This window comes from Massilia sp. Soil_C_3 (assembly GCF_057657035.1).
This window is the reverse complement of sequence record NZ_JBDGJG010000005.1, coordinates 1-226,574: the sequence shown is the minus strand read 5'-3', so window position 1 is coordinate 226,574 and position 226,574 is coordinate 1. Positions and strand designations below refer to the sequence as shown.

General features: G+C 64.4%; 206 protein-coding genes, 4 tRNA genes and 2 pseudogenes (1 of these 212 running past the window's edge). 76 read left to right on the top strand and 136 right to left on the bottom strand.

All coding sequences use genetic code 11. The features are described 5' to 3' along the window. The 3 genes from AC3A6F_RS11645 to AC3A6F_RS11635 all read left to right on the top strand — a co-directional run. On the top strand, positions 1-137 hold the 3' portion of the coding sequence (locus tag AC3A6F_RS11645; RefSeq protein ID WP_487680820.1) for an MFS transporter. It extends 1,153 nt beyond the left edge of the window; 137 of the gene's 1,290 nt are visible here — the last part of the coding sequence; its start codon lies off the left edge, out of view; the stop codon is at positions 135-137. Positions 138-244: 107 nt separating this feature from the next. Further along, positions 245-622, top strand: a complete 378-nt coding sequence (locus AC3A6F_RS11640; protein WP_487680818.1) for a GNAT family N-acetyltransferase — start codon at positions 245-247, stop codon at positions 620-622. Positions 623-662: 40 nt separating this feature from the next. Continuing rightward, positions 663-1,952 (top strand): MFS transporter, encoded by a 1,290-nt coding sequence (locus tag AC3A6F_RS11635; protein ID WP_487680816.1) that lies wholly within the window; start codon positions 663-665, stop codon positions 1,950-1,952. On the opposite strand, the gene AC3A6F_RS11630 is transcribed toward AC3A6F_RS11635, so the two are convergent. Together AC3A6F_RS11630 and AC3A6F_RS11625 are read right to left on the bottom strand one after the other, a co-directional pair. Next, entirely contained in the window at positions 1,940-2,737 is a 798-nt protein-coding gene (locus tag AC3A6F_RS11630) for a DUF481 domain-containing protein (RefSeq protein ID WP_487680814.1), read from the bottom strand. The genes AC3A6F_RS11635 and AC3A6F_RS11630 overlap by 13 nt on opposite strands. Before the next feature lie 211 nt (positions 2,738-2,948). Continuing rightward, positions 2,949-4,241, bottom strand: a complete 1,293-nt coding sequence (locus AC3A6F_RS11625; protein WP_487680812.1) for an NCS2 family permease — start codon at positions 4,239-4,241, stop codon at positions 2,949-2,951. 132 nt (positions 4,242-4,373) lie between these two features. On the opposite strand from AC3A6F_RS11625, the gene AC3A6F_RS11620 reads away from it, so the two are divergent. After that, a complete protein-coding gene (locus tag AC3A6F_RS11620) occupies positions 4,374-5,576 on the top strand; it encodes a hypothetical protein (protein WP_487680810.1) in 1,203 nt (400 codons plus the stop codon). 394 nt (positions 5,577-5,970) lie between these two features. Continuing rightward, positions 5,971-7,149: a glycosyltransferase gene (locus tag AC3A6F_RS11615; RefSeq protein ID WP_487680808.1), complete on the top strand. Its 1,179-nt coding sequence runs from the start codon at positions 5,971-5,973 to the stop codon at positions 7,147-7,149. Positions 7,150-7,368: 219 nt separating this feature from the next. Here AC3A6F_RS11615 and AC3A6F_RS11610 read toward each other — a convergent pair whose 3' ends face one another. From AC3A6F_RS11610 to AC3A6F_RS11590, 5 genes are all read right to left on the bottom strand, one after another. Beyond that, positions 7,369-9,711 (bottom strand): ATP-binding protein, encoded by a 2,343-nt coding sequence (locus AC3A6F_RS11610; RefSeq protein ID WP_487680806.1) that lies wholly within the window; start codon positions 9,709-9,711, stop codon positions 7,369-7,371. A gap of 92 nt (positions 9,712-9,803) precedes the next feature. Beyond that, a complete protein-coding gene (locus tag AC3A6F_RS11605; RefSeq protein ID WP_487680804.1) occupies positions 9,804-10,064 on the bottom strand; it encodes a hypothetical protein in 261 nt (86 codons plus the stop codon). A gap of 80 nt (positions 10,065-10,144) precedes the next feature. Then, positions 10,145-10,414 (bottom strand): DUF5985 family protein, encoded by a 270-nt coding sequence (locus AC3A6F_RS11600; RefSeq protein ID WP_487680802.1) that lies wholly within the window; start codon positions 10,412-10,414, stop codon positions 10,145-10,147. Positions 10,415-10,418: 4 nt separating this feature from the next. After that, on the bottom strand, positions 10,419-10,679 hold the full coding sequence (locus AC3A6F_RS11595; protein ID WP_320474222.1) for a DUF5985 family protein: 261 nt from the start codon (positions 10,677-10,679) through the stop codon (positions 10,419-10,421). A gap of 116 nt (positions 10,680-10,795) precedes the next feature. Then, positions 10,796-11,188, bottom strand: a complete 393-nt coding sequence (locus AC3A6F_RS11590; RefSeq protein WP_487680800.1) for a hypothetical protein — start codon at positions 11,186-11,188, stop codon at positions 10,796-10,798. 169 nt (positions 11,189-11,357) lie between these two features. On the opposite strand from AC3A6F_RS11590, the gene AC3A6F_RS11585 reads away from it, so the two are divergent. The 3 genes from AC3A6F_RS11585 (at position 11,358) to AC3A6F_RS11575 (ending at position 14,744) form a co-directional block, all read left to right on the top strand. After that, positions 11,358-12,146 (top strand): DNA/RNA non-specific endonuclease, encoded by a 789-nt coding sequence (locus tag AC3A6F_RS11585; protein ID WP_487680798.1) that lies wholly within the window; start codon positions 11,358-11,360, stop codon positions 12,144-12,146. Between the two features lie 9 nt (positions 12,147-12,155). Continuing rightward, the gene (locus tag AC3A6F_RS11580) at positions 12,156-12,419 is read left to right on the top strand and encodes a hypothetical protein (RefSeq protein ID WP_487680796.1); all 264 of its coding nucleotides are present in this window, start codon (positions 12,156-12,158) and stop codon (positions 12,417-12,419) included. A 252-nt stretch (positions 12,420-12,671) separates the two neighbouring features. Then, entirely contained in the window at positions 12,672-14,744 is a 2,073-nt protein-coding gene (locus AC3A6F_RS11575; protein ID WP_487680794.1) for a hypothetical protein, read from the top strand. 179 nt (positions 14,745-14,923) lie between these two features. Here the strand turns inward: AC3A6F_RS11575 and AC3A6F_RS11570 are convergent, their stop codons facing one another. From AC3A6F_RS11570 to AC3A6F_RS11560, 3 genes are all read right to left on the bottom strand, one after another. Further along, positions 14,924-17,791: a M16 family metallopeptidase gene (locus tag AC3A6F_RS11570; protein ID WP_487680792.1), complete on the bottom strand. Its 2,868-nt coding sequence runs from the start codon at positions 17,789-17,791 to the stop codon at positions 14,924-14,926. 88 nt (positions 17,792-17,879) lie between these two features. Then, positions 17,880-18,854: a sensor domain-containing diguanylate cyclase gene (locus AC3A6F_RS11565; RefSeq protein WP_487680790.1), complete on the bottom strand. Its 975-nt coding sequence runs from the start codon at positions 18,852-18,854 to the stop codon at positions 17,880-17,882. A gap of 142 nt (positions 18,855-18,996) precedes the next feature. Then, entirely contained in the window at positions 18,997-19,950 is a 954-nt protein-coding gene (locus tag AC3A6F_RS11560) for a sensor histidine kinase (protein WP_487680788.1), read from the bottom strand. A 220-nt stretch (positions 19,951-20,170) separates the two neighbouring features. Between AC3A6F_RS11560 and queE the strand changes: the two genes are divergently transcribed. The 9 genes from queE (at position 20,171) to AC3A6F_RS11515 (ending at position 27,933) form a co-directional block, all read left to right on the top strand. After that, on the top strand, positions 20,171-20,806 hold the full coding sequence (queE, locus tag AC3A6F_RS11555; protein ID WP_487680787.1) for a 7-carboxy-7-deazaguanine synthase: 636 nt from the start codon (positions 20,171-20,173) through the stop codon (positions 20,804-20,806). A gap of 15 nt (positions 20,807-20,821) precedes the next feature. After that, a complete protein-coding gene (queD, locus tag AC3A6F_RS11550) occupies positions 20,822-21,265 on the top strand; it encodes a 6-carboxytetrahydropterin synthase QueD (protein ID WP_005670817.1) in 444 nt (147 codons plus the stop codon). Then, positions 21,265-21,789: a tRNA adenosine(34) deaminase TadA gene (tadA, locus tag AC3A6F_RS11545; protein WP_487681291.1), complete on the top strand. Its 525-nt coding sequence runs from the start codon at positions 21,265-21,267 to the stop codon at positions 21,787-21,789. Before queD ends, tadA begins: the two co-directional genes overlap by 1 nt. Before the next feature lie 172 nt (positions 21,790-21,961). Next, complete coding sequence (locus AC3A6F_RS11540) at positions 21,962-22,891, top strand: alpha/beta fold hydrolase (RefSeq protein ID WP_487680784.1); 930 nt, start codon at positions 21,962-21,964, stop codon at positions 22,889-22,891. Continuing rightward, positions 22,888-23,805, top strand: coding sequence for a muramoyltetrapeptide carboxypeptidase (gene ldcA / locus AC3A6F_RS11535; protein ID WP_487680782.1), 918 nt, complete (start codon positions 22,888-22,890; stop codon positions 23,803-23,805). The genes AC3A6F_RS11540 and ldcA overlap by 4 nt, the downstream gene beginning before the upstream one ends. 110 nt (positions 23,806-23,915) lie before the next feature. Beyond that, positions 23,916-25,514, top strand: coding sequence for an ABC-F family ATPase (locus AC3A6F_RS11530; protein ID WP_487680780.1), 1,599 nt, complete (start codon positions 23,916-23,918; stop codon positions 25,512-25,514). 66 nt (positions 25,515-25,580) lie between these two features. After that, positions 25,581-26,729, top strand: coding sequence for a quinolinate synthase NadA (nadA, locus tag AC3A6F_RS11525; protein ID WP_487680778.1), 1,149 nt, complete (start codon positions 25,581-25,583; stop codon positions 26,727-26,729). Then, positions 26,726-27,589 (top strand): carboxylating nicotinate-nucleotide diphosphorylase, encoded by an 864-nt coding sequence (gene nadC / locus AC3A6F_RS11520; protein WP_487680777.1) that lies wholly within the window; start codon positions 26,726-26,728, stop codon positions 27,587-27,589. The genes nadA and nadC overlap by 4 nt, the downstream gene beginning before the upstream one ends. Positions 27,590-27,612: 23 nt before the next feature. Beyond that, entirely contained in the window at positions 27,613-27,933 is a 321-nt protein-coding gene (locus AC3A6F_RS11515; RefSeq protein ID WP_487680775.1) for a hypothetical protein, read from the top strand. Here the strand turns inward: AC3A6F_RS11515 and AC3A6F_RS11510 are convergent. The 4 genes from AC3A6F_RS11510 to nadB all read right to left on the bottom strand — a co-directional run bounded on the left by AC3A6F_RS11510 (position 27,930) and on the right by nadB (position 32,474). Then, positions 27,930-28,970 carry an alpha/beta fold hydrolase gene (locus tag AC3A6F_RS11510; RefSeq protein ID WP_487680773.1) on the bottom strand — a complete coding sequence of 347 codons (1,041 nt, stop codon included), beginning with the start codon at positions 28,968-28,970 and terminating at the stop codon, positions 27,930-27,932. The two genes, AC3A6F_RS11515 and AC3A6F_RS11510, sit on opposite strands and share 4 nt — an antisense overlap. After that, the gene (locus AC3A6F_RS11505) at positions 28,967-29,860 is read right to left on the bottom strand and encodes an NAD-dependent protein deacetylase (protein WP_487680772.1); all 894 of its coding nucleotides are present in this window, start codon (positions 29,858-29,860) and stop codon (positions 28,967-28,969) included. Before AC3A6F_RS11505 ends, AC3A6F_RS11510 begins: the two co-directional genes overlap by 4 nt. Positions 29,861-29,938: 78 nt before the next feature. Next, the gene (locus AC3A6F_RS11500; RefSeq protein WP_123071190.1) at positions 29,939-30,844 is read right to left on the bottom strand and encodes a DMT family transporter; all 906 of its coding nucleotides are present in this window, start codon (positions 30,842-30,844) and stop codon (positions 29,939-29,941) included. 1 nt (position 30,845) lies between these two features. Then, positions 30,846-32,474, bottom strand: coding sequence for an L-aspartate oxidase (gene nadB / locus AC3A6F_RS11495; protein WP_487680769.1), 1,629 nt, complete (start codon positions 32,472-32,474; stop codon positions 30,846-30,848). A gap of 163 nt (positions 32,475-32,637) precedes the next feature. Here nadB and AC3A6F_RS11490 point away from each other — a divergent pair, with 163 nt between their 5' ends. Together AC3A6F_RS11490 and pnuC are read left to right on the top strand one after the other, a co-directional pair. Next, entirely contained in the window at positions 32,638-33,132 is a 495-nt protein-coding gene (locus AC3A6F_RS11490; RefSeq protein WP_487680767.1) for a pyridoxamine 5'-phosphate oxidase family protein, read from the top strand. Between the two features lie 61 nt (positions 33,133-33,193). Next, on the top strand, positions 33,194-33,766 hold the full coding sequence (pnuC, locus tag AC3A6F_RS11485; RefSeq protein WP_487681289.1) for a nicotinamide riboside transporter PnuC: 573 nt from the start codon (positions 33,194-33,196) through the stop codon (positions 33,764-33,766). Here pnuC and AC3A6F_RS11480 read toward each other — a convergent pair whose 3' ends face one another. Next, positions 33,767-34,150 (bottom strand): hypothetical protein, encoded by a 384-nt coding sequence (locus tag AC3A6F_RS11480; protein WP_487680765.1) that lies wholly within the window; start codon positions 34,148-34,150, stop codon positions 33,767-33,769. A gap of 216 nt (positions 34,151-34,366) precedes the next feature. Here AC3A6F_RS11480 and AC3A6F_RS11475 point away from each other — a divergent pair, with 216 nt between their 5' ends. Continuing rightward, complete coding sequence (locus tag AC3A6F_RS11475; RefSeq protein ID WP_487680763.1) at positions 34,367-35,530, top strand: tyrosine-type recombinase/integrase; 1,164 nt, start codon at positions 34,367-34,369, stop codon at positions 35,528-35,530. Positions 35,531-35,532: 2 nt separating this feature from the next. On the opposite strand, the gene AC3A6F_RS11470 is transcribed toward AC3A6F_RS11475, so the two are convergent. Then, entirely contained in the window at positions 35,533-35,811 is a 279-nt protein-coding gene (locus tag AC3A6F_RS11470; RefSeq protein WP_487680761.1) for a hypothetical protein, read from the bottom strand. A gap of 211 nt (positions 35,812-36,022) precedes the next feature. Between AC3A6F_RS11470 and AC3A6F_RS11465 the strand changes: the two genes are divergently transcribed. The 3 genes from AC3A6F_RS11465 (at position 36,023) to AC3A6F_RS11455 (ending at position 42,591) form a co-directional block, all read left to right on the top strand. Continuing rightward, entirely contained in the window at positions 36,023-37,789 is a 1,767-nt protein-coding gene (locus tag AC3A6F_RS11465) for an amidohydrolase (RefSeq protein WP_487680759.1), read from the top strand. A gap of 151 nt (positions 37,790-37,940) precedes the next feature. Then, positions 37,941-40,085, top strand: coding sequence for a sensor histidine kinase (locus AC3A6F_RS11460; protein WP_487680757.1), 2,145 nt, complete (start codon positions 37,941-37,943; stop codon positions 40,083-40,085). Positions 40,086-40,107: 22 nt separating this feature from the next. Beyond that, a complete protein-coding gene (locus AC3A6F_RS11455) occupies positions 40,108-42,591 on the top strand; it encodes a two-component system response regulator (protein WP_487680755.1) in 2,484 nt (827 codons plus the stop codon). Positions 42,592-42,627: 36 nt separating this feature from the next. Here the strand turns inward: AC3A6F_RS11455 and AC3A6F_RS11450 are convergent, their stop codons facing one another. Continuing rightward, positions 42,628-44,589 carry a PKD domain-containing protein gene (locus tag AC3A6F_RS11450; RefSeq protein ID WP_487680753.1) on the bottom strand — a complete coding sequence of 654 codons (1,962 nt, stop codon included), beginning with the start codon at positions 44,587-44,589 and terminating at the stop codon, positions 42,628-42,630. Between the two features lie 427 nt (positions 44,590-45,016). On the opposite strand from AC3A6F_RS11450, the gene AC3A6F_RS11445 reads away from it, so the two are divergent. From AC3A6F_RS11445 to AC3A6F_RS11435, 3 genes are all read left to right on the top strand, one after another. After that, complete coding sequence (locus tag AC3A6F_RS11445; protein WP_487680752.1) at positions 45,017-45,820, top strand: hypothetical protein; 804 nt, start codon at positions 45,017-45,019, stop codon at positions 45,818-45,820. 339 nt (positions 45,821-46,159) lie between these two features. After that, positions 46,160-47,272: a tyrosine-type recombinase/integrase gene (locus AC3A6F_RS11440; RefSeq protein ID WP_487680750.1), complete on the top strand. Its 1,113-nt coding sequence runs from the start codon at positions 46,160-46,162 to the stop codon at positions 47,270-47,272. Continuing rightward, positions 47,273-48,502: a hypothetical protein gene (locus AC3A6F_RS11435; protein WP_487680748.1), complete on the top strand. Its 1,230-nt coding sequence runs from the start codon at positions 47,273-47,275 to the stop codon at positions 48,500-48,502. It begins immediately after the preceding gene. Here AC3A6F_RS11435 and AC3A6F_RS11430 read toward each other — a convergent pair. From AC3A6F_RS11430 to AC3A6F_RS11295, 28 genes and pseudogenes are all read right to left on the bottom strand, one after another. After that, positions 48,402-48,866 (bottom strand): transposase, encoded by a 465-nt coding sequence (locus AC3A6F_RS11430; protein WP_487680746.1) that lies wholly within the window; start codon positions 48,864-48,866, stop codon positions 48,402-48,404. The genes AC3A6F_RS11435 and AC3A6F_RS11430 overlap by 101 nt on opposite strands. Positions 48,867-48,999: 133 nt before the next feature. Further along, positions 49,000-49,170, bottom strand: a complete 171-nt coding sequence (locus tag AC3A6F_RS11425) for a hypothetical protein (RefSeq protein ID WP_487680744.1) — start codon at positions 49,168-49,170, stop codon at positions 49,000-49,002. 326 nt (positions 49,171-49,496) lie between these two features. Next, a complete protein-coding gene (locus AC3A6F_RS11420; protein ID WP_487680743.1) occupies positions 49,497-50,084 on the bottom strand; it encodes a hypothetical protein in 588 nt (195 codons plus the stop codon). A 750-nt stretch (positions 50,085-50,834) separates the two neighbouring features. After that, positions 50,835-51,248: a hypothetical protein gene (locus AC3A6F_RS11415; protein WP_487680741.1), complete on the bottom strand. Its 414-nt coding sequence runs from the start codon at positions 51,246-51,248 to the stop codon at positions 50,835-50,837. A gap of 271 nt (positions 51,249-51,519) precedes the next feature. Next, the gene (locus AC3A6F_RS11410; RefSeq protein ID WP_487680739.1) at positions 51,520-51,699 is read right to left on the bottom strand and encodes a hypothetical protein; all 180 of its coding nucleotides are present in this window, start codon (positions 51,697-51,699) and stop codon (positions 51,520-51,522) included. Between the two features lie 18 nt (positions 51,700-51,717). Then, positions 51,718-51,930 (bottom strand): hypothetical protein, encoded by a 213-nt coding sequence (locus AC3A6F_RS11405; protein WP_487680737.1) that lies wholly within the window; start codon positions 51,928-51,930, stop codon positions 51,718-51,720. A 21-nt stretch (positions 51,931-51,951) separates the two neighbouring features. Beyond that, on the bottom strand, positions 51,952-52,215 hold the full coding sequence (locus tag AC3A6F_RS11400) for a hypothetical protein (RefSeq protein WP_487680735.1): 264 nt from the start codon (positions 52,213-52,215) through the stop codon (positions 51,952-51,954). 10 nt (positions 52,216-52,225) lie between these two features. Continuing rightward, positions 52,226-52,477, bottom strand: coding sequence for a hypothetical protein (locus AC3A6F_RS11395; RefSeq protein WP_487680733.1), 252 nt, complete (start codon positions 52,475-52,477; stop codon positions 52,226-52,228). Positions 52,478-52,673: 196 nt separating this feature from the next. Further along, positions 52,674-52,922: a hypothetical protein gene (locus AC3A6F_RS11390; RefSeq protein ID WP_487680731.1), complete on the bottom strand. Its 249-nt coding sequence runs from the start codon at positions 52,920-52,922 to the stop codon at positions 52,674-52,676. A 199-nt stretch (positions 52,923-53,121) separates the two neighbouring features. Further along, complete coding sequence (locus AC3A6F_RS11385) at positions 53,122-53,313, bottom strand: hypothetical protein (RefSeq protein WP_487680729.1); 192 nt, start codon at positions 53,311-53,313, stop codon at positions 53,122-53,124. Positions 53,314-53,378: 65 nt separating this feature from the next. Next, positions 53,379-53,537, bottom strand: a complete 159-nt coding sequence (locus AC3A6F_RS11380; RefSeq protein ID WP_487680727.1) for a hypothetical protein — start codon at positions 53,535-53,537, stop codon at positions 53,379-53,381. 18 nt (positions 53,538-53,555) lie between these two features. Further along, positions 53,556-53,753 carry a hypothetical protein gene (locus AC3A6F_RS11375; RefSeq protein WP_487680725.1) on the bottom strand — a complete coding sequence of 66 codons (198 nt, stop codon included), beginning with the start codon at positions 53,751-53,753 and terminating at the stop codon, positions 53,556-53,558. A gap of 86 nt (positions 53,754-53,839) precedes the next feature. Continuing rightward, positions 53,840-54,124: a hypothetical protein gene (locus tag AC3A6F_RS11370; RefSeq protein WP_487680723.1), complete on the bottom strand. Its 285-nt coding sequence runs from the start codon at positions 54,122-54,124 to the stop codon at positions 53,840-53,842. 404 nt (positions 54,125-54,528) lie between these two features. Further along, positions 54,529-54,933: a hypothetical protein gene (locus tag AC3A6F_RS11365; RefSeq protein ID WP_487680721.1), complete on the bottom strand. Its 405-nt coding sequence runs from the start codon at positions 54,931-54,933 to the stop codon at positions 54,529-54,531. A 23-nt stretch (positions 54,934-54,956) separates the two neighbouring features. Then, the gene (locus AC3A6F_RS11360; RefSeq protein WP_487680719.1) at positions 54,957-55,148 is read right to left on the bottom strand and encodes a hypothetical protein; all 192 of its coding nucleotides are present in this window, start codon (positions 55,146-55,148) and stop codon (positions 54,957-54,959) included. Positions 55,149-55,559: 411 nt separating this feature from the next. Beyond that, positions 55,560-55,877 carry a hypothetical protein gene (locus tag AC3A6F_RS11355; RefSeq protein WP_487680717.1) on the bottom strand — a complete coding sequence of 106 codons (318 nt, stop codon included), beginning with the start codon at positions 55,875-55,877 and terminating at the stop codon, positions 55,560-55,562. A 10-nt stretch (positions 55,878-55,887) separates the two neighbouring features. Next, positions 55,888-56,139 (bottom strand): hypothetical protein, encoded by a 252-nt coding sequence (locus tag AC3A6F_RS11350; protein ID WP_487680715.1) that lies wholly within the window; start codon positions 56,137-56,139, stop codon positions 55,888-55,890. 19 nt (positions 56,140-56,158) lie between these two features. Then, the gene (locus AC3A6F_RS11345; RefSeq protein ID WP_487680713.1) at positions 56,159-56,461 is read right to left on the bottom strand and encodes a hypothetical protein; all 303 of its coding nucleotides are present in this window, start codon (positions 56,459-56,461) and stop codon (positions 56,159-56,161) included. A gap of 17 nt (positions 56,462-56,478) precedes the next feature. Further along, positions 56,479-56,799 carry a hypothetical protein gene (locus AC3A6F_RS11340; RefSeq protein ID WP_487680711.1) on the bottom strand — a complete coding sequence of 107 codons (321 nt, stop codon included), beginning with the start codon at positions 56,797-56,799 and terminating at the stop codon, positions 56,479-56,481. A gap of 85 nt (positions 56,800-56,884) precedes the next feature. After that, positions 56,885-57,169 (bottom strand): hypothetical protein, encoded by a 285-nt coding sequence (locus AC3A6F_RS11335; protein ID WP_487680709.1) that lies wholly within the window; start codon positions 57,167-57,169, stop codon positions 56,885-56,887. A 203-nt stretch (positions 57,170-57,372) separates the two neighbouring features. Next, positions 57,373-58,320, bottom strand: a complete 948-nt coding sequence (locus tag AC3A6F_RS11330; protein WP_487681307.1) for a hypothetical protein — start codon at positions 58,318-58,320, stop codon at positions 57,373-57,375. A gap of 84 nt (positions 58,321-58,404) precedes the next feature. Further along, positions 58,405-58,560 (bottom strand): annotated as a pseudogene (locus AC3A6F_RS11325) (DUF4236 domain-containing protein); the annotation flags it as partial. A gap of 134 nt (positions 58,561-58,694) precedes the next feature. Then, on the bottom strand, positions 58,695-59,039 hold the full coding sequence (locus AC3A6F_RS11320) for a hypothetical protein (protein ID WP_487680708.1): 345 nt from the start codon (positions 59,037-59,039) through the stop codon (positions 58,695-58,697). 48 nt (positions 59,040-59,087) lie between these two features. Further along, positions 59,088-59,375 (bottom strand): hypothetical protein, encoded by a 288-nt coding sequence (locus AC3A6F_RS11315; RefSeq protein WP_487680706.1) that lies wholly within the window; start codon positions 59,373-59,375, stop codon positions 59,088-59,090. A gap of 38 nt (positions 59,376-59,413) precedes the next feature. Beyond that, positions 59,414-60,208 carry a TIGR02391 family protein gene (locus AC3A6F_RS11310; protein WP_487680704.1) on the bottom strand — a complete coding sequence of 265 codons (795 nt, stop codon included), beginning with the start codon at positions 60,206-60,208 and terminating at the stop codon, positions 59,414-59,416. Between the two features lie 24 nt (positions 60,209-60,232). Beyond that, positions 60,233-60,556 (bottom strand): DUF3876 domain-containing protein, encoded by a 324-nt coding sequence (locus AC3A6F_RS11305; RefSeq protein WP_487680702.1) that lies wholly within the window; start codon positions 60,554-60,556, stop codon positions 60,233-60,235. Positions 60,557-60,683: 127 nt separating this feature from the next. Next, the gene (locus tag AC3A6F_RS11300) at positions 60,684-60,995 is read right to left on the bottom strand and encodes a hypothetical protein (RefSeq protein WP_487680700.1); all 312 of its coding nucleotides are present in this window, start codon (positions 60,993-60,995) and stop codon (positions 60,684-60,686) included. 752 nt (positions 60,996-61,747) lie between these two features. Further along, positions 61,748-62,182 carry an Rrf2 family transcriptional regulator gene (locus AC3A6F_RS11295; RefSeq protein ID WP_487680698.1) on the bottom strand — a complete coding sequence of 145 codons (435 nt, stop codon included), beginning with the start codon at positions 62,180-62,182 and terminating at the stop codon, positions 61,748-61,750. Positions 62,183-62,595: 413 nt separating this feature from the next. On the opposite strand from AC3A6F_RS11295, the gene AC3A6F_RS11290 reads away from it, so the two are divergent. Together AC3A6F_RS11290 and galB are read left to right on the top strand one after the other, a co-directional pair. Next, positions 62,596-64,305: a glycoside hydrolase family 43 protein gene (locus AC3A6F_RS11290; protein WP_487680696.1), complete on the top strand. Its 1,710-nt coding sequence runs from the start codon at positions 62,596-62,598 to the stop codon at positions 64,303-64,305. A 168-nt stretch (positions 64,306-64,473) separates the two neighbouring features. Continuing rightward, positions 64,474-67,281, top strand: a complete 2,808-nt coding sequence (galB, locus tag AC3A6F_RS11285) for a beta-galactosidase GalB (protein ID WP_487680694.1) — start codon at positions 64,474-64,476, stop codon at positions 67,279-67,281. Positions 67,282-67,295: 14 nt separating this feature from the next. On the opposite strand, the gene AC3A6F_RS11280 is transcribed toward galB, so the two are convergent. Further along, positions 67,296-68,321, bottom strand: coding sequence for an aldo/keto reductase (locus AC3A6F_RS11280; protein WP_487680692.1), 1,026 nt, complete (start codon positions 68,319-68,321; stop codon positions 67,296-67,298). A gap of 157 nt (positions 68,322-68,478) precedes the next feature. Continuing rightward, a complete protein-coding gene (locus AC3A6F_RS11275) occupies positions 68,479-69,072 on the bottom strand; it encodes a CGNR zinc finger domain-containing protein (protein ID WP_487680690.1) in 594 nt (197 codons plus the stop codon). Between the two features lie 132 nt (positions 69,073-69,204). On the opposite strand from AC3A6F_RS11275, the gene AC3A6F_RS11270 reads away from it, so the two are divergent. Further along, the gene (locus AC3A6F_RS11270; RefSeq protein WP_487680688.1) at positions 69,205-70,143 is read left to right on the top strand and encodes an alpha/beta fold hydrolase; all 939 of its coding nucleotides are present in this window, start codon (positions 69,205-69,207) and stop codon (positions 70,141-70,143) included. A gap of 2 nt (positions 70,144-70,145) precedes the next feature. Here the strand turns inward: AC3A6F_RS11270 and AC3A6F_RS11265 are convergent, their stop codons facing one another. The 8 genes from AC3A6F_RS11265 to AC3A6F_RS11230 form a co-directional block, all read right to left on the bottom strand. After that, the gene (locus AC3A6F_RS11265; RefSeq protein ID WP_487680686.1) at positions 70,146-71,849 is read right to left on the bottom strand and encodes an FAD-dependent oxidoreductase; all 1,704 of its coding nucleotides are present in this window, start codon (positions 71,847-71,849) and stop codon (positions 70,146-70,148) included. Between the two features lie 149 nt (positions 71,850-71,998). Next, positions 71,999-72,457, bottom strand: coding sequence for a DUF2721 domain-containing protein (locus AC3A6F_RS11260; RefSeq protein ID WP_487680684.1), 459 nt, complete (start codon positions 72,455-72,457; stop codon positions 71,999-72,001). Between the two features lie 171 nt (positions 72,458-72,628). Beyond that, positions 72,629-74,242 (bottom strand): alpha,alpha-trehalose-phosphate synthase (UDP-forming), encoded by a 1,614-nt coding sequence (locus AC3A6F_RS11255; protein WP_487680682.1) that lies wholly within the window; start codon positions 74,240-74,242, stop codon positions 72,629-72,631. Between the two features lie 79 nt (positions 74,243-74,321). Then, entirely contained in the window at positions 74,322-75,251 is a 930-nt protein-coding gene (gene cyoE, locus AC3A6F_RS11250; RefSeq protein ID WP_487680680.1) for a heme o synthase, read from the bottom strand. 125 nt (positions 75,252-75,376) lie between these two features. After that, the gene (locus AC3A6F_RS11245; protein ID WP_487680678.1) at positions 75,377-76,063 is read right to left on the bottom strand and encodes a hypothetical protein; all 687 of its coding nucleotides are present in this window, start codon (positions 76,061-76,063) and stop codon (positions 75,377-75,379) included. 160 nt (positions 76,064-76,223) lie between these two features. After that, positions 76,224-76,697 carry a copper chaperone PCu(A)C gene (locus AC3A6F_RS11240; protein WP_487680676.1) on the bottom strand — a complete coding sequence of 158 codons (474 nt, stop codon included), beginning with the start codon at positions 76,695-76,697 and terminating at the stop codon, positions 76,224-76,226. Positions 76,698-76,727: 30 nt separating this feature from the next. Continuing rightward, entirely contained in the window at positions 76,728-77,342 is a 615-nt protein-coding gene (locus tag AC3A6F_RS11235) for an SCO family protein (protein ID WP_487680674.1), read from the bottom strand. 116 nt (positions 77,343-77,458) lie between these two features. Next, positions 77,459-77,815, bottom strand: a complete 357-nt coding sequence (locus AC3A6F_RS11230; RefSeq protein ID WP_487680672.1) for a DUF2946 domain-containing protein — start codon at positions 77,813-77,815, stop codon at positions 77,459-77,461. A gap of 284 nt (positions 77,816-78,099) precedes the next feature. Here AC3A6F_RS11230 and AC3A6F_RS11225 point away from each other — a divergent pair, with 284 nt between their 5' ends. The 3 genes from AC3A6F_RS11225 (at position 78,100) to map (ending at position 82,433) form a co-directional block, all read left to right on the top strand. Further along, complete coding sequence (locus AC3A6F_RS11225; protein ID WP_487680670.1) at positions 78,100-81,324, top strand: di-heme oxidoredictase family protein; 3,225 nt, start codon at positions 78,100-78,102, stop codon at positions 81,322-81,324. 126 nt (positions 81,325-81,450) lie between these two features. Next, positions 81,451-81,663, top strand: coding sequence for a ParD-like family protein (locus AC3A6F_RS11220; RefSeq protein ID WP_123068662.1), 213 nt, complete (start codon positions 81,451-81,453; stop codon positions 81,661-81,663). Next, positions 81,660-82,433 carry a type I methionyl aminopeptidase gene (map, locus tag AC3A6F_RS11215; RefSeq protein WP_487680668.1) on the top strand — a complete coding sequence of 258 codons (774 nt, stop codon included), beginning with the start codon at positions 81,660-81,662 and terminating at the stop codon, positions 82,431-82,433. The genes AC3A6F_RS11220 and map overlap by 4 nt, the downstream gene beginning before the upstream one ends. On the opposite strand, the gene AC3A6F_RS11210 is transcribed toward map, so the two are convergent. The 4 genes from AC3A6F_RS11210 to udk all read right to left on the bottom strand — a co-directional run bounded on the left by AC3A6F_RS11210 (position 82,430) and on the right by udk (position 84,087). Next, the gene (locus AC3A6F_RS11210; protein ID WP_487680666.1) at positions 82,430-82,816 is read right to left on the bottom strand and encodes a DsrE family protein; all 387 of its coding nucleotides are present in this window, start codon (positions 82,814-82,816) and stop codon (positions 82,430-82,432) included. The genes map and AC3A6F_RS11210 overlap by 4 nt on opposite strands. Continuing rightward, positions 82,813-83,259 (bottom strand): glycine cleavage system protein H, encoded by a 447-nt coding sequence (locus AC3A6F_RS11205; RefSeq protein ID WP_487680664.1) that lies wholly within the window; start codon positions 83,257-83,259, stop codon positions 82,813-82,815. Before AC3A6F_RS11205 ends, AC3A6F_RS11210 begins: the two co-directional genes overlap by 4 nt. A gap of 22 nt (positions 83,260-83,281) precedes the next feature. After that, positions 83,282-83,377 (bottom strand) — tRNA-Sec (locus AC3A6F_RS11200). 32 nt (positions 83,378-83,409) lie between these two features. Next, a complete protein-coding gene (udk, locus tag AC3A6F_RS11195; protein ID WP_487680662.1) occupies positions 83,410-84,087 on the bottom strand; it encodes a uridine kinase in 678 nt (225 codons plus the stop codon). 181 nt (positions 84,088-84,268) lie between these two features. Here udk and AC3A6F_RS11190 point away from each other — a divergent pair, with 181 nt between their 5' ends. Both AC3A6F_RS11190 and AC3A6F_RS11185 read left to right on the top strand, forming a co-directional pair. Beyond that, positions 84,269-86,512, top strand: a complete 2,244-nt coding sequence (locus AC3A6F_RS11190) for a phosphocholine-specific phospholipase C (RefSeq protein WP_487680660.1) — start codon at positions 84,269-84,271, stop codon at positions 86,510-86,512. A gap of 23 nt (positions 86,513-86,535) precedes the next feature. Continuing rightward, positions 86,536-87,126, top strand: coding sequence for a PEP-CTERM sorting domain-containing protein (locus AC3A6F_RS11185; RefSeq protein ID WP_487680658.1), 591 nt, complete (start codon positions 86,536-86,538; stop codon positions 87,124-87,126). Here the strand turns inward: AC3A6F_RS11185 and selB are convergent. The 8 genes from selB to AC3A6F_RS11145 form a co-directional block, all read right to left on the bottom strand. Beyond that, positions 87,088-89,004 (bottom strand): selenocysteine-specific translation elongation factor, encoded by a 1,917-nt coding sequence (selB, locus tag AC3A6F_RS11180; RefSeq protein WP_487680656.1) that lies wholly within the window; start codon positions 89,002-89,004, stop codon positions 87,088-87,090. The two genes, AC3A6F_RS11185 and selB, sit on opposite strands and share 39 nt — an antisense overlap. A gap of 18 nt (positions 89,005-89,022) precedes the next feature. Further along, positions 89,023-90,474, bottom strand: a complete 1,452-nt coding sequence (gene selA, locus AC3A6F_RS11175; protein ID WP_487680654.1) for an L-seryl-tRNA(Sec) selenium transferase — start codon at positions 90,472-90,474, stop codon at positions 89,023-89,025. Positions 90,475-90,476: 2 nt separating this feature from the next. Continuing rightward, positions 90,477-91,496 (bottom strand): formate dehydrogenase accessory protein FdhE, encoded by a 1,020-nt coding sequence (fdhE, locus tag AC3A6F_RS11170; RefSeq protein ID WP_487680652.1) that lies wholly within the window; start codon positions 91,494-91,496, stop codon positions 90,477-90,479. Positions 91,497-91,511: 15 nt separating this feature from the next. Beyond that, entirely contained in the window at positions 91,512-92,156 is a 645-nt protein-coding gene (locus AC3A6F_RS11165) for a formate dehydrogenase subunit gamma (protein WP_487680650.1), read from the bottom strand. 10 nt (positions 92,157-92,166) lie between these two features. Next, positions 92,167-93,111 (bottom strand): formate dehydrogenase subunit beta, encoded by a 945-nt coding sequence (gene fdxH / locus AC3A6F_RS11160; protein ID WP_487680648.1) that lies wholly within the window; start codon positions 93,109-93,111, stop codon positions 92,167-92,169. A gap of 3 nt (positions 93,112-93,114) precedes the next feature. Next, positions 93,115-96,186, bottom strand: a complete 3,072-nt coding sequence (fdnG, locus tag AC3A6F_RS11155) for a formate dehydrogenase-N subunit alpha (RefSeq protein WP_487680646.1) — start codon at positions 96,184-96,186, stop codon at positions 93,115-93,117. A gap of 134 nt (positions 96,187-96,320) precedes the next feature. After that, positions 96,321-96,674 carry a hypothetical protein gene (locus AC3A6F_RS11150; protein WP_487680644.1) on the bottom strand — a complete coding sequence of 118 codons (354 nt, stop codon included), beginning with the start codon at positions 96,672-96,674 and terminating at the stop codon, positions 96,321-96,323. A 148-nt stretch (positions 96,675-96,822) separates the two neighbouring features. Continuing rightward, a complete protein-coding gene (locus AC3A6F_RS11145; RefSeq protein ID WP_487680643.1) occupies positions 96,823-98,703 on the bottom strand; it encodes a patatin-like phospholipase family protein in 1,881 nt (626 codons plus the stop codon). 344 nt (positions 98,704-99,047) lie between these two features. Here AC3A6F_RS11145 and AC3A6F_RS11140 point away from each other — a divergent pair, with 344 nt between their 5' ends. The 4 genes from AC3A6F_RS11140 (at position 99,048) to AC3A6F_RS11125 (ending at position 106,200) form a co-directional block, all read left to right on the top strand. Then, on the top strand, positions 99,048-102,050 hold the full coding sequence (locus tag AC3A6F_RS11140; RefSeq protein WP_487680641.1) for a TonB-dependent receptor: 3,003 nt from the start codon (positions 99,048-99,050) through the stop codon (positions 102,048-102,050). A gap of 73 nt (positions 102,051-102,123) precedes the next feature. After that, on the top strand, positions 102,124-104,316 hold the full coding sequence (locus AC3A6F_RS11135) for a beta-glucosidase (protein ID WP_487680639.1): 2,193 nt from the start codon (positions 102,124-102,126) through the stop codon (positions 104,314-104,316). A 9-nt stretch (positions 104,317-104,325) separates the two neighbouring features. Continuing rightward, positions 104,326-104,613, top strand: a complete 288-nt coding sequence (locus tag AC3A6F_RS11130) for a hypothetical protein (RefSeq protein WP_487680637.1) — start codon at positions 104,326-104,328, stop codon at positions 104,611-104,613. 3 nt (positions 104,614-104,616) lie between these two features. Continuing rightward, complete coding sequence (locus AC3A6F_RS11125) at positions 104,617-106,200, top strand: GH39 family glycosyl hydrolase (RefSeq protein WP_487680635.1); 1,584 nt, start codon at positions 104,617-104,619, stop codon at positions 106,198-106,200. Between the two features lie 4 nt (positions 106,201-106,204). Here the strand turns inward: AC3A6F_RS11125 and AC3A6F_RS11120 are convergent, their stop codons facing one another. After that, positions 106,205-106,957: a hypothetical protein gene (locus AC3A6F_RS11120; RefSeq protein ID WP_487680633.1), complete on the bottom strand. Its 753-nt coding sequence runs from the start codon at positions 106,955-106,957 to the stop codon at positions 106,205-106,207. Between the two features lie 203 nt (positions 106,958-107,160). On the opposite strand from AC3A6F_RS11120, the gene AC3A6F_RS11115 reads away from it, so the two are divergent. Next, complete coding sequence (locus tag AC3A6F_RS11115; RefSeq protein ID WP_123072150.1) at positions 107,161-107,361, top strand: hypothetical protein; 201 nt, start codon at positions 107,161-107,163, stop codon at positions 107,359-107,361. A gap of 7 nt (positions 107,362-107,368) precedes the next feature. Here AC3A6F_RS11115 and AC3A6F_RS11110 read toward each other — a convergent pair whose 3' ends face one another. The 6 genes from AC3A6F_RS11110 to AC3A6F_RS11085 are packed head-to-tail and all read right to left on the bottom strand — an operon-like array spanning position 107,369 to position 118,283. Continuing rightward, entirely contained in the window at positions 107,369-108,004 is a 636-nt protein-coding gene (locus tag AC3A6F_RS11110; RefSeq protein WP_487680631.1) for a class I SAM-dependent rRNA methyltransferase, read from the bottom strand. A gap of 42 nt (positions 108,005-108,046) precedes the next feature. Continuing rightward, positions 108,047-109,132 (bottom strand): SGNH/GDSL hydrolase family protein, encoded by a 1,086-nt coding sequence (locus tag AC3A6F_RS11105; protein ID WP_487680629.1) that lies wholly within the window; start codon positions 109,130-109,132, stop codon positions 108,047-108,049. Positions 109,133-109,179: 47 nt separating this feature from the next. After that, positions 109,180-112,056, bottom strand: a complete 2,877-nt coding sequence (locus AC3A6F_RS11100) for a glycoside hydrolase family 31 protein (protein ID WP_487680627.1) — start codon at positions 112,054-112,056, stop codon at positions 109,180-109,182. Between the two features lie 31 nt (positions 112,057-112,087). Then, positions 112,088-113,773, bottom strand: a complete 1,686-nt coding sequence (locus tag AC3A6F_RS11095; protein WP_487680625.1) for a GH35 family beta-galactosidase — start codon at positions 113,771-113,773, stop codon at positions 112,088-112,090. Between the two features lie 32 nt (positions 113,774-113,805). After that, a complete protein-coding gene (locus AC3A6F_RS11090) occupies positions 113,806-116,100 on the bottom strand; it encodes a glycoside hydrolase family 95 protein (protein WP_487680623.1) in 2,295 nt (764 codons plus the stop codon). Next, positions 116,097-118,283, bottom strand: coding sequence for a WD40/YVTN/BNR-like repeat-containing protein (locus AC3A6F_RS11085; RefSeq protein ID WP_487680621.1), 2,187 nt, complete (start codon positions 118,281-118,283; stop codon positions 116,097-116,099). Before AC3A6F_RS11085 ends, AC3A6F_RS11090 begins: the two co-directional genes overlap by 4 nt. 206 nt (positions 118,284-118,489) lie before the next feature. Here AC3A6F_RS11085 and AC3A6F_RS11080 point away from each other — a divergent pair, with 206 nt between their 5' ends. Further along, positions 118,490-120,067 (top strand): aldehyde dehydrogenase (NADP(+)), encoded by a 1,578-nt coding sequence (locus tag AC3A6F_RS11080; protein WP_487680619.1) that lies wholly within the window; start codon positions 118,490-118,492, stop codon positions 120,065-120,067. 160 nt (positions 120,068-120,227) lie between these two features. Here AC3A6F_RS11080 and AC3A6F_RS11075 read toward each other — a convergent pair whose 3' ends face one another. From AC3A6F_RS11075 to AC3A6F_RS11050, 6 genes are all read right to left on the bottom strand, one after another. After that, on the bottom strand, positions 120,228-121,370 hold the full coding sequence (locus tag AC3A6F_RS11075; protein WP_487680617.1) for a sugar ABC transporter permease: 1,143 nt from the start codon (positions 121,368-121,370) through the stop codon (positions 120,228-120,230). A 16-nt stretch (positions 121,371-121,386) separates the two neighbouring features. Continuing rightward, positions 121,387-122,910, bottom strand: a complete 1,524-nt coding sequence (gene xylG, locus AC3A6F_RS11070) for a D-xylose ABC transporter ATP-binding protein (RefSeq protein ID WP_487680616.1) — start codon at positions 122,908-122,910, stop codon at positions 121,387-121,389. A gap of 70 nt (positions 122,911-122,980) precedes the next feature. Beyond that, a complete protein-coding gene (gene xylF, locus AC3A6F_RS11065; RefSeq protein WP_487681287.1) occupies positions 122,981-123,976 on the bottom strand; it encodes a D-xylose ABC transporter substrate-binding protein in 996 nt (331 codons plus the stop codon). Positions 123,977-124,008: 32 nt separating this feature from the next. Then, positions 124,009-124,368 carry an SDR family oxidoreductase gene (locus AC3A6F_RS11060; protein WP_487680614.1) on the bottom strand — a complete coding sequence of 120 codons (360 nt, stop codon included), beginning with the start codon at positions 124,366-124,368 and terminating at the stop codon, positions 124,009-124,011. Positions 124,369-124,551: 183 nt separating this feature from the next. Next, entirely contained in the window at positions 124,552-125,655 is a 1,104-nt protein-coding gene (locus tag AC3A6F_RS11055; protein ID WP_487680612.1) for a LacI family DNA-binding transcriptional regulator, read from the bottom strand. Positions 125,656-125,822: 167 nt separating this feature from the next. Further along, on the bottom strand, positions 125,823-128,138 hold the full coding sequence (locus AC3A6F_RS11050; protein ID WP_487680610.1) for an FAD-dependent oxidoreductase: 2,316 nt from the start codon (positions 128,136-128,138) through the stop codon (positions 125,823-125,825). Positions 128,139-128,294: 156 nt separating this feature from the next. Here AC3A6F_RS11050 and AC3A6F_RS11045 point away from each other — a divergent pair, with 156 nt between their 5' ends. Together AC3A6F_RS11045 and AC3A6F_RS11040 are read left to right on the top strand one after the other, a co-directional pair. Further along, a complete protein-coding gene (locus AC3A6F_RS11045; protein WP_487680608.1) occupies positions 128,295-130,280 on the top strand; it encodes a peptidase U32 family protein in 1,986 nt (661 codons plus the stop codon). 282 nt (positions 130,281-130,562) lie between these two features. Further along, the gene (locus tag AC3A6F_RS11040; protein ID WP_487680606.1) at positions 130,563-131,300 is read left to right on the top strand and encodes an SDR family oxidoreductase; all 738 of its coding nucleotides are present in this window, start codon (positions 130,563-130,565) and stop codon (positions 131,298-131,300) included. A gap of 12 nt (positions 131,301-131,312) precedes the next feature. On the opposite strand, the gene AC3A6F_RS11035 is transcribed toward AC3A6F_RS11040, so the two are convergent. From AC3A6F_RS11035 to AC3A6F_RS11000, 8 genes are all read right to left on the bottom strand, one after another. Beyond that, on the bottom strand, positions 131,313-132,011 hold the full coding sequence (locus tag AC3A6F_RS11035; RefSeq protein WP_487680604.1) for a glutathione S-transferase N-terminal domain-containing protein: 699 nt from the start codon (positions 132,009-132,011) through the stop codon (positions 131,313-131,315). Between the two features lie 105 nt (positions 132,012-132,116). After that, positions 132,117-132,716 carry an NAD(P)H:quinone oxidoreductase gene (gene wrbA / locus AC3A6F_RS11030; protein ID WP_487680602.1) on the bottom strand — a complete coding sequence of 200 codons (600 nt, stop codon included), beginning with the start codon at positions 132,714-132,716 and terminating at the stop codon, positions 132,117-132,119. Between the two features lie 121 nt (positions 132,717-132,837). After that, entirely contained in the window at positions 132,838-133,737 is a 900-nt protein-coding gene (gene lpxO / locus AC3A6F_RS11025) for a lipid A hydroxylase LpxO (protein WP_487680600.1), read from the bottom strand. Between the two features lie 169 nt (positions 133,738-133,906). Further along, on the bottom strand, positions 133,907-134,134 hold the full coding sequence (locus AC3A6F_RS11020) for a DUF6139 family protein (RefSeq protein WP_487680598.1): 228 nt from the start codon (positions 134,132-134,134) through the stop codon (positions 133,907-133,909). A 121-nt stretch (positions 134,135-134,255) separates the two neighbouring features. Beyond that, on the bottom strand, positions 134,256-134,456 hold the full coding sequence (locus tag AC3A6F_RS11015) for a hypothetical protein (protein WP_109343564.1): 201 nt from the start codon (positions 134,454-134,456) through the stop codon (positions 134,256-134,258). 249 nt (positions 134,457-134,705) lie between these two features. Further along, complete coding sequence (locus tag AC3A6F_RS11010; protein WP_487680596.1) at positions 134,706-135,635, bottom strand: class I SAM-dependent methyltransferase; 930 nt, start codon at positions 135,633-135,635, stop codon at positions 134,706-134,708. 127 nt (positions 135,636-135,762) lie between these two features. Continuing rightward, a complete protein-coding gene (locus AC3A6F_RS11005) occupies positions 135,763-136,425 on the bottom strand; it encodes an ankyrin repeat domain-containing protein (protein ID WP_487680594.1) in 663 nt (220 codons plus the stop codon). A 3-nt stretch (positions 136,426-136,428) separates the two neighbouring features. Continuing rightward, the gene (locus AC3A6F_RS11000) at positions 136,429-137,211 is read right to left on the bottom strand and encodes a TatD family hydrolase (RefSeq protein ID WP_487680592.1); all 783 of its coding nucleotides are present in this window, start codon (positions 137,209-137,211) and stop codon (positions 136,429-136,431) included. A gap of 228 nt (positions 137,212-137,439) precedes the next feature. On the opposite strand from AC3A6F_RS11000, the gene AC3A6F_RS10995 reads away from it, so the two are divergent. Then, complete coding sequence (locus AC3A6F_RS10995; RefSeq protein ID WP_487680591.1) at positions 137,440-137,937, top strand: hypothetical protein; 498 nt, start codon at positions 137,440-137,442, stop codon at positions 137,935-137,937. A gap of 85 nt (positions 137,938-138,022) precedes the next feature. Here AC3A6F_RS10995 and AC3A6F_RS10990 read toward each other — a convergent pair whose 3' ends face one another. From AC3A6F_RS10990 to mltG, 5 genes are read right to left on the bottom strand one after another with little or no spacing between them, the layout of a single operon-like run. Then, positions 138,023-138,544, bottom strand: a complete 522-nt coding sequence (locus tag AC3A6F_RS10990; protein WP_487680589.1) for an N-acetyltransferase family protein — start codon at positions 138,542-138,544, stop codon at positions 138,023-138,025. A gap of 17 nt (positions 138,545-138,561) precedes the next feature. Continuing rightward, positions 138,562-138,939, bottom strand: a complete 378-nt coding sequence (locus tag AC3A6F_RS10985; RefSeq protein ID WP_487680587.1) for a PilZ domain-containing protein — start codon at positions 138,937-138,939, stop codon at positions 138,562-138,564. Between the two features lie 10 nt (positions 138,940-138,949). After that, positions 138,950-139,966 (bottom strand): DNA polymerase III subunit delta', encoded by a 1,017-nt coding sequence (locus AC3A6F_RS10980; RefSeq protein ID WP_487681285.1) that lies wholly within the window; start codon positions 139,964-139,966, stop codon positions 138,950-138,952. A 2-nt stretch (positions 139,967-139,968) separates the two neighbouring features. Next, entirely contained in the window at positions 139,969-140,577 is a 609-nt protein-coding gene (tmk, locus tag AC3A6F_RS10975) for a dTMP kinase (RefSeq protein ID WP_487680585.1), read from the bottom strand. An 18-nt stretch (positions 140,578-140,595) separates the two neighbouring features. After that, on the bottom strand, positions 140,596-141,615 hold the full coding sequence (gene mltG / locus AC3A6F_RS10970) for an endolytic transglycosylase MltG (RefSeq protein ID WP_487680583.1): 1,020 nt from the start codon (positions 141,613-141,615) through the stop codon (positions 140,596-140,598). A 125-nt stretch (positions 141,616-141,740) separates the two neighbouring features. On the opposite strand from mltG, the gene ygfZ reads away from it, so the two are divergent. The 3 genes from ygfZ to AC3A6F_RS10955 are packed head-to-tail and all read left to right on the top strand — an operon-like array spanning position 141,741 to position 143,856. Continuing rightward, entirely contained in the window at positions 141,741-142,811 is a 1,071-nt protein-coding gene (gene ygfZ, locus AC3A6F_RS10965) for a CAF17-like 4Fe-4S cluster assembly/insertion protein YgfZ (RefSeq protein ID WP_487680581.1), read from the top strand. A gap of 2 nt (positions 142,812-142,813) precedes the next feature. Continuing rightward, on the top strand, positions 142,814-143,104 hold the full coding sequence (locus AC3A6F_RS10960) for a DUF4936 family protein (RefSeq protein ID WP_487680580.1): 291 nt from the start codon (positions 142,814-142,816) through the stop codon (positions 143,102-143,104). After that, positions 143,095-143,856: an NRDE family protein gene (locus tag AC3A6F_RS10955; RefSeq protein WP_487680578.1), complete on the top strand. Its 762-nt coding sequence runs from the start codon at positions 143,095-143,097 to the stop codon at positions 143,854-143,856. The genes AC3A6F_RS10960 and AC3A6F_RS10955 overlap by 10 nt, the downstream gene beginning before the upstream one ends. A gap of 169 nt (positions 143,857-144,025) precedes the next feature. Here the strand turns inward: AC3A6F_RS10955 and AC3A6F_RS10950 are convergent, their stop codons facing one another. From AC3A6F_RS10950 to AC3A6F_RS10940, 3 genes are read right to left on the bottom strand one after another with little or no spacing between them, the layout of a single operon-like run. Beyond that, entirely contained in the window at positions 144,026-144,931 is a 906-nt protein-coding gene (locus AC3A6F_RS10950; RefSeq protein ID WP_487680576.1) for an SDR family oxidoreductase, read from the bottom strand. Between the two features lie 17 nt (positions 144,932-144,948). Continuing rightward, entirely contained in the window at positions 144,949-145,731 is a 783-nt protein-coding gene (locus AC3A6F_RS10945) for an SDR family oxidoreductase (RefSeq protein WP_487680574.1), read from the bottom strand. A gap of 29 nt (positions 145,732-145,760) precedes the next feature. Further along, the gene (locus AC3A6F_RS10940; RefSeq protein WP_487680572.1) at positions 145,761-146,063 is read right to left on the bottom strand and encodes a Dabb family protein; all 303 of its coding nucleotides are present in this window, start codon (positions 146,061-146,063) and stop codon (positions 145,761-145,763) included. A gap of 311 nt (positions 146,064-146,374) precedes the next feature. On the opposite strand from AC3A6F_RS10940, the gene AC3A6F_RS10935 reads away from it, so the two are divergent. Then, positions 146,375-148,075 carry an MFS transporter gene (locus AC3A6F_RS10935; RefSeq protein WP_487680570.1) on the top strand — a complete coding sequence of 567 codons (1,701 nt, stop codon included), beginning with the start codon at positions 146,375-146,377 and terminating at the stop codon, positions 148,073-148,075. Between the two features lie 79 nt (positions 148,076-148,154). Here AC3A6F_RS10935 and AC3A6F_RS10930 read toward each other — a convergent pair whose 3' ends face one another. From AC3A6F_RS10930 to AC3A6F_RS10920, 3 genes are all read right to left on the bottom strand, one after another. After that, positions 148,155-150,245 carry a 3-hydroxyacyl-CoA dehydrogenase NAD-binding domain-containing protein gene (locus AC3A6F_RS10930; RefSeq protein ID WP_487680568.1) on the bottom strand — a complete coding sequence of 697 codons (2,091 nt, stop codon included), beginning with the start codon at positions 150,243-150,245 and terminating at the stop codon, positions 148,155-148,157. 94 nt (positions 150,246-150,339) lie between these two features. Continuing rightward, complete coding sequence (locus tag AC3A6F_RS10925; RefSeq protein ID WP_109343581.1) at positions 150,340-150,537, bottom strand: YqaE/Pmp3 family membrane protein; 198 nt, start codon at positions 150,535-150,537, stop codon at positions 150,340-150,342. A gap of 115 nt (positions 150,538-150,652) precedes the next feature. Continuing rightward, a complete protein-coding gene (locus tag AC3A6F_RS10920) occupies positions 150,653-152,305 on the bottom strand; it encodes a 3-(methylthio)propionyl-CoA ligase (protein WP_487680565.1) in 1,653 nt (550 codons plus the stop codon). A 218-nt stretch (positions 152,306-152,523) separates the two neighbouring features. On the opposite strand from AC3A6F_RS10920, the gene AC3A6F_RS10915 reads away from it, so the two are divergent. From AC3A6F_RS10915 to AC3A6F_RS10885, 7 genes are all read left to right on the top strand, one after another. Beyond that, positions 152,524-153,987, top strand: a complete 1,464-nt coding sequence (locus AC3A6F_RS10915; RefSeq protein WP_487681283.1) for a protein adenylyltransferase SelO — start codon at positions 152,524-152,526, stop codon at positions 153,985-153,987. A 52-nt stretch (positions 153,988-154,039) separates the two neighbouring features. Next, entirely contained in the window at positions 154,040-154,435 is a 396-nt protein-coding gene (gene msrB / locus AC3A6F_RS10910; protein ID WP_123069774.1) for a peptide-methionine (R)-S-oxide reductase MsrB, read from the top strand. A 10-nt stretch (positions 154,436-154,445) separates the two neighbouring features. Then, positions 154,446-155,081: a septation protein A gene (locus AC3A6F_RS10905; protein ID WP_487680563.1), complete on the top strand. Its 636-nt coding sequence runs from the start codon at positions 154,446-154,448 to the stop codon at positions 155,079-155,081. Then, positions 155,078-155,386 (top strand): BolA family protein, encoded by a 309-nt coding sequence (locus AC3A6F_RS10900; RefSeq protein WP_487680561.1) that lies wholly within the window; start codon positions 155,078-155,080, stop codon positions 155,384-155,386. Before AC3A6F_RS10905 ends, AC3A6F_RS10900 begins: the two co-directional genes overlap by 4 nt. 79 nt (positions 155,387-155,465) lie before the next feature. Then, complete coding sequence (locus AC3A6F_RS10895; RefSeq protein ID WP_487680559.1) at positions 155,466-156,245, top strand: peptidylprolyl isomerase; 780 nt, start codon at positions 155,466-155,468, stop codon at positions 156,243-156,245. Between the two features lie 82 nt (positions 156,246-156,327). Then, the gene (locus AC3A6F_RS10890) at positions 156,328-157,104 is read left to right on the top strand and encodes a peptidylprolyl isomerase (RefSeq protein WP_487680557.1); all 777 of its coding nucleotides are present in this window, start codon (positions 156,328-156,330) and stop codon (positions 157,102-157,104) included. 47 nt (positions 157,105-157,151) lie between these two features. Beyond that, the gene (locus AC3A6F_RS10885) at positions 157,152-158,129 is read left to right on the top strand and encodes a DUF2971 domain-containing protein (RefSeq protein ID WP_487680555.1); all 978 of its coding nucleotides are present in this window, start codon (positions 157,152-157,154) and stop codon (positions 158,127-158,129) included. A gap of 278 nt (positions 158,130-158,407) precedes the next feature. On the opposite strand, the gene AC3A6F_RS10880 is transcribed toward AC3A6F_RS10885, so the two are convergent. Further along, positions 158,408-159,439 carry a hypothetical protein gene (locus tag AC3A6F_RS10880; RefSeq protein WP_487680553.1) on the bottom strand — a complete coding sequence of 344 codons (1,032 nt, stop codon included), beginning with the start codon at positions 159,437-159,439 and terminating at the stop codon, positions 158,408-158,410. Between the two features lie 463 nt (positions 159,440-159,902). Here AC3A6F_RS10880 and AC3A6F_RS10875 point away from each other — a divergent pair, with 463 nt between their 5' ends. Continuing rightward, entirely contained in the window at positions 159,903-160,289 is a 387-nt protein-coding gene (locus tag AC3A6F_RS10875; RefSeq protein ID WP_487680551.1) for a GNAT family N-acetyltransferase, read from the top strand. Here AC3A6F_RS10875 and AC3A6F_RS10870 read toward each other — a convergent pair whose 3' ends face one another. Next, positions 160,290-161,315 carry a S41 family peptidase gene (locus AC3A6F_RS10870; protein ID WP_487680549.1) on the bottom strand — a complete coding sequence of 342 codons (1,026 nt, stop codon included), beginning with the start codon at positions 161,313-161,315 and terminating at the stop codon, positions 160,290-160,292. A 133-nt stretch (positions 161,316-161,448) separates the two neighbouring features. Then, entirely contained in the window at positions 161,449-165,468 is a 4,020-nt protein-coding gene (purL, locus tag AC3A6F_RS10865) for a phosphoribosylformylglycinamidine synthase (RefSeq protein WP_487680547.1), read from the bottom strand. A gap of 210 nt (positions 165,469-165,678) precedes the next feature. Here purL and AC3A6F_RS10860 point away from each other — a divergent pair, with 210 nt between their 5' ends. Further along, positions 165,679-167,310, top strand: coding sequence for a tetratricopeptide repeat protein (locus AC3A6F_RS10860; protein WP_487680545.1), 1,632 nt, complete (start codon positions 165,679-165,681; stop codon positions 167,308-167,310). A gap of 530 nt (positions 167,311-167,840) precedes the next feature. Next, on the top strand, positions 167,841-168,218 hold the full coding sequence (locus AC3A6F_RS10855; protein ID WP_487680543.1) for a hypothetical protein: 378 nt from the start codon (positions 167,841-167,843) through the stop codon (positions 168,216-168,218). A 19-nt stretch (positions 168,219-168,237) separates the two neighbouring features. Here AC3A6F_RS10855 and AC3A6F_RS10850 read toward each other — a convergent pair whose 3' ends face one another. Next, positions 168,238-171,840: a hydantoinase B/oxoprolinase family protein gene (locus AC3A6F_RS10850; RefSeq protein ID WP_487680541.1), complete on the bottom strand. Its 3,603-nt coding sequence runs from the start codon at positions 171,838-171,840 to the stop codon at positions 168,238-168,240. Between the two features lie 109 nt (positions 171,841-171,949). Here AC3A6F_RS10850 and AC3A6F_RS10845 point away from each other — a divergent pair, with 109 nt between their 5' ends. Further along, complete coding sequence (locus AC3A6F_RS10845; RefSeq protein ID WP_487680539.1) at positions 171,950-173,449, top strand: NAD(P)H-hydrate dehydratase; 1,500 nt, start codon at positions 171,950-171,952, stop codon at positions 173,447-173,449. Positions 173,450-173,454: 5 nt separating this feature from the next. On the opposite strand, the gene AC3A6F_RS10840 is transcribed toward AC3A6F_RS10845, so the two are convergent. After that, complete coding sequence (locus AC3A6F_RS10840) at positions 173,455-174,183, bottom strand: ABC transporter ATP-binding protein (protein WP_487680537.1); 729 nt, start codon at positions 174,181-174,183, stop codon at positions 173,455-173,457. Here AC3A6F_RS10840 and AC3A6F_RS10835 point away from each other — a divergent pair. Both AC3A6F_RS10835 and mnmH read left to right on the top strand, forming a co-directional pair. After that, complete coding sequence (locus AC3A6F_RS10835; protein ID WP_487680535.1) at positions 174,182-174,808, top strand: arylesterase; 627 nt, start codon at positions 174,182-174,184, stop codon at positions 174,806-174,808. The two genes, AC3A6F_RS10840 and AC3A6F_RS10835, sit on opposite strands and share 2 nt — an antisense overlap. Before the next feature lie 13 nt (positions 174,809-174,821). After that, positions 174,822-175,874, top strand: a complete 1,053-nt coding sequence (gene mnmH / locus AC3A6F_RS10830; RefSeq protein ID WP_487680533.1) for a tRNA 2-selenouridine(34) synthase MnmH — start codon at positions 174,822-174,824, stop codon at positions 175,872-175,874. Positions 175,875-176,033: 159 nt separating this feature from the next. Here the strand turns inward: mnmH and AC3A6F_RS10825 are convergent, their stop codons facing one another. The 11 genes from AC3A6F_RS10825 to AC3A6F_RS10775 all read right to left on the bottom strand — a co-directional run bounded on the left by AC3A6F_RS10825 (position 176,034) and on the right by AC3A6F_RS10775 (position 189,820). Beyond that, on the bottom strand, positions 176,034-177,953 hold the full coding sequence (locus AC3A6F_RS10825; protein WP_487680531.1) for a SurA N-terminal domain-containing protein: 1,920 nt from the start codon (positions 177,951-177,953) through the stop codon (positions 176,034-176,036). Between the two features lie 121 nt (positions 177,954-178,074). After that, a tRNA-Asp gene (locus tag AC3A6F_RS10820) sits at positions 178,075-178,151 on the bottom strand. A gap of 24 nt (positions 178,152-178,175) precedes the next feature. After that, positions 178,176-178,252: transfer RNA gene (locus AC3A6F_RS10815), tRNA-Asp, on the bottom strand. An 81-nt stretch (positions 178,253-178,333) separates the two neighbouring features. Beyond that, the gene (locus AC3A6F_RS10810) at positions 178,334-178,606 is read right to left on the bottom strand and encodes an HU family DNA-binding protein (RefSeq protein WP_487680529.1); all 273 of its coding nucleotides are present in this window, start codon (positions 178,604-178,606) and stop codon (positions 178,334-178,336) included. Between the two features lie 370 nt (positions 178,607-178,976). Beyond that, positions 178,977-181,391 carry an endopeptidase La gene (lon, locus tag AC3A6F_RS10805; RefSeq protein ID WP_487680527.1) on the bottom strand — a complete coding sequence of 805 codons (2,415 nt, stop codon included), beginning with the start codon at positions 181,389-181,391 and terminating at the stop codon, positions 178,977-178,979. Between the two features lie 273 nt (positions 181,392-181,664). Beyond that, entirely contained in the window at positions 181,665-182,933 is a 1,269-nt protein-coding gene (gene clpX / locus AC3A6F_RS10800; protein ID WP_123072091.1) for an ATP-dependent Clp protease ATP-binding subunit ClpX, read from the bottom strand. Between the two features lie 196 nt (positions 182,934-183,129). Continuing rightward, a complete protein-coding gene (gene clpP, locus AC3A6F_RS10795; RefSeq protein WP_123072090.1) occupies positions 183,130-183,747 on the bottom strand; it encodes an ATP-dependent Clp endopeptidase proteolytic subunit ClpP in 618 nt (205 codons plus the stop codon). 69 nt (positions 183,748-183,816) lie between these two features. After that, positions 183,817-185,157 (bottom strand): trigger factor, encoded by a 1,341-nt coding sequence (gene tig / locus AC3A6F_RS10790; protein WP_487680525.1) that lies wholly within the window; start codon positions 185,155-185,157, stop codon positions 183,817-183,819. A 31-nt stretch (positions 185,158-185,188) separates the two neighbouring features. After that, positions 185,189-185,275 (bottom strand) — tRNA-Leu (locus AC3A6F_RS10785). Between the two features lie 298 nt (positions 185,276-185,573). After that, positions 185,574-188,684, bottom strand: coding sequence for an efflux RND transporter permease subunit (locus AC3A6F_RS10780; protein WP_487680523.1), 3,111 nt, complete (start codon positions 188,682-188,684; stop codon positions 185,574-185,576). Continuing rightward, positions 188,681-189,820 carry an efflux RND transporter periplasmic adaptor subunit gene (locus tag AC3A6F_RS10775; protein WP_487680520.1) on the bottom strand — a complete coding sequence of 380 codons (1,140 nt, stop codon included), beginning with the start codon at positions 189,818-189,820 and terminating at the stop codon, positions 188,681-188,683. The genes AC3A6F_RS10780 and AC3A6F_RS10775 overlap by 4 nt, the downstream gene beginning before the upstream one ends. Before the next feature lie 141 nt (positions 189,821-189,961). On the opposite strand from AC3A6F_RS10775, the gene hpnC reads away from it, so the two are divergent. The 6 genes from hpnC to AC3A6F_RS10745 all read left to right on the top strand — a co-directional run bounded on the left by hpnC (position 189,962) and on the right by AC3A6F_RS10745 (position 194,916). Further along, the gene (gene hpnC / locus AC3A6F_RS10770) at positions 189,962-190,771 is read left to right on the top strand and encodes a squalene synthase HpnC (RefSeq protein WP_487680518.1); all 810 of its coding nucleotides are present in this window, start codon (positions 189,962-189,964) and stop codon (positions 190,769-190,771) included. 98 nt (positions 190,772-190,869) lie between these two features. Continuing rightward, positions 190,870-191,703: a presqualene diphosphate synthase HpnD gene (gene hpnD, locus AC3A6F_RS10765; RefSeq protein ID WP_320474342.1), complete on the top strand. Its 834-nt coding sequence runs from the start codon at positions 190,870-190,872 to the stop codon at positions 191,701-191,703. Next, positions 191,690-193,105 (top strand): hydroxysqualene dehydroxylase HpnE, encoded by a 1,416-nt coding sequence (gene hpnE / locus AC3A6F_RS10760; RefSeq protein WP_487680516.1) that lies wholly within the window; start codon positions 191,690-191,692, stop codon positions 193,103-193,105. The genes hpnD and hpnE overlap by 14 nt, the downstream gene beginning before the upstream one ends. A 31-nt stretch (positions 193,106-193,136) precedes the next feature. Further along, positions 193,137-193,286 carry a hypothetical protein gene (locus tag AC3A6F_RS10755; RefSeq protein ID WP_183407322.1) on the top strand — a complete coding sequence of 50 codons (150 nt, stop codon included), beginning with the start codon at positions 193,137-193,139 and terminating at the stop codon, positions 193,284-193,286. Between the two features lie 18 nt (positions 193,287-193,304). Then, positions 193,305-194,102, top strand: coding sequence for a DUF1700 domain-containing protein (locus AC3A6F_RS10750; RefSeq protein WP_487680514.1), 798 nt, complete (start codon positions 193,305-193,307; stop codon positions 194,100-194,102). Positions 194,103-194,121: 19 nt separating this feature from the next. After that, the gene (locus AC3A6F_RS10745) at positions 194,122-194,916 is read left to right on the top strand and encodes a head GIN domain-containing protein (protein WP_487680512.1); all 795 of its coding nucleotides are present in this window, start codon (positions 194,122-194,124) and stop codon (positions 194,914-194,916) included. A 279-nt stretch (positions 194,917-195,195) separates the two neighbouring features. Here the strand turns inward: AC3A6F_RS10745 and AC3A6F_RS10740 are convergent, their stop codons facing one another. The 6 genes and pseudogenes from AC3A6F_RS10740 to AC3A6F_RS10715 form a co-directional block, all read right to left on the bottom strand. Then, the gene (locus AC3A6F_RS10740) at positions 195,196-195,552 is read right to left on the bottom strand and encodes a response regulator (protein ID WP_487680510.1); all 357 of its coding nucleotides are present in this window, start codon (positions 195,550-195,552) and stop codon (positions 195,196-195,198) included. Positions 195,553-195,685: 133 nt separating this feature from the next. Beyond that, entirely contained in the window at positions 195,686-195,976 is a 291-nt protein-coding gene (locus AC3A6F_RS10735; RefSeq protein ID WP_487680508.1) for a sensor histidine kinase, read from the bottom strand. A gap of 2 nt (positions 195,977-195,978) precedes the next feature. After that, on the bottom strand, positions 195,979-196,290 hold the full coding sequence (locus tag AC3A6F_RS10730; protein WP_487680506.1) for a PAS domain S-box protein: 312 nt from the start codon (positions 196,288-196,290) through the stop codon (positions 195,979-195,981). 47 nt (positions 196,291-196,337) lie between these two features. Further along, positions 196,338-196,508, bottom strand: a pseudogene (locus AC3A6F_RS10725) (IS5/IS1182 family transposase); the annotation flags it as partial. A 323-nt stretch (positions 196,509-196,831) separates the two neighbouring features. Then, positions 196,832-197,707, bottom strand: a complete 876-nt coding sequence (locus AC3A6F_RS10720; protein WP_487680504.1) for a flagellin N-terminal helical domain-containing protein — start codon at positions 197,705-197,707, stop codon at positions 196,832-196,834. Between the two features lie 749 nt (positions 197,708-198,456). Next, positions 198,457-199,674, bottom strand: coding sequence for a YeeE/YedE family protein (locus tag AC3A6F_RS10715; RefSeq protein WP_487680502.1), 1,218 nt, complete (start codon positions 199,672-199,674; stop codon positions 198,457-198,459). A gap of 86 nt (positions 199,675-199,760) precedes the next feature. Here AC3A6F_RS10715 and arfB point away from each other — a divergent pair, with 86 nt between their 5' ends. Beyond that, a complete protein-coding gene (arfB, locus tag AC3A6F_RS10710) occupies positions 199,761-200,156 on the top strand; it encodes an alternative ribosome rescue aminoacyl-tRNA hydrolase ArfB (protein ID WP_487680500.1) in 396 nt (131 codons plus the stop codon). Positions 200,157-200,165: 9 nt separating this feature from the next. On the opposite strand, the gene AC3A6F_RS10705 is transcribed toward arfB, so the two are convergent. From AC3A6F_RS10705 to AC3A6F_RS10685, 5 genes are all read right to left on the bottom strand, one after another. Continuing rightward, positions 200,166-200,495: a hypothetical protein gene (locus AC3A6F_RS10705; protein WP_487680498.1), complete on the bottom strand. Its 330-nt coding sequence runs from the start codon at positions 200,493-200,495 to the stop codon at positions 200,166-200,168. A 54-nt stretch (positions 200,496-200,549) separates the two neighbouring features. Beyond that, positions 200,550-201,731, bottom strand: a complete 1,182-nt coding sequence (locus AC3A6F_RS10700) for a tetratricopeptide repeat protein (protein ID WP_487680496.1) — start codon at positions 201,729-201,731, stop codon at positions 200,550-200,552. A 63-nt stretch (positions 201,732-201,794) separates the two neighbouring features. Then, the gene (locus tag AC3A6F_RS10695) at positions 201,795-202,910 is read right to left on the bottom strand and encodes a YsnF/AvaK domain-containing protein (RefSeq protein ID WP_487680494.1); all 1,116 of its coding nucleotides are present in this window, start codon (positions 202,908-202,910) and stop codon (positions 201,795-201,797) included. Positions 202,911-202,934: 24 nt separating this feature from the next. After that, positions 202,935-203,357: a DUF2382 domain-containing protein gene (locus tag AC3A6F_RS10690; RefSeq protein ID WP_487680492.1), complete on the bottom strand. Its 423-nt coding sequence runs from the start codon at positions 203,355-203,357 to the stop codon at positions 202,935-202,937. A gap of 117 nt (positions 203,358-203,474) precedes the next feature. After that, a complete protein-coding gene (locus tag AC3A6F_RS10685; RefSeq protein WP_487680490.1) occupies positions 203,475-204,731 on the bottom strand; it encodes a TIGR03862 family flavoprotein in 1,257 nt (418 codons plus the stop codon). Between the two features lie 136 nt (positions 204,732-204,867). Between AC3A6F_RS10685 and AC3A6F_RS10680 the strand changes: the two genes are divergently transcribed. From AC3A6F_RS10680 to dctP, 5 genes are all read left to right on the top strand, one after another. Further along, positions 204,868-205,266, top strand: a complete 399-nt coding sequence (locus AC3A6F_RS10680) for a hypothetical protein (protein WP_487680488.1) — start codon at positions 204,868-204,870, stop codon at positions 205,264-205,266. After that, on the top strand, positions 205,263-205,466 hold the full coding sequence (locus AC3A6F_RS10675) for a helix-turn-helix transcriptional regulator (protein ID WP_123071259.1): 204 nt from the start codon (positions 205,263-205,265) through the stop codon (positions 205,464-205,466). The genes AC3A6F_RS10680 and AC3A6F_RS10675 overlap by 4 nt, the downstream gene beginning before the upstream one ends. Next, the gene (locus AC3A6F_RS10670) at positions 205,463-206,428 is read left to right on the top strand and encodes an alpha/beta fold hydrolase (protein ID WP_487680486.1); all 966 of its coding nucleotides are present in this window, start codon (positions 205,463-205,465) and stop codon (positions 206,426-206,428) included. Before AC3A6F_RS10675 ends, AC3A6F_RS10670 begins: the two co-directional genes overlap by 4 nt. 14 nt (positions 206,429-206,442) lie before the next feature. Then, the gene (locus tag AC3A6F_RS10665) at positions 206,443-206,649 is read left to right on the top strand and encodes a hypothetical protein (RefSeq protein ID WP_487680484.1); all 207 of its coding nucleotides are present in this window, start codon (positions 206,443-206,445) and stop codon (positions 206,647-206,649) included. A 241-nt stretch (positions 206,650-206,890) separates the two neighbouring features. After that, positions 206,891-207,931 carry a TRAP transporter substrate-binding protein DctP gene (gene dctP / locus AC3A6F_RS10660; protein WP_487680482.1) on the top strand — a complete coding sequence of 347 codons (1,041 nt, stop codon included), beginning with the start codon at positions 206,891-206,893 and terminating at the stop codon, positions 207,929-207,931. Positions 207,932-207,969: 38 nt separating this feature from the next. On the opposite strand, the gene moaD is transcribed toward dctP, so the two are convergent. The 6 genes from moaD to AC3A6F_RS10630 form a co-directional block, all read right to left on the bottom strand. Then, positions 207,970-208,227 (bottom strand): molybdopterin converting factor subunit 1, encoded by a 258-nt coding sequence (gene moaD, locus AC3A6F_RS10655; RefSeq protein WP_487680480.1) that lies wholly within the window; start codon positions 208,225-208,227, stop codon positions 207,970-207,972. 21 nt (positions 208,228-208,248) lie between these two features. Further along, complete coding sequence (locus AC3A6F_RS10650; protein WP_487680479.1) at positions 208,249-209,496, bottom strand: molybdopterin molybdotransferase MoeA; 1,248 nt, start codon at positions 209,494-209,496, stop codon at positions 208,249-208,251. Continuing rightward, positions 209,496-210,971 (bottom strand): threonine synthase, encoded by a 1,476-nt coding sequence (gene thrC / locus AC3A6F_RS10645; protein ID WP_487680477.1) that lies wholly within the window; start codon positions 210,969-210,971, stop codon positions 209,496-209,498. Before thrC ends, AC3A6F_RS10650 begins: the two co-directional genes overlap by 1 nt. Positions 210,972-211,230: 259 nt before the next feature. Then, entirely contained in the window at positions 211,231-212,619 is a 1,389-nt protein-coding gene (locus AC3A6F_RS10640) for an L-serine ammonia-lyase (RefSeq protein WP_487680475.1), read from the bottom strand. A gap of 88 nt (positions 212,620-212,707) precedes the next feature. Next, entirely contained in the window at positions 212,708-213,670 is a 963-nt protein-coding gene (locus AC3A6F_RS10635; RefSeq protein WP_487680473.1) for an NAD-dependent epimerase/dehydratase family protein, read from the bottom strand. 27 nt (positions 213,671-213,697) lie between these two features. Beyond that, entirely contained in the window at positions 213,698-214,900 is a 1,203-nt protein-coding gene (locus AC3A6F_RS10630) for a glycine C-acetyltransferase (RefSeq protein ID WP_487680471.1), read from the bottom strand. Between the two features lie 223 nt (positions 214,901-215,123). Here AC3A6F_RS10630 and AC3A6F_RS10625 point away from each other — a divergent pair, with 223 nt between their 5' ends. Next, complete coding sequence (locus AC3A6F_RS10625) at positions 215,124-215,699, top strand: helix-turn-helix domain-containing protein (protein WP_123072109.1); 576 nt, start codon at positions 215,124-215,126, stop codon at positions 215,697-215,699. 95 nt (positions 215,700-215,794) lie between these two features. Here AC3A6F_RS10625 and AC3A6F_RS10620 read toward each other — a convergent pair whose 3' ends face one another. The 4 genes from AC3A6F_RS10620 to AC3A6F_RS10605 form a co-directional block, all read right to left on the bottom strand. Next, complete coding sequence (locus AC3A6F_RS10620) at positions 215,795-217,963, bottom strand: prolyl oligopeptidase family serine peptidase (protein ID WP_487680469.1); 2,169 nt, start codon at positions 217,961-217,963, stop codon at positions 215,795-215,797. Positions 217,964-218,198: 235 nt separating this feature from the next. Further along, entirely contained in the window at positions 218,199-219,623 is a 1,425-nt protein-coding gene (locus AC3A6F_RS10615; RefSeq protein ID WP_487680467.1) for a tetratricopeptide repeat protein, read from the bottom strand. Between the two features lie 138 nt (positions 219,624-219,761). Further along, the gene (locus tag AC3A6F_RS10610; protein ID WP_487680465.1) at positions 219,762-220,430 is read right to left on the bottom strand and encodes a 3'-5' exonuclease; all 669 of its coding nucleotides are present in this window, start codon (positions 220,428-220,430) and stop codon (positions 219,762-219,764) included. A gap of 40 nt (positions 220,431-220,470) precedes the next feature. Then, on the bottom strand, positions 220,471-221,736 hold the full coding sequence (locus AC3A6F_RS10605; RefSeq protein ID WP_487680463.1) for an Hsp70 family protein: 1,266 nt from the start codon (positions 221,734-221,736) through the stop codon (positions 220,471-220,473). A gap of 184 nt (positions 221,737-221,920) precedes the next feature. Here AC3A6F_RS10605 and AC3A6F_RS10600 point away from each other — a divergent pair, with 184 nt between their 5' ends. Genes AC3A6F_RS10600 through cphA form a run of 3 tightly spaced genes read left to right on the top strand, consistent with a single transcriptional unit; the run spans position 221,921 to position 226,292 of the window. Then, on the top strand, positions 221,921-222,832 hold the full coding sequence (locus tag AC3A6F_RS10600) for an isoaspartyl peptidase/L-asparaginase (RefSeq protein ID WP_487680461.1): 912 nt from the start codon (positions 221,921-221,923) through the stop codon (positions 222,830-222,832). Beyond that, positions 222,829-223,707 (top strand): cyanophycinase, encoded by an 879-nt coding sequence (locus tag AC3A6F_RS10595; protein ID WP_487680459.1) that lies wholly within the window; start codon positions 222,829-222,831, stop codon positions 223,705-223,707. The genes AC3A6F_RS10600 and AC3A6F_RS10595 overlap by 4 nt, the downstream gene beginning before the upstream one ends. Next, entirely contained in the window at positions 223,704-226,292 is a 2,589-nt protein-coding gene (gene cphA / locus AC3A6F_RS10590; protein WP_487680458.1) for a cyanophycin synthetase, read from the top strand. Before AC3A6F_RS10595 ends, cphA begins: the two co-directional genes overlap by 4 nt. Positions 226,293-226,574 lie beyond the last annotated feature (282 nt).

The window sequence follows — 226,574 nt, the reverse complement described above, 5'->3', positions numbered from 1 at the left end:
TGGCGCCCTATATTGCGCTGTGGCTGGCCACGAACCACGGGCTGGACTACGTCGGCTATTACCTGAGCGGCGCGGCGCTCATCAGCCTGGCCGCCCTGGCGCTGGCCAAGGGCCTGGTGCCGTCGGCCGCAAGGTGAGAGAGCGGCGCTTCGGACGCCTCGGGGCGCGGGCGCCCACGTCCGCCGACGAGGCCTTCCTCGACGCGCTTTATCTCGACTCCCGCCCGGACCTCGGCGCGCTGCCGGTGCCGCGCGGCGTCATCGAAGGGATCGCGCGGCACCAGCGCGCCATGCAGGTCGAGGACTATGCGCGCCGTCATGCCGCGCTCGAGACCTGGCTGGTGACCGACGGAGAAACCCCGATCGCGCGCGTCGTGCTGGCCGGGGAGACCGGCGCGCTGCGTGTCGTGGACCTGTCAGTGGCGCTGGCCGCGCGGCGCAAGGGCATTGCCCGTAGCGTCCTGCGTGCGCTGCAGGAAGAGTGCGAGCGCGTCAACCTGCGTGTCCGCACCGGGAACCTGGCCGCGCGCCGGCTATACGAAGGACTGGGCTTTGCCCTGCTGCGGGACGACGACGCCACCATGGAGCTCGAATGGCGCCAAAAGAGCGAGCATCCGGAATGAAATCCGCGACGTATGTGCGAGATCTACCAGGAGATCCCGCATGGCCGCATCCGCACCAAACGACACCCCCAACAAGCCCGGCACCGTCCTCTTCGCCAGCCTGATCGGCACAACGATCGAGTTCTACGACTTCTACATCTATGCCACCGCCGCGGTGCTGGTGTTCCCACGGCTGTTCTTCCCCGCCGTTGACCCCGCCGCAGCAACCCTGCAGTCGCTGGCCACTTTCGCCATCGCCTTCCTCGCCCGTCCGGTCGGCTCGGCCCTGTTCGGCCACTTCGGCGACCGCATCGGCCGCAAGTCGACCCTCGTTGCGGCCCTGCTCACGATGGGCATCTCGACCGTCGTCATCGGCCTCTTGCCCACCTACGCCCAGATCGGCGTGGCGGCGCCGCTGCTCTTGGCGCTGTGCCGCTTCGGCCAGGGGCTCGGCCTGGGCGGGGAGTGGGGCGGGGCGGTGCTGCTCGCCACCGAGAACGCGCCGCCCGGCAAGCGCGCCTGGTACGGCATGTTCCCGCAACTGGGGGCGCCGATCGGCTTCTTCCTGTCCGGCGCCACCTTCCTGCTGCTGGGAGAAATGATGAGCGACGAGGCCTTCTTCAGCTGGGGCTGGCGTGTTCCCTTCCTGGCCAGCGCCTTGCTGGTCGCGATCGGCCTGTACATCCGCCTCAAGATCACCGAGACACCCGACTTCCAGCAGGTGCAAGCGCGCGGCGCCCAGGTGAAAATGCCGATGGTGACGGTGGTGCGCCAGCATGGCCGCAAGATGCTGCTGGGCGCCCTGGCGGCGATGGGCGGCTTTGCCTTCTTCTACCTGATGACGGTGTTCGCGCTCACCTGGGGCACGACCCGGATGGGTTTCACGCGCCAGCAATTCCTGCTGCTGCAGCTGTTCGCGATCGTGTTCTTCGCCCTGACCATCCCCCTGTCGGCGCTGCTGGCCGACCGCGTCGGGCGGCGCGTCGCGCTGATGCTGGTGAGCGTGGCGATCGGGAGCTTCGGCCTGCTGTACGGACCGCTGTTCGGCGCCGGCGCCTGGCTGCCGGTGGGGATCTTCATGGTGCTCGGGATGTCGCTGGTGGGCTTCGTCTATGGCCCGCTCGGCACCTTCCTGGCCGAGCTGTTCCCGGCCGAGGTGCGCTATACCGGGGCCTCATTGACCTTCAATCTCGCAAGCATCCTGGGGGCCTCGGTGGCGCCCTATATCGCGCTGTGGCTGGGCACCAGGTATGGGCTGGCGCAGGTGGGCTACTACCTCAGCGCCGCGTCGCTGCTCAGCCTGGCGGCGCTGGTGCTGCTCGGCCGCCAGCGCCGGTCTCAGAACGAGTAGACCATCGTCAGCGAGGTCTGGGTATCGGTATTCTTCTTGTCGTCCGGGACGTCGCTGTCGTTGCGGACGCTGAAGCCGGCCTTCATCTGCATGCTGCCGTTGATCTTGGTGCTCAGTGAGGTTTCGGCCACCGAGTGAGTGTTGCCGGTGCCTTTCTCGACGCTGACGGTCTGGGCGAAGAAGGCCGAAGGGCTGACCTGCCAGCGGAACTGGGCCGCGCTGCGGACCGTCATGCCGCGCTCTTCGTCCTCGTTGTCGCGCTTGCCGACCGAATAGCCAGGACCGATCTCGACGTCGAGCGTCTTGTCGGGCGCCGTGTACCAGCGCGAGCCGTAACCGATGCCGACCGTCGAGTACTTGCGATAGGCGCCGAACCGGTCGTCGGTGTGGGTAGCCAGCACGAAAGCGCGGCGGCCGTCGCCCAGCAGCTTGAGCGAGGCCTTGGCCGAGGTGGCCCAGCGCTGGGCCGAGCGGCTCTTCACGGGCTCGCCGAACTCGTCCTCGTACTCGTCTTCCTTGAAGTAGCCGCTGGCGATGAACTCATGGCTCCAGCGCGCAGTCTCGTGACGGGCGTCGATCTTGCCCGTGACGGAAGTGCCGTTGGTATTGCCCGAGGTCGTGATCGCGCCAAGTTCGGCGGACGTGAACCAGCCGCCATCCGGAATCGCCGGCATCGCGACGGCGAGCGGCGCATGGACGTCGCCGATTTGAGGAAGATCGGGAGCGGCAAGCGCCGCACCCGGGATGCCAGCCAAGGCCAGCGCCAGGATCGAGAGTGGTTTCATCAGCTTCTAGCGGCCGCACGGGCCGCGCAGTACCGCGTGGCGTGCCCAAGGCGACCGGCCCATCGTTCGTGGATCGTGCGCGACCGTGGTGGTAGCCGCGAGTTGGCGGACATTGTAACGCAAAGACAGCGTGAAGCGATGCAATCAGGCACGAGCCGGGCGCTGTTTAGTAAAGGACGGCGCGAACGACCGGTCGATTTTTTCGCCCCATCTAGGTGCCGACGTAGACGATCTTGAAAGCGAACAGCCCCGCGATCACCCATACCACCGGCTTGACCTCGCGCGCGCGCCCGGTCAGCAGCTTGAGCACCGCATAGCTGATGAAGCCGAAGGCGATCCCCTCGGCGATCGAATAGGTGAACGGCATGCCCAGCGCGGTGACGGCGGCTGGGATGCTTTCGGTGCTGTCGCTCCACTCGACGTCGCCCAGGTCGGACAGCATCAGGCAGGCCACGAACAGCAGCGCCGGCGCGGTGGCGTAGGCCGGCACCACGGCCGCGAGCGGGGCGATGAACAGGCAGGCCAGGAACAGCGCGGCCACGGTCAGGGCGGTCAGGCCGGTGCGCCCGCCGGCTTGCACGCCGGACGCGCTTTCCAGGTAGGCGGTGGTGCTGGACGTTCCCAGCACGCTGCCGGCGACGATGGCGCCGCTGTCGGCCAGCAGCGCCTTATTCAGGCGATCCATCTTGCCCTCGACCAGCAGGCCGGCGCGGCGCGCCACGCCCATCAGGGTGCCGGTGGCGTCGAACAGCTCGACCAGGAAGAACACCAGCACGACATTGAGGATGCCGGCGGCGAGGGCGCCCGGGATGTCGAGCTGGAACAGGGTCGGTTCGATCGACGGCGGCAGCGAGAACAGGCCCTGGTAGGTGTTCCCGCCGAAGAAGAAGCTGAGCACCGTCACCAGCACGATGCCGATCAGGATCGCGCCGCGCACCCGCAGCCGGTCCAGCGCCACGATGGCGAAGAAGCCGGCTACCGCCATGATCGCGGCGGGCTGGTGCAGGTCGCCGGCCTTGACCAGGGTGGCTTCGTTGGCCACCACGATGCCGGCGTTCTTGAGCGCGATCAGGGCCAGGAACATGCCCAGGCCCACCGTGATCGCGACCCGCATCGAGCGCGGGATGCCGTCCACGATCATGGCGCGCAGGCCCACCATGGTGACCAGGATGAACAGGCAGCCCGAGATGAACACGGCGCCCAGCGCCGCCTGCCAGGGGATGCCCATGCCCAGCACCACGGCGTAGGCGAAATAGGCGTTCAGGCCCATGCCGGGCGCCATCGCGATCGGGTAGTTGGCGTACAGGCCCATGATGGCGGTGCCGCCGGCGGCCACCAGGCAGGTGGCCACGAACACCGATTCCTTCGGCATGCCGGCGTCGCCCAGGATCGAGGGATTGACGAAGATGATGTACACCATCGTCAGGAAGGTCGTCAGTCCGGCCATCATCTCGGTGCGGATGTTGGTCTTGTTTTCTCTGAGTTTGAAGAGTCGTTCGAGCATGGAGGGACTTTCGGGATGTGTTTTTGCCCGAAGCATAACACCGGGGCAAGGCGCCTGCAGCCCGTGGCGCTACGCCGGGGCGCGCGGCGGTGTTACCATGCCGGCTCGAACCTCCATCCATTTTTTCACACCATGCCGAAGAACAAGCGTCCCGCCCCCCGCACCTCGAACAACACGCGCGAACCCGACACCGATGCCCAGGCCCGGCTGATGGCCGACATGGCCCTTGAGATCGCCGAGCGCGAGGAAGAAGCGGCGCAGGGCGACGAGCAGGCGGAGGCGCTCGCGGGCCTGGTGCGCAAGGCGATCCGCAAGAAGCACGACGAGGTGCTGTACGAAGCCATCGAACTGGCGCGCTACACCGACCCGCTGGCCTGCCGCCTGCTGCGCGCGCGCGTGGAAGAAGAAGCCGCTACCCTGCGCATCCGGCGCGAAGACGGCCCCGAAGTCGAGATCGACGCCTTCCTGGTGCCGCTGTTCGTGCGCAGCCGGGGTGGCCTGGATGCGCGCGAGGGTTTCCAGGACGAGGCGGCCTTCGGGGCGCTGGCTTCCAGCTTCCAGGACCATGGCCTGGACAGCAAGGGGGCGAAAGTCGTGCTGCTGCAGCATGCCTACGACCTGGCCGAGATCGACCATATCGCCTACGGCACGCTGCACCTGATGCTGCGCGAAGCCGCCGCTTCGCTGATGGACAAGAAGCTGCAGCCGGCGCCGACCATCGAGGCCAGCATGCGCGGCTGGACCGGCGAGCCGGTGGCGCCCGACGAGACCGCGCTCGAACTGCGCTTCCTGCTCGGCTTCTCGCTCAAGCGCGCCGACGATCCGTTCTACCGGGTGCCGCGCGACGAAGCGGGCAGCGACGCCTATTTCGCGGCGCGCATGGAGCGCTACCGCGCCTGGACCGAAGCCGTTGCCCCCCTCGTGGCGCGGGTGCTTGCGCGCGAGCCGGACCGCCTGGAACTGAGCTTCCTCTACCAGGACCTGTTCTATGGCGCCAAGGAGCAGGGCGTGGCCGAACTGGCGACGCTCGGCGTGCTGGCCGAGGCCAAGCGCCTGCTGGCAGCCAAGGACCTGGCGCCGGACGCGGTGCACGCCGCGGTGGCGCCGCTCGACATGGGCGAACACGTGGTACTGCGCGCCAACCTGTATGCGCTTGACGGCGGGCAGCCGTGGGGCAGCGTCGAAAAGCCGGTCGACCTGGCCGCCGACCTGGCTGCCGAGGTCGACGAATTGTGCGATGCACTATTGTCGCTCGGCCTGGAAGGCGTCTCGATCGCGGCCGGTTTCAGCACCGACGGCCATGCCGAAGGCGCCGAACCTTACCACCCCGCCTGACTCCCCATCCCCCATCGCCCGCCGGCCAGATCTTCGCTGATCCTGGCCGCGAGGGCGGTAAACAGGCGCTTTAAGCCCCCGATTTCAGTGCAGACAGTAAAGTTTTTGCCGGATTTTCGTAGTGGATCTTCCTGTGTTGATGTAGGACGCCCCTTACAGAAAATTGCTTGATAGACGGACTCTCCCTATGAAGCCCAGCAGTGCTATGCAATATTTAGTTACATCCGGTGCAATGTTGCTCTGCACAACTGAAAATATTGGGAAAATTGCATGATACGATTCCCTGGTCTGACCGGCTCCCCGTGCGCCGCCACGGCCTTCTGAGAGAGAGAAGAACCGTCCCGGTTGACCTTACCCAACAACTAGAGCGCCGCCAAGGCGAAAGGAAATCGACATGCCGACCCTGATCGTGTTTTGCCACCTCCGCTGGGATTTCGTGTTCCAACGCCCACAGCACCTGATGACCCGCCTGGCCGAACACTACAACGTCCTCTTCGTCGAAGAACCGATGCATACCGAAGGCGAGGCACGCCTGGAAAAAACCGCCGTGGCGCCGAACATCACCGTGTGCCGTCCGCATACGCCAATCCACCAGTTCGGCTTCCACGACGACCAGTTGCCGACCCTGCAGACGCTGCTGGCCGACCTGGTGCCCGAGAACGAAGCGCCGGTCGTCTGGTTCTACACCCCGATGGCGCTGCCGCTGCTGCAGGTGTTCAAGCCGTCCAAGGTGATCTATGACTGCATGGACGAACTGGCCATGTTCAAGAATGCACCGAAGCAGCTGCTGCAGCGCGAAAGCGCGCTGCTGAACATCGCCGACGTCGTCTTCACCGGCGGCCCGAGCCTGTACCAGTCGAAACGCGACCGCCACGCCAATGCCCACTGCTTCTCGAGCAGCGTCGACGCCAAGCACTTCCGCCAGGCCCAGGATCGCGACATTTCGCACCCGGACCAGGCCCACATCGCGCATCCGCGCCTGGGCTTCTATGGCGTGATCGATGAGCGCTTCGACGTCGACCTGGTCTCGAGCATGGCCGATGCCCACCCTGAATGGCAGATCGTGCTGGTCGGCCCGGTCGTCAAGATCGACCCGGCGAGCCTGCCGAAACAGCCGAACGTGCATTACATGGGCCAGCGCACCTATGAGCAGCTGCCGCAGTTCCTGGCCGGCTGGGACGTTTGCCTGCTGCCGTTCGCGATGAACGATTCGACCAAATTCATCAGCCCGACCAAGGTGCTCGAATACATGGCGGCCGAGCTGCCATGCGTGTCGACCCCGATCACCGACGTCAAGGTGCCATATGGCGACGTGGTGGAAATCGCAGAATCGCACGCCGACTTCATCGCCGCCTGCGAGCGCCAGCTGGCGCTGGGCGACGAGCAGCGCGAGGCCATGGCCCGCCGCATGCGCGAAGTGGTGGCCGGCACCTCGTGGGACCTGACCGCCAGCCGCATGCACGAGCTGATCGGCAACGCCGTCGCGGGCAACAAGGTCGAGCGCTTCTTTGCCAACAGCCAGGAAGCGGTGCGCGTGCCGGCGGAGCAGTTGCCGGTCGCGCAGGTGGGTTGATTGGATCTGGCTTGAATACAGCGGGCTGGTAAGACCTGGCCCGCACACCCGGCAAGTCGTCCCCGCGCGGGCGGGGACCCAAGGCACTTAGCTAAGCCACTACATCGAACGTAGCCGCTGCGCGAAGGAATTGGGTCCCCGCCTTCGCGGGGACGACGTTTTTACGCTAACGAAAGAAGTTGGCGTCTGCAGAAGTTGACGCCTGCAGAGCGATGAAAATCACACGCTCCTGAGCACTTCCTCGATCGCCTCCACCGTCGCCGGCTTGGTCAGGTGTTGGTCGAACCCGGCCGCCTTGGTCCTGGCGCGATCGGCTTCGCCACCCCATCCCGTCAGCGCCACCAGCCGGATGCCGGCCAGGCGGGCATCTTCACGGATCGCCGCAGCCACCTCATAGCCGGACATTCCCGGCATGCCCAGGTCCAGGAACACCACGTCGGGCATCAGGCTTGGCAGCATGCGCAGCGCCTGGCGGCCGTCGTTGGCCACCGGCGCGCGGTGGCCCATCATATTGAGCAGGGCGGCCAGGGTTTCGGCCGCGTCGCGGTTGTCGTCGACCACCAGCACGTTGCGGCCTGGCGGCGCGGCCTCGGATGCCGTCCCCGGCGTCCCGGCCTCGTCGGCGGACGGCGCTGCATGGGCATTGGCGACCAGCGGCAGGCGTACCGTGAAGGTGCTGCCGGCATTGGTGCCGGCGCTGGCGGCGCTCACGCTGCCGCCATGCAGCTCGACCAGGCTGCGTACCAGCGACAGGCCGATGCCAAGGCCACCGGAACCAGGCTGCTGCGCCTGGCCTACCTGGGTGAACATGCGGAACACCTCTTCCAGCGCCTCGGGCGCGATGCCGATCCCGTTGTCGGACACCGACACCACCGCCTGGCCGCCGTCGCGCCAGGCCTCGAGCGCGATGCGGCCGCCCTTGGGCGTATAGCGCGCTGCATTGTTCAGCAGATTGCTCACCACCTGGGTCAGGCGGGTCGGATCGGCCTCGAGGATCAGGCTTTCTTGTGGCAGACGCAGGTCGAAAGCATGGCGCGCGGCCTCGATCAGCGGCATGCTGGTCTCGACCGCGGCCGCGAGGATCGTCGACAGGTCGACCCGCTCGGGCCGCAGCTCGACCTGGCCGCGCGTGATGCGCGCCACGTCCAGCAGATCGTCGACCAGGTTTACCAGGTGGTCGAGCTGGCGTTCCATGATGTCGTGCACGCGGGTCACCGCGTCGAGGTCGGCCGGCGAGCGCCGGATGAACTGCAGCCCGCTGCGGATCGGCGCCAGGGGATTCCTCAGCTCGTGCGCCAGGGTGGCGAGGAACTCGGTCTTGAGGCGGTTGGCCTCGGACAGGTCGGCCGCCATCCGGCGCAGCGCGGCCTCGGACTGGCGCCGTTCGGTAATATCCGTAAACAGCACCGCGACCCGGTGCCGCTCGGCGGGTCCGAGTCGCGTTGCGTGCACGTCGTACCAGCGGCCCAGGCCCTGCGCCTCGTTCTCGAAGCGCACCGCCTCGCCCGTTTGCGCCACCCTGCCGTAGACGTCGAACCAGTGCTGCTCGTGGGTCGGAACGATCTGGCGGATCGTCTTGCCGACCGCGTCCGTGAGGCCGGTGTGCTTGACGAAGGCCGGATTGGCCTCGATGAACAGGTAGTCGCAGGGCTTGCCATCGGCATCGTAGATCATGTCGATCACGCACAGTCCCTCGTCGATCGAGTCGAACACGGTGCGGTACCGTTCTTCGGTGGCGTGCAGTTGCTGCTCGGCCTCGCGCTGGCGAGTGGCGTCCATCACCACGCCGTGCACCTCGCGCGGCGCACCATGGTCGTCGTATTCGACGTGGCCGCGCGCGATCATCCAGCGCCAGCCGCCGCCAGCGGCGCGGATGCGGTAGGTGGCGGCGTAGGCGCCTTCGCCGTCGATGGCGGCATTGATCAGGGCGACGGTCGGCGCGACGTCGTCCGGGTGGAAGGCCGCCAGGTAGGTGGCCAGCGGCGCGTCGAGGCGGCGCTCCTGCGGCACGCCGAACAGCGCCGCCATGCGGGCGTCGGCCTCGACCCGGTCGGGCGCGATGTCCCACGACCAGGTGCCCAGTTCGGCGGCTTCGATGATGCGCTGCAGGCGCGAACGAGTCTGCTCGAGTTCGGTTTCGGCGCGGTGGCGTTCGAACTGGCTGTTGAACGCCTCGATGTAGAAGCGCGCCTTGGCGCGCAGGATCGTGGGCGAGAGCGGTTCGGTGAGCACGGCGATGGCGCCGGCGTCGTACAGCAGTTCCTGAGGGAAGGGCAGGGGTTGCGGCAGGCCCAGCGCCACGATCGGGGTGCGGTTCGAGCGCGGGTTGGCGCGCACCGCGCGCACCGTCTCGAGCATGCCCTCGGCATCGCCCGAATAGCCGACCAGGATCAGCGCGAAGTCGCCCGCGCGCGCCTGGTCCAGGCCGTCGGCCGGGGTGGTGGCCCGCACGATGTCCTGTTCGAGTTCGCGCGAGACCTGGTTGACGATCGGATCGTCGATCGCACGCTTGCAAATGAAGAGAACGCTCCCGTGGCTGCTGTGCGGTATGGTGTCATTCAAGGTGATCGTAGCCCGATAATATAGTTATTTCGGCAATCTAAGTGTGGAGCCGGGCCGTGTCAACGATTTTGCGCCATTCGGGTGCATCGATCCTAAGATTTGTCCGGCACCTGCTGCGACGGCACGGGCGTGCGCAAGGCCTCGGGAATGGCATCGGCGATGCCCTGCGACGGGGCCTGACCGATCCTGCGCGCCTCGTCGGACTGCTGGTCGAGGTTCACTTCTTCGGCCACGTCGAAGCGGCCGTCTTCGGCGCCTTCGTCGCCCGGCAACAGGTTATCGGAACGGTTGTCCTGGCCGCCGGCGGGAACCGGGGCATCCTGCTTGCGGTCTGAGTGTTCGGGAGTGCTCACGCTTGCCTCCATGGTGTGTTTGACATGGCCTGATTATGGCGCAGCGCCCCCGCGCCAGGCGCACGCCAGCGGTGGCGCGGTCACGGGCGGCGCTTCTTGCGCGGCAGGTTTTTTTCCAGGATGGCCCACAAGATCAAGCCATAGGCCAGCAGCCTGATCAGGTAGTGCAAGGGCGAGTCCTCGCCGCCGCCGTCGCGCATTACCGCGTACACGCGGTGCAAGCCCTCGATCGCGAACGACAGGGCGAAATACAGGAAGAAACGGTCGCCGCTGGCGCGCCAGAAGCGCACGAAGAACAGGGCGATGATCAGGGAAGCCATGGCAATGGCGCCGGCCAGCATATGGGTCATCGTCTCAGTCCTTCTCGTAGATCAGGCCGTAGAGCAGGAGCAGGCAGGCCACCAGCGCGCTCGCCTGGCGCCACGGCAGCAAGTCGACCTCGGTCGGGAATACGACCTTGTCCAATAACAGCAAAAAATTATTCAAGGTCATGCCCGCGAAGCAGGCGCCGCTCCAGAACAGGAGCCGGAGGCGCGTACGCCGGTAGCCGGCAAACAGCAGCACGGCGCAGCTCAGCGAGGTCAGCATGCAGAGGGTATAGATCACTTCGCCCATATCACATCGTCCCGAAGGTAATGCTCATTATTCTTGTCGGCGCCTGGCGCCCGCTCATTGCATCTGATTAATACTTCAGTTTATTGCATACAACCCAGCTTGCCACCTACCTGATCTCATTCGTCCTTGCGCAGGCGGAAGGCATCGGCGAACTGCCAGGCCTGGCGCTCGAGGCTGGAGTGGATCAGGTGGGTGACGTCCACCAACTGCCGCGCGTACAGGTCGGCCAGGCGGTCGATCCGTTCGCGCAGGGTCTCGCTGACGGGCTCGTAGCGGTAGCAGTGCGCCACGGGCGGACCGCAGGATTGTGCAATGCCCGCCGTGCACAGGTCAGCCAGCAGCTGGCTCGCCACGCGCTCACGGATATACAGCCGGCTGGCCAGCATCGCGCTTTCCCACTGCTGGGTGGGGTCGGCGCGCAGCAGCAGCAGGGCTTCCAGGAAGGGCACGGAGGGAATGCTCGTCAGGACGAAGCGGCGTAAATCCTCCGGGATCGGCGGGTGGGTCATTCGTGGTGGATATGTTTCCCAAATGGAAAATCTAATTGAGAAAGCGTTAATTTTAAAACATTCCACGTGGAATTGCTTTGGCAATCGTGCGCACCTATGCATCCAAATTGATACTCGGGAGCACATGCTCAGCTAAAATGCGCGCTTTCTTCACCATCGCCGTCTCATCATGCTTCGCTCCCCCCTGGGCCGACTCTTCGCCCGCCTCGCCGTCGTCGGCGCCCTGATCGCCGCCGGTGCGGCCCAGGCCGCCAGTTGCCCAGTCCACTACCTCGACGGCCGCGCGCCCGAGATCCGCAACCAGAAACTGGCCAACGCCACCCGCGAACTGTGCTACGGCGTGTTCGGCGTCGTGCATTCGGGCGTGACCCGCACGCCGCTGTGGTCGGCCGAACACGTGAGCGCCGATAACCTCAAGCGCGCCCAGGGCCTGGACCGCGACGACAAGTTCCACGCCGAGCAGCGCCTGCCGCGCGGTCAGCGCGCCGAGCTGTCGGACTATGCGCGCAGCGGCTTCGACCGCGGCCACTTGGCGCCGAACGCGAACATGCCCGACCGCCGCACCCAGCGCGAAAGCTTTTCGCTGGCCAATATGGTCCCGCAGGACCGCGACCACAATCGCCACATCTGGGCCCCGATCGAGGGCGCGGTGCGCACCATGGCGAAGAGGGAAGGGGAGCTGTACGTGATCACCGGCCCGGCCTTCCTCGGCGCCAGCCTCAAGAAGGTCGGCAATGTGATCGTGCCGAGCCACCTGTACAAGGTGGTGTACAGTCCGCGCCAGAAGCTGGCGGCGGCCTGGTTCACCGAGAACCGCGCCGATGCGCCAATCAATGTGGTGCCGGTGGCCGAACTGGAGCGCATCGTCGGCATCGAGCTGCTGCCTTCGCTGTCGACGAAGGAAAAGGAACGCATGCTGCGCCTGCCCAAGATCAAGCAGCGCAAGAACCGATCGTAAAGGAAAGCCATGAGCAAGAAGAAACCTACCGCCTTCACCCCGTTCGCCAATGAAGCCGACGTCGCCGGCATTGGCGACCTGATGCTGGAAAACCGGGTCGACCGCATCACGATCTCGGGCGACGTCGACCTGACCGCCGACGTGCCCGGGCTGGACAAGGCGCGCCGCCTGCACGCGCTGCTGGGCGAGATCGTGGCCGCGCTCGAGGCGCGCGACCTGCCCGACGCGCTGCCGCCGCCCGAGATCAAGACCATCGACAACCCGTTCGCCTGACCCCGGCGCACCGGTTCCGGTGCGCTGTCCATGCCGGGTGACGACCGGCGTTTCCCCTCCTTGTCGTCCTGCGCCTACGTGCTCATCCGTAGGTGGTCTGACGCCCAATTTCGCCTTGTTCTGACATGAACTTTCCAATGGTCAATGGTGCGCGAGTCCCATCAGTATTGGAGTAATCTTGACAACAAAGCGCACAAGCAGCGGCACCTTCGCCGCCGGCGCCAGTACCACCATTTTTTCGGAGGAACGACCATGCAACATACTCTCGTCGCGGTGTTCGACAACCGCACCGACGCGCAGAACGCAATGAACGAACTGCTGTCGTCGGGTTTTACCCGTACCGACGTGCGCCTGTCCAACGCCGACCCGACCGGCCAGACCGACAGCCAGACCGGCCGTTCCGACCTCAACATCGAACGCAGCCAAGACGGCGATACCGGCATCACCGCCAGCATCAAGAATTTCTTCAGTGACCTGTTTGGTTCGGATAACGCCGAACACGTGAGCCGCTACGAGGGCGCGGTCACCCGCGGCCACCACGTGCTGACGCTGGTCGCGAACTCGCTGCCGGAAGTCGAGCGCGGCGCCGACATCGTCGAACGCTACGGCCCGACCGACATCGACGAGAACGCCACCGGCACCCCGGACCTCGCATCGGGCGGCATCAGCGCCGGCGCCATGCGCATGGGCAACAGCACCGGCATGCAGCAATCGTCGTCGATGTCGGCCCAGTCCGGCTCGCTCGGCAATGCACAGGCGGCGCCGACGCCAAGGCTCGACAATCCGGGCGAACGCGAGTTGTTCCAGCAAGGTTCCCTGAACCAGGGCCAGACCGTGGGCGGCACCCACCAGGAATCGCTGGGCACCAGCGGCCTGACCGCCACCGGCGGCACCTCGCTGCAAAGCTCGACCCTGCGCGACGACCCGGTGCAGAATGCGCCGTTCGACAGCAGCCAGCAGGGCGGCCTGTCGGCCGGCAGCGCGCAGCTGGACAACGACCGCATCGCGGCCCAGGGGTCGAACCTGGGCTCGACCGCCTCGGCGGGCAGCACCTCATCGCTCCAGGGCTCGGCCCTGGACGGCTCGATCCGCAGCGACTCGCTGCAGCGCGATCTCCAGGGCAGCCAGACCGGCTCGCTGAGCGGCGACAGCGCGAGCCTGGACAAGCAGCGCAGCGGCGTGCGCATCTTCTCGCGCGGCGCGTCCGACGCCGCGCTGGGCCTGGGCGGCAGCGCCGGTTCGGCGTCGAGCACCATGGGTGGTTACGACGACGACAGCGATTACCGCAACCACTTCAACACCACCTACGGCGCCACCGGCGCGGCCTACGACGACTACCTGCCGGCCTACAGCTACGGCAGCGAAGCCGCGCGCAGCGGCCGCTACACCAACCGCGCCTGGGACGACATCGAAACCGACCTGCGCAGCGACTGGGACAGCCGCTACGCCAACGGCGGCGAACCATCGACCTGGGAAAAAATGAAGGCCGCGGTGCGCCACGGCTGGGAACGCATGACCCGCGACGATGACGACGACCTGTACCGCAGCCACTACGACAGCACCTATGCGTCCAGCGGCACGAAGTTCGAGGAGCTGAAACCGGCCTATGCCTACGGCAGCCAAGCGCGCCGCAGCGAACTGTATCGCAACCAGCCATGGGACGACGTCGAGGGCACCCTGCGCACCGGCTGGGACAACCGCATCGACGGCACCCGCGACTTCAGCACGACCGGCAGCGACACCAGCGAACCGTCGGCCTGGGACCGCGTCAAGAACGCCGTCCGCCACGGCTGGGACCACATGACCGACGACAATGACGACGACGTCTACTACCGCGATCACTGGAACACGACCTACGGCGCCGCCGGCGGCGCGTACGACGAGTACCGTCCGGCCTACAGCTACGGTTCGGAAATGGCGCGCAACGACCAGTACCGCGGCCGCAGCTGGGACGCGGTCGAGACCGACCTGCGCAGCGACTGGGATCGCCGCTATCCGGGCGATGGCGGTCCTTCGACCTGGGACAAGATGAAATCCGCCGTGCGCCGCGGCTGGGACCGTATGACCGACGGCGATAACGACGCCTATTACCGCAACCACTGGAACTCGGTCTACGGCGCCGGCGGCGAAGCGTATGACGAATACCGTCCTGCCTACAGCTACGGTTCGGAGATGGCGCTCAACGACAAGTACCGCGGCCGTCCGTGGAACGACGTCGAGACCGACCTGCGCAACGATTGGGATACCCGTTATCCGGGCGAACAGTCGACGTGGGAAAAGATGAAATCAGCCGTGCGTCACGGCTGGGATCGGATGATGCGTTGAGCGTTTAAAGGCAAACTTCAGGAGTTGCGATAACTTCGTCTCCTGGAGTTGCATCTTGCACGTCGTCCCCGCGCAGGCGGGGACCCAAGGTAAGCTTGCAGCACCGCTCCTGCCGGATTTGCTGCAACGCTGACAAACTTGGGTCCCCGCCTTCGCGGGGACGTCGTCTTTAAGCCAACTTATTTGGCAAACACCTCGGCCGCCGGCGTGATCGTCACCGCCTCCGGCTTGATGTCCAGTTTCATCGACCCGATCTGCTTGTCCTCGTCCAGCAAGGCTTGCGGCTTGTTGGCGTCGTACTTGATCGGCGAGAAGGCATCGCTCACCAGCGCCTGCTTCAGGCCGGCCGCATCCTTGGTGATGATTACCACCGACAGGTTCTTGGCCGACAGGTGCTTCTTGATGGCGGCATTGACGTCGGCCGCGCTCAGCTTCGACAGGGCGTCGCGCATCATGGTCGTGAACTCCGGCGTGCCATACCACTCTGAATCGAGCGCGTAACCCAGCTGCTGGTCCTGGGTCGCGGTCATCACGAACACGTTCTTCATCAGATAGTCGCGGGTGGTCTCGAAGTCGGCCTGGCTGATGCCCGCGTCGACCATCTTGCCCAGCTCGTGCAGCGCCACGCGCAGCGCGAAGTGGCCGTTCTGCGGCGCCACCGGGCGGATCCAGACCTCGAACAGCTGCGCCTTGCGGCCCAGGTTGGGGTTCGGGAAGAACTGGAACATCCCGCGCGGGAAGGCTTCGATGTACGCGTAGTCGCCGTAGTTCATGCCGCGCTCTTCGCGGATGCGCTGGTACAGGTGGGCGCTCGAGGAGCGGTGTTCGCCGAACCAGGTCTTGGCCAGCCACAGGGCGGCGAAGTCCGGGTGCGTGCGCGTGACGTCGAGCGGCAGGCCGAACGACATCGCGGTGACGCGGGTGTTCTTCTCGACGATTTCCACTTCCAGGCCATTCGGGATGCGGCCTTTCGGCACGCTCGTGGCGGGTAAGCCCGCGCCTTGCGGCAGGCGCGCCAACTGCGCCTTGAGCGAAGCCGTCATCGCATCCGACACGTCGCCCGAGATGCCGACTTTCACGGCGCCGCGGGTATAGGCCCTGGCGTAGAAGGCTTTCACGTCGTCGAGGGTGATGGCGTCGATGCCGGCGACGGTGCCCAGCACCGGATGACCGTAGCCGGTGCCGGCGAATACATTCGCTTGCAGCCGCTCTTTGCCGAATTCCTCCTCGTTATTGTCCTTCAGGTCCAGCACCAGGGCATTACGCTGGGCGTCCTTCAGGCGGCGGAAATCCTCCTCGCGAAAGCCCGGGTCGGTCAGCAAAGGCATGGCGATGCCGAGGAATTGGTCCCAGTTGTCCTTGTGGATGGTGCCGGTAAAGGTCGTCATTTCCTTGTCGGTCTGCTCGGTGAGGCTGCCGGCCATTGGGAACAGCGCCTTGGTCACCTCGTCGATCTTGCGCTCGCGCGAACCGCTCGAGGCCACCATCGCCGCGGTCAGGGCGGCCAGGCCTTCCTTGCCCTTCGGGTCGTGAGCCGAGCCGACGGCGAACAGCAGCTTGAAGCGGATCTGCGGCAAGGCCGATTTCTGCACCAGCACGTCGAATTTCGCAACGATTGCCTGCGGAGCGAACGACGCCGGCTTCGGCAATTGCTCGATGCCCTTCGGCAGCGCGTCATGCGACAGGGTGGTGACTACCATGCTGTCGTCGACCAGGTATTTACGCGCGGCGGCCTGCAGGTCGGCCGGGCTCAGGCTGTCGATCGCGCGGTAGTAGCCGTTGAGGGTGCCGTACGAGCGCTCGAAGTGCACGTAGGAAGCCAGGGTGGAGGCGATCGCCTCGGTATTGTCGAGCGAGCGGATCAGGCCATACTTCTGGGCCGACTTGGCGGCCTCGAGTTCCTGGGCGCTCACCGGTTCGTCGCGCAGTTTCGCCACCGTCTGCAGGATGGCGTCGCGCACCATCAGCGCGTCTGCCGGATTTTTCACGCGCGCACCGATGGTGGCCAGGGTCGGATCGACCCGGTTCGGGGTGAAGTCGAACAGCTGGTCGACCTTTTGCTCGTCCTGCACCAGGCGCTTGTACAACGGCGAGGTGCGGCCAAAGCTCAGCGACAGCGCCATCGACAGGGCCGCCTGCTCCTTCTGCTGGGCGACGAAGCTCGGGGCGCGGTAGGCGACCGTCACCAGCGGCAGGGTCGGCGTCTGCCACGCCACGTGGCGGTACTGGGCGCCGCGCGGCGCCGGTTCGACCGGCACGTTCGACTTGAAGGCGCCGCGCTTCCAACCGGCCCAGTATTTCTCGACCATCGCGATCGCCTTGGCCGGCTCGACGTCGCCGGCGATGATGATGGTGGTCTTTTCGGGACGATACCAGCGGTCGAAGAAGACCTTCGAGTAATCGTACTGGTTGGGCATGTCCTCGATGTCCTTGAGGAAGCCCATCGTGGTGTGCTTGTAGGTATGGGTGGTGTAGGCTGCGTCGCGCTGCACCTCGAACAGCTTCGACATCGGGTTCGCGCTGTTCTTGTTGTATTCGCCCAGCACGGCGCGCGATTCGGTCTTGAAGGCCTCGACCGGATACGACAGGTGCTGGAAGCGGTCGGCCTCGACCTTCAGCACCGTCTCCAGGTCCTGCTTGGCGAAGGTGGTGTAGTAATTGGTCAGGTCGTCGCTGGTATACGCGTTCTGGCGCGCGCCGGCCTTCGTGATCACTTCCTGGTATTTTTCTGGAGGGTAGGTCGGCGTCCCGCGGAACATCATGTGCTCGAAGAAGTGGGCGAAGCCCGACTTGCCCGGCTCGACTTCGTTGCGCGAACCGGTCTGCACCGGGATGTGCACCGAGACCAGGTTCGGGAAGCCGGTCGGCACCACGATGACCTTCAGGCCGTTGGGAAGCAGTTTTTCGGTGGCCTTGAACGGCAGCACGTCGCCACCGGTGGCTGGCTTGGCAGTCCCAGCGGCTGGAGCGGCATGGGCGGCGCCGGCCAGGACCACGCCGGAAATCAATGTCGCGAGCGTGGTGCGCGACAGGGTCGATTGGAACACGATGTCTCCTTGGGAAATAGACAATCGCGAAGGATAGTCTATCCGCCAAGGAATGAACAGCCGCAGGACTACCGATGAATACCCGTGTTTACGCGGCTTCCGACATCGGCAGGCTGATGCGGTTGCGCCCCAGGTGCTTGGCGCGGTACAGGGCGGCGTCGGCGATCGCGACCAGCTGGCTGGCATGGCTGTCGGGTCCGGCGACGGCGGTGGCGGCCCCGATCGACACCGTCACGTGGCCGGCCGCGAAGCGGCATGGCAGTTGCAGCTGTTCGACCCGGCAGCGGATGCGCTCGGCCACGATGGCGGCGCCTTTCAGCGACTGGTTGGGCAGGATCACGGCGAACTCTTCGCCGCCGTAGCGCGCCACCAGGTCGTTGGCCCGCATCTCGCTGGCCACGGCGCGCGCCACCCGTTTCAGGCATTCGTCGCCGCCCAGGTGGCCGTGGGCGTCGTTATACGATTTGAAGTTGTCGACGTCCACCATCAGCAGCGACAGCGGCTGCATCTGGCGTAGCGCGCGCGTCCATTCCTCATGCAAGGTATCGTCGAAGCAGCGCCGGTTGGCCAGGCCCGTCAAGCCGTCGCGCGTGGCCAACTGCTCGAGCGCGATCTGGGCCATCTTGGCGTCGGTGAGATCGCGCAGGGTCTCGACCACGGCCGACAGCTGGCCTCTGGCATCGAAGATCGGGCTGGCGTCGGCCGCCAGGTAGCGGCGCCGGCCGACGCGCGGCATGTCGCACCAGCTCTCGATCGACAGGGGGCTGGGAGAGCGGCCATCCATCCCGGAGGCAAGCCGGGCCTCGTCGCGCCGGCCCTTGAGCACCATGTCGGCCAGGGTGGGGCGCTGGATTTCGTAAAAACTGCGCCAGTGGTCACCGGTGCCGAGCACCTCGGACGCCGGCACGCCCGTCAGTTCCTCGCAGGCGCGGTTCCAGATCATGACGCGGGCATCGGTGTCCAGCACGAATACCGGCACCGACAGGCTTTCCATCAACTGCCCCACGAATGCCACGTCCTCGACCAGGTCTGTCGGGCCTGTGCCTTTGCTGGGTGCGCTCATGAGCCGTCCTCTGTGGTTGCGGTATCGGAGAGCGGCAACTGGTTAGTTGCTGCTAGGGACCGATACTGCAACACGAGCAGGGTCAGGCCATTGATTTTGAGCAAGGACAATGGCGAGGTGGCATTTTGCAACGCTGGACGGTTCAGGCCGCCTTTGCCGTGATGGCGGACAGGCTGAGGGGCGCATCCTGCACCGGATTGTACACGGCAGCGGATACCGGCACCGAGAGCGTCCAGCGGGCGCGCCGCTCGGCAGTGGCCACCATGCGCAGCACACCGCCCATGGCGCGGATGTGCTCGACCAGCTCGACGGGCAGGGCGGTTACGTCGTCCACCGAACCGGCGCAGCCGTCGATCTCCAGGCCGAGCGTGCTGGCGCCTTCGAGCAACCGGACGTGCAGTTCGCGCTCCTGATCGTCGGCGCGGCCGCCGACCTTGCGCGCGGCGCCGGCGAGCACGTCCTGCAACACGCGGAACACGGCCAGCCTCGCCGCCCGGTCCTGGCTGGCGCGCGAACGCGGATCGACGCCGGCCTCGAAGCGGTAGCGCAGGCCGTGGCGATGGGCGTGCTCGGCCAGGCAGCGCTCCAGCGCCTGGCGCAGGCCGTCACCCGGATTGGCGCCGCGCAGGCCGCCGGCGACAGCGCGCACCGCGTGGATGGCGCCGTGGATGCCGCCCAGCGCGCGCTCCAGACGGGCGGCGAGGGCGGGCGTGGCCTGGGCGCACTCTTGCAGGCTCGCCATCTCGTCGCGCAAGCTCGACAAGCGGCGGCCCAGCTCGGCCTGCAACTCGCATCCGATCCGCGTCCGCTCGCATTCGCGCACGCCTTCGTGCTGGCGCACCATGCGGCACAGCACGTCGTGGTTGTCGGCCAGCGCCTGGTCGGACTGGCAGCGCGCCTCGCGCTCGGCCGCGAGCTGGTGCTGCAGGGCGCGAGCCCGTTCATCGGTCGTGACGCTGCGGCGCAGGCCGATGTAGGCCAGCACCAGGGCTGCCAGCGTGACCATGACGCAGGCCAGCATCTCCGGCGCGGCGCTGCGCCAGGGCAGGGGCACCTGTACATGCGCTTCGCTGGCCTGGGCGCGGTGGGCAAGCAAGGATAGGAAAACTAGGAAAACCGAAGACTTTTTCATGGGTAGCCCTCTTACCGGATTCGGAACATTCCGTAGGACCATACCGCCGTGCGGCTGTAGGAATATTGTTTCTTCTCAAGCGCCTGCTACACGGCACGTTTTCTGGAACGGCAGCAACCGCGAGGCCACGCTACCCGTCGCACGACAGGCCGCGCTATAATGGAAGGTTGACGAGAGGCTTAACGTGACTTACAGCATCAAAGAGATCTTCTATACCTTGCAGGGGGAGGGCGCCCACGCGGGACGGCCGGCCGTGTTCTGCCGGTTTTCCGGCTGCAACCTCTGGACTGGACGCGAAGCCGACCGTTCGACCTCCGTATGCCAGTTCTGCGATACCGATTTCGTCGGCACCGATGGCGAGCGCGGCGGCAAGTTCAAGGAAGCGGACTTGCTGGCGGCCGAGATCGACAGCCTGTGGCCAGCCACTTATCCGGCCAGCAAGTACGTGGTGTTCACCGGCGGCGAACCGCTGCTGCAGCTCGACCGCCCCCTGATCGACGCCATGCATGCGCGCGGCTTCACCATCGCCATCGAGACCAACGGCACCCTGCCGGTGCCGGAAGGCGTCGACTGGATCTGCGTCAGCCCCAAGATGGGCTCGACGCTGGTGGTGCACAAGGGCAGCGAGATCAAGGTCGTCATCCCGCAGCTCGGCCAGGACCTGGCCGCCTATGAAGGGCTCGACTTCGAGCACTTCTTCGTGCAGGCGATGGACGGCCCGCTGGCCGCCCGCAATATCCAGCTGGCCATCGAGACCTGCCGCGCCAACCCGAAATGGAAGCTCAGCCTCCAGACCCATAAACTTCTTCAGATTCCTTAAAGATCCACACGCAGCATGTTGACCATTACCCGCAAGCTCGAATTCGATGCCGGACACCGGATTCCCGACCACAAAAGCCAGTGCCGCAACCTGCACGGCCACCGCTATACCCTTGAGATTACTCTGACAGGCCAGGTTATCGATTCCGATGGCAATTCCGACAATGGAATGATCATGGATTTCTCCGACGTGAAGGCCTTGGCAAAACAGCACTTGGTCGACGTGTGGGACCACGCCTTCATCGTGTACGAAAAGGATGACAAGGTGCGTGAGTTCCTGGCATCGCTGCCGGACCACAAGACGATCGTGATCGACCGCATCCCGACCGTCGAGAACCTGGCCCAGGTCGCGTTTGACATCCTGAAGGCCGTGTTCATCGACCGCTACGGCACCGGCCTGCGCCTGCACAAGCTGGTGCTGCACGAAACCCCGAACTGCTGGGCCGAGATCACGGAATGATGCCGGATCCGACCGTCCAGGCGGCCCAGCAAGCGCCGATCGAGACTGCGGAAGGGCGCTATATGGGACTGGCCCTGGCCCAGGCGCAGCTGGCCTGGGGCCGGGGCGAGGTGCCGGTCGGCGCCGTGGTGGTCAAGGATGGCGAAGTCATCGCGACCGGCTTCAACCAGCCGATCAGTGGCCACGACCCGACCGCTCACGCCGAGATCGTCGCCCTGCGCGCGGCCGCCGAAAAGCTGGGCAATTACCGGTTGCCCGGTTGCGAGCTGTATGTGACCCTCGAACCCTGCATCATGTGCTCGGGGGCGATGATGCATGCGCGCCTGGCGAAGGTGGTGTATGCGGCGACCGACCCCAAGACCGGCGCCTGCGGCTCGGTCGTCAATCTGTTCGACGAAGACAGGCTGAACCACCACACCGAGGTGGTCGGCGGCGTCATGGCAGAAGAGGCGAGCGCCTTGCTCAAGGCCTTTTTCGTGGAACGCCGCAACGCTGCGCGCAAGCCGGCCGCGGTCCAGGGGTAAGCCTGGGGGCGCCCCGGGGCGCATTCCATCAGGCGGAGCGCCATGCGCGCCAATAAGCTGTTATGCTGATTTCAAGTCGCCATGACGGCACGGCCGTCCGACCATCGGGATGTGAACCACGAACAGCATCGGCGCCAGGCGGCGCCACATTACGCGCTCCTGACCTGCCGTCATGCCTACTCTCCACGCCAATGGCCTGCGCATCGCCTTCGACACCGCGGGTGACCCCAAATCCGCGCCCCTGCTCCTGATCCACGGCCTCGGCATGCAGCTGACCAACTGGCCCGACGAATTCGTCGAAGGCCTGGTCGAGCTCGGCTTTTACGTGATCCGCTTCGACCACCGCGACACCGGCCTGTCGACCAAGTTCGAACTGGCCGGCACCCCGAATCTCACGCTGGCGCGCATCAAGGCGGCCCTCGGCTGGCCGCTGCGCTCGCCATATGGCATCGACGATATGGCGGCCGACGCCCTCGGGGTGCTGTCGGCGCTGGGCGTGGCCCGGGCGCACCTGGTGGGCGTCTCGGCGCTGGGCGGCATGGTCGCTCAGCAGCTGGCCGCGCGCCACCCACAGCGGGTGCTGAGCCTGACCTCCATCATGTCCACCAGCGGCCGGCGCGGCTTGCCGGGGCCGAGCGCAAAAGTGCGCAAGGCGCTGGCCAGCCATCCGGCCGACCCAAGCAATCTCGATAGCGTCATCGACCACGCGGTCGGGCTGCTGCGGGCACTGGGCAGCCCGTCCTATCCGACGCCCGACCGGCAGTTGCGCAAGCGGGTCACGCGCTCCATGCGGCGCTGCTACTGCCCAGGCGGCAGTGCGCGTCAGATGCTGGCGCTGCTTGCCGCGGGCGAGCGCAGCGCGCTGCTGCCGGCGATCGCGGCGCCCACCCTCGTCATCCACGGCGCCGCCGATCCGCTGCTGCCCGTGGCCTGCGGCCAGGATGTCGCGCGCCACATCGACGGTGCGCGGCTCGAGATCATCGAAGGGATGGGCCACGATTTGCCGCCCCAGCTGGTCGAGCGCATCCTTGCCTTGATCGACTCCCATGCGCGGGGTAAGATGTTGCCAGATTCAACACCCCGGCTCTACGTCAAACAGTGATCATTTCCCGTCCCGGCATCGCCATCGTGGCGCCAGCCGGCTGCATTCCCGAACCATTGGCGCTCGAACGCGCCATCGCGCGCCTCGAGGAGCAGGGCTTTTTGGTGCGTAATTACTACGACCACAGCTGCTCCTACCTGCGCTTCGGCGGCACCGACGACGCGCGCCTGGAACAACTGCATGCCGCCGCGGCCGACCCCGACGTGCACCTCATCATCGCCCTGCGCGGCGGCTATGGCATCAGCCGTTTGCTGCCGCGCATCGACTTCGAGGCGATCGCCGCCAGCGGCAAGATCGTGGTCGGGTTTTCCGACCTGACGGCCCTGCACATGGGCCTGATGGCGAGGGCGGGCGGCCTCAGCTATGCCGGGCCGATGATCGCGGGCGACTTCGGCGCGCTCGAACCGGTCGCGTTCACGCTCGACGATTTCTGGACCTGCCTGGCCGGCCCCACGCATACCATCACCGAGCGCGTGGCCGGCAATCCAGCGCTCGACGTGCGCGGCACCGTCTGGGGCGGCAATCTGGCCATGATCGGCGCCATGATCGGCACGCCATACTTTCCGCGCATCGACGACGGCATCCTGTGGTTCGAAGACATCGCCGAACATCCGTACCGGGTCGAGCGCCTGCTGCTCCAACTGATGCAGGCCGGCGTGCTCGAGCGCCAGCAGGCCGTGGTGCTAGGCGACTTTTCGGGCTATCGCCTGGGACCGCTCGACAACGGCTACGACTTCGACGCCATGCTGGCCTACCTGCGCCAGACCCTGCCGCTGCCGGTATTGACGGGCCTCTCGTTCGGTCACATCGAGCGCCGCGTCACCATTCCGTTCGGCGCCCAAGGCCACCTGGTGTCCGATGCCATTGGCTTTCGCCTGACCTTGTCCGACTATCCAACGCTGGTTCGCGCCTGATCTGCGCGCCTGACGCGCCAGCCGCTGTCCGGAATCGACCCTTATTCGCCTGGCAAGGCGCAGAATGGTAAAATAGCCGGTTAATCAAATATGCTTTTTGGGGTAATACAGTGCTATCCACAGCCAATATCACGATGCAATTCGGCGCCAAGCCGCTGTTCGAGAACATTTCCGTCAAATTTGGCGAAGGCAACCGTTATGGCCTGATCGGCGCCAACGGCTGCGGCAAGTCGACCTTCATGAAGATCCTGGGCGGCGACCTCGAGCCGTCGGCCGGCAACGTCAGCCTGGATCCGGGCGAGCGCCTCGGTAAGCTGCGCCAGGACCAGTTCGCCTACGAAGACGTGCGCGTGCTGGACGTCGTCATGATGGGACACACCGAGCTGTGGAACGCGATCGCCGAACGCGATGCGATCTACGCCAACCCGGAAGCGACCGACGACGACTACATGAAAGCGGCCGAGCTCGAAGGCAAAGTGGCTGAATACGACGGCTACTCGGCCGAGGCGCGCGCCGGCGAACTGCTGCTGGGCCTGGAAATCGGCACCGACCTGCACCAGGGTCCGATGAGCGCCGTGGCGCCGGGCTGGAAGCTGCGCGTGCTGCTGGCCCAGGCCCTGTTCTCGAATCCGGATATCCTGCTGCTCGACGAACCAACCAATAACCTGGACATCAACACGATCCGCTGGCTGGAAAACATGCTCAACGAGCGTAATTCCACCATGATCATCATTTCTCACGATCGTCACTTCCTGAACCAGGTCTGCACCCACGTGGCCGACATGGACTACGGCACCCTGAAGGTCTATCCGGGCAACTACGACGACTACATGCTGGCCTCGACCCAGGCGCGCAACCAGCAGCTGGCGAACAACGCCAAGGCCAAGGAGAAGGTCGCCGAACTGCAGGACTTCGTGCGCCGCTTCTCGGCCAATAAATCGAAGGCGCGCCAGGCGACGTCGCGCGCCAAGCAGATCGACAAGATCAAGATCGAGGAATTCAAGCCTTCTTCGCGCGCCTATCCCTTCGTGCGCTTCGAAGGCGAGAAGAAGCTGCACCGCTTGGCAGTGGAAGCCGAGAACATCTCGAAAGCCTACGAGCGTCAGTTATTTAAAAACTTCTCGATCATGGTCGAGGCGGGCGAGCGCATCGCGATCATCGGCGCCAACGGCGCCGGTAAAACCACGCTGCTGCGCACGATTGGCGGCGAGCTGTGCAACCTGCAGCCGGACAGCGGCCGCGTGAAGTGGGCCGAGAACGCGAACCCCGGCTATATGCCGCAGGATCCGACCGAGGAATTCGCCAGCGGCGAAACCCTCACCGACTGGATGGGCCGCTGGACGCAAGAGGGCGACGACGACCAAGCCGTGCGCTCAATCCTGGGCCGCCTGCTGTTTGGCGGCGACGAAGTCAAGAAGTCGGTCAAGGTGCTGTCGGGTGGCGAGAAGGGCCGCATGATGTACGGCAAGCTGATGCTGGGCCGTCACAATGTGATGCTGCTCGACGAGCCGACCAACCACATGGACATGGAATCGATCGAATCGCTGAACATCGCGCTCGACAAGTACGCCGGCACCCTGATCTTCGTGTCGCACGACCGCGAGTTCGTGTCGTCGCTGGCCACCCGCGTCATCGAGATCCGCGAGAACGACGTGGTTGACTTCCACGGCAACTACGAGGAATACCTGCGCAGCCAGGGCATCGACTGACTCACGGGTAGCCATTTGAAGGAGATGGCGGGGCAGGTCCCCGCCAACGCGAGGAGACGCGCGAGCATGAATGCCGTAACAGTACCAATCAAGACCTACGAATACGACCGGCCCCAGGCCGGCATGGCCTGCACCGCCGAGGCCTGGGCGAAAATCCCGAGCGCGCCCGAGATGGCCGAGCGCGCCGAACTGAAGGACCGCATCCGGCGCCTGCTGAAAGAGAAGGGCGCCGTGCTGGTGGCCCACTATTACGTGGACGCCGACCTGCAAGACCTGGCCGAGGAAACCGGCGGCTGCGTCTCCGATTCGCTGGAGATGGCGCGCTTCGGCCGCGACCACGCGGCCCAGACCCTGGTGGTGGCCGGCGTGCGCTTCATGGGCGAGACCGCCAAGATCCTGAGCCCCGAGAAAACCATCCTGATGCCCGACCTCGACGCGACCTGTTCGCTCGACCTGGGCTGCCCGGCCGATGAGTTCGCGGCCTTCTGCGACCAGCATCCCGACCGCACCGTCGTCGTGTATGCCAATACCAGCGCCGCCGTGAAGGCGCGCGCCGACTGGATGGTGACCTCGTCGATCGGCCTGGACATCGTGGCCGAACTGCATGCCCAGGGCAAGAAGATCCTGTGGGCGCCCGACCGCCACCTGGGTTCCTATATCCAGGCCAAGACCGGCGCCGACATGCTGCTGTGGCAGGGTTCCTGCCTGGTGCACGACGAATTCAAGGGCATCGAACTCGACCTGCTCAAGGCCGAATACCCGAATGCGAAAGTGCTGGTGCACCCGGAGTCGCCCGCCAATGTCGTGGCCCAGGCCGACGCCGTCGGCTCGACCACCCAGCTGATCAACGCGGCCCAGACGATGGACGCAACCCATTTCATCGTTGCCACCGACAACGGCATCCTGCACAAGATGCGGATGGCGGCCCCGGGTAAGACCTTTATCGAGGCGCCGACCGCGGGAAACAGCGCGACCTGCAAGAGCTGCGCGCACTGCCCTTGGATGGCGATGAACGGCTTGCGGAATGTGGCAGATGCGCTGGCCGACATCGAATCGGGCGCCAACCAGATCCACGTCGACCCGGCTGTGGGCCTGCAAGCGAAACGCGCCATCGATCGCATGCTCGATTTCGCCGCCGCCAAGCGCGCCAAAGCACTGCCGACCGGCAAACTGGAAAACAATGCCCCGATGTTCTCGGGGGTAGGACCGGCATGACCACACTGAAGAATCCCCACGCCCAGTTCGACGACAAGCTGCAGGCCGCCTTCGAGCAGAACATCCTGGCCGCGCTGCTCGAAGACGTCGGCACCGGCGACCTGACGGGCAAGCTGGTGCCGAACGATACCTTGGTGACGGCCCGGGTGATCGTGCGCGAAGCCGCCGTGCTGTGCGGCGCGCCCTGGTTCGAAGGCCTGATGCTGGCGGTCGACCAGGACACCGAGATCGACTGGCACTATGCCGAGGGCGAGCTCATGACGCTTGACTCGACGGTCTGCACGATCCGCGCCAATCCGCGCTCACTGCTCACCGCTGAACGCGGCGCGCTCAATTTCATGCAACTGCTGTCCGGTGTGGCGACGGCCACCCGCCGCTACGTCGACGTCATTGCCGGTACGGATGCGGCGATCCTCGACACCCGCAAGACCTTGCCGGGCCTGCGCCTGGCGCAGAAATATGCGGTGCGCGTCGGGGGCGGCAAGAACCAGCGCATGGCGCTGTATGACGGCATCCTGATCAAGGAAAACCATATCGCGGCGGCGGGCGGCGTGACGGCCGCGCTGCAGGCGGCGGCCGCATTGAACGCCGGCGCCCCGGTGCAGATCGAGGTCGAGACCATCGCCCAGCTCCAGGAAGCGCTCGATGCCGGCGTCAAGTCGGTCTTGCTCGACAATTTCGACTTGGCGCGCATGCGTGAAGCGGTGCAGGTCAATGCCGGCCGCGCGCTGCTCGAGGCATCCGGCGGCATCAATATGGAGACGGTGCGCGCGATCGCCGAAACGGGCGTCGACCGCATCTCGATTGGCAGCCTGACCAAGGATGTACGCGCCACCGATTACTCGCTGCGCATCATCTGACCATTCATTTTCACAGGATCTTCATGACGACTTCCGACAAGTTGAAACGTTCGCTCGGCTTTCGCCTGTTCTGGTTGGGCTTCGGCCTGCTGCTGGGCGTGCCCCAGCTCCTCGACGGCATCATGTATGACAGGAAGGCCGAGCTGTTCTTCGGCATCGGCATGCTGCTGGTCGGCCTCCGCGGCTTCCTGCGCCCGGTGGTGCTGGGCCGCGCAATGGCGCTCAAGCGCGACGACTCGGCCGAGGCATCGTCGATCGGCTCGACCGCGGTGCATGGCGTGCTGTCGCTGGCGATGGCGGCCAGCCTGTTCACCGGCCTGGCCATCAAGCTCGGTAGCAGCTAAACTCCGCTTTCGCCGGCCGCCGCGACCGCATTCTCGCGCGCACTCGGCAAGTGGGCCGGTACGCCGACCTGGGACGCGATCGCATCGATCGCCCCCAGCACCTTGCCCGGTTCGGCGTAATGCAGCATATGGCCCACCCCGGGCGTGACCGACAGCTCGCTGTGGCGCAGCGCCGCATGCAATCGCTCGGCATTGTGGGCGCAGTCGCAGACGCCATCCTGGGTGCCGGACAGGATCTGCACGGGCACCTTCAGCCTTCCAAACCGCCGCGCAAGCGACATCGCGGCCGGCACCATCAGGCTGCTATCTGCAGCATTCGCCCGCAATTGGCCGGGACGCAGGGACATCCACGGAGACACTGAGCGGAAGCGCTCGGATACAGGCAAGGGCGCGAACGCGCGCCCGACCGCGGCTGGCCAGATCAGGCGCCCGGCGAGCGGCGCCACGGTGTAGCGCAGCGCGTCGCCTACCAGCGGAATGGCCGGCGGCGCACCGACCAGCACGTCCATCCGCACGCTCGGATAGTAGTAGCCCGAGACCAGCACCAGCCCGCGCACGAAGTCCGGCACCTGCAGGCCCATGCTCAGCGCCACCAGCGTGCCCCAGGAATGGCCGGCGACGATGGCGCTGTCCACGTTCAGTTCCTGCAGCGCGTGGTGCAGCAGGCGCGCCTGGCGGTCCGGGGTCCAGACCGTGGTGCGCGGCCGTTCGCTGTAGCCAAAGCCGGGACGGTCGAAGGCGATAACCCGGTAATGCCCGGCGGCGGCGTCCAGCAGGCCGCTGTGTTCCCAGTCGGTGGCGTCGACGCCATTGCCGTGCAAGAGCACCAGCACCGGGCCCTGGCCGCGCTCCAAGTAATGGAGCTTGACGCCATCGACCGTGATGAAGCTGCCCGTTGGCGGGTGTTCGCGTTCGGCGCGCCGGGATTTGGCGCGTACCAGCAGCCAGGATGCCAGCAGGCCCAGGCCGGCGATGGCGACGCCGGCCGACAGGCGCCGCGTGCTGCTTGCGTTTGTGCTTCGATAGGTGCTGATCACATGGTCCCCCTATGGTCGATAAGGTCGGATGGCGGCGCCAGCAGGTTCGCCCCCAGCAGTTGCGCCACCTGCGGCAAGATCTGTTCGGCCGTCGCCTCGAGCTTGAGCGCCAGCATGTCGTCCGCGCGGGTACGGCCGAGGTTGATGGCGGCGATCGGCTTGCCGGCCGCCTGTGCCAGCCGGCAGAAGCGGAAGCCCGAATACACCATCAGTGAGGAACCGACCACCAGCAGCGCGTCGGCCGCCTCCATCTGGGCCAGCGCGCAGGCGGTGCGCGCGGGCGGCACGTTATCGCCGAAAAAGACGACGTCGGGCATCAGCACACCGCCGCAGTGCACGCAGACGGGAATCTCGACGCCGGTGACGGCGTCGGGATCGAGCGCCGCATCGCCATCCGGCAGCGGCGCGGCCATCGCCTGCAGCAGGGCCGGGTTGGCGAATTCGAGCTGGGTCTGCACAAAAGCACGGGGGAAGCGCGCATGGCAGGCCAGGCACGTCACGTGGTGGATATTGCCGTGCAATTCGAGCAGCGCGTGGCTGCCGGCCTGCTGGTGCAGGCCGTCGACGTTCTGGGTCAGGATGAAGCCGAGCTTGCCGGCCGCTTCGAGGGCGGCAAGGGCGCGGTGGCCGTCATTGGGCCTGGCGCGCGCCAGCAACGGCCAGCCGACCATGCTGCGCGCCCAGTAACGCCGCTGGACCGCGACGTCGCGCCGGAATTCCGGGCCCTGGATCGGCAGGCGGCCGCGGCGCACGCCGTCACGGTCGCGGTAATCGGGGATGCCGGAGGCGGTCGACAGGCCGGCGCCGGTCAGGACCAGGGTGCGCGGGTGCCTTGCCAAAAAAGAGGCCAGCGCGTCGACGCCGTCGTGAATGCTGAGACCTTCTGCCATGCCGCTTCTTCCTCCCATGCATGGGATCGTAACATCGGCAATCCTGGGGCCACACACGATTCCCCGGGTCAGCGCCGCTTATCTGGCGGATACCGCAATCCCACCGACGATCATCCCGAACGCCAGCACATGATACAGGTGCGGCGCCTCGCCCAAAAAGGCCGACGACAGCAGCGCCGTGAACAGCGGCGTCAGGTTGATGAAGAAGGCGCCCAGGCTCGGCCCGGCGCGCTGCACGCCGGCGCCCCAGCAGCGCATGGCGATGATGGCCGGGCCGATCGCCACGTACAGCAGGGCGGCGACGAGCGGCCAGCTCCAGGCGATGTGCACGTCCCTGAGCGCCCATTCGCCGCCGGCCAGCGCGCCCGACCACAGCACGCCGAACCCGACCTGGGCCAGCAGGAAGGCGGCCCAGTCCGCGCGCAGCGCCGGCACGTCCTTTTGCTGCATCAGGAGCCAGCTATAGAAGGACCAGGCGATGGTGGCCAGGATCATGTACAGGTCGCCCGCCATCAGCCGCAGCGCCGCCAGTTCGGCCAGCGAGCCGCGACACAGGACCACCAGCACCCCCGCGATCGATAGCACCGCCCCCGCGACCTGCCTGCGCTTGACCGGGATGCCGAAAAACAGCCGTCCGACCAGCAGCATCCATACCGGGACGCCAGAGGCGACCAGGGTCACATTGATCGGGGACGAACTTTGCAGCGCCAGGTATTGCAGCGAGTTGTACAGGCCGACGCCCAGCAGGCCGAGCATGCTGTAGCGCTTCCAGTTGGTCAATACGCCGCTGCCGGGGCGCAGGGCGGCGCGGCCCAGCGGCAGCAGCACGGCCAGCGCGATCGACCAGCGGATCAGGTTGAGCGTCATCGGCGGCACCGCGTCGCGCACCAGGCGGCCCACAATGGCATTGCCGGCCCACAGCACGGGTGGGATGGTCAGGAGCAGGGCGGTGGCCGGGGTCAGCCGATAGCCGGGCGTCGACATCTCAGCCGCGCCGCGGCGTCAAGACGCTCGGCAGCGCCTTCGGCAGGGTGTCCGGGAAATCGCGCGAATAATGCAGGCCGCGGCTTTCGTGGCGCGACAGCGCGCTCTTGACGATCAGGTGCGCCACCTCGACCAGGTTGCGCAGCTCCAGCAGGTCGGGCGTGATGCGGAAATTGCGGTAGTACTCGTCGATCTCTTCCTTGAGCAGCTTGATGCGGTGCTCGGCCCGCTCGAGGCGCTTGGTGGTGCGCACGATGCCGACGTAATTCCACATGAAGCGGCGCAGCTCGTCCCAGTTGTGGGCGATGACCACTTCTTCGTCGGCATTCGTGACCCGGCTCTCGTCCCAGGCCGGCAGCGCGGGATGCTCCACCGGGAGGCTAGCAGCGATATGCCCGGCGCAGGCGCGGCCCACCACCACGCATTCCAGCAGCGAATTGCTGGCCAGGCGGTTGGCGCCGTGCAGGCCGGTGCAGGCAGTTTCGCCCACCGCATACAGGCCGGGAATGTCGGTGCGCCCGGCCAGGTCGGTGACCACGCCACCGCAAGTGAAGTGCACGGCCGGCACCACGGGGATCGGTTCGCGCGTGATGTCGATGCCCAGCTCCAGGCAGCGTGCGTAAATCGTCGGGAAGTGCTCCTTGAGGAACTCGGGATCCTGGTGGCTGATGTCCAGGTCCACGTGATCCAGGCCGCGTTTCTTCATCTCGAAGTCGATGGCGCGGGCGACGACGTCGCGCGGGGCCAGCTCGCCACGCTCGTCGTGGGCCGGCATGAAGCGGGTGCCGGCCACGGCGCCGGCTTCGCGCGGCAGCTTGAGCAGCCCGCCTTCGCCGCGGATCGCCTCGGTGATCAGGAACGATTTGGCGTAAGGATGGTACAGGCAGGTCGGGTGGAACTGGATGAATTCCATGTTCGACACCCGGCAGCCGGCGCGCCAGGCCATGGCGATGCCGTCGCCGGTGGCGGTGTCGGGATTGGTGGTGTACAGGTAGACCTTGCCGGCGCCGCCGGTGGCCAGCACCGTGTGTTCGGCCTCGAAAGTCAGGACCTTGCCGCTCTCGATGTCCTGCACATACAGGCCAAGGCAGCGCGGCTGGCCGACCAGCGAGGGTGCGCCCGCATGGACGCCGTCGGCGCCCAGCTTGTCGGACGTGATCACGTCGATCGCCACGTGGTGCTCGAACAGCGCGATATTCGGATGCGCGCGCACCTTCTGTTCCAGCGTCACCTGCACCGCGTGGCCGGTGGCGTCGGCGGCGTGGATGATGCGGCGCTGGCTATGGCCGCCTTCGCGGGTCAGGTGGAAACCCAGCTCGGCCGTGGCGTCGCGGGTGAACGGGACGCCTTGTTCGATCAGCCATTCGATGGCGGCGCGGCCACCCTCGACGATGGCGCGGGTCGCCCCTTCGTCGCACAGGCCGGCGCCGGCGACCAGGGTGTCGTCGATGTGCTGGTCATGACTGTCGCCCGAATCAAGGACGGCGGCGATCCCACCCTGGGCCCAGCTGCTGGCGCCATCGCGCAATGCGCGCTTGGAGATGATGGCGACCTTGCGGGTCTCGGCCAGGTGCAGGGCAACGGACAGGCCGGCCAGGCCGCTGCCGACGATCGCGACGTCAAATTTCATGGCAATGTCATATTTGTACAGAGGCATCACTATAAGCGATTTGTGGTCGATATGTCAGGCCGGGGGAAGGTATCCAGCTCGGTCATCACTGTACGGCCCCGCACCGAAAAGCGGCCATCAGGCACGTTAGGATAGGGTTTTAGTCACCCATCAAGGACATACCATGACCGCAGACCGCCACCACGCAGCCGCGCTCGCCGACCGGATCGGCTCGATGCGCTTCTCCATGTTCACCTTCCGCGACCAGTACGACCACCTGGTCAGCCAGCCGATGACCAAGCAGGACGTCGACGCCGAAGGGGGCATCTGGTTCTTCGTCAACTCGACCACCGAGCTGTGGGACAGCATCGCGCACCAGCCCGAGGTCAACGTCAGCTTCGCCGACAATGAGAACAGCACCTATGTCTCGGTCAGCGGCCGCGCCGAGCGGGTCGTCGACCGCGCGCAGGTCGAGGCCCGTTGGAATCCGATGGTCCAGGCCTGGTTCCCGGCCGGCCCGGGAGACCAGCACGCGGTGCTGGTACGGGTCGACCCGCACGCCGCCGAGTACTGGGATTCGAACGACAGCAAGATGGTGCGCCTGTTCGCCATGGCCAAGGCGGCCGTGACCGGCACCCAGCCTGACGTGGACGGCGAGCACGGGACCATCAAGCTGTAATTCTTGCAGTAGGGCACGCGCGTGCCTTACAGTAGCGCTCCCGAATCCTGGAGCGCAGATGATGACCAGCCCGCTCGAACTGGCGGCCAACGCCTTCACGGCCGCCGCCATCCTGCTGGCTGGCCGCAACAACGTCCACACCTGGTGGACCGGCATCGTCGGCTGCACGCTGTTCGGCGTGCTGTTCGCCCAGAACCATTTATACGCCGACGTCGTCCTGCAGATATTCTTTGTCGGCACCGGGGTGCTGGGCTGGTGGCGCTGGCTGCATGGCAATGATGGGGCGCCGCTACCGATCACCCACGCCGGCTGGCGCAGCCTGGCATGGATGATACCGGCCGGCATTGCCGCCACCGCCGCCTACGGCGCCTTGCTCCATTTTTATACGAATGCCTACGCGCCCTTCATCGATTCGGCGGTACTGGTGTTCAGCGTCATCGCCCAGCTCCTGATGATGCAGCGGCGCATCGAGAATTGGCCGGTCTGGCTGCTGGTCAATACCATCGCCGTGCCGCTGTACTACAGCCGCGGGTTGCACCTTACGGCCTTCCTTTACCTGTGCTTCTGGGTCAATGCGATCGTGTCCTGGGTCTGGTGGAGCAGGCTGGCCAGGCGCGAACGCACAGGCACCTGATCAGGGCCGGGCCGGCGGCAGATCGCGCTCGTCCTGGTTGCCGCCCGTCTCGGGCGCACCGAGGCCGGTTTCGCGCACACGGGCCTGGCCGGACCGGGTGTCCTGGGCGCCTGGATTGGCATGGGTCATGGCCGCGTCCACCGATTCGGTCCGCGGCGCGGCTTCAATCGTCTCGACAGCGATGGCGGCCGCGTCTTCGGTACCGTCCGGCGCATTGACGTAGGGGCCGGACTGGTTGCGGGTCAGGCCCGGGCCGCCGTTGCCGCCGGTTTCGGTCTGGCTCTCGTGGCTCGGGGTGGCGTCTTGCTGGCCGCTGGTCTGGCCACCGACGCCTACGGTGACGCTGTCGTCCGTGCCTGAGCCTGGGTTGGACGCGGTGTTCATGGTGTCTCCTCGAAGTAAGAAATTGTATGAAAGGGCGGGATCGATACCGCATTGTCGGGCAGGCTCGGCCCGCTCACTATCGGCCTGCAGGGCGGGCGGCTGTAGGACTCGACCGCTCCAAAGGACGACATTCGAGCGGCCTCAAGCATGATGCCTACGCAATCGGCAAGGCCGGTGCTATACTGTATATCCATACAGTTCTTGCCATTTCGTCCCATGCCCGTCTTCCTGCCGATCGACCTCGAGCCACTGCCCACCGAACATCCGGACCGGGCGGCGGCGAGTCGCCCGGACGCCGGCATCTTCTCGGGCGTACATGACGAGCCGGTCACCTCGGCCCGCAACGACGCCGAACTGGCGCGCGAATACATCTCGCATGGCGAGCTGAGTCCCAAGTCCATCGCCAACCTGCAGAAGGAGCTCTACCGCTTCCTGACCTGGTGCCGCGAAGAAGCAAAAAAGACCTTCCAGCAGCTGAACGTGGCCGACCTGAACGCCTACAAGGAATTCATCCGCAGCCCGCCGCCTGAATGGGTGTGCACCACCAAGTGGCCGCGCAACGATGCGCGCTATCGCCCGTTCTCGGGCCCGTTATCCGACACCAGCCGGCGCCAGTCGATGATCGCCATCAAGGGCTTGCTGGCCTTCGCCGAGCACACCGGCTATCTGCGCCGCAACCCGGCGCGCCTGGTGCGCAATGTACGGGCGCCCCATGCCGGCCGCATCACGCGCTACCTGACGCCCGCCGCGCTGGCCTATGCGCTGGCCGCGGCCGAGGCGCGCGACGCCGATTCCGAAGCCGCGGCGCGCCAGCGCGCCCGCGACCGCTTCCTGCTGATCGCCTTCGCCCAGACCGGCGCGCGCCTCAACGAGATCGTGAGCGCCCGCATGGGTTCGATCTATAGCGAGGGCGATGGCCGCTGGTGGCTGGACGTCCTGGGTAAGGGCAACAAGCCGCGCCGGCTGCCGGTGCCGCCGGCCACGCTGGCCGCCTACCGCGACTACCGGCGCGCCTTTGGCCTGCTGGAGCAGACCAGCCGCGGCGACCACATGCCGCTGGTGCTGTCGAGCCGCACGCGCGACCACGTGCGCGTCACCGACGAGGCGGCCTCCGAGGCGTTGAAGGCAATCTTCCAGCTGGCCGCCAGCGAGGCGGCGGCCCGGGGCGACGGCGATAGCGCGTCCATGCTGCGCCAGGCGTCGCCGCACTGGCTACGCCACAGCATGCTGACCAACCACGCCAATAGCGGGGTCCAGCTCAAGACCCTGCAAGACACGGCCGGCCACGCCAATATCGCCACCACCGCCGGTTATCTGCACAAGACCGACAAGGAACGCCACGACGAGATCCTTGGCGTGGACGGCAAGGGCATCCTGTGATGTCAGACCGGGATCGACGAGGTCCCGCCGTCCGAACTGCCGTAATTCTGCAACTCGTCGAGTGACAGACGGCGTTCGTTCAGCGCCGTCACGATCGAACCGAGCTGTTCATCGTCGGGCTGGATATAAACGATGCGTTGTTCGAGCAGATTGTCCCAGTAGGGCGTGTACGGCACGGCGGTCTCGGTCATCACCTGCGCCTTGAAGCTGCCATCGTGCAGCTCGCCGATCAGGGTAATGCGCGCGGTGTCGGGGACGGTATTCTGGACCGTGATATTCATGCTCATCCTTTGAATGATCAGTTCGTGTGAGTCCATTGTCACGCAGCTAAGGATCGGGTGCAAACCGCACACCGTCTGCCGTGCGCACCCCTGGGCCCAGGCTGGGTCGAAGGGTCGATGGATTCGAATGCCATCGTCAAAATTATCCGCTTTTCAACATTGGCGATGGCGACCGATACTGGACGCTGTCCAACCAACAGGGAATCAAGCAATGAACAAACTCACCTTCGCACTGCTCGCCGCAGGTTTGATCTCCGCCTCAACCGCCCAGGCCCAGGCTGACCTGATCATCACCAACGGCAAGATCGCCACCATGGCGGGCGAGGGTGAGTTCGTCGAGGCGCTGGCGGTCAAGGATGGCACGATCGCCGCCACCGGCAGCAACGAGCGAGTACTGCGCCTCAAGCAGAAGGACACCCGGGTCGTCGACGTCGGCGGGCGCACCGTGATCCCGGGCCTGAACGATTCCCATACCCACGTGATCCGCGCGGGCCTGAATTACAATATGGAAGTGCGCTGGGATGGCGTGCGCAGCCTGAAGCGGGCGATGGAGATGCTCAAGGAGCAGGCGGCGGGCACGCCCGAGGGCCAGTGGATCAAGGTCGTGGGCGGCTGGAGCGAACACCAGTTCGCCGAGAAGCGCATGCCCACCCTGGCCGAGATCAATGCCGCGGTGCCCGACAAGCCGGTCTTCATCCTCTATTTATATGGCAAGGCCTTCCTGAACCGGAAGGGCATCGAGACGCTCGGCTATACCAGGGAGACAAAATACCTCGACGGCGAGCTGGAACTGGACGCCGCCGGCAAGCCGACCGGCCTGCTGCTGGCCAAGCCGAACGCCATGATCCTGTACTCGACCCTGGCCAAGACCAACAAGCTCGATCGCGCCGACCAGCGCAACTCGACCTTGCACTTCTATCGCGACCTGAACCGCCTGGGGATGACCAGCGCAGTCGACGCCGGCGGTGGCGGCCAGGCCTATCCGGACGACTATGGCGTGACGATCGAACTGGCGAAAGAGGGCAAGCTCAGTGTGCGCACCGCGTATTACCTGTTCGCGCAAAAAGCAGGCAAGGAGCTGGAAGACTACCAGCGCTGGATCGCGATGACCAAGCCGAACCGCAACGACCACCTGTTCTACGCCAACGGCTTTACCACCGAAGGCGCCGGCGAGAACCTGGTCTCGAGCGCGGCCGACTTCGAGAACTTCCTGGAGCCGCGCCCCGACCTGCCGCACCATATGGAAGACGAGCTCGAACGGGTCGTGACCCTGCTGGTCAGGAACCGCTGGCCGTTCCGCATCCACGCCACCTATGGCGAAAGCATCGAGCGCGACCTGGCCGTGATCGAAAAGGTCAACCGCAGCACACCGCTGGCCGGCCTGCGCTGGATCGTCGACCACGCCGAGACGGTGACCGACGAGCAGCTGAAACGCATCAAGGCGCTGGGCGGCGGCGTGGCGGTGCAGAATCGCATGTACTTCCAGGGCGAAGCCTACCGCGAGCGCTACGGCGCCCAGACCCGGCAATTGCCGCCGATCCGCAAGATGCTCGAGCTCGGCCTGCCGGTGGGCCTGGGTACCGACGGCACGCGGGTGAGCAGCTACGGCCCGTGGCCGTCGATCTACTGGGCGGTGACGGGCAAGACGGCCGGCGGGCTGGCGACCTGGCAGGCGAAGGACGTGCTGTCGCGCCACGAAGCGCTGCAGCTCATGACCCGGGGCAGCGCCTGGATGAGTGGCGAAGAGGAGGTCAAGGGCCGGCTGGTCGAGGGCCAGTACGCCGACTTCGCGGTGCTGCCGCAGGATTACTTCACCATGGATGTGGACCAAATCAAGGACCTGGAAAGCGTGCTGACGGTGGTGAACGGGCAGGTCGTGTATGGCGCCGGCGAATTCGAAAAGCTGTCCCCGGCGCTGCCCGCGATATCTCCGGCCTGGAGTCCGGTGCGCCAGTTCGGCGGCTACCAGAACCGCTGACCCCGCTTGTATCGAAGGGCGGGGCGGCGTAGGGTGAGGGCGTCAGGAGGGCACGCCCATCGCCCCGTACAACTTCCACCGCCGCGCCCCGACCATCCGTCAATGGCTGGCCCTGCTGCTGGCGGCCTTCATCGTCCCGACCACGATCGCCGTGGTCGCGCTGTTCCTGCACTCGTATGGACGCGAGCGGGCCGGCATCGAACGCGCCTCCCAGGACGTGTCGCGGGCGTTGATGCAGGCCATCGACCGCGAACTGAGCAGTGCGCAGGCCGCGCTCCAGGCACTGGCGACCTCGCCCAGCCTGGACACCCACGATCTGCGCGCCTTCCACGCCCAGGCGATCGAGGTGCTGCACTCGCGTCCGGGCAATGTGCTGGTGGCGTCCGATCCGGGCCTGCGCCAGGTGATCAATACCGGCCTGCCGATCGGTGCGCCGCTGCCGCGCCACGGCAATGCCGGCCAGATCCGCAGCGTGTTCGAGACCGGCCGCCCCATGGTGTCGGACCTGTACCTGGGGCCCACCGTGAACCGCCTGCTCAGCAGCGTCGACGTGCCGGTGGTGCGTGATGGCGGGGTGCGCTACGTGCTGTCGATGCAATACTTCGGCGAGCGCCTGGGCGCCATCCTCGAGCGCCAGCAGGCGCCGCCTGGCGCCACCGTCACGATCTACGACGGCAAGGCCCGCATCGTGTGGAGCAGCCGCGCGGTGCGCGCCGAGGTCGGCCGGCGCGCCAGCTCGGCGCTGGCGGCCGGCTTCACGCTGGGGCCGGAAGGCACGGTCGACGAGCCCGGTGCGGACGAAGCCGGCCTGGTGACCGTGTTCAGCCGCTCCTCGCTGTCCGACTGGACGGTGGCGATCGCCCTGCAGCGCAGCGTGCTCAATGCCAGCCTGTGGCGGGCGCTGGAATGGATCGTGGTGGGCGGTTGCGCTCTGCTGGCGCTGGGCGCCGGCCTGGTGGCGCTGATCGGCACCCGCATCGAGGCGGCGCTGCGCGGGCTGGTGCATCCCGCCGTCGCCCTGGGCCGCGGCGAACAGGTGGTGCTGCCACCGCTGCCGCTGGACGAAGCGCTGGACGTCGGCCATGCCCTGGTCCAGACCGCCGCGCTGCTGCGCGAGCGCACGCTCCAGCGCGACGAGGCCGAGCGCGCCGAACGGATCCTGCGCGAAGCCAAGCGCGCGGTGGAACGCAGCGAAGCCTTCCTGCGCGGGATCTTCGAAGAAACGCCGGACGGCATCCTGCTGGTCGGTCACGACGGCCGGGTGACGCGCGCCAACGTCCAGGCCGAGCGCATGTTCGGCTACGCAGCCGGCGCGCTGGAAGGGCTGGCGCTGGATGCGCTGCTGGTGGAAAGCGGGGAGACGCCGGCCTCGGTGTACGAGCGCATGCGTAGCGCCCCGGCCAGGAGCGGCATGGCCGGCACCACCCACTTGCGCGGCCGGCGCCATGACGGCCTGGCCTTCGCGGCCGACGCCATGACCAATCCGCTGCCCGAGCGCGCGCTCCTGATCGTGACCGTGCGCGACGTCAGCGCCGGCTGGGAACAGGAGGAGGCGCTGCGCCAGGCGCTGGAAGACAAGAGCACCCTGCTCAAGGAACTGTACCACCGGGTCAAGAACAACTTGCAGCTCATCATCAGCCTGTTCAATCTGCAGGCGCGCACGCTCAAGGACGGCCGCGCCCAGCGGGCCCTGTTGGAGGCCGCCAACCGGGTCCGCGCCATGTCGCTGGTCCACGAGCGCCTGTACCAGTCGCGTACCCTTGGCACCATCCGCCTCGATGACTACGTGGGCGAGCTGTGCGACCAGCTGGCCAGCGCCGGCGCGGCCCGCCGCCGCGGCATTGCCCTGGAGATCGAGGTGGCGCCGGTCGACGTCGGCCTGGACCTCGCGGTACCGCTGGGCCTGCTGCTCAACGAACTCGTGTCGAACAGCCTCAAGCACGCTTTCACAGCCGGGCGGCGCGGCACGATCCGGGTGACGCTGGCGCCGGAGGCCGGGGAGGGCGCCGATACCAACGGGGAAATGCTGCGTCTGACGGTCCAGGACGACGGTATCGGCCTGCCGCCCGAGGCCGACCGAACTTCTCCCCAAACGCTGGGTCTAAGACTAGTCGCCGCCTTGAGCGAGCAATTGCATGCGGAGCTCGTGTTCGAGAACCGCAACGGCGCCTGCGTCATGCTCGTCTTCCATGCCGGGGCCAACGGCAGGCGCCGCACCGAGCAGGCTGGGGATGCCCACACTGGGGATACCTTTTCCCGGCATGCGCTGGCGCCCCATACGGCGGCGCCAGAATAGGCCCCATCAACCAGGAACCCCTATGCTGCAACCCATTCCCGGCGCCGCGCAGGACGCACCGACCCTGCTGGTGGTCGAAGACGAAGCCGTGGTCGCCATGGACATCGCGGGCCAGTTGCGCGATATGGGCTACCGGATCTGCGGCTGCGTCGACAATGGCCGCGACGCCATCGTGCGGGCGCGCGCCGACCGGCCCGACCTGGTGCTGATGGACGTGGTGCTCAAGGGCGAGATGGATGGCATCGCGGCGGCCGCCACCATCGGCGCCGAGCTGCAGATCCCGATCCTGTTTCTGACCGCCTACAGCGACAATCAGAGCGTCGACCGCGCCGCCGACGCCATGCCCTACGGCTATCTGACCAAGCCGTTCCAGGGACGCGAGCTGCGCGCGGTGATCGAGGTCGCGCTGCGCAAGGCCGAAGTCGAGCGCGCGCAGCGCGACAAGGAACGCTGGTTGAGTTCGGTGCTGCACGGGGTGGGCGACGCCGTGATCGCCCTTGACGCCGACGGCCTGGTCGGCCTGGCCAACCCGGCGGCCGAACACCTGCTCGGCACCGAGGTCCTGCGCGGACGCAGCGCCGCCGAGGTCATGCGCCTGGAAGACGATGCCGGCGCCACGGTCGGCCTGGCGCACCACGATTGCCTGGCGCGCAGCGGGGCGGCGATGCTGGTGACTGGCGCCGGCCAGCGCATCCCGGTCGATTATTCGGCGGGCCCGATCTGCGACGAACGCGCCCACCAGATGGGCACGGCGATCGTGCTGCACGACGAGCGCGAACGGGTGGCGGCCGAGCTGCGCCTGGCGCGCAGCGAACATCGGTTTCGCAGCGCTTTCGACAACGCGCCGCTGGGCCTGGCGCTGGTCGACCGCGACAACCGCTACGTGCGGATCAACCTCGCCATGTGCCGCCTGCTGGGCGCGCCAGCCGACCAGCTCGTGGGCATGTCGCAGGAGGGCTTCGGCGACAGCGGCGACAATGCGATCGAACGCGAGTACCAGCAAGACTTGCTGGCCGGGCGCAGCGACGCGGTGCAATATGAGCGCCGCTACCGGTCAAAGGATGGACGTACGGTATGGGCCCTCGTTTCGGCCACGCTGCTGTCGACCAACCACGATCCGCAGCAATTCCTGATCCAGGTGAACGACGTCACCGGGCGCAAGCGGGCCGAGGAAGAGCTGGCGCACCTGGCCCATCACGACGCGCTGACCGGGGTCGCCAACCGGGCGATGCTGAGCGAGCAGGTCGAGCGCGAGCTGGCCGTGGCGCGCCGCCGCGATTCACGCCTGGCGGTGGTCTTCATCGACCTGGATTACTTCAAGCACATCAACGACACCTATGGGCACGAGACCGGCGACGTGGTGCTCAAGGAGCTGGCGGCCCGCCTGGCCCACAGCGTGCGTGCGATCGACATCGTCGGACGGCTGGGCGGAGACGAGTTCGTGGTCGTGCTGTCCGAGGTGTCCGACACGAGCGACGTGATCGCGCTGACCGACAAGCTGCGGCGCGAATGCGGCCGCCCGCTGCATTTCAACGGCCACGAGGTGCGGCTGGCGGTCAGCATGGGGGTGAGCCTGTTCCCCGACGACGCCCACGACTTCCGCACGCTGCTGCGCTTCGCCGACAGCGCCCTGTACCAGGCCAAGGGAGAAGGGCGCAACAACGTGCAGTTCTACCGGCCCGAACTCACGGCGCGCATGGAGATGCGGGTGCGGCTGGGCGCCGGCCTGCGCACCGCCCTCGAACGTGGCGAACTCGAGATGTTCTACCAGCCGATCGTGACCCTGGCCGACGGCCGCCCGGCCGCCGCCGAAGCCCTGCTGCGCTGGCACCACCCCGAACTTGGCCTGCTGCTGCCCGACCTGTTCCTGCCGATGCTCGAGGAATCGTCGATGGGCGAGGAGATCGGCGCCTGGACGATCCTCGAGGCCTGTCGCCAGGCCGCGCTCTGGAACGCCGACGGCGGCCCCGGCCTGCGCATGGGGGTGAACGTGACGCCGGCCCAGTTCAAGTGCGGACGCCTGGTCCCGGTGGTGGAGGCGGCGCTGCGCGCCACCGGGCTGGACGCGGGCCGCCTGTGCGTCGAGATCACCGAGCAGAGCCAGCTGGCCGATACCGAGCAGACCCGCGCCACCCTGGCCACGCTGAAATCCCTGGGGGTGCTGGTGGCGATCGACGATTTCGGCACCGGCTATTCGTCGCTGGGCTATATCAGCCGCCTGAAACCCGACGAACTCAAGGTCGACAAGTCGCTGGTGACCGACGTCGACACCGACGCCGAACGCGCCGGCCTGGTGGTGGCCGCGCTGGCGATGGCGCGCAGCCTGCGCTTGCTGGTAGTGGCCGAGGGCGTCGAGACCGAGGCCGAGCAGGCCTTCCTGCAGGCCCACGGCTGTGACATGGCACAAGGCTACCTGCATGCGCGGCCGATCCCGGCGCGGGAGTTCGAGGCGTGGCTGGCGGCGGCCGGCCGCGGGAGCAGGGCCGGCGGGGCGCCGGCGCATTGATGCATCCTGCCCCGCGGCACTATCTCGGTCACTAGCTCAGTCACTACGCAGGCTCAACTTGCTGCCGGCGATCAGCGGGACGCCAGGCGTGTCGTCTGCCGCGCGCGCGTCGCCGACCGCGTTGTCGTAATCGATCACATCGGCCCCAGTGATGGCGTCGCGGTGCGTGATCTGCACGTGAATGCGGCCGGCGTCGGCGCTTGCCGCGTCGCGGACCACGCTCAGGACGAAGCGGTGGCCATGCAGGCCATTCAGCACCCCGCTGCCTTCATAGCGCACGCCTGCCGGATCGTGGGCCAGGGCGTCGTAGCCGCCGCTGTCGAATTCGATGCCTGGCGCGCTGAAGCGGATCGCGGCCTTGCCGCCACCGTCCGAGGCGCCGCCCGCGGAGCGGAAAGAGAAGCGGGCGATGCCGGGGGCGTGGGACGCGAGCCGCGACGCGCCGCGTGGCGACAAGAAGCGGCCGTCGCCGGCGAGCACGATGCCGGACTCGCTCACGACAACCGTCGACTGCGTCACGCTGCGCTCGCCCCCGCTGTCGCTCACCGTCAGGCGGACCTTGTACACGCCCGGCGTGCGGTACGTATGTTGTCCGCTCACGCCGCCGCGGCCCCGCACCGAGGCGACATTGCCGGCGCCGGTGGTGCCGTCGCCCCAGGACCAGCTTGCCGTGTGGGCGTCGCGCAGATCGCTGTCCCTGAACCCTGCCGCGAACGTCAGCAGGGCGCCGGGCCGTGCCGCGCCGACGGTCTTGATGGTCCCGATTACCGGCGCCGCCTTGGCGCATGTGCCCGGCACCAGCAGCACCAGGGCCCCGGTGGTGGTGCTGGCGACGATTGAACCGTTATCCGAAATGGCGTGAGCCTCGTCCAGTTCAAACCCGTCCGGCGCGTCCCTGAGACGGGTATTCAGGTCGACCAGGCCCGCAGCACGGGTCCAGACGAAGGCGCGGGAGTTGAACCGGCCCACGACCTGGCCGTGCTTGTTGATGTCGCGACCGGTCGACTGGTCGGTGCCTGGGTTTCCAAGCAGGAGCGTACCGCTTTTCGGGGTCCACACGAACCCGACCACGTTGCCCGGGCCGGTTGCGGTCTCTCCGACCACCATGTCCTTGTCGTTCATTTTTACGGCCCAGGAGTCGCCAGGCACCCGCAGATCGATCGCGCCTTTGCGGGGCGTCCAGAAGAATGAGGAACGTGAACTGGATGGATTGGGCGCAAACAGGCCGTGGCCGACGATGTGCCCGGCCGCGTTGATGTCGGTAGCACTTGACCACGGGAACTGGTTCGAAAGAAGAGGCTGTGGTACCGGCGCCAGCGTCCAACGTGCTGGAACAGAATAGCTCCAGCCCATTGTTGGCGCCGCATCGCTGAGGCCGACCACGACGCCGGCATCGTTCATCGCGGTCACGTTGGAGTAGGCGTTCAGCGAACCCAGATCGCGCATACCGAGACCGGGAATCCAGCGAAAGGCGCGTTCCTCGGTGTCCAGGGAATGCCGCGCATTGCCCGCGACCATGCCCAGGTTGTTGATCGCAATTCCTTCCGAGGCGAGCAGGCCGGGGGGGCTCAAGTTGACCATCCCGCTCCACGCGCTCCAGCGGTAGGCATGGTATCCGTTACCCATTGGCGCCAGGAAGGACAGGCCGGTCACTTGTCCGAGATCGTTCAGCGCGACAGCGGTGGTGTAGATAGTGTTACTGTCGCCGACCAGCGAACCGAGCCTGCGTACCTGGACGCCATCGTACATCCTGGCGTTGTGGACGAAAAGCGCGACGTACTCGCTGAACGCCACCTGGCCCTTGGCATTGACGTCGACGTTGGGAGAGGCGTCCGGGGCCAGCGGGACGATCCGATAGAGAACGTTGGGCGGAGGGGGAAGGGGACCGGCGTTTAGCGCCGTCGAGATCGACAGGCACAGGACCGCGACCGGATAGCGCAGCCGCGCGTGGCTGGGGCGGCGGCGAATGGACTGGGCGGCATAGGTGTTCGCTTGCATTTGTTCCTCCTGATCAGTTTGATGCGGCAGGTCAAGATGCATTTGGGAAGAGGTGCTAGACGGGACGTACGCGATCAGCTTAGGCTCTCTGACGAGACTGCCTCTGGCCGATATCAATCGGCGTGCTGGTGGCGCGAGCCTGGTGCAGAGACCGATGATGTAAGTAGGAGGTCGCGCCGAATGCGGATTTCTCAGCGCAAGAAGCCGACATGGATGAACGGAGAAGTCGCGGTACCGACCGCTGCTCGAGGAATGAATCTAACTCGACATTAGCACATATATTGTCGAGTTAATGCTGGATAGGGTCATCACGCTTGTCTTCCGCTTCCGGCGCGGGTAGAGTCCCCGACACATCGAAAACCGGCCACATCCGATGAAAATCGCGCATATCTCTGCAGGAGCAACGTCACACTGTAATGATGACCATGTGGCCGTCTTCGATCATGCCGGCGTCACCGACATCCTGGTGATCGATGGCGGCACTTCGGTGGCCGAGCGCGACTATCTCGATCCTGTTCATGGCGACGTGGCCTGGTTCGTGCACGCGTTCACGGAAGCGCTGGAACAGGAACTGGCGCCCGGGCGCGGCCAGCAGGAATGCGTACATGCCGCGATCGGCGTGGTCCACGCCAGCTTCGAGCGGATGGCTGAACATAGCGCGATGCCGCTGCATGCATGGCCGATCGCGGCGATGACCTGGCTGCGCGTCAATGGGCAGGACGGCGCCAGGCACGCGGTGTTATACAGCCTCGGCGACTGCACGAGTCTGCTGCACACGGCGACCGGCGGCTGCATCGATCTCGATCCGTTCGTGAATCCGCAGGACGCCGTACTGCAGGCCGAGATCGCGACACTGCGCGCAGAAGGCGTCAACGATCCGGAGCAACGGCGCGAACGCATGCTGCCGATGCTGCGTGCGCGACGCGCGTTCCAGAATACCCAGCCGGCGCCGACCGTCCTGTGCCTGCGTCCGAACGGTGCATTCCAGGCGCGCGTGCGAAGCGTCGACCTGGAGCCGGGAGCAAGCCTGCTGATCATGACCGACGGCTTTTACCGGCGGGTCGATCCTTATGGCCGGTATACGAATGGCGCGCTGATGGCGGCTTGTCTCGAACGGGGATTGCCGGCGATGCTGGACGAGCTGCGGACGTATGAAGCGGTCGCCGGCGGAACGGGGGCACGCGCGGTCAAGGCGGCGGACGATGCGTCGGCGGCGATCTGGACCGGGTAGGCAGATAGCGGTCTTCAGGCTGTCTGGGCATGGGCATTGGAGCGGGTGCCCCGACTTTTGATTGATCGCAGTCCTGGTAGTCGGAAAGCGTATTTGACATAATATAGATTATGCGAAGGAATGGTACTTTCTAGGGTGTTGCAATTTAAGCGCTTATAACGTTGAAGATTTGCAACATCGTCTATGCAAATGGTATGGTTGCGTGTTGCGTAGGAATTAAAATAACATTAGATCTTTTTCCAGCTTCACAATCAGAACACGCCTCCAAATCTCCATGGGCCGCTTCTAGTCGACGAGAAAGGTCTACCGCGTTATTGGGCAACTATCTGGTCGACTTTCATGAGCAGACAGCTTGCCGAATCTACGCACATCAAGAAGCTTCGCTTCATTGAAGACCTTTATCGACATGCAGATCAGTCTTACGGCCCGGCTGCACTCGATGACGCGTTGGGCTCTTCCGATGACGACTTGCTCGCGTCGATCCTCGAGTCCTGGTTCGTCGCGCTCCGCAATCGACCTATGAACACTGAGGCCGATCAAAAACGATGGGATGCCGGACTTACATTCGTCACCTCGGTTCTGGGATGGATCTCCAAGAGCGATGCGAACCCGCAGCGACAAAGCATCGAAGTCAGATTGCATCGCCTTTCGACGCTTTACTGGCAGTTCCACGTACACCGTCTTAGATCCGCCGAAACAATACGGTCACTTCCCGCAAGTACCGTTGAAGCCCTGTATCAGATGGTTGATCCTGAGTCCGAGCTCAACCCGTTCCACCGGGAGCGGACGCGATGGCGGATATATATTGCGTTTCTCTTGATGCTTCATCAAGGGCTGCGCCGCGGCGAGGTTCTTCTGCTTCCAGCAGATACGGTTAAAAGTGGGTTCGACCGAAAGACCAACAGAGACCGACTTTGGCTGAACGTACAAGAGAATCCTTATGAGGACGCTGCAAAGGACCCGCGTTATTCCAGGCCGGGCATCAAGACAGCAGCATCATACCGTCAGATCCCGATCAGCGAGGCTATTGCTGGGGTTATAGATACGTACGTGCAAAATTTTCGAGGGCGCCCGAAGCACTCATTTTTGCTAAACTCCCAGTCAGACATGCCGTTATCAACTGAAGCAATCACGAAGGCGTTCGCACAAATCTCAAGCAAGCTGCCCAAGCCTGTGCTGACGGAACTTAAGAACCGGACTGGTAAGCACTCTTCGACTCCTCACGACCTACGGCATACCTGTGCGGTTATGCGACTTCATCAACTTCTGGCAAAGCGTGATCCGATGGATGAGGCGCTTCAAAAACTGCGCACACTCTTTGGATGGTCAAAAACCTCCTCTATGCCTTCATATTATGCACGCGCCGTATTTGAAGACAGGCTTGCGACGGTATGGAATAGCGCGTTTGATGACCGCGTAGCACTGTTGCGCGCACTACCTAAGGAACGATAAATGAGCGAGCGCGCAACGCGACAACAACACGAATTATTCGCCGACTATTCAGCAGATCGAGAAATTTTACGCGAACTGTGCCAGTTGTTGCCTGCCCTCCCCTCAGTACTCCGTTACTATGACCAGTTTGACGACGCAGTCCGATCAATTAGAAATCCTGCTGGTCTAACAGTATTTGAGATTTCCGCTTTCGGAAAGAAATTCTCTGTCGACTTTGCTAGACTGGGTGAAGAAAGTTCCGTTATATTTAAGCATGTTTTTTCATACATCCTGGCGCAAGATTTAGCAATCATATCTGCCGTGGGCTACTTGTCAGCCGCACAGCATCTTAAGTCCGCCGATGTAGCTGCGCTGGTTGAAGCTGGGCCGACCAAAATCGGGCCAGTCTGGAAAGCTTTACGTGCACTAGAACTGCCGTCTGGCACCTATATTTGCGCGAAATATGTGCTGCAATTGCTGTGCGCTCTGCGTCTTTGCGGCTGGTCTGGCGAATATCAGATGTATTTAAAGAACGCCCTGCCCCTGCCTGTAAAGGACAAATACGCGGGAGTCCGCTCTGGCGACGTCTTCTTATCTGTAGATGAGGAAGCTATGCTTGTTCGTCACTTAGACGATACAGTCGCAAAGCTTGCAGCGTTTGGTGAAGCGAGTGTCAGTCACGACGAAATTGTCGACACCGCGATGCTGTTATGTTCATACCAATTCGGTATGCGTCGAAGTCAAATAGCGATGCTCACTCTCGGGAATGTGAGAATTTGGTCGGAGGACGATGATATGACGAATTCCGTTCACTTAACGTTCCACATGGCCAAACAACGCAGCGACAACAAACGAAAATCGTTGCTGCGACGGGTGAAGGTTGAATGGACTCCGCTGTTTGTCTATATAAAATTCAAACTTGAGGCCATTACAGCCGATGCAAGTGCCAAGTTCTTTTCTGCCCAGTCCACGGATGAAGTTGGAAGAAGGATCTCTGCACTCGTGCGTAAACTCCTGGAATCGGATGAGCGTGGAACGCTGCTAGTGGGAGTCAAACCCCGACAAGTAGCCTCGAACCTTTGGCCCCTTATTCTAACAACATTGAACCAGCGGGCTGCCGAAATTGTCCAACCCACCGGTAATCGAAGCACTAGGCCGCGTAACAGCACTGCATTACAAGAATGCTATTTAGCGGATGCAGCATTGCTTGGGATCGTAGTCTTATTTTCGGTAGTTTTTTACTTCTGTTGACTGACGCCCTTGGCGAAGCCCGGGTTCTTTCGGTGTCAACGACCACAAAACCGTAGCGCGCGATACGAGCAGCGATGCCCTGACTGCGAAGCCAAGCTCGATGGGCTCTCGAAGCGTACGCGCGGTCAGCATGCAACTTACCTGTACTTCTGCGAGCACGGCTGGATAGCCCTGTCACTGCCGGGATCGACTCTGCCGACGGGATAAGGAAACGCGACTCCTGTACTTGGGCGCCCGAGATCTGAGCTACCAGTGGAAGCCTACGCCCATCGACCAGCAAATGGTGTTTGCTTCCGAGTTTGCCGCGATCGGTTGTGTATCGGCCTGTGTGCTCGCCCCGGCAGGCGCCGGGATCCTGGTTCAACCACCATCGCTTCCTGGAAGCGCTCGGCTATATACTGCCGGCAGAAGCTGAGGCAAACTATTACAAGCAGTTGAGCAGTCAGGCTATCCGGGCCTGACTCACACTAACCTGCCTCCGCGAAAGCCGTGGCGATTCATTCCTTCTCTGCCAGAATGTGGTTAGCAGTTTCGAGCTCCCACCCGGACTGCCAACTCGCCAACTCATCGTCGGTCATTGCGGCCAGCTCCGTAGCCAGAACTCCATTTCGCGCACGAGAGAAGCCGGCTCTGAATGCGAGGTCTTCTTGTTCGTTCTGACTCATCATGACTTTTCCGGTCTATTTGAACTGGTCGAGGCTGTTAGGCGCGTTCGCGACTTTCACTATTTCGAGTGCCAGGTTGGACAGCAGTCCGTCCGCGCTATCGACCGGGACACCGAGCATATCGGCGGGGACGAACTGCGCGCGGCTAAACTGCTGCGCTTGATTTTGCGCTCGCCCAGGCTTGTCTTGCACGACACTGTAGCTGTGCCTGCGCATCGTGCGCAGCGCATGCGTGAGCGCGCTTACCTGCGCAGCATTTACGTCATCGTTCGTGTTCTGGTTTTGCTCCGTATTAGCTCCCTTCCTTCTTTTATATGTCGAAACTGGCCTCAGCATTCATTCGGAGTGCTTACGTGCCGACCAGGCCAGTTGTAAAGGTCGCGCTCAACAATCTCATGAACTGCCTCGACACGATCTCGCAACCCATCAATGAAGTCCATATCGGACTTAGCTACGTTCTCGTCGATCATCCTATAACGATGAAGAACTCCATTTCTGCTAGACCTAGTTTTGACCTTAACGTGCCGGTTTGCACGCAGCCCGATCCAGTCTGCGTGGGCATAGCCGTTGCGAATTGTCGCCGCCTCGAAAAGTGCTTTCTCAAGGTCTATCAGCTCGTCCGTGGGTAAGCAGGATTGACCAGTCGCTATTGCTTGCCCATAAAGCTGGACCAAGGCTTTCACTTTCGCTTGATAGCCCATCTCAGCTAGAAATACGTCCAGTCGCTCGTCCTGGTAGGGGTCTCTGAGCATGAGTTCCCGCAGATGCTGCTCTATCTGGCCTTCCAGAGAGTTGAAAAAGATAACAACCCACCCGATTTGTGTTGCCATGGCAGAAAGGTATTCACCTAATTCTTCGTCGGTGTCTACATGTTCCGGATGGGAGTCATAGTCCCCCTGATAAATCTCTTTATTCATCTGGCTGCGCTTTTCCTATCCATCCGTGTTCGTATTTTTCCACTCTTTCGCTTTACTGCTAATCGAGTAAAGCGCGATATTCAAGGCAAAAACTGCCATCGCCGAAAGCTGGCCGATATACCAAACTACTTTGCCGTCCTCAAAAACCTTTTTAGCTTCCCCTACCTTTGCGGAATCGATAAAACTTTGGATCGACTGGAACAGATAGAGCTGCCCGACAAATGCACCCGCTGCGCCAAGAAATAGCGCGATATATATAGATACTTCAGTGCGGGTGCTACGAACGCATCGTAGGAACGCGGCTCTGCGTAGGCAGCTCCAATGAGCGTAACAGCCGTCGCGGCCCCGCCCCCAATGATCCACTGCCAATCAAGATCCATTTTGCAATCAGTAATCTCTAGAGTTTCGGTTTCGTTACTGAACGGCGTATTCTTCTGACGTGGTGAACTACTCTGGCCTTGTCGGTTGGCAGGCCTGCTTGGGCTGAGTAGGGCAAAAGTGGATTTCGTAGTGCATAAATCCTTTGAGCTTGGTACGGCACTTCACGTATTCTAGACCGTTCGTCGCCTCCGACTCGCAGTAGGATTCTGAGAGTGGCGCACTGGACCCATCGAAAAACGTGTAACGCGCATACAAATTCGAGTGTGCAATTTCACTAGGCGGCGACTTGTACTCGGAACATGCAGCACAGAACCCAATGGAAACGGCAAGTACAGCGATCTTCAATTTATCCATGTTTTCCTCGAAGTCTCAGTGGTTCAGCAAGCGCCATATCCAAGATGCACCTCCCCAGCCAATCAATGGCCAGGCAGCACATTTTGCGAGATGAAGAGCTACCTCAAGTAGACCGCCATGAGTGGCGATATCTTCGAAATTTCGTGCGCGTCGATTCTGTTGGACCGAATCCAAGATTGTAGCTGTGTTCCTACCTTCCATGCGAGCTTCTAATGCCTGTAACGCAACGATGTTTTCATTGTGATAGGTATCGCGTGCGCTTGCTGCTTCCATCGCGTGAAGGTCGATTAGGCCAGCTATCAGGACGACCGCGAATGCAAGGAAAACCTTCATTGTCACATCAAGCTCGCTTGCGAACAGGCCCATGAACGCAATGCCACCAATAAGTAGGTCAAAAGCCAGCCAGTACCGTCCGAGTGCTTTCTTCAAAATCCTGTCCTTTTCCGTTCTCAAATCCAACCCAGTGCCTTAGCCATCCCTGCGCCGGCGACCGCCAGGACAATAATTCCAAATGGCCGCTGGAACCAAGGAAGTTCTTTACCTGCGCTTAGCTCTCGAATCAGGTATCTAACGACCTTAGCCGACCAGTGCGGATGCCGTGCCGGTAGTCCCAAGTATTCGTTGAGATTCACTTGCCGTTCGTCCTCGCCCCACCAGGTACTCATCCAGGCACGCACACGCTTCATATCGTCGTTCCTTGTCAGTCCAACTGCGTCACCAGGGCGCGGGCCGGAACGTCCATCCGCTTGCCAGCACTCGCGCCCTCCGTGCGCTCGACTTCCCACATCGCCAGATCGCGATACGGCGGCGCCGGCGCAATCGCGCGAACCGCGCTTCCTGATTTCGTGAAGAAGTAGTCCTTCCCTGCTTCGATGGGCATAGCGCATTTTCCTATTCTTCAGCCTGTCGACGAGCTGCGAGCTGGCGAACCAATACCGTATTCGCGACCTTCACGATAAAAATCGCGTAGGTAATTGTCAACAGGGTTATGGACTTTCAACTGACCGGGATACGAAGGATCTGCAGGTGCAAAGTAAAGCCAGTAGGTGCCAACTAATGCACCTGCAAGCGTTCCAAACGCGTCCCACAATATTCCAGCAAACTTACTCATGCTTTTCCTTGGCCTTACGAATTAGCGAGCGTACGGAACCACGCGATCGTGCACATGCCGGCATGACTCGCATTTCACATACTCCCGACCATCCATTCGAGTCGGCTGGTAGACAAACTTTTGTGGGTGCTTGCCGTTGCTGTAGTCTTTGACCGTTTCGTCGGCACCGCACAAGGTGCACTTGATATACATGTCGCCGCAATCATGACGGACGAATACATGGCCGACGTGGAAGCCCTTCGCGGCCGCCGCGCGCGCGGCTTCTTCGATAGCTTTCTGATCCATATTTTTTCCCCTAACGTTGTTTGTTCTTGCCGGCCGCCTTGAACTTGGGCATATCCAGTGAACCAAGACCTCCGGCCATGCACTTCGCGTAGACAGTCGCTCGCGCATGCTGTGCACTCGGGCGGACTGTATAGACCCAGTTAACGACAGCCGTATCCCGTTCATCAAGCACCTTCTGCTGCGCTTTTGGGCGTTTGGAGTCGGACATCGCAGGATCGAGCATGCCCGCCAATACTAGTTCTTCTGACTGACCAAGGTGCATCAGGTTTGCCGCTGACTGGGCGAACTTTCCAATGCCAAGGCATAGTTCTTCCGTCTGAGCGTATGCAGCTGGGGATAGCTGAGCGAGCGACAGAACGAAGATGGATTTTAGAAGCCGTATATCCAATTTTTGTGATCTCTTCTCGGCTCCGGCCGGCTCGGGGCGCCTTCTCGGCACCAGGTCGTTTTCCTCAGACTTACGGCGTAACCAGAAGCATGTCCGCGTACTCAGGACCGAATTGCACAACAGTTCCGAGGGGGCCGTCCATATAATTGAAAAGCCGCTGCCCTTGTTCCAATGACCACCATGCGTCCACCACAACAACGTCGTGCGGAGCGACCGTGTTTTTCACCCGAACTTTAGTTCGTTCATCGAGTCGATCACGCAATGAACGAAGGGCCGTTTTGGCTGCGCCGTCTAGTTCCAATACGTATGCTGTTTCCATGTTTTCTCCTTTACCTGCGCTTGCCACTCTCATATGAGCCAGGGAGTACCGGGGAGCCTTTCTCGCTCACCTTGCCACGTCGTATCGCGATCAGCTTTTTATAGACTGCGAAACGGTACTCTGGCTCAACTGCCAGGAGCTTACCACTGAGCCCGCTAGGCCTTTTCGGCCGCTTTTTCGACATGGCCTTTTCCGCTGGTTAGGCCAGAAGGTGCGAGATCAGCGTGAAGCCGTTGGCGGTGCGAGCCGGGTTGAACTGGTCGTAGCGGCCGGGCGGCGTGTACTCCAGCTGCTCGCCGGCCGCTGGCAGACGCTCGATGCCGCGATCTTCGATGCAGGTCTGCGCTTCCGCGCGGGTCAGCTGTTGGGTGTTGTTCTGGACTGGCATCATGCTCACCTTAGCTCGGCATCCGGCCGGGTCGGGGCGCCGCGTCGGCACCTGGTTGTTTTCCTTGGCTACTTGCGCATCAGTCGGATAATACCGCCGACTACCATGATCGCAGGCAGGACAAGCCACAGCCAGAAGTTCGGGACCGATGGTCCGGAGAAGGCCCACCCGCCAACGGCCAGCAGCAAGCCGCAGACAACGAAGATTTTTGCTTGGAGACGTGTCATGTCATTTTTCCTTAATCGTCACAAACCAGAATAGTGACGTCCATATCGCCAGTTTTTTCGCGCACCAGGTCGATCGCCTTTAGCATCCAGCAAGCCATAGACTTCACCAGTGGCCTGGTCAGCGACCTTGTACTTCCCTTCGTTGGTTTTTTCTACAGTAGCAGTAATCATCGAGTTCCCCATAAACGGTTTATACTTTTTTTTCGTGCTGGCCAAGCACCGCTCCCGACGCTTTCGACGCCAACGCCAGCTCACGGCTGGCATCGGTCTTGATTAGCCTTTTTACTGCCGTTCTGGAGAAGTTAGTCTTGCCTCCGCTTTTTCATCTGAGCGTCGAATTGTTCATTCAACGCACCTGCAACGGAGGCAGCATGGATATGCTCGTTGACATGCATATCGAGATTGCAGTCAGTAGTGTTGTCACGGCAAATTCCGTATTTATCCCAAGAGACTTCCTTCGTCCCGTTTGCCGTTTTCAACGTACCGACGAGGCAGTCCGAGGATGTAGGGGACAACGCATCGATCGTCGCGTCGAGACCTCCAACCGTTTTCGTAATGACTTGCTTGATAGGGATTTCAATCATCATGTTCCATTTTCTCCATTTGATGTCGGCGGCCGGCCGGCACGGGGCGCTCTTGCGCCTGGTTTTCCTTGACCAGCTGCTTACTTACACTCGGCCACCATATGGCGGCGGACCATAGGGCCGTACGCAGTGGGCGTGCTGCTATCGTTGCGGTCGATGATCCCGTACTTGCCGCCGCAGGCCTTGGTCGCAGCCTGATAACAGGTCGACCAGTCATCAGCCTACCCATCGCATGTTACGACGAAGCCCTTTTTGCCTTCGGGAGTAGTAATCGACTTCACGCCGGCCGCGCATCCAGCCAAACTCAGGAACACCCAACTGATAATCAGTTTTCTCATTGTTTTTCTATGATTGCATTTGCTGACTGCCGGCCAGCTGTCGGGCGCACGCGGCGCTTTTCCGTACTCTTAAACAGAGTCGTTGGCGAGTCGGCGAGCCGACTCGACTAACTTGTTGACCAGGGCTTCCAGGCGCGTTATCGCGTTGAAGTCGGACGAAATAGACTCGGCAGATTCAGACACGGCTAAGTGGACGAAGCGATATCGCTCTTGATCGCCTGACCACTCTCTATGGCCATTTTCAGCCGCGTGCGCAGTAAGTGTCATCAAATAGGCAATGTTCATGCGTGCATCAGCTAACTCTTGCTGCACTTCTGCGGGTTTCTTCTTGTTCTCATCCAATCCGCTCCACGCTAACTTCTCAGCTGTCTCGCGCAGGCGACACGTATCGAAGGCACGCTGTTTAAACCAGCTAGCGATGAGATCAGGTCGACCGCCTTCGAGAATCCATTTTGCAGATGCATCATTCGACATTTTGTTCCTAACCTGTTTTTCTGTTATCGGACGCGGCGCAGCGTGTACATCGGATTGGTCACTGTGTTCCGGTCCACGATTGTGAACGCGATCGCTGAGCCCTTCATCATCCCATCCTTGTAGGTCACCTTAACCACGCTCCCATTCGTGGCGTAGTCGACCTGTTCGATCACACCCATCGCCTCGGATTCCCCAGGGCGGAACGTGATGGTCATCGGTGCTAAACCGTCAGCCTTCCATGTTCCTTCAAGTGCCCCAGGCGAACGATTGCATCCCGCGAGTGTGGCTACCATTAGCAGCGCGGCGAAAGTTTGGTTTCTCATCTTTTCCTAAGTCGTTAGTAGGAACCCCAGTCCGAATAGTCCTTCGGGCTGGATGCGGCACATTCCTTCGCGGTCTTAAAGTAACCGTCCCATTCTTCCTGCGTGCACTCCATCTCGTCTCCACAGCTAAGAAGTACGAAACTAGTGAACAATGCTCCTCGTATTGCACTACAGAACTCCGCAGACTGCCGCCATGGTGGATCTGGAAGGTTGGCCGGATGATCGTGAGGCCAAACCTGATAAAGCTCAGTGCCAGTCCGACTTCGTTTTCGTCTCAGCGTAATCGCCATGTTTTCCGGGGTCTTATAAAGTCGGCTCGACGTCGTTGCTGGGAAGCTTACGTACTGCGTGTTCCACTAAGTCCCCTATGTTGGCAGTGCGTGCATCCGCAACCTCTTGCTTGTGTGCCTTTGCAACGAAGTTCAGCCGATCAGCGAACAAAGAGTTGTTCACTCCCAGTTCGTGCCCGCGGCGGAAATAGTCACGCGCAGAATTGAACGTGACCCTCCACTCCGAGCTTGGACGCCCTGCCCAGTGGTGGAGTGAGCGCAGCTGGTCAAGCGTCATGCCGATCGATTCGAGATAGGCAATATCTTCAAGAAGTTGATCGTTTTTTTTCATGAGTTTTCCTTTACTTGCCGAGCACGCTTGCGGCGTGCCGGCGAATGCGGCCAGCAGCCCGCTCTGGCGTGTCTCCGACGTCGCTCCAGACCTGATGCCACCAGGCGATGATGTCGGCTGCTGCTGAGGTCGTCGGCGCCGCGATCACGGCTTCCAGTTCAGCCTGCACTCTCGCCCACCAGGCCGCGCCTTCGCCGGCACCGGCCGTCTTGTCGATCGCGCGCTGGTAGATCAGCATGGCTTGGTCGAGCGTGAGTTGCATCGCATCCTTTTCCACTCTGCTACAGGCGTGCCTTGCGCTTAAACTCGTCTTTTAGCTCAGCTAGGAGGCTCTTAGCCTTCGGCATTAAAGTCTCGATGACCATTTCTGGACGTCCTGAACGCTCCAACCGCGCAATGTCACGCTCAACCCTTTGAATTGAAGCCTTTAGATGGTCAAGCCCCATATCGCATATGTAGTGAAGCTCACCGCCCCCATCTTTCCATAGTCCATAAGGAACGTCGTCCGGGTACCCTAGGTAATACATCGGGTTTCGGATTTCGACCGCAATAAGTTCTTCAATTTCGTGAGGCAGGTTGTCCATAATCTATTTCTCTGTTATCAGCCAACCACGTAAGCCAACGCTTGCTGCACGCGGTCGAAGATGGCCGGATCGTGCCGATTCTGTGTCTTCTTGAACGCCTTCGCAGCTTTCATCGCCTCCGCCCTGGTCAAAACAAACTTGGCTTGCGTCTGATGCTTGTCCGCGATACTGATGGTGACTTCGAAATTGCCATCGACATGTTCCACCAGTATTTGCGGGAAGCCGCTAAACCGAAAGAGATTGATCCTTAGATCGTGTACTGCGCATAAAGCAACAGCGCCGGCAATCTCGCAAGCGGAGACGCCTTCCATCGAAAAAATCTTACTATCGTTTTCCATGTCTTCTCCAAATTCGTTGTGCCATACGATGGCCTTTCAATACCCTGCTTCCGGCGCGGCATGCGTGCTGCTTGGCGTTTTCCGTTCACTCAGCCTTGGCTGCGTCACGCAAGAGAGCCTGAGCCCCTTTGCTGTTGAAAGGGTACGGACCGACAAGATAGACTGCGTCCGGGATATACAGCTGGACGTGGCCATCCGGGCAGACCTCGGTGATCGCACGCATCCCTTCGACGATCACATCGCCGTCGATCAAGTCAGCGCCGGATGCGGAAAGGTGCTCAACACCGACCTCCTTCACCAGGAATGTACCCTCCTGACCCTCGTAGACCTTCCGTGCAAAACCGGCCACTTCCAGTTCGTCAATTCTCATCGCGCTTTTCCGATCAGTCCACGCCTAGGGCGCACACGCCTGCGGGCCAATACCGCAGTCTGCCTCCATCCTTTCCGTCGAGCTCGAGGGCAACCACATCACCACCGTACTCCAAATGTCGCCCCCAACAGCTAGCAGGGTGGCGACCGCTGTCACGCGGCGCCGCTTCGACCCACGCACAATGCTGCCGATCCCATACTCTGCTAGCCTGCAGGGATTGGGACGACTGGCTTGAACACTCCCGTCGCAGTCATATTCCGTCGCAGCTCGAAACGCGTAAACGCTTCCACCGGATCCACCTGGTCGAGGGCGGCGAAGCTAATCCCGGACCATTGCCCGCGGTCGATGCGCGCCGAATAGAGGTATTCGTCGCTCACCATGCCAGTGGCTTTATCGGCCCGCTGCGAGTAACCCGAAACCACAACGGTATGGACGGTCGGTAGGGCCGCGAAAGCCTCGCCGACGACCCGAAACCCGAGCGAGTGGATGTGCGTCTGGTATAGGCGCCGGGTTGCCACCTCGCCGACGTCGCGCAGCGCTAGTTCCCAGCTGCGGGCCGGCAACGAGGCGCGCTTCGTTGGCATATCTTCCACCTCCGGCAAGTCTACATCCAGAAACAGCACGCGCCCATTGGGGCTCACGTCGATGGCGATAAGCGTCTCTTTGGGCCAGACGATCTCACCGAGCCGCTGTTCCAGCAGCTGCTGCATCGGTTCTGGGTTGCCGGCGATCGCACTGCTGAACAGGATCCGCTTCTCGACTCGCCAGCCGTCATGTGCGGACTTTTCTTTTTCGAACTGAGAGAGCTGAGCTTCGTACTCTGCACGGCGACGACTGTTTTCGGCGTCGACAGCTTGGCGCCGGCCAGGGATGAGGCGTTCCGCAAACCCAACTACTGCTTTTTCCGGCTCCGGCGGCGGAGCCTGAGCGAAAGCCGGCGGGACGAACGCGATAGGGGCCGCGGGATCAGGCGTGTCCCAATGCAGCTGGCCTAACGCAGTGATATTGGCGTTCATCTCGCCGCACTTCGTCTCAAGCATCTGTCGAATCTTGTCGCCCTGCTGCCGTCGAGCCTCGGCGATGATCTGTGCTGGTACTTCGTTGCCGGCCTGGTCGAGGTAGCGCATTTCGCCTTCGTCGCTCAGATCCAACGTCAATTTCATTGTTACCATTGGCGCCGCCGCGCGGGATGGCGTCGCCCCACCTGGGCGGTCAAGTCTCGTGCGCGACGACAAGCCAGTGCCTGGCAGGCTCGCGTTTAGGTATGTTCCCCTCTTCCCGATACTGACCGAGGCGCCGCGCGGACCGAGGTTCCACGACATACCGCTGGAGCTAACATTCATCCGCACGCCAGGTGCAAGCTTGAACGACTTTCGAAAACGCAATGCCATTTGCCCTCCGGGCTAACTCTATCGAGTCGATTTGAAGCCACGCCGCACACGCAGATGGGCCGGCCCAGCTAGTGAGGCGCTTAGCGCTTCCCCCAGAAGGCGTTGAACGCTTCGCCTACGTTTTCCTTGATGCCTTATGGCTTCCGGCTGCAAACAAAGTTCACCAGGTCGGACTTGCTCGATCCGAAAAGAACCTCGGTCCACTTTCCAGGGGCACCCGCAAGCTTGTCCGGTCCGTCTTCGCTGTAGCCCATATCGCGATACTGCATTGACTTGCAGTTGATCTCAGTTTTCGAGTAACCAGTCTCGTTGACGCCAACACGTTTATGCAGCGTGGTGGTGATGCCGCCTTTGGTCTTCGTGTCCAGCAGGTAGTACTTGCCTTTGTCGACCATGGTGCGGGGAATCTGCACTTCTGTAGCTGAGATACTGGAAGCCGATGCTACGATCATCAGGCTGGTGGCCAAAACTTTGCGCATCTTGGTCTCTTTCTTTGGTTGATGAAACACGTGGTCACTTTTCCGGTATTACTCTAAATCCGGGCCAGGGTAGCCAGACGAGCACCTTACACTCCACACCCCTCCTTTGAGAGTGAGGTCGAACGTACTACGCAGCGGCTTCACCACCACACCTTTCCCGATGTAGTGGCGAGTCAGAGAGCCGGTCGGGTGTCCGCACGGATTCTTCAGAGTGATCGAAATGTCATCACGCACATCGAAACCGTTGCGCTCGGCCTTTGCACGGTCGTTAGAAAAAACCGGCGCTTTCGTCAGATAGCTGCGAAGCTCCTTTTCGAGTTGGTCTTCAGTTGTCATTTCTAACCTCTTTCAGCTTCGTCGCCATGTTCGTTTTCCTAGGTGATAGCCCTGTCGAGCCGGCGATGGATTAGGGACGCCATCGACAGCAGATCCTCGGCGTCATCCTTAGACATATTCCAGTGAATACGGGCTTCGTGCGCGGTCGTATTCCTGAACATTCCGGCGACTCCTCGTAGCAAGTTTGCGAACCCTTTTTGCTCGCTTCGTTCGCTGTCGGTCGACAGTGGATTGATACGAACGAGAGGACGTTCTCCCGCAAGTGCCTTGTCAATGAGCGCCGCACCATCTTCATTAAGTCCGCTTTTCAATCGTAGTTTGTCCATGACACTCTTTACGGTCTCCAGAACTGCATGAAAGTAGTTGTTTACTAGAAGCTCTTCTCTACAGAATTTTAGGACGTCAGTGTGCACGCCTCGTTTCACCAGGTCGGTGCGGAGCTCTTCAGCACGGACCTTTGCCTCCGAAATTGTGCGCGCTTGCGTTACCTCTTGGAGCAAGCCACTATGATCAATTGCCAACCCAGCGAACAATAGAGCTTGGTTGAGGCGGACACGCATGGGCTCGAAGCGACCAGGGTTGGACATGTATCGTTCAGGCTTCATCGACTTCCGGATGAACGCGAGTACATGCAGCCTATCCTGTCTGCTATTTTGGTCAACAGCGAAAGCATTGTAGAGCCGGGTGCGTTTGGTCGCACTCGGATCGACGTCCGTGATACGGCTCGCGCTGAGCAGAAATCCGATTTCTGACCCTGTTAGGCCGCTTAAGGTATCACCGAGTGCCGCAGCAATTGCTTCCAGCTGTGTTTCGGTAAAGACCAGAGAACTCATATGTTTCCGGGATATGTTGATGGACTAGTCGAGGCGACGATACTCAGCCTGACCGTTCGTTAGATGTCCGCTGGATTTATCGACTGCCAACGTCGAAACACCCATGCCAGTCTGCACTTGCAGCGTGCCGTCCTTGAGTGTGGCTGGAATATTTTTGGTTTCCATCTTGCCGTCAAAGAAGCTCGGACCGGTGTTGCGGATCATGTAGCCGTCTCCATTTTTCACGATCTCGATCGTGCGCTTGTCACTTTTTACGTTGACCCACTTGCCTAGGAAGTCTTTGCCACCATCGTTGCCACATCCAGATAACAAGGCCAACATGGCCGCGCCACAAATCAAATTTCTCATCGCAATCCTTTTCACATATTGCCTGCGGCCGGCAGGCTTTCGGGCGCACGACTCGATTTTCCGCTTTGGTCAGATCAGGCCGTTTCGCTTAGCATCGCACGGACATAGGTGCGACGCTCGGATACATTCACTCATACAGCGGCGTAATTGGCGTGTCGGACAGGCCGTTGTTTTCGAACTCCTCACCGGCGCCGTTTCGGCTTTTCCACCAGCCAGGGTGGTCGCCATCGGCAGCACGGCGCTTGTGAAAGTCGTATGAAACCTTCGCCGCACGCAACGCTATGCGAAGGTTGGGGAAATCATCGCTGCTACTGTCGTGTAACCTCACAAAATTACCGTGCTTTTCGGTACTAATGACGTCCGGGTTGGGAGCGTTGTCGGCCTGCATCGCTGCAGCGATGGCAGGAACGTTCACTGCGTTGGCGCTAAATTTAATCACTCGGTCTACCAATTTCTTTCTCCCTTTTCGTTTCGCACTATGCGGACTGTTCCGCTACCGCGGCACTTTTGTCTCGGCATTGGTGCTGCTGTGATTCCGTCGTTGAGCCGGCGCAATGCCAACTCTCTCAATGCCTAAGCCGCGTCGAGCGCGGCAGGGCAACATAGTAGGCAAAGACACAGGCTAGAAGTCTCTCCAAACATCACATTAGGGAGTCAACTAACCCTCCGGTTCTAAACCCAACCGAGCCACTTGGCTAGTCCAGCAGCGAGGACACCACCAACAATGCCCAGCAACAAACTTGCGGCGTTCTTGGATAGGTCCAGCAGACCATTTGAAGAGCCAGTCCCGCCGCGCAGAAAGGTGCGGGTGACGTCGGCTCCGATCTCTGCGATGTCGTCTGGCTCGTAACCTTAACCGGGACTCATGATGAACAGACCACCCGTGCGATTCATCTCTACGATGTCCGCCAAGCTATCGCGATTGACGTGCGCCCTTGCCTCAGCTTCCTTCACCGGAGTTTCGATAATTCGAACCTTCCGAAGTTCTGCAGGAGACAGGACCGATGTCCCCACAAAGAACAAATACCCGCGTATGTAGGGTACGACGAACTGCATGCGCAGCTCTTTCGCCGTTAGGTCAGAGAACAGCACTGGTGCGGCTTCTAAAGTCACCTATCGAGACATGCCGCCCACACAGGCGGCATTTTCAGACTCCAAGGCACGACGGTCGACGCATTCAGATGCTCCTGGCTAGCAAACTTCCCCGATCCTGTCACGCAGATGCGGGGGAATGAAAGCCGACAGCTTCACCTGATTAAACTCCCGCAGCAAGGCGCCTGCCGCCTGCGCCATCGCCACCTCGAGCGCACCGTTGATCGCCTGCTCATGAGCACAGCCTGGATGATCGACATTCGCACCGATGGCGAAAATGACCGGCTCTTCGAGTGCCTGGTAGATGTCCAGCACCGTGATACTGTCCGGATCCACCGCCAGCACCCAGCCGCCATTGCGACCAGCCGTCGACCGCACATAACCCGCATCGCGCAAGCCACCCATCATGCGGCGAACCAGGACAGGATTGGTGTCGAGCACGACGGCCAGCTCCTCCGAGCTCGTCGTACCTTTGCGTCCATGTATGTGAACCAGCGCGTGCAGCATCCGCGCCAGCCGAAAATCAGCTCTCATTGAATGTCCTCCTGGCACAAGGATACCGCAACTCCGAAAGTATCGGAATAGCCACTTTAATTGCCACTGCAGGAGTTCTGATTCCTGGGTGTACCTCTCAATACCCTTCCCCGCCAAGCGCACCGATCGTCGACCACCACACCCTTGGTGGCTATTGGCTGTAGTGATATTTCATCCGTAGTCAGTGGCTTCGGGTGTATTTCGTTGGTTTGCATTAAGCGTTGGTTAGTTACGTTTTAATGCAAAAGCTGAGCATGCCAGCGTACTCAACAACATCCTCGGCGTCGTCCCTGCGCAAAGATTATTGCAGTCCGATATTTATTGAACGACAATGATTGCGCAATCAATCCATGGTAATCCTGTTCTCCGCCCTACTAGCCGCAAGCGCGCGGGTTCACTTTTTCAAGGTCTTCATGATTTCTCTACGTACCCTGGCAGGCATCGCATCGTTGACCGGACTGGCAGCCTGCTCCACCACGGACAGCCAGATCGGCATCGACAGCCCACCGGCAGGCCCCGCTCACTTCGAACGCTTCAGCTACGAGGGACGGTCGCAGGAAATTGCAACGCCCACCGCCACCCAATACCGCAACCCGATCCTGTCCGGCTACTACCCCGACCCTTCCGTGCTGCGCGTGGAGAATGACTATTACCTGATCAATTCGTCGTTCACCAACTTCCCCGGCCTGCCGCTATTCCATTCGCGCGACCTGAGCACCTGGACGCAAATCGCCAACGTGATTACCCGCCCTTCGCAGGCGAACTTCCAGGGCCTGGGCTCGTCGCGCGGTATCTACGCCCCTGATATCTCGCACCACAAGGGCGTCTTCTACGTAGTCACCACCTGCGTCGATTGCGGCGGCAATATGGTCATGACGGCGACCAGGCCGGAAGGCCCCTGGTCCGAGCCCGTCAAGCTGGCGTTCGGCGGGATCGATCCTTCGCTGTTCTGGGATACGGACGGCAAGGTCTACCTGGTCGGCAACGACGCGCCGGCCGAGAAGCCGCGCTACGATGGCCACCGCGCCATCTGGGTCCAGGAATTCGACCCGGCAGCGCTGGCGGTCAAGGGCGAGCGTACCTTGCTCGTCAACGGCGGCGTCGATATCGCGGCCGAGCCGAGCTGGATCGAAGGCCCCCATATCTTCCGCCGCGGCGCCTATTACTACCTGATCGCGGCCGAAGGCGGCACCGGCGACAACCACTCCCAGGTCGTGTTCCGCTCGACGAGCGTGCGCGGCCCGTTCACGCCCTACGCGCACAATCCGATCCTCAGCCAGCGCAAGCTCGATCCGGCGCGCCCGAACCCGGTCACCTCGGCCGGCCATGCCAAATTCGTCCAGACCCCGGATGGGCAATGGTGGGCAACCTTCCTGGCCACCCGCCCCTACCGGGACGGCATGTACAACATCGGCCGCGAGACCTTCCTGCTGCCGGTCAGCTGGAAGGATGACTGGCCGCTCGTGCTCGAAGACGGCAAGCCGATTCCCTTCATCGCCGCCCGGCCGGCGCTGCCTGCGCAGGCACGCCCGGCCCTGCCGCTCAACGGCGACTTCGACTACGCCGACGAATTCGACGGCGCGGCCTTGTCCGACGCCTGGATCGGCGTGCGCACGCCGGTGGCGCCCTTCCACCGGCTGGAAGCAGGCCGCCTGGTGCTCGAGCCGCGCGGCCGGCTCGGCGACCTGGCCGCCACGCCGGCCTTCCTTGCCCGCCGCCAGCAGCATCACGTGGCCACGGTCAGCACCAGCCTGCGCTTTCGTCCCGCCCGCGAAGGCGACCGCGCCGGACTGGTGGCCTACCAGAGCGATGCGTCGCACCTGTTCTTCGGGGTGACGCGGGTGGGCCGGCGCGACGTGCTCGCCCTGACAGTAAGAGACAAGGCAGACACCGACCGCGTGCTGGCCAGCGCGCCGGTGGATGGCGATGCGATCGACCTCGAGATCCGCATCGACGCCGGCCGCATGGACTTCTTCTACACCATCGGCGGCGTGCGCAGCGTGCTGCGCACCGGGGTCGACGCGACCTTCCTGTCGACCAGCAAGGCCGGCGGATTCACCGGCACGATCATTGGCCCCTACGTCTGGCGCGCCAGCGCCAGTGGCGCGAATCCGCCGTATTGACAGGGTCGCCGTCTCCTGGCCGGGATGCGAATCTCGGCCAAAGCAATTCCTAACATTCTTTGTTATGCGCTACCATTTTAAGTTAAGCAATGGTAGGCTTACCGGACAACGTGTCTGAAGCATAACAATACGATAGGAGGAGACTTGGAACACCATCCGCCAACAACCATGGCAGGCAGGCGCGCGCCCCGCGCCCGCAACGCCGCCCTGACTGTCGCCTGCCTGCTGAGCGCCACGTTCGCCGCGACGCTGGCGTCGGCGCCGGCTGCCGCGCAGCCGGCAACGCAAGCAGCGCAGTCGGAAGGCCGCCAGCGCATCAGCTTCAACGACGGCTGGCGCTTCACCCTTGGCGACCCGGGCGGCGACTCGACGCCCTACCTGTACGACGTGCGCCCCGAAGTCAAGAAGTCGGCCGACGGCAAGGACGCCGACGCCAGGCCCGACCAGGCGGTCCAGGTCGAGCGTAGCGGCGTGGCCCTGCTCAAACCATGGATACTCCCGAGCGGCAATGCCTTCATCAAGGATCCCGCGCGCCGCCATGCGCGGCCGGCGTCCGATCCAACCCTCGACGCGCCATTTGCGCGCCTGGGCTTCGACGACAGCGCCTGGACCCAGGTGCGCCTGCCGCACGACTGGGCGATCGCCGGTCCCTTCCTGGAAACCGGCCCATATGGCGGCATGGGCCGCCTCAAGACCTGGGGCCCGGCGTGGTACCGCAAGACGCTCGACCTCGCCGCGGCCGACCGCGGCAAGCAGATCTTCCTCGACATCGACGGCGCCATGGCCTATGCCAGTGTCTGGGTCAACGGCCGCCTGGCCGGTGGCTGGCCCTATGGCTACAACTCGTTCCGCATCGACCTCACCCCTTATGTGACGCCGGGCGCCAGCAACCAGGTGGCGATCCGCCTCGACAACACGGCCGAATCGGCGCGCTGGTATCCGGGCGCGGGCCTGTATCGCGACGTCTGGATCACCAAGACGGCGCCGCTGCACGTCGGCCAATGGGGCGTGCAGATCACGACGCCGCAGGTCTCGAAGGAATCGGCCCAGGTGGCCTGGCGCGTCACCCTCGACAACAAGGGCGCCGCGCCGGTCAAGGCCGATGTCGTCACCGAACTGCTCGTGCTCGACGCCCAGGGCAAGCCGACCGGCAAGCCGGTGGCAAGCGTCACGTCTGCCGCTTCGACCGTTGCGCCGGGCGCCAGCGCCAGCGTGGATGGCACCGCGACGCTGGCCAAGCCGCGCCTGTGGGGCCCGCTGCCGACCCAGCAGCCCAACCGCTACCTGGCCGTGACCACGGTGCGCCAGGATGGCCGGGTCGTTGACCGCGTCGAGACGCCCTTTGGCATTCGCACGCTGCGCTTCGATGGCAAGGAAGGCGTGTTCGTCAACGGCGAAAAGATCGTGCTGCGCGGCGTGAACAACCACCACGACCTCGGCGCGCTCGGCGCGGCATTCAATGTGCGCGCCGCCGAACGCCAGCTCGAATTGCTGCAGGAGATGGGCACCAACGCCCTGCGCATGGCCCACAATCCGCCCGACCCGCAACTCCTGGCCCTGACCGACCGCATGGGCATCCTGGTGGTGAACGAGGTGTTCGACTCCTGGCAGCGCAAGAAGACGCCGCTCGACTTCCACCTGATCTTCGACGACTGGCACGAGCAAGACCTGCGCTCGATGATCCGACGCGACCGCAACCATCCGTCGATCATCATGTGGAGCATCGGGAACGAGGTCGGCGAGCAGTACACCGAGCACGAAGGCGCCGCCCTCGCGCGCCGCCTGCACGGGATCTCGCGCGACGAAGACCCGACCCGCCCGACCACCCTGTCCATGAACTACGCCAAGCCGCACATGCCGCTGCCGGCCGAGGTGGACATCATCAGCCTGAACTACCAGGGCGAAGGCATCCGCCAGGATCCGGAGTTCGAGGGCACCGACCGCATCCGCACTCCGCCGCAGTATCCGGGCTTCCATAAGGCCTTCCCGGACAAGGTGATCCTCACCAGCGAATCGGCGTCGGCGTTCAGTAGCCGCGGCGTCTATTTCTTCCCCGTCCACCCCACCGACAGCTCGATCGTGCGCGACGGCCGTGGTGGCGACTCGAAGCTGCAGCAAGTGAGCTCCTACGAGCTGTATGCCGTCGATTTCGGCTCCTCGGCCGACAAGGTGTTCGCCTCGCTCGACCGCCATCCCTATGTGGCCGGCGAATTCGTCTGGACCGGTTTCGACTACCTGGGGGAACCGACGCCGTACTACGGTGCGCGCAGCTCCTATACCGGCATCCTCGACCTGGCCGGCTTCAAGAAAGACCGCTTCTGGCTGTACCAGTCGCGCTGGCGTCCGGACCTCAAGATGGCCCACATCCTGCCGCACTGGACCTGGCCGGAACGGGTCGGCCAGGTCACGCCGGTGCACGTGTTCACCTCGGGCGACGAGGCCGAGCTGTTCGTCAACGGCAAGTCGCAGGGCCGCAAGAAGAAGGCGTCGTTCACCTACCGCCTGCGCTGGGACGAGGTCAAATACGAGCCCGGCGAAGTGCGCGTGGTGAGCTACAAGGCCGGCAAGGAATGGGCCCGCGCCTCGGTGAAGACGGCGGGCGACGCGGCGTCGCTGCAGGCCAGCGCCGACCGTACGACGATCGCCGGCGATGGACGCGACCTGTCCTTCGTCACCGTGCGCATCGCCGACAAGGCCGGCGTCGACGTCCCGCGCAGCATGCAGCGCGTACGCTTCACGGTCGAGGGACCGGGCGAGCTGGTGGCCACCGACAACGGGGACCCGACCAGTTTCGAGCCGTTCCCGTCCGCCGAGCGCGCCGCCTTCAACGGGCTGGTCCTGGGCATCGTGCGCGCCAAGCCGGGCGCAAGCGGCCCGATCACGGTGAAGGTGGCGGCCGAGGGCCTGGCGCCGGCATCGGTGACGCTGCAGGCAACGCCGGCGGACAAGGCGATCCAGACCCACCAGCGGCCGTAATCGCCGGCCTGGCTTCAACTGCCCTTGGCGTCGATCGGCAGCGGCGCCTCGGGCGCCACCAGCCCTTGTTCGCGCAGCTCGTGCCAGAAGGCGGGCGGGATGGCGGCCTGCAGCGCCAGCTGATCTTCCGCCACCCGCTCTGGACGGCTCGCGCCCGGGATCACCGCCGCGACCGCCGGATTGGCCAGCGCGAACTGCAGCCCGGCCGCCTTGATCGGCGCCCCATGGCGCTCGGCCACCGCCTGGAGCCGCGCCACCCGGGCCAGGATCTCGGGCGAGGCCGGCTGGTATTCGAAATGCGTGCCGCCCACCAGCACGCCCGAACTGTACGGACCGCCGACCACGATTTCCACGCCGCGTTTCAGCGCCGCCGGCATCAGGCGCTGCAAGGCGCGTGCATGGTCCAGCAGCGTATAGCGTCCGGCCAACAGGAAGCCGTCCGGGCGTGCTTCCTCGAGATCGAGCGTCAGCTCGCACGGCTCGACCCGGTTCACGCCGAGGCCCCAGGCCTTGATCACCCCTTCGTCGCGCAGCCGGTCCAGGACCCGGAAGGCCCCGGTGCGGGCCTGCTCGAAGTGCGACAGCCAGGCGTCTCCGTAGAAATCCTGGGCGATGTCGTGGACCCATACAATCTCGATCCTGTCCGTGCACAGTCGCTTGAGGCTATCCTCGATCGAGCGCAGCGTAGCGTCGGCCGAGTAATCGTTGACGATGCGGTTCGGCCTTCCATGCTCGAACAGGCCGCCCTTGTCGCCCATCTCGCGCGCAGCCGGGTCCTCGACCTCGTCCAGGATCAGGCGCCCGACCTTGGTGCTCAGCACATACTCGTCGCGCGGGTATTTCGCCAGCAGCTCGCCCAGGCGGATCTCGGACAGGCCGGCCCCGTAGAACGGCGCGGTATCGAAATAGCGCGTTCCTTCGCGCCAGGCGGCGTCGATGGTGTCGGCCGCTTCCTGCTCGGGGATCTTGCGGAACATATTGCCAAGCGGCGCCGTGCCGAAACCGAGCGGGTTCGTTGGCAGCTTGTCTTTCAGGCTCATGATTGCTCCTCGTCGTGGTCGACGCTCCAGGAATCAGGCTGGGCGCATGGGAGCGCTGCAGGCGCCAGCGGGCTACCTCCGCATCATGGCAAGGTTGGCCCGCGGGGGCCAGTGAATGATTGTCAAATCGGATTGTCAAATCGGATTGTCAAATCGCTCAGGCCGCTGCGCGGCTCCGCTTCCGGAACTCGGCCGCCTTGTGCCTGTTGCCGCACAGCGCCATGCTGCACCAGCGGCGGCGATGCGATTTGGTGCGGTCATAGAACCACAGCACGCAATCGGGATGCTCGCACTGGCGCACGTACTCGAACTGCCCGGTGGCCAATAGCTCAGCCACCGACTCGGCCACCTGGCCCAGCGCCTGTTGCGGCGACGGCGCGGGAAGCCGGCGCGTGAGCAGGGGGCCGCCCTCGCCCCACTCCAGCACCGGCACCGACTGCAGCGTTGAGAGGTAGCGGTTGATCCGCTCCGGATCGCCCCGCTCCCCCTGCTTGCGCCGCTCGACCAGTTCGCGCGCGCTCGCCCTCAGCTCCCTGGCGTCGTGCAACAGGGCGTCCCTTCCCGCCTGGCCGCTCGGTCGGCCCGCGTCGATTCCGCAACGCGCCAGCCAATCCAGCACGTCTTCCCCGCTGCGCCAGAAATCGGTATGCAGCTCGCCACTTCCCGCTTCGGTATTGAGCAGGTCGAGCGCCAGATGATCGCCCACGAGCAGCGGTTCGGTCAGGATGGCTTCCAGTTTGTTGTCAGACATGGTCTTCCTTTCGCAGTAACCATCAACATTATACTTGAACGGTTACTGAAAGCGTGCCATACTGGACACATAACCTCTTACACATAGTTTTAGGGGTTACTACAAATTCACACCTCATACAGGGAGCGCATCATGAAAAGCATTCTGAAACCAATCCTCATGGCAGCCGCGATCGGCAGCGCCGGCGCCGTCCAGGCGGTTGAACAGGCGCCCGCCGTGCGCTACGACACCGTCCAGGTCAAGGACGTCGACGTGTTCTACCGCGAAGCCGGCCCGAAAGACGCGCCTGCCGTCCTGCTGCTGCACGGCTTCGGCGCCTCTTCCCACATGTTCCGCGACCTGATCCCGCAGCTGGCGACCGGTTACCGCGTGATCGCGCCCGACCTGCCGGGCTTCGGCCTCACACGCGCCGACAAGTCGTTCAAGTACACCTTCGACAACCTGGCCGACGTGATCGACGCCTTCACCACCGCCAAAGGCCTGCAGCGCTATGCGATCTATGTGTTCGACTATGGCGCACCGGTCGGCTGGCGCCTGGCGGTGCGCCATCCCGAGAAAATCACGGCGATCGTGAGCCAGAACGGCAATGCCTATGAAGAAGGCCTGAGCCCCGGCTGGGCGCCGATGCGGGCCGCCTGGGCCGATCCGACGCCGGCGAACCGCGAAGCGCTGCGCAAGTTCAATACGCTGGACATGCTCAAGTGGCAATACGTCGAGGGCGTCAAGGACACCTCCACGGTGGCGCCCGACGGTTACCTGCTGGCCCACGAGGCGATCGAGCGCATCGGCGTCGACCCGCAGATGGACCTGCTGGTGGACTACGGCCAGAACATCAAGCAATACGCCCAGCTGCACGCCTACTTCCGCCAGCACCAGCCGCCGCTGCTGGCCATCTGGGGCAAGAACGATCCCTTCTTCCTGCCGCCCGGCGCCGAGGCCTTCAAGCGCGACAATCCGAGGGCGGAAGTGCGCTTCCTGGACAGCGGTCACTTCGCGATCGAGACCCATGGGCCCGAGATCGCGCACGCGATGCGCACCTTCCTGGACCGCCACCTGGGCGCGCGCAAGTAAGCCTAAGCTCCCGGTTCGCCAAGATACTGGTGAATCTGGGCGACGACGGCCGCGCCTTCCCCCACCGCGGCCGCCACCCGCTTGGTCGAGCCGGCGCGCACGTCGCCGATCGCGAACACGCCGGGCATGCTGGTTTCGAGCATCTTGCGCGGTTTATCCGCAGCGGCGGTGACGTCGCTGCCGGTGCAAATAAAACCGTTGCGGTCCACCTCGATGTCGCTGTCGTGCAGCCAGCCGGTGTTCGGATCGGCGCCGATGAACAGGAAGACATGGCCGATGTCGTAGTCGGTCTCGAGTCCGGTGCGCAGGTCGCGCACCTGCACCCGCTCGAGGCCTTTGTCGGTATCGACCAGCCCCGCGATCTCTGCGCAGGTATGCAGCGAGATATTGGGCGTGGCGGCGATGCGCTCGATCAGGTAGTTCGACATGGTCGCCGCCAGGCCATCGCGCCGCACCAGCACGTGCACCCGCGCCGCATGCCCGGCCAGGAACACCGCCGCCTGGCCGGCCGAGTTGCCGCCGCCCACCAGGATCACCTCGTGTCCCTTGCACAGGCGCGTCTCGAGCGACGAGGCCCAGTAATACACGCCGCGTCCCTCGAGTCGCTTCAGGTTGGCCAGCGAGGGCCGCCGGTACCGGGCGCCGCAGGCCAGTACCACGGCGCGCGCGCGCACCGTGCCGAGGCCCGCGCACAAGGTCATGCGCAGCTGGCCCGAGTCTCGATCCGAATCGCGGTCGCGGTCGAGGCAGGTCGCCGACGCCGGAATCGCCACCTCGACGCCGAACTTCTCGGCCTGCACATAGGCGCGGCCGGTCAGGGCCCCACCCGAGATCCCCGTTGGAAAACCCAGATAGTTCTCGATGCGGGCGCTGGCCGCGGCCTGGCCGCCATACGAGAAGGTTTCGAGCACCACCACCGACAGGCCTTCCGACGCCGCATACACGGCGGTGGCCAGGCCCGCTGGTCCGCCGCCGACCACCGCCACGTCCCACACCTTGCCGGGATCGCATTCCTGCAGCAGGCCGATGCAGCGGCCCAGCTCGGCCAGCGAGGGATTCCGCTTGGGCTCCGTCCCCGGGCAGAACACCAGCGGCCAGTCGTCCGGCCCCGGCCGCAGCCCTTCGGCCAGCGCGGCGGCGGCCGGGTCGTGCTCAGGATCGTGCAGGCTGTAGGGATGGGCGTTGGACGACAGGAAGCGCTCGAGGTCGCGAATGCCCGGGTGGCCATGCGGCGCGACGATGACCGGCCCGCCCGAGTTCTTCTGCATCAGGATCACGCGGCGCAAGATCAGGGCGCGCACGATGCGCTCGCCCAGCTCGGCCTGCGCCACCAGCAGCATGCGCAGCGACTCGGACGTCAGCGCCAGCGTCTCCAGGTCGCCGACGGCCCAGCCGTCTTCCATCGCCGGGCGGCCGGCCAGTTGCCCCTCTTCACCGCTGAACTGGCCGGGGCCCAGCAGCGCCATCGCCTCGTTCACGCCGAGCCCATCGTGGCGCCGCAACAGCAACTGGCCGCGCAGGATGAACAGGATGGCGGGCCTGGCCTGGCCGGCCTCGAACACGGCCGCGCCGTCGCGGTAGCGCTGCGGCGCGCCGAACTGGCGCACATGCTGCAGGTCGTCCTCGTCCAGCACCGGATAGATCTGGTGACGCCGCTTTTCGAGGTTCGCGGTGGGCAGCGGCGCCAGGATGGGGGTGGCGTTCATGGCGAGGCCCCTGGCATGGAGCGGATAGGTCCGAACAGGTATTCGCGCTCGACATCGTTCGGCGCTGTACCCAGCGTGGCGTTATTGGATTTCATGACGATAAGAGACTCCGGAGTCACCATGCCAGTCCAGTAAGTTTGCGTCATTCCCTAGCCGGCCGTCGCCCCGCAGCCATCCAGCACCTTCAGCTGCTGTGCGCGCATGAAGCTGCAGCAGATCAGGATCTCGCGCATCAAATAGACGAAGGCGACGATCAGCGCCAGCATGCCGCCCACGAAGCACAGGGCGATGTACTGGTCGAGCGGCAGGTCGGTGGTGTCTCCCAGGAACAGCATCGCGATCACGACGCAGATCAGCAGCCCGCAAGCGGTGCTGGCGGTGATGCCGACGTTGATGAGACGGGCGCGGTAGTACAAGCTGAGCAGTTCTCCCACGCATTCGTTTTCGGGATTGCCCTTCAGGCGATCTTCCAGCACCCGGCTGCGGTCTATCAGGCGGCCCAGGCGATTGGTCAGCACGATCAGCATCGTGCCCACCCCGGCCAGCAGGAACACCGGCGCGATCGCCAGCTGGATGGCTTCACCGATATCGCTGAGCTGGAGGTTCATGGGCAAATGGGGCCGGCCTGGTGGACATAGGCCAAGTGTAGCAGCGCGGCATGCCTGGTCGCGCTTCACCTCTTCCTTATGGCGGAGCAGGCATGCCGGCCAATGTTATCGCAACTCCAGGAATGCCATTCAAGCACGACCGATGCCGATGCTGCCATTCGACGCCGCGCCCTAGGCCCACTGACCGAGTCGGGCCAGGTGCGGGCGCGCCGTACGACCCGCCGCGACGCGCATGCCATCGCCCAGCAGGCGGGCCGCCCAACCGAATACCGTATTCTGGCTCACCACGCCGCGCATCGCGCGCATGCGGTCCGTCTGTTCCTGCGGCGGCATGTCCAGCGCGCGGCCGATGGCGCGGGCGATGCCGGCGATATCGCGCGGCTCGACCAGCAGGGCTTGGTCCAGCTCCGCCGCGGCGCCGGCCTGGCGGCTGAGCACCAGCGCCCCGCGCAAGTCGTTGCGCGCCGCCACGAACTCCTTGGCGACCAGGTTCATCCCGTCGTGCAGGCTCGTGACCACGCACACGTCGCTGGCGCGGTAGCAGTCGGTGACGGTGGCCGCGTTGGCGCTGGCGGCGTGCAGCACCACCGGCTGCCAGGCGCCATGACCGAAGCGGGCATTGATCCTGTCGGTCAGCGCCTTCACCTGGCGTGAGATTTCCTGATAGGCCGGCAAGGCGCCGCGACATGGCGCGCCAATCTGCAGCAAGGTCACCTGGCCCAGCAGTTCCGGACGCTGTTCCAGCAGCAGCTCGAAGGCTTGCAAGCGCTCCGGAATGCCCTTGGTGTAATCCATGCGGTCGACGCCGACCAGCAGGCGCACTCCTGGCGCAATGCCGAAGCGGCGCCGGATCTCGTCGCCCAGGCCGGGCGCGGGCAGCTCCTGGCGGCCGGGCCAGGCGATCGAGATCGGATAGGCATCGACGTGGGCGGCGCCGGCGCCATGCGCGCAGGCGGCGCGCGCCAGTTTGAAGTTGTCGCGGTCGGCCGGGGTCTGCAGGCCGACCACGGTGCTGGCCAGCAGGCCTTCCATCACCTGCTCGCGCCATGGCAGGCGCGCCAGGCGCTGCGGCGCCGGGAACGGGATGTGCCAGAACAGCACGATGACGGCATCCGGCAGGCGCTCGCGCACCATCTGCGGCACCAGCGCCAGGTGGTAATCCTGGACCAGCACCACCGGACGCGCGGTCGCGGCTTCGGCCACCACGGCCTCGGCGAAGCGGCGGTTGACCCGCACATAATGCTCCCAGTCGGCGGCGCGGAACGTCGGTTCGACGTCGGTGCGGTGGCACAGCGGCCACAGGCCCTCGTTGGACAGGCCGTCGTAATAGCCGGCCACTTCGTCCTCGTCCAGCCACAGGCGGCGCAGGCGGTACGGTGCGTCGAGATGCTGCTTGCGCACGTGATCATGCTCGTCGCAGGTGGCGCGATCGGCATCGCCGCTGCCATGAGCGATCCAGCAACCGCCTTCCTTGGCCAGCACGGCTTCGAGCGCCGTGACCAGGCCCCCGGCGGGGCGCTGGGCCACGATGCCGGTGGGCGTATGGGAATGGATGCAGGGTGCGCGGTTCGAGACGACAATCAGGTCGTCGCCGCAGCCCAGCTGTTCGAGCAGGCGGGCCAGGTCGGTGCTGTCGCGCACGTCGGCGGGGGTGAGCAGGCTGCGCTCGTGGCGGCGGCGATCGGCGGGCAGCCCGTCTGGCAGCCTGTTTGGCAGATGAGTCGGTAGATGCGCTGGATTGCCGCGCACCCGCGTGGTGGGGTGGGTTTGGTATCTCGCTGTCATGCAAACAGCTTAATATGTTAACGTTCTTCCCTACCGTGCGCCAACGTACTCAAATTGATAATTTCTGAAACGACAACTATTAGAGTGCGATGTAATGGTCCAGCAGCAGCGCCGCGAACAGCAGCGCCAGATACATGATCGACCAGGCGAAGGATTTACGGGCGATCCGGTCGCTGTAGCGCTTATGCACCAGCCAGCCGTAGCGCAGGAAGACAGCGTTCAACGCACAGGCGGCCGCCAGGTACACCACCCCGCTCATGCCCACCGCCCACGGCAGCGCGGTGCCGGCTGCCAGCGCCAGGCTGTAGCGCCACACCTGCAGGCCGGTATGCGCCATGCCATGGGTGACGGGCAGCATCGGCAGGCCGGAACGTGCATAGTCGTCGCGGCGGTACATCGCCAGCGCCCAGAAGTGCGGCGGCGTCCACAAGAAAATGATCAGGACCAGCAGCCAGGCTTGCATCGGCACCGCATTGGCGACCGCGGCCCAGCCAAGCGCCGGCGGCATGGCGCCGGCGAAGCCGCCGATCACGATGTTCTGCGGGGTATTCGGCTTGAGCAGCAGCGTGTAGATGAAGGCATAGCCGACGAAGGTCGCCAGCGTCAGCCACATCGTCAGCGGATTGACCCGGGTGTACAGCAGCGCCGCGCCGGCGCCGCCCAGCACCAGCGAAAACACGACGGTTTGCAGCGGTCCCAGGCTGCCGCTGGCGGTCGCGCGGCGCGCGGTGCGCGCCATGCGGGCGTCGATCCGCGCTTCGAGCAGGCAATTGACTGCGAAAGCGGCGCCAGCCAGCAGCCAGATGCCGGCGCCGCTGTACAGCAGCACGCTCCAGCCGGGGAAGCCGTCGCTGGCCAGCAGGCTGCCGATGACGGCGCAGAACAGGGTCAGCATGGTGACGCGCGGCTTGGTCAGCGCCCAGTACTGCAAGCAGTAGCGGGCCAGGCCGGAAGCGGCGCCGTCGCCCGGCTCCACCGTTTCCAAATCTACAACTTTAACGTTCGACATGATCGCTCGACCGCAGTGCGAAGATGGCGGTCCTTACCCAAAACCCGACATCCTAGAGGAAATCGCGGTGCAGACATACGGGCAAAATGTCCCAGTTGCCGTATAAGCCATGGAATTTGGGCTGATTAACCCACTTCTTCAGGTGCGACCGCGGGCGTATGCACGGCGCCCCGCACACGGTTTACAGGCATTTGATGCATGAAAACCACATGCTGGACCATGCACAGCGCGACGTAGGCGAGCAGCTCGCACAATTCCTCGAAGGTCTGGGCGCTGGCAAGCACCCTATCGAGATGACAAGACATATGGCCTTCGGCGCAGGTCGACCCCATGGCGGCCGCCAGCAGGACCACCAAGATCACCCAGGGCATGCGCCGGGCGAACGCGGCCCGCAGCGGCCCGTCGATCCGGTAGTACACGGCGCTGAGCACAAGTAGCGCCAGCAACACGGCGGCGCCGGGCCTGGCCAGTGGCTGGAACCACAGCGCCACCGCCGCCGTCGTATCGGCGGCGGCGGAGTGGTCAGGCAGCCATGCCCTGCCCCAGCTGAGCTCGCGCCCCGCCAGCAACAGCCAGACCGGCGCGACCCACAGCGCGAGCATGGCGACGCGCGCCGGCCGGGTGCGCACATACATCAGCAGCGCCAGCACGCTGCCGGCGCACAGCACCAGTACCTGCAGGCTTTCCAGCAGGCCACCCTCGCGCGCCCAGGCCGCGGGCAACACCAGGCTGGCCGGATAGCAGGCGGCCAGCGCCGCCAGCAGCGCCCATTCGCCTTGCCCGCCCGGCAACCATGATGTACTTCGTCGCATATCCGCTCCATTCGCATGAGGCCGCGGTACTCCTTGTCGGAACACCTGTCGGCAATCACGCGATTGTACGAAGCGGCATCACGCGCACGATTGGTTTACAGCGAACTCCTACCGATGGTTGTTGTTTTCACGTCAACGATCGCACTGCGGGACCGCGATTTCAGTGGCCGGCGTGGGCCGGCTTGGCGGCGTTGTTCAGGGCTTTCACGGGCGCCTGGATCTCGACCTGCTCGCGCTTGCCGTCCTTGCCCTCGAAGACCAGGGTGAACGGCACGGTATCGCCCTCCTTCACCTGGGCTTTCAGGTTCATCATCATGATGTGGTAGCCGCCCGGCTTCAGCTCAACCGTTTTTCCGGCCGGCAGGTCGACCGACTGCACCTGGCGCATGCGCATGACGTCGCCCTGCATCGCCATCTCGTGCACTTCGACGGTCGGGGTCAGCGGCGAGCTGGCCGACACGAACTTGCTGTCCTTGGCGGCTTGCAATTGCATGAAGGCGCCGGTCGCCTTCTGTTGCGGAACGGTGGCGCGTACCCAGGCGTCCTTGACGCTGACGTTGGCCTGGGCCTGGGCGGAACCAGCGACGGCGGCCAGCATGGCGGCGGCGGCGACGGTGCGGATGAAATGGTTCATGGTGTTCTCCTTGATTTGAATTGGGATGACTCAAGCGGCATGCAGCAGCTTGCGCACGTCGGCAGCGTACTCGATCGCCGACTGGCTGTGCGAGAGTTTCAGGCGAAGCTTGCCCTTGGTGTCGAAGGCATAGGTGACCGAGGTATGGTCGATGGTGTAGGAATCGCCGGTCGGCACTTTCTGGTAGATGACCTTGAATTCCTTTGCGGTTTCGGCCAGGCGTTCCTGGTCACCGTACAGGGCGAGGAAAGTCGGATCGAAGGCGGCCGTATAGGCGTTCAGGACCTCGGGCGTGTCGCGCTCCGGGTCGACGCTGACGAACAGCACCTGCAGGCGGTCGCCGTCCGGTCCCAGCAGGGTCTTGACCTCGGCCGCACGCGCCAGCGCGGTCGGGCACACGTCCGGGCACTGGGTAAAGCCAAAAAACACCAGCACGACCTTGTCCTTGAAGTCGGCCAGCGTGCGTTCCTGGCCGCTTGGATCCTTGAGGCGGAAATCGCGGCCGAAGTCGGCGCCGGTAATGTCGGTGCCGTTGAAACTGACCGAACTGCCCACGCTGCAGCCGGCCAGCGCGCCTATCGCGAGGGCCATGCCGGACAGCACGAAGTCGCGCCGCGAGGCGATGCTTGAAACTCGTTGATTCATCTTGCTACTCCTGGATACTTCTCGATGAGCGCGCGATGTGCGGACGCGAGCCCCCATGGGCCACGCCGCGCTGCGCGCGTAAAGACTGCGCCGGCCCTGCGGCCGGTGAGACAAGGTCAGGAGTGCGCGGGCGGCCCGCGTGGCGGCAGCGGTGCGCCGACGGTGGCAGCGACGTGGAAGGCGGCGGGCACGTGCACCATTGGGGCCACCGGCTGCGGCGGCGGGACGCACGGCGCCACCGGCAGCGGCGGCACGGCGGCGGGCAGGCACAACGGGCAATCGAGGGTATGCCCCTTGGCGTGCACGGCGACGCCCCCGTGGTCGACGAGAACGACCTTGACGCCACCCTCGGAACAGACCAGCGCCATCGCAACCGGCTGCACCATGGGGGCGGCACTGGCGGCGCCCACGGTGAGGACGAACCAGGCCAGGACCAATCGGACCAGCGTCGACGATGTGCGCAAGATGTGCATGACCTTCGATTATTGGTGATGACCTTCACTTCCGTCAACGTTAAGCTGCATCCAAAAGCTCTTCCATTGTGTAGATCATGACGCATGCCCTTGACACGTATTGACGTGCCGGATATCTTAACGTTAAAAGTTGCCCTAGAGCAATTCACCCTTGGTTTCAAAGGGGGGAGGTATGAGAAACACGGCCGAAAGGCACGCGGAAAAAGCAAGACCTGCGTCGTGCGGATGGCGGCTGCCGCCGGTGCAGGATTCCCAATGAAAAATTGATAACCAAGGAGTATCAAATGAACCTACTGCCTCGCGGGCAGTCCTCAGGCCGCAACCGCATGCCCGGCCTGCCGCTCGCCCTCATGATGTTGCTTGCCGGTTGCGGCGGCAGCGGAGATGGGGAGTCGCCCATGTCTTCCATGCAAAGCGCCAGCAAGAGCCTGTTCCGTGCCTTTTCCGCCGCGGCCGAGCAGCCGGAAGCCCCCCTTACCCCGATCAAGGCGACCGCGACATCGCGCGAGCGCGGCGATCTCGACGCGCAATACGCCATCGACGGCGACCGCAACACGCGCTGGGGTAGCGAATTCACCGATCAACAGCATTTCACCCTCGAATTCGCCGAAAGCGCGGTGATCACGCGGGTGCGTATCGACTGGGAGAACGCGCACGCCCGCGACTACGAGCTGCAGGTGTCCGAGGACGGCGACAGCTGGACCACGATCAAGACCGTCAACAACAGCCAGGGCGGCGTCGAGGACCTGACCGGCCTGAATGGCGAAGGCAAGTACCTGCGAGTCAACGGCCTCAAACGCGCCGGGCAGTATGGTTACTCGATCCTGGAAATCCAGGCCTTCACCGGCACCCCGGCCGAGCCGGGCACGCCGCCGACCACGCCCGTCCCGGACATCCCGGTCGACCTGAGTAAACCTGGCGTCATCGTCAAGCCGGCCGGCGCGGTATCGTCGGAACCCGAAAACGGCGGCCTGTCGGCCAATATGGCGATCGACGGCAAGCTCAACACGCGCTGGGCCAGCAAGCCGAAGGAGGACAATGGCTGGATCCAGTTCGACTTCGCCTCGCCCACCCCGATCGGCTACATGAAGCTGCACTGGGAAAACTCGTATGCCAAGGAATACACGCTGTCGACCTCGAACGACGGCAAGACCTGGACCGAGCTGCGCGTCGTCAGCGACGGCAGGGGCAAGGAAGAAGAGTTCTTCAACCTGAACGCGGTCGCCAAGCATGTGCGCCTGCAGGGCGTCCGGCGCGCGAGCGACTACGGCTACTCGCTGTGGGAAGTCGAGTTCAAGACCCCGGGCAGCGACAATACCGTGCCCGAGGCGCCGACCTCGGCGGTGGCCTTCCCGGCCAATGGCAATGGCTGGACCCCGCTGCCGGGCTCGAACGAAGCGCTCGAATCGCTGCAGTTCACCCTCGCCGACGGCACCCTGGTCACGCGCTTCGGTGCGCGCGGCAAGGCGCGCCATGGCCGCGAGCGCGGCGAGGAATGGAACGAGATCGGTTCGCCGTATCCGAACCAGACCGTCGATCCGGCCACCGGCCAGGCGGTCGACAAGGGACCGGGCAATCACCTGACCTTCGTGCCGCTGTATTACAAGAACCGCACCTGGGGTGTCGAGATCATCGACCGCAGCCGCGTGCCGAACAACACCAAGCCGGTGCTGACCGTCAACCAGTACACCACGGTGCCCTTCCTGAGCGGCGGCGTGGCGTTCTTCCGTGGCTTCGACCAGCCAAACTCCACCGGCTATGGCTGGATGGCGCCGGGCCAACTGGTCAACGACCAGATCAAGGTCTGCCCGACCACGCCTTATCCGCGCAATAACACCTTGTTCAACCCGAACCTGGCCAACGGCGACTGCACCCTGCAGCTGTGGGACTATCCGGGCCACACCGCCCTGAATTCGGATGGCTTCCCGAACGGCACCCACGTTCCCGCACGGCGTCTCGTGGCGGGCGACGTGGTCGAGGTCTCGCCGTCGTACTTCACCACCCAGGCCGCGCTGACGGCCCTCGGCGACACCGGCAACATCCGCTACTATTCGACCGAGTGGACGTATGTGGTCGGCGAAGGCCTGCGGCCGTGGTATGGCGTGCAGCCGCGCCTGATGAACGCGCCGCTGCCGTTCGAAACCCTGTCCGGCGGCATCGGCTCGGTCTCGTACAACTACAGCGACAACGGCAAGTTCATGTTCCAGCAGCCGTACAACAACGTCGGCATGCAGAACATGCAGCGCTTCGTCGAAGGCCGCCGCCTGCTGCATACCAGCTTCAGCACGGGCGCGCATAACGAGCCGGACAATGAGAAGTACCAGGCGGTGGTCGGACTGCAAGGCCAGACCTTCGGCCAGGAAACCTGCGTGGCCTGCCATGCGAACAATGGCCGCAGCCCGGCCCCGATCGACAAGCGTCGCCTCGACACGATGAGCGTGCGGGTCGCAACCATCGGCGCCGACGGCGCCCAGCTGCCGCATCCGGTGTATGGCGCGACGGTGCAGATGAACGCCCTGTCCAGCGCCGGCACTCCGCAGAACTGGGGCACCGGCGTGCGGGTCGACGGCTTCGAGACCAAAACGGTCGCACTGGCCGACGGCACGGTCGTCACCCTGAGCAAACCGAAGCTCAAGTTCGACGGTCCGACCCCAAGCGTGGTGTCGCTGCGCTCGGCCCAGCCGATGATCGGCGTCGGCCTGCTCGAAGCCGTGCCTGAAGCCGACATCCTGGCCCGCGTGCGCACCACGCCGGACCAGGATGGCGTCAAGGGCACCGCCAACTTCGTGTTCAACCCCGAAACCGGCGCGGTCCAGCTGGGCCGCTTCGGCTGGAAGGCATCGAAGGCGACGCTGCGTCATCAGACTGCCAGCGCGCTGCTGCAGGACATGTCGGTGACCTCCCCGGTCTACCCGAGCCTGAGCTGCGACAGCAACCCGGCCGGCTGCGCCACGGCGCCGAAACAGCGCGGCATCTCGGAGACCGACCTGACCAAGATCTCGCACTACCTGGCCCTGCTCGCGGTGCCGGCGCAGCGCAGCCTGGCCAGCGGCTTCCCGAAAGGCGTCGCGCCGATCAAGGAACTGGACGTCGACACCGTCAAGGTGGCGGCCGGCTCCAAGCTGTTCGAAGCGATGCGCTGCGTGGCCTGCCACACGCCGTCGATGAAGACCGGCTCGAACCACCTGTTCGCCGAACTGCGCGACCAGACCATCCGTCCGTACTCCGACCTGCTGCTGCACGATATGGGTCCGGAACTGGCCGACGGCTACACCGAAGGCCAGGCCGGCGGCGGCATGTGGCGCACCCCGACGCTGTGGGGTCTCGGCCTCTCGGAAGCGGTCATGGACAAGGAAGGCAAGGTCGGCTACCTGCATGACGGCCGCGCCCGCAACCTGACCGAAGCGATCATGTGGCACGGCGGCGAAGCGGCCGCCGCCCGCAACCGCTTCGCGAAGCTGAACAAGGCCCAGCGTGACGAGTTGATGGCGTTCCTGCGCTCGCTGTAAGCGTAGTGCAGACAACTTAGGTGGCGCCGGGAGCGATCCCGGCGCCATTTTTCGTTTCCACGCCAGGCTTGACGTGATATATGGAACGTATACAATCAATATACAGATCATATACGGAGTAGAGCCATGGGCATTGTCAACATCGAAGACGACCTGCACGACCAGGTCCGCCTCGCCACCAAGGTCTCGTGCCGCTCGATCAACGCGCAGGCCGCGTTCTGGATCAAGATCGGCATGCTGTGCGAGACCAACCCCACCCTCAGCTTCAACGAGATCGTGCAGCGCGAACTGGCCGCCGCCGGCGTGTCGGCGCCACCCCTCACCCTGAGCGCGGCATGACCAAGCAACCGCATGAGCTGGCGCTGATGGCCGAATCCGGGCGCCTCTTGGCCTCCGTGTTCGGGATGCTCGACCAATTGCCCCTGGCCGGCATGACGACCCTCGAGGTGGACACGCTCGTCGAACGCTTCATCGTCGACGGGCTCGGGGCACGGCCGGCCAGCAAGGGCCAGTACGACTACGGTTTCGTGCTCAACTCCTCCATCAACCACGTGGTGTGCCACGGCGTGCCGTCGACGACCGACATCCTGAAGGACGGCGACATCGTGAACTTCGACATCACACTCGAAAAGAACGGCTATATCGCCGACTCCAGCAAGACCTATCTGGTCGGCGACGTCGACCTGGCCGCGCGCCGGCTGGTGCAAACCACCTACGAGGCGATGTGGAAAGGCATCCGCGCGGTGCGGCCCGGCGCCACCCTGGGCGACGTCGGCCATGCGATCGAGCGCCACGCCAAGAGGAATGGCTGTTCGGTGGTGCGCGAATACTGCGGCCATGGCATCGGCCGCGAGATGCACGAGGAACCGCAGGTGCTGCACTTTGGCACGAAGGGCACGGGACTCAGGCTGCGCGAGGGCATGGTATTTACCATCGAACCCATGCTCAACCGGGGTGGGCGCAGCGTGCGCACCGAGGACGATGGCTGGACCGTCGTGACGCGCGACGGGTCCTTGTCGGCGCAGTTCGAGCACACGATCGCCGTCACGGCCAGCGGTGTGGCGGTGCTGACCCTGCGCCCCGAAGAACGCGCAATGGTCGCCGCCTAAAACACCAGCATGCGCCAGCCCGGCGCGCTACCCTGCTCGACGAAGGACACCATGCCTTCGACACCGGCGCAGTGCGGCGCGAGCATGGCGCGGTCGGCGCCGCTGGCGTGCAGCGCCTGGGTGCAGGCGCGGATCTCCACGCCCAGATCGACGCTCGCCTCCAGGTGACGTGAGATCGGCCATTGCTCGGCGCCGAAGCCGGTAAGGCGCGCCGCATTCTCAGCCAGCAGCCATTGCACCGACTGGCTCGAGAACAGCATCTTGACCCGCATATCGAGCGCCGCTGCGGCTTGCGCGGTCATGAAGGGCGTGGCGAGCAATTCGGGCCGCGACAGGTCGCAGGACCAGACCAGGATGGCCAGCCCGCGCTCCTGCGTGCTCACGGCTTGATCCAGTCGTCGGTCGGCTCGAGCCGCATGCGGCGCTCGGCCTGTTCGGCAAGCAGGGCGCCATGCGCCAGCCGGGCCCGGTCGCCCTCCCAGTCGCTGGCCTGGATCACACAGATCCAGCCCTTGCCATACGGGTCCTGGTTGATGAGTTCGGGCTTGTCTTCGAGCAGCTCGTTGATCTCGACCACGGTGCCGGAGACCGGCGTCTTGATCGTCACCACCGTCTTGCTCAGCTCGACCACACCCATGGTCTTGCCCTGCTCAAGCTCGTTGCCGACCGACTTCGGCCGGCACATATAGAAATAATTACCGCTGATCTTGACGCCGAAGGCGCTGACGCCGACCTGCATGCGGCCGTCGCCCAGGTCGCGGCACCACATATCGTTCTCCAGATCGAAATAGCAGTCGTCCGGATAATCGAAGCCGAGGATGATCATGGTAGCCAGGGGAAGTAAGTCATGGCGGAAGGATGCGGGAGTCGAACCCACCCGGCGACGCATGGCGCCACCAACTGGGTTTGAAGCCCAGCCGCCCCACCAGGGACGATTTCCTTCCGAAGAGCTCGCATTTTACCGCGTGCGGGCAATTCAATCCAGTGCCGGGCTCGAGCGACGCTCGAGGATCTGCAGTTTGCCGAGCACGCTCGCCACCTTGGTGGTGATGACGTCGATCGCCGGGCCATTCGCGCCGTGCGGCAGGATCATGTCGGCGCTGCGCCTGGTCGGTTCGATGAATTGCTTGTGCATCGGACGCACCGTGTCCATGTACTGGCCGACGATGCTGTCCAGCGAACGGCCGCGTTCGGCGACGTCGCGCTGCAAGCGGCGGATGAAGCGCACGTCGGGCGCGGTATCGACGAAGATCTTCAGCGACATCATGTCGCGCAGGTCGGCATCGTACAGGGCGAACAGGCCCTCGATCACGATCACCGGCGCCGGCTTGACGGGAATGGTCTGGTCGGTACGGTTGGATACCGTGAAATCGTAGATCGGCATTGCGATCGATTCGCCGTTGCGCAAGGCGCGCACGTGCTCGACGAGCAGCGGCCAGTCGAAGGCGTGCGGGTGATCGTAGTTCTGTTCGCGCCGCTCTTCCATGGTGAGATGGGTCTGGTCGCGATAGTAGTCGTCCTGCATGACGACGGAGACGAGATCGCTGCCGAACGACGACAGTACTTGCTGCGTCACCGTCGATTTGCCACTGCCGCTGCCGCCGGCGACGCCAATGACGAAGGGTACAAAGGGTTGCGAAGGATTCTGATTCATCCCGCCATGATACCGGAGCGGCGTGGGTTTCGACAGGGGCGACGGGCTCCACGCATCGGTCTGTCATTACATCGTCATGCACATCGCTTACCTTGGCGAAGTTGCAAACAATATCGGCACAACAACATAACGCGGCAATTGTTGTTACCCAATCGCAAACACCTATTCCCGGATAGATCTCATGACTTCACGCCGCACATTCCTGAGCAGCAGTGCCCGCGCCGGCATCGCCGCCGCCACCTACGCCGCCTTCCCGCCCGCCATCCAGCGCGCGCTCGCCATCCCCGCCAACAATGCCACCGGCACCATCCGCGACGTCGAGCACGTGGTGATCCTGATGCAGGAGAACCGCGCCTTCGACCATTATTTCGGCACGCTGGCCGGCGTACGCGGCTTCGGCGACCGCTTCCCGATCCCCCTGCCCGAAGGCCGCAACGTGTGGCAGCAGCGCATGGGCAACGGCAACCTGATGATGCCGTTCCACCTCGACGGCAGCAAGGGCAATGCCCAGCGCGCCAACGGCACGCCGCACGACTGGCTCGACAGCCAGCTGGCCTGGGACAACGGCCGCATGGACCAGTGGCCGCGCTACAAGAACCCGATTTCGATGGGCTACTTCAAGGAAAGCGAGATCCCCTTCTCCTTCGCGCTGGCCAATGCCTTCACCTTGTGCGATGCCTACCACTGCTCCATGCACACCGGGACCGACGCCAACCGCTCCTTCTTCCTGACCGGCACCAACGGCGCCGTGCCGACCGGCACCGCCTTCGTCACCAATGAGTGGGATGCCATCGATGGCGTCGCCGCCGGCGTCAACACCGGCTACACCTGGACAACCTATGCCGAACGCCTCGAAGCGGCCGGCGTCAGCTGGATCAGCTACCAGAACATGCCCGACGAGTGGGGCGACAATATGCTGGGCGCCTTCCGCCAGTTCAAACGCGCCAATATCGCCTCGGGCTATCCGGTGTCCAGCGGCGGCGCACCTGGCCAGCCCTATACCAATACCGGCCAGTCGCTGCCTTATAAAGCCTATGACGCGGCGACCGACAACGCCAACAATCCGCTCTACAAGGGCATCGCCAACACCCTGCCCGGCACCCGGCCCGAGCAGTACCTGGACGCCTTCAAGCGCGACATCCGCGAGGGCAAGCTGCCGGCGGTATCGTGGATGAACGCGCCGTCGATCTACTGCGAGCATCCCGGCCCATCGAGCCCGGTGCAGGGTTCCTGGTTCCTGCAAGAGGTGCTGGACGCCCTCACCGCCAACCCCGAGGTCTGGAGCAAGACGGTCCTGATCGTCAATTTCGACGAGAACGACGGCTACTTCGACCACGTGCCCTCCCCCTCGGCGCCCTCGCCCGACGGCAAGGGCGGCTACGCCGGCAAGACCACCCTGGCGGCCAGCGACCTGACGCACGAGTACTACACGCATTCGCGCCCTCCCGGCAGCACCAGGCAGCCGGCGCCGGACGGCCGGGTGTACGGCCCCGGCCCGCGCGTGCCGATGTATGTGATCTCGCCCTGGAGCCGTGGCGGCTGGGTCAACTCGCAGGTGTTCGACCACACCTCGGTGCTGCGCTTCCTGGAAGCGCGCTTCGGCGTGAAGGAGCCGAATATCAGCCCGTTCCGCCGCGCGGTGTGCGGCGACCTGACCAGTGCCTTCAACTTCGTGTCGCCCAACGATGAAGCCCTGCCGGTGCTCACGGGCCGCAAGAGCAAGGGCGAGGCCGACGCCCTGCGCGCCGCGCAGCAGCGCCTGCCGCAGGTGCCAGCGCCGGCCACGCCGCAGATGCCGGCGCAGGCTGCAGGCACCCGGCCGTCGCGCGCGCTGCCGTATGAACTTGCGACCACCTGCGAAATCCAGCCCGGCGCCACGATGGCCGCGGCGCGGGTGGCGCTGACCTTTATCAACAGCGGCCGCCAGGGCGCCGTGTTCCACGTCTACGACCGCAAGAACCTGGCCGCCATCCCGCGCCGCTTCACCGTCGAAGCGGGCAAGTCGCTGGCAGACGCCTGGACGCCGGCGGTCGGCGGCGCCTACGACTTGTGGGTGCTGGGGCCGAACGGCTATCACCGGCATTACACCGGCAGCGCGCTGCGCGCCGTGGCGGCGGGCCAGCCGCGTCCCGATGTCCAGGTGCGCTGCGACGCCGCGACCGGCGAACTGGTGCTGCGCCTGGTGAACACCGGCGCGGCGCCGTGCACCTTCGTCCTGGGCGCCAACGCGTATGCGCAGCTACGGCAACAGCACACGCTGGCGCCGCGCACCGAACTGACCGTGCGCATTCCCGTGGCGGGCAACGATTACTGGTACGACTTCAGCGCCACGGTATCCGGCCAACCCGACTACCTGCGCCGCTTCGCCGGGCGCGTCGAGACCGGCCGCCACACGGTCAGCGACCCGGCGCTGGGCCGCGCCTGAACACACTATTGAAAGGAATTCCCATGCAATCGATCATTCGCAACTTCGCGGCCGCCGCCGCCATCGCGCTGTGCGCCCCCTTTGCCTCGGCCGCCGTGCTGAACTTCGACGACATCGTCGGCCCCGACGGCTTCGCCGCCGTGCCCGGCAACTACGGTGGCCTGGACTGGTCTGCATCCGGCCTGAACGTATTCACCGCACAGGGCGGGCCCTTCACGCCGCACTCCGGGCTGGGCCAGGTGACGACCGACTGGATCGACGGTGGGCCAATCGCGAGCACCATCCGCTTCCTGGCGCCGACGGTGTTCAACGGCGCGTGGTTCTCGGGGTATGAGGACAGCAGCGTGCGCTTCGACCTCTACTTCGCCGGTCAACTGGTCGCCAGCTCCGCGGCGCTGCAACTGACGACCGCGTCGGCCTTCCTGGACGCCGGCTGGGATGGCGCGATCGATTCGGTGGTCGTGCGCACCGGCGCCCAGGGCTCCTACGCGATGGACGACTTCACCTTCGTGGATGCCGCGCAGGTGCCGGAACCGGGCATGCCGGCCCTGCTGCTTGCCGGCGTAGGCGGCCTGCTAGTCCTTCGGCGGAAACAGCAGGGTCCCCGGCCGTAACAGGTGCACGTCGCCGACCCGGCGCAAGAAACCGATCCGGTCGAAGAACTCCAGGATCTGGATCGCGCGCTTGCGGCCCAGGCCCGTCTCGTCGCGGAAACGCGCCGCCGTGACCTGGCCCTGGGCATCCTCGTGCGCCAGGCGGCGCACCAGGTCGGCGGCCTCCTGCATCACGGCCGGGTGGTAGAACAGGTCTTTCACGATCTGATAGACGTCGCCGCCGCGCGCCATGCGGCCCAGCACCTGGCGCACCTGCACTTCGGGCAGGCGCGCGGTCTGGGCGATGTCGCGCACCCACGGCGGATCGAAGCGGCCGTCCAGCAGTTTCGGCAGCGCGTGTTCGGCCACCACCTGCTCGGCCGCACGCAAGGCCACGCCGTGCTCCGGCAGGTGCAGGAAGCCGTTGCGGCGATTGATGCCGCCGGCCGCGATCATGTGTTCGGTCAGCTGCAGCCACAGCGCCTCCGGCATGCGCGGCGCGGCCAGTCGGCGCGCGCGCAGCAGGTCGGGGCCGATCTCGTCCGGGTATTTCGCATGGAAGTCGCCCAGCACGCGCAGCAGTCCGGCCTCGTTTTCCTGCAGCCGCGCGCGTGAAACAATCCATTCGCCGCCGGCGCCGACCACGATATCTGGCACGCTCGCCAGGTCGAATGGCCACGCCGCCAGCCCGGAGCTACGAAGCCAGGTCGCGCCGTTGACGCCATACGGCGCCTGGACCAGCGCACCGAGCAGGCGGGTCATTGGATCGTCGGCGCGCTGGGTCTCAAGGTAAGCAAGGCGTTCCGGCGTCTGGCGGTAGCGCACCGGCCCCAAGGGATCCAGCACCGAGCCACCGGCCACGGTGCGGATCGCCGAGGCGTCGCGCAAAATAAAACGGTCGCCGTGCCAGACGTTGGCCGGCTTGTGCAGCACCAGCTGCGCCGGCGCCGCGGCGCCCGGCGCGATCGATGGCTGGCCCAATACGGCCACGGTGGCCAGGCAATCCTGGGTCGCGGCGTGCAGGTGCACCAGGGTGCCCGAGCGCAGCGCGCGTTCTTCGGTGGCCGCTACCTGCAGCCAGACGTCGATGCGCCCGGTCGTGAGCGCGATCGCCGGATCGCACAGCACCTGGCCGCGCAGCTCGTCGCTGCGCTCCAGGCCGGCCAGGCCGACGGCACAACGCTGGCCGGCCTGGGCCTCTTGCGCGGCGCGGCTATGCACCTGCAGGCTGCGCACCCGGTATTCCTTGTCCGGTGCGGCGGCCAGCGACAGGCCGTCGCCGACGGCGACCTTGCCTGCCGAGACGCTGCCGGCGACCACGGTGCCCACGCCGTCCAGCGTAAACGCGCGGTCCAGGCCCATGCGAAAGCCCGCGCCAGGCACGCCATCGCCAGATGCCGCGTGCAGCGCCTCCACCAGCAGTGCGCGCAAGGCATCGATGCCGTCGCCGCGGATGCTCGACACCTGCAGCACCGGATAATCTTCGAGGCCGGCGCTGACCAGCAAGCTGGCGACCGCCGCCTCGATCTCGCGCAGGCGCTCGGCGTCGACGCGGTCGATCTTGGTGATCACGGCAGCGCCGCGCCGCACGCCGAGCAGGGAGAGGATGGTCGCATGCTCGATCGTCTGCGGCATCGGGCCGTCGTCGGCCGCGATCAGCAGCAAGCCGAAATCGATGCCGCTGGCGCCGGCCACCATGGTGCGCACCAGTTTTTCGTGGCCCGGCACGTCGACGAAGCCGATGCGGCCGCCATCCTCGAGCGGCATCCAGGCATAGCCCAGCTCGATCGTGATGCCACGCTTTTTTTCTTCCGGCAGGCGGTCGGCGTCAATGCCGGTCAGTGCGCGCACCAGGGCCGTCTTGCCGTGGTCAATATGTCCGGCGGTGCCGACGATCATGCGAAATCCTTTACGTTCTTATGCGTCGACGAGGGCCGCGCGTAGCGCGCCCAGTTGCCCCAGCAGCTCGGCCGGGTCGTCGATGCAGCGGCAGTCGAGCAACAGGCGGTCGTCGGCGATGCGGCCGATAACCGGCAGCGGCAACGCGCGCAGCGCTTCGGCCAGGGCGTCCAGCGCCGTGCCCATGCCACGCTTGCCGGCCAGGTTCGGCGCGATCGCCAGCCCGCTCGACGGCAGGCGGTCGATCGGCAGCGAACCGGAGCCGATCTGGCTCACCATCGTCTCCAGCGTCACCGTATAGCGCGGCGCCAGCGCCTCGCGCAGTGGCGTCAGGATGGCGTTCGCGGTCGCGCCCACCTGCTCCTGCGTGCGGGTCAGCCAGCGCAGGGTCGGCAGCTCGCGCACCAGCAGCTCGGGCTGTAGGTACAGCCGCACGGTCGCTTCCAGCGCCGCCAGCGGCAATTTCGACAGGCGCAGCGCGCGCTTCATCGGGAACTTGCGGATGCGGGTGACGAATTCCTTCGAGCCGACGATCAGGCCGGCCTGCGGCCCGCCCAGCAGCTTGTCGCCCGAGAAGGTGACCACGTCGCAGCCGGCCGCCAGCATCTGCTGCGGCGTCGGTTCCTGCGGCAGGCCGTACTTGCCCATGTCGATCAGCGAACCGCTGCCCAGGTCGCTGACCAGGGCAACGCCACGCGCCTTTGCCAGCGGCGCCAGCTCGGCTTCGGACACCGAACTGGTAAAGCCCTGCACCGCGTAATTGCTGGTGTGGACCTTCATCAGCAGCGCCGTGCGCTCGTTGATCGCGCGCTCGTAGTCCGCCAGGTGGGTGCGGTTGGTGGTGCCGACTTCGACCATGTGGGCGCCGGCGCTGGCCATCACGTCGGGCATGCGGAAGGCGCCGCCGATTTCCACCAGTTCGCCGCGCGAGACGATCGCCTCGCGTCCGCCGCCCAGGGCGGCCAGCGACAGCAGCACGGCGGCGGCATTATTGTTGACCACGGTCGCGGCTTCGGCGCCGGTGATCTCGCACAGCAGGCCTTCGACGATGCTGTCGCGGTCGCCCCGCGAGCCGGTGGCGAGGTCGTATTCGAGGTTGTTCGGGCCGGCCATCATCGCGACCAGGTGGTCGATTGCCGCTTGCGGCAGGACGGCGCGTCCGAGATTAGTATGGATGACCGTACCGGTCAGGTTGATCACGCGGCGCATCTTCGGCGCCAGACGTTCGGCAATGCGCCCGGCCAGCATCTGGCCGAGCGCCTCCGGCAGCAGCGCGCTCGCGGAGAGCACGCCTGCCAGGGCCTGCGCGCGCAGGCTATCGACCTGCGCGCGCGCCTCCGCCGCGACCAAAGCATGGCCGTGGCTGGAGACCTGGGCCTGCACGGATGGCAGGCGCAGCAGTTTATCGATCGAAGGCAGATCCTTGACTGTCGCCTTCGAGCCGTGGACCACGGACTCGTCAAGCGACATCGTCAATGACTCCCTGGTTGATCGTTTTCCGGAGCGTCGTCTTCGCCGCCCGTGAGCAGCAGCAGGTTGACGCCATGCGGCTGGAAGCCCGCCTCCGACACCAGGATGTCCAGTGTCAGGGTCGCCACGTCGTCGGCCACCGGATCGACGTGGAGATCTCTCTCCATGCGCACGATCTTGAGGTAGTGGCCGCACTCGTCGCAGGTTTCGGCCTGCACCGATGCCTGCGCAGTATCTTCCTGCGCGCCATCGGTGGCCACCGCCTGCAGCGAGTGGTAGTGGATGCCCTTGGTACTCTGGCAATGGCTGCACTTGACCCGCACCATATGCCACTGCGTCGAGCACAGTGCGCAATTGAGGTAGCGGAAGTGGCTGCCACCGGCATCCAGGCGCGTGACCGACGAAGTCGGCAAGCTGCCGCAGCACGGGCACAAGGTCACGTCGAGCGTGCGCCCGAACGGTTCTTGGCGCGCCGCGCCGTGGGCTTTCTGGATTTCCAGAACCATTTGGGTCCAGTAGACCTGCAGGCCGGCCGCCACCAGTGGCGCCGCACTCATGTCCAGGCCGGCCGCGCCTTGCAGCAGCAGTTCGGCTTGTCCCTCGAGATGGTCGTCACTGGCGGCCAGCAAGGCCTGCACGGCCGCCTGGGCCGGGCTGCCCGCCAGGCGCGGGACCAAGAGCTCCAGCATGCGGCGCATGGCCCCACGCCAGGCAGGGTCACGCGGCCACAGCGGCGCCGGCAGCGGCGCCTGGGCGGCGCGGCCGGCGGCCAGCAGGTCGTCGCCGCTGGGCAGCGCAACCTCGGGATAGTCCTGCAGGACTTCATGCTGGACGTGCGCCAGTTCGGCGGCGAACAGCATGAAGTCGCGCATCGCATGCCCGGCCGCCAGCTGACGCAGGCGGGTTTCACGGGTGGCGAAGAGCTCCGCCCGCACCGGGAGGTGCAGGTAGGGCATCTGCTGCCCGGACCGGACCGCGATTTCTTCCGGGCTGAGCAGCGGTGTTGCTTTGGTAACACTCATAGAACAGGCAGATCCTTAATGTTTCTTGCGAGTGGTTTCCGGGGTGGTATTCCGGGTAACTTCCTTATACCACAGCGGATGGTGCGACTTCGCCCAGTCCTCATGCACGGTGCCACGGGTCATGGCGCGGAACGAGCCCTTGACCCAGATGGCGGCGTACACGTGGATGATCACGCTGAGCACCAGCGCGAACGCTGCCACCGCATGCACCAGCATGGCGATGCGGCGCAGCGGAATCGGGAAGAAGTCCGCGAACCATGGCTGCCAGAACATGAAGCCGGTGATCAAGAGCAGCACGAGGCTGATGGCGAACACCCAGAACACGCCCTTCTGACCGGCGTTGTACTTGTGCACCGGCGGCATGTCGTGCTCGTTGCCGGTAGTCACCATTTTCGGCGCCTTCTTGACCCATTCCGTATCGGCACGGGTCCAGAAGTTGTCGCGCACCACGGCAAAGAACAGGAACACGAAGCCCAGCACCATCATCAGCCCGAAGAACGGGTGCAGCACACGGGTCCAGTAGCCGCCGCCGAAGAAGACGCTGAAGAAGTACATCGAAGGATGGAACAATGCCAGCCCGGTCAGACCCGCGCAGATGAACAGCAGGGCCACGGCCCAGTGGTTCATCCGCGTGCGGTCGCGATAACGAGTGATAAACATGTTCTTCTCCTTAAACGCGCGGTTCATCATGCCGGACTGCGTCGCGCCCGTCTGCGTCGGGCGTCGGCTGCACCGGCGGTTCGTCCACATGGGTCTCGATCGGACCCACTTTCATGTAGTGGAAGAAACCGGCCACGGCAGCGCCGATCATCGCGGCCACGCCCAGCGGCTTGGCCACGCCCTTCCACAGCGCCACGGTCGGGCTGATAGTCGGGTTCTCGGGCAGGCCGGCGTACAGCGTCGGCTTGTCGGCGTGCTGCAGCACGTACATGACGTGCGTACCGCCCACGCCGGCCGGGTTGTACAGGCCCGCGTTCTGGTAACCGCGCTCCTTCAGGTCGACCACGCGATCGGCTGCGTAGTCGATCATGTCCTCCTTGGTACCGAAGCGGATCGCGCCGGTAGGACAGATCTTGACGCAGGCCGGTTCCATGTTCACTGCCACGCGGTCCGCGCACAGCGAGCATTTATAGGCCTTCGAGTCCACCTTGCTAATGCGTGGCACGTCGAACGGGCAGCCGGCGACGCAGTAGCCGCAGCCGATGCAGTTCTCGCTGATGAAGTCGACGATGCCGTTGGTGTACTTGACGATCGCGCCCGGCGCCGGGCAGGCCTTCAGGCAGCCCGGTTCGTCGCAGTGCATGCAGCCGTCCTTGCGGATCAGCCACTCCAGGCGATCACCTTCGTCAGGCGTCTGGGTGACGACTTCCGAGTACTTCATGACCGTCCACGACTGCGGCGTCAGGTCGCGCGGGTTGTCGTAGGTACCGTTATTGTCGCCGACGTCGTCGCGCAGATCGTTCCACTGCATGCACGCCACCTGGCATGCCTTGCAGCCGATGCAGCTCGAGACGTCGATCAGTTTGGCCACTTCAGGCTTGTGGGTCCGGGCCACTGGCGTGGTCGCCGTGGTGGCCGACCGCGCTGCGATATCGAGAGATTGTAGTGAAGACATGACTTAGACCCTTTCGATATTGACCAGGAACGACTTGAATTCCGGGGTCTGGGTATTCGCATCGCCCACGAACGGGGTCAGCGTGTTCACCAGGAAGCCCGGCTTGGTCAAACCGACGAAGCCCCAGTGGTTCGGCAAGCCCACCGTATCCACCTTCATGCCATCGCAATCGAGCTGCGGAATGCGCTTGGTGACGACGCACTTGGCCTTGATGTAGCCGCGCATCGACGACACCTTGACCATGTCGCCATTGCTGATGCCCTTGGCCTTAGCCAGTTCCTCGCCGATTTCCACGAACTGCTGCGGCTGGATGATCGCGTTGGACAACACGTTCTTGGTCCAGTAGTGGAAGTGCTCGGTCAGGCGGTAGCTGGTCGCGACGTACGGGAAGTCCTTCGCGGTGCCGAATGCTTCCATATCGCCCTTGAACACGCGCGCCGCTGGATTGGCACGGGCTTTCGGGTTTTTCGGGTGCATCGGGTTGACCGGGAACGGCGACTCGAACGGCTCGTAGTGCTCAGGCAGGGGCCCCTCGGCCATGCCGGTCGGCGCGAACAGGCGCGACACGCCTTCGGCCGTCATGATGAACGGCTGCACGCGGTCTTCGTCGCCCGGATTCGCATCGGGACGGATGTCCGGAATATCGGAACCGGTCCAGCTGGTGCCGTTCCACGCGATCAGGTTGCGGTGCGGGTTCCACGGCTTGCCGCTCGGATCGGCCGAGGCGGCGTTGTACAGCACGCGGCGGTTCGCCGGCCAGGCCCAGGCCCAACCCAGCGTGTTACCCAGGCCATACGGATCGGCATTGTCGCGGTTGGCCATCTGGTTGCCCGCCTCGGTCCACGAACCGGCATACACCCAGCAACCGCTGGCGGTGGTGCCATCGTCGCGCAGTACGCCGAAGCCCGGCACCTGCTGACCCTTCTTGAGGATGATCTTGCTCGGGTCCTTGGCATCCGGGATATCGGCCAGCGCCTTGCCGTTGAACTCTTTAGCAAGTTCTTCAGCCGACGGGCTGTGCGGGATCTTGTACGGCCAGGCCAGGTTCACCATCGCATCCGGGAAGGCGCCGCCATCCTTGATGTACGCATTCTTCATGCGAGTGAACAGGTCGGCGATGATCTCGATGTCCGGCTTGGCTTCGTACGGCGCTTCGCCGCCCTTCCAGTGCCATTGCAGCCAGCGCGACGAGTTCGACAGCGAACCGTCTTCCTCGGCAAAGCACGTGGTCGGCAGGCGGAACACGGTGGTCTGGATCTCGGCCGGGTTGACGTCGTTCGACTCGCCGAAGTTCTGCCAGAATTCCGAAGTTTCGGTATTGAGCGGATCCATCGTCACCAGGAACTTCAGCTTGGACAGGCCGGCAATGATCTTCTTCTTGTTGGGGAAAGAACCAACAGGATTGAAGCCCTGGCAGATATAGCCGTTCAACTTGCCTTGACCCATCAGCTCGAAGGCCTGCAGCACGTCGTACAGCTTGTCGATCTTCGGCAGGTAGTCGAAGGCCCAGTTGTTTTCCGCGGTCGCGGCATCGCCCCACCAGGCTTTTTGCAGGCTGACGAAGAACTTGGGATAGTTCTGCCAGTAGCTCATCTGGTTCGGACGCAGCGGCTTGAGTGCGCGCGGCTTGTAGTAGGTCTCCAGGTCCTGCTCGTTGTCGGTCGCCAGGGACAGGTAGCCCGGCAGCGAGTTCGACAGCAGGCCCAGGTCGGTCAGACCCTGGATATTGGAGTGGCCGCGCAGCGCGTTCAGGCCACCGCCGGCGACGCCGACGTTACCCAGCAGCAGCTGCATGATGGCGCCGGTACGGATGATCTGGCTGCCCTGGCTGTGTTGGGTCCAGCCCAGCGCATACATGATCGTCATGGCGCGACCCGGCACGGAGGTCGATGCGATGTACTCGCAGACTTTCAGGAATTGCTTGACCGGGGTGCCGGTGATCTTGCTGACCTGTTCAGGAGTGTAGCGCGAGTAATGGCGCTTCATCACCTGCAGGACGCAATTCGGGTCTTGCATGGTCGGATCGACCTTGGCGAAACCGTCTTCACCCATGGCGTAGCCCCACGACTTGTTGTCGTAGCGGCGCTTGGCTTCGTCGTAGCCGGAGAAGATACCGTCTTCGAACGAGAAGTCGGGACCGACGATGAACGACGCATTGGTATAGCTCCGGACGTATTCGGTCTGGATCTTGTCGTTACTCAGCAGATAGTTGATGACGCCGCCCAGGAAGGCGATGTCGGAGCCAGCGCGGATCGGCGCGTAATAGTCGCTCATGGCGGCCGAACGCGTGAAGCGCGGGTCGACCACGACCAGCTTGGCTTTATTGTGATGCTTGGCTTCGATCACCCACTTGAAACCGCAAGGGTGAGCTTCGGCGGCATTGCCGCCCATAATCAGTACAACATCGGCATTCTTGATGTCAACCCAATGGTTGGTCATCGCTCCTCGTCCGAACGTCGGGGCCAGACCGGCCACCGTAGGTCCGTGTCAAACGCGAGCCTGGTTATCGAAGACGAGCATGCCCATCGAACGCATCGCTTTGTGCGTGATGTAGCCCGTTTCGTTGCTCGCCGCGGACGCACACAGCATACCGGTGCTGGTCCAGCGGTTGACGAGTTTGCCTTCGGCGTTGTTGACGATGAAGTTGGCGTCGCGGTCGTCCTTCATGAACTTGGCGATGCGCGACATTGCCTGGTCCCACGAAATGCGCTTCCATTCCTTGCTGCCCGGTTCGCGGACTTCAGGATACTTGAGGCGGTTCGGGGAGTGTACGAAGTCGAGCAGGCCTGCGCCTTTCGGGCACAGGGTGCCGCGGTTCACCGGGTGATCCGGGTCGCCTTCGATATGAATGATGTCCGAGGTGACGTTCTTTGCGCCGTCGCCGATGCTGTACATCAGCAGGCCGCAGCCCACCGAGCAGTACGGACACGTGTTACGCGTCTCCTTGGCCTTCGCCAGTTTATAGTGCCGGGTCTCGGCCATTGCCGGCAGCGGCGAAAAGCCGAGCGCGACGATGGTGGACGCGGCCAGTCCCGCACCGCTTACGCGGAGGAACTGCCTACGATTCATGCCCATCTAGGTTCTCCTACTAGTAATGGATTACGCACATCGCAAAAGGATTTGCCGGGGTCAATGCCCCGGCATGCTGGTCCGATCGCGACGCTGCCACCGTCAGGTGGCGTGCGCGCCTTGCTGCGTCGCCGGTCGTGTTACCTGGCCGGCGGCGTCGTTGCCTGGGTGGCGCCATCGCCACCGGTCGGTTCGGAAGCACCGCTGTCGCGGGGCTTGCCTGCATCCTGGCCAGCGACCACGCCGCCGATGGCGGTGCCGCCCTCGCCCGGACCGGTGCCCGGAATCGCTTCCGGCGACGTAGTCGGTTCGGCGACGATGCCGGCATGTGGATCCGGGTTCTGGGTGGCGACTGCTGCCGGCGACGCCGGATCGGTCGGGGCCGGGGAGGCCTCGACGTCCGCCTTCTTGCCGCACGCCGACAGGGCGAACACGGCGGCCAACATACCTGCGCTCAGCAGGATGCGGTGTTTGGTATATGAGTTATGTTGCATTGCAATATCCGTTGGCCGTGAGATATGTCGAAAATATATATGAATTGATGAACGCTAGAAATAAGTATTTTACGCAATGTATACAATTTGTGCGTGGGTTTCGGTGAGAATTGAACCGCGCTTGTCGTGCTAACCTCGCCACCGGACGCTAATGTAAAGACGTTTCTCCGCCATCGCCCTTGCGCGCAGCCCCACTACGCCGCCGCGCCGCCGGGGATGGCGCCACCGCTTCACCCTGGCCCGCAGCGGCCGCCGGCGCCGCCTTTTCCTCGATGTCGAGCAGGCGGGTCTCGGCCAGGCGCCAGCCCTCCTCGCCCATGCGCAGCAATGTGCTCCCCCTCATCCGCACCAGGTGCCCCTCGACCTCGGCTTCGCTCGCATGCCAGCGCAGGCTGGCCTGGCCGGTGCCCTCGATCGTGATCACGTCCGGCGCCACCAGCCCGCCGGCCATGCGCGCATGCCCCGGCAGATAGCGCATGGCCTGGATCAGGCGGTCGCTGGGCCTGGCCCCCATCATGCCCACCTGCCTGGCCAGGGCCTCCCACAAGGCGCCGGATTGCGCGCGCAGCGCCAGGTAGCGCGCGGCCTGTTCCCGTCCGTGCGCCAGCAGGGCCTGGGCCAGTTGCGGGTCACGGTCGAACTTGGAGAACAGCCCCAGCTCCTTGCGCACGACGCCGCCGACTGCCTCGCCGTCGAGCACGATGCGCACCACCTCGATCGGCTTGTCGTGGGGACGGAAGCGCTGGCCCGGATCGTCGAGACGGGCATTGACGGCTTCGATGAAGGCCACTTCCTGGTTCAACGACAGGTTGCCGGACAGCGTGTCACGGCGGTGCCACAGCTCGTCTCCCGACTGGGCATTGCCCGGGCCGGCGACCTTGCCGCTGAAGTCGTAGCGGTCCTGGTTGATCTGCAAGATCCAGAGCCCGTCCGGCTTCTTGGCCGGATCGACGCCCGACGAAATAAAATTCTTGATCGGCGGGTTCTGCGAGAACAGGCCGTCCCAGCACGCCATGCGGCGCGGTTCGTGGGTCTCGGGGTCGAGCGCCTGGATCGACTGGGCCATGAAGACCCAAGGCAGCGAAGCCGAGGCCACCACCGCATCGAGCGTGATGCCGGCGTCGATCGGCGCCCGTTCCGAGCTGAAGGCAACGAAGGCGCCGCTATCGATGTCGACCGCGCCGATCAGCAGTTGCGGGAGCGCGCGGGCTGCATCGCGCACCGCATGCGCCAGGTTGCCCAGGGCGTCCGGCTCGAAGCGCAGCTCGGGCAACTGCAGGCCATCGAAGGTGGCCCGCAGCAGCGTGCCGGGCGCCAGCTCGTGCGCCTCCGACCAGGCCGCGATCCAGCCACCAGAGGCGAGTCGGGCCCGCAGGTCGTGCTCGATCGCGGCCTGGCGGGCCTGTAACCGCTCGCGCTCGGGTGGCGCATCGGCCATGCGCGCCTCGAGGGCGACCGCGTGCCAGCGCTTGATCTCTTGCGGAATGCTGCAAAAGTCGCCGATGGCGCCGACCAGGTCGAAGTCGACGTGCGGCGCGATCGACTCGCGCAGCTGGAAGTATGGCCCGCGGATCCAGCCGCCCAGCGGCGGCCACATGGCCGTCAGCATCGGCCAGGTGGCGGTGGCAAAGGCTTCGATCTCGCGCAACGGCGACAGATAGGGGCTCAGCTTGAGGTCGACCTGGGCCAGGCTGCCGGCCCACTGGCCGATGTCGTTGAGCAGGCGTTCACCGGGCGCGATGGCGCAGTTCGCGTCCCAGAACCGCTCCAGCCCGGCCCTGGCCGCCTGCGGGCCGCCAAGCAGAAATCCGTACCAGGCCAGCAAGGCACTGATGGCGCCGCCCGAGGTGCCGCTGATGCCGGTCAGGCGCAGCACCTCTCCCGGCTCCTGGGCCAGCACCGCCTGCCCCTGGGTTGTCGCGAGCTCGGCGTTGCGAAACTGCGGCAGCAGCACCGGCAAGGCGCCGGCGGCAAAGGCCGCGTGACTGCCGCCGCCCTGGCAGGCGATGGCGATGTTTTTGACAGGCATGATGTCCTCCCTCGTGTGAATCGACAATCGAGGCAGGCATTCACCCATGGTTCAGACCAGGCACCGGAAAACGCCGACCTGTCGCCTTTAGGCAGTTGACGCCTCCCACAGTTCCACGTTCGGCCCGGTAACGATGTAAAAATGCCACGCGATGATAACGATTTCATCGAAATGGCAACGACATCAATAAATATTTACAACGAGGTCGGAAAGGCAATGATTGCGCCAAACATTAGGTGTTATATTTACTGACAGGTTATGCGGCCGCAGACTGCCGACAGCCTCGGTAGCACCTGAAAAGAATCCCACAGACGGGTTCTTCACAACAAAGACGGAGACACAACATGAGACAGTTGAACAAGTCGGCCATTGCCGTGGGCGTCGCACATCTGTGCTGGTTGTCGGCAGCCTTCGCGCAGCAAGCAGCGCCAGCTGCGAGCGACACTCCCCAGGTCGTCACGGTCACCGGCCAGCGCGCCGCCCTCGACAGCGCCCAGCAGCTCAAGAAGAACTCGGACGAAGTGGTCGATTCGATCGTCGCCGAGGACATCGGCAAGCTGCCCGACAAATCCATTACCGAAGTGCTGCAGCGGATTCCCGGCGTGACCATCGACCGCACCATGTCGCGCGCCGACCCCGAACACTTCTCGGTCGAAGGCTCGGGCGTGTCGATCCGCGGCCTCTCCTGGGTACGCTCCGAACTGAACGGCCGCGATTCCTTCTCGTCCACGGGTGGCCGGGCCCTGAACTTCGGCGACGTGCCGCCCGAACTGATGGCCGGCATCGACGTCTACAAGAACCCGTCGGCGGAACAGATCGAGGGCGGCATCTCGGGCCTGGTCAACCTGCGCACGGCGCTGCCGTTTGACATCAAGGGCCAGCGCATCTCGGGCAGCATCGAAGGCACCTATTCCGAACTCGCGAAGGGCAAGACCCGCCCCGCCGGCTCGCTCCTGTATTCGAACCGCTGGCAGACCGGCATCGGCGAGGTCGGCGCCCTGGTCAACTTCGCCAGCTCGCGCAGCGTTACACGTACCGACGCCTTCCAGGTCGAACCGTATTATCCGGTGGCCGACGCCGAACCGGGCCGCACCGTCTGGATCCCGAAGGGCGCGCAGTGGCGCACGCTGGACTTCGACCGCAAGCGCCAGGGCACGTATGGCGCGCTGCAGTGGAAGAAGGACAATACCCTCAAGAGCCACCTGACCTGGTTCCGCTCGAAATACGATATGCGCTGGGACGAGAACGCGCTGTTCTCGGCCGAAGGCACGCCGACCAATCTGCGCGTGACGAACGGCGTCTATGACCCCAACGGCGCCTTCCTGAGCGGCACCATCACCAACCCCACCGGCGGCAGCATCGAGTATGCCAACAATGCCCGCACCGAGAGCCGCGATTCGGTCACCACCGACATCGCCTGGAATATCGAATGGAAGCCGGCCAATAACTGGACCTTCACCTCGGACTTCCAGCGCGTCAAGGCGCATTCGGAAGGCTTCGATTCGACGGTGGCGCTGGGCACCCTGATGCCGGAGCTGAACCTCGACGTCACCGGCCCGCTGCCGCGCATTACCTTCAGCCCGGCGAACGCCGCGGCGATGAGCGACCCGAATAACTTCTTCTGGGCCTTCTCGCAAGAGCACCTCGACCGCAGCAAGGCCGAGCAGAAGGCGTGGAAAGGCGACGTCAAGTACGACTTCGACAACCCGATCCTGCGCGACCTGCGCATCGGCGTACGTCTCACCGACCGCGACGCCAAGACCATCGTCTCGAACCCCAATTACCATTGGGTCGGCATCTCGCAGCGCTGGATGATGCCGTGGCAGATCAATAATCTCGCTTACCTGAGCGACCCGCGCTTCCAGGCCCCGACCACGGTCAATCAGTTCAACAACTTCTTCAACGGCGACGCCAACGTCCCGGCGATCATCTTCCCGGCCAAGTCGGTCACCGCCGGCTTCCCGGGCAGCTATGCCCAGTTACACAGCTTCCACGACATCCTGTGCGCCGAGGCGGGCAACAGCTGCACGCCCTGGGCCCCGGCCGCCTTCGGCGAAGCCAATCCGTCGGGCGACAACGAGCAGGCCGAAAAAACCAAGGCGCTCTATGGCCAGCTGCGCTTCGCCTTCGACGACTTGCGCTTCCCCATCGACGGCAACGTCGGCGTGCGCTACGTGAAGACCGAATCGGACTCGTACGGCTACACGGTGTACAACTCCACCTTCATCGTCCCGCCGGGCGGCACCACCGGCCTGCCGGTGCCGGTGATCGCCCCATTCGCCGGCCGCGAAGACTACCGCAACAGCTATCACAACTGGCTGCCGAGCCTGAACCTGCGGCTGAAGGCCAGCGACGAGCTGCAATTCCGCTTCGCCATCGGCAAGGGCATGTCGCGTCCGAACTTCGACCAGCTGCAGGCCTACACCACGCTGAGCCAGAGCGTCACCAGCACCACCACCGGCACCGGCGCGGAGCAGGTCACCAACGTCACGTCGGTCGGCCATGTTGGCGAGGCGATCGGCAACCCGATGCTGCGCCCGGTCACCTCGCGCAATATCGACCTGACCGCGGAATGGTACTTCGCCAAGGCCGGTTCGCTCACCGTGGGCCTGTTCGACAAGCGCCTGCGCGACATCATCATCAAGCAGAGCCGTTTCTACCAGCTGACTGACTCCGCCGGACGTGCAATCGATTTCAACGTGTCTACGCCGGTCAACGGCGCACGCGGCAGCGCGCGTGGCGTCGAAATCGCCTATCAACAGTACTTCGATCGCCTGCCGGGCTGGCTGGCAGGCTTCGGGGTGCAGGCCAACTACACCCACGTCAAGACCAAGCGCGACCTGTACAGCCCGGTGTTCTCGCCCTGGTGCGGCGCCGGCAACAACGCGGCCAACCTGAACCTGAACCTGAATGGCTGCGATACCGACGGCCGCACCTTCGGCGACCTGCCGCTGGAGTACATGTCGCGCAACTCCTATAACCTGGCGCTGCTGTATGACCGTGGTCCGTGGTCGGCGCGCCTGGCCTGGAGCTGGCGCTCCAAGAACCTGCTGGGCAATAACAACAACGGCACCAATGGCACCAATGGCGTCGACACCAATCCGGACAGCCCGACCTTCGGCCAGAACGTGGTCGCCTGGGGCTTGCCGATCTGGGCCGACGACTATGGCCAGCTCGATGGCGGCGTCAGCTACAAGTTCAACGACAACTACCGCATCGACTTCCAGGCCCAGAACCTGACCGACGCGAAGTACAAGCAGATCATGACCCACCACGTCGGCGACAAGGGCCGCGCGTGGTTCGTGACGGGGCCGCGCTACAGCGTGCGTCTCGGCGTGTCGTTCTAAGTTGCGCCAGCCGGCCGCGCGCGTCCTTCACGGGCGGCGCGGCCATCAAACAAGAATACAAGGAGACAACAATATGCAGCAAGCTTTGCCGAACGCCCGCTGGGCCATTGCCCTCGCCGCCGCCTGCGCCGTCCAGTGCGCGCAAGCCGCCCCCGACGACGCCCAGCAACGCGCGGCAAAACTGGTGAGCCAGATGACCATCGACGAAAAGATCGGCATGGTGTTCGGCCAGTTCGGCACCGAATTCCAGGGCAAAGAGCCGCCCGCCGAAGCGCTGGTGCAGTCGGCCGGCTACATCAAGGGCATCGAACGCCTGGGCATCACACCGCAGTGGCTGACCGACGCCGGCATCGGGGTCGCCTCGCAACCGGGCAAGCAGACGCGCCTGCGCACCTCGCTGCCGGCGGGGATCGCCACCGCCGCCACCTGGAACCCCGCGCTGGCCTTCAAGGGCGCGGCCATGATCGGCAAGGAAGCGCGCCTGTCGGGTTTCAATGTGATGCTGGGCGGGAGCGTCAACCTGGCGCGCGAGCCGCGCAATGGCCGTAATTTCGAATACACCGGCGAAGACCCGCTGCTGGCCGGGATCATGGCCGGCGAACAGATTCGCGGCGTGCAGTCGAACCACGTGATCTCGACCCTCAAGCACTATGCCTACAACGACCAGGAGACGGGCCGCAACCACCTGAACGTCAAGATCGACGACGCGGCTGGCCGCATGTCCGACCTGCTGGCCTTCCAGATCGCCATCGAGCGCGGCAACCCGGGCTCGGTCATGTGCTCGTACAACCGCATCGGCGGCGTGTACGGCTGCGAGAACGATCACCTGCTCAACAAGGTGCTCAAGCGCGACTGGGGCTACAAGGGCTATGTGATGTCGGACTGGGGCGCCGTGCATTCGACCATCCCGGCGGCGCTGGCGGGCCTGGACCAGCAGTCCGGCTACCCCTTCGACAAATCGCCCTACTTCGACGGTGCTCTCAAGGAAGCGGTGCAGAACGGCCACGTGCCCGAGCAGCGACTGGACGATATGGTGGCGCGCATCCTGTGGGCGATGGGCACCCATGGGGTGCTGGACAATCCAGTGAAGGTGCGCGACAAGGACATCGATTACGCCGCCCACGGCCGTATCTCGCAGGAAGACGCCGAGGAAGGCATCGTCCTGCTCAAGAACGCGGACAAGGTGCTGCCGCTGGCCGCGGGATTGAAACGCATCGCCATCATCGGCGGTCACGCCAACCAGGGCGTGCTGTCCGGCGGCGGCTCGGCCCAGGTCTATCCGCGCGGCGGCATGGCGGTGCCGAACGAAGGACCGGCGGCCTGGCCGGGACCGATGGTCTATCTGCCAGGTTCGCCAATGCAGGCCCTGGCCCGCCGCAGCAAGGCCAAGCTCGACTGGCATGACGGCAAGGATGTGGCAGGCGCCGCGAAAGTCGCCGCCGGGGCCGAGGTGGTGCTCGTGTTCGCGACCCAGTGGACCTCGGAGGCAAACGACGTGCCGAACCTGTCGCTGCCTAACGCACAGGACGCGCTGATCGCCGCCGTGGCGAAAGCCAACCCGCGCACGGTGGTGGTGCTGCAGACCGGCACCCCGGTAACGATGCCGTGGGTGGACGCCGTGGCCGGCGTGGTCCAGGCCTGGTATCCAGGCACCAATGGCGGCGAGGCGATCGCGCGCGTGCTGAGCGGCGAAGTGGACGCCTCGGGACGCCTGCCGCAGACTTTCCCGCTGTCCGAGAACCAGTTGCCGCGCCCGAAACTCGACGGCCTGGACCTGCCCAAGGACAGCCGCTTCGACGTCGACTACGATATCGACGGCGCGGCGGTCGGCTACAAGTGGTTCGACCTGAAGGGCCTCAAACCGCTGTTCGCCTTCGGCCACGGCCTCTCGTACACCAGCTTCACCTACACCAATCTCAAGGCCGAGGCGGCGGACGGCGGCATCCAGGTCAGCTTCGACACCCTGAACAGCGGCGAGCGCGCCGGCAAGGCGGTGCCGCAAGTGTACGTGTCGAAGGTCGGCGCCGGCTGGGAAGCGCCCAAGCGCCTGGGCGGCTGGGACAAGCTGGCCCTGAACGCCGGCGAGCGCCGCGCCAGCAAGGTCGCGCTCGACCCTCGCACGCTGGCGGTGTTCGATGCCGCGTCCAACCGCTGGAAGATCGCGGCCGGCGAATACCGCGTGACGCTCGCCACGGCAGCCGATGCTCCGGTGCAGACGGTGACCGTGCGCCTGCCGGCGCGGGAGTTCGCGGCCGGAGCGCGCTAAGGACTCGCCATGCACGCCTTCCAACGCCGGGCGCTGCTGGCCTTCCTGGCGCTGCTGGCGACCAGCCTGGTGCTGGGACTTGCCTGCTACCGGCGCAGCTTCCTCGAAGTCGCGCTCTTGAGCGGCCCGGGAGAGGGCCAGGCGGCCTGGCGTGTCCGTCCGGGTGTCGATGCCTCGGCCGGCGGCGCCTCCAGCGTGCGGGTGCTCGACGACCGCCGGCGCCTGCGCATGGCGCACGCCATGGGCCCTGGCGCACCCTATGCTGGTGCTTCACCAGGCTCACCACGAGAAAGTTGATCAATGAGACACCAGCCATTCGTCAAGGCCTTGCTGGCCGCGGCGCTTATCGTTCCTTTCACCGCGCTGCCATTCACTGCGTTCGCGCAGCATCGCAACATCGACGTCGACGTCACGCAAGTCCAGGGCAAGCTCGACCGGATGTTCAACCTGTCGATCGGCGCCGGGCGCGCCAACGAGGGCTTGCGCGCCGATTGGCAACAGCAACTGGCCGAGATCCGGCGCGACGCCGGCTTTCGCTACATCCGCTTCCATGGCCTCCTGACCGACGACATGGGCGTGTACAAGATCGACGCCCAGGGCAAGGAACAGTACAACTTCCAGTACATCGATGCGCTGTTCGACTACCTGCTCTCGATCGGCATCAAGCCCTTCGTGGAGCTGGGTTTCATGCCCAATGCCATGGCCAGCGGCACCAAGACCATCTTCTGGTGGCGCGGCAACGTCACGCCGCCGCGCGACTACGGCCAGTGGGAGCGCCTGATCGAAGCCCTCACGCGGCACTGGACCGAACGCTATGGCCGCGACGAGGTCGCGAGCTGGTACTTCGAGGTGTGGAACGAGCCGAACCTGGACGGCTTCTGGGCCGGCACCCAGGACGAGTACTTTCGCTTGTACGCTCACGCGGCGCGCGCGGTCAAACGGGTCGACCCGTCCTACCGGGTCGGCGGGCCGGCCACCGCCGGCGCGGCCTGGATTCCCGAGATGATCGCCTATGCCGACAAGAACCAGGTGCCGCTGGACTTCGTCAGCACCCACTCCTACGGCGTGAGCCAGGGCTTCCTGGACGAGTTCGGCACCACCGGAACGATCCTGAGCCGCGTCGACATGGCGGTGGCCAGTGACGTGCTCAGGAACCGCAAGGAGATCGCCGCCTCCAGCATGCCGAAGCTCGAGCTGCACTACACCGAGTGGAGTTCGTCGTACACCCCGGCCGATCCGACCCACGACAGCTACCACCAGGCCGCCTACATCCTCAAGAAGCTCAAGCAAGGCAGCGGCGCGGTGCAGTCGATGTCGTACTGGGTGTTTACCGATATCTTCGAAGAACCCGGTCCGCGCTTCGAAGCCTTCCACGGCGGCTTCGGCCTGATGAACACGCAGGGCATCAAGAAACCGGCCTATTTCGCCTACCAGTTCCTGAACTACCTCGGCCACACGGAGCTCAAGAATGCGGACAAGGATTCCTGGGCGACGCTCGACGACAAGGGCAATGCCCAGGTCCTGCTGTGGGACGTGACCCATACCCTGCCTGACAAGGTCAACAACCAGCAGTTCTACATCAAGGACTTGCCGCCGAAGCCCAAGGGCCAGGTCGCGGTGGCGCTGCGGGGCCTGAAACCGGGCGCCTACGCGATGACCGTGTCGCAGGTCGGCTACAAGCAGAACGACGCCTTCACCGCCTATATCGGCATGGGCTCGCCGAAACAGCTGACCCGGCAGCAGGTCGCGACGCTCAAGGCGCAGGCCACCGGCAAGCCGTCGCAACAAAAGACGGTCACCGTCGGCGCTGACAGACGGCTGGCCACCAGCCTGCCGCTGCGCGAAAACGACGTCTATCTACTCCAGTTCGCCCCGGCAAAATGATGGGTCAGCCTCGCGCCAGGATGGCGGCGATCGCCGCATCGGAGCGTTTATAGAACGCCGGCCATTCCTGGTCATAGCTCGCCCGCGCCTTTTGCGTGAGCGCGCTTCTCGAGGTGAATATCTGCATCACACTGCCATCACGCTGGACGACGACCTCGGGCGTGACGATCTCTGACTCGATGACCTTCTCGCCCGGGATCTTCTGGATGGGCGCGAAACGGCCGGGGACTTCGACAACCTGCACCCGGCCGTCCGCTCCCTGCCTGATATGAACGATCTTGGTCTCTCCCGGCCCCATGGCGTCGCGTAGCCGCGCGACGCCGGCATGCGCCTCGCGCGCCGCCCGGGCATCGAAGCCTCTTTGCAACATGTCGACCACCACGCCGAAACCGCCGAGGTATTTCGAGATGGCCGGGTCGACCGGCTGCGGCCACTTGAGGCCCTGCCAGGCCATGCCGAGCATGTCGACCATGGTCGCGCTATCGAGACCGGCCGCAGCGTCCGGCGACAGCGCCGGCGTCGGAGCCGGCGCTGTCGCCAGGGCAGCGGCGGAAGTGTCGGTCGAGCTGGCGGTTACGGTCGACCCGCCATCAGGACTACGCGGATATATCGCTGGACCGCCGGCGGCATCATCCGCAGACTGCCGTGTCTTTACGTCCGTTTTCGCCGTCGACTGCGGCCACCAATCGAATGCTGCGCAACCTGTCAGCACGAGGATCGAGCCGGCGAGAACTACACGAGCCAAGAGCAATTTCATCGCGACCTCCCTTAATCTGCTTCGATAGAGGGACCATCATTACGCGCAGAGCGGGCAGCATCTTATATCTATAACAAGCCAGGCGCCGGTTAGCACGTCGTGGTCGCGAAGCATTGGCCTCGCCATCCGACTACGTTAGAATCGTGCAACGCTGGTCGCATCGATCCAGCGCTTACTGGTCACGCAACAATACGGGAAACGATATGGCAAAGAAGGAAGAAGAACTGGACGAAGAAACATTGGCGTTCATCCAGTGGTGCATCGAAGTGGAAGGTTTCCTGGTCGCCGGCGGCGCCACCGTCAAGGAGGCCCAGGATCATATCGAGGAGGAGATCGAATGGTTCACCGACCAGTTCTACGATTCGCTCACGCCTGAAGAGGCAGCGAAGGAAGCACTGGCCTGAGAACCGCTCAGCGCGGGTAGGTGAAGCCGGTGCGGATATCCATCGGCGCCAGCTTCTCGCGCGTACGCACGGTCAGGCGCTGCGGCGGTTCCTCGCCGGCCAGGGCGCCCGGCGTGAACGGCAGTCCTTCCGCCTTGCGCACCAGCGCATCGCAGCGTTCGTAGACGTTCGGGCAGCCGGTGGCCGCCAGCAGCGCCTGCACCACCGGCACCTTCCACAGGTCGACGCCGCCGGCATTGAACTGGCAGACCAGGTAGCCGTCCGGGCCGCCGTAGCCCTGCACCACCAGGCCGGGCAAGCCATCCTTTTCCCCATCGATCAGCTGGATCAGCGCATCCGGTCCGACCGCGCGCCAGGTGTCGGCGCGACGCCCGATGGCGGCCTGCACGCGGCGCTTGATGAGCGCATGGTCGATCGCTTCATCCTCGCGCAAGGTCCAGACGCGGGCCGCGATCTGCGACTTGCCGTTGTAGGCGGCGCGCGCCAGGAAGCGGCGCGACGACGACTGCACGAGGGCGGTTATGCCGATCTTGTTGCGTTCGTGCGGCTTGCCCTCGACTTTTTCGATGGCGGACTGGTAGATCCAGGGGTCGCCGGCAAGGATAGCCTGTTCCTTGCCCTGCTTGATGGTGATGATGAGCATGTGCGGCTTTCTTGACTAAGGGCGGCATGATACCGCACTCCCCTACCACCCCATTTTTTGCCGCACGAATGTGGTCAGCAAGTCCGCGTTCGCCTGGTGCTGCGCCACACGCGGGTGCTTGCCGTAGCCGGTGAACGGGAAGAACAGCGTGTCGATGCGCGCGTCACCGGCCGTCCGCAGATTCTCGACCGCGGTCTCGACATACCCTGGCCAGGGCGAACCGGCCTTCGTCGCATCCATGCTGCCGAGCGCGCACACGATATAGGCCTTCGGGTACAGGGCCCGGACGCGCGCGACGAAGGCCTGGTAGGCCGCGATCCGCTGCGCCTCATTTGGTTCGGGCTGCAGCTTGCGGTCGCGCCCGATCAGCCAGCTGTCGTTCTGCATCAGGTTCACCACCACCACGTCCGGCGTCCAGCGCGAAAAGTCCCAGCGGCTGTCGTTGTCGCCGACGGCGCTCAGCTGGTCGTAGAAGTCCGGCATCGTGAACGGAAACCAGCTGATCATGATGCCGATCCCGCCCTGCGAGGTGAAATGCGCTTCGGCGCCGAGCTGGCGGGCGGCGATCGCGGCGTATGAGCGGTAGTTGTTCTTGTCCTTGCCGTGATGGTCCTCGCCATCGCCAGGCGCTTCGTTGCCCATGCCGCTGGTGATGGAATCGCCGAAGAACTCGATCCGCCGTCCCGGCCTGGCCGGCGGCGCCCGCAATGACGCTTTATCGTCCAGCTCCAGGCCGAGGAAGACAGTGGCGCCCTCCTCGCCCTCGGTACGCTTGGTCAGCAGGAGCCGATGCGCGCCGGGCTCGAGCCCGTTGGCCACCAGGTAGGTCTTCTTGCCCTTGTCGAGCTGCAGGATGACCGGCCGCCCGGTGTCGCCATCGAGGAAGACGTTGTAGTAGTTCTTGCCGTGCTGGTCGTCGAGGACGATGGACAGCGAGGTGCCGGTGAAGGTAGCGGCCACCGACGTGCCGGGCCAACTCAATACCGGTGCACGCCGGTCGCTGAAGTCGATGCGGCCCGTGTACTGCAGGTGCTGGTGGTCCGGCGCCACCGCGTCAAACGCATGGGCCGGCGCCAGCGCCAGCAACCCGGCCAGGGCCAGGCTTGCGGCGAAGGGAAAGATGTTCATGGGTTTCAATCGAAAATGCCGGGCACGCGCACGTGCCCGGCGGGTAATTACAGCTTGATGCTTACCGGTTTGCCGTCATACACCACCGACTTGTCCGACGCATCCATATCGGCCGCGGTCGACATGCCCGGCTTGATCAGGCGCACGCGGAACTCGCGCTTCTCGACCATGCCCTGGTAGCGCCCGGCGCGCTCGCCGATCTGCACGACGCCGGCCTTGTCGTCGTAGCTGATCGGGATGCGGCTGGCTTCACCGCGCTGATAGGCGTTCGAGACGCCGTCGTCCTCGTACAGGGTCGCCACGCCATTCGCTCCGGCGTACACGAACACCGTCACCGGCGCATCCGGCTTCTCGTCGACGTACTGGGTCACCGGGCCGGCCGTGATCACCGAGCCGGCCTTGACGAACAGCGGCATGCGCTCGCGCGGCGCGGCGATGGTGCGGGTCGCACCGCCCTGGTGGCGCTCGCCGGTGTGGAAGTCGTACCAGTCGGCGCCGGCCGGCAGGTAGACCTGGCGCTGGCGCGCCTTGTACTCGTGCACCGGCGCCACCAGGAACGACGGGCCGAACATATACTGGTCCTTGACGTTCTTGGCCTTGTCGTCGTTCGGGAAGTCCATCGCCAGGCCGCGCATCATGGTGCCCGAGCGGTAGTGGGTGTCCGAGGCGACGGTGTAAATATATGGCATCAGGCGATAGCGCAGCTTCAGCCACCACACCATATTGTCGCGCATCGCGTCGTCGCCGGCGGCGATGTTATAGATCTCGCGCTTGACCACCTCACCGTGCGAACGGAACAGCGGCGTGAAGGCGCCGAACTGGAACCAGCGGTGGTTCAGTTCGCGCCACTCTTCCATGTCTTCCGGATTGGCCTTGGCGCGGCTGGTGGCGCGGTTTTCCTGGGCCGAGCCGACGTCGCCAGTCTGGAACCGCACTTCCTGGGCATAGCCGCCGATGTCGTGGGTCCAGTTCGGAACGCCCGACATCGACATATTGGTGCCAGACGCGATCTGGTCATACAGATTGTTCCAGCGTCCGACCGTGTCGCCGCTCCACACCGCCACGGCATTCCTCTGGATGCCGGCGAAGCCCGAGCGCGACAGGATGAACTGGCGCTTGTTCGGCTGGTCGCGCTTGAGGCCATCGATCATGGCGCCCGTGCTCACCAGGCTGTAGGGGTTGAAGGTGATTTCGCCAGCGCCGTAGACGGTCGGCCCGATCAGCTCCTTGAAGTCTTCCAGGCGGCTGTTGGACAGCACGTCCGGCTCGGTATTGTCCATCCACCAGGCGTCGAAGCCCAGGTCGACCAGCTTGGTCTTGAGCTGGCGGTAATAGATGTCGCGCGCTTCCTTGGTGTACGGATCGTAGTGGCTGTTGAGGTAACCCTTGCCGACCCAGTCGCGCGAGCCGTTCTCGACGTTCTTGGTCCACATATGGCCCTTCGATGCGAACTCCTTGTAGTTGTCGGTATTGGCGTAGAACTTGCCCCACACCGACAGCATGATGCGCGCATTCTGCTTGTGGACAGCGTCGACCAGGCCTTTCGGATCCGGGAATCGGGTCTTGTCGAAGTCGTGCGAACCCCAGCCATCCTCGGGCCAGTAGAACCAGTCCTGCACGATGTTATCGAGCGGCCAGCCGCGCTTGCGGTATTCGCCCAGGGCGTCGAGCAGCTGCTGCTGGGTCTCGTAGCGCTGGCGCGACTGCCAGAAACCATAGGCCCACTTGGGCATCATCGGCGCCTGGCCGGTCAGGTGGCGGTAGCCGGCGATGGCGCCGTCCATGCTGTCGGCGCTGATCACGTGGTAGTTGATCGCCTCGGCGATTTCGGACGACATGGTCAGCGAATGGCGCTCCGCGCTCGGCAGCGGGTTGTTGTGGGTGATGGCCACCATGCCGCCCGACGGCTTCCACTCGAGGTGCAGCTTGACCGGTTTGTTCCTGTCGAATTTGACTTCGAAGTTGTGGTACCACGGATTCCAGCCCATGCGCCACACGTCCATCACTTCCTTGCCGTCCACCGTCAGCTTGGCGTAGTCCGACGAGTACAGCTGCATCTTGTGCACGCCCGGCTTGTCGCTGCTCATCGTGCCTTCCCACACCACCCGCACGTTCTTGAGGTCCTTGGCAGGTTTCAGCTCCTTGGGCCAGTTCTCGTCCACGTCCTTCAGGTATTGGTAGTCGATGTCCTTTTCCTGGCGCGTCAGCGCCAGCTTGCCGTCGACGTAGTAATGCGCGGTCAGGCCGGCCTGCTTGCCGTCCGGGCTGCGCAAGACCAGGTCGCGCGACATATGGTCGTAGGGCGTGGCGTCGCCGAAGCGCGAGATCGAGTTGTTGTCCCACAGGAGGCCATAGCCCTTGTCCGACACCACGAAGGGCACGGCGGCGATCATATTGTGCTGGGCCAGCAGCACGTCTTCGCCGTTATAGTTCATCTGGTTGTTCTGGTGCTGGCCCAGGCCATAATAGGCGTCTTTCGTGCCGTGGTTGAAGCCCTGCTTGATCGCCAAGAAGGGCTTGCCGCCGACGTCGACCGGCTGCATCGACTCGGACGCCTGCGCCAGGAAGCGCTTGCCGGCGGCGTCGAAGAACTGGACCTGGCCGTCTTTCAGGGAGACGGTGGCCGCGATCTTGCCCGCCTTGAGCTGGACATTGTCTGTCGCAGGCGTGACCGTGAACGCGCACTTGTCGGCGCAGGGCGCCGCCACCGTCATGAGCGAGGGCGTGAGCGTCTTGTTGTCCTGGGCGAGCTTCACCACCTGGATGATATTGTCGCTCATGAGGTTCAGGCGCACCACCTTGGCGCCGGTGTCGGGCCTGACCTCGATGCCGGTGGCAGTCTGCTGGAAAGTGCCTGCATGGGCCTGGAGCCCGGAGGTGAGGAACAGCGCCGCGGCTGCCAGCTGGGTCTGTCTCATACGCATACGCATTGTCGATCTCCTGTAATAATCGTTGTTATTCCTGGTACGTCCCGAGCCTGACCTTCAGCACCACCGGCGTCGCCGGCAGGTTCAGGCCATAGTCGGTCTGGTCGCCGTTCCAGTTGCGCTCCATGACCCAGCGGCCATTGGCGTCGAAACGGCCCTCCTCCACCCGCGCCAGCAGCGAAGGCTTGCCTGCATTCGGGCCCTCGCCCGCGAACTTCACCCGCGCTTGCTGGCCGACGAGCACGAACTCGCTCTCGCCGACCTGGGCGATGGCTACGCCGCCGCCCGGCTTCTCGGTGCCTTCCTTGTACTCGCCCTTGTCCTTCAGGTACTGGCGCTCGCCGAACTGGAATTCGCGGAACGACACGGTCGCCTTCCAACCCTTCAGACCCACCGTCTGCGGTGCGCGGTTGTCGCCCTCGGCCACGCCCTGAGTGCGCCCCTCGAAGGCCCAGCGCGCCCACTGGCGCTGCATCGGCGCGAACACGCCATAAACGGTGGCGAAAGGCTCGATCATGCGGCGATCGGTGTACTTGGAGCCCAGCGGGTAATTGCTGTACTCGAAGTAGTCGAGTCCGAACGGCGCCACGCCCAGGGCGCCCATGCCGAGGATCTGGTACACATAGCGCGCATAGCCCGCCGCATTGCCCATCTCCGGCACCATCAGCGCGTTGTCGGGCCGCTGGTAGGATTTGAGCACCGCCGTCACCTTGTTCGATTCCGGCATATAGATGTCGGGCGCCGCCAGGTCGATGTGCGGTGCGGCGGCCTTGTAGATGTCCATCACATCCCAGGTCGGTCCGCCGCTGGCGAAGTTCGATTTCCACGGCGCGGCCGGCTTGCCGTCGAGCGAAGGCTCGCGCAGGGCGGCGTTGACGAACATCGGCAGGTCGTACACCGCGCGCCCCGCACTGGCGATCGACTCGATATAGCTGGCGATGGCCCAGGAATGGAAGTACTGGTCGGCGTAGTCGCCATACACCTGGCGCCAGCTGCCCTGGCTCACGCCGGCCACCTTCGGCTTCTGGCGCGCCAGCACCGCGGCCGGCACCGGCTGGCGGAAGGCTGCCTCGGCGCGTTCGCCGTGGTCGCGCGGGACGCCATAGGTGCCCACCTCGTTCTCGACCTGCACCATGATCACGGTGCGGTGGCCGCTGTCGATCTTCCTGATGTGCTCCATCATTTTCACGAAGGCGCGGCGATCGAGCGCCAGGGTCTGTTCGCCGAACGGCGAATGGCTGTAGACCGTCTTGCCGTCCTTGTCCTTCATGCGCGGGAAGCGCTGATTATCGAACTTGACCCACTCCGGCAGGTAGCCTGGCCCCGTGTTTTTCCAGGTCCCGAACCAGACGACGACGAGTCTGATATCGTTTTCACGCGCTTGCGAAACGAGGGCGTCGAGGAAGCTGAAGTCGAATTCTCCTTCCTTCGGTTCCACTTGCTCCCAGGCGATCGGCATCTCGAGGGTATTGGCGTGCGCATCCTTCAGCGCCGCCCAGACCTTGGGCAAGGCGCCCGGATAATTGCTGGAGTTGTGGGCCTGGCCCGCCAGCATCAGGAACGGCGCGCCGTCCACCATCAGGGCGTGCCGGCCATCCTTTTGGACGAGGCGCGGCAGCTCGGGGTCGGCGGCCGCTGCGTCGGCACTGGCCAGCAGCAGGCATAGCGGCGCGAGCGTCGGTGCCAAACGGCGGGCAATCTGGTTCAGGGTCATGCTGTTCGTCTCCTTGGTTGTCGTTCTTGTCGTTAGCGGAACTGCGACGCGCCCAGGCTGCGGCTCTGGTCTTTCGCCAGGTCGATCTCGATAAGCTTTGCGCCATAACGTACCTTGACGGGACCGCCGTTCCCGGCCACCGCGCGCACGGTGGCGGCCTGCAAGCGGCCATCAGCCCAGCGCAGGTCCACCTCATAGCCACCACGCGCACGCAATCCCTTCACCGAGCCGCGCGCCCAGGTCGACGGCAGCGCCGGCAGCAAGTGCAGTTCGCCACCCTGCGATTGCAGCAGCATTTCGGCGATCGCCGCGGTGGCGCCGAAATTGCCGTCGATCTGGAATGGCGGATGGGCGTCGAGCAGGTTCGGATAGGTGCCGCCGGCGTTGTTATGCTCCGAAAAGATGCCCGTCTGTTCGGCCGCACGCGCACCCGGCGCCGCCAGCAGGCCGCGCAGCATGCGGTGGGCGCGGTCGCCGTCGTGCAGCCTGGCCCAGAACGCCATCTTCCAGGCCATCGACCAGCCGGTACCGGCGTCGCCGCGCGCTTCCAGGGTGCGCCGCGCGGCGCCGGCCAGTTCCGGCGTGCGCACGGCATCGATCTGGCGTCCGGGGAACAGCGCGAACAGGTGCGACACATGACGGTGGGTGTCTTGCGGCGTGTCGAGCACGGGGTCCTTTTTTTCTTCCATCCATTCGAGCAGTTGGCCCCAGCTGCCGATGCGCGGCCCGGCCAGCCGATCGCGCATGGCGGTCAACGTCGCGCGCAGTTCCGGATCGACATGCAGGATGCCGGCCGCCTCCACCGTGTTGTTGAACAGGTCCCACACGATCTGCTGGTCGTAAGCGATGCCATCCTCGACCGGCCCGTGTTCCGGCGACCAGCCCTGCGGCGCGACCAGGCGTCCATCCGGCAGCTCTTTCAGATAATCCTGCCAGAAGGCGCTGGCTTCCTTCATCATCGGATAGGCCACCTCGCGCAGGAAGCGCTCGTCGCGGCTGAAGGCGTAGTGCTCCCAGAAGTGCTGGGCATACCAGGCGTTGCCGGTCTTGTTCCATAGGTAGCCCATGGCGCCGAAGGGATTGGACTCGGTACGCAGGGTCCAGCCGCGCACCGGCTGGCCGTCGGCGCGGCGGAATTCCTCGGCCGTCGTGCGCCGCCACACCGGGGCCACGCCGTTCACGAAATCGAAGAATGGCAGCGCCAGCTCACCGAGGTTGGTCACCTCGGCGGGCCAGTAATTCATCTGGATGTTGATGTTGGTGTGGTAATCCGAATTCCACGGCGGCGTGAGGCTGTTGTTCCACAGGCCCTGCAGATTGGCCGGGAGCGAGCCGCGCGAACTGGAGGCCAGCAGGTAGCGGCCGTACTGGAAGTACTGGGCCTCCAGTTCCGGATCGCCGCCTGCCTTCGTGTAGGCCAGCAGGCGCGCATCGGTGGGCAGCGCGCGGCGCGCGGCCGGTGTCTCGCCCAGGTCGATCGCCACACGTTTTAGCAGGCGCTGGAAGTCTTCTTCATGCTCCGTGCGCAGCGCGCCTGAAGCACGCGCCGCGGCCTTGTCGACCTGCGCGGTCACGCGCACCAACGGATGCCCGCCGTCGAAGTTGCGCGCGGCGTCGAGCACATAACTGGTGCCGGCGCCCAGGATCAGGGTCAGTCCATCGGCGCCGGCGAAGGCGATGCGCGTGCCGTCGGCGACCAGCTTGCCGCCATCACTGAGCACCTGCACCTGGCTCGCGTAAGACATCACGTTGCCGCTCGGCGCCTGGTCGGGCAGCCCGAAGCCGGCCAGCGTGCCCGAGGCATACAGGCGGCCGTTCGCGACAGCGAGGTGGGCGCCGTGACGGTCGGTCAGGGACACGGCGCCGGTATAGCGGCCGGGCCGGTCGGCAGTCAGGCGCAGCACGATCACCTGGGCCGGGTAACTCGCCCAGGCTTCGCGCCGGTAACGCACGCCACCATGCGTGTAAGTGACGGTGTGCACGCCGCGTTCGAGGTCGAGCGTGCGGCGGTAGTCGGTTGCGCCGTTCTCGTGGCCGGGCAGCTCGACCAGCAGGTCGCCGAAGGGCTGGAAGGCGCCCATGTTCCGGTCGTCGCCGGTCCATAGCGTGATGTCGTTGAACTGCAGGTGTTCGCGGCCAGGCTGCCCGAAAACCATGGCGCCGATGCGGCCATTGCCGATCGGGAGCGCCTCTTTCTCCCAGCCCTGGTCGTTGTCCTGGGCCGGCCGGTCGTAGCGCAGCACCATCTCGGGCGCGGCGCTGCTGCTCGCCGCCAGCGCGAAGGCACAGACGCCGAGCAGGAGGCGCAAACTGGAGAAGATCGTCATGTCGGGCCAGGCTTTCCATAGACGATGCCGCGGCCGGCGGTGCTCATATAGACCACGCCGAACCGGTTCATGTCGCCGACGATGAAGTGCCCGTCGCCAGGACCACCGTACTGGTGGGCGTCGTCGTTGATGCGCTGCCAGCTGCGCCCCAGGTCGAGCGAGCGGTGGATGCCGCGCACGCCCTTGATGCTGCCCCAGATGTACAGGGTCGGCTCGAGCTTGCCCGGGGCCGCCTTGCCGAAACCGACCGCGCCGCAGTAGCCGACGCCGGCCAGCGGCGCGAAGCTGGCGCCGCCATCGAGCGAGCGCACCAGGCCGCCGTCCTTGAGCGCCACCCACAAATCTCCCTCGCGGCCTGGCAGTGCGCGGATCAATGTGGACCCGCCTGGTAGCAGGCTGGCGCGCTGTGCAAAGCTGGCGCCGCCGTCACTGCTTGCCATCAGGGCCTTACCGTCGTAGGCATAGAACACCTTCGGGTTGACTGGATCGGCGACGGCGCGCAGGTCGCGGCCCGCCAGGCCCGCCACTTGCGTCCAGCTGGCGCCTTCGTCACCCGACCGGTACACGGTCAATGAGCCCTGCGGAGTATGGACAAGGGTCGCGCCATCGCTCGACATCGCGATCCTCCCGCGCTTGCCCTGCATCGCCGCGGTCTGCGTCCAGGTGAAACCGCCGTCACGCGTGACGAGCATCGCATCGCCCACCCGCACCATGCTGCCAGGGCGGCGGGCGGCGGCATCGAGCCCGGTGGTGGTGCCGATCTCCGGCCGGTGGATGCGCCCCGGGCGCGTTGGATCGTCGTGCAGGAAGCCGTCGTAGTCGCCGATGGCCGAGACCAGCGGCGCGCCCGGCATGCTGACCAGGCCGAGCGGCACCGTCTCTTCCAGGCCTCTCACGGTAAACGTCCAGGTGGCGGGCGTGGCGTCGATATCCGGCGTTCGGAACACCCCGTTGCCGGAAGTGACCCACACCGCGCGCGAATCGAGCGGATCGAATTGAACCGACCCGGCCCAGTGGATCGCGTGACCCTCGAGCCACGGCACGCCCGCCGCGTCGCGCTGGAAGCCGCGCGCGATCACGTCGACCCAGTTGGCGCCGGCATCGTTCGACACGAAGATGCGGTCGCCGCGCGCATCGCCCTGGGCGATGAAGGTATTGATGGTGGAGACCACCAGGCGCCTGGGATTTTTCGGGTCGACACTGATCCCGGCGAACGGCCGGTTCGATCCTACCGGCGTCACGTTGCGCCAGGCGCCGCTGGCGATCTCGTATTGCCACACCTGCCCACGGTCGATCGGCTCGCTGCCGCTCTTGTCCGGGTGCGGGCCGGCGCCGTTGGCATAGGTGATATACAGCTTGCCGGCGCCGTCGAAGGCAGCGCGTTGCGGCATGAGCCCGGTCGGGCTGCCCGCCACGGGCACGAAGGTCGCTCCGGCGTTGTCGCTGCGATACAGGTTAGGACCGACGCTGCCGAAGCGCGAGACGCCGACGAACAGCCGCTGCGCCCGACCGTTTTTCACGCTGGCGGGATCCGGCAGCACGATGTTCAGGCCCACGTCGTTGGGCGTGGTCGTCACCGCCAGCGCAAGGTTGCGCTCCCAGGTGCTACCAAAGTCGGCGCTCTCGAACAGGCCGTCGCGGCGCGAGCCCAGATAGAGGCGCTTGCTAGCCCCCGGATCGACGGCCAGCCGTTCGCCGCCCTGACGTCCGAAGCCGTTGCCGTGGGTCTTGAACTGGCTGCTGACGTCGACCACGTCGAAGGTCTTGCCGTAATCGTTCGAGCGCAGGATGGCGGTGCGTCCGCCGTTCAGGTAGGCGATGCCGGCCAGCAGCCACACCCTGGCGGCGTTGTCGGGGTCGATCGCCAGCGCGTCGATGCCCAGGAAGCCCGTCTGGTCCTCGCCCACCCAGTCGAGCAGCGGCGTCCAGCGACCTTCTTTCGCCCGCCACAGATAGGCGCCGCCGACGTCGGTGCGGGCGTAGGCAACGCCCGGCTCGCTGCGGCTGGGCACGATCGCAGTCACGAAGCCACCGCCGCCGATGGCGACGCTGTCCCAGACATAGCTGGCGCCGTTCGGGACGACGGGGGCGGCCGTGGCCGTGGCGGCGACGCACACGGCCGCAACCACGCCCAAGACCCTGCGCCAACCCATGCAGGGTCGACGGGCGGTCGTGGTACGCATCTTGTCTCCTGCCTGTATTTATTATTGGCTTGCTTGCAACCATGCTAATCAATACAGATGGCGGTTGCAACAAAAATGTTCGCGCTAACAGAAAACGTTATCATTCAGGCTGAATGTTTTATCGCCGATCCCGCAACAGCGTCTGATTGCGTACGACATCGACGGCTTTCAAGCCTCCCCCATCAATTTAAACTAGGAGATCCACCATGAATATCAGCGGCGAAATGATCATCGGCCACCAGATCCTGCGCGGCAGCGCCGGCGCCGTGCGCGCCTACAATCCCGCAAGCAAGCAGGACCTCGAACCCGAATTCGGCCTGGCGACCCCCGCCGACCTGGCCCGCGCCTGCGAACTGGCCGATGCCGCCGTCGAGCCCTATCGCGCCCTGCCCCTGGAACAGCGTGCACGCTTCCTGGAGACGATCGCCCAGCGCATCCTCGACCTGGGTCCGCTGCTGATCGAACGCGCCGGACAGGAAAGTGGCTTGCCGGCGGCCCGCCTCGAGGGCGAACGTGGCCGCACCGTGAACCAGCTGCGCCTGTTCGCCAAGGTGATCCGCGACGGCCACTTCCTGGGTGCGACCCTGGATTCTGCCCTGCCCGAGCGCACGCCGCCGCGCTCCGATCTGCGCATGCGCAAGATCCCGCTCGGCGCGGTCGCCGTCTTCGGCGCCAGTAACTTCCCGCTCGCGTTCTCGGTGGCCGGCGGCGACACCGCCTCGGCGCTGGCCGCCGGTTGCCCGGTCGTGGTCAAGGCCCACAACGCCCACCTCGGCACCTCGGAGCTGGTCGGCAAGGCCGTACTGCAGGCGGCGCTCGAATGCGGCATGCCGGAAGGCGTGTTCTCGCTCCTGATCGGCGAAGGCAATCAGATCGGCGGCGACCTGGTGAGCCACCCGGCGATCCGCGCCGTCGGTTTCACCGGTTCGCGCGGCGGCGGCCTGGCGCTGGCCCAGATCGCGGCCAAGCGCAAGGAACCGATTCCCGTGTATGCCGAAATGAGCAGCATCAACCCGGTCTACCTGCTGCCGGGCGCGCTTGAAGCGGGCGGCGCCAAGCTGGCCGGCGCCTTCGTCGATTCGCTGACCATGGGCGTCGGCCAGTTCTGCACCAACCCGGGCCTGGTGATCGGCCTGGCCGGCCCGCAGCTGGACGCCTTCCGCGACGCCGCCGCTGCCGCGCTGCAGCTCAAGCCGGCCGGCACCATGCTCAGCGCCGGCATCCATCAAGCGTATGACAACGCCATCGGAAAACGCACGGGGGTCGCCGGCGTGCAGCTGGTGGCCAACGGCAGCCAGGAAGGCCCCGGCTGCGCCGCGCGCGCCGCCCTCTACCAGTGCGATGCCGCGACCTTCCTTGCCAACCCGGCGCTGGAAGAAGAGATCTTCGGACCGGTGTCCCTGCTGATCGCCTGCCGCACTGAAGACGAGATTCTGGCCGTGACCCGCCACCTGGAAGGCCAGCTGACCGCCACCGTGCACGCCGTCGACAGCGACCACGCGCTGGCCGGCGCGCTGCTGCCACTGCTGGAGCGCAAGGTGGGCCGCATCCTGTTCAACGGTTTCCCGACCGGCGTCGAGGTGTCGTATGCGATGGTGCACGGCGGGCCGTTCCCGGCGACCTCGGATGCACGCAGCACCTCGGTCGGCGCGACTGCGATCGAGCGCTTCCTGCGTCCGGTGTGCTACCAGGACGTGCCGGCCGGCCTGCTGCCTGAGGCGCTCAAGGACGGTAATCCGCTCGGGATCGTGCGCCTGGTGGATGGTGAAGTGAAGCTGGCGTGATCAAGGTTGGATCAAAGACGTCTCGTCAATCGTTGACGCCCGGCCGTCGTCCCCGCGGAGGCGGGGACCCAAGTATCAAGCAGACCACTGACGCATATCATCGAGGCTGTGCGCGCAAACTTGGGTCCCCGCCTTCGCGGGGACGACGTTTCTAGTGACCTCAGCGCGTATTGCTGCGCGTGGCCACATCCAGCCACACGGCCAGGGTCAGGATCAGGCCCTTGACGATCATCTGCCAGTAGGCGTCGACGTCGAGCATCGACATGCCGTTGTCCAGGCTGGCCATCACCAGCGCGCCCACCAGGGCGCCATGCACGGTGCCGGCGCCGCCGCGCATCGAGGTGCCGCCGATGAAGCAGGCGGCGATCACGTCCAGCTCCGCCGACACGCCGGCCGACGGCGAGCCGGCCGCCAGGCGCGCGGTATTGATCAAGCCCGCCAGCGCGCACATCAAGCCCATCAGGCCGAAGATCCACAGTTTCACCTTGCGCACGTCGATGCCGGACAGGCGGGTCGCCTCCATATTGCTGCCCACCGCGTAGATGCGGCGGCCGAACACGGTCTGCCGTGCGATGTAGCTGAACACGCCCAGCAGGCTCAGGAGGATCAGCACCGGCAGCGGAATGCCCTCGTAGCTGTTGAAGGTGGAGATCAGGCCGGCCAGCGCCACGCCGACCAGCGCCACGCGAGCCACCGAACGCCACAGCGCGATCACCGGCAGCCCGTGGCGCGCCTGGTTGAGCCGCTGGCGCCAGGCCAGCACGCCGGCCAGCGCGAACAGCAGCACGCCCAGCCCGATCCCCCACGCCGGCGGCAGATAAGCCTGCCCGATCTGCTCGAAGCCGGGCGAGACCGGCGCCACGGTGGCGCCGTCGGTCAGGCCCAGCACCACGCCGCGATAGGCCAGCATGCCCCCGAGGCCGACGATGAAGGAAGGTATGCCCGCATAGGCCGTCAGATAGCCGTTGAGGAAACCGCACAGGAGGCCCGCGCCCAGCACCACCGCGATCGATAGCGGCAGCGGCATGCCGTGGGTGACGTCGAGCACCGCCGCCATTCCGCCCAAGAGACCCAGGAGCGAGCCGATCGACAGGTCGATCTCGCCGGCGATGATGACGAACACCATGCCGCAGGCCAGGATGCCGGTGATCGACATCTGGCGCATCAGGTTCGAGACGTTGCGCGCCGAGGTGAAGCCGCCTTCGGTCATCCAGTGGAAGAAGGTCCAGATCAGGGCGACCGCCACCAGCAGCGCCAGGATTTTATATTGGGTGAACAGCCGCTTGAGTGTCGTTGTATCCATGGGTGTCATATGCTTGTCAGGACTGGCCCAGGGCGGCGGCAAGCACCGTCTCCTGGCTCAGGCCATCGTTGAGAAAATCGCCGCGCAGCCGGCCTTCTTGCAGCACCAGCACGCGGTCGGACACGCCCAGCACCTCGGCCAGCTCGGACGAGACCATGACGATGGCGATGCCCTGTGCCGCCAGTTCCAGCATCAGGCGGTAGATTTCGAACTTGGCGCCGACGTCGACGCCCCGCGTCGGCTCGTCGAGGATCAGCACCTTGGGGCCGGTCAACAGCATCCGGGCCAGCACCGCCTTCTGCTGGTTGCCGCCCGAGAGCGCCGTGATTGGCAGCGCGGGGCTGGCCGTCTTGAGCGCCAGGCGCGCGATCTGTTCCTTGACCGCGCTGGTTTCCTCGCCGTCGTCGATGCGGGTCAGGTGCGCATAGCGCTGCAGCACCGACAGTGTGATGTTCTCGCCCACCGACAGGTCACGCACGATGCCGTGGTGCTTGCGGTCCTCAGGCACCAGGGCGAAGCCGGCCCGGATCGCCTTTAGCGGATCGGAGGTGTCGACCCGTTGGCCGTCGAGCCAGACCTCGCCCTCGTGGCGGCCCGGATAGGCGCCAAAGATCGCCGTCACCAGCTCGGTGCGGCCGGCGCCGACGATGCCGGCGATGCCGAGGATCTCGCCGCGCCGCACCTGGAACGAGACGTCGTCCACCTTCTTGCGGCGCGGATTTTCGGGGTCGTAGCAGGTGATGTGGCGCGCCTCCATCACGACTTCTCCGATGTCATGCGGCAGCGACGGATACATCTGGTTCATCTCGCGCCCGCACATCTGGGCGATGATCCGGTCCACGCTCATCTGCGGCATCGGCGTGGTGGCAATGTGCTTGCCGTCGCGGATGACGACGATGGTGTCGCAGATCGCCGCGACTTCTTCGAGCTTGTGCGAGATGTAGACGCAGGCCACGCCGCGCGCCTTCAGGTCGCGCACCGTCCCGAGCAGCACGTCGATCTCGGACGCGCTGAGCGAGGCCGACGGCTCGTCGAGGATCAGCAGCCGCGCATTCTTGTTCAGCGCCTTGCCGATCTCGATCAGCTGCTGGTGGCCGCCGCCGTAATGCTTCACCGGCAGCACCACGTTCACGTCCGGCAGGCGCAGGCCGCGCAGGATTTCCTCGGCGCGCCGGTTCATGGCCGGGTAGTCGAGCCGGCCGCCGGGCAAGGTGATCTCGTTCCCCAAAAAGATGTTCTCGGCCACCGACAGCTCGGGCACCAGCATCAGCTCCTGGTGGATGATGATGATCCCCGCTTCTTCGGTCTCGCGCACCGAGCGCGCGCGCAGCGGCTGGCCGTCCCACACGATCTCGCCATCCCAGCTGCCGTGCGGGTAGACCGCCGACAGCACTTTCATCAGGGTCGACTTGCCGGCCCCGTTCTCACCGCAGAGGCCAACGCACTCGCCCGGCTGGATCGCCAGGTCGATGCCGTCCAGCGCGGGCACCCCGTCGAATCGCTTGGCGATTCCCTTCATTTCAAGCAGATAGCCCGACATCGCAAGACTTCCAAGGCGTGAAAAAATCCCCGGACCGCAAGGCGGACACGGGGAAAGGAGAGAAGCAGGCTTATTTGCCGGCCAGCTGGCCCTGGGTATAGAACCCGTCCTTCACCAGCATGTCGACGTTCGATTTGGTCAGCAGGATGGGTTTAAGCAGCACGGTGCTGACCTGCTTGTAGCCGTTGTTGATCTGTGAGTTATAAGCTGGTTTTTCATTGCGCACCAGCTGCACGGCCAGGGTGGCGGCGCTGGTGGCGATGGTCTTGAGCGGCTTGTAGACCGTCATGGCCTGGGTGCCGGCGATCACGCGCCGCACCGCTGCCAGGTCGGCGTCCTGGCCCGACACCGGCACCTTGCCGGCCAGCTTCTGCGAAGCCAGCGCCTGGATCGCGCCGCCGGCAGTGGCGTCGTTGGACGCGACCACGGCGTCGATCTTGTTGCCGTTGGCGGTGAGCGCATTCTCGACGATAGCCATCGCTTCTGAGGCGCTCCAGTCCTTGACCCATTGGCGGCCGACCACCTTGATGTCGCCCTTGTCGATCAGCGGCTGCAGCACCTTCATCTGGCCTTCGCGCAGGATCTTGGCGTTGTTGTCGGTCGGCGCCCCACCCAGCAGGTAGTAGTTACCCTTCGGTTTGAGGCCGACGATCGACTGCGCCTGCAGCTCGCCCACCGCCTTGTTGTCGAACGAGATGTAGGCGTCGACGTCGGCATTGAGGATCAGGCGGTCGTACGACAGCACCTTGATCTTGGCCTTCTTGGCTTCGCGGATCGCGTTGTTCAACACCGTGGCGTTGTAGGGCACGATCACCAGCACGTCGACGCCGCGCGAGATCAGGTTCTCGATCTGGGCGATCTGACGCTGTTCGCTGGCGTCGGCCGACTGCACGTAGACCTTGGCGCCGAGCTTTTCGGCGGCGCCGATGAAGTAATCGCGGTCGCGCGTCCAGCGCTCGAGCCGCAGGTCGTCGATCGAGAAGCCGATCTTGGGGTTCTTGGCGTCGGCCATGCTCGGGCCGGATTGGAACAGCAGCGCGCAACCGAGTCCGATCGCGGCACCCATCTTCGTGAAGCCATGTTTCATCGTTGTCTCCTTTATTGTCGGCGCGCGCGCTTACACGACGCACCGTATTGACATTCTATGCGAGTCACGCGCCGTACCAGCCGGCGTCGACGAAGTATTTCAATGCGATGGCGGTCGTGGTTGGCGGCGTTATTGAGGAGGATGTCGATCCCGCCCCCCTCGCCCTCGATGGCGGCGAAGCCCGCGGCAAGCGCATCGGGGTCGGTCAGGTCGCAGTGCAGGAAACGTGGCGCATGGGGCGCGCCTTGGCTAGCGAGGGCCCTCACCAGTTCCCTGCCGATCCCCGAGCCGCCCCCGGTGATCACGACGCGCTTGGCGCGCAGGTCCGGATAGGTCGCGTAGCCCAGTGTCGGGGCGGCGGCTGCCGTCATGGTTGTCTCCAGATTATTCTGAGTATTATGCTTGCGTAGAACAGTCGTTTAACAGGACTGTTAGCGCAATCATCCCAGTCTAATGGGGGCCTTCAACGGTTGTCAACGAATTATTGAAATGGATTTCATGGCGACCGGATTTGCCGGATGCGTACGCCGTTCGGCGTACGCCGGCGCCGACGATCAGCGCGCTTTCGCGACCGATGGCAGGCGTGCCGGTGGGCGGATGCGGGGGGCGGCATCGGACTGGCGGCGCACCAGCTCGAAGTCCATGTGGGTCTGCTCCGGCTCGGCCGGTTCGTCTTCGCGCAGTGCGCGCACGCGGCGCACCAGCGCCTGCACCGCCTCGCGCGCCATGCCGGCGATCGGCTGGCGCACGGTGGTCAGTTCGGGCCAGATCGTGGTGGCCAGGGCCGTATCGTCGAAACCGGTGACGGTCAGGTCGCCCGGGACGTCCAGGCCCAGGCGGTGCGCGACCGCCACGGTGGCGGCCGCCATATCGTCGTTACTGGCGAAGATCGCCGTCGGCCTGTCTTGCAGCGCCAGCAGCTGCTCGGCCGCGTCCAGGCCCGAGCGATAGGTGAACATGCCCTGCACCACCAGCTCTTCGGAGGCGTCGGCGCCCTTCTCGGCGATCGCCTTGCGGTAGCCGTCCAAGCGGCGCGCGCTGGCGGTCTGGTTCGGATGGCCGACGATGAAGCCGATGCGCTGGTGGCCCAGCGCGATCAGGTGCCGGGCCATGTAGCGGGCCGCTTCGTAGTCGTCGATGCTGACCGCCCCGACGCTCGGCGCCGGCGAGCCGCAGGCCACGACCACGGCCGGAATCCCCGCCTTGGCCACGCACTCGAGCACGGCCACGCTGTCGCACAGCGGCGGCGGCAGGATCACGCCATCCAGGCCGTTATTGATCAGGCGCTGGGTATGCTCGATCTCGTGATTGCCGGCCTCGCACTTCTCGACGAACAGCTGGACGTTGTTCAGGCCGGACTGGTTGAGCAGGCCGACGAGGAATTCGCTCAGGTAGGCAGCGCTCGGATTGCTGTACAGGAAACCGACGCGGATCGGCTTGGACCCGGCCAGGTTGCGCGCTTCCTGGTTCGGGGTGTAGTTCAGCGCCGCGACCGCCTCGGCCACCTTGCGCCGCGTGCTTTCTCGCACCAGGCTCTTGCCGTTCATGACCCGCGACACGGTCATCGCGGACACGCCGGCGAGCTTGGCAACGTCCACCATGGTGGGCTTGCCCTGCTCCATCGATTCGCGGACGGTCTCGATGCTGGTTTTGTTCATGTGCGTAAATTTCTTTAGAAGTTAGTAATGTTGGTCGATGTTAGCATGATTACGGTTTTGCCATCGGGACCTCTTCCGATTTTGCGGGTAAGGTTTGATTCCCGGGCGAAACGAGAAAATGCGTGGCGCGTTTGCGCTAACATGGGCGACACAGAGTCATGATATCCCTAGCGACGCTGCGCTGCGAGCGCCTCGCGAGCTGCCGCCCGGCCCTCTGCCATTCGACGCGAGATCGACAGCGCCGAAAAATCGTAGTCGCGCGCCGCCGTCTCGCATTCGCTACCCTTGCGCACGATCCGGGTGATGCTGGGCCCGGCATCCTTGTCGCCCATCAGCTGGATATAGGTGGACCACTGGCGCACCTGGTCGGCCTGGGCCGGCGAGGTGGCGTAGGCCAGGATGCCTTCGACCAGTTTGCGAAAGTCGCGCACCAGGGTCTGCTCGGCGCTGTCGCGCCGGACGCGCTCGGCGAACACGATTTCGTCACGCCGGCCCAGGACTTCCATCAGGCTGGTAGGCAGCGAGCCGGTTTCTGGATACAGGTCGACGATGAAGATGCGCTTGCGCGCCGTACCGGAATGCTCCAGCAGCAGCTCGAGCGGAGAGTTGCTGATAATCCCGCCATCCCAATAGTGCTTGCCATCGATGGTGGTCCAGGGAAAGCCCGGCGGCAGGCTGCCGCTGGCCAGGATGTGGTCGGCGCTCAGGTCGTCGACGTAGCTGTCGAAGATTTCCAGGCGCGCCGTCTCGACATTGACCGCGCTGACCAGCAGCCGCACCGGGCTCGACTTCAGTGCTCCAAAATCGACGTAGCGTTTCAGTAATTCCTTGACCGGGGTCGGGTCGTAGAGGCTGGTCCAGGCCTGCGGCGCCGCGCTCATGAACGGCAGGCCGGCCCAGCGCGGCCGAAAGAAGGCCGGCACGCCAAAGGCCAGCGTCTGCCAGGAGCCGAGCAGGCGGCGCACCCGGTCGTCGAGCAGGCGCTCGGCAGCCAGTGGCAAGTCGAGCGGCAGGTCGAGCGACAGCCTGTGCCAGAAATCCTCCAGCGCCTCGGCTGCATGACCTGGATTGGCGGCCATGATGACGCCATTGAAGGCCCCGATCGACACCCCGGCGATGACATCGGGCTGGATGCCGGCGTCTTCCAGCGCATGGGCCACGCCGCATTCGAAGGCGCCCAGCGCGCCGCCGCCCTGCAGGATCAGCGCGGTCTGGCTGGGGATACGGGTAATGGAAAAATCCGGCTCGTGCAGGCGCTTGCAGGCCCAGCCGATATTGGTGCGGTAGCGGATCAGGGATTCGATCGCACGCGTCTCGATCGCCGGCCGCCCCGTGGAAAACAGGGCGCGCGGCACCTCGTGGTCAAGGTAGAGGCAGGCCCAGGAGCGGGTTTCCGGGCGGCCCAGCCGGGCATGCCGGTGGCCGGCATCGGGCTGGCCCAGGAACTGGAAGCCCTGGCCAAACAGCTCGCAGGAAAAATACGGCACCTCGTCGTAGCGCAGCCGCATGCCCAGCATATTGCGCGCCGCCAGCCGTCCCTGCTTGACGGCATTGTCCCAATGCTCGATGCGGTGGCGGAGGCGGAACACGGGATCCATGAAATTGGCGACGTCGCCCGCCGCCCACACCAGCGGATGCGAGGCTTGCAGGTACTGGTCGACGCACACGCCGTCGTCCAGCTCCAGAGCGCTATCGTGCAGCCAGCCGAGATCGGGCGCGACGCCGATGCCGACACCGACCAGGTCGCACGGCAGCCGGCGCCCGCCTTCGGTCACGACCATCTCCACCCGCCTGTCGCCATGGAAGGCGGCGGCGCTGTCGGCCAGCACCTCCACGCCCTGGCCGACATACAGCGTGCGCAGGTAGTCGCTGACGCCGTGGTCGTGCAGCTTGTCGAACAGGATGCCATGGCGCGCCAGCACGGTCACCCGCGCACCCTTGCGCGCGAAGGCCGCGGCCATCTCGAGGGCGATGAAACCGGAGCCGACCACCACGGCCCGCGCCGCGCCCTCCATCGCGCCACGCAAGGTGCGCGCATCGACGGCCGTGCGCAGGTAGTGAATGCCAGGCAGCCCGGCGCCCGGGACGTCGAGGTGAATGGGACGCACCCCGGTGGCGACCAGTAGCCGGTCATAGCGGATCGTGCCGGCGTGATCGGTGCGCACCAGCTGGGCGTCGGCATCGAGGCCGGTGGCGCGTACGCCAGAGAGCAGGGTCACGCCATTGTCGTGGAAGTAGTCGGGCGGCAGCACCGTCGCCAGTGGCGGCGCGGTATCTCCCTCGAGGAAGCGCGTCGAGAGTTGCGGGCGGTGATAAGGAAGGTCGCGCTCGTCCGCGACGATGACGATGGCGCCCTTTGCGCCCTCCAGGCGCAACGTTTCGGCGGCCGTGGCCGCGGCCAGGCCGCCGCCGAGCAGCAGGAAGCTCGCATGCCGCGTGTGGTCCTGCCCGGCCGGCTCCCCGGGGTGTCGCTGATCCGCCATCGGCCATCCTTTCGCAATCGGCGTGGATGCGGGTTGGACCGCATCCAGGCTGCGGCGTTCGCTCAAGATGGTTTCATCCTGACAAGACGCCACGCCATGCATGACGCGCAGGCGCCATCTCGCTATAATCTCGTCCTTCGCCCCAAAGGAAATACCATGTCCCTGCTTGCCCACGAGCTCGAATTGCTTTCGCCCGCCAAGACCGCCGACATCGGCCGCGAAGCGATCCTCCACGGCGCCGACGCCGTGTACATCGGTGGACCGGCCTTCGGGGCGCGCCACAATGCCAGCAATCCGCTGGAGGACATCGCCGCGCTGGTCCAGTTCGCCCACGGCTACCGTGCGCGCATCTTCGTGACCATGAACACGATCATGCACGACAGCGAACTCGAGCTGGCGCGCAAGCAGATCTGGCAGCTGTACGAGGCCGGCGTCGATGCGCTGATCATCCAGGACCTGGGCCTGCTTGAACTCGACCTCCCGCCGATCCAGCTGCACGCCAGCACCCAGTGCGACATCCGTGGCGCGGAGAAGGCAAAATTCCTGGGCGACGTCGGCTTCTCGCAGCTGGTACTGGCGCGCGAGCTGACGGTCGACCAGATCCGCAAGATCCACGCCGCCACCGACACGCCGCTCGAATACTTCGTGCACGGCGCGCTGTGCGTGGCCTATTCGGGCCAGTGCTATATCTCGCACGCCGACACCGGCCGCTCGGCCAACCGCGGCGACTGCTCGCAGGCATGCCGCCTGCCCTACACCCTCTCGGACGGCCAGGGCCGCGTGGTCGCCTTCGACAAACACCTGCTGTCGATGAAGGACAACGACCAGAGCCGCAACCTGGAAGCGCTGGTCGACGCCGGCATCCGCTCGTTCAAGATCGAGGGCCGCTACAAGGACATGGGCTACGTCAAGAACATCACGGCCAACTACCGCCTGCTGCTGGACGAGCTGCTCGAGCGCCGTCCGGAGTTCGCGCGCGCCGCCAGCGGACGCACCCGCGTGATGTTCACGCCCGACGTCGACAAGAACTTCCATCGCGGCCACACCGAATACTTCGCACAGGGCCGCCTGACGGACATCGGCGCCTTCGACTCGCCGAAGTACGTGGGCGTGGAACTGGGCATCGTGGCGCGCCTGAACGGCGACAGCTTCGACATCGTCACCACGGCGCCGATGGCCAACGGCGACGGCCTGAACTACATGAACAAGCGCGACACCTGCGGCATCCAGGCCAACCGCGCCGAGAAGCTGGGCGAGGAAGCCGAGGGCCAGCGCTGGCGCGTGTTCCCCAACGAGCCGATGCAGTCCCTTGTCGGCCTGAAGGTGGGCACCGTCATCCACCGCAATCGCGACCACCAGTGGGAAGCCACGCTCAATAAGAAATCTTCCGAGCGCAAGGTGGCGGTCGACCTGATCCTGAGCGAAGTGCCGGGCGGCCTGCGCCTGGACGTCGTCGACGAGGACGGCATCGCATCGAGCGCCGAAGCGATGCTCGAACTGCAGCCGGCCCAGCAGGCGGCCCAGGCCGACGCCGGGCTGCGCGCCAGCCTGGCCAAGCTCGGTAACACGATGTTCGAGGCCGGCCACGTCGCCCTGCATCTGAGCCAGCCGTGGTTCGTGCCGAGCGCCGCCATCAACGCCCTGCGCCGCGACGCCATCGCCGCGCACGAGGCGGCGCGCCTGGCGGCCTGGGTGCGTCCGCAACGCAAGGCGTCGGTGCAACCGCCGCCCGTCTACCCGGACACCCAGCTCAGCTACCTGGCCAACGTCTACAACGAAAAGGCGCGCGCCTTTTATCACAAGCACGGCGTGCAGCTGATCGACGCGGCCTATGAAGCGCACGAGGAAGCCGGCGAAGTGTCGCTGATGATCACCAAGCACTGCCTGCGCTTCTCGTTCAACCTGTGCCCGAAACAGGCCAAGGGCGTGCAAGGCGTGCAGGGACAGGTGAAGGCCGAGCCGATGACGCTGGTCAGCGGCGACGAGAAGTACACGCTGCGCTTCGATTGCAAGCCGTGCGAAATGCACGTGGTGGGCGCCATGAAGACGAACATCCTGAAGTCGCCGCCGCCGTCGAATGTGGCTTACACACCGTTGACCTTCCATCGCCAGCGTCCGCGCGATCAAGCGCCGAAGACCTGAGCGGCTGCATGTCGCAGGGTATGCGCTCGAGTTAGCGTAGAAGCGTCGTTCCCGCGAAGGCGGGAACCTAAGTCCTCGACGTAGTCGAAACGCTTGCAAAACTTAGGTTCCCGCCTGCGCGGGAACGACGACGGGTCTGCTCATAAGTTGACGGCATTTGGCCCACAGGAACCGTTTTCACTTCCGGACTATTGTGCAATCCGCCGCGATTTTTCGGCATGGGCGGCGCGAGCGTCCGCGTCCATACTGGCTCCATTGTCCAACCACACAACGGAGCCCACCATGAAAGACCAACTGTCCAAAGTCGTCCTGATCACCGGCGCCAGCAGCGGCATTGGCGAAGCCACCGCCCGCCATCTCGCCGCGCTTGGCCACCGCGTGGTGCTGGGCGCGCGCCGTACCGAGCGCCTGGTGGCGCTGGCGGCCGATATTCGCGAAGCCGGCGGCAAGGCCGACGTGGCCCAGCTCGACGTGACGAACCTTGAAAGCATGCGCGAATTCGTCGACTTCGCCATCGAGCGCCACGGCCAGGTCGACGTGTTGATCAACAATGCGGGCGTGATGCCGCTGTCGAAGCTCGATGCGCTCAAGATCGACGAATGGAACCGCATGATCGACGTGAACATCCGCGGCGTGCTGCACGGGATCGCCACCGTACTGCCGGGGATGCAGGCGCGCCGCAGCGGCCAATTCATCAATATCGCCTCGATCGGCGCCTACACCGTCAGCCCGACGGCGGCCGTCTACTGCGCCACCAAGTTCGCGGTGGCGGCCATCACCGAGGGCCTGCGCCAGGAAGTGGGCGGCGACATCCGCGTGACCCTGGTCTCGCCCGGCGTGGTGGAGTCGGAACTGGCCGACTCGATCTCGGACCCGCTGGCGCGCGACACGATGCGCGAGTTTCGCAAGGGCGCCATCAAGCCGGAAGCGATCGCGCGCGCCATCGCCTTCGCCATCGAGCAGCCGGCAGATGTCGACGTCAGCGAAATGATCGTGCGGCCGACGTCCAGCCCCTACTGATCCACGACGACATCAGGACGGGATCTTGAGTCCCTTCCTGACCGAGGGGCGCGCCAGGAAACGATCCAGCGCGTCCCTCACATTGCCGAAGTCTTCAGCGCCGATCAGGTCCTCCGCCTCGTAGAAGTTCAGCAAACCATTAATCCAGGGGAATACTGCGATGTCGGCAATGGTGAAGTCGTTGCCCGCGATCCAGGTATGCTGCGCCAGCTGCGCGTCGATCACGCCGAGCAGCCGGCGCGATTCGGCCACGTAGCGGTCACGCGGGCGCTTGTCTTCGTAGTCCTTGCCGGCGAACTTCACAAAGAAGCCGAGCTGGCCGAACATCGGCCCCACCCCACCGATCTGGAACATCACCCACTGGATGACGCGGTAGCGTCCCGCCGCGTCAACCGGAATGAGCTTGCCGCTTTTCTCGGCCAGATACAGCAGGATCGCGCCCGATTCGAACAGCGCCAGCGGCTGCCCGTCCGGGCCATCCGGATCGAGAATGGCGGGAATCTTGTTGTTCGGATTCAGCGACAGGAAGGCCGGCGAATTCTGCTCGTCTTTCGCGAAGTCGACCTTGTGCACCTCGTATGGCAGGCCGATTTCTTCGAGCATGATCGGAATCTTGACGCCGTTCGGGGTCGGCATCGAGTACAGCTGCAGCCGCTCGGGATGTGCCGCCGGCCATTTTTTGGTGATGGGGAAATCGAAAAGCGTGGTCATGTCGTTGGCGCCTCTTCAGGATCCGCCGCGGCGGCAGAGTGCCAAGATACCAAAGATTCAATATGCCCGCTGCCCGCCATCGGGCAGCGGGCCGGATCGCGTGGATCAGCCGAACAGCTTGTTGGCAGTCTTGGCGATGAGTTCGCCCTGGTGGCGGGCGCCGCCCAGGTCTTTCTCGCTCGGCTGGCGCTGGCCCTGGCCGCCGGCGATGGTGGTGGCGCCGTAGGGGCTGCCGCCGACGATCTCGTCCAGGGTCATCTGTTCCTGGTAGCTGTACGGTAGACCGACAATGGTCATGCCGAAGTGCAGCAGGTTGGTGATGATCGAGAACAGCGTCGCTTCCTGGCCGCCGTGCTGGGTGGCGGTGGAAGTGAACGCGCCGCCCACCTTGCCGTTCAGGGCGCCCCGCGCCCACAGGCTGCCGGTCTGGTCGAGGAAGGCCGCCATCTGCCCCGGCATGCGGCCATAGCGGGTCGGCGCGCCGACGATGATGGCATCGTAGTGCTCCAGCTCGGCCACGGTGGCGACTGGCGCGGACTGGTCGAGCTTGAAGTGGGCGCCCTTGGCGACGTCTTCGGGAACGGTTTCGGGAACCCGCTTGACGTCGACCGTCGCGCCCGTGCTGCGCGCGCCTTCGGCGACGGCATTGGCCATCGTCTCGATGTGGCCATACGACGAGTAATACAGTACCAGTACTTTTGCCATCGACTTCCTCCATGTGTGGGATTCAGAACGGCCATTGTAGCGACAATGGCCGTATGCCCGTTTTCGGGTCACATGGATTGTGCAGGCTTGGCGCCTCTCGCGCACTAAGACTTAAGCAGGATCAGAGCCAGTAGATGAAGGCGATCAGGGCGATCACCAGCACCACGCGGGTGATGTTATAGGCGGTCTTGTTCCAGGCCTTGAAGCGGCGGCGGTACTGGCCGGCGTAGAAGGAAATGCGGAACAGCTTGCTCACCAGGCCGACCTGGTCGCCGGTCTCGTTGGGCGAGGCGGCGGCGGTCATCACGGTGCGGCCGAACCAGCGGTTAAAGGCGCCCATCCAGCGGTAGCGCATAGGACGCTCGATGTCGCAGAACAGGATGATGCGATCGCTCTCGCTGCCGTTGATCGCCCAGTGGATGAAGGTTTCGTCGAAGACGACGCCCTGTCCGTCGCGCCAGCTGTGGCGCTCGCCGTCGACGTCGATGAAGCAGCGGTCATCGTTCGGCGTGGCCAGGCCCAGGTGGTAGCGCATCGAACCGGCGAACGGGTCGCGGTGCGGGTTCAGCTTGCCGCCCGGCGGCAGTTCGGCGAACATCGCGGCCTTGACCGACGGGATCGACTGCAGCAGCGCATAGGTCTGCGGACACAGGCGCTCGGCCGACGGATGGCTGGCGTCATACCATTTGAGGTAGAAGCGTTTCCAGCCGTTTTTGAAGAAGGAATTGAAGCCGGCATCGTCGTTCTGCTCGGCGGCTTTGATCTTCTTGAGCGCCAGCAGGTTCTCGGCTTCGGCGCGGATGATCTGCCAGTTCTCTTGCAGGCGCGCCAGTTCGGGGAACTCGCTCACCGGGATGAAGGGCGTGTTCGGCACCTTCGAGAACTTGTGCATGAAAATATTGATCGGCGCCATGAACGACGAGTGATCGAAGATCTGGCGACGGAACGGCAGGCGCACGCGCCCACGGAAATGGATGTGCAGGATAGACAGAATATAGAAACCTACCACGACCCACTTCATTACATCCTCCATCGCAGCCATAGAAGCGGCTGACTCCCTTGATCAAGGACGCAGGATACCACATCGGCTACTGGGCCGTGGAGGCCCCGCCGACTCGCTGGGGAGGGAGGATAACGCCGGCACACGGGCCGGATGGCCCGCCTGCCGGCGGCTAGACCGCCAGGAAATGTCAGTGCAGCACCGACGTCATCGCATACCCTTTTTCGGCGATCTGGCCGCTGAGGTTATCGATGTCGAAATCCTCGATCTGGTCGGCATTGTCGTCGACCTCGAAAGCGCGGGCTTCGATCTCCCAATCGGTATTGGTGGCTTCCTCGGGGATGTTCTTGGCTTCGGGAACGGCCAGGTACGAGAACTTGCCGTCTTGTTCGGCTCTGCGGTAAATATCCAGGCGCATAGTCATTTTCCTCTATTCAATGCCCGCTTTCCGGATGAAAGCGCGCAGCTCCACAGTAGAAGATCAAGTGGCCATAGTCTGTTATCTGCCGAACATTCTGCCGAACACCAGAGCAGTCGCGTCAGCGCGCCGGATTGTAACCCAGCACGCGCGCGGGCAGCATGACGATCGCGCGCAGCAGGCTGAACACGGCATCGACGCCGATGCCAAGCAGGCGGAACGGCAGCAACAGCAGCCACACCACAGGATACAGCACCAGGGCAAGCAGCGCGATTGGCCAGCAAAGGAACAGCAGCACCAACCATACCAGGAAACTCAGCATCGTCTTTCTCCATGAAGAAGCATCATGGTGAATGTAGGCCGAAAGAGGTGACCGAGCCAGTGCCGTGCGATAAACGGGGGGAAAGACAGGATGAACGGTAGAGCGTGCGTAAATCGCTGCTTCCAATTACGTCGTCCCCGCGAAGGCGGGGACCCAAGTTTTAAGCGCGCCACTTACAGATATCGATGTGGCTGCACTGGAAACCTCGGGTCCCCCCCTGCGCGGGGACGACGTTAATCGTATCGCGAGTTAGGCGATAGCCGCAGTTTCCTGCTCGGCAGGAACGTATGACTCCTGCGGACTGACAACCTCGACCTTGATCGACGCTTGCAGCGACGGGATCGAACCGCCAGCCCGGTAGGCGAACGACATGCGCAGCAGGTCGCCGGCCTTGACCTCGACCGGACGGTACAGCGGCAAGGTCATGTAGTGGTTGAGCCAGTCGATCGTGGTGGCCTGCTCCTGTACGATGGCCAGCACGTTCTTGGTTACGAAGCGCATCGCGTTCAGGGTGCCGCCCTGCTCCACTACCATCGAGCCTTCCCAGGCGATCAGGCTGTCGACCGGCTGGCTGAAATCGAGGATGCTGTACACGGCGGGTTGGGCCAGCTCGACCGTGCCTGGCTGGACCACGCCGGTTTCCTGGAACTGGACGATCGGGGCGTAGAAGCCGTCGAAGTCATACGCCTGCTGCAGCGGCTGGACCGCCATGATCACGGCTTCCGGCATGAACAGCGGCAGCGGGCCGCCGAACTTGGCCAGGTAGCGGCGCTTGAACGATTCGATCACCTCGACCTGCTTTTCGCGCAGCATGCCGACGTGGATCATCTCGCAGATCACGACGTCGACCGGTTCCGGCGGCAAGTAGTCAAAGGCGTCGGCGTGCACCACCTCGACCTTGTGGCCATTCGGGTTCATCGCCAGGAAGCGGCGCGCCTCCTGCACCATGTCCGGATTGAACTCGACGCAATACACCTTAGAGGCGCTCTGGGCCGCGAAGAAGGACAGCACGCCGGTGCCACCACCCAGCTCCAGCACTTTCGCGCCGGGGAACACGGAATAGTGGATGGCATTCTTGAAGCTGTGCATCCGGTTCTGGTCCATCAGCATATTGTGATGGTAGTGGACTGGAATGAACTGCCCCAGGTAGCAGCTTTCGATTTCGCGTTCGTTGAGCATGGGTATCCTTGGTAATCGGTGGTCGTTTGACCGTGGAAGCATTATGGATACCATTGCCCTCACGCAATTGGTCGAGCTAAGCGCGTTTTACCGTCCAATTCATGATCCAATTGTGACGCGGGCGGCATCAGCGCGGCGCAGCCCCCAATTCCTTGGCCAGTTGTTCGCGCCCCGCCTGCTTGGCAATCTGGGCCGCCGTCAGGCCTTCGGTGTTTTTCAGGCCGGTGTTGGCGCCACGGGCGACCAGCAGCCGCGCCGTCGCGTCCATCCCTTCGCGCGCCGCCATCATCAGTGGCGTAAAGGCGCCGCTGGCGCGTGGCGACACGGCGTCGAGCTTGGCGCCTTGCTCGATCAGCAATTGCGCGATCTTGTCGTCGCCACTGGCGGCGGCGTAGTGCAGCGCGGTCCAGCCGGGTTGATTGACCTTGGCCCCTTTTTTCAGCAAGGCGCGAACGACTTCTTCGTCGCGCTTGAAGGCGGCCATCATCAGCGCCGTATTGCCATTGACCGCCTTGCGCTCGAGGTCGGTGCCCGGATGGCGCAGCAGCTCGAGGATCACCTCACGCGAGCCTTCGCGGACCGCCAGCACCAGGGCCGGCTCGCCACCCAGGGGATTGAGTTCGTTGGCATTGACGACCGCGCCGACCATCTTGCGCACCGTACTGGCGTCATCCATCTGCACGGCGCGGAAGAAGGAACTCACCTGCTGCGGCGTGGGCGGTTCGGCGGCGTGGGCGCCGGCGATTGCGGCAAACAGCAAACTGGTGGCAAACAAGCGGCGGATCGGCACGTGTCAGCTCCTGGCGGTCTGGAACAAGTTGAAGAAATTCTCGCTGGTGCGGTCGGCAACCTCGCGCAGCGAGACGCCCTTGAGCGTGGCGATGTATTCGGCCACATGGGCCACATAGCCCGGCTCGTTCATCCTGCCACGGAACGGCACCGGCGCGAGATAGGGCGAATCGGTCTCGATCAGCATGCGCTCGAGCGGCACGGCCTGGGCCACCGCCTGCAGTTCCTTGGCACTCTTAAAGGTGACGATGCCCGAGAACGAAATATAGAAACCCTGGGCCATGGCGGCCTCGGCCACGGCCAGCGATTCGGTGAAGCAGTGCATGACGCCGGCCACGCCACCGGCGTCCGTGCCGGCGCCCTCTTCCTTCATCAGGCGGATCGTGTCTTCGCTGGCGGCGCGCGTATGGATGATCAGGGGCTTGCGGGTTTCGCGCGAAGCCCGGATGTGCACGCGGAAGCGCTCGCGCTGCCATTCCAGGTCGCCTTCGAGCCGGTAGTAATCCAGGCCGGTTTCGCCGATGGCGACGATCTTGGGGTGGTTGGCCAGCTCGACCAGCTGCTGCACGGTCGGCTCCGGGGTGTCTTCGTAGTCGGGGTGGACGCCGACCGAGGCGAAGATGTGGGGATGCTCCTCGGCGAGCGCGAGCACTTGTGGGAAGTCCGGCAAGTCGACCGACACGCACAGGGCGTGCGTCACCTTGTTCTCGGCCATCTTGGCCAGGATTTCGGGCATGCGGGCTGCCAGTTCCGGGAAATTAATGTGGCAATGGGAATCGATAAACATCCTGTCATTGTAAAGCCAGGCGGCGGGGAGCGCCATGCAGGCCACTACCGGACAGTTGCATCACTGTCCGTCCGGGGCCAGGAGTCCAATGCGGCGAAACGGTGGTCTAAGCGGCAAACGTGGATAACTTGCAACAACGTAAAAAGATCGAATCGTGCGCGCAACAAAATTCTTCACTTATCTTAGTATGTGCAATATCAATTTTTTAACAACCGAAGAAATATTGCGATGAAAACTGTCTCACTCCGCCTCCTGCCCTGCCTCGTCCTGATGGCCGCTTCGTTCTCGGCCTCGGCCGGCCCGACCGTGACCAGGGCGCTTGAAGTCAAAGGCGTATTCAATGAAAAAGTCGGTCCCGCGCCGCAATGTGCGTCAACCCTCGGCGGCAAGCTTGCCGGCCATGGTGAGACGGCGGACGGAACGCCAGTCGCGTTCGTCGGCGGAGATTGCTTCGCCCAATCTGGCACGACATTCACGTTCAGCAACGGCAAGTTCGTCCTGCTGTTTCCGAACGGCGACCAGATCTTCGCTAACTACGGTGGCCAGTTCCTTCCCACCGGCGCAGGCACTGCCTATGTCATGAACGGCGGCACCTTCACCATCACCGGCGGCTCCGGCGCCTATGCTCGCGCAACCGGCGGCGGCTATTTGAGCGGCACCGAAGACCTGTCCACCGGCGCCGGCACGATTGCGTTATCGGGTCGCGTTTCCTACAAGCCGAAGTGATCGCTTAAACAGCGCCAGGCTGCGCTGACACAGCCTTGTAACGGCCCAAAGAAAAAAGAGCGGTATGTATCCCGCTCTTTTTACATCAGTCTGCGACGCGCTTGCCCAGAATAATCAGGTCGCGCTCGATCCCGTCGAGATTGGCCACGCGCGGGAAATTAGCCCACGTCTCGAACCCGTATTTGCGGAATAGCGCCAGGCTAGGCTGGTTATGACCAAAAATAAACCCTAGCAAGGTATGCACCTTGACCTCGGGCGCGAACGCCATCGCCAATTCCAGGCAGTAGCGCCCCAGACCCTTGCCACGCGCGCTTTCGGCGATATAGATTGACACCTCGGCCGTACCCGAATACGCCGGACGGCCATAGAAGTTCGAATACGACAGCCAGCCCAGCACTTCAGGATGCTCGCTCGTATCGTCGGCAGCATGGATCACCCACAGCGGACGCCGATCGGGCGTATGGTCATTGAACCAGCCCACCCGCGACTCGACCGTAATAGGTGCGGTGTCGGCAGTGACTTCGCGCGAAGCGATGGTGGAATTGTAGATATCGACGATGACCGGCAGGTCATCGCGTCGAGCCAGGCGATGGACGTAGGATGGCATGAAACGAAAGGTGGTGGTTACAGGGTATGGGTTGCGCGCGAAGACCGCAGCGCCGCGCCGAGGATCTCTTCGATACGGGCCTTGGCGCGCTGCCCGGCTTCGTCGGCCGGGAAATGCACGCCGATGCCTTGCGCCTTGTTGTTGTTGGCGCCGCTCGGGGTGATCCAGGCCACGGTGCCGGCGATCGGATATTTGCTCGGGTCGTCCATCAGCGCCAGGATCAGGTAGATCTCGTCACCGATCTTATACGGTTTGTTGGTGGGCACGAACATGCCGCCGTTCTTGAGGAACGGCATGTAAGCCGCGTACAGCGCCGCCTTTTCCTTGATCGCCAGCGACAGCACCGAAGGCCGCGGGGCCTGGGCTGCGTTCGTCTCTGGCTGGGTGACGCTCATCGTGGTCCTTTCATGTGCAGCAAGCAGTGTACTCAAGCAGCATATCTTCGACAAACAATTTTGCCGACAAAGGATGATCCGCCACAGCACGCCGCTCGTTCACGGCCTTGATCACGCGCAGCAGGCCCGGCGTCTGGACGCGGCCGGCCAGCGCCGCCAGTTCCTTCTGGTAACGCGGGTAGTAGCGGATATTGCCCGACAATTTGTACGAAAACACATCGTACAACCAGCGCTGGGTCCACGAGACCAGGGCCGGCAGCTCGGCCTTGGCCAGCTTCTCGGCGGCGCGCAGCGCGGAGTCCGGCGCCGGACGGGCCAGGAATTGCAACAGCGCCTCCATCTCGTCGCGGCTGCCGTTGGTCGACTCGGCCAGGGCCGCCAGCGGCGCGCCGCCCTGCTCGCGCAGCCAGCTATCGGCGTCCGGCACGCCCTGCTCCTTGAGCCAGGCCAGGGCCTCGGCGTGCGACGGCGTCGGCAGCGCGAACTTGCGGCAGCGCGACAGGATCGTGGGCAGCAGGCGATCGAGGCTGTTGGACGAGAGCAGGAACACGGTGCCTGGCGGCGGTTCTTCCAGCGTCTTGAGCAGCGCATTCGACGCCGGCATGTTCAGCGCCTCGGCCGGATACAGCACCACCACCCGCAAGCCCTGGCGGTGGGTCGAGATGTTCATGAAATCCGACAGGTTGCGGATCTGCTCGATCTTGATTTCCTTCGAGGGCGCCTTGGTCGATTTCGACTTGCTGCCCGCTTCGCCGTCCTCCCCGTCGGCCGGCAGATCGTCTTCGAATACCTCGGGCCGCACGCGGCGGTAATCCGGGTGGTTGTGCTGCACGAACCAGCCGCAGGACGCGCAGGTGCCGCAGGCATGGCCGTCCGGCTGCGGGCTCTCGCACAGCAGGGCCTGGGCAAACGACTCGATAAAATCGGCCTTGCCGGTGCCGGCCGGGCCATGGAACAGGATCGCATGCGGCATGCGCGCGCGCATCTGCTGCAGCTGGGACCAGGCGGCCCCTTGCCACGGGTACATCGTCACAACAATTTCTCCAGAACTTGGGCCAGGCTGGCCTGGATATCGGCAATGCTCCTGGTCGAGTCGACCACGACGAAACGCTCGGGGAATTGTTCCGCGCGGCGCAGGTATTCGGCGCGGCATTTGGCAAAGAAGTCGGCCTGCTCGCGTTCGAATTTATCCAGCGTGCGGGTCGCGTCCAGGCGCTGGCGCGCCACCTCGAGCGGCACATCGAACAGCAGGGTCAGGTCGGGCTGGAGCTCGGGATGCACCCAGGCTTCCAGCGCTTCCATCTTGGCGCGCGCCAGGCCGCGGCCGCCACTCTGGTAGGCGAAGCTGGCATCGGTGAAACGGTCCGACAGCACCCATTTTCCTGCGGCCAGATTCGGGGCAATCACTTGCGCGATGTGTTCGCGCCGGCTGGCGAACATCAGCAGCGCCTCGGTTTCCAGGTGCATTTTTTCGTGCAATAGCAAGTCGCGCAGCTTTTCGCCCAGCGGCGTGCCGCCCGGCTCACGCGACGAGACGATCTGCTTGCCGCGCGACGCTAGATAATCGGTGACGAAGCCGATGTGGGTCGATTTCCCGGCCCCGTCGATGCCTTCGAAGGTAATGAACTTGCCCTGCATGTGCTGCCTTGCTTCGTGTTAGTGGGATTCGGTGAGCGGGCCGTTGGTGATGCCGCGCTGGAAACGATTGACCGCGCGGTTATGGTCCAGCAGGTTGTCCGAAAAGTGGCTGGTGCCATCGCCGCGCGCCACGAAATACAGTGCCGGCGTCTCGGCCGGCGCAAGCGCCGCATTCAGCGACTGCAACCCCGGCAGCGCGATCGGCGTCGGCGGCAGCCCGCTGCGCGTATAGGTATTGTAAGGGGTATCCGTCAGCAGGTCCTTCTTGCGGATCTGGCCCGCATAGGCTTGGCCCATGCCGTAGATCACGGTCGGATCGGTCTGCAGCAGCATGCCGGTGCGCAGGCGGTTGACGAACACGCCGGCGATCATATTGCGCTCGCTCTTCTGGCCCGTTTCCTTTTCGACGATCGACGCCATGATCAGGGCCTCGTACGGCGTCTTGTACGGTAGCTCCTTGTTGCGCTTTTCCCAGGCTGCGTTCAGGTGGTCGATCATCGCCTGGTGCGCGCGCCGGAAGATCTCGATTTCCGACGAACCCTTGGCGAACAGGTAGGTATCCGGGAAGAACATGCCCTCAGGGTTTTTGAACTCGGTCGATATCTTGGCCATCAATTCCTGGTCGGAGAGCTTGACGGTATCGTGCTTGAGACGATCGTGCGCGCCGATGGCCTGGCGCATCTGGCGGAAGGTCCAGCCCTCGATGATAACGATCGCTTCTTGCGCGAACTCGCCGCGCACCAATTGGGTCAGCAGGCGACGCGGGCTGGTATTCGGCTTGAGTTCATAGCTGCCTGCCTTGATGCGGGCGGCGTCGCCCGTCAGGCGCGCCAGCAGCGCGAACATGGTCGGGTTGATCGGCACGCCGGCCGCCACCATCTGTTGCGCGCTCGATGCGACGCCGCTGCCGGGGTTGATCGTGAATTCGATCGGCTCACCGCCCGTGGTCAGCGAGTGCTTGGTCCACCAGGAGAATCCGCCTGCGGCTGCCAGCGTGACCACGACGCCGGTAACGAGTAATTTTTTTATGAATGCCATGTGGTGTGTGCGGGTTCAAACACGGATGCCAATGCGGATTGCGGCGCTCCCGGCGCGATTTCCCCGACAACTCTATAATGAGGCCGTAATGATAAAGCCTAATTGCCAAAATATTTCGGAATTTCATGAGTAACTGGACTGATCACCTCGCCACCTATGGCGCACGCTTTCATCTCGACGAAGCCACCCAGGTCGAGGACTTCGGCGCGCCCCTGGATATTGACGCGCTCGCGGCCGGTTTTGTCGCCACCGTCACCGACCAGGGCCTGATCGCCGTGGCCGGCGAAGAAGCCGCGAAATTCCTGCATGCCCAGCTCACCAACGACGTCGAGCACCTGCAGCAAACCGAGGCCCGCTTCGCCGGCTTCTGCACGCCGAAAGGCCGCCTGCAAGCGAGCTTCCTGATGTGGCGCGACCTCGATGCGGGGCTTGATACCGTGTATTTGCAGCTGCCGCGCGCCATCCAGCCGCCGCTGCAAAAACGCCTGTCGATGTTTGTGCTGCGCAGCAAAGCCAAGCTGCGCGACGCCACCGACGAAGCGCCGTTCATGGCCGTGTTCGGCCTCGGCGGCGCCAGGGCGCAAGCGGCGCTCGGCCGCTTCGTCAATACGCTGCCAGGCGCGCCGATGGGCAAGACCAGCGGCGAATTCGGCACCGTGCTGCGCCTGCATGACGCCTTCGGTGCGCCGCGCTACCTGTGGATCACTTCGAGCGAAGCGGCGAGCGCCGCCCTGCCGGTGCTGAAACAGGAACTGGCGCTGGGCGGCAACCAGGCCTGGAGCCTGGCCACCATCCACGCCGGCGAGCCGCAAGTGAGCGCCGCGACGCAAGAACAGTTCGTGCCGCAGATGATCAACCTCGAACTGCTGGGCGGCGTCAACTTCAAGAAGGGCTGCTACCCGGGCCAGGAAATCGTCGCGCGCACCAAATATCTGGGCAAGATCAAGCGCCGCGCCGCGCTGGCCGGCATCGAGAATGCCGCCGCGCGCGCTGGCGACGAAGTCTTCTCGGTGGCGGACCCGGATCAACCCTGCGGCATGGTCGTCAACGCCGCGCCGAACGGCCGTGGCGGCGCCGATGCGCTGGTCGAGATCAAGCTGGCGGCACTGGGTGAAGAGGTGCGCCTGGGTTCGGCCACCGGCGCGCCGTTGCATTTCCTGCCCATGCCCTACAGCCTCGACGCGATCGACGACTAGCGATGGTCGACCTATACGTCTACTACAAGGTGCGCAGCATCGATGCCGCCCGGCTGGCGCCACTGGTGCACGCGATGGGGCGCCAGCTGGCGCAGGACGCGGGCGTGCAGGTGCAGCTCAAGCGCCGTCCCGAAGACAAGGACGGCCTGCAAACCTGGATGGAAGTCTATCCGGGCGTGACTGACGCTTTCGATGCAGTGTTGAAGCAGGCGGTCGTCGATGCCGGCATCGAAACCTTGCTCGCCGGGCCGCGCCGTCTTGAAATTTTCACGGACTTGCCGCCATGTGCCTGATCGTATTCGCCTGGCACGTCGTTCCCGGCGTGCCCGTCATCGCCGCCGCCAACCGCGACGAATTCTATGACCGCCCCGCCGCCCCGGCCGGCCCCTGGCCGCAGGCGCCGCACGTGATCGCGGGCCGCGACCTGCAGGGCGGCGGCAGCTGGATGGGCGTGTCGGTCACCGGTCCCAACGGTCCGCGCTTCGCGGCGCTGACCAATATCCGCGGCCCACAAGAACGCCGGACGGAAGCACCGTCGCGCGGCGCGCTGGTGGCCGACTACCTGCGCGGCGAGCTCGATGCGGCAGCCTACGTGGCCGAACTGGCGGCGCGGCCCGACCTGTACAACGGCTACAACCTGGTGCTGGGCGACCGCGAGACCCTGTACTGGTACTCGAACCGCGGCGGTACCGACCCGCGCAACGGCCAGCCTTTGGCCCGGGGCCGCATCTACGGCATCTCCAACGGCCTGCTCGACACGCCATGGCCCAAGGTGTTGCGCACCAAGGCGCAGTTCGCGAGCCTGCTGTGCCAGGGTGCGCCCGAGGATGCGTACTTCGAGATGCTGGCCGATACCACGCGCGCGCCTGATGTACGGCTGCCCGAGACCGGCGTGCCGATCGAGATGGAGCGCATGCTGTCGCCGGTGTGCATTGAGTCGCCCGAGTATGGCACGCGCACCTCGACCGTGGTCAAGCTGTATCGGGATGCGGGGCCGGAGTTGCATGAGCGGGTGGTGCAGCCGGGGGTTGTGGCTGCGGCTTGAATTGGGGTTGCGATGAAGCGAACCATCTTAGGTTCCCGCCTGCGCGGGAACGACGGTTTTCGGGCTAGTGGCGTCGTTGAGCATCATTGGTATCGCCAGCACGTCGTTCCCGCGCAGGCGGGAACCCAAGTCAGCCTGCGCATCGGCACAGATGTTGTCCCCGTGACCGTCAGCGTCGCCCTTTCATCCCCGCCTTCAAAATCTCCTTCAAATGCGGCGTCGCCGCATACGGATCCGCCGGCTGCCGTGCATGCACCAGCGCATCCATCCGCTCGGCCACCGCGCCCAGCGCCTGCGGATGCGAGAACACATAAAAACGCTCTTCGCGGATCGCGTCGAAGGTCAGGCGCGCGACGTCCGCCGCCGACACCTTGCCGGAACCGACCGCCTTTTCGGTAAGCGCCTGCGCCGCAATCTGGCTCGCGGTCATGATTTCGTCCGTACGCAATTCGTCCGGCCGGTGGCGATGCGATTGCGCGATCGCGGTCGGGATGAAATACGGGCACAGCACCGAGGCGCCGATCGGCGCATCGACCAGCTTGAGGTCGTGATACAAGGTCTCGGTGAGCGACACCACCGCATGCTTGGACACGTTATAGATGCCCAGCGCCGGTGAATTGAGCAGCCCCGCCATCGAAGCGGTATTGACGATCCAGCCGCGATAGCCCGGATCCTGCGCCGCGCATTCGAGCATCGTGCGCGTGAACACGCGCACGCCGTGGATCACGCCCCACAGGTTCACGCCCAGCACCCATTCCCAGTCTTCCTCGGAGTTCTCCCACACCAGCCCGCCGGCGCCCACGCCGGCATTATTGAACACCAGGTGCACGGCGCCGAAACGCGCCATCGCCGAATCGGCCAGTTCCTGCACGTGCTCGCCCTTGCGCACGTCGCACACCATGGCCAGCACCTCGGTCTGCTTCGCTAGTTCATCGGCCGCTTTTTCGAGGGCCTTGGGCTGGACGTCGGCCAGCACCAGCTTCATGCCCAGGCTCGCGGCCAGGTTGGCGAACTCGCGCCCCATGCCGCTGGCGGCGCCCGTGATGACCGCAACCTTTCCGTGAAATTCGTCCATCCCTGTCCCTCCCTAAGCTAGACCGCTGTCACCCCGCCATCCACCGCCAGCACCTGGCCGGTGATGTGCTTGCCTGCATCCGAAGCGAACAGCACCACCGCGCCCTTCAGGTCCTCGTCATCGCCCAGGCGCTTGAGCGGCGCCGCGGCCGCCAGGCCATCGACGCCATAGGTGGCGAGCACGCCCTTCGTCATCTTCGACGGGAAAAATCCCGGCGCGATCGAGTTGACCGTGATGCCGTAGCGTCCCCACTCGCCGGCAAGCGTACGGGTGAAATTTACCACTGCGCCCTTGGACGTGTTGTACGCCAGCGTCTGCATCGCATCGGGCGGGTTGCCGGCCAGGCCAGCGATCGACGAGATATTGATGATGCGGCCGTAGCGGCGCGGGATCATCGACAGCTTGCCGACCGCCTGCGACACCAGGAAGATCGAGCGCACGTTCAGGTTCATCACCTTGTCCCAGGCCTCGAGCGGATAGTCCTCGGCCGGCGCGCCCCAGGTGACGCCCGCATTGTTGATCAGGATGTCGACGTGCCCGAGGCGCGCGATCGCCTGTTCAACCAGCGCCTGCGCCTGGCCTGGCTCGGACAGGTCGCCCGCGAAGCAGCTGGCCTCGATGCCGAGGGCGTGCAGCTGGGCTACGGTGGCATCGAGTTCCTCCTGCTTGCGCGACGAGATCACCAGCCGCGCGCCCTGCTCGCCGAGCGCCTGCGCCATCTGCAAGCCGAGCCCACGCGAGCCGCCGGTCACGATGGCGGTCTTGCCCTTCAGTGAAAACAGCTCCTGCGTGGTGCGCATGCGGTCTCCTGTTTTTTTTGATGGAAGGCTCAGACCTCGTAGTCCATGCACTGGCGCCCTTCGCGGATCGCGCCGATGAAGGGCACGACGGCCTGGTGGGTCGGATGCTTGATGTAAGCCTCGAGTGCGGCGCGGTCAGCGAACTCCGAATACAGCACCACGTCATAGGTCGCCTCGAGGTCGGGCTGGGCCAGGGTCACCTCGAAGGTCAGGATGCCCGGCACGATGGTCGCGCACTCGTCCAGCCGGCGCTTCATCTCGTGTGCATTGCTCACGCGGTCCGCGCCTTCAGCCTGTTCCTTCAACTTCCACATCACGATGTGCTTGATCATTCTGTTTCCTGTTCTATTCATGGTGGGTGATCGCCTTCGGCGCCCCTGGCCGGGACGAGAAGCCGATCGAGCATAGCATAGCGACAGCACGACCGTTCGCGAAGAAATGCCAAATTCATATCGGCACGACCTAGGATGATTCTCTCCTATGAGCGGCGTGTAGTCCCACAAACAAAAGCGGGTTCCGGAACAATTCTGTAAGCCCCGTGTAAGCTTAATGCAAGATTCGCGTAAGGTTTCGGGCGCACAGTGAAGTTAGCTGACCAACAATCAGCATTTCCGGTTACACAAAATTAATTACGGAGACACCCATGGCTATCACGCCCGGCAATACTGTCGGAGGACAAGCTGCACCTACCTCCGCCGGACTCACCAAGGAAGAACGCAAGGTCATTGCCGCTTCTTCCCTCGGCACCGTTTTCGAATGGTACGACTTCTATCTCTACGGTTCGCTCGCTTCCATCATCGCCAAGCAGTTCTTCATCGGCGACCCGAATACAACCTTCATTTTCGCCCTGCTCGCCTTCGCGGCCGGCTTCATCGTGCGCCCGTTCGGGGCGCTGGTGTTCGGCCGCCTGGGCGACATGATCGGCCGCAAATACACCTTCCTGGTGACCATCCTGCTGATGGGCGCCTCGACCTTCCTGGTCGGCATCCTGCCGAGCTATTCGCAGATCGGCATCGCTGCGCCGATCATCCTGGTCACCCTGCGCATCCTGCAAGGCCTGGCGCTGGGCGGCGAGTATGGCGGCGCCGCCACCTACGTGGCCGAGCACGCGCCGCATGGCAAGCGCGGCCTGTTCACGGCCTTCATCCAGACCACGGCCACGATCGGCCTGTTCCTGTCGCTGCTGGTCATCCTGGGCACCCGCACCCTGACCGGCGAAGAGGAATTCCAGGCCTGGGGCTGGCGTATTCCCTTCCTGATTTCGGTCGTGCTGCTCGGCATCTCGGTCTGGATCCGACTGTCGATGAACGAGTCGCCGGCCTTCGCCAAGATGAAGGCCGAGGGCAAGACCTCGAAAGCGCCGCTGTCGGAAGCTTTCCTGCGGCCCAAGAACGCCAAGGTTGCCCTGCTAGCCCTGCTCGGCCTGACGATGGGCCAGGCCGTGGTGTGGTACACCGGCCAGTTCTACGCCCTGTTCTTCCTGACCAAGACGCTCAAGATCGCCGACCCGACCGCGAACATCCTGATCGCCATCGCGCTGCTGCTGGCCACCCCGTTCTTCATCGTGTTCGGCGCGCTGTCGGACAAGATCGGCCGCAAGTGGATCATCCTCGGTGGTTGTGTGATCGCCGCTGCTACCTACTTCCCGATCTTCAAGGCCATCACCCACTACGGCAACCCGGCGCTCGAAACCGCGCTGCAGACCGCGCCAGTCGTGGTGGTGGCCGATCCGGACACCTGCAGCTTCCAGATCGACGCCACCGGCACTAAGAAATTCCCGAACTCGTGCGACATCGCCACCCGCATGCTAACTGCCGCCTCGGTGAGCTACAACCGCGTCGATGCGCCGGCCGGCACCGTCGCGACGATCAAGATCGGCGACACCGAGTACCGCTCCTTCAACGCCGTCATGACGCCGGATAACCTGAACTTCGACAAGGCTTCACTGGCCAGCGAAGCCGCGCTCAAGGCCGAGGTGAACGGCGCCCTCAAGGCGGCCGGCTACCCGGACAAGGCCGATCCGACGCAGATCAACAAGCCGATGCTGGTACTGTTCCTGTTCATCCTGGTGCTGTACGTGACCATGGTGTACGGCCCGATCGCGGCGATGCTGGTCGAAATGTTCCCGACCCGGATCCGCTATACCTCGATGTCCCTGCCGTATCACATCGGTAACGGCTGGTTCGGCGGGCTGCTGCCGACGACCGCCTTTGCGCTGGTGGCATTCAAGGGCGATATCTACTACGGGCTGTGGTATCCGATCGTCATCGCGCTCATCACCTTCGTGATCGGCGCCTTGTTCGTGCGGGAGACCAAGGACAACAATATCTACGCGAACGACTGAAATAGCGGTTGTCCAACGAAAAATGCCGCTGGCTTGCCAGCGGCATTTTTTTCGAACCGCCGAAAGCCGGCGTCGATCCTTACCCGTTGAAACCCTGTCCGAGCGGCGCCAGGCGCGCCAGCAACGGCGCCGGCCGCCACGCCTCGCCCTGACGTCCCTGCGCAAAGCGCTCAATCGTCGCCAGCACCTGCGGCAAGCCGACGCTGTCCGCATAAAACATCGGCCCGCCGCGATGCAGCGGGAAGCCATAGCCGCTCAGGTAGACCATGTCGACGTCGGAAGCGCGCAGTGCAATCCCTTCCTCGATGATCTTCGCGCCTTCGTTCACCAGTGCGTACACCAGGCGCTCGACGATCTCCTCGTCGGCAATCGCGCGCCGCGTCACGCCGATGTCGGCCGAAAAGCGCACCACCATATCGTTCACCGGCTCCGACGGGACTGCCTTGCGCTCGCCCGCGCGGTAGTCGTACCAGCCGGCCCCGGTCTTTTGCCCGAAACGACCCTGTTCGCACAGCAGGTCCGGCAGCTTCGAATAGGTGAAGCCCGGCGACTCGATGGCGCGGCGCTTGCGGATCTGCCAGCCGATATCGTTGCCGGCCAGGTCGCTCATGCGGAACGGGCCCATCGCGAAGCCGAAAGCCTCGATGGCGCGGTCGACCTGCTCCGGCAGCGCGCCTTCTTCGAGCAGGAACACCGCCTGGCGCAGGTACTGCTCGAGCATCCGGTTGCCGATGAAGCCATCGCATACGCCCGACACCACGCCGGTCTTTTTCAACTTTTTCGACAGCGCCAGCGCGGTGGCCAGCACGTCCTTGCCGGTCCGCGCGCCGCGCACGATCTCGAGCAGCTTCATCACGTGGGCCGGGCTGAAGAAATGCAGGCCGATCACGTCCTGCGCACGCCCGGTGAAAGCGGCGATCCGGTTGACGTCGAGCGTCGAGGTATTGGTGGCCAGGATCGCGCCCGGCTTCATGACCTTGTCCAGTTCGCGGAACACGAGCTCCTTGACGCCCATGTCCTCGAACACCGCCTCGACCACGATGTCGGCCTGGGCGATGGCATCGTAGGACAACGTGCCCGTGATCATGGCCATGCGCTGTTCGAGCTGGTCGGCCGCCAGCTTGCCCTTGCGCACGCCGCTCTCATACACCATGCGGATCGCGGCCAGCCCATTGTCGAGGGCGTCCTGCTTCATCTCCAGGACCGTCACCGGGATGCCGGCGTTGGCGAAATTCATCGCGATTCCCGCACCCATGGTGCCGGCGCCGACGACGGCCGCCGTCGCGATGGTACGCAGCGGCGTGTCGGCCGGCACGTCGGGCACCTTGCCGGCCGAACGTTCGGCGAAGAAGGCATGGCGCAGCGCCTTCGACTCGCTCGTGGCGGTGAGTTGAATGAAGCGCTCGCGCTCGAAGCGCAGCCCGTCCTCGAACGAGTCGGCCGTCACCGAGGCCGCCACCGCTTCCACGCAGGCGCGCGGCGCCGGGAATGGACCGGCGGCGCCATCCACCTGCGCCCGCGCGGACGCCAGGAAGCCGGCCGCGTCGGGGTGTTTCACGGCGCGATCGCGCACCTTCGGCAACGGTCGCGCATCGGCGACTTTTTCGGCGAAAGCGATGGCGGCCGGCAGCAGCTCGGTGCCGGCGCTGAAGACTTCATCGAACAGCAGCGAACCGGCCAGCTTCTCGGACAGGATCGGGCTGCCGCCGACGATCATTCCCAGCGCCTTTTCCAGGCCGAGCAGGCGCGGCAGGCGCTGGGTGCCGCCGGCGCCCGGGATCAGGCCCAACTTGACTTCTGGCAGCGCGATCTGGGCGCCGGGCAGCGCCACGCGGTAGTGGCAACCCAGCGCCAGTTCCAGGCCGCCGCCCATGGCCACGCTGTGGATCGCCGCCACGACCGGCTTGGAGGCATTTTCGACCACCCGTATCAGCGAGTGCAGGGTCGGCTCGGTGAGCGCCTTGGGAGAATTGAATTCGCGGATGTCGGCGCCGCCCGAGAAGGCCTTGCCGGCGCCGGTGAGCACGATCGCCTTGACCGCCGGATCGCTCTCGGCGGCCTGCACGCCCTGCGCGGCGGCGCTGCGGGTCGCGAGCCCCAGGCCGTTGACCGGCGGGTTGTTCAGGGTGATGACGGCAACGCTGCCGTGGACCTGGTAGTCGGCGCTCATGTCTCTGGTTCTCCTCGTAGGTGGTGCTGGATGAACCGCCAACTATACCGGAGAAAATGCACGAACGTACTATTCAGGCAACAGCCGGCGCCGGTCAGAACTCCCGCTGCTGGCGTGCGCGCTCGATCTTCTGGTCGGTCTTGTATTGGCTCAGGGCGTAGACGGCCCAGATCGCCGCGGGCAGCCAGCCGACCAGCGTGATTTGCAGGATCAGGCAGATGATGCCGGCGATCGGGCGGCCGATGGTGAAGAAGGTCAGCCAAGGAAGGATGAGGGCGATGAGCAGGCGCATTGGAGATCCAGTAAGCTAAAGTTATCAAAAGTGATAGCAGTCTACCTGTCCGTGCTTCTTCGCCGCGCCCCGTTGGTGTCTGGCGCACCGCTTCTCGCCCCCACCTGGGATGGCATCAGGCCGTCGGCAGCCTGTGTCCCGCATACGCTTCACGCAGCTTGTTCTTCTGGATCTTGCCGGTACCGCCCACCGGCAGGCTTTCGGCGAACACCACGTCGTCCGGCGTCCACCACTTGGCCACCTTGCCGGCGAACCAGTCGATCAACTCCTCGCGCGAGACCTCCATGCCGGGCCGGCGCACCACCACCAGCAAGGGCCGTTCGGCCCACTTCGGGTGCTGCACGCCGATGCAGGCCGCCTGCAGCACCGCCGGGTGCGACATCGCCACGTTCTCCAGGTCGATCGTGCCGATCCACTCGCCGCCCGACTTGATCACATCCTTGCTGCGGTCGGTGATCGCCAGGTAGCCGTCGGCATCGATCGTGGCCACGTCGCCGGTCGGAAACCAGCCGTCCCGCAGCATGTCGCCGCCCTCGCCCCGAAAGTACCCGGACACCACCCACGGCCCCTTGACCAGCAAGTGGCCATAGGTCGCACCGTCCCATGGCAATTCGGCGCCGTCGTCGTCGACGATCTTCATGTCCACGCCGTAGATCGCGTGGCCTTGCTTGCGCAGCACGGCGCGCTGCGCCTCCTGCGGCAAGTCCCTGTGTTTGGCCAGCAGGTTGCAGGCAGTACCGAGCGGCGACATTTCGGTCATGCCCCAGGCGTGCACCACCTGCACACCCAGGCGGTCGATCAGTGCGTCCATCATGGCCGGCGGACAGGCCGAACCACCGATCACGGTGCGGCGGAAAGTCGAGAACTGCAAGTCGTTGGACAGGACGTGGTTGATCAGGCCCAGCCAGACCGTCGGCACGCCGGCCGAAAAAGTCACGCCCTCGGCCTCGAACACCTCGTATAGCGACTTGCCGTCCAGCGCCGGTCCTGGGAACACCAGCTTGGCGCCCGCCAGCGGCGCCGAGTACGGCAGCCCCCAGGCATTCACATGAAACATCGGCACCACCGGCAGCACCACGTCGGCGCTCGAGACACTCAGGGCGTTCGGCATCGCAGAGGCATACGCGTGCAGCACCGTCGAGCGGTGCGAGTAGAGGGCACCCTTCGGATTGCCGGTCGTGCCCGAGGTATAGCACAGGGCCGCCGCCGACCGCTCGTCGAACTGCGGCCACTCGTAGTCGCTGGACTCTCGTTCGATCAGGTCTTCATAGCACAGCAGGCCGGGGATTGCGCCGGCCGGTGGCATGTGCTCGCGGCCGCACAGCGCGACATAGGCCTTGACCGTCTTGCACTGGCGCGCCATTGCTTCGATGGCCGGCAGGAAAGTCAGGTCGAAGAACAGTACGCGGTCATCGGCATGGTTGACGATATAGGCCACCTGGTCAGGATGCAGGCGCGGATTGATCGTATGCAGCACCGCGCCCGAGCCGGACACGCCATAGTACAGTTCCAGGTGGCGGTAGCCGTTCCAGGCCAGGGTTGCGACGCGCTCGCCCATCCCGATGCCGAGCGCGCCAAGGGCGTTGGCCAGCCGGCGCGCGCGGCGTGCGCAATCGCGGTAGGTGTAGCGGTGCAGGTCGCCCTCGACCCGGCGCGAGACGATCTCGGTATCGCCGTAGTGGCGCGCCGCAAACTCCAGAATGCCCGAGATCAGCAGCGGTTGATCCATCATCTGGCCTTGCAATGGGCTCATCGGGTACGAGTGCATCGGCTCTCCGTGAATAGAATGGCAACACGAAAAGTGTCGTTCGCCAAGCGTGCCCCCGTCAATCGGATTCGATGATGCACCGCATCAACTCCTTGAGCCGGATCGGCAATGAGCGGTTACCGGATGTAACGCCGGCCCATATCGCACGGGTGCGCGAATAGAATCGGCCTGGTGCGGTAAAATCCGCCAATCTTGACCACTTCGCCACGGACACTGCCATCACTGCCGACGAACTTCCACTGAACAATTCGTTTGCCGAATTGCCACCGGCGTTCTACACGCGCCTCATGCCGACGCCGCTGCCCTCGCCCCATATTGTGGCGGCGAGCGGCCCTGCCGCCGCCCTGATCGGGCTGGATACGGCCGATCTCGCTCGCCCCGATTTTGTGGACGTGTTTACCGGCAACAAGGTCGCGGCGCGTTCGCAGCCCCTGTCCGCCGTGTATTCCGGCCACCAGTTCGGCGTCTGGGCCGGCCAGCTGGGCGACGGCCGCGCGATCACGCTGGGCGAGCTCGCCACGCCGAACGGTCCGATGGAGCTGCAACTGAAAGGCGCCGGCCGCACGCCGTATTCGCGCATGGGTGACGGCCGCGCCGTGCTGCGCTCGTCGATCCGCGAATTCCTGTGCTCCGAAGCGATGGCCGCGCTCGGCATCCCGACCACGCGCGCGCTGATGGTCACCGGCTCGCCGCAGCAGGTGGCGCGCGAGACCATGGAAAGTACTGCTGTCGTCACGCGCATGGCGCCCACCTTCGTGCGCTTCGGCTCCTTCGAGCACTGGGCGTCGCGCGGGAAAGAGGCCGAGCTCAAGACGCTCGCCGACTACGTCATCCGCCAGTTCTACCCGCAATTCCAGGACGCCGCCAACCCGTACAAGGAACTGCTGGCCGAAGTCACCCGCCGCACCGCGCGCATGATCGCGCATTGGCAGGCGGTCGGCTTCATGCATGGCGTGATGAACACCGACAATATGTCGATCCTGGGCCTGACGCTGGACTACGGCCCGTTCGGCTTCATGGAAGCCTTCGACGCCAAGCACATCTGCAACCACACCGACCAGGGCGGCCGCTATTCGTATGCCAACCAGGTGCCGGTTGGGCACTGGAACTGCTATGCGCTGGCCAACGCCCTGCTGCCGCTGATCGGCGAGCCAGAGGCGGCCGAGGAAGCGCTCGACGTCTACCGGCCCGAGTTCGGCCGCCAGCTCGACACCCTGCTGCATGCCAAGCTCGGCCTGAAGGAAACGCGCGACAGCGACGCGGCGCTGTTTGACAATATGTTCACGCTGCTGCAGGACAACCACGCCGATTTCACACTGTTCTTCCGCCGCCTGGGCGAACTGAAGGTCGACGAGCCGGCAGCTGACGACCCCCTGCGCGACCTGTTCATCGACCGCGCCGCCTTCGACGCCTGGACGGGTGAATACCGCGCCCGCCTGCGCCAGGAAGGCAGCAGCGACGCGGCCAGGCGCGAGGCCATGCACGGCGCCAATCCGAAATACATCCTGCGCAACTACCTCGCGCAGATCGCCATCGAACAGGCGCAGAACGGCGATTTCAGTGGCGTGCACAAGCTGCTGGCCGTGCTGGAACGCCCGTTCGACGAACAGCCCGAGAATGAATCCTATGCGGCCCTGCCGCCGGACTGGGCGGCCCACCTCGAGGTGAGCTGCTCGTCCTGAGCCTCGCTTGGGCCGCATCCGGGCCCAGCCTCTCACACCACGAAAGAGAATCATGACCGACAAAGTGACCAAGACCGACGCCGAGTGGCGCGACCAGCTCGACCCGATGGAATACCAGGTGACCCGGCACGCCGCCACCGAGCGCGCCTTCACCGGCAAGTACTGGGACCACCACGAACACGGCATCTATCACTGCGTTTGCTGCGACACCCCGCTGTTCGAATCGGACACCAAGTTCGACTCGGGCTGTGGCTGGCCCAGCTACTTCAAGGCCCTCGACCCGGCGAATGTGATCGAGAAGGTCGACCGCACCCACGGCATGGTGCGCACCGAAGTCATCTGCGGCGTGTGCGACGCCCACCTGGGCCACGTGTTCCCGGATGGCCCGCCGCCGACTGGCCTGCGCTATTGCATCAATTCCGCCTCGATGCGGTTCGAACCGATCTGAGGGTGCCGCGGTGAAGAAATTTCTGTTCGACCTGTTCCCGGTCCTCCTGTTCTTTGGCGTCTACAAATACGGCGACAGCAACCAGGAGTGGGCGCATCGCATGGCCGTCGAGTACCTAGGTGGCCTGATCGCGGGCGGTGCAGTACCGCCCGCGCAGTCGGCGATCCTGCTGGCCACGGCAGTGGCGATCGTCGCCACCGCGCTGCAGGTCGGCTACCTGCTGGTGCGCGGCCGCAAGGTCGACAATATGCTGTGGCTGTCGATGGGCGTGATCCTGGTCGCCGGCGGCGCCACAATCTATTTCCATGACGACCTGTTTATCAAATGGAAGCCGACCATCCTCTACTGGGCCTTCGCCATCGCCCTGCTGGTGGCGCAGGTGTTCTACAAGAAGAACCTGATGCGCTCCGTGATGGAGGCCAATATCAAGCTGCCCGATCTGGTGTGGAACCGGCTCGGCTACAGCTGGATCCTGTTCTTCGCCGGCATGGGCCTGCTGAACTTGTTGATGGCTTTCGTGGTCTTCCGTAACGACACCAGCGCCTGGGTCAGCTTCAAGCTGTTCGGCTTTACCGGCATCATGTTCGGATTCATCGTGATCCAGATGATGATGCTTTCGAAATACATCAAGGAGGAAGAAGCATGACCACCATCGACCGCGACACTCGCCTGCGCGCCATTCTCGAGGCCGAGCTGGCCCCGGCATCGCTCGAGATCATCGACGACTCGCATCTGCATGCCGGCCATGCCGGCGCGGCCTCCGGCGGCAGCCATTACACGGTCAAAATCGTGTCGTCCCGCTTTGAAGGGCTCAAGCTAGTCATGCGCCATCGTCTTGTGTATGATGCCGTTCACGATATGATCAACAAGGCGGAAATCCACGCGCTCGCCATCCATGCGGTCGCGCCTTCCGAGCTGTCCTCTACGTCGGCTTCAGGCAGCTTTAAGTAATTTGCCCGACAATTTATACTGCTCGTCAAAAGAACTAATCTAATCTCGTCCAGCAACTATCCCCGCTACAGGAACACACATGACCTTTAAGCCAGCTCGCCTGCTGTTAGCCCTTGTCGCCGTTGCATCGGCTCCCGCTTTCGCCCAGAACCTTGCAGTGGTGAACGGCAAGGCGATCCCTTCGTCGCGCGCCGAAGCCGTCGTCAAGCAGGTCGTGGCCCAGGGCCAGAACCAGGATTCGCCAGAACTGCGCGAAGCCGTCAAGAATGACCTGATCGCCCGCGAAGTGCTGATGCAAGAAGCCGTCAAGCAAGGCTACGACAAGAAGCCCGAAGTGCGCGAAGCGCTGGATAACGCTCGCCAGTCGATCGTCGTCAACGCCCTGGCCCGCGAATACATCACCAAGAACCCGGTGAGCGACGCCCAGATCAAGGCCGAGTACGAGAAGTTCAAGGCGCAGACCGGCGACAAGGAATACCATGTGCGTCACATCCTGTTCACGACCGAGGACGAAGCCAAGGCCGCCATCGGCAAGCTGAAAGGCGGCGCCAAGTTCGAAGACCTGGCCAAGACCTCGAAAGACACCGGTACCGCCAACAATGGCGGCGACCTCGATTGGGTCACCCCGAACGCCCTGCCGCCGGAATTCTCGGCTGGTTTCACCAAGCTGCAGAAGGGTGCGATCACCGACGTGCCGGTCAAGACCAACGCCGGCTTCCACGTGATCAAGCTGGACGACACCCGTGCGGTCAAGCTGCCATCGTTCGATGAAGTCAAGCCGCAGATCGCCGACTCCCTGTCGCAAGAGAAGCTGCGTGACTATCAGGAGCAAATGGTCAAAAAGGCAAAGGTGCAGTAATATGTGCTGTCGTCGGCGCTGAATTTGCGCCGGCTTTCGTCGCCTGCGGCGATACTTTTCGTGTTTATATAGGATCTCAACAATGATTTTGAAGCCAGCCCGCCTGTTGTTAGCCATGACCGCATTGGTTGCCCTGCCTGCACTCGCGCAAAACGCTGCAACCGTCAATGGCAAGGCGATCCCGCAAGCGAGGGTCGACCAGCTGGTCAAGCAAGTCGTCGCCCAGGGCCGCGCCACCGACTCTCCTGAGCTGCGCACCGCGATCAAGAACGACCTGATCAGCCGTGAAGTATTGATCCAGGAAGCCGACAAGCAGAACATCGGCAACCGCGCCGACGTCAAGTCGGCCATCGACAACGCCCGCCAGAGCATCATCATCAATGCGATGCTGGCTGACTACGTCAAGAAGAACCCGGTCAAGGATGCCGAGATCAAGGCCGAGTATGACAAGCAGAAAGCCATGATCGGCGACAAGGAATACCACGCCCGCCACATTCTGGTCGATTCCGAAGCCACCGCCAAGGACATCATCGCCAAGCTGAAAGCCGGCGGCAAGTTCGAGGAACTGGCCAAGCAGTCGAAAGACGGCAGCGCCCAGAACGGCGGCGACCTGGGCTGGGCAAGCCCGGCAACCTACGTGCCTGAGTTCTCGAAAGCCATGGTCGCCCTGCAAAAAGGCGCCATCACCGAGACTCCGGTGAAGTCGCAGTTCGGCTTCCACGTCATCAAGCTGGAAGACGTGCGCGCGACCAAGGTCCCGCCACTGGAAGAAGTCAAGCAGCAAGTCGCGGAAGGCCTGCAGCAGCGTCAGCTGGCTGCCTACCGCGAAAGCCTGGTCAAGAAGGCCAAGGTGCAGTAATCGCTGGTTGACGGCATCGAAGAGCGCTCCTGAGGGAGCGCTTTTTTTTGAAGTTCATTTCGCTTCCTCAATTCAAGGTTATGTTACTTTACAAGTATCGGACTCCAGTTTCCTTCACTAACACCAAGAACTGCAATACTGCGAAAATTCTTCAAACCTCTCAGCTTTTCTTCGCGAAAGCGTCTATATTCAATGACCCTTACGAGGCACATATCGAACTTGACGTCTCCGCTTCGAAGGAAGAGGCCGTCATTAGCCATTTTCGTGTCATACGCGAACGGGAACGATTACGAGGTAACACTCAAACGCTGCAGCAGACTTGGCGGAACGCGGTAGCCAACGTTGACAGTATCTATGAGAAGGTCGTCAACGGTGAATACATTGACCATAGTCGCTATTATAAGGATGTGATGGACGACAACGGTGTATTAGCGCTTTGTTCCGAGAAAACCAATCTGCTGCTGTGGGCACACTATGCAGCTGAACACAATGGAATTTGTTTAGGATTCGAGTGGGAGGAAACAGGACTTCCGCCAGCATCGCCAGTTAATTACCAAACGCACTATCGAAAATTGGACTACTGGTCGCATACCGAAGATGAAATCGCTGCAATTGCATTGCTTCAGAAATCGATTGACTGGTCATATGAAAAAGAATGGCGATCAATCGCACCTGCAGAATATGAGTTCTACAGCGAGTTCCAGCCAACTGCCGCATGCTTGAAAGAGCTGCACGACAGCGGCCTGGCAGTTGATTCTGACGACATGCTAGCGGCCATCATCAAGGGACGTTACACTTACCGATATCGACGACCAAAAAAGCCGGGTTGCGTTGCTCATAGCTTTAAAAAGTCTTCTTTGAAAGAAGTGATTTTTGGCGCCCGAATGATGCCTAACACCATACTAGCTCATATTGCCTATATCGAGGCATGTGGGTATAGCCCGACCTACTTCAGAGCAATTCAGAATCGGCAGATGTACTCCTTAGATATTCAAGCATCAACCCGTGGTTACATGGCTTACTAACGGAGAATTCAAGCGCCGGAAATTAAACCTGATAATGTTCAGAAAGAAACGCCTCCGAAGAGGCGTTTTTCACATCACGCCAACCGATCAGCCAACCACATTCGGAGCATCTCGGAGCATGCACATGCACAGCGATTCGTCGACCTGTGATTCCGCCACCGCCGAATGTGTCGAGACCCGCATCACTCAATCTGTATGCGGCATGAGCACCGTCAAGCGGCCGTACTTAACGATCAGACTCGGCCGTCGGTTTTTGGTCCTGGATCCCGCGCTACTATTTACGGAGTAGCGGCGTCCGAACTATTACTCACAGCTCCGGCGCGGATATCATTAAGGAAAAAATTAATACCACCGCTAGGGGAACTCTTATTCTGCTTTGGTGCCAACACCAACGCGACGACAATACCGATGATGAGAATGGCCGAGATAACCAATGCACTGCCGCCCGCCCATCTAGAGCTTGGCTCACCCTTTTTGACATCCTCCCAAACCCCTTTGACGACGTTTGCAGCTGCTGTATCAATTATTCGTATCCCCCGCTCAATCTCAGGAATATGACTTAATACAGTCTTATAGTCACCATGCGCCAGCTGACGCGTAGCGAAGGCCGCGAGCAACAGAATCGATCCGAAATCGGTGCAGTATATCTTCAGGTTATCCTGAGCATTAACTAATGCAGCCAAGGCCATGTTATCAGCCGACAGGACCTCCTCAAATTTCTGCTTTCTACTCCAAAACCGCTTCCGTCGAATTGGTACCTCATGTATTCGTGACTCCGCCAGACTTAAGCTCCAGCAAAGAAATTGGAAAATTTCACTCTCCTTCCTACCTTGTTCGAAAGTTGTCTGCCATGCGGCGGAGACCGCCTCTTCGGCAATCAGGTAGGATTCATGTTCGGCTGGGTTGAGGTGAAGGATGATGGTATTGTACGAAACCCTCAGCTTGGACCAATATGGAAGAAGTTCGCTGGCAAGTTCTTCCTCCAGCGACTTCGAAGGAGTTTTTTTTGATAAAATATCCCGCGCGATGCGCACGATAGCGCGATCGGCCCTTGGCACAGGAACGGAATTGGCTTTCGACTTTATTGAAATCCGTCCAACAATCAAATGCAAGCTCCCACCAAACTCCGCCACTGCCAGCCGGAGCGATTCAACCCACGCCTTTCTAAACTCGGTGACCTTAGCGGCCTTATCAGAGTAATATTTTAGCGCAGCGAAAAGAGCTGTTACCGCTGCGACAAACGTAGCAGTGACCGCAGGGATATTCGATGAAATGAACGAAGAATCAAGCATTTTTGCATTCAGGTCCAAAACCGGATTATTTCATAGAATCACACCCAAACCATCGCCACAAACCCGTAAATATTAAAATTACCCAGTAAGCATAGCAACCATTCTAATCAATTTCGGGCATATCGAGCATCAGAAGCATGGCAGTAGCAGAGTAAAATGCAATCGGCAGGGTAGAGGTGGTCTCTTTGTAAAATCAGCCGATCAGCAATTCCACTTGTGCGCATTAGGAATGCATGAGTGTGCACAGCGGCTAGTCACCCCACGCTTCCGGCGTCCACGAGTAGCGAGGGTCAGGTCTGACCGGATGCCTCGCTCTCGGGATTGGTGAGAGAAGCTATTCTCGAGGCCGTGTCCGAATGCCAGACCTGACCCTCGATCTGTGACTGACCCTCGATCTGTGACCCTCTTTTCTTTTGTGCGAGTACGAATGAGCTCATCTTTTCCCATCTTCCGGCGTGCGACCATTGCGGATATCCCGCAGATGTCCCGAGTCCGCCTATCCGTGCTCGAGAATCGGCTGCGCGATCCGGCGCGGGTCACGCCACAGATGTATGAAGATTTTCTGGAAAAAGATGGCTGCGGCTGGGTCGGGCAAATCGACGGGACCATCGTGGCGTTCAGCTATGCCAACAAGCTCGATGGCTCGATCTGGGCACTGTTCGTCGATCCCGGTCATGAGGGCAAGGGCTTTGCCAAGGCCTTGCTCGGACTGGCCACAGAATGGCTGTTCGGATCCGGCTACACCGAGGTCACGCTCGACACGGGCGCCGGCACGCGGGCCGACCTGTTCTATGCGCGCCAGGGCTGGACCAGGGGCGACGCCGGCGCCGCCGACGTGCGCTACACGCTGGCGCGCCCGGTGCCCTGACTAGCCGGCCGTGCCCTGCTTGCCGACTTCGGCCAGGCGCTTGCGCAGCAGGTCGGCATGCATGGCGTCGCGCGGTCGTTCCAGCAGCGCCGTCAATGCCAGGCGCTCCGCCGTGCGCAGGGCGTCGTCCGCCGCCACCGGCACGTCGGGAATCACGCCCGTGCCCTCCCAGTTCGATTTGCTGATCGGATTGATTGCCCGGCCCCTCGGGATGAAGACGGAGAGATGAGGATGCAGGCGATGCATGCCGCCCGGGTGGGCGCCGCCGCCGGTCGTCTCACCGACGAGCGTTCCACGCTTCAGCTGTTGCATGTTGTAGCTGAGTTCCTCAGCGCCCGAGAAAGTCTTCTTGCTGGTGAGGACATAGATCTTCTTCTGGCCGCCGAAGCGCTTGCCCGGCACCTCGTCCTGGGTCCAGAACGACTCGCGGCGCCCGTCCTGGCGCCAGAGCATGTCGTTGAGGTGGGTGCGCTTGTCGAACAGGTAGCTCGACATGAAGGCGACCGTTTGCGGATCGCCCCCGCCGTTATTGCGCAGGTCGACGATCAGGGCATCGGTGTCGGCGACCACCTGCATCGCGGCGCCGATGGTGTCCTTGGCGGCGTCGACCGAGGCGAACATCCTCAGGTCGATATAGCCGATATTGCCCGGCAGCGTCTCGATCTTGCGGACGCCGAAGTTCGAGGCCATGTAGTACCCGAGCATCATTTTCTCCATCTCGGGCGTCGGCTCGGGGGGTTTCTCCGGAAGCGGCTGCGCGCTGACCCTGACCCTCAGGTGCAGGTCCCTGGTTGGCTCGCGCAGGTCGGCGGTCAGGGCGGTGGCCAGCTCCTCCATCGTCGAGATGCCTGCATACGCGCCGCTCTTCTCCTTCGCCTCCAGGCGTTCAACCACCAGTTTCGCCTTGTCCGGAAAAACGTACTGGCCGTCGATCGCCTGCGCCAGCTCGTGGACGATGCTGGAGCGGGTCGCGGCGTCGACCTTCATGCCGTCCGCCGCTACGCTCGCGGCGGTGGAAAGCATCATAAGCAATGCGCAAAGCGCACGAACGATGATCGGGTTCATGGTCTTCAATGGTTGTTGAGCTCGACACAGTGTACATCGCACACATATAAAAAAACGCCTCCGGAGAGGCGTTTATGATCGGTGCATGAAGTGCTTAGCCAACCCACTTGCGCGCATTGCGGAACATGCGCATCCACGGCGACTCATCGCCCCACGCTTCCGGCGCCCACGAATGCGTGGCCGCGCGGAACACGCGCTCCGCATGCGGCATCAGCACGGTGAAGCGGCCGTCATCGGTGGTGACCGAGGTCAGCCCGCCCGGCGAACCGTTGGGATTGAACGGATACACTTCGGTCGCCTGGCCGCGATTGTCGACGAAACGCATCGCCTGGTTGACCGCGTTCAAGTCGCCAGTCAGCGAGAAATCGGCGAAGCCTTCGCCGTGGGCGATGGCAATCGGCGCCTGGGTGCCGGCCATGCCCGCGAAGAAGATCGACGCCGAATCCAGCACTTCGACCATGCCGAAGCGCGCTTCGAACTGTTCCGACTTGTTGCGGGTGAACTTCGGCCACGCCTGCGCGCCCGGGATGATCGATTTCAGGTTGCTCATCATCTGGCAGCCATTGCAGACGCCCAGGCCGAAGGTGTCCTGGCGCTGGAAGAACTTCGCGAACTGCTCCGATAGCTGCGGGTTGAACAGGATGGTCTTGGCCCAGCCCTCGCCCGCGCCGAGCACGTCGCCGTACGAGAAGCCGCCGACGGCGATGATGCCGTGGAAGTCATCCAGCTTGGCGCGGCCGGCGATCAGGTCGCTCATGTGGACGTCGATCGCGGCGAAGCCGGCCTGATGCATCACCCACGCGGTTTCGATATGCGAGTTGACGCCCTGCTCGCGCAGGATCGCCACGCGCGGACGCACGCCGGTCGCGATGAACGGCGCGGCGACGTTGTCCGCCAGGTCGAAAGTGATCTTCGGCTGCATGCCCGGATCGGTTTCGTCCAGCAGGCGGTCGTATTCCGAGTCGGCGCACGCCGGGTTGTCGCGCAGGCGCGCGATGCGCCAGCTGGTCTCGCTCCACAGGCGGTGCAGGCTGCTGCGCGACTCGTTGTAGATCACCTTGGCATCACGCGTAAACTCGATCGCACCGCGGTCGTTCAGTTTGCCGATGATGTGGCTGCAGGCGCCCAGGCCCTGGTCACGCAGCACGTTCATCACCGCGCTCTTGTCGTCGGCGCGCACCTGGATCACGGCGCCCAGCTCTTCGGAAAACAGCGCGCGCAGGGTCATCTCGTTGCGGCGCTCGGCCACCTGGCCGGCCCAGTTCTTGGCGTCGCCCCAGTCGGATGCGTGCTCGCCTTCCATGGTCAGGATGTCGAGGTTGACCGACACGCCGGTGCGGCCGGCGAAGGCCATCTCGGTGAGGGTGGCGAACAGGCCGCCGTCCGAACGGTCGTGGTAGGCCAGCAGCTTGCCGTCCTTGTTCAGTTGCTGGATCGCGACGAAGAAGGCTTTCAGGTCTTGCGGCGAATCGACGTCCGGCACCGAGTCGCCCAGCTGCTGCGTCACTTGCGCCAGGATCGAGGCGCCCAGGCGGTTCTTGCCGCGGCCCAGGTCGACCAGGATCAGCGCGCTGTCGCCCAAGTCGGTACGCAGTTGCGGGGTCAGCGAACGGCGCATGTCGGTGACCGGCGCGAACGAGGACACGATCAGCGACACCGGAGAAATGACGGCCTTGTTCTGGCCCTCGTCGTTCCAGGTGGTGCGCATCGACAGCGAATCTTTGCCGACCGGGATCGACACGCCCAGCGCCGGGCACAGTTCCATGCCGACGGCCTTGACGGTATCGAACAGCGCCGCATCCTGGCCTGGCTGGCCGCAGGCCGCCATCCAGTTGGCCGACAGCTTGATGTCCGAGATGTCGTCGATAGCGGCGGCCGCGATATTGGTAATCGCCTCGCCCACAGCCATGCGGCCCGAAGCGGCGGCGTCGATCACGGCCAGCGGGGTACGCTCGCCCATCGCCATCGCCTCGCCCAGGAAGCCCTCGAAGGACATGGCGGTGACCGCACAGTCGGCGACCGGCACCTGCCATGGGCCGACCATCTGGTCGCGCACGCTGGTGGCGCCGACGCTACGGTCGCCGATGGTGATCAGGAACGATTTGTCGGCCACGGCCGGGTTCAGCAGCACGCGGCGCGCCGCTTCCGGCAGTTCGATGCCGGTCAGGTCGACTGGCGGGAAAGCATGCTGGACGTGTTCGACGTCGCGCAGCATCTTCGGCGGCTTGCCGAGCAGGACGTCCATCGGCATGTCGACCGGCGAGTTGCCTTCCTGATCGTCGATCAGCTTCAGCTGGCGCTCTTCGGTGGCGGTGCCGACCACGGCGAACGGGCAGCGCTCGCGCTCGCACAGCGATGCAAATTTTGCAAGGTTATCTGGCGAAATCGCCAATACATATCGCTCTTGCGATTCGTTCGACCAAATTTCCTTTGGCGCCAAACCGCTCTCTTCCAGCGGCACCTTGCGCAGGTCAAAAATCGCGCCGCGCTTGGCGTCGTTGACGATTTCCGGGAAGGCGTTCGACAGGCCGCCGGCGCCGACGTCGTGGATCGAGATGATCGGGTTGTTCTCGCCCAGCTGCCAGCAGCCGTTGATGACTTCCTGCGCACGGCGTTCCATCTCCGGGTTGCCGCGCTGGACCGAGTCGAAGTCCAGGTCGGCGGTATTGGTGCCGGTGGCCATCGACGAAGCGGCGCTGCCGCCCATGCCGATGCGCATGCCAGGACCACCCAACTGGATCAGCAGGCTGCCGACCGGGATGTCATCCTTGTGGGTATGCTGGGCCGAGATGCTGCCGATACCGCCGGCGATCATGATCGGCTTGTGGTAGCCGTAGACGGCATTGGCGGCGCCGACGTTCTGCTCGTAGGCGCGGAAATAACCGCCCAGGACTGGACGGCCGAATTCATTGCTGAAGGCGGCGCCGCCGATCGGGCCGTCGATCATGATCTGCAGCGGCGACGCAATGCGCTCCGGCTTGCCATAGACTGCGTCGCTGCGCTCGGCCCTGGTCACGTCCGACGCGTTTTCCCACGGACGCTGGGCGTCCGGCAGCAGCAGGTTCGACACCGTGAAGCCGGTCAGGCCTGCCTTCGGCTTGGCGCCGCGGCCGGTCGCGCCCTCGTCGCGGATCTCGCCGCCGGCGCCGGTCGAGGCGCCTGGGAATGGAGAAATGGCGGTCGGGTGGTTGTGGGTTTCGACCTTCATCAAGGTGTGCACCAGCTCGGTCGACGCGCCGTATTCCTGGCCGTCGCGCGGGAAGAAGCGGGTGACGGTGGCGCCTTCGATGATCGACGAGTTGTCGCTGTACGCGACCACGGTGCCGCGCGGGTTCAGCTGGTGCGTGTTCTTGATCATGCCGAACAGCGACTTATCCTGCTTGACGCCGTCGATGATCCAGTCGGCGTTGAAGATCTTGTGGCGGCAGTGCTCGCTGTTCGCCTGCGCGAACATCATGAGCTCGACGTCGGTCGGGTTGCGCTGCGCCTTGGTGAAGGCTTCATGCAGGTAGTCGACTTCGTCTTCCGACATCGCCAGGCCGAGTTCCGTGTTGGCGCGCACCAGCGCGTCGCGCCCAAGCGCCAGCACGTCGATGCTTTCCAGCTGCTTGCCTTCGAGTTCGTTGAACAGGTGCTGGGCGTCGTCGGCGCTGCGCAGCACCGATTCGGTCATGCGGTCGTGCAAGAGGGCACTGACGGCTTCCAGTTCCTCGCTGCTGAGCTTCTTGGCGGCGCCGATGCTGCTGCCCAGGATGCCGCTCTTGAGCACCACGGTGTAGCCGACGCCGCGCTCGATGCGGTGCACGTGGGCCATGCCGCAGTTGTGGGCGATGTCGGTCGCCTTCGATGCCCAGGGCGAAATCGTACCCAGGCGCGGAATGACGAAGAACTCCTCGGTCACGCCCTCGTACAGCGTTTCGGCCGCCGGCTCGCCATAGGTGAGCATGGCCGATAGACGTTGCGTGTCGTCGGTGGAGAGCGGCGCGCTGGTGTCGATGAAGTGGTAGAAGCGTCCCTGGACGGCGGCGATCGACGGGGCGACAGCTTGCAGTTGGCTCAGGAGGCGTTGGCTACGGAAGGCGGACAGGGCATTGGAACCCGGCAGAATCAACATGGCTTGGACAGTCGTTGATGCAGCGTGGCTGCTAGGGTGGAAGATAGCCCGCTATTATACAGTGTTGCACTATGGTCGGGCCGTCGGCCGACTGACAATATGACACTGCAGTTTCCTTGATCGAATTGAAACTTGCCGGTATCTTTACGGTAGACAATATTTAAACGCGCGCCCTCAGCGTGGCGCCGGATGACCTGGACGAGAGCGACGATGCAAGAGAATGGAAACCTGGCGGTGCTGGTGGTCGACCCGAACCCGGGAATGCGCACCAGCCTGCAGAACATGCTCAACCTGGCCGGCATCGGCAAGGTCGAGTACGCGATCAACGCCAACACGGCCATCCGCCAGCTGCAGCGGCGCGCCTACGACGTCATCCTGTGCGAGTACGACCTGGCCAGCGGCAGCGGCGAAGGCCAGGACGGCCAGCAACTGCTGGAAGACCTGCGCCACCACCGCCTGATCTCGGCTTCGACGATCTTCATCATGCTCACTTCCGAAGGCGTCTACGACAAGGTGGTGAGCGCGGCCGAACTGACGCCGACCGACTACGTCCTCAAGCCCTTCACGGTGGAGATGCTCAGTGCCCGCATCAAGCGCGCGCTGGAGCGCCGCGCCGCCCTGCTCCCGGCCTGGCAACTGGCGGCCCAGGGCAAGCTGCGCGAGGCGATCGCCGCCTGCCGCGACGGCGCCGCCGCCAAGCCGCGCTACGCCACCGACTTCGCCCGCGTCCGCGCCGAGCTGCACACGAGCCTGAACGAGCACAACGAGGCCGCCGAGGTCTATCGCGAGGTGCTGGCCGAGCGCCCCCTCGGCTGGGCCGCGCTGGGCATGGCGCGCGCCCTGTTCGCCCTCGACCAGGTCGACGACGCCCGCACCATCCTCGACGAACTGCTGGTCGCCAATCCGCGCCTGATGGCCGGCTACGACCTGCTGGCGCGCTGCCTGGAGGCGAGCAACGAACCGGACCTGGCGAAAAAGGTGCTCGAAGACGCGGTGGCGATTTCGCCGCACGTGGTGCGGCGCCTGCGTAAACTCGGCGAAGTGGCGCTCGCGGCCGGCGACGTCGAGGGCGCCGAGAAATCGTTCCGCCAGGTGGTGACCAAGGCGCGCTATTCCGAGTTTCGCAATCCCGAGGACCACGTCAACCTGGTCAAGGCGCTGGTGACGCGCGACGACCTGCTCGGCGCGACCGGCGTGGTGCGCGACCTGGAGCGCTCGATGCGCGGCAACCCGGCGGCCGACGCCTGCCGCGCCTATGCCAACTCGCTGGTGCTCGACAAGAGCGGCAACGCCGGCGCGGCGGTGGCCGAGCTGCAGGCGGCGGTGACGGCGGTGCGCGCCGGCGGCGCAACCTCGCCCGGCCTGCGCATGGACCTGGCCAAGGCGTGCCTGGATCACCAGCTGGACGAACAGGCGTCGAACGTCATGCTGACGGTGATGAACGAGGCCAACAACGGCATCTCGGTCGACCAGGCGATGCACGTGTTCGTTAACGCCGGGCGCACCGACATGGTCGAAGGCATGGGCCAGCAATTGCGGGCGCAGGCGCAGATCCTGCTGGGCGTGGCCGACGAGAAGCGCAATATGGGCGACGTGCGCGGCGCGGTGCAGACCCTGCTCGAGGCGCTGCACATCGCGCCGCATAACCTGCAGGTGATGGTGGCGACGGCCGGCGGCATCCTGCGCCAGGTGAACGAGCTGGGGTGGGATCACCCGCTGGGCGACACCGCAGCCCAGCTGCTGGAGGGGATTCGGGCGCAGGATGCGCAGCATCCGAGACTGGTGGCGTTGACCGATGAGTATCAGGCGGCGCGGCGCAAATACGGTATTGCTGTCACCTAGACGGCATCAGGGATCAGGCATGCCGCGAAAGTTCGGCGGCACCGCCATGCCCGGCCACTGTCGATCGTTCCCGGGCAGGCCATGGCACATGCTGGTCGAGACGATGTCGCCACTGGCAAGGTCGCGGCAAGCCCACATGACGGTACTGCGGTGCTTGAAATTGTCCCAGGCCGTGCCGACCACGGCCAGCGGCGCTGCAGCGCCTGGCGCAGGGATTGCGGCACTCGCCGTGGATCGTGTTTCGGTTGTCGTGCTGCCGCACGCACCCAATGCGCCACATAGCACTAGCAAGGCGAGCCGTGGAACCGATCGATGCGACATGCATTTTCCTTGACGATGTAATCACGCGCCTGCCTGGGCGCTACCGCATGCCGCGAAGAATTGATCGGCGGCTGAGTTCGAACTGAGTTCAAATCATCGCCGTTCGCGCCCGCCTCCCCTATCGTCGTAGCAATTCCTTACAAATCCGGCACCACCGCCGCTCCGGCACGGTACTAGAATTGGTCATCGTCCCCCGATGAGGGTCTGCCATGAACCTGCAGATCAAACGCGCGGCGAAACGCCTGACCTTTTCGCTATTGCTGGCAGCCGGTCTCGGTGGCTGCGTGTATGCGCCGCCCTACGCGGCCCATGACGGCGCGTACGCCCCTGCTTACGGCTACTCCAGCTACCCAAGCTACTCCTATTACGGCGGCTATCCCTATAGCCGCCCTTCCTACGCCTATCCGCCAGTGACGCTCGGCCTGGGATTCTCGTACTACGACCGCGGCCCGCGCCCGTACGGGCACGGTCTTCACCACGGCAGGGGCTACTATCATGGCGGCCACGGATGGCGCGGCCACCATGGCGGACATGGCGGTCGCCATCACGGTGGCCACGGACACGGTCGGGGTCACCCGCGCCGCTGAGCGCAGCGGGCAAACCCGATCAGGCAGGCTCGCCGTACCCGCCCCCGCCTGGCGTCTCGATCACGAACAGGTCGCCCGGCGCCATGTCGGTCTTGCCGATATGGCCCAGCTCCTGGACCTGGCCATCGGCACGCTCCACCCGGTTGCGGCCGCGTTCGGCCTCTTGCCCACCAGCCATTCCGAACGGCGCATGGATACGGTTGTTGGACAGGATCGCAGCCGTCATCGCCTCCAGGAAGCGCACCTTGCGCACGCCGCCATTGCCGCCATGCCAGCGCCCCGCCCCGCCCGATCCGTGCCGGATCTCGTAGCTCTCCAGCCGCACCGGGAATCGGAACTCGAGGATCTCCGGGTCGGTCAGCCGCGAGTTGGTCATATTCGTTTGCACGACGTCGGTGCCATTAAACCCTTCGCCCGCGCCGGAACCGCCCGAGATGGTCTCGTAGTACTGGTAGCGCGCATTGCCGAAGGTGAAGTTGTTCATCGTGCCCTGCGCCGCCGCCATCACGCCCAGCGCGCCATACAGTGCGTTGGTGATGCAGGTCGAGGTCTCGACGTTCCCCGACACCACCGAAGCCGGATAATGCGGGTTGAGCATCGAGCCGGGCGGGATGATGACCTTCAAGGGTTTCAGGCAGCCGGCGTTCAGCGGAATCTCGTCGTCCACCAGCGTGCGGAACACGTACAGCACCGCCGCCATGCACACGCTCGACGGCGCGTTGAAGTTGTTCGGCAGCTGGCCCGACGTGCCCGTGAAATCGACCTCCGCACTGCGCGTGGCCTGGTCGACCCGGATCGCGACGTCGATGTGGGCGCCGTTATCGAGCTCGTAGTGGAAGCTGCCGTCCTTGAGCGCCGAGATCACGCGCCGCACCGCCTCTTCGGCGTTGTCCTGCACATGGCCCATATAGGCGCGCACGACGTCCAGGCCGAAGTGCGCCACCATCTTGCGCAGTTCCTCGACGCCCTTCTGGTTCGCGGCCACCTGTGCGCGCAGGTCGGCCATGTTCTGGTCGGGATTCCTCGCCGGGTAGCGCGCGCCTTGCAGCATGGCGCGCGCCTCTGCTTCGCGCAGGATGCCGTCCGCGCCGTCGACCAGCTTGAAATTGTTGATCAACACGCCTTCCTGCTCGATGTGATCCGAATCCGGCGGCATCGAGCCTGGCGTGGTGCCGCCGATATCGGCGTGGTGGCCGCGTGAGCCCACATAGAACAGTATGTCGTTGCCGGCTTCGTCGAACACCGGCGAGATCACCGTCACGTCCGGCAAGTGGGTGCCGCCGTTGTACGGATCGTTGAGCACATAGACGTCGCCCGAGCGCATGCGGCCGGCGTTCTCGCGCATTACAGTCTTGATGCTCTCGCCCATCGAGCCCAGGTGCACCGGCATGTGCGGTGCGTTCGCGACCAGGTTGCCGTCGTGGTCGAAGATCGCGCAGCTGAAGTCCAGGCGTTCCTTGATGTTGACGGAATAGGCCGTGTTCTGCAGCCGCAGGCCCATCTGCTCTGCGATCGACATGAACAGGTTGTTGAAGATCTCGAGCATCACCGGATCGGCCGTGGTGCCGATCGCGCGCCGTTCGGGCAGCGCTTCCACCCGCTGCAGCACCAAGTGGTTGTAGCTTGTGACCTGTGCCTGCCAGCCCGGCTCCACGATCGTGGTCGCATTGTCTTCGGCGATGATGGCAGGGCCACGCACCACATGGCCCGGCTGCAGCGTGCGGCGCGCATAGATGCCCGTCTCATGCCACTGCGCGCCGCTGTACATGCGCATGGCTTCCTGCGGCGCTGGCGCGCCTTCTTCCGTAACAGCGCCCGATGGTTGCTCTGGCGGCGCATCGGATTGGCCGATCGCTTCCACCGACACGGCTTCAACGATCAATGCACGCGACGGCATCAGGAAGGAATAACGGCGTTTATACGCCTGCTCGAACTGGTCCTGCATGGACGCCACATCGTCGAACTGCACGACCAGCGCCGAATCGGTGCCTTCGTAGCGCAGGTGCACACGCTCGACCAGCGCGATACGTCCAGGCTCCACACCTTGCTTGAGCAGTTGGCCGCGCGCCGCCTCGCCAAGCGCCGACAGGCGCGTGGCCAGCGGGGCGAGCGCCGCATCCGACAGCTTCTCCTCCACCGCCTGCTCGCGCATCGCGGTCTGGTCGGCCAGGCCCATGCCGTAGGCCGACAGCACGCCGGCCAGCGAATGGATGAAGACCGTTTTCATGCCCAGCGCGTCGGCCACCAGGCAGGCATGCTGCCCACCCGCGCCACCGAAACTGGTCAGCGCGTAGTCGGTGACGTCGTGGCCGCGCTGCACCGAAATCTGCTTGATCGCATTGGCCATATTGCCCACCGCGATCTGGATGAAGCCTTCGGCCACGGCCTCCGGCGCCGGACGCTCGCCAGTGGCGGCGCCGATCCGGTCGGCCATCTCGTCAAAGCGCGCCCGCACCGCCGCAGCGTCGAGCGCTTCGTCGCCGCCAGGCCCGAACAAGCGCGGGAAGTAATTCGGTTGCACCTTGCCGAGCATGACGTTGCAGTCGGTGACAGCGAGCGGTCCGCCGCGGCGGTAGCTAGCCGGGCCTGGATTGGCGCCGGCGCTGTCCGGCCCCACGCGATAGCGGCTGCCATCGAAATGCAGGATCGAGCCGCCGCCGGCGGCCACCGTATGGATGCTCATCATCGGCGCGCGCATGCGCACGCCGGCGACCTGGGTCTCGAACACGCGTTCGAACTCACCTGAAAAATGCGAGACGTCGGTCGAGGTGCCGCCCATGTCGAAGCCGATCACGCGCTCGAAGCCGGCCAGGCGGCTGGCGCGCACCATGCCGACGATGCCGCCGGCCGGGCCGGACAGGATGCTGTCCTTGCCCTGGAAGGCGCGCGCATCGGTCAGGCCGCCGTTGGACTGCATGAACTGCAGGTTCACGCCCGGCAGCTCGCCCGCCACCTGGTCGACGTAGCGGCGCAGGATCGGCGACAGGTAGGCGTCGACCACGGTGGTGTCGCCGCGCGCAACCAGCTTCATCATCGGGCTCACCTCGTGCGAGCTTGATACCTGCGTAAAGCCGATCTCGCGCGCGATGCGCGCCACCGCGGCTTCGTGGGCCGTGTGGCGGTAGCCGTGCATGAAGACGATCGCCAGCGAGCGCAGGCCGCTGTCATACGCCTGCTGCAGGCCGGCGCGGGCGGATGCTTCATCCAGCGGCTGCACGACGTCGCCGTGCGCGCCCATGCGCTCGTCGATCTCGATCACCTGCGCATACAGCAGCTCGGGCAGCACGATGTGGCGGTCGAACAGGCGCGGCCGGTTCTGGTAGGCGATGCGCAGCGCGTCGCGGAAGCCCCGCGTGATGGCAAGCGCCGTCGGCTCGCCCTTGCGCTCGAGCAGCGCGTTGGTGGCCACGGTGGTGCCCATCTTGACGGCTTCGACGCTTGCCGCAGGCAGCGGTTCGCCAGCGGCTACACCCAGCAGGTGGCGTATGCCGGCCACGGCCGCGTCGCGGTACTGTTCCGGATTCTCCGACAGCAGCTTGTGCGTGACGAGTTGTCCATCCGGGCGCCGCGCCACGATATCGGTGAAGGTGCCGCCTCGGTCGATCCAGAACTGCCAATCCATGCCTTGCTCCTGCTGTAACGGGTCAAGCGCCTATTGTAGATCGGACGGCGCGACAACGTTGGCTGAAATGCACGACAATGAATCCATCCCCCCAACGAAATGATCGAGCATGGAACGACATCTTTACACGGTCGCGCAACTGCGCGCCATCGAACAAGCCGCCTACGCCGGCCTGGCGCCGGGCACACTGATGCAGCGCGCCGGCAAGGCTGCCAGCGACTTTGCCCTTGAACTGCTGGGCGACCGGCGCGACCGGCCGGTGCTGGTGCTGGCCGGTCCCGGCAACAACGGCGGCGACGCGCTCGAAGCCGCTGCCAACCTGGCCGACGCCGGCGTCGACGCCACCGTCCTGCACCTGCCGGGCCGGCGTGACGCCTCGACTGAAACGGCCGCCGCCTATGAACGCGCACGAGCAGGTTCGGTCGGCTGGATCGACATGCTGCCGCCCGGCGCCGAATGGGGCCTGGTGATCGACGGCCTGTTCGGCATCGGCCTGGAGCGGCCGGTCGACGGCGACTATCGCGAAGTCGTGGTTGGCCTGGAGACGATCCGCTGCCCAATCCTGGCGCTCGACGTGCCGAGCGGCCTGGATGCCGACACCGGCGCCGTGATCGGCCCGGACGGCATCGCGGTGCGCGCCACCCACACCATTTCCTTCCTGGGTGACAAGCCCGGCCTGCACACGGCCGACGGCCGCGACCATGCCGGACAGGTGCGGGTAAACATGCTAGGCGTCGGCAGCGAGGCGCTGCCGCGCGCAACGGCGCGCTTGAACAGCCTGCCGTTGTTCGCCGACCGCTTCACGGCGCGGCGTCACAACACCCATAAAGGCAGCTTCGGCGACGTCGCCATCGTCGGCGGCGCCCACGGCATGGCCGGCGCGCCGGTGCTGTCCGCGCGCGGCGCGCTGTACGCGGGCGCCGGCCGTGTCTACGTGGCGGCGCTGAACACGCCGCCCGGCTACGACAGCAGCCAGCCCGAGATCATGTTCCGCACGGCCGACGACTTCGACTTCTTCGTTCGCACGCTGGTGATCGGCCCCGGCATGGGCGACTCGGCCAGTGCGATCCGCCTGCTGGCCAGGGCGCTCGACAGCGACAGCCCGCTGGTGATCGACGCCGATGCATTGAACCTGATCGGCCCCAGCCCAGACCTGCAATCGCGCCTCGCGCAGCGCGCGGCGCCGGCGGTATTGACGCCGCATCCGCTCGAAGGCGCGCGCCTGCTCGGGATGACGGCGACGGTCGTGCAGTCCGACCGTCTGGAAGCCGCGCGTGAAATGGCGCTGCGCAACAATGCGACGGTCATCCTGAAGGGCTCGGGCACGGTGATCGCGCGACCCGATGGTGAAGTGCTGGTCAACCCCACGGGCAACGCCGGCCTGGCCACCGCGGGCAGCGGCGACGTGCTGGCGGGGATCTGCGGCGCCTTGCTGGCGCAGGGATGGCCTGGATGGGAGGCGGCCGCTGCTGCCACCTGGATCCATGGCGCGGCGGCCGATACGCTGGTGGACGAAGGCGTCGGTCCGATCGGCATGACCGCCGGCGAGTTGCCGGCAGCCGTGCGCAAGGTATTGAACCGGCTGGTGAAGGATGCCGCCAGCCGTTGATGTATTTATTCGACCAGTCGGCCGGCCGCGATCGTGATCGTGCGGCCGCAGCGAGCCGCCATGCCCGGGTCGTGGGTCACCAGCACCAGGGTCGAGCCGCGTTCGCGATTAAGTTCGAACATCAGCTGGATGACGGATTCGCCGGTGGCTGCATCGAGGCTGCCGGTCGGTTCGTCGGCGAACAGCAGCGGCGGCTCGGTGACGAAGGCGCGCGCCAGCGCAACGCGCTGCTGCTCGCCGCCGGACAGGAATTTGGGATAGTGCTTCAGGCGGCTCGACAGACCAACGCGGCCCAGCATCTCGGCGGCCTTCTCGCGCGCCCCGGCGTCGCCGCGCAGTTCGAGCGGCAGCATCACGTTCTCGAGCGCGCTCAGGTGAGCCAGCAGCTGGAACGACTGGAACACGAAACCCAGCTTGGCCTTGCGGAAGGCAGCGCGCCCGTCTTCATCGAGGGCGAAGATGTCGGTGCCATCGAGCAGCACGGTGCCCGCGGATGGCGTGTCCAGGCCCGCCAGCAGACCGAGCAGGGTCGACTTGCCGGAGCCGGATGCGCCCACCAGCGCGAGCGTCTCGGCCGGTTGCACGGTAAAATCGATGTTTTGCAGGATGGTGAGCTCGCCGCTGGCGTCGGCCACCTTCTTCGACAAACCGCTTACCTGGATCGCGGGCGGACGGCCTGCATGTACGCCGGCGTCGCTGACGCCGTTTTTGAATGCCTCGGGATGATCACGCATGCTAGCTTTTCTTAAAAATTTGACTGTCGTCGCATTCCTCACCTTGGCCGCGACGGCGAGCGCCTATTCTGCACCAAAAACGGTGCTCGTGGTGGGCGACAGCCTGTCGGCCGAATACGGCATCGCGCGCGGCGCGGGCTGGGTGGCCCTGCTGGAACAGAAACTGCAACGCGAGAAAATCGCAGCGAAGGTGGTCAACGCCAGCATCAGCGGCGAGACCACCAGCGGCGGCCGCGCGCGCCTGCCGGCCCTGATCAAGCAGCACCGTCCCGACATCGTCGTCATCGAACTGGGCGCCAACGACGGCCTGCGGGGCCTGCCCGTGCCGTCGGCCGAAGCCAATCTGCGCGCCATGATCGCCCTGGCGCAAGACACCAAGGCGCGCGTGCTGCTGGTCGGCATGCGCATGCCGCCGAACTACGGGCGTGCATACACCGAACGCTTCTTCACTATGTTCGAGACGGTATCGAAATCCACCAGGTCGCCGCTGGTGCCGTTCATGCTCGAAGGCGTGGCCGACAAGCCGGCGCTGTTCCAGCAAGACCGCTTGCACCCGACTGCCCAGGCGCATCCGATCATCCTCGATAATATCTGGCCGCAGTTCGCGGCCCTCATCAAAAAGTAAGCTTGCAATGAGCATGAAGTATCCGGAAGTCCTGGGGTTCGATGCCCTGCTGCCGCAGCTCGAGACGTTCGATGCGATCATCGATGCGCGCAGCGAGGCCGAGTACGCCCTCGACCACATTCCCGGCGCGATCAACTGCCCCGTCCTGAACGACGAGGAACGCATCCTCGTCGGCACGCTGTACAAGCAGACCGGCGCCTTCGAGGCCAAGAAGGTCGGCGCGCCGATCATCGCGCACAATATCGCGCGCCATATCGAGGCCCGGTGGGCGGACAAACCTCGCGAATGGCGTCCTCTGGTGTACTGCTGGCGCGGCGGCAACCGCAGCGGCGCGATGGCGCACATCCTGGCGCGCATCGGCTGGCCAGTGGTGCAGCTCGAAGGCGGCTACAAGACCTATCGCGCGCACGTGAGCGCGGCGCTGGAGAATCCTCCCAAACTCGATTTCCGCGTCATCTGCGGCACCACCGGCAGCGGCAAGAGCCGCCTGCTGGAAACGCTCGACGGCATTGGCGCCCAGGTGCTCGACCTCGAGAAGCTCGCGGCCCACCGTGGTTCGGTGCTGGGCCACCTGCCGAACGAGCCGCAACCGACTCAGAAGATGTTCGAGAGCCTGGTGTGGGACAAGCTGCGCCGCTTCGATCCCGAAAAGCCCGTGTTCGTCGAATCCGAGAGCAAGAAGGTCGGCAACCTGCGCGTGCCGGGCCTGGTCATGGAACGCATGCGCGCCGCGCCCTGCATCGCCGTGAACCTGTCGCGCCCGAACCGCGTGCGGCTGCTGATGGAAGACTACGAGCACTTCTGCGCAGATCCATCGGCATTGAACACGCAGCTGGACCACCTGGTGCAACTGCACGGCCGCGCCCAGATCGAGGCCTGGCACGCGATGGCCAATGGCGGCGCGATGGCGCAACTGGTCGACCAGCTGCTGGCGCAGCACTACGATCCGGCCTACCTGCGCTCGATCGATCGCAACTTCGTGCGTTATCCGCAGGCCGACGTACTGGCGCTGGACGACATCGCGCCGGACGATTTTCTGAAGGCCGCGCGTCAGCTACATCCGTAGGGTTGGCGGCTCTGCCGCCGACGCGGTGATGGTTGGCGGCCAGATCATCCGGCACGACACCGAAGCCAATGGCGATCGACGCGTCACATCACATCGACGCACACGAAAAAAAGCCCGGCTGCTCACACAGCCGGGCTTTTTTATTATTCAACGACCAGATTACTGCTCGTTGGTATTCGCACCCAGTTCATTCGGGCGAACATTGATCTTAACTTTGGCCTTGGCCTTCAGCGCTTCGACGTAGTCATACATCTGCTGCTGACCCACCAGGTTGCCGATCTGGTCGGATTCCTGCTTGCGACGCGCCGCATCGGGCTGCGCCGGCTGCGACACCTTGCCGATGCGGTAGACGCCATAGCCCTGGCCCGGCACCTCGACGCCGACATAGGCCGGCAGCTTGGTCACGTCGGCCTTCAGCACGGCGATCGCAGCGGTCTGGTTGATCGCAGGCTCCTTGGTGCGCGACACGCTCACAGGGGCGCCGAAACCGGTGGCGTCACCCGATGCCTTGGCGGCGTTCAGCTTGGCTTCACCGGCGGCGCGCGCCAGGCGGCCCGCTTCTTCCAGGGTCACACGCTGGCGGATCTGCGCATCGACTTCGGCCAGCGGACGCTTGGTGGCCGGGCGGAACTCGACCACGCGGCCCGACACCAGCACGCTCGGCGCCACTTCGACGGCTTCGGTATTGCGCTTGTTCTTGATCGCGTCGGTGCTGAACAGGGCGGTCAGGAATTTGGCGTTGTTGATCGGCGAGTCGCCCAGCGCCGGGTTCGGCGTGCGGGTCAGGTTGTCGGCGGTCTGGATCTGCAGCTTGAGCTTGTCGGCGACCGGCTTCAGGCTTTCGGACTGGTCATACGCGGTCTCGCTGAACACGCCAGCCAGCTCGGTGTACTTGGCCGACATCTTCTGCTTCTTGAGGTCCGCGGCGATGTCGCCCTTCGCATCGTCCAGCGAACGCTGCGTCGACGGCTTGATCGCGGTGACCTTGATGACGTGCCAGCCGAATTCCGACTGCACCAGGCCGCTCGTCTCGCCCTCTTTCAGCGCGTAGATCGAGTCCTCGACCGACTTCACGAACAGGCCCTTCTCGACCACGCCCAGGTCGCCGCCCGACTGGGCCGAGCCCGGGTCTTGCGAGTTGGCCTTGGCGATCACGGCGAAGTTGTCCGGATTGGCGCGCACCTCGGCCAGCACGGCCTCGGCCTTCTTCTTGGCGGCTGCCTGGTCGGCGGCGCTGGCGTCGCGCGACACGGTGATCAGGATGTGGCTCGCGCTGCGCTGCTCGGGAGTGGTGTAGTTCTTGAGGTTCTTGTTGTAGTAGTCGGTGACTTCGGCGTCCGTGACCTGCACCTGGCCTTCGACGGTCGACGCATCGAACACGACGTACTCGGCCTTCACCTGTTCCGGAATCTGGAACAGCTGCGCGTTCTTGTCGTAATAGGCCTTGACCATCTCGTCGGTGACTTTCACCTGCGGCAGATAGGTCGACAGCGGGAACAGGACTTCCTGCACTTCACGTTCCTGGTCGTTGATGTCCGACAGACGGTTGGCGACGCTGCGCGGTGCGAATGCGGTCGCCTGGATCGCACCCGACAGCTGCTGCACGGCGAGGTCGCGGCGCAGGCGCTGGTCGAACATCTCGGGCGTCATGCCCTGTGCCGCCAACGCGGCCTTGTAGCCTTCCATGTCGAAGCCACCGTCCGGCGTGCGGAACTGCTGGATGTCCATGATGGTCTTCTGCAGGGTCGCATCGCTCACGCTCATGTGCGCGCGATTGATCTCGGCATTGATGGCGCGCTCGGCCACCAGGTTATTCAGGATCGCCTGCTTGGCTTCCGAGGTTTCGAACAGCTTCTGGTCGAACTGCTCGCCCATCATCTGGCGCGCCTGGTCGATCTGGCGGCGCTGCGCGTCTTCCCATTCCTGCTGGGTGATCTTCTGGCCATCGACGGTCGCGACACCGGCGCCGCCGTCATTGCTCTGGTAACTCTCCATCCCCACGAACACGAACGAGGGAATGATCAAGAGCAGCAGGATCCCGTACATCCAGCGCTTGTGGGTCCGAATAAATTCAAACATGGTCAGCCATTCAAGGTTGAGAATGCATTAACAGCACAGTTAAAAAAAAAGGCGAACTCGCGTTCGCCTCTTCTCGTTTCGAGGCGGCTCTTTTCTGAGCTGCCCCTGTCTTACTAAATTCTGGCGGAGCGGACGGGGCTCGAACCCGCGACCCCCGGCGTGACAGGCCGGTATTCTAACCAACTGAACTACCGCTCCAGACTTGTGTTTCATGTTTTTTGTTGGCGGAGCGGACGGGGCTCGAACCCGCGACCCCCGGCGTGACAGGCCGGTATTCTAACCAACTGAACTACCGCTCCAGCAAAAAACAATCAACTCAGCATCAGGATGGATACAACGATATCCTGCTGCCTTCTTCGCTTGTCACCGCGAAGAAGGCATTAGTTTACAGCATCTTTCAGCGCTTTACCAGCCTTAAATTTCGGAACCTTCGCAGCCTTGATCTTGATCGGTTCCTTGGTGCGTGGATCGCGGCCGGTACGCGCTGCGCGCTCGCCCACGGTGAAGGTGCCGAAGCCCACCAGGGTGACGCTGTCGTTCTTCTTCAGGCTTTCGGTGACCGCTACGATCATGGCGTCGAGTGCACGCGTCGCCGAGGCCTTCGTAATGTCCGCGGACTTCGCGATTTCTTCGATCAGTTCTGTCTTGTTCACTCGTTTCCTCGTTTTCCGTTCGTGACGCTTACCGCGCCATTGCTGCAAAAGTGCAAGCGTATATTAAACAAGGGCAACATAGGGATGTCAAGCGAGCATGGTCGAGGGCGGCTTCGGTTGGCGGGTCAGAAAGCCCGTCAGTATTGACAGTCTGGCGCTGAATCACACGACGCTCGCGCGCTAACACGTCGTACCCGCGCAGGCGGGTACCCAAGTTGTTTGCGTGTCGACTGCATTTGATGATGATGGTTTGCGTGCGTACTTGGGTGCCCGCCTTCGCGGGTACGACGTGCTGGAGGCGCGGGCAAAAAAACAGGCGCCGGATGGGCGCCTGTTTCATGAACTGCTTGAAGTGCTTAGTGCGTCGTGCTTAGTGCTTGACCACTTCGCTCTGCCCCTCGCTCGGCGCTGGCGCCACGGCGACTGCAGGCACGTCGGACAGCGGCTCAGGCTGGCGTTCCAGCGCGATTTCAAGGACCTTTTCGATCCAGCGCACCGGCACGATCTCGAGCTTGTTCTTGACGTTGTCCGGGATCTCGGCCAGGTCCTTCACGTTCTGCTCGGGGATCAGCACCGTCTTGATGCCACCGCGATGCGCCGCCAGCAGCTTCTCTTTCAGGCCACCGATCGGCAGCACTTCGCCGCGCAGCGTGATCTCGCCCGTCATCGCCACGTCGGCGCGCACCGGGATGCCAGTGAAGGCCGAGACCAGCGCGGTCGTCATGCCGATGCCGGCGGACGGACCGTCCTTCGGCGTCGCGCCTTCCGGCACGTGGATGTGGATGTCGGTCTTCTCGAACACTTCGTTCTTGATGCCGAAGCGGTTCGCGCGGCTGCGCACCACGGTGCGTGCGGCCTCGATCGATTCCTTCATCACGTCGCCCAGCGTACCGGTGCGGATGATGCCGCCCTTGCCCGGGACGTTGACCGCCTCGATGGTCAGCAGGTCGCCGCCCACCTCGGTCCAGGCCAGGCCGACCACCTGGCCGATCTGGTTGTCCTTCTCGGCCACGCCGAAGTCATAGCGGCGCACGCCCAGGAATTTATCCAGGTTCTTGGCATTGACGATCACGCGCTTCTCGGCCGCGGTCGAACCCTTTTTCAGCAGCAGCATCTTGACCACCTTGCGGCAGATCTTCGACACTTCGCGCTCGAGCGAACGCACGCCGGCTTCACGGGTGTAGTAACGGATAATGTCGCGGATCGCGGTCTCTTCGACCTTGATTTCCTCTTCCTTCAGCCCGTTGTTCTTCAACTGCTTCGGCAGCAGGTAGCGCTGCGCGATGCTGGTCTTCTCGTCTTCGGTATAACCCGACAGGCGGATGACTTCCATCCGGTCCAGCAGCGCCGGCGGGATGTTGAACGAGTTCGAGGTCGCCACGAACATCACGTCCGACAGGTCGAAGTCGACCTCCAGGTAGTGGTCCGAGAAGGTGTGGTTCTGTTCCGGGTCCAGCACCTCGAGCAGGGCCGACGACGGGTCGCCGCGGAAGTCCGCGCCCATCTTGTCGATCTCGTCGAGCAGGAACAGCGGATTGCGCACGCCGACCTTGGCCAGCGACTGCAGCACCTTGCCCGGCATCGAGCCGATATAGGTGCGGCGGTGGCCGCGGATCTCGGCTTCGTCGCGCACGCCGCCCAGCGCCATGCGCACGAACTTGCGGTTCGTGGCGCGGGCGATCGACTGGCCCAGCGAGGTCTTGCCGACGCCAGGAGGACCGACGAAGCACAGGATCGGGGCCTTGAGCTTGTCGACGCGCTGTTGCACCGCGAGGTATTCCAGGATGCGTTCCTTGATCTTGTCGAGGCCATAGTGATCCTGCTCGAGCACGGCTTCCGCGTTCTGCAGGTCGATGGTCACTTTCGACTTTTTCTTCCATGGCAGCGACACCAGGGTATCAATGTAGTTGCGCACCACGGTGGCTTCGGCCGACATCGGCGACATCAGCTTGAGCTTGCGAATCTCGGCCTGGGCTTTGTCCATGGCTTCTTTCGGCATCTTGGCGGCGATGACTTTCTTCTCGAGCTCCTCGATGTCGGCGCCCTCTTCGCCTTCGCCCAGTTCCTTCTGGATTGCCTTGACCTGTTCGTTCAGGTAGTACTCGCGCTGCGATTTTTCCATCTGGCGCTTGACGCGGCCACGGATGCGTTTCTCGACCTGCAGGATGTCCAGTTCGCCTTCCAGCTGGCCGAGCAGGTGCTCGAGGCGCTTGGCGACGTTGAAGATCTCCAGGATCACCTGCTTTTGCTCGAGCTTGAGCGGCAGGTGGGCGGCAACGGTATCGGCCAGGCGTCCGGCGTCGTCGATACCGGCCAGCGAAGCCAGGATCTCGGGCGGAATCTTTTTATTGAGTTTGACGTACTGGTCGAACTGCTGGACGATTGCACGGCGCATGGCTTCGACTTCGGAATCGTCGCCGATTTCCGAATTGAGCGGCGTGAGGTCGGCCACGAAATGGGTGGCGCCATCGGTAATATTATCGATGCGCGCGCGCTGGGAACCTTCCACCAGCACCTTCACGGTGCCGTCCGGGAGTTTCAGCATTTGCAGAATATTGGCCACGCAGCCGATCTCATAGATGTCTGCGGCGGAAGGCTCGTCCTTGGCGGCAGCCTTCTGGGCTGCCAGCATGATGCTCTTGCCCTGCTCCATTGCGGCTTCGAGCGCCTTGATGGATTTTGGACGGCCGACGAACAGAGGTATCACCATATGCGGGAACACAACCACATCGCGCAACGGCAGAAGTGGCAGCGTCGTTTGCTCGGTTAATTTCGAAGTTGTCATGGCATACCTTATAGAAAGCGTGTAGCTGAACTTGGGCGCTGGGCAGTGAAAACACAAGGGCCACCCAGCGAAAATATTTTCTACAAGTAAAAAAGTTTCAACTTGCCGAAGAATATAACTGTTCCAATAAAAGTCGTTTCAAAATTGAAAAAGCCACCGCGCGGCGCGCCGCGAGTGGCTTTTCGATTGAAGCCTGGAGTCTTTTATTGAGATTGATTGTACCTAGTTGAGTCCGCACGGCAAGCCTTTTTGTGGCGTGCATGCGGGCTTTTTTCAGTTCTCTCCAGACGCCTTCGCGGTTTCGCTATAAATCAGCAAAGGTTTCGCGCCATTCGTGATCGTATTTTCATCGATAACGACTTTCACGACATTTTGCTGGCTTGGCAATTCATACATCACGTCCAGCAGCGCGTGTTCGAGAATCGAACGCAGGCCGCGCGCGCCGGTCTTGCGCGCCAGCGCCTTCTTGGCGATCGCATGCAGGGCGGCAGGGCGAATCTCCAGCTCGGCCCCTTCCATCTCGAGCAGCTTCGAATACTGCTTGATCAGGGCGTTCTTCGGCTCGACCAGGATCTGGATCAGCGCTTCCTCGGTCAGCTCGGAGAGGGCCGCCACCACCGGCAGGCGGCCGACCAGCTCGGGGATGAGACCGAACTTGATCAGATCCTCTGGCTCGGCTTCGAGCAGGATCTCGGCGTTGTAGCTGTCGTCCAGGCTCTTGACCGTGGCGCCGAAGCCGATGCCGCTCTTGACCGACCGGTTCTGGATCACCTTGGCCAGGCCATCGAAGGCGCCGCCGCAGATGAACATGATGTTGGTCGTGTCGATCTGCACGAAGTCCTGGTTCGGATGCTTGCGGCCACCTTGTGGCGGCACCGATGCCATCGTGCCTTCGATCAGTTTCAGCAGCGCCTGCTGCACGCCTTCGCCCGACACGTCGCGGGTGATCGATGGATTGTCGGACTTGCGCGAAATCTTGTCGATCTCGTCGATGTAGACGATGCCGCGCTGCGCCTTCTCCACCTCATAGTTGCAGCTCTGCAGCAGCTTCTGGATGATGTTCTCGACATCTTCACCGACATAGCCGGCTTCGGTCAGGGTGGTCGCGTCGGCGATCACGAACGGCACGTTGAGCATGCGCGCAAGGGTCTGGGCCAGCAGGGTTTTACCCGAACCGGTAGGGCCCACGAGCAGAATATTGCTCTTGGCCAGTTCGACTTCGTCTTTCTTGCCCAGGTGCTTGAGGCGCTTGTAATGGTTGTACACCGCGACCGACAGGATGCGCTTGGCCGTTTGCTGGCCAATCACGTACTGGTCGAGCAGTTCGGTGATTTCGAGGGGCGTCGGCAGGTCGGACTTGGCGCCCGCCACCGTTTCGACGTTCGACGTTTCATCGCGGATGATGTCGTTGCACAGGTCGATGCATTCATCGCAGATGAACACCGACGGTCCCGCGATCAGCTTCTTGACTTCGTGCTGGCTCTTTCCGCAGAACGAGCAGTACAGAAGTTTTTCGCCGCTGGAGGATTTTTTGTCTGACATGGGGGCAGGACTCTATTGAATTGCTGTGAATATAACGCTTATACGAGTGTGCAACAAGTGCCAATGTGACATGCCATGAAGGCAGCGCAACCTGTGCACCTACGAACATGCTACCCGAAATAAAAAACAAACGCCCGAACGTGATCGCGTCCGGGCGTTTTTTTCCAACACCTCTTTCGAGGTACGGGGTTGAAACCTACCCGCGACTGGTCAGGACCTTGTCGATCAAACCATATTCGACGGACTCGTCCGCCGACATGAAGCGGTCGCGGTCGGTATCCTTGTGGATCTGCTCGATGCTCTGGCCGGTGTTGTCGGCCATGATGCGCGCCAGGCGCTCGCGCAGGTACAGGATTTCCTTGGCCTGGATTTCGATATCCGAAGCCATACCCTGCGATCCGCCCGATGGCTGGTGAATCATGACGCGCGAGTTCGGCAGCGAGAAGCGCTTGCCCTTGGCGCCGGCGGCCAGCAGGAAGGCGCCCATCGAGGCAGCCAGACCCGTGCACAGCGTCGAGACGTCCGGCTTGATGAAGTTCATCGTGTCGAAGATCGCCAGGCCCGCCGAGACGGAACCGCCCGGGGAGTTAATGTAAAGCGAAATATCCTTGTCGGGATTTTCACTTTCCAGGAACAGCATCTGGGCGACGATCAGGTTCGCCATCTGGTCGTTGACAGGGCCGACCAGGAAGATCACGCGCTCCTTCAAGAGGCGCGAATAGATGTCATAGGCGCGCTCGCCGCGGCCACTCTGTTCGATCACCATCGGCACCATGCCGAGTGCTTGTGTATCCAATGCCGGATTACGAATCATACCTGTCTCGTTCCTTATAAAGAGGCCATGGAAAAAAATGCCGGCCCTCGAGGCCGGCATTTCGATTCCTTAGGCCTGTGGGACGCTGCCCATCAGTTCATCGAAAGCGATGGTCGTGGTCGACACTTTCGCCTTGCCGAGTACATAGTTGACGACGTTTTCTTCCAATACAAGAGCTTCGACTTCACCCAGGCGACGACGGTCGCTGAAGTAGTACTTGAGCACTTCTTTCGGATCTTCGTAGCTTTGCGAGAAGTCTTCGATCTGGGCTTTCACCTGGTCTTGGGTAGCTTGCAGGTTGTTGTCTGCAACCAGTTGCGACAGGATCAGGCCCAGGCGCACGCGGCGTTCTGCCTTGTCTTTGAACATCTCGGCCGGGAATGGCAGCTTGGAGACGTCCATGCCGCGCTGCGACATGTCCTGGCGGGTCATTTCGGCCAGGCGTTCCGAATCCTGCTCAATCATGACTTGGGGCACGTCCAGTTCGGTCGACTTGACCAGGGCGTCCATCACGGCTTCCTTGTTACGTGCTTTGACACGGGCGCGCACTTCGCGTTCCAGGTTGACCTTGATGTCTTCGCGCATCTTCTCGATCGAGCCGTCTTCGATGCCCAGCGATTGGGCGAATTCGGCGTCGACTTCCGGCAGGTGCGCCCATTCCAGGGCCTTCAGGGTGATGGTGAACTCGGCGGTTTTACCGGCCACGTCCTTGCCATGGTAATCCTCTGGGAAAGCCAGTGGGAAGGTCTTGGCTTCGCCGACTTTCAGGCCGATGGTCGCGGCTTCGAATTCCGGCAGCATGCGGCCTTCGCCCAGCACGAAGGCGTAGTCTTCCGCCTTGCCGCCAGCGAATTCGACGCCGTCCAGGGTGCCGACGAAGTCGACGGTCACGCGGTCGCCGTTGGCAGCCACGGCTTCGCCGCCGGTGCCGTGCTCGCCTGCTTCACCCTTGGCGTGGTAGTGCACGCGCTGCTTGCGCAGGATGTCGATGGTCTTGTCGATCTCGACGTCGCTCACTTCGGTGGCGACGGTTTCGACTTCGACGGCAGCCAGGTCGCCGATCACGACTTCCGGGTACACTTCGAAGGTCGCATCGAAGGACAGGGTGCCTTCTTCGGCGTCTTGCTTAGGCTCGATTTTCGGGAAACCGGCAACGCGCAGTTCGTTCTCGACGGCGGCTTCGTTGAAAGCGCGGCCGACTTTGTCGTTCAGGACGTCGGTTTCGATCTGGTAGCCGTACTGGGCAGCGACCATCTTCAGGGGCACTTTGCCTGGACGGAAGCCCGGCGCACGCGCCGTCTTGGCCTGCTGTTTCAGGCGCTTTTCGACTTCGGTACGGACGTCAGCGACCGGAAAAGAGATCGTCAAGCGACGCTCGAGTTTACCCAGGGTTTCGACTGCAGTTGCCATTGTAAAAATCGTCCAAAAAAATAATTATTCGTGGTGCGAGGAGGGGGACTCGAACCCCCACACCATTGCTGGCGTCAGGACCTAAACCTGGTGCGTCTACCAATTTCGCCATCCTCGCTCAGGATTGCATAATTGCCACAAAAACAAAGGACGACCGACAGTGAAACCGGCCGCCCTGCACTCCAATGTTTAGGGGCTACAACTTCAAACGATTATTTTACTGGAATTTCTGACACTATTGGGCATCATTTTTAGTGGTGCGGGGTATGGCGCAAGGCAGGGACTTCTTGAGTTAGCTTTAATACGTCGTTCCCGCGCAGGCGGGAACCCAAGTTCGCTAGCATTATCGCCAATGCGTGCGTTACCACTTTGCATAAAACTTGGGTTCCCGCCTTCGCGGGAACGACGAGCGACGGTCAGCGGTTCATGGATACGTCACTCTGATCCGGCTTCTTGACCTTGAACCACAGCGCATACAACGCCGGCAAGAACAACAAGGTCAATGCCGTCGCCACGATCAGCCCACCCATGATCGCCACCGCCATCGGCCCCCAGAACGTGGACCGGGAGAGCGGAATCATGGCCAGCGCCGCCGCGGCTGCCGTCAACAGGATCGGCCGGCAACGCCGCACCGCGGATTCCACGATCGCGTCCCACGGATGGCTGCCATTGGCGATGTCATGCTCGATCTGGTCGACCAGGATCACCGAGTTCCGGATGATCATCCCGAACAGCGCGATCACGCCCAGGTTGGCAACGAAGCCGAACGGCCGATCGAGAATCAACAGCGCCATCGCCGCTCCCGCCACACCCAGCGGACCGGTGAGGAACACCAGCAGCGAGCGCGAGAAGCTGTGCAGCTGCAGCATCAGCAATGTAAAGGTGATGAACAGCACCAGCGGCACATTGGCCATGATCGAGGCCTCGGCCTCTGAGCTGTCGGCTGCGGCGCCCTCCACCGTCACGCGGTAGCCGGCGGGCAGCTTGGCGCGGATGTCGGCCAGTCTGGCATCGACCTGGTCGGTCACGGTCGGCCCCTGGATGCCCTCGATCACGTCGGACTGCACCATGATCGCCCACTCGCGGCCCTCGCGCCAGACCACGCCCGGCTCCCACACGAACTGCACCCGCGCGACCTGCCCGATGGTGACGGCGCGTCCGCCCGCGGTCGGCACCAGCGCTTCCTGCAAGCGCGTGATGGTCGAACGCTCCTCCAGCGGCTGGCGCACCACCATGTCGATCAGGCGGTTCGATTCGCGGAACTGGCCGATCGGGGTGCCGGTCAGGGTGGTCTGAACGACCCGCCGCACGGCTTGCGAGGTCACGCCCAGCGCGCGCAGCTTGTCCTGATCCAGGTCCAGGCGCAGCACCTTGACCGACTCGTTCCAGTTGTCGTTCACGCCCAGCGTGTTCGGGTTGGCGCCCATCACTTCCTTGACCTGGTCGGCGATGGTGCGCACCACACCGATGTCCGGGCCCAGCACCTGGAACTGCACCGGATACGGCACCGGCGGCCCGTTCGGCAACAGTTTCACGCGGCCACGCACCTCGGGGAAGTCGGTCTTGAACACCTCGATGATCTTCATGCGCAGGCGCTCACGCGCCTTTGTATCGACCGGGAGCACCACCAACTGGGACACGTTCGACTGCGGGAAGATCTGGTCCAGCGGCAGGTAGAAGCGCGGGCTGCCGGTGCCGACATAGCTGGTCACGCTCTGCACACCCTCCTGCTTGGCCAGGAAGGCCTCGAAGCGCTTCACGACGGCTTCGTTGGCGGCGAAGCTGGTGCCTTCGGGCGACCACATCTCGACCATCAGCTCGGGGCGGCTCGAATCGGGGAAGAACTGCTTCTCGATGAAATTGAAGCCGAACACGCCCAGCGCGAACACGCCCAGGCTCAGCGCGATCGTGGTCTTGCGCCACTCGACGCAGCGATTGACCAGCCGGCGGAAGCGCTGGTAGCCGGGCGAATCGAAGACGTCGTGATGACCGCCCTCCCCGGCCGCATGCGGTTTTACCTTCAGCAGCAGGAAGCCAATGTAAGGGGTAAACGTGACGGCCACCACCCACGAGATCAGCAGCGCCAGCCCGTTCACCGAGAACATCGTAAACGTGTATTCGCCGGCCGCCGATTCGGCCAGGCCGATCGGCAGGAAGCCCGCCGCCGTGATCAGGGTCCCGGTCAGCATCGGCATCGCGGTCGAGGTATAGGCGAAGGTGGCCGCCTCGAAGCGCGACAGGCCCTCTTCCATCTTACGCACCATCATCTCCACTGCGATGATGGCGTCGTCCACCAACAGGCCCAGGGCGATGATCAGGGCGCCGAGCGAAATCTTGTGCAGCGAGATGTCCAGCATGCGCATGAACAGGAAGGTAATCGCCAGCACCAGCGGGATCGACAGCGCTACCACCAGGCCCGGATACACATCCACCCGCCATGTCGGTTTGGTATGCAGGCCCAGCGCCAGGAAGGACACGATCAGCACGATTACCACCGCCTCGATCAGCACCTTGACGAATTCGCCCACCGAGGCCGTCACCGCCTGCGGCTGGTCGGCCACCCGCTCGAGTTCGATGCCGACCGGGAGCTGGGAGCGGATGCGGCCCACTGTCTCGCTCAAGCCTTCGCCCATGGTGATGATGTTGCCGCCTTTTTGCATCGACACGCCCAGGCCGATGACTTCCTTGCCATTGAAGCGCATCTTCTCGGCCGGCGGATCCTGGTAGCCCCGCTTGACGGTGGCGAAATCACCGAGCCGGAAGGTCGTGCCGCCGGCGCGTAATTGGAGGTCTTCGATCTGGCCCAAGGTGCGCAGCGCGCCCGTGACCCGCACCTGCAGATTGTCAGTGGCAGTGACCAGCACCCCGCTCGCTTCCACCTGGTTCTGGGTCGCGATCTGGTTGACGATCTGCTCGAACGGCACGCCCAGCTGGGCGAACTTCTTGCTCGAGAACTCGATATAGACTTTCTCGCTCTGCACCCCGAACTGCTCGACCTTGGCCACCAGCGGCACGCGCAGCAGTTGCTGGCGCACGAAGTCGGCATAGTCGCGCATCTCGGCATAGGTGAAGCCGTCACCCGACAGCGCGAAGATGGAACCGTAGGTGTCGCCGAATTCATCGTTGAAGAACGGCCCGATCACACCCTGCGGCAGGGTGCCCGCGATGTCGCCGATCTTCTTGCGCACCTGGTACCAGGCCCCTGGCGTCTCGGACGGCGGCGTCGATTCGCGCAGTTCGAGGATGATGGTGGTCTCGCCCGGCTTGGAAAAGCTGCGGATCGTGTGGATATAGGGCGTCTCCTGGAGTTTGCGCTCCAGCGGATCGGTCACCTGCTCGGCCATCTGCAGCGCGGTGGCGCCGGGCCACACGGCGCGCACCACCATGGCGCGGAAGGTGAAGGGTGGATCCTCGTCCTGGCCCAGCTCGAAGTAACTGAGTATCCCGAACAGCATGCAGGCGGCGATCAGGAAACGCGTGAGCGGGATGTGCTCCAGCGCCCAGCGCGACAGGTTGAAGTCCTTCATTTCTTGTCCTTGCCCGACACGAGCGCTTCGGTGTCGGCGCGGCGCGAGACGTCGGCGGTGAGGATGCGCACCTTCTGGCCATTCTTCAGCAGGTTGACGCCGGCGGTGACGACGTTCTGGCCCGCGGCGACCTGGCCCTTAACCAGGACGTCATTGCGCACCTGGCCGACCACCTGCACCGGCACCAGCTTGACGGCGCCATTCTCGACGACCCAGACCGAGCTGGCGCCCTTGTGCTGCACCAGGGCGGTCAGGGGCAGGCGCAAGCCGGCCGCGCCATTGCCGCCGGGTGCCAGTTCGACGGTCGCGGTCATGCCCAGGCGAACCTCGGCATTCTCGGGCAGCGCCACTTTCACTGTGTACGTGCGGGTGGCCGGATCGGCCACCGGCGAGATTTCGCGGATCTTGCCGGGAATCGCCATGGCCTCGTTGGCCCACAGGCGCACGGTGACGTCACCGGCCGCGCGCAACTGCCCGACCTTGTCTTCGGGGATGCCGATCACGACCTCCTTCTCGACGGTTCTCGCCACGCGCACCACCGGACTGCCCGGCTGCACCACCTGCCCCACCTCGGCCTCGATGGCGGTCACCACGCCGTCGGCGTCGGCCGCCAGGCTCGTATAGTTGGACTGGTTGGACTGGCCGCTCAGACCGGCGCGGGCGGCGTCGACATTGGCCTGGGCCGCCCTCAGGGCGCTTTGCTTGGTGTCGAGCACCGCCTGGCTGACAAAGTTCTGGGCGCGCAGGTCGACGTGGCGCTTGTGGTCGGCGCGGGCCAGGTCGCGCTCGGTCTCGGCGGCGCGCAAGGTGGCGCGGGCCTGGCTTTCGGCCAGGCGCAGGTCTTGCGGGTCGAGCCGCATCAGCACATCGCCGCGCGTGACCGTGGCGCCAACGTCCACCTTGCGCTCGACGATCTTGCCGCCGACCCGGAAACCGAGCTGCGATTCATAGCGCGGGCGCACGTCGCCCGAGAATTCCAGGCGTTCACCCGCCGTGTCGGTGGCGAGGGTGATCACGCGCACCGGACGCACGTCCTCGGCAGGCGGGGCGGGCTTGGAACAGGCAACCAGGGCGGCGGCGGCAAGCGGCGCCAGCAGGGCCGCGCGCAGGGCGGAAGAAGAAAATCGGGAAAACACAGTGGCGATCCTTTGGCTGATCTTGCGGCGTCTCAGGCCGGAGCTGGCTGCGTGTGAGTGTCACATTAGCGCCAGTTTGTATTCCAGCAATTATAATCATGCAAATAGATAATCAGATGACTTTAGAGTCATCCGTCCAAAATGGCCGTAGACCACTACGAAAACTTCCCTGTCGCCTCGATCCTGCTGCCGCGCCGCCTGGTGCCTGCGGTCGAGGCGATCTATGCCTTCGCGCGCAGCGCCGACGACCTGGCCGACGAAGGCAACGCCACGCCCGATGAGCGGCTGGCCGCTCTTGAAGCCTACGAACGCGAATTGGACCAGATCGATGTCGGCGCAACGTCGTCGGATCCGATGTTCGCCCGCCTGGCCGGCGTCGTCGCCCAGTATCGCCTGCGGCTGGACCCGATGCGCGACCTGCTGTCGGCCTTCAAGCAGGACGTCGTCACCCAGCGCTATGCCGACTATGCCAGCCTGCTCGACTACTGCCGCCGCTCGGCCGATCCGGTCGGACGCCTGATGCTGGCGTTGTACGGCGCCGACGACGCCGATAATGTGCGCGAGTCCGATGCCATCTGCAGCGCGCTGCAACTGACGAACTTCTTGCAGGACGTGGCGATCGACCTGGAGAAGGGGCGCATCTATATCCCTCTGGAAGACCTGGCCCGTTTCAAGGTGAGCGAGGCGGCGCTGCGCGCCGGCACGGTCGACGCGCCGTTCCAGGCCCTGATGCGCTTCGAGGTCGAGCGCACCCGCGCGCTGATGCTGTCGGGCGCCCCGCTGGCCAAGCGTCTGCCGGGCCGCATCGGCTGGGAGCTGCGCATGATCGTCCAGGGCGGCCTGCGCATCCTCGACCGCATCGAACACGCCGGCTACGACGTGTTCCGCCGCCGCCCGGTGCTGTCGGCGCCGGACTGGTTCATGGTCGGCTGGGGCGCCTTGCGCATGTAATACCCCTCCGATTGACCATGTTTTCACGCTCATCGGCTAAGATAGCGGATTGACAGCGCGGCTCCGTCGCGCCCCGACCAGCATTTCACGACGATTTCATGTCTCCAGACGAATACTGCCAGCAAAAGACCGTCCAAAGCGGCTCCAGTTTCTACTACAGCTTCCTGTTCCTCCCGCCCGAGCGCCGGCGTGCGATCACGGCGCTGTACGCCTTCTGCCGCGAGGTCGACGACACCGTCGACGAGGCCACCGACGGTTCGGTGGCGCGCATCAAGCTGGCCTGGTGGCGCACCGAGGTCTCGAAGATGTACTCGGGCACCCCGACCCACCCCGTGATGCTGGCCCTGCAGCCGCACATCGCCACCTATAAACTGGAAGAGAAACACCTGCTGGCAATCGTCGACGGCATGGAGATGGACCTCGACCAGAGCCGCTACCTCGACTACCCCGGCCTGCAGCGCTATTGCTGGCACGTGGCGGGCGTGGTGGGCATCCTGTCGGCCAGCATCTTCGGCTACACCAACCCGCAGACCCTGGCCTATGCCGAAAAGCTCGGCCTGGCCTTCCAGCTGACGAACATCATCCGCGACGTCGGCGACGATGCGCGCAAGGGCCGCATCTACCTGCCGGTCAACGAGCTGCAGCAGTTCGGCGTCACCGCCAACGACCTGCTCAAGCTGCAGCACAGCGACAAGTTCGAGGCGCTGATGCGCTTCCAGGCCGAGCGCGCGCAAGCCATCTATGACGAGGCCCTGGCCCTGCTGCCGAAAGAGGACCGGCGCGCCCAGCGCCCCGGCCTGATGATGGCCGCCATCTACCGCACGCTGCTGGACGAGATCCAGCGCGACGGCTTCCACGTGCTCAACCAGCGCATCTCGCTCACGCCGCTGCGCAAATTGTGGCTGGCGTGGAAGACCTATGTCCGCACCTAAGCTGCACGTCGCCGTTGCCGGCGGCGGCTGGGCCGGCTGCGCGGCGGCGGTGGAGCTGGCGCGCCAGGGCTGCCAGGTAACCCTGTACGAGGCCGCCCGTAGCCTGGGCGGCCGCGCGCGCGGCGTCGAGGTGCGCGGCATGGCCCTGGACAACGGCCAGCACATCCTGCTGGGCGCCTACCGCGAATCGCTGCGCCTCATGAAACGGGTGGGCGTCGACGAAAAAACCGCTTTCCTGCGCCTGCCGGTGCAGATGCGCTATCCCGAGGGCGGCGACGGCATGGATTTCGCCGCGCCACGCCTGCCTGCGCCGCTGCACCTGGCGTTCGCCCTGCTGCGCGCAAAGGGCCTGGACCGCGACGACAAGCTGGCGCTGGCGCGCTTCAACAGCGCCGGGCGCTGGATGGGGTGGCAGCTGGACAACGACTGCACGGTGCTCGAGCTGCTGGAACGCTTCGACCAGACCGAGCGCCTGGCACGGCTGATGTGGCGCCCGCTGTGCGTCGCGGCCCTGAACACGCCGCCGGAACGGGCCTCGGCCAACGTATTCCTGGCCGTGCTGCGCGACAGCCTCGGCGCCCGCCGGCGCGCCGCTTCCGACATGTTGCTGCCGCGCCTGCCGATGGGGGCGCTGTTCCCGGAACCGGCCGGCGCCTGGCTCGAGCGCCAGGGTCAAGGTCATTCTGTACGCCTGGGCGTCAAGGTCGCGGGCATCCGGCGTGATAACGACGGCTGGCTGGTGGAATCCGGCGGCGATGCCCCGGCCGAGCGCTTCGACGCGGTGGTGCTGGCCACGCCGGCGCCGGTGAGCGCCGCGCTGCTGGCGGGGTTACCGGAAGCTGCGGAGGTGGCCGGCCAGCTGGAGGCCTTTAGCCACGAGCCGATCGCCACCTGCTACCTGCAATACGCGCCCGGCACGCGCCTGGCGCTGCCGTTCTACGCCCTGCTCGACGACCCTGCGGCAAACCGCTGGGGCCAGTTCGTGTTCGACCGCGCCCAGCTGGACTCGGCCCAGGACGGCCTGCTGGCGGTGGTGGTGAGCGCCGCCGCCGAGGCGGCGAGCCTGCCGCGTGAAGAGCTGGCAGCCGCCATCGCGTCCCAGCTGGCCCTGGACTTCGGACGCCCGGAACTGGCCACGCCGGCCTGGACCCAGCTGATCACCGAAAAACGCGCGACCTTCAGCTGCACACCCGGATTAGTGCGCCCAGGCAACGCCACCATCCTGCCCGGCCTGGTGCTGGCCGGCGACTACACGGCCAGCGACTACCCGGCTACCCTGGAAACGGCGGTGCGCAGCGGCCAGGCGGCGGCGACGGCCATCCGCGCCTACGGCGCCCTGCCCCGCGAAAAGCGCAGCCTGTCGCACGCCGATGGCGCCGCTTTCGGCGATTCCGTAAGGTAGCAGCATCGAAACCCGTCTTATGGAACTGACTATGAAACCGCGTCTCGGCCTGCACGCCGTTGCCATTCTTGCCATCGTGGCGCTGAGCACCCTGGTGCTGGTCAAGCCTGAGCTGATCGGCGGCTCGGCACATGCGACCGTCATGGCGATCGGCTCCATCCCGGCCCTCGGCCACCACTAGACGGAAAGCCACAAGCACATGGGGAAGCTGGAATACCTCGACGCGCTCAAGCGGGCCCTCATGGGCCTGCCGCCGGAGACCCAGGCCAGGACCCTGGCCTGGTACGAGCAGCGCTTCGTCGACGGCAGCACCGCCGGCCGGCCGGAACACGAGGTGGCCGCCGAACTGGGCGATCCACGCCAGGTCGCGGTGACCCTGCGCACCAGCGCGCACCTGGCCGACCTCAAGGACGCCAACAAGGACAAGAAACCGTCGGGCAATATCGCGCGCACGGTCGTCTCGGGCATTGGCCTGTTGATTTTCAATCTGTTCATGCTGATCCCGGCCGCGGTGTTCGCCTCGCTGCTGATGTCGCTATACCTGTCCGCCTTCGGCGTCTACGTCTCAGGCATCGCCGTGACCGCCAGTGGGCTGGCCGGCTCGAACGAGTTGATCCTGAGCGCCCCGCTGACCCGCATGGTGATCAGCGACGACGGCGAAGCGGTTGAATCGCAGACCCGGGTCACGATCGGCGCCAACGGCATCCACGTGTTCGACGAGCCGGCGCCTGGCGCCGACGACGGCGACCCCGAGGCCCGCACCCAGCGCGACGACCGCAACTCGCGCTTCATGCGCGGGGCCGAGGCGGTGGCGGAACGCAAGATCCAGATCACCACCGAGTTGGATCCCGGCTCGCGCACCACGCAGGTGGCCTTTGGCTGCGCGTTGATCCTGGGCGGCATTGCGCTATTCCTGCTGTCGATCGTGCTCACCAAATACACGCTGATGGGCATTCGCCGCTACGTGAACATGAACCTGTCGCTGCTGAAGGGATAAGGACACCATGCGCGCCTTGATGAGAATCGGATTCGCCCTGCTGCTGCTGGCCGCCGTGCTGGTGGCGCTGAGCTACAGCATGCTGCGCGCCACGGGCGTGAGCACCGCCGCAGAGCGCCGCGAAGTGGCGCAGGACCGGCGCAGCGTGCCCGCCGGCGTCGACATCGTCGAACTCGACGGCCCGATCGACCTGAACCTGCGCTATGGCGCCACGCCGTCGCTCCAGCTCAGCGGCGAGCAGCGCATGCTGGGCAATGTCGAAGTCCAGGGCGACGGCAATGTGCTGCGCATCGGCATCCGCGGCATGGTGCTGCGCCACCGCGAACCGCTGGTGGTCGACCTGACCTTGCCGGCCCTGAGCTCGGTACGGATCGACGGCAGCGGCGACAGCAGCATCAACGGCTTCTCGGGCGACGAGATTGCCGTCCAGCTCAACGGCTCGGGCAGCGTGCGCTTCAACGGACGCTTCCGCACTGCCAAGGCGAGCCTGACCGGCAGCGGCGACCTGGACGTGAACGGCGGCGCCGCCATGGACCGGGTCGAGACGCGCCTGATGGGATCGGGCCGCATTACGGTGGTGGGGACCGCGCGCGAGCTCGATGCCACCACTACCGGCTCGGGCCACCTCGACGCCGAGCACCTGCGGGCCGAGGAAGTCACGGTGAGCCAGAGCGGCTCGGGCGACAGCGCGGTGCAGGCGCGCAGCAAGGTGAAGGTGTCGCTCAGTGGCAGCGGGGATGTCGAGGTGTATGGCAATCCGGCCGAGCGCAGCATCAGCCGCGCCGGCAGCGGCAGCGTTAGTTACCACGATTAGAAGGCCGGGGCTGCGACCGAGGACTCGCGATAAATGGATGCGTCTATTTGTCACCTCGATGAGCTTGGGTATCCGAAAACTAAATAATTGCCATCTGCCTTTATGGAAGACTGTGGAGGGCTTAGGGGACGGATTAATGTCTGGTTTTAGCCGATAACGGCCCTTCAGACCAGCATAGCAGGTCATCGAGGCCGCAAAATCGCAGACTGTCACAACGGACCGGTTCCAACTCGAAGCCGACTCCCAACGGCTGAGCTGAACGGCGTGAGGCCGGATGGTTTAATGACGGGCATCAGGTGGAGTTACTGCCGCTAACACCTGAGAAAGCGCATCGAGATCTGCAGGCTTGACAAAGTAGTGATTAAATCCCACCTCCGTGGCCTGTTCCCGATCACGCAGCGTTCCGAAGCCCGTCAGGGCTATCAACACAGGCTGCAGAGAGGACATCTTCCGAATGTTGGTAGCAAGGTCATATCCGCTGCTTTCAGGCAGGCCGACATCAAGAATGCACACGTCTGGCGCCCATGATTTGAGCATTTCTAGCGTATCGCTCGCCGTGTGCGCAAGCGACACATGGTGTCCCATAGTCGACAGGAAAAACTGCAGCATTTCGGCTGCATCAATATTGTCGTCCACGACCAGGTTCGACAGGGCAGGATCGGCGACAGGCAGTTCAACAAGACGATAAAGGCTACGCCAATCCGGAAGAGCTTCGTTTGATGCCAGGGACGGTATACACGCTGTGAACCGACTGCCCCGGCCAAGGCCTTCACTGTGGCACGTAACTGTGTCGGCGGCTCTCGATGAGTGGACGCGCTTGTTCGATCGATGCATCGAGCACTAGTTTCATGTCGAGCGGGACCATATTCAATGTAATCTGCCCGCGTGATACACGGGACACGTCCAGCAGATCATCCACAAGCGCAGTCATGTGTTTGACCTGACGAATGATGAATTGGCTCGCTTTCTTTGCAGGGCCAGCCTCAAGTTTGCCTAGGGCCAACAACTCGACAGCGGCACTCACCGGCGCTAACGGGTTGCGCAGCTCGTGCGCTAGCATTGCTAAAACTCGTCCTTGCGGCGATCAACATCGCGCAGTGCCCCTTCCATGCGCTGCCTTTCGCTCACGTCGTGAAATACAATGACAGTACCGCCTGTCTTTCCGACCTCACCGGGAATTTCCGACTGGCGCATTTCAATCACATGCTCGATGCCATCACGCGCGCGAAGAACTTGCATCGTACGCGAAGGCGTACCGCTGATTTCGGTTTGAGCTGGCCCTTCGTACCCCGCACCGGTTCCATCCAGTCGCACAGTATCGAAAACCTGTTCGATGCGAAGCCCCTTGGCACCCTCCTGCGACCATCCTGTCAAACCTTGGGCCTGGCGGTTGACGTACTCGACCGCCCCCTCCCCGTCGAGCGAAATGTCTTGGACGACTGTACGCCTCCGAATCCGAGGCTAGCAAGAACAAGTTCTTCGAAAAATACATCGACCACACGAACCGGATTGTCCTCTGCCACATAGTCGTCCAGGGGCTCAGGAAGCAGCGTCCCTTGTCCGCGAGTTTCGCCTTCGATAAAGCGCTTCATTCGGCACCCCAGTGATGAGATACTTCCTCAACGTTTACCGAATCGGTTTCGTTTACATCGGCCTACGTTTTTACACAGCCTGGACCCGAAGCGGACGTTCGCGCTCTTAGCCCTGCCCAGCGATCAAATGCCGGCAGGCGTCAACGATATCGCCGATGCAGCTCTCTGCAGTAATCCCCAACGCCTCATGCCCATGCTGTTCATGTGCTATCGCTACGAAGGGCTCGAGTACAGGTGGGTAGCTCAGTTACGCAGCTATTGTTGCGATTAGCGCACAGCCTGTATCGGGATCTGTCGAGTGTTCTTGGCTCAATCTGGGCAGATTACTGCAGTAGCGACAGCACCATCGAGGACATGCTGTTGGTCTGCTTGAGCATCGCGGTGCTGGCTTGCATCAGCATCTGGCTGGACGTCATATTCGATGATTCGGCTGCATAGTCAACGTCGGTGATGCGGCCGGCCGCGACCTTGGTGTTGCTGCTCATGTTGGCCAGGTTGCGGTACGCGTGCTGAAGGCGGTTCGACGTCGCCCCCAGTTGCGAACGTACAGCGCCGACCGAATCAATTGCATTGTCCAGCCGGCCAATGGTGGGGTTGGCCCCGGCCAGCAGGGTGTTGCTGGGCATGTTGACGCCCCAGGTTCCGCCTCCGTACCTGACCGCGAAAACGATGAAGACAACCATTTGACCGATCGGACCGGAAACCCCCGACATGTCGAGCGTCGTGGTCTCGTTGTTCGAAGCGCCGGTCTGGAAGGTCAGTGCGGATTGCTGCAAGGCGCCCTGCACCAGCAGGGTCGAGCCGCCATAGGTCGTGTTGTACAGGACGTTATAAAGCTCCTCGGCCAGCTGGTCGAATTCCGACTGCATGGCAGTCTTGTCCGCCAAGGTCGACGAGGCATCCGCCGCCTGCGTGGCCAGGTCCTTCATCCGGATCAGCATGCCGCTGGCTTCTTCCAGCGCGCCTTCCGCCGTTTGCAGCATGGAGACCGCGTTCTGGGTATTGCGCATTGCAACAACCATGCCGCTGGTCTGTGCCTCCAGTCGGGTCGCGATCTGCAGGCCAGCGGCGTCGTCCATTGCCGAATTGATCCGGTAACCGGTCGACAAGCGGGTCATCGAGGTCGACAAGGACTTCTGATTTCGGCTGATGGCGCTCTGTGCGGACAGCGACGCTGCGTTGGTGTGAAGGCTCAACACGATTAGTATTAGTTCTTGGATCAGGGAATTCGGTTAGTGTTCCAGTACGTAACACCCTCACTAGTATAGTGGGAAAGAAGGTTTGCCGAAAAGAAAATTCCGTTACTTTGACGCCGTTATAACGACTTTCGTAAGCTTTGTATTAGTAGGGAATGTCTGTATATCAGTCCAGCTCAGTGTAGTCACTTGTTGCTGCCTGACCAACTATCGGTGCCCCCTGCGATTCGATTGTGCCTCAGCGCCGCACCGGCTCAGCCAGCACCGATAACGTCCGCTTTCGACCCAGGCTATGTAAAAACGCCCGGTGAGCGTGTTTTCAGGGGCCTCTTTACCACTTTAACCTCGCGAAAACGCCGTAGCGAGCGTTCTGAAAGGTCGAGTGTCGCAAGGTCGGTGTCAAATTCGCGTTCTTACACAGCCTGGGCCGGTAGCGGACGATCGGAGTAAATCGATATGCGCCGGCGCTACCTCAGGCGGCATTGGAAGTGGTACCTGGCACCCGACACCACCACTTCAAGTAAGCAGACGAGAACAAAGGCAGTATTAACAAACACGCGGCATCGAATATGCGTGGTTTATCATCTTTTCACGAGAGCTTCCGTCCGTCGCCGGTAGCACAAGGCCGAAATGGCGCAGCGTCGGACCTGTCGTCCAAGTAAGAAAGGTAGTTTGTCGGATACTCGGCAGGAAAGCGTGGCCGGACTCGGCCACCGCCACGATTGTCTAGAAACACCCCGCGGTCAGTCCTTTCAGCAGCCGGCCAGCTTCACCCGTTCCACCTCCAGCCCGAACAAGGGCCGCAATCGCGTACCGACCACATTACCGGCAAACGCCACCACCAGCCACAGCCAACCGTGCAGGCTGCCCGAGATGATGCCGCTGAAATAGGCGCCGATATTGCAGCCATACGCCAGGCGCGCGCCGTAGCCGAGCAGCAGTCCGCCAACCACTGCCGCGATCAGCGAACGCACTGGCAGCTTCCACACCGGCGCATAGCGGCCGGCCAGCGCCGCCGCCAGCATCGCGCCGAGCACGATGCCGATGTCCATCACCGAGGTCACGTCCTTCGAGATCGGTGCGGCCAGCGCGGCGGCATTGGCGCCGCTCGACCAGTAGGTCCAGCTGGCGACGTCGATGCCGGCCACCGATGCCGCCTTGGCGCCCCACAGCGCGAAGGCCGAGGTCACGCCCCACGGGCGGCCCGACAGGGCCAAGGTGGCGAAGTTGAGCACGACCAGCGCCAGCGCGCCGGCCACCAGCGGCCACGGGCCATACAGCCAGCGCGCGCCGCCGGACGACTGCGATTGCCCCGTGACCAGCCGACCGTGGCGGCGCTTCTCGACGACGACGGTGACGGCCGCGATCAAGGCAAATACGAACAGGTTGAGCGCCAGCGCCGGGGCCAGACCCAGTTCCCTCACCGCCGACAGCGGCGGCAGCTGAGGCATCGAAGTCCAGAACGGCATATGGGCGGTGCCGATCAGCGAGCCGACGATGAAGAAGATCAGCGTGACGATCATGCGCGTGCTGCCGCCGCCGACCGTGTACAGCGTGCCCGAGGCGCAACCGCCGCCCAGCTGCATGCCGATGCCGAAGATGAAGGCGCCGACGATGACGGACGTGCCGGCCGGCTGCACCAGCCCGGTGACCGGGTTGCCGAACAGCGTGCCGCCGGTCAGCGCCGGGAAGAACAGCACAACGCCAACCGCCAGCATCAGCATTTGCGCGCGCAGGCCTGCGCCACGGCCGTCGGCGATGAACACGCGCCAGGCCGAGGTGAAGCCGAACGCGGCGTGGTACAGGGCCACGCCGAGCAGCGCGCCGACCACGTAGAGCGCAGCCTGGCGCGGGCCGACGACCTGCGTCAGGTACCAGGCGCCGAGCACGATCAATACAAATGCGACGCCGAAGGGCCGCAGGTTGATGTCGGCGCGTCGTGCGCCGGACAAGGATGCAGAAATGGTCATGAGTATCGAAGAAGATGAGGCGGAACCCACTATTGTCTAACATCTTCACGTTCCGTGCAGGGCGGCGCCCGGTTTACAATGGCGGAATGGCCGTCATCAATCCTTTAGAAGTCGAATTCAGCGCAATCCGGGCCCAGGGTCCGGGTGGCCAGAATGTCAACAAGGTCTCGTGCGCCGTGCACGCACGTTTCGACATCGGCGCCTCGTCGCTGCCGCAGCACGTAAAGGAGCGCCTGCTGGCTTCCAGCGATGCCCGCATCACGCAGGAAGGCGTGCTGGTACTCAAGGCGCAGCAGTCGCGCAGCCTGGAGCAGAATAAGGAAGACGCCCTGCGCCGGCTGCAGGAACTGGTCGACAAGGCCTCGATCGTGCCGGTGATGCGGCGCCCCACCCGGCCGACGCGCGGCTCGCAGCTGCGGCGCCTGGACTCCAAGGCCCGCAGCAGCCAGACCAAGGCCTTGCGCGGCAAAGTCAGCGACTAATCTTGGCCTTTACGCCTGCAGCGCCGCGAACCAGGCCGCGTAAGGCGTGTTCGCCACCATCCGCCGGTTGAGATCCGGGGCGCCGTCGGTCCACCACACCGGCCCACGCTCTCCCAACGCGCGCTTGGCCGCGTCGACCGCCTGGCGCGCGGTCCGCTCGGCGTTGCCGTCGCGTGCCTTCAGCGCGGCGCTGACTTCCCGACGCGCCTTCATGAGCTGGTCGACCAGCTGCTGGCGCGCGTCCGGTGCCAGGTCGGGATTGCTGGTTCGCCACAGGCGGCCCGAGACGACGAAATACCGACCGTCTGGCGTAGTGGGATATTTGTCGGGTGAAGGCATGGCTGCACTATACCCAAAGGGGCCGTGCGCAGCCGTTCGCTTCCGGCCAATGAATCAAGGCTGCAAGCCGTAGCGGTCGATGAAGCCTTTGACGCCGCCCGGATTGGCGGCCAGCCAGGCGTGCAGCGCCGGCCGATAGGACTGACGGAACATGAGCAGCAGGATCGCCGGCTCCAGCTTCCCATCCTTTGCCAGCGCCTGCATCTGCAGCAAGGCGGGGTCGGTCACACCCAGGCCATCAAGCGCCTTGGTCTCGTCCATCACCTTCAGGGCGGTGCGCCACGCGCCCAGTTCGATCTCGTACGGCGACTTGCTGCCGGCGTTCTCGGACTGGCGCTGGTTGGACTCGCTGATACCGAGCAGGAGCCGGATCGCATAATTCGGGGTATCGGCCTGACCGGCGGCCGACTCGTCGACATGGAGCGTGTACTTGCCGTCCGCCCCCTGCACTACGCGCACGCCGCGCCGGAACGCCAGCGGCTTCAATGGCAGGCCGGCCGCGGCGCGCAATCTGGCCAGCTTGCCCCAGCTCGGGCGCTGCGATGGATCGGCCGTGATCGACGCATACAGGGCTGCTTCGGCCGGCGCGCGCTGGCCTTGCGCCAGCAAGGCATCGGACAGGAAGCGCCACGCCTGCGCATTATGCGGTTCAATCTCGGTGGCGCGCCGGAACAGCGCCTCGGCGCGCGGCCAGTCGCCCTGAACGAAGTAACAGTCCGCGGCGCCCACCCAGGCGCTCGACGCCTTCGGGTCGGCCTCCATCGCAGCTTCGTACTTGAGCAGGGCTTCCTTCGGCTTGCGCTGCGCGAACAACGCCGAGCCTTCGGCCAGAAGCTTCGCGGCGCGGGGATTCGGCGTGTGCAGGGGCGAGGCACCGTCGTCGTCCAGCATACGCAAGACCTCGTGCGCGATCGGATCGTCGGCGGCAAGCGCGGTCGCGCGCTCGGCCAGCGCGCGCGCCGTCTGGCGCGCCTGCGCCGCCTTGTCTTTCGGGGCCACGCTGGACAGTTTGAAGATCAGGCCGGCCTGCAGCGACACCGGCAGCGAGGATTGCGGATCGGCCTTTTCGGCCGCCCGGTACTTGTCCAGCGCCTCCTGATATTTGCCTTGCCCCTCGAGCACGTGGGCGTCGCGCACCAGCGTGTGGCATGGTTCGCCGCACTGCATGGCGGCCGATGCCGCCGTGTGGAAGAAGGCCAGTAGCGCGGTGACTGTCAGAACGCGAATCGATGTCATGGGAGGGCCCGGCGACAAAAGCCCATACTACCGCGCCGCCTGGCCCCCGTTGCTCACCGAATGTCACGCGTCGTACTTGCCCGTCATGCGATCCCACCCATGACGCACGGCCGACTTCATTTTCTCCCAGGTCGAGACGCCGCCATGGCGCGAATCCCAGTCGGTACGCAGTTCAGGCTCGATCTCTTCCCACTGGCGGCCCACATACCTGCCGCTGCCCGCGATCTGCGAACCGTAGAGATAGGCCGGCGCATAATCGTCATATGCGCCGCCGCTCGCGCCGTAGGTCAGCTTGAAGTGCTCGCGATAATAGATGTCGTCGTCACTCATGGCCGCGCCAAGCCGCTCCACGTCCACCTCGGTGTGGCGCACCGTATCGTCGATCTGCTGCTGGCGGTCGCTGACCTGCTTGCCGATCGAGACTTCCTCGGTGATGCGGGCGGATTTCTCGACCACGGCTTCCTCGGCGCTCTCCCGCATCTCGATGGTCTGTTCCCGAAACGCCGCGGTGTCGCTCGGACTGATCGGCTGGTCCACCTTGCGCCGCTGGACGTCGACGTGTTCTTCGCGCAGGCCGATGGTTTCGTGCACCGGGGTCTCGACGATGCGCGAGAAGATTCGCATGCCGCCGCGCTGGACTTCGCGCTTGCCGACCCGCAGCTGCTCTTCGACCACCGGGATGGTCGCGCTGGCCGAGGTGTCGCGCTGCATTGCCGCGCCCGCGGTGGCGCCCTGGCGCGGGCCGGACGCCGACTGGGCCGACAAAGTCCCTCCCTGCATCGTGCCCTGCCTCGAACCGGCGCCGCCCGTCAGCAGCGCGCCCGGCGTGGCGACGCCATCCGAATGCTCGTCGATGTCGACCGGCCCGAAGGCTTCGACGACGTCGGCGGCGCGCTCGACCTCAGGCAGCGAATCGGCGCTCAGCGTCACCACGTGCTGGCCACGCGCGAGCGCGCCTTCGTAGCGGCTCGCGTGGTGCTTGTGCTCGTCGCCGAACAGGTCCTGGAAGAAGTGCTTGATGCCTTTACCCTTGCCTTCGGCAGTAGTGGCGCTGCCGGCAGTGGCATTGGCCTCGGACAGCCGCACGCTCTCGCGGCTGAAACCGGTAGACAGCAGCTGGTCGTACGCGCTTTGCGCGTCGGTGCGGTTGTCGAAAACCGCGACTAGCGTATGGTGCATGATGTCTCTCCTTGGGTGATGACTTCAGGCACCCTGGTCGCCGGCCTCGTCGAAACGCTCGACCTCGACCCGCTCCGCCTTGAGCGAAACGGTATCAAGGTGACGCTCCTCGTGCCTGACCCGGGTGATGTGCAGTTCTTCCTTGATGCGGACCTTGCGCTCGACCACCAGCACCTCTTCGAGCACGGGAACGACCAGGGTGTCGCCCTCGTAGTGCTGGCCTGGCGCCTCGCCGGCGCCGACGATGCGGTCGACCGGGACGTGTTGAACGCGCAGCTCTTCGCGCAGCAGCCGCTCGTCGATGGTGACGGGATGTTCGGTGACGGTCTTGTGGACACGCACGCCGCGGCCGGTATCGACCACGCGGGTGCCGACCGCGAGCTGTTCCTCGACGACAGGAATGCGCACGGGCTCCTGTTCGCTCGACTCGGTAGGCGTGCTGGACATGGTCCGCTCCTGGGCAAGGCTGCGAGAAGAACGATCCAGCCTACGCCAATCCACGAACGGCATGCGCACTGTTGGCGTTCAATACTGGCGGGCAGCTGAACGGACAGCGTCGCCCGGTCAAGCGCCTTCGCTCGCGGCTGCCAGCCAGCTCAGCGCATCGCGTCCCGCAGCGCGCCCGCTGGCGAAGCAGGCGGTGAGCAGGTAGCCGCCGGTCGGCGCCTCCCAATCGACCATCTCGCCCGCCACGAAGGTTCCCGGCAGCTCGGCCAGCATCGCGGTGCGATCCGCCAGCGCGTCGAAGCGCACACCGCCGGCGCTGCTGATCGCCTCGTCGATCGGGCGCGCACGCAGCAGCTTGAGCGGCAGACGCTTGATGCCGGCGGCCAGGCGCGCAGGGTCGGCATAGTCTTCGCGCGACAGGCATTCGTGCAGCAGTCCGGCCTTGACACCCTTGATGCCGAGCCGGCTTTGCAGATGGCTGGACATCGAGCGCGAGCCGCGCGGGCGCGTCACTTCGTCGAACACCCGCTCGGCGTCGTGGTCGGGCGCCAGGTCGAGCCAGAGGGTGGCGACACCAATGCGCGCGATCTCGTCGCGCAGCGGCGCCGACAGCGCGTACACCAGGCCGCCCTCGACGCCGCCCCCGGTGATGACGAACTGGCCCTTGCGCCAGGCGATCCTGCCATCCTGGTCCTGGCAACCGGCAGCCACCGTGAGCAGGGGCGCACCGGCGTAGCGGCTGCTGAAATGCTCGCTCCAGCCCACGTCGAAGCCGCAGTTGGCGGGTGCCAGCGGGGACAGCGCAATTCCACGTTCGGCCAGCAGCGGCTGCCAGGCGCCGTCCGAGCCGAGGCGCGCCCAGCTGGCGCCGCCCAGCGCCAGGATCGTGGCGTCGGCCTCGACCAGCCGCTCGCCTTCCGGCGTGGCCAGGCGCAGCCGGCCATCCTGCCAGCCCAGCCAGCGATGGCGCATGTGGAAGCGCACGCCGGACTCGCGCAGGCGGTGCAGCCAGGCGCGCAGCAGCGGGGCCGCCTTCATCTCGAGCGGGAAGACCCGGCCCGAGGTGCCGACGAAGGTCTCGATGCCGAGCTCGTGGATCCAGGCGCGTACGGCGTCGGCGTCGAAGCCTTCCAGCCAGCGCGCCACCTCATCCTGCCGCGCGCCATATCGCCGCACGAAATCGGGATAGGGTTCGGAATGCGTGATATTCATGCCGCCCTTCCCCGCCAGCAGGAACTTGCGGCCCACACTTGCCATCGCATCGTAGACGTCGACCTGCGCGCCACCCTGCGCCAGCACCTCGGCCGCCATCAGTCCGGCGGGGCCGCCGCCGATCACGGCGACACGCTTGGAGGATAGTGGAGACTGGGTCATGACGGTGCGGGGTGCGGAAGGAAGGACCAGCATTGTAGTCGAGTTCGGGCAGCGAAAGAGGATGTAAAGGATGCTTGACACGGCGTTCCTTCACGCCTACGATGTAAAGCATCCTTTACTCCACGAGGGCTGGACCATGAAGACGAACACACATGAAAAACGGGTCGGCAAGGCTTACCTGCGCGAACTGGGCATTTCCTTCGCGGTGTACGCGATCCTGCTGGTGGCGACGATCCTGTACGGCCGGCCGATGGAAGAAGGCGTGCTGCGCACCGTCGTCCTGCTGTCGCCGATGCTGGGATTTTGCCTCATGCTGTGGGCCATCGCGCGCCACCTGGACCGGGTCGACGAGTACGCGCGCCGCTTCCTGCTCGAATCGTTCGCGCTGGCCGCCGCGCTCACCGCCGGGCTCACCTTCAGCTACGGCTTCCTCGAGACCGCCGGCTATCCGCGCCTGTCGATGTTCGCGGTCTGGATGGTGCTCGGGGCGACCACCGCCCTGGTCTGCACGGTGCGGGCGCTGCGCCAGCGATGAAGAACCGCATCCGCGAACTGCGGGCCGAGCACGGCTGGAGCCAGGCCGACCTGGCCGAACGCCTGGACGTCTCGCGCCAGAGCATCAACGCGATCGAGACCGGGCGCTACGATCCCAGCCTGCCGCTCGCCTTCGCCATTTCACGGTTGTTCGGCCTGCCGGTCGAAGCCATCTTTTCCCCCGATCAGGAGACCGCATGAAAAAAGCTTCCCTGTTGTTTGCACTCGCCGCACTGGTTGCCGGCGCCGCCTCCATCGCCCAGGCCCAAGTACAGGCAACGCCCCCGACTGCGCCGGCTGCCAACCGTTTCGCCGCCACCATCGAACCGGCCGAGCGCTTCGAATCCGGCGGCCTGCTGGTCGAGCGCCACGGCAGCCGCGGCCGGCCCGTGATCCTGGTGCCCGGGCTGGCCAGCGGGCCCTGGGTGTGGCAGGAAACGATCCGCCAGTTCAAGGACGAGTTCACGCTGTACGTGGTCACCCTGCCCGGCTTCGATGGCCGTCCGGCGCCAAGCGCCACGTCCGACTGGGCGCCTTTCGAAGGCGCGCGCGCCGCCCTGCGCGGACTGATCGCCGAACGCAAGCTCGACAAGCCGGTCATCATCGGCCACAGCCTGGGCGGCACACTGGCCTATGCCGTGGCCCAGGACCTCGGCAACGGCATCGGCGGAGTGGTGGCGCTGGACGGCCTGCCGGTCTTCCCCGGCACCGAGAACATGCCGCCGCAGCAGCGCCCGCAGGCGGCGATCAATGTGCGCAACCGCATGGCGACCAGCCGGCCGGATGCCTATGCCGCCGAGCAGCGCCAGTATATGCGCGGCCAGGGCGTGCTCGACATCGGCAAGGCCGACGACATCACGCCGCTGCTGCTGCGCAGCGATCGCGAGGCGGTGGGCGCCTACGTGGCCGACCTGCTGGCGCTCGACCTGCGTCCTGGCCTGTCTAAAATCACTGCCCCGGTGCTGGTCGTGGCGCCGTTTTACCAGTACGATGCGGCTCAGGATGCGCTGACGGTGAACGACAAGGTCGAGCACTACCGGATGCTGGTCGAAGGGATTCCCTCGGTCGAGGTGGCGCCGATTGCGCCGTCGCGCCACTTCCTGATGATCGACCAGCCGCTGGCGCTGGCCGGCATCCTGCGCCGTTATCTCGACCGCCGTTGAAAGGAGTAGTCCCCATGCGTCCAGTCACCCATTGGATCGGCCAATACCTGCTGGCCGCCGGCACCATGTTCCTGCTGTTGTGTGCAATCGACCTGATGCGCGGCGACAGCCTGGCCGCCACCTGGGGCCCGACCCTGGCCTGGTCGCTTGCCGCGGCCGCCATTTTCGTCGCTGCGCGCTGGCGTTCGGCCAGTCAGGCGATCACCGACAAGAGGCGCTGATTAGCACACGACAAGCAAATTCTCCAGGATGAATCAAGGCCGGTTCCACCGGCCTGCGCGATACTGCCGCGTTGGCATCGGTGTACCTTAACTGCATGCCTTTGTCATAGCTGCAATATTCCGCTTGACATGCGGTGTAGCAGGAATATTCTTGTACACGCCAAGGTGAACGATGGCGCCCGCTCGACGAGGTTAGCCACGATTCACCCGGCAGTCCGTTAAAACATCTTGGAGGATGTATATGTCGGTAATCAACCGGTCGTTCACGACCCGCAGGGCAATGCTGGGCGCGATCGCGACCAGTCCGTTATGGATGCAGTCCGCCTGGGCGCAGGCCAGTAATCTCAGGATCTCGCACCAGTTCCCCGGCGGCAGCATCGCCCAGGGCGATTTTCGCGACCGGCTGTGCCGTATGTTCGCGGCCGAGGTCGAGAAGCGCACGCGCGGCGGCCTGAAGTTCTCGATCCACCCGGGGTCGAGCCTGATGCAGCCGAACGCCCAGTTCGGCGCCCTGCGCAGCGGCTCGCTCGACATGGCCCTGGTGCCGCTGTCGTATGCGGGCAGCGAGGCGCCGGAAGCGAATATCGGGCTGATGCCGGCGCTGGTCACGTCCTACGATCAAGGCTATGGCTGGAAGAACGCACCGGTCGGACGCGAGCTGTCGCGCATCCTGGGCGAGCAAGGCCTCGTGATCGTCAGCTGGATCTGGCAGGCCGGCGGCGTCGCTTCGCGCGGCGATCCGATCGTCAATCCCGAGGACGTGCGCGGCCTGAAGGTGCGCGGCGGCTCGCGCGAGATGGACATGCTGCTGCAGGACGCCGGCGCGACCGTCGTCAGCCTGCCGTCCAACGAGATCCACAAGGCCATGCGCAGCGGCGCGCTCGACGCCGCCCTGACGTCGTCGACGTCCCTGATGTCGTTCCGGCTGCAAGAGACGGCGCGCTCGCTGACCACGGCGCGTGGCGGCTCCTACTGGTTCATGTTCGAGCCGCTCTTGATGTCGCGCACCGTATTCGAGCGCCTGACCAAGCCGCAACAGGAAGCCATCCTCAAGGTCGGCGCCGACCTGGAGCAGTTCGCGATGAAGATGGCGCGCATCGACGATGCGGAGGTGGTGTCGGTCTATCGCGGCGTCGGCGCGCGCGTGGTCGACCTCAATCCCGAAGCCCTGCGCGGCTGGCAGTCGGTGGCGCGCAATACGGCGTGGAAGGATTTCGCGGCGCGTAACAGCAATTGCGCGAAATTGATGGCATTGGCCGAGGAGTCGATCGCCGCCTTGTGATGGAAAAGCCGGCCCCGTCGAACCTGGGCCGGCCCCTGTCAACCGCCGGTGACCGGCGGGAAAAACGCCACTTCGGCGCCCTCTATGACCGGCGTATCGGCGCCGCACATCACCTGGTTATGGGCCATGCGCACCGCGCGTTCCGGCGCCAGGGCCTCGGCCCACACACCGCCGCGTGCGCGCAGCAGTTCGCGCACCTGGCCCACCGTCGCGACTTCCGGCGCCAATTCCAGCTGTTCCTGCCCTGTACCCACTGCTTCGCGCAGCGCGGCGAAGTATTTCAAACTGATCTTCATGTCGCTCCTAATGCTGTGCTTCTAGTGCTGTAATTCGGCGAACGGGATGAAGCGCACCAGGTCGCCCGCGGCGATGCGGTTGCCGGCCGGGTTGTCGACCAGGCCGTCGCCCCATACCGTCGAAGTGAGCACGCCCGAGCTCTGGTTCGGGAACAGGTCCAGTCCCCCGCCCGCATTCAGGCGCGCGCGCAGGAATTCGTTGCGGCGGTCGCCCTTCGACAGCTCGAAGTCGGCGCGCACGGTATAACCCTGCGGCTCGACCTGGCCCGTCACGCCCTGCAGGCGCAGCAGGAAAGGCCGCACGAACAGCAGGAAGGTGACGAAGCTCGACACCGGATTGCCGGGCAGCCCTAAGAAGAATGCGGAACCACCGTCACGGCGTACTTCGCCGAACGCCAGCGGCTTGCCCGGCTTGACGGCGATCTGCCACATCGACAGGCGCCCTTGTGCTTCCACGGCGGGCTTGATATGGTCTTCCTCGCCCACCGAGACGCCGCCCGAGGTGATGATCATGTCGTTCTCGCGCGCCGCCTCGCGCAAGGTGGCGCGGGTCGCCTCCAGCGAGTCGGGCACGATGCCAAAGTCGCTGATCTCGCAGCCGAAGTTCTCCAGCAGGCCGCGCAGGGTGAATCGGTTCGAATTGTAGATCGCGCCGGGTTTCAGTCCTTCGGGCGGCACGTCGCCCGGCATGGTCAGCTCGTCGCCGGTGAAGAACACCGCCACCCGCAGGCGCCGGCGCACCGGCAGGCTGGCCAGGCCGACGGAGGCCGCCAGCCCGAGTTCCTGGCTGCGCAGGCGGCTGCCCGCCGGCAGGATCACGGCGCCCGAGCCGATGTCTTCGCCCTTGCGGCGGATCCACTCGCCGGCCCGCGGCGCATGGTGGATGGTGACGCTGTCGCCGACCGCCTCGGCCTGCTCCTGCATCACGACCGCATCGGCGCCCGGCGGAATCAGCGCGCCGGTAAAAATGCGCGCGGCCGTTCCAGGTTCCAGTTGCCGGCCAACGCTGCCGGCCGGGATGCGCTGGCTGACCTTCAGGGTGGCGCTGCCGCTCGCGCAGTCCTCCGCGCGCACGGCGTAGCCGTCCATCTGGGTGTTGTCGGCCGACGGCACGTCGATCGTCGCCAGCTGGTCTGCCGCCAGCACGCGGCCGTTGGCCTCGAGGGTCGGGATGGTTTCCACCTGCTCGACGGGCCGTGCGGCTTCGAGCAGGAAGTCGAGCGCCTCGCGCACCGACAGCATGGGGGCTTTGGGTACCGGTGCGTTCATCACAGCCCCGTGTGTTCGGCGATATAGGCCTTCATTCGGCCGACGTCGGCCGGCATGACCACGAAGCGCTGCGGCAGCGACTCGATGTCCTCGAAGCCGGCGGGACGCTCCGCGTCCTGGCCCAGCGCTTCGAGGATGGTTTCGTTGAACTTGGCCGCCAGCGCGGTCTCGAGCACGATCATCGGCACGCCCGGCTGCAGGTGTTCGCGCGCGACCTTGATGCCGTCGGCGGTATGGGTGTCGATCGTGATGCCGTAGTCGTCGGCGACGTCGCGGATCGTGGCCAGGCGGTCGGCATGGGTCGAGCGGCCCGACAGGAAGCCGAATTTGGCAACCGACTTGAACTCGTCGCCATCGCTGCCCGGCGCGCCGGACAGGTCGAACCCGCCATGGGTGTCGATCTTCCGGAACAGCGCATGGGTGCGATCGGCGTCGCGGCCCACCAGTTCATACACGAAGCGCTCGAAGTTCGAGGCCTTGGAAATGTCCATCGACGGGCTGCTGGTGTGGAAGGTCTCGGCAGGCTTTCTCACGCGATAAACGCCGGTGCGGAAGAATTCGTCCAGCACGTCGTTCTCGTTGGTGGCGGCCACCAGCTTGTCGATCGGCAGGCCCATCATGCGGGCGATGTGGCCGGCGCAGATATTGCCGAAGTTCCCCGACGGGACCGTGAACGACACTTTTTGATCGTTGCTGGTGGTAGCCAGCAGGTAACCGCGGAAGTAGTACACCACCTGGGCCACGACGCGCGCCCAGTTGATCGAATTGACGGTGCCGATCTTTTGGCGCGCCTTGAATTCGAGGTCGTTCGAGACCGCCTTGACCAGGTCCTGGCAATCGTCGAACACGCCATCCACCGCAATATTGAAGATATTCGGGTCCTGCAGGCTGAACATCTGGGCGGTCTGGAACGCGCTCATCTTCTTGTGCGGCGACAGCATGAACACACGCACGCCGCGCTTGCCGCGCATCGCGTACTCGGCGGCGCTGCCGGTGTCGCCCGAGGTGGCGCCGAAGATGTTCAGTTCATCGTTGTTCCTGGCCAGCGCGTATTCGAACAGATTGCCCAGCAACTGCATCGCCATGTCCTTGAAGGCCAGGGTCGGGCCGTTCGACAGCGCCTGCAGCACCAGCTTGCCCTGCGCGCCGTCTTCCAGCACGCGCAGCGGGGTGATGTCCGCGCTCGATTCGTCGGCGCGGGCATTGCGGTAGACCTCTGGCGTATAGGTGCGCGCGGTCAGGGCCTTCAGGTCGGCGTCGGGAATATCGGTGGCAAACTTGCGCAGGATTTCATAGGCCAGTTCGGCGTACGACAGCTTGCGCCATGCATCTAGTTCGGCGCCGGTCACCTGCGGGTACTCGGCCGGCAGGTAGAGGCCGCCGTCCGGGGCCAGGCCGCCTAGCAGGATGTCGGAGAATTGCTGGGGATTGCGTGCTGCGGACGCGCTGGTCGCGCGGGTGGACACATAATGCATACAGTTTGAAGATCCGGTTGGCTCACATTGAAACTTTATTATAGTGGGAGCAGGCGGAAATGTATGCTGTGCTGCAAAAAAGTTGTTTGGGTGAATAAAATTGGGTGGGGTGGTGTGCGCACTTGGATTCCCGCCTGCGCGGGAATGACGTGCATCTGCTAACAATGGGTTTTCGAGCGGCCTGGCTTCACCCTCCAGCCTGAAGACCGTCATTCCCGCGCAGGCGGGAATCCAAGGCCCTCGAGCAGCCACCACCCTATCAGCAAGCCGCGTGATTCACCGTCACCACATGAATCGCCAGCCCGCCGAGCGAGGTCTCCTTGTACTTGACCTGCATGTCCGCCCCGGTCTGGCGCATCGTCTCGATCGCGCTGTCCAGGCTCACGAAATGGGTGCCGTCGCCCTTCAGCGCCAGCGAGGCGGCGGTGAGAGCCTTGATCGCGCCCATGCCGTTGCGCTCGATGCAGGGAATCTGCACCAGGCCGCCGATCGGGTCGCAGGTCATGCCCAGGTGGTGCTCGATGCCGATCTCGGCCGCGTTTTCGATCTGCTCGTTGCTGCCGCCGAGCGCCGCCACCAGGCCGGCCGCCGCCATTGCACAGGCCACGCCCACTTCGCCCTGGCAGCCGACTTCGGCGCCCGAGATCGAGGCGTTCTTCTTGCACAGCATGCCGATTGCAGCGGAGGTCAGCAGGAAGTCGCGCACGCCGCGCTGCGGATCGATCGGCCGGCAATCCTCGGCGTAGTAGCGCAGCACCGCCGGGATGATGCCGGCGGCGCCATTGGTCGGGGCGGTGACGACCCGGCCGCCGGCCGCATTTTCTTCGTTGACGGCCATCGCGTACAGGGTTACCTGCTGCACTGCGTCATGCGGCAAGGCGTTCAGCGGTTGCTGTTGCGCTTGCTGCGCCTGCTTCCACAGGCCGGCGGCGCGGCGGCGCACGTCCAGGCCGCCCGGCAGGCGACCCTCGGTCACCAGGCCGTGGCAGATACACTCGCGCATCACGCGCCAGATATTGTCCAGGCCTGCGTCCAGTTCTTCGTCACTCATGCGCGTGCGCTCGTTGGCGCGCAGCATGTGCGGAATGGAGAGGCCATGACGGCGGCCATGCTCGAGCAGCTGGGCCATCGTGTCGAACGGGTACGGCACCGGCGCCGCAGCCGTCTCCGCCGCGCGCAACTGACTCTCGCCGGCCGCGGTAATAAAACCGCCGCCGACCGAATAATAGATGCGCTCGATGATGCTGCCGTCCTGCAGCTGCAGCACGAAGCGCATGCCATTCGGGTGTTCCGGCAAGGTCGAGGCCTTGTGCCAGACCAGGTGCGTTTTCGTGCTGAACGGCACGGGTTTCGTGCCCAGCAGGTGCAGCACGCCGTCGAGCTCCGCTTCGGCCAGCTTGTCCTCGACGGCGATCGGGTCGACGCCCTGCGGCGTCTCGCCCATCAGGCCGAGGATTACGGCCTTGTCGGTCGCGTGGCCGACCCCGGTCAGCGCCAGCGAGCCATACAGGTGGGCTTCGACGCCGACCGCCTGTTCCAGCATTCCGCTCTCGAGCAGGAAGCGGCGCGCGGCCACCATCGGGCCCACGGTGTGTGAACTCGACGGGCCGATGCCGATCTTGAACAGGTCGAAAACACTCATATCCATGCTTGTCTCACTTTTCGGTTCTTATAATGATTGCGGCCTGGCGCATCGAGGCGGCAGGCCGTTGGATGTGATCCTGGAGCAGCGATGCTCAGGCCGCGACGCCCAGGCCGACATCGATATTCTTCAGCATCGAATCGACCATCTCGTCGAGCTTGACGCGCGATTTCCAGCCCCAGTCGGCGCTCGCGCGGCTGTCGTCCAGGCTCTTCGGCCAGGAGTCGGCGATCTGCTGGCGGCTGTCCGGCTTGTAGTCGATGCGGAAAGCCGGCAGCGCCTTCGAGATCGCGGCGGCCAGTTCGCGCGGGTTGAACGACACACCGGCCACGTTGTACGACGAACGGATGACGACCTGTTCGGCGGGCGCTTCCATCAGCTCGATGGTGGCGCGGATCGCGTCAGGCATGTAGATCATCGGCAGGGTCGTTTCCGGCCCCAGGAAGCACTCATAGGTCTCGCCGCGCAGGGCCGCGTGAAAGATCGCGATGGCGTAGTCGGTGGTGCCGCCGCCCGGAGGCGATTTATACGAGATGATGCCCGGATAGCGGATGCTGCGTACGTCGACGCCGTACTTGCTGTGATAGTACTCGCACAGGCGCTCGCCGGCCAGCTTGCTGATGCCATAGATCGTGGTCGGATCCATGATCGTGAACTGCGGCGTGTTCTCGCTCGGGGTGGTCGGGCCGAAGGCGGCAATCGACGACGGCCAGAACACCTTCAACGGCTTGCCCGCTTCGCCACGTTCGCGTGCGATCTCGAGGATGTTCAGCAGGCCGTCCATGTTCAGGCTCCAGGCCTTCAACGGCGCTTTTTCGCCGGTGGCCGACAGCATGGCGGCCAGCTGATAGACCTGGGTGATGCCTTCATCCGCCACCAGGCGCGCGAGGCTGTCCTTGTCCAGCACATTGAGCACGGTATAGCGTGCGGCGCCATACAGGTTCTTGTCGCCGATGTCCGAGGCGATCACGTTCTGCGCGCCGTGCTTGTCGGCCAATGCGCTGACCAGTTCACTGCCGATCTGGCCATTGGCGCCAATGATGAGGATGCGTTCCATGCTGTCGATTCCTTGCTTCTATGTAGTTTAGTTCTTGATGATGCCCAGCTCTTTGCCGGCTTGTTCGAAGGCCTTCAGCACTGTGTCGAGCTGCTCGCGGGTATGGGCCGCCGACAGTTGCACGCGCACGCGCGCCTGGCCCATCGGCACCACTGGGTAGAAGAAGCCCGACAGCAGCACGCCCAGGTCGAACATGCGCGCCGCGAATTTCTGCGCGACCGGCGCTTCGAACAGCATCACCGGCACCACCGGGTGGGTGCCCGGCTTGATGGTGAAGCCGATGCGCTCGATCTCCTTGCGGAAGTAGGCGGTGTTTTCGTGCAGGCGGTCGCGCAGCTCGGTCGATTTCGAGATGCGCTCCAGCACCGCCAGCGAGGCGCCGGCGATCATCGGCGCCAGCGTGTTCGAGAACAGATAGGGACGCGATTTCTGGCGCAGGGTCTCGATGACTTCTTTTTTCCCCGACGTGAAACCGCCCATCGCGCCGCCCAGGGCCTTGCCAAGGGTGCCGGTGATGATGTCGATCTTGCCGATCACGCCGCAATGCTCGTGGGTGCCGCGGCCGGTCGCGCCCATGAAGCCGGAGGCGTGCGATTCGTCGATCATGGTCAGGGCGCCATACTTCTCGGCCAGTTCGACGATCTTGTCCAGCTGGGCGATGGTGCCGTCCATCGAGAACACGCCGTCGGTGACGATGATCTTGTGGCGTTTGCCGGCTTCAGTGGCGGCGATCAGCTGCTTCTCGAGGTCGGCCATGTCGTTGTTGGCATAGCGGTAGCGCGCCGCCTTGCACAGGCGCACGCCGTCGATAATGGAGGCGTGGTTCAGGGCGTCCGAGATGATGGCGTCGTTCTCGTCGAACAGCGGCTCGAACACGCCGCCATTGGCGTCGAAGGCAGCCGCGTACAGGATGGTGTCTTCAGTGCCGAGGAAACTGGACAGCGCGCTTTCGAGTTCCTTGTGCACGGTCTGGGTGCCGCAGATGAAGCGCACCGACGACAGGCCATAGCCATACTTCTCGAGGGCGGCCGCCGCCGCTTTCTGGGTCTCGACATCGCCCGACAGGCCCAGGTAGTTATTGGCGCACATATTGATCAGGGTACGGCCATCCTGCGCCACCACCTCGGCGCCCTGGCGCGAGGCCAGCACGCGCTCGGGCTTGAACAGGCCATCAATCTTCAAGGTCGCGAGTTTTTGCTGCAGGCTGCTGTAGAAAGCTTGATCGCTCATGGTGTTCCCCTGTTCCCAGTTGATTTGACGTGACCGGCGGCTTGACCGGCGGTCGGCGGATGTTGTACCGTTGGCTCGTTCGATGTAGAGAACAAGTTCGCTATTTCGAACTGAAATTCAATATATCGAATATTACGCCCAGCCAATGAACTTGGCAAGCGACCCGACATATACTTATAAATAATTTGACTTAGGCAATACGCAGACAGGCACCCAACGGAAAATGAGTACCACTCTAACAAACAATGCCCCACCAGAAGTTGGCGCCACACTACAACGCCTGCGACTGGCGCGTGGCCTGACGCTGGAAGACCTGTCGCGTATCGCCGGGGTATCGAAATCGATGCTGTCCCAGATCGAGCGCGAGAAGGCCAATCCCACCATCGCCATCACCTGGCGCCTGGCCAATGCGCTGGGTGTGCAGATCGGCGAACTGCTGTCGTCCGAGGTGCGCACGGCGGAACTGATCCGGGTGGTCGATGCCCACGAGATCCCCACCCTGCCCGGCGCCCATGCCGGCTATTCCCTGCGCATCCTGGGGCCGATGGACCTGGCCGGCAAGTATGAATGGTATGAGCTGACCCTGGCGCCTGGGGGAGAGCTGGCCTCGCAGGCCCACGACCCGGGGACCGGCGAGCACCTGACGGTGATTACCGGCGCGGTCGAGCTGGAGGTGGGGAACGAGAAGCGGAAGGTGCGGCACGGGGCGACGGCGAGGTATCCGGCCGATCAGAACCATGTGATTCGGAATACGGGAAAGACCGAGGCGAAAGCCGTATTGGTGGTGGTCCACCGGTAGGTCTAGAAAGCAAGTACAGAAAAACAACGGCCGCCGGGTTGCCCTGGTGGCCGTTGTTTCATTCGTCCGGCGTAGCGCCGGACGACCGTCAATGCCTAGTGCGAGCCGCCAACCGTCTTGGCAGCATCGTCCATATGCAGTTCGCGCGACAGGAAGCCCCAGCGATCGGCGACTTCCTCGATCTGCTTGCCGGTTGGCTTGCCAGCGCCATGGCCCGCCTTGGTGTCGATGCGGATCAGGATCGGCGCGGCACCCGCCTGGGCGGCCTGGGCCGCGGCGGCGTACTTGAAGCTGTGCGCCGGCACCACGCGGTCGTCGTGGTCGGCCGTGGTGACCATGGTTGCCGGATAGCAGGTGCCCGCCTTCAGGTTGTGCAGCGGCGAGTACTTGACCAGGGCCTTGAATTCGTCAGGATTTTCCGACGAGCCGTAGTCCGAAGTCCAGGCCCAGCCGATGGTGAACTTGTGGAAGCGCAGCATGTCCATCACGCCCACGCTCGGAATCGCCGCTGCGAACAGGTCCGGACGCTGGGTGGTGGCCGCGCCGACCAGCAGGCCGCCATTGCTGCCGCCGCCGATCGCCAGTTTCTTCGGCGAGGTGACCTTGTTCTCGACCAGCCATTCGGCTGCCCCGATGAAATCGTCGAACACGTTCTGCTTTTGCAGCTTGGTGCCGGCCTGGTGCCAGGCTTCGCCGTATTCGCCACCGCCGCGCAGGTTCGCCAGCACATAGACGCCGCCCATTTCCATCCAGGCCAGGTTGGCCGGCGAGAAGCTCGGGGTCAGCGAGATATTGAAGCCGCCATAACCATACAGATAGGTCGGGTTCGAGCCATCCAGCTTGAGGCCTTTCTTGGACACGATGAACATCGGCACCTTGGTGCCATCGCGGCTCGTGTAGAACTGCTGGCGGGTCTCGTAGTTGGCCGGGTCGAAGGCGACCTTCGGCTGGCGGAACACGGTACTTTCGCCGGTCTTGAGGTTCAGGCGGTAGATCGTGGTCGGATTGGTAAAGCTGGTGAACGAATAGAAGGTCTCGGTGTCGTTGCGCTTGCCCGACAGGCCGCCGACGGTGCCGATGCTTGGCAGAGCGATCTCGCGCACCGGCTTGCCTTCGAGCGACACCACGCGCACGACGCTCTTCGCATCCTTCAGGTATTCGAGCACCAGCTGGTTGTTGACGATGTCGGCGCCGGTCAGGGTATCGGCGCTCTCGGCAACGATTTCTTTCCAGTTATTCTCGGAAGGCTTGCTCACGTCAATGGCCACGATGCGTTTTTTCGGCGCATTGCGGTCGGTGCTGAAGTAGAACACGGTGCCGACGTTGTCGATGAAGTCGTAGCCTGCGTCGAAGTTGTCGATCAGGTCGACCACCTTGGCATCGGGCTTGGACAGGTCTTTGTACGAAACGCGGTATTTCGGCGCGGTGCCCTTGGTAGTGGTGACGATCAGGTAACGGCCGTCGTCGGTGGTCTGGCCGCCGAAGCCCCATTCCTTCTGGTCGGCGCGGTCGTACACCAGGGTGTCGGCGCTTTGCGGCGTGCCGATGCGGTGGAAGTACAGCTTCTGGAAGTAGTTGACGTCGGCCAGCTTGGTCGCTTCTTTCGGTTCGTCGTAGCGGCTGTAGAAGAAGCCCTTGCCATCCTTGGTCCAGGCGGTGCTCGAGAACTTGACCCACTTGATGTGGTCGGGCAGGTCCTTGCCGGTCTCGATGTCACGTACCTTGATCTCGTTCCAGTCGGAACCCGACGCGGCGATGCTGTAGGCCAGCAGCTTGCCGTCGGGGCTGACCTCGGCGCCGGCCAGGGCGATGGTGCCGTCGGCGGCCAGGGTGTTCGGATCGAGCAGCATGCGCGGCTGGTCGTTCAGGTTCTTGAGCGTGTACAGCACGGCCTGGTTCTGCAAGCCATCATTGCGGGTGTAGAAATAGCGGCCGCCTTCCTTGCCCGGCACGCTGTAGCGCTCGTAGTTCCAGAGCTGGGTAAGACGCTGGCGGATCGCTTCGCGCTGCGGGATCTGCGCCAGGTAGGCCTGGGTGACCTTGTTCTGGGCATCGACCCAGGATTTGGTCTCGGCGCTATTCGCGTCCTCGAGCCAGCGATAGGGGTCGGCCACCACGGTGCCATGGTAGTTGTCGGTCTGGTCGACTTTCTTCGACACGGGATAGGTCAGCGAAGGGCCGGCTGGCGAGCAGCTCTGCCCCATCGCTGGCGCGGCGAAAGCAGCGGTCAGGACGGCGGCGAGCGTGGCGAGTCTCATGTGCATATTCTTCTCGGGCTGTTGAATGATGGTGTGGGCTTGTGGCCGCAGGGCATCATAGCGCGAAATGGCATGCTTGAGTATGGCGCGGCCGCCCGGTTCGCCGCTGAGGGCCGAGCCTGTATTGACGCACCATGTGACACGCATGCAGGGATGCGGCGAACGCACGTCGACACCTGGCGCAACACCGGGGCAACACCGGCGCAAGACGCCGCGACGCAACACCGGCGCAAGACCGGGCTCATGCGCCGGTACGCCCGAGCAGACGGCGTGGACCGGCCCTGGATGCCAGCCAGCGCTCCACCAGGGTACGTGCCCGGTTCCGTTCGGCCGGGCTCAGCAGAGCGGTATAGTCGCTGGCCGCCGTGCTGGCGGCCAGCGCGACGTCGGCCGGCGCCGCCTTGTCGAGGCCGCGGCCCTGGCGCGCCAGCCAGGCCCACATGCAGGCGCGCACGGGATTCTTCGCGACGCCGCGCCCGGCCGCGTACAGCCCACCCAGGTTGTGCTGGGCCGGCGCGTGGTGTTGGCGGGCCGCGAGACGGTACCAGTGGGCCGCCAGGATGTCGTCGCGCGGCACGCCTTCGCCGCAGGCATACATGGCGCCGAGGTTGTTCTGGGCGCTGGCGTCGCCCTGCTGGGCGGCGCGCCGGTACCAGACGGCGGCCTGGGCCAGGTCGCGCGGCACGCCCTGGCCCTTGGCATAGAGCAGGCCCAGCGCGAACTGGGCATTGGCGGCGCCGGCCTCGGCCGCCTGCAGGTAGAACTCGAGGGCGCGCGCCGGATCGCGCTGCACGCCGCAACCGCCGGCCAGCATGCGCGCCACCCGGTACTGGGCCTGCACGTGGCCATGGGCGGCGGCCTGCATATAGCAGCGCAGCGCGCGTGCGCTGTCGCGCGCCATGCCGCCGCCGGACAGCAGGCCCCCCAGCGCGTACAGCGCCTCGCGCTCGCCGCCGGCCGCCGCGCGTTCGAGCCACTGGATGGCCAGCGCCGGATCGGCGCCGGCGCCGCGGCCTTCGGCATAGGCCAGGCCGAGCTGGCGCTGGGCGGTGGGGTCGCCCGCCCCGGCCGCGTGGCGGAACCAGTACAGTGCCTGCCTGGGACTGGGCGCCACGCCCTGCCCGCGCGCATACATCTGCGCCAGTTGCACCTGCGCCGGCACGTGGCCCTGCATCGCGGCCTTGCGGAACCATGCCATCGCCAGCGGGTGGCTGACGTTGACGCCAAGCCCGTGCAGATAGCCCCGGGCGAGCTGGGTCTGGGCGCGCGCCATGCCTTGTTCGGCGGCGCGGTAGAACCAGCCGATCGCCGCCTGGTGCGAGTGGGGCACGCCGCGGCCCTTGCGGTACAGGAGGCCCAGGTTGTGCTGGGCCGAGCGGTCGCCCTGCTCCGCGGCGCACTGGAACCAGTGGGCCGCACGCGCGTGGTCGCGGCACACGCCGCGGCCGTTGTAGTACATGGCGCCCAGGTGGTTCTGGGCATAGGCCAACCGCTGCTGGGCGGCGCGCGCCATCCAGGCCGCCGCTTTGGCATCGTCGCGCACGACGCCGTCGCCCCACAGGTAGAGTTGGGCCAGGTTGAACTGGGCGTAGGGATTGCCGCCGCTGGCGGCGCGGTGGAACCACTCGTAGGTGGCGGTGCCCTGTCGGGCGGCATCCTCGCTCATCGCAATCCTCTCGGCGGTCGCTGTTCGGCTCTTGATCCCGTTGTTAAAATTTTAAGGAGAGCGAGGGATTCGGGATTTGCGACCGCACAATCGGACGGTCAGCGGCGTGCGCGCGCCGCCACGGTTGGCTCGGAAGCCTCAGGCTGGGACGGCGGCGGCAGCCGCGGCGCGGCGTTCGCGCACGGTGGCGGCATACTTGTCGAGAAAGGCGGGGATCTTGGCGGCCGCGACCTTGTTGATCGAGACCAGCAGCGCCGGCTCGACCTGCTCGATGCCGCAGGTGTGGCCGAGGTGGCGCGCGGCGTGCAGCAGCACGTCGGCGGCGACCTGGGCGTCGGCCTCGGCCCGGTGGGCGGTGCCGCGGAACGCGATGCCGAGCTGGTTCGAGAGCAGGCCCAGCTTGTAGCTGGCCAGGCCTGGGAACAGGCGGCGCGACAGTTTCAGCGAACACACCAGCGCGGTGTGCGAAGTGGTGCGGCCCAGGCGCGCGCCTTCGGCCTTGAGGAACTTCTCGTCGAAGCTGGCGTTGTGGGCCGACAGCACGTCGCCGCCGATGAAGTCGAGCAGTTCGGGCACCACCTGGTGCGCCGGCGGGGCGCCGTCGACCATCGCTTGCGTGATCCCGGTCAGCTGGGTGATGAAGCTTGGCACCCGCACGCCGCAGTTCACCAGCGAGACGTAGCGCTCGGTCACCTCGCCGCCGACGATACGCAGCGCCGCCACTTCGGTGATGCGGTCGCCCATCTCGGGCGACAGGCCGGTGGTCTCGAAGTCGAGCATCACCAGCGGTCGATCGTAAACACTCATCGCTCTTTCCTATATTGTTTCTACGCTGTCCCAGCGCATGTCAACCGAACCTGCGCAGCGCGTCCAGCGCCAGGCCGGTGCCGATACTGCCGAACAGGTCGCCCTCCACGCGGCGCGCATCCGGCACCATGGCGCCGATGCGCTCGCGCAGCAGGCCGACGCCGCTCGAGCCACCCGTGAAGAATACCGTATCCACGTCTTCCGGCTTCACGCCGGCATCCGCGAACAGTTTGCTCACCGTGGCCGCCACCTGGTCGACCAGGCCGGCGATGGCCGCCTCGAACTGGGCGCGGGCGACGTCGAGCGTCTCGGGCGGCGACAGGCGATCGAGCTGCAGGCGCACCATGTCGGCGTCGGACAGCGCGATCTTGGCGCCCTCCACCTGGATCGCCAGCCAATGGCCGGCGCGCTCGTCGATCAGGTTCTGCAAGCGGGCGATTTTAGCCGGTTCGCTCGCATCGCGCGCCAGGTCGGCCAGCTGCGTCACGCTCTTGCGCGTATAGGCCTGGTTGATCGTGTGCCAGGTCGCCAGGTTGAAGTAATAGCTGGACGGGATCGCCGCGCCCGAGCGCAGGCTGCTGCCGTAGCCGAGCAAGGGCATCACGCTGGCCAGGCTCAGGTATTTGTCGAAATCGGTGCCGCCGATGTGGACGCCGCCGTTGGCCAGGATGTCGTCGCGCCGGTCGCTGCGGCCAGCGCGCTGCGGGCCGAGACGCAGCAGCGAGAAGTCCGAGGTGCCGCCGCCGATGTCGGCGATCAGGACCAGTTCTTCGCGATCGATCCGCGCTTCGTAGTCGAATGCCGCGGCGATAGGCTCGTACTGGAAGCCGATCTCCCTGAACCCGACCGCACTGGCCACCTCACGCAGCGTGTCTTCGGCCAGCTGGTCGGCCTGCGGGTCGTCGTCGATGAAGAAGACCGGACGGCCGAACACCGCGCGCTCGAACGGCACGCCGGCCTCGCTTTCGGCGCGGCGCTTCACCTCACCGATGAACTGCGACAGCAGCGCACGGAACGGCAGCGCGCGGCCGGCGACCTCGGTCTGGCCGTCGATCAGGCTGGTGCCGAGCAGGCTCTTGAGCGAGCGCATGAGGCGGCCCTCGTAACCCTCGAGATATTCGGCCAGCGCCGCACGGCCATAGCTGACCCGCTCGTCGTCGGCATTGAAGAACACCACCGACGGCAGGGTCGGCTTGCCCTCCTCGAGCGTCAGGAGCGCCGTGGGGGCGGAGTGGGTCGTGCCTGGGCGGAGCCAGCCGACAGTGGAGTTGGACGTGCCGAAGTCAACGCCGCAAGCGTACGCCATAGGAACCTTTGTATTGAAGGGGCGGTATGTTACCAGATTTGCCTGCCCCTGTAAGCGGCCTCTTACACACACACGGCGGCGCTACCGATACGGTTCAGCCGGTTGCTTTTGCATAATGTCTGCTGGTCGCACACGGAGCTGCGCGGCCAATCAAGATAACAATAATGCAAAAGGATTGGACGAGATGAGCAAGCCCCAACAAGCTGGCGCCGTGGTCGTACATGGCGGCGCCGGCGCGTCACGCGAGAACGAAGATGGCTGCGTTCTCGCCGCGCGCCGCGCATTGGCGCAGCTGGAAGCCAACGGCGATGCGCTGGATGCCGCCATCGGCGCAGTAACAATCCTCGAAGACGATGGCCGCTTCAACGCCGGCAGCGGCTCGGTGCTGTGCCTCGATGGCGCCACGATCGAAATGGATGCCTCGATCATGGATACCCGCGGCCGCCTTGGCGCGATCGCCTGTGTGCAGTCGGTGAAGAACCCTGTGCAACTGGCGCGCGCGGTGGCCGACACGCCGCACTGGCTGCTGGCCGGCGACGGCGCCTCGCGCTTCGCGCGTGCGATCGGCATGCCGGAGGGCGCCCCGGTGTCGGAACGCCAGCGCGCCGACCACCGCAAGATCATGACGCAGCTGGCTGGATCGGTGCCGGTCATGCCGGGCGTGAACAACCAGTTGTTCGAGCGCTTCTGGAACTACAACACTCCGCTGAACCTCCCCGAGGGCGTGGCCTGCGACACGGTCGGCGCCGTGGTGCGCGGCGCGGACGGCCACTTCGCGGTGGCCTGCTCCACCGGCGGCTCGGCGCCGTCGCTGCTGGGTCGCGTCGGCGACACCCCGATCATTGGCAGCGGCTTCTACGCCGGGCCGCAAGGCGCGGTGGCGGCCACCGGCATCGGCGAACACATCGTGCGCCACCTGCTCGCGCGCACGGTGTACGGCTGGATCGAAGACGGCATGCCGCTCGACCAGGCCCTGCAACGCGGGATCGACCTGTTCGCTCCGGAGATCGCAGTCGGACTGATCGCGGTCAGCCGTCTTGAAGCCGGCGCCTGCAGCAACAGCGACATGCCCTACTCGAAAATGGTCCAACGATGAGCGAACAAACCAAACAAAAGAACGGCCACCTGGTCATCATCGGCGGCGGCGAAGACCGCAAGCACGATATGGAAATCCTGTCGCGCTTCGTCGAACTGTCCGGCGGCGCCGACGCCCGCATCGTGGTGATCACGGCGGCCAGCCAGATCGCCGACGAGATGTGGAAGATCTACGACGGCGTGTTCGGCACGCTGGGCGTCAAGGAACGCGCGCACCTCGAGATCACCAGCCGCGAAGACGCCAATAGCGAATGCTTCGTGCGCAAGGTGGCCGAGGCCGACGGCATCTTCATGACCGGCGGCGACCAGAAGCGCCTGCTGGCCCTGATCGGCGGCACCGCCATGGACGCCGAGATGCACAATGCGCTCAAGGTGCGCGGCGCCACGATCGGCGGCACCAGCGCCGGGGCCTCGGCCATGTCGGGCCACATGCTGGCGCAAGGCCGCGTGGACCTGCTGCCCGAAAAAGGCTCGGTGAGCCTGGGCGCGGGCCTGGGCTTCCTGCACCGCGTGGTGGTCGACCAGCACTTCTCGGAACGCCAGCGCCTGTCGCGCCTGTTGTCGGTCGTGGCCCAGAACCCATACCTGCAGGGGATCGGCATCGACGAGGACACGGCGCTGATCATCGAGCGCGGCGTCGGCATCGAGGTGGTCGGCGAAGGCGCGGTGACCGTGGTCGACGGCCGCTCAATGAGCACCAATGTGGCCGAGATCAAGGACCGCACTACGCCCGAACTGATCGACGTGCGCCTGCACCTGCTGCCCGCCGGGAGCAAATATTCACTGCCTGTCGGAGAGGAGCAGACCGGGAAGCGCGTGCCGCCCCAACTGCTGGACTTCCTGGAAAACGTCACCAAACGGACTACATTGTCATGAGAATCAAGGAAAAACGCCTGCTGCGCGGGCCCAATCTGTACGCCGCCAATCCCTGCCTGATGGCGCTGGTGGACAACGTCGGCGCCAAGGGCCGTGGCTTTTCGGCGCGCCTGCTCGAGCTGCTGCCGGCGCTGCCGGCCGAGGCCGCGGTGCGCCTGGCCGACGACGCGCTGCTGGTCGACGCGCTCGAGCCGGTCGTCATGGAGCTGCAGCGCCTGGCCGGCGCCCCGGGTGAACACAGCGCCACGCTGCCGGTGCTGGGGCAGCCCGAGCGCCGCCGCGTGGTGTGCGGCTACACCACCGAACAGGTGGCCGAGGAAGCGCTGCGCACCGCGATCGCCCTGCTCGAGGCGCTGGCGCACGACCAGGCCTTCGACCTCGATGCTGCCATCATCGAATTGCGCGACGTCGCCGAGCACCATGCGATCGGCACCAGCACCGGCGCCGTCGTCAACGCCGCCCTGCGGCGCGGCATCCCGGCCCTGCGCCTGACCGACTCGGCCAACCTGTTCCAGCTCGGCTGGGGCAGTCGCCAGAAACGGCTGCAGGCGACGATCACCGGCGCCACCAATTCGATCGCGGTGGGCATTGCCAGCGACAAGCAGCTGACCAAGGCCCTGCTGGACGGGGCCGGCGTGCCGGTGCCGGAAGGCGACGTCGTCACCACGGTGGAAGCGGCCCAGCGCATCGCGCGCCGCCTCGGCCGGCCGGTGGCGATCAAGCCGCTGGACGCCAACCAGGGCAAGGGCGTGACGGTCGACTGCGTGGGCCCTGATGCGGTGGCGAGCGCCTTCGAGTTCGCGCGCAAACACGGCCGGCGCGTGATCGTCGAAGAATACCTGCGCGGCCGCGACTACCGCGTGCTGGTCACGGGCGGCAAGATCGCTGCCGCCTCGTGGCGCCGACCGCCGCACGTGACGGGCGACGGCAAGTCGACCATCCGCCATCTGGTGGAGATCGAGAACCGCAACCCGGCGCGCGGCGACGGCCACACCAACATCCTCACCAAAATTGCGCTCGACGCCCTGGCCGACGAGACGCTGGCCAAACAAGGTTTCGATCTCGACACGGTGCTGGCCGACGGCGTGAGCGCCGACCTGCGCGGCAACGCCAACCTGTCGACCGGCGGCACCGCCGAAGACGTGACCGACCTGCTGCCCGACGAGACCCGCGACATCTGCATCCGCGCCGCGCGCACCATCGGCCTGGACGTGGCCGGCATCGACATCATCTGCGAAGACATCGCGCAACCGCTGCGCGCCCAGCGCGGCGGCATCATCGAGGTCAACGCGGCGCCGGGCATCCGTATGCACCAGTACCCGAGCCGCGGCACGCCGCGCGACGCCGGCGACGCCATCGTCGAAGCGCTGTTTGGCGGTTGCAATGGACGTATCCCGGTAGTCGCGGTCACCGGCACCAACGGCAAGACCACTACCAGCCTCCTGATCGAGCACACCGTGCGCATGGCCGGCCTGCGCACCGGCGTGACCACCACCAGCGGCGTCTACCTGAACGGCCAGCTGGCCTATGAAGGCGACTGCACCGGCTACCATTCGGCGCGCAGCGTGCTGGGTGCGCCCGACGTCGACTTCGCGGTGCTGGAGACGGCGCGCGGCGGCATTCTCAAACGCGGCCTGGCCTATGACCGCTGCGACGTGTCGGTGGTGCTGAACGTCTCGGCCGACCACCTGGGGCTGGACGGCATCGACACCATCGACGACCTGGCCAAAGTAAAGGCGGTGGTGGCCAAGCGCGCCTCGCGCGCGGTGGTGCTCAATGCCGAGGACACGTACTGTGTGCAGATGGGGGCCGAGCTGGCCGACGGCGTGGAGATCATCTATTTCGCGCTGGACGCCGAGGATCCGGTGCTGCTGCGCCACGTGGAGCACGGCGGCCGCGGGGTCTACCTGCAGGATTCGACGATCGTGATCGCGAGCGGCCTGCGCCACGAAGCGCTGATGGACGTGCACGAGATGCCGTCGTCGCTGGGCGGCCGCGCGCGCTACAACATCGCCAACGCGATGGCGGCGGCAGCTGCCCTGACCGCCTGCGGCTTCGCCAACCACGAAATCGCGGACGGCTTGCGCGGCTTCGTCTCGGACAGCAAGCACAATCCGCTGCGCTCGAACCTGTTCGACGTGGACGGCGTGACGGTGGTGGTCGACTACGCCCACAACTGCGCGGCCTACGCCGCCCTGGCCGAGATGGCGCGCTCGATGACGCCGGGCCGACTGGTCGGGGTGGTCGCCGCCCCGGGCGACCGCCGCGACGCCGACCTGGTCGACATCGGCCGCACCTGCGCCGCCGGCTTCGACGAACTGGTGATCTACGAATCCGAAAACCGCGGCCGCCCCGCCGGCGAAACCGCCACCCTGCTGGCACGCGGCGCCCGCCTGGGCAAGATCGACGCCGAGCAGCTGCAGGTGGAGCTGGAGGTCCACCGCGCGATCCGCCTGGGCCTGTCGATCTGCCGTCCCGGCGACGTGCTGGTCTTCGGCTGCGGATCTTCGATCTCCGAACTGACCGAAGCCCTCCGCCCCACCCGCCCCGACCTCGCGCGGCGCATCGGCGCCACCACCATCTAACCCAACGGCCCTCCCGGGCCGTCCCCCTCCCAATCAGGGTCAGAGTCGAATTGTTTGACAACTTTTGCTGATGAGCCGTTAAATCGACTCTGACCCTAATTATCTTGGGAGCAATTGGCCAATAATTCGACTCTGAGATAGCCCGGGTTTAGTGGACATCCAAAATAGGAGACAATACGTCCTATGGATGACACTACAACTTCGCCGGCTAAGCGAACCGTTCGCAGCGCCGAATTCAAACGTGACGCGGTAGCGCGTCTCAAAGGTGGGTGCAACGCTACC

Excerpts from the sequence above, each read along its gene's own strand:
- lon (WP_487680527.1), bottom strand. The coding sequence starts at position 181,391 with ATGACAACTTCGAAATTAACCGAGCAAACGACGCTGCCACTTCTGCCG.
- AC3A6F_RS11040 (WP_487680606.1), top strand. The coding sequence starts at position 130,563 with ATGAAAGACCAACTGTCCAAAGTCGTCCTGATCACCGGCGCCAGCAGC.
- AC3A6F_RS11455 (WP_487680755.1), top strand. The coding sequence starts at position 40,108 with ATGCTGCAACCCATTCCCGGCGCCGCGCAGGACGCACCGACCCTGCTG.
- AC3A6F_RS10640 (WP_487680475.1), bottom strand. The coding sequence starts at position 212,619 with ATGGATATGAGTGTTTTCGACCTGTTCAAGATCGGCATCGGCCCGTCG.
- AC3A6F_RS11035 (WP_487680604.1), bottom strand. The coding sequence starts at position 132,011 with ATGACCACGCTTTTCGATTTCCCCATCACCAAAAAATGGCCGGCGGCA.
- AC3A6F_RS10670 (WP_487680486.1), top strand. The coding sequence starts at position 205,463 with ATGAAAAAAGCTTCCCTGTTGTTTGCACTCGCCGCACTGGTTGCCGGC.
- fdxH (WP_487680648.1), bottom strand. The coding sequence starts at position 93,111 with ATGTCTTCACTACAATCTCTCGATATCGCAGCGCGGTCGGCCACCACG.
- AC3A6F_RS11395 (WP_487680733.1), bottom strand. The coding sequence starts at position 52,477 with ATGCACCTTGGTCAGTCAGAAGAACTAGTATTGGCGGGCATGCTCGAT.
- AC3A6F_RS11575 (WP_487680794.1), top strand. The coding sequence starts at position 12,672 with ATGCAACATACTCTCGTCGCGGTGTTCGACAACCGCACCGACGCGCAG.
- galB (WP_487680694.1), top strand. The coding sequence starts at position 64,474 with ATGGCAGGCAGGCGCGCGCCCCGCGCCCGCAACGCCGCCCTGACTGTC.
- AC3A6F_RS11305 (WP_487680702.1), bottom strand. The coding sequence starts at position 60,556 with ATGAGAAATTTGATTTGTGGCGCGGCCATGTTGGCCTTGTTATCTGGA.
- AC3A6F_RS11230 (WP_487680672.1), bottom strand. The coding sequence starts at position 77,815 with ATGCACATCTTGCGCACATCGTCGACGCTGGTCCGATTGGTCCTGGCC.
- mnmH (WP_487680533.1), top strand. The coding sequence starts at position 174,822 with ATGAAGTATCCGGAAGTCCTGGGGTTCGATGCCCTGCTGCCGCAGCTC.
- AC3A6F_RS10950 (WP_487680576.1), bottom strand. The coding sequence starts at position 144,931 with ATGGACGAATTTCACGGAAAGGTTGCGGTCATCACGGGCGCCGCCAGC.
- tig (WP_487680525.1), bottom strand. The coding sequence starts at position 185,157 with ATGGCAACTGCAGTCGAAACCCTGGGTAAACTCGAGCGTCGCTTGACG.
- AC3A6F_RS10605 (WP_487680463.1), bottom strand. The coding sequence starts at position 221,736 with ATGGCGTACGCTTGCGGCGTTGACTTCGGCACGTCCAACTCCACTGTC.
- AC3A6F_RS11120 (WP_487680633.1), bottom strand. The coding sequence starts at position 106,957 with ATGAAATTGCTCTTGGCTCGTGTAGTTCTCGCCGGCTCGATCCTCGTG.
- tadA (WP_487681291.1), top strand. The coding sequence starts at position 21,265 with ATGCCGGATCCGACCGTCCAGGCGGCCCAGCAAGCGCCGATCGAGACT.
- AC3A6F_RS11275 (WP_487680690.1), bottom strand. The coding sequence starts at position 69,072 with ATGTCTGACAACAAACTGGAAGCCATCCTGACCGAACCGCTGCTCGTG.
- AC3A6F_RS10895 (WP_487680559.1), top strand. The coding sequence starts at position 155,466 with ATGACCTTTAAGCCAGCTCGCCTGCTGTTAGCCCTTGTCGCCGTTGCA.
- AC3A6F_RS11165 (WP_487680650.1), bottom strand. The coding sequence starts at position 92,156 with ATGTTTATCACTCGTTATCGCGACCGCACGCGGATGAACCACTGGGCC.
- AC3A6F_RS10595 (WP_487680459.1), top strand. The coding sequence starts at position 222,829 with ATGAGCGAACAAACCAAACAAAAGAACGGCCACCTGGTCATCATCGGC.
- AC3A6F_RS11450 (WP_487680753.1), bottom strand. The coding sequence starts at position 44,589 with ATGCAAGCGAACACCTATGCCGCCCAGTCCATTCGCCGCCGCCCCAGC.
- AC3A6F_RS11540 (WP_487680784.1), top strand. The coding sequence starts at position 21,962 with ATGCCTACTCTCCACGCCAATGGCCTGCGCATCGCCTTCGACACCGCG.
- AC3A6F_RS10990 (WP_487680589.1), bottom strand. The coding sequence starts at position 138,544 with ATGCCATCCTACGTCCATCGCCTGGCTCGACGCGATGACCTGCCGGTC.
- cyoE (WP_487680680.1), bottom strand. The coding sequence starts at position 75,251 with ATGTCGAACGTTAAAGTTGTAGATTTGGAAACGGTGGAGCCGGGCGAC.
- AC3A6F_RS11060 (WP_487680614.1), bottom strand. The coding sequence starts at position 124,368 with ATGACGGCAGCCGCCGCCCCGACACTGGGCTACGCGACCTATCCGGAC.
- AC3A6F_RS11625 (WP_487680812.1), bottom strand. The coding sequence starts at position 4,241 with ATGCTCGAACGACTCTTCAAACTCAGAGAAAACAAGACCAACATCCGC.
- AC3A6F_RS11435 (WP_487680748.1), top strand. The coding sequence starts at position 47,273 with ATGAGCGAGCGCGCAACGCGACAACAACACGAATTATTCGCCGACTAT.
- AC3A6F_RS11095 (WP_487680625.1), bottom strand. The coding sequence starts at position 113,773 with ATGACCCTGAACCAGATTGCCCGCCGTTTGGCACCGACGCTCGCGCCG.
- AC3A6F_RS11055 (WP_487680612.1), bottom strand. The coding sequence starts at position 125,655 with ATGAACAAAACCAGCATCGAGACCGTCCGCGAATCGATGGAGCAGGGC.
- AC3A6F_RS10755 (WP_183407322.1), top strand. The coding sequence starts at position 193,137 with ATGAAACCGCGTCTCGGCCTGCACGCCGTTGCCATTCTTGCCATCGTG.
- AC3A6F_RS11565 (WP_487680790.1), bottom strand. The coding sequence starts at position 18,854 with ATGAGCGCACCCAGCAAAGGCACAGGCCCGACAGACCTGGTCGAGGAC.
- AC3A6F_RS11140 (WP_487680641.1), top strand. The coding sequence starts at position 99,048 with ATGAGACAGTTGAACAAGTCGGCCATTGCCGTGGGCGTCGCACATCTG.
- AC3A6F_RS11340 (WP_487680711.1), bottom strand. The coding sequence starts at position 56,799 with ATGGAAAACGATAGTAAGATTTTTTCGATGGAAGGCGTCTCCGCTTGC.
- AC3A6F_RS11410 (WP_487680739.1), bottom strand. The coding sequence starts at position 51,699 with ATGCCCATCGAAGCAGGGAAGGACTACTTCTTCACGAAATCAGGAAGC.
- hpnE (WP_487680516.1), top strand. The coding sequence starts at position 191,690 with ATGTCCGCACCTAAGCTGCACGTCGCCGTTGCCGGCGGCGGCTGGGCC.
- AC3A6F_RS11190 (WP_487680660.1), top strand. The coding sequence starts at position 84,269 with ATGACTTCACGCCGCACATTCCTGAGCAGCAGTGCCCGCGCCGGCATC.
- AC3A6F_RS10995 (WP_487680591.1), top strand. The coding sequence starts at position 137,440 with ATGAAAACTGTCTCACTCCGCCTCCTGCCCTGCCTCGTCCTGATGGCC.
- AC3A6F_RS11490 (WP_487680767.1), top strand. The coding sequence starts at position 32,638 with ATGACCGCAGACCGCCACCACGCAGCCGCGCTCGCCGACCGGATCGGC.
- AC3A6F_RS10840 (WP_487680537.1), bottom strand. The coding sequence starts at position 174,183 with ATGCGTGATCATCCCGAGGCATTCAAAAACGGCGTCAGCGACGCCGGC.
- mltG (WP_487680583.1), bottom strand. The coding sequence starts at position 141,615 with ATGGCATTCATAAAAAAATTACTCGTTACCGGCGTCGTGGTCACGCTG.
- udk (WP_487680662.1), bottom strand. The coding sequence starts at position 84,087 with ATGAATCAGAATCCTTCGCAACCCTTTGTACCCTTCGTCATTGGCGTC.
- hpnD (WP_320474342.1), top strand. The coding sequence starts at position 190,870 with ATGTCTCCAGACGAATACTGCCAGCAAAAGACCGTCCAAAGCGGCTCC.
- AC3A6F_RS11480 (WP_487680765.1), bottom strand. The coding sequence starts at position 34,150 with ATGAACACCGCGTCCAACCCAGGCTCAGGCACGGACGACAGCGTCACC.
- AC3A6F_RS11585 (WP_487680798.1), top strand. The coding sequence starts at position 11,358 with ATGCTTCGCTCCCCCCTGGGCCGACTCTTCGCCCGCCTCGCCGTCGTC.
- AC3A6F_RS11245 (WP_487680678.1), bottom strand. The coding sequence starts at position 76,063 with ATGCGACGAAGTACATCATGGTTGCCGGGCGGGCAAGGCGAATGGGCG.
- AC3A6F_RS11590 (WP_487680800.1), bottom strand. The coding sequence starts at position 11,188 with ATGACCCACCCGCCGATCCCGGAGGATTTACGCCGCTTCGTCCTGACG.
- clpX (WP_123072091.1), bottom strand. The coding sequence starts at position 182,933 with ATGTCAGACAAAAAATCCTCCAGCGGCGAAAAACTTCTGTACTGCTCG.
- AC3A6F_RS11105 (WP_487680629.1), bottom strand. The coding sequence starts at position 109,132 with ATGAACATCTTTCCCTTCGCCGCAAGCCTGGCCCTGGCCGGGTTGCTG.
- AC3A6F_RS10900 (WP_487680561.1), top strand. The coding sequence starts at position 155,078 with ATGACCACCATCGACCGCGACACTCGCCTGCGCGCCATTCTCGAGGCC.
- AC3A6F_RS10745 (WP_487680512.1), top strand. The coding sequence starts at position 194,122 with ATGAGAATCGGATTCGCCCTGCTGCTGCTGGCCGCCGTGCTGGTGGCG.
- AC3A6F_RS10870 (WP_487680549.1), bottom strand. The coding sequence starts at position 161,315 with ATGATGCTTTCCACCGCCGCGAGCGTAGCGGCGGACGGCATGAAGGTC.
- AC3A6F_RS11400 (WP_487680735.1), bottom strand. The coding sequence starts at position 52,215 with ATGGATCAGAAAGCTATCGAAGAAGCCGCGCGCGCGGCGGCCGCGAAG.
- AC3A6F_RS11385 (WP_487680729.1), bottom strand. The coding sequence starts at position 53,313 with ATGATGCCAGTCCAGAACAACACCCAACAGCTGACCCGCGCGGAAGCG.
- AC3A6F_RS11515 (WP_487680775.1), top strand. The coding sequence starts at position 27,613 with ATGACGACTTCCGACAAGTTGAAACGTTCGCTCGGCTTTCGCCTGTTC.
- AC3A6F_RS11390 (WP_487680731.1), bottom strand. The coding sequence starts at position 52,922 with ATGGAAACAGCATACGTATTGGAACTAGACGGCGCAGCCAAAACGGCC.
- thrC (WP_487680477.1), bottom strand. The coding sequence starts at position 210,971 with ATGCATTATGTGTCCACCCGCGCGACCAGCGCGTCCGCAGCACGCAAT.
- AC3A6F_RS11380 (WP_487680727.1), bottom strand. The coding sequence starts at position 53,537 with ATGACACGTCTCCAAGCAAAAATCTTCGTTGTCTGCGGCTTGCTGCTG.
- AC3A6F_RS11620 (WP_487680810.1), top strand. The coding sequence starts at position 4,374 with ATGCCGAAGAACAAGCGTCCCGCCCCCCGCACCTCGAACAACACGCGC.
- AC3A6F_RS10855 (WP_487680543.1), top strand. The coding sequence starts at position 167,841 with ATGAACCTGCAGATCAAACGCGCGGCGAAACGCCTGACCTTTTCGCTA.
- AC3A6F_RS10675 (WP_123071259.1), top strand. The coding sequence starts at position 205,263 with ATGAAGAACCGCATCCGCGAACTGCGGGCCGAGCACGGCTGGAGCCAG.
- AC3A6F_RS11350 (WP_487680715.1), bottom strand. The coding sequence starts at position 56,139 with ATGCAACTCACGCTCGACCAAGCCATGCTGATCTACCAGCGCGCGATC.
- AC3A6F_RS10955 (WP_487680578.1), top strand. The coding sequence starts at position 143,095 with ATGTGCCTGATCGTATTCGCCTGGCACGTCGTTCCCGGCGTGCCCGTC.
- AC3A6F_RS10930 (WP_487680568.1), bottom strand. The coding sequence starts at position 150,245 with ATGAGCGCCGACTACCAGGTCCACGGCAGCGTTGCCGTCATCACCCTG.
- AC3A6F_RS10705 (WP_487680498.1), bottom strand. The coding sequence starts at position 200,495 with ATGCCTTCACCCGACAAATATCCCACTACGCCAGACGGTCGGTATTTC.
- selA (WP_487680654.1), bottom strand. The coding sequence starts at position 90,474 with ATGTCGCTTGACGAGTCCGTGGTCCACGGCTCGAAGGCGACAGTCAAG.
- AC3A6F_RS11100 (WP_487680627.1), bottom strand. The coding sequence starts at position 112,056 with ATGCGTATGAGACAGACCCAGCTGGCAGCCGCGGCGCTGTTCCTCACC.
- AC3A6F_RS10650 (WP_487680479.1), bottom strand. The coding sequence starts at position 209,496 with ATGAACGCACCGGTACCCAAAGCCCCCATGCTGTCGGTGCGCGAGGCG.
- nadC (WP_487680777.1), top strand. The coding sequence starts at position 26,726 with ATGACCACACTGAAGAATCCCCACGCCCAGTTCGACGACAAGCTGCAG.
- tmk (WP_487680585.1), bottom strand. The coding sequence starts at position 140,577 with ATGCAGGGCAAGTTCATTACCTTCGAAGGCATCGACGGGGCCGGGAAA.
- AC3A6F_RS11440 (WP_487680750.1), top strand. The coding sequence starts at position 46,160 with ATGAGCAGACAGCTTGCCGAATCTACGCACATCAAGAAGCTTCGCTTC.
- AC3A6F_RS11045 (WP_487680608.1), top strand. The coding sequence starts at position 128,295 with ATGTCCCTGCTTGCCCACGAGCTCGAATTGCTTTCGCCCGCCAAGACC.
- AC3A6F_RS10690 (WP_487680492.1), bottom strand. The coding sequence starts at position 203,357 with ATGTCCAGCACGCCTACCGAGTCGAGCGAACAGGAGCCCGTGCGCATT.
- selB (WP_487680656.1), bottom strand. The coding sequence starts at position 89,004 with ATGATCGTCGGCACCGCCGGACATATTGACCACGGCAAGACGGCCCTG.
- AC3A6F_RS11115 (WP_123072150.1), top strand. The coding sequence starts at position 107,161 with ATGGCAAAGAAGGAAGAAGAACTGGACGAAGAAACATTGGCGTTCATC.
- AC3A6F_RS11315 (WP_487680706.1), bottom strand. The coding sequence starts at position 59,375 with ATGACAACTGAAGACCAACTCGAAAAGGAGCTTCGCAGCTATCTGACG.
- AC3A6F_RS10860 (WP_487680545.1), top strand. The coding sequence starts at position 165,679 with ATGCAAGAGAATGGAAACCTGGCGGTGCTGGTGGTCGACCCGAACCCG.
- AC3A6F_RS11010 (WP_487680596.1), bottom strand. The coding sequence starts at position 135,635 with ATGCTCAACGAACGCGAAATCGAAAGCTGCTACCTGGGGCAGTTCATT.
- AC3A6F_RS10835 (WP_487680535.1), top strand. The coding sequence starts at position 174,182 with ATGCTAGCTTTTCTTAAAAATTTGACTGTCGTCGCATTCCTCACCTTG.
- AC3A6F_RS11085 (WP_487680621.1), bottom strand. The coding sequence starts at position 118,283 with ATGCGTACCACGACCGCCCGTCGACCCTGCATGGGTTGGCGCAGGGTC.
- AC3A6F_RS11335 (WP_487680709.1), bottom strand. The coding sequence starts at position 57,169 with ATGAGAATTGACGAACTGGAAGTGGCCGGTTTTGCACGGAAGGTCTAC.
- AC3A6F_RS11270 (WP_487680688.1), top strand. The coding sequence starts at position 69,205 with ATGAAAAGCATTCTGAAACCAATCCTCATGGCAGCCGCGATCGGCAGC.
- AC3A6F_RS11470 (WP_487680761.1), bottom strand. The coding sequence starts at position 35,811 with ATGAATATCACGGTCCAGAATACCGTCCCCGACACCGCGCGCATTACC.
- AC3A6F_RS11630 (WP_487680814.1), bottom strand. The coding sequence starts at position 2,737 with ATGAAACCACTCTCGATCCTGGCGCTGGCCTTGGCTGGCATCCCGGGT.
- AC3A6F_RS11365 (WP_487680721.1), bottom strand. The coding sequence starts at position 54,933 with ATGTCGAATGATGCATCTGCAAAATGGATTCTCGAAGGCGGTCGACCT.
- AC3A6F_RS11475 (WP_487680763.1), top strand. The coding sequence starts at position 34,367 with ATGCCCGTCTTCCTGCCGATCGACCTCGAGCCACTGCCCACCGAACAT.
- AC3A6F_RS10985 (WP_487680587.1), bottom strand. The coding sequence starts at position 138,939 with ATGAGCGTCACCCAGCCAGAGACGAACGCAGCCCAGGCCCCGCGGCCT.
- AC3A6F_RS10665 (WP_487680484.1), top strand. The coding sequence starts at position 206,443 with ATGCGTCCAGTCACCCATTGGATCGGCCAATACCTGCTGGCCGCCGGC.
- AC3A6F_RS10695 (WP_487680494.1), bottom strand. The coding sequence starts at position 202,910 with ATGCACCATACGCTAGTCGCGGTTTTCGACAACCGCACCGACGCGCAA.
- fdhE (WP_487680652.1), bottom strand. The coding sequence starts at position 91,496 with ATGAGTGTTACCAAAGCAACACCGCTGCTCAGCCCGGAAGAAATCGCG.
- purL (WP_487680547.1), bottom strand. The coding sequence starts at position 165,468 with ATGTTGATTCTGCCGGGTTCCAATGCCCTGTCCGCCTTCCGTAGCCAA.
- AC3A6F_RS10850 (WP_487680541.1), bottom strand. The coding sequence starts at position 171,840 with ATGGATTGGCAGTTCTGGATCGACCGAGGCGGCACCTTCACCGATATC.
- AC3A6F_RS11290 (WP_487680696.1), top strand. The coding sequence starts at position 62,596 with ATGATTTCTCTACGTACCCTGGCAGGCATCGCATCGTTGACCGGACTG.
- dctP (WP_487680482.1), top strand. The coding sequence starts at position 206,891 with ATGTCGGTAATCAACCGGTCGTTCACGACCCGCAGGGCAATGCTGGGC.
- AC3A6F_RS11220 (WP_123068662.1), top strand. The coding sequence starts at position 81,451 with ATGGGCATTGTCAACATCGAAGACGACCTGCACGACCAGGTCCGCCTC.
- pnuC (WP_487681289.1), top strand. The coding sequence starts at position 33,194 with ATGACCAGCCCGCTCGAACTGGCGGCCAACGCCTTCACGGCCGCCGCC.
- AC3A6F_RS10750 (WP_487680514.1), top strand. The coding sequence starts at position 193,305 with ATGGGGAAGCTGGAATACCTCGACGCGCTCAAGCGGGCCCTCATGGGC.
- AC3A6F_RS10845 (WP_487680539.1), top strand. The coding sequence starts at position 171,950 with ATGGAACGACATCTTTACACGGTCGCGCAACTGCGCGCCATCGAACAA.
- AC3A6F_RS10935 (WP_487680570.1), top strand. The coding sequence starts at position 146,375 with ATGGCTATCACGCCCGGCAATACTGTCGGAGGACAAGCTGCACCTACC.
- AC3A6F_RS11580 (WP_487680796.1), top strand. The coding sequence starts at position 12,156 with ATGAGCAAGAAGAAACCTACCGCCTTCACCCCGTTCGCCAATGAAGCC.
- AC3A6F_RS11235 (WP_487680674.1), bottom strand. The coding sequence starts at position 77,342 with ATGAATCAACGAGTTTCAAGCATCGCCTCGCGGCGCGACTTCGTGCTG.
- AC3A6F_RS11240 (WP_487680676.1), bottom strand. The coding sequence starts at position 76,697 with ATGAACCATTTCATCCGCACCGTCGCCGCCGCCGCCATGCTGGCCGCC.
- AC3A6F_RS11635 (WP_487680816.1), top strand. The coding sequence starts at position 663 with ATGGCCGCATCCGCACCAAACGACACCCCCAACAAGCCCGGCACCGTC.
- AC3A6F_RS10635 (WP_487680473.1), bottom strand. The coding sequence starts at position 213,670 with ATGGAACGCATCCTCATCATTGGCGCCAATGGCCAGATCGGCAGTGAA.
- xylF (WP_487681287.1), bottom strand. The coding sequence starts at position 123,976 with ATGGGTGCCGCGATCGGACTCGGTTGCGCGCTGCTGTTCCAATCCGGC.
- AC3A6F_RS10735 (WP_487680508.1), bottom strand. The coding sequence starts at position 195,976 with ATGCTAGCGCACGAGCTGCGCAACCCGTTAGCGCCGGTGAGTGCCGCT.
- AC3A6F_RS11355 (WP_487680717.1), bottom strand. The coding sequence starts at position 55,877 with ATGAAAAAAAACGATCAACTTCTTGAAGATATTGCCTATCTCGAATCG.
- AC3A6F_RS11130 (WP_487680637.1), top strand. The coding sequence starts at position 104,326 with ATGCACGCCTTCCAACGCCGGGCGCTGCTGGCCTTCCTGGCGCTGCTG.
- AC3A6F_RS11465 (WP_487680759.1), top strand. The coding sequence starts at position 36,023 with ATGAACAAACTCACCTTCGCACTGCTCGCCGCAGGTTTGATCTCCGCC.
- AC3A6F_RS11425 (WP_487680744.1), bottom strand. The coding sequence starts at position 49,170 with ATGATGAGTCAGAACGAACAAGAAGACCTCGCATTCAGAGCCGGCTTC.
- AC3A6F_RS10620 (WP_487680469.1), bottom strand. The coding sequence starts at position 217,963 with ATGCACATGAGACTCGCCACGCTCGCCGCCGTCCTGACCGCTGCTTTC.
- hpnC (WP_487680518.1), top strand. The coding sequence starts at position 189,962 with ATGGCCGTAGACCACTACGAAAACTTCCCTGTCGCCTCGATCCTGCTG.
- AC3A6F_RS11600 (WP_487680802.1), bottom strand. The coding sequence starts at position 10,414 with ATGACCCATATGCTGGCCGGCGCCATTGCCATGGCTTCCCTGATCATC.
- AC3A6F_RS11205 (WP_487680664.1), bottom strand. The coding sequence starts at position 83,259 with ATGATCATCCTCGGCTTCGATTATCCGGACGACTGCTATTTCGATCTG.
- AC3A6F_RS11595 (WP_320474222.1), bottom strand. The coding sequence starts at position 10,679 with ATGGGCGAAGTGATCTATACCCTCTGCATGCTGACCTCGCTGAGCTGC.
- AC3A6F_RS10960 (WP_487680580.1), top strand. The coding sequence starts at position 142,814 with ATGGTCGACCTATACGTCTACTACAAGGTGCGCAGCATCGATGCCGCC.
- AC3A6F_RS10625 (WP_123072109.1), top strand. The coding sequence starts at position 215,124 with ATGAGTACCACTCTAACAAACAATGCCCCACCAGAAGTTGGCGCCACA.
- AC3A6F_RS11295 (WP_487680698.1), bottom strand. The coding sequence starts at position 62,182 with ATGAGAGCTGATTTTCGGCTGGCGCGGATGCTGCACGCGCTGGTTCAC.
- nadB (WP_487680769.1), bottom strand. The coding sequence starts at position 32,474 with ATGAAATTTGACGTCGCGATCGTCGGCAGCGGCCTGGCCGGCCTGTCC.
- AC3A6F_RS10600 (WP_487680461.1), top strand. The coding sequence starts at position 221,921 with ATGAGCAAGCCCCAACAAGCTGGCGCCGTGGTCGTACATGGCGGCGCC.
- AC3A6F_RS10875 (WP_487680551.1), top strand. The coding sequence starts at position 159,903 with ATGTCCCGAGTCCGCCTATCCGTGCTCGAGAATCGGCTGCGCGATCCG.
- lpxO (WP_487680600.1), bottom strand. The coding sequence starts at position 133,737 with ATGAAGTGGGTCGTGGTAGGTTTCTATATTCTGTCTATCCTGCACATC.
- AC3A6F_RS11020 (WP_487680598.1), bottom strand. The coding sequence starts at position 134,134 with ATGCGCCTGGATATTTACCGCAGAGCCGAACAAGACGGCAAGTTCTCG.
- AC3A6F_RS10680 (WP_487680488.1), top strand. The coding sequence starts at position 204,868 with ATGAAGACGAACACACATGAAAAACGGGTCGGCAAGGCTTACCTGCGC.
- AC3A6F_RS11360 (WP_487680719.1), bottom strand. The coding sequence starts at position 55,148 with ATGACCATCACGTTCCGCCCTGGGGAATCCGAGGCGATGGGTGTGATC.
- AC3A6F_RS10615 (WP_487680467.1), bottom strand. The coding sequence starts at position 219,623 with ATGAGCGAGGATGCCGCCCGACAGGGCACCGCCACCTACGAGTGGTTC.
- AC3A6F_RS10980 (WP_487681285.1), bottom strand. The coding sequence starts at position 139,966 with ATGTACCCGTGGCAAGGGGCCGCCTGGTCCCAGCTGCAGCAGATGCGC.
- wrbA (WP_487680602.1), bottom strand. The coding sequence starts at position 132,716 with ATGGCAAAAGTACTGGTACTGTATTACTCGTCGTATGGCCACATCGAG.
- AC3A6F_RS11370 (WP_487680723.1), bottom strand. The coding sequence starts at position 54,124 with ATGATGATTGAAATCCCTATCAAGCAAGTCATTACGAAAACGGTTGGA.
- AC3A6F_RS11090 (WP_487680623.1), bottom strand. The coding sequence starts at position 116,100 with ATGACGATCTTCTCCAGTTTGCGCCTCCTGCTCGGCGTCTGTGCCTTC.
- AC3A6F_RS11260 (WP_487680684.1), bottom strand. The coding sequence starts at position 72,457 with ATGAACCTCCAGCTCAGCGATATCGGTGAAGCCATCCAGCTGGCGATC.
- AC3A6F_RS11015 (WP_109343564.1), bottom strand. The coding sequence starts at position 134,456 with ATGCTGAGTTTCCTGGTATGGTTGGTGCTGCTGTTCCTTTGCTGGCCA.
- AC3A6F_RS11345 (WP_487680713.1), bottom strand. The coding sequence starts at position 56,461 with ATGGACAACCTGCCTCACGAAATTGAAGAACTTATTGCGGTCGAAATC.
- AC3A6F_RS11615 (WP_487680808.1), top strand. The coding sequence starts at position 5,971 with ATGCCGACCCTGATCGTGTTTTGCCACCTCCGCTGGGATTTCGTGTTC.
- AC3A6F_RS11405 (WP_487680737.1), bottom strand. The coding sequence starts at position 51,930 with ATGAGTAAGTTTGCTGGAATATTGTGGGACGCGTTTGGAACGCTTGCA.
- AC3A6F_RS11265 (WP_487680686.1), bottom strand. The coding sequence starts at position 71,849 with ATGAACGCCACCCCCATCCTGGCGCCGCTGCCCACCGCGAACCTCGAA.
- queD (WP_005670817.1), top strand. The coding sequence starts at position 20,822 with ATGTTGACCATTACCCGCAAGCTCGAATTCGATGCCGGACACCGGATT.
- xylG (WP_487680616.1), bottom strand. The coding sequence starts at position 122,910 with ATGTCGGGCTATCTGCTTGAAATGAAGGGAATCGCCAAGCGATTCGAC.
- AC3A6F_RS11500 (WP_123071190.1), bottom strand. The coding sequence starts at position 30,844 with ATGTCGACGCCCGGCTATCGGCTGACCCCGGCCACCGCCCTGCTCCTG.
- AC3A6F_RS11050 (WP_487680610.1), bottom strand. The coding sequence starts at position 128,138 with ATGGCGGATCAGCGACACCCCGGGGAGCCGGCCGGGCAGGACCACACG.
- AC3A6F_RS11145 (WP_487680643.1), bottom strand. The coding sequence starts at position 98,703 with ATGCCTGTCAAAAACATCGCCATCGCCTGCCAGGGCGGCGGCAGTCAC.
- map (WP_487680668.1), top strand. The coding sequence starts at position 81,660 with ATGACCAAGCAACCGCATGAGCTGGCGCTGATGGCCGAATCCGGGCGC.
- AC3A6F_RS11420 (WP_487680743.1), bottom strand. The coding sequence starts at position 50,084 with ATGAATAAAGAGATTTATCAGGGGGACTATGACTCCCATCCGGAACAT.
- arfB (WP_487680500.1), top strand. The coding sequence starts at position 199,761 with ATGGCCGTCATCAATCCTTTAGAAGTCGAATTCAGCGCAATCCGGGCC.
- AC3A6F_RS11075 (WP_487680617.1), bottom strand. The coding sequence starts at position 121,370 with ATGGATACAACGACACTCAAGCGGCTGTTCACCCAATATAAAATCCTG.
- AC3A6F_RS10685 (WP_487680490.1), bottom strand. The coding sequence starts at position 204,731 with ATGACCCAGTCTCCACTATCCTCCAAGCGTGTCGCCGTGATCGGCGGC.
- nadA (WP_487680778.1), top strand. The coding sequence starts at position 25,581 with ATGAATGCCGTAACAGTACCAATCAAGACCTACGAATACGACCGGCCC.
- moaD (WP_487680480.1), bottom strand. The coding sequence starts at position 208,227 with ATGAAGATCAGTTTGAAATACTTCGCCGCGCTGCGCGAAGCAGTGGGT.
- AC3A6F_RS10940 (WP_487680572.1), bottom strand. The coding sequence starts at position 146,063 with ATGATCAAGCACATCGTGATGTGGAAGTTGAAGGAACAGGCTGAAGGC.
- AC3A6F_RS11320 (WP_487680708.1), bottom strand. The coding sequence starts at position 59,039 with ATGCGCAAAGTTTTGGCCACCAGCCTGATGATCGTAGCATCGGCTTCC.
- AC3A6F_RS11000 (WP_487680592.1), bottom strand. The coding sequence starts at position 137,211 with ATGTTTATCGATTCCCATTGCCACATTAATTTCCCGGAACTGGCAGCC.
- AC3A6F_RS10890 (WP_487680557.1), top strand. The coding sequence starts at position 156,328 with ATGATTTTGAAGCCAGCCCGCCTGTTGTTAGCCATGACCGCATTGGTT.
- AC3A6F_RS11080 (WP_487680619.1), top strand. The coding sequence starts at position 118,490 with ATGAATATCAGCGGCGAAATGATCATCGGCCACCAGATCCTGCGCGGC.
- msrB (WP_123069774.1), top strand. The coding sequence starts at position 154,040 with ATGACCGACAAAGTGACCAAGACCGACGCCGAGTGGCGCGACCAGCTC.
- cphA (WP_487680458.1), top strand. The coding sequence starts at position 223,704 with ATGAGAATCAAGGAAAAACGCCTGCTGCGCGGGCCCAATCTGTACGCC.
- AC3A6F_RS10715 (WP_487680502.1), bottom strand. The coding sequence starts at position 199,674 with ATGACCATTTCTGCATCCTTGTCCGGCGCACGACGCGCCGACATCAAC.
- AC3A6F_RS11505 (WP_487680772.1), bottom strand. The coding sequence starts at position 29,860 with ATGGCAGAAGGTCTCAGCATTCACGACGGCGTCGACGCGCTGGCCTCT.
- clpP (WP_123072090.1), bottom strand. The coding sequence starts at position 183,747 with ATGATTCGTAATCCGGCATTGGATACACAAGCACTCGGCATGGTGCCG.
- AC3A6F_RS11150 (WP_487680644.1), bottom strand. The coding sequence starts at position 96,674 with ATGCAACATAACTCATATACCAAACACCGCATCCTGCTGAGCGCAGGT.
- AC3A6F_RS11225 (WP_487680670.1), top strand. The coding sequence starts at position 78,100 with ATGAACCTACTGCCTCGCGGGCAGTCCTCAGGCCGCAACCGCATGCCC.
- AC3A6F_RS10945 (WP_487680574.1), bottom strand. The coding sequence starts at position 145,731 with ATGCGCACCACGCAGGAGCTGTTTTCACTGAAGGGCAAGACCGCCATC.
- AC3A6F_RS11280 (WP_487680692.1), bottom strand. The coding sequence starts at position 68,321 with ATGAGCCTGAAAGACAAGCTGCCAACGAACCCGCTCGGTTTCGGCACG.
- AC3A6F_RS11310 (WP_487680704.1), bottom strand. The coding sequence starts at position 60,208 with ATGAGTTCTCTGGTCTTTACCGAAACACAGCTGGAAGCAATTGCTGCG.
- AC3A6F_RS10610 (WP_487680465.1), bottom strand. The coding sequence starts at position 220,430 with ATGAGTGTTTACGATCGACCGCTGGTGATGCTCGACTTCGAGACCACC.
- AC3A6F_RS10925 (WP_109343581.1), bottom strand. The coding sequence starts at position 150,537 with ATGCGCCTGCTCATCGCCCTCATCCTTCCTTGGCTGACCTTCTTCACC.
- AC3A6F_RS10920 (WP_487680565.1), bottom strand. The coding sequence starts at position 152,305 with ATGCACTCGTACCCGATGAGCCCATTGCAAGGCCAGATGATGGATCAA.
- ygfZ (WP_487680581.1), top strand. The coding sequence starts at position 141,741 with ATGAGTAACTGGACTGATCACCTCGCCACCTATGGCGCACGCTTTCAT.
- AC3A6F_RS11125 (WP_487680635.1), top strand. The coding sequence starts at position 104,617 with ATGAGACACCAGCCATTCGTCAAGGCCTTGCTGGCCGCGGCGCTTATC.
- AC3A6F_RS10780 (WP_487680523.1), bottom strand. The coding sequence starts at position 188,684 with ATGAAGGACTTCAACCTGTCGCGCTGGGCGCTGGAGCACATCCCGCTC.
- AC3A6F_RS11185 (WP_487680658.1), top strand. The coding sequence starts at position 86,536 with ATGCAATCGATCATTCGCAACTTCGCGGCCGCCGCCGCCATCGCGCTG.
- AC3A6F_RS11135 (WP_487680639.1), top strand. The coding sequence starts at position 102,124 with ATGCAGCAAGCTTTGCCGAACGCCCGCTGGGCCATTGCCCTCGCCGCC.
- AC3A6F_RS11110 (WP_487680631.1), bottom strand. The coding sequence starts at position 108,004 with ATGCTCATCATCACCATCAAGCAGGGCAAGGAACAGGCTATCCTTGCC.
- AC3A6F_RS10630 (WP_487680471.1), bottom strand. The coding sequence starts at position 214,900 with ATGAGCGATCAAGCTTTCTACAGCAGCCTGCAGCAAAAACTCGCGACC.
- AC3A6F_RS11255 (WP_487680682.1), bottom strand. The coding sequence starts at position 74,242 with ATGACAGCGAGATACCAAACCCACCCCACCACGCGGGTGCGCGGCAAT.
- AC3A6F_RS10700 (WP_487680496.1), bottom strand. The coding sequence starts at position 201,731 with ATGACATCGATTCGCGTTCTGACAGTCACCGCGCTACTGGCCTTCTTC.
- AC3A6F_RS10825 (WP_487680531.1), bottom strand. The coding sequence starts at position 177,953 with ATGTTTGAATTTATTCGGACCCACAAGCGCTGGATGTACGGGATCCTG.